The organism is Thermobifida alba (assembly GCF_023208015.1).
Classification (GTDB): Bacteria; Actinomycetota; Actinomycetes; order Streptosporangiales; family Streptosporangiaceae; genus Thermobifida; species Thermobifida alba.
The window spans coordinates 1,134,534-1,364,191 of record NZ_CP051627.1 but is presented as its reverse complement, the minus strand read 5'-3'; the positions used below and the strand labels follow the sequence as shown (position 1 = coordinate 1,364,191).

The following is a 229,658-nucleotide window of genomic DNA, read 5'->3' as shown; positions in this document are numbered from 1 at the left end:
CACCGATCCCCGTCACATCAGCACCGAGGAGGAACTGCTGCAGGCGCTGCGGTGCCTACGCGCCAGTGCGGGCAACCCGACCTGGCGGGACATGGGTAAACGCAGCGCGGTCATCCCTGCCGGCGCGGACCGCAGCAAACACCAGAGCCGCTCCTACAACACCCTGCGCATGCTGGTCACCGACCCCAAGCCCAGCCGAGTCAAGCTCGAGGTCGTCCTGGCCTTCGTCCGCGGCTGCGGTGTCACCGACCCCGCCGTCCTGCAGGCCTGGGAAGACGCCTACCGGCGTATCGCCGTGGCCCGCCAGGCCGCCGCCGCGCCCCAGCCCCGCTTCCGCCTACGCCTGCACGACCACCCCACCGGCCCCCAGGCCAGCCACTCCTGACCGCCCGCACCGACAACCGGTCCCGGGGCCTGCGAAGAAGCCGGACACGCAGGCACGCGAACCCGTCGGCCGGGACAAAGACCGGTCCGGTCGTTCCCAGTGCTCCAGCGCTGGGAATCTTCGTCGATTGAGAACCAGGGCTTTCGAACCGGAAAGCACGGTCCGACCAGGGCGATCCCCGTGCGGCAGAGCACCGCACGGGGATCGCCCTGTGCCCGTGTGTCCGGATACGGCGTCTCCACTCGGTGAGGCCCCCACCATGGTCGGCGGCCGCATCGGCGTCGACCACCTGGGCCGTGGAGGCCCTTCCCCCTGCGCGCGGTTGCGGCTTCGGCAGCGAAACGAGACGCGCCCGCCCTTCCCCGGACGCACTGACCAGATCGCTGCCCCGGGACCACGGGTATGTTTCCCCACCGGCAGACCGCGGCGGCCCCCGGAACGGGTTGCCCACAGATGCGGTTTTTCGCGGGTTGTGGGGACAATGGCCTGCCGACGCGAAAGAAACGGGGAAGCAGGCGGTGGCGGTGTTCGGCGAACAGTGAGTTCTTGACGGGTGCGGGCCGCGCCGTGGACCGGGTGGTGGCCCACGACGAGCCCTCGCCGGACAGCGGGCCACGGCCGGATTTCGCGGTCCGGATGGACGGGGCGATCGATCGCCGTTGCCCGCGCAGGTGTGCCGACCCCCTCAGGCCCTGAGGATGCAGCAGTGACCGACAGTGAGCGAGGACAGACGATGGCGCAGGCGGAGACCGGACAGGGCGATGCCGGTCGCCGGGATGGCGGAGCCGGGACCTGGCGCTCGGGCATCCGCCGGGCGATCCGCGTCGGCTCCCGGCTGGGCCCCTGGAAGCGCGGCCTGGTGCTCGCGGCGCTGGCGCTACTGCTCGGCCTGCTCATGCTGTGGCACGCGCAGATTCCGAACCAGATCCTGAATCTCGGCAGCCTGGTGGAGACGTTCCTGCCGTGGTTCGGCCTGTTCATCCCGGTGTCGCTGATCGGGGCGCTGTGGCGCCGCTCCGCCTCCGCGGTGGTCGCGCTGCTGCTGCCGGTCACGGTGTGGCTGCACCTTTTCGGCGGACTGCTCGGCGACAAGTCCCACGCGGACCACGAGCTCAGGGTGGCCAGCCACAACGTCGGCGCTGACAACCCCGATCCGGTCGGCACCGCCCGCGACCTGGCGGCCTACGGTGCGGACGTGCTGGCACTGCAGGAGCTGACCGAACAGACCAGGGGCACGTACGAGAGGGAACTGGCGAAGGCGTACCCGTACCACACAGTGCGGGGCACGGTCGGGGTGTGGAGCAAGCTGCCGCTGTCGGACACCCAGCCGATCGACATCCAGATGGACTACGGGCCGCTGGCGGAGACCATCCCGGTCGACGTCAAGACGGGCTACACCCGGGCGCTGCGCACCACGGTGGCCACGGACCACGGGCCGCTGGCGGTGTATGTGGCCCACCTGGGGTCCGTACGGGTGAATCCCAGGGCGGGCTTTTGGACGGACTCGCGGGACAGAGGCGCGCAGGCGCTCGGCGAGGCCGTCGCCGCCGAGCAGAATGAGCGAGTGGTGCTGCTCGGTGACCTGAACGGCAGCATGGACGACCGTGCGTTCGCCGGCCTCACCTCGCAGTTGCGCTCGGTCCAGGTCGTGGCCGGGGACGGCTTCGGTTTCAGCTGGCCGGCGGGGTTCCCGGTGGTGCGGATCGACCAGATCCTGGTCAGGGGCGTGGAGCCGGAGGGCTCGTGGGTGCTGCCGGCCACCAGCAGCGACCACCTACCGGTGGCGGCCGGAATCAGCTGGTGAACACCGCGTCAAGACTCCGATTCCGTCCAGCGTCTCCTGGTCTCTCGCGGGAGGCGCCGGGGCTGAGCGTCACCAGAGGGGGTCGAGCAACAAAGCCCACGGGCGCGGGATGGGGATCAGCCCCAACCTGTGCTGGATGGACCGCGGCAGGACAAGGTTCACTTCCTGCGTCATGGATTCCCCTATCAGACCGATCGGCATCAGATGCGAATGGGTTACCGAAGGGATCCCAGACCAGGAGAGGAACCAGTTTTTTCACCACCCGTACCCGCGTGGGGAGGACTCACCACGACCCGTCGCCTGGGGTGTTCGTCGTTGGTCGGCGGGGATTTTCCGCGAGTTCGTCCCCCGGGGGGTCGTCGAAGAAATCGATCACGGGACCATGTCCGTCGACGACGGTGGTGACCGGGGCCGGGCTCATGCGCCGTCCCGGAGGGGTGTGGACTCCCCTGCTGGGTTCGCGGTTGCCGGTGCCGGTCGTGCGCGGTGTTTCGGTCGGCGGCCCCAGGTGGCCCAGCGCCACAGCCGCTCCACCGGCCCCTGACGGTGGCGGCGCAGCCACAGGGTGGACCACGCCCACTGGAGGGTGAGGACGGCTCCCGCGGTTGTCAGCGTCTCGGTCAGGGAGTCGAACCCCAGGCCGAGAAGACGGCCCGCCGCCAGGACGAGGACCGTGGCGGTCAGGTAGTTGGTCAGCGCCATGCGGCCCAGGGGTTCGAAGGCGACTCGCAGCACCGGTCGCAGCGGTGTGGTGAGCAGGAGGAGTACCGCACACACGTACAACCCCGCCAGCAGCAGTCCGGCCACCCCCATGGCGGGCCCGAGGGCCGGAGTGTTCCGGGTGGCCGCGTCGATCTGCCACCACAGTGCCGCAGCCGCGCCCGCCGCGAAGACCAGGCCCAGCAGCGCGAGGGCCCGGACGGGCCCCTCCTCCAGGTACTCCACCACTCCGTAGCGGACCAGCGCGGCCCCCAGCAGGAAGAGCCCGGCCACCAGCAGGGGACCGCCTCCCCCGCTGCTGATGGCCAAGGTGAGGCACCCGGCCGAGAGCACGGCCACGGCCCACCGTGGCAGCCACATCGACGGGAGGAGGACCACCAAGCCGACCAGGGCGTAGGCGGTCAGGATCTCGCCCCGCCACAGCAGCAGGTGCAGCAGGCCGATGGCGAACAGAGCCAGGAGGCGGCGCAGCAGGATGAGCCACGGCTTCGGTGACCTTTGCGCGGCCGCATCGGCCAGCAGCGCGAACCCCGTGCCGAAGAGCAGGGCGAAGATCGGCAGGAAACGCTGGGACGTGGCCAACCCGAACCAGAACAGCGGGTCGCCTACGGCGGTTGCCGCGCCGGGGACGGGGGGTGGGCCGGTGGCGGCGATGATCGGGACGTTGACGGGCAGGATGCCGCACAGGGCGAAACCGCGCAGGACATCGAGCGCGACGATACGTGTCCGCGTGGCCGCCACAGCGGGTGCGTCGTGGGTCATGGCCCCCATCCTGGGCACCGGTGGTGCGGTCGTCATCGGCTCTAAGGGGGGCTCACGCCGTCCGGGATCGTCCTTTCGGCCGGTTCGGCGGGCGGAAGGCGTCTTCTACTCTGGAGCGTGTGAGGAGTGGGAGGCGGCCGCGCCGGTGGCGTGCCCGGGCCGTGGACGCCGTGCTGGCTGCGGTCGTGTTCGGAGCGCTGGCGGTGCAGTCCGTGGCCGTTGCGGTGAGCTGGGGTGGCGGCTACTGGTGGTTCGACGCGGTGGTGGGGGCCGTGGTGGGCGTCCTGGCCCTGTTGCGTCGACGCCACCGGCTCCTGGCGGCGGTCGGCGGGCTGTCCGTCGCGGCTGTTTCGGTGCTGATCGCCTGGCTGGCCGGCTTTCCCGCCGAGCCCGGCCTGGCCATGGCCGTGGCGTTGGCGGTCCTCACCGCCTCCGCTGTCCGAGCGCTTCCTGTTCGGAGCGCAGGCGCGGTGGCGGCCGCGGGGTTGGCGGTGGTCGTCGGCAGTGCGCTGGCCAATCTGGAGTCGTCCTCTGCCGTGGGCGCGGTCAACGCGGTCACGTGGCTGGGTGGTCTCGCTGGGGGGCTGGTGTTGCGGTTGCTGGAGGTCCGCCGTCGGCGGACCGTCGCGCGGATCCGGCGCGACGAGCGGTTGGCGCTGGCGCGGGAGCTGCACGACGTTGTGGCCCATCACATCACCGGCATCGTCCTGGAGGCCCAGGCCGGACAGCTTGATGCCCGCACACAGTCCGGGGGTGAACGGGTCCGGGCTTCCTTCGCCGGCATCGAGTCCGTCGCCTGCGAGGCGCTGGCCGCGATGCGGCGCGTCGTCGGGCTGCTGCGCGACACCGACGGAGCGGCCCCCACCACCGTTGCGGGGCTGGAGGAGCTCGTCGGGCTCGTCGAGCGTTTCGCGAAGCGGGGCGGCCCCTCCGTGGACCTGCGGCTGGCTGAGACGGGGCAGGGGTGGCCGCCCGAGGTGGCCACCACCGTCCATCGGGTCGTCCAGGAGGCTTTGACCAACGTCGCGCGTCACGCCGCGCACGCCTCCTCCGTGACGGTCAGCCTCACCCGGGACGGGGACGTGGTCGTCGTGGAGGTCGCTGACGATGCTGCGCACACCCGCCACCGCCGCGGCGGCTACGGCCTGGTGGGGATGCGTGAACGTGTTGAGGCCCTCGGTGGTTCGCTGAGTGTCGGACCGTGCCCGGGGGCCGGCTGGCGTGTGCGTGCCTTGCTGCCCTTGGGGGAACGCCGATGACCATCCGGGTGCTGGTGGCCGATGACCAGGCCATGGTCCGTGGTGGTCTGCGTCGGATCCTGGAGGACCAGCCCGACATCACCGTGGTCGCGGAGGCCGGTGACGGTGCCGAGGCGGTGGAGTTGGCGCGGCGGGGGCGACCGGACGTGTGCCTGGTGGACATACGCATGCCGCGCCTGGACGGTTTGGAGGTCACTCGTGCCCTGGCGGGCCCTGGGGTGGCCGACCCGCTGCGGGTGGTCGTGGTGACCACGTTCGACCTGGACGAGTACGTCTACGGGGCGCTCAGAGGCGGGGCCGTGGGTTTCGTCCTCAAGGACGCGGGGCCCCAGCTGCTCGTGGAGGCCGTGCGTTCCGCGCATGCGGGGGACGCCCTGATTTCGCCGTCGGTCACCCTGCGGCTCCTGCGCCACCTCACCGCTGCGGGCACGTCGGCCAGGGCACGGCCCAATCCGCTGTCGGCCCGTGAGACCGAGGTCGTCCGCGCCGTCGCCCGCGGCCTGACCAACCAGGAGGTCGCTGACCAGTTGTTCATCTCCCTGAGCACGGTCAAGAGCCACCTGTCCTCTATCCAGTCCCGTCTTGGACTGCGCAACCGGGTCGAGGTCGCGGCCTGGGCGTGGGAGAATCGGCTGATGGACGGCGAGTAGGCCTGAAGAGGCGCCGTGGTCCTCGTTGTTCTTCGGGAATCTTCCGTCCTGGATCTGGTGCTCCGGTGCCGCTTCCGGCGTGCCTGGTTCGCCCTCTTGGGGCCTCTTGGAGTTGAGCGGTCAGGTTCTGCGTATCCGCTGTGCGTTGAGCGTCGCCGTGGGTCTTGAGCGGGACTGCAGCCTCAGGGGGAGTGCCCTATCGGTTTCCTGCTGTCGCCGGTGTCGGAGAGGACACGACCGGTCCTGGGCCACGTCTGCGTCTTCGCCGTGGGCGTTGCCCGTTGGTTGGTGCGGGGGCACGGGTGTGGGCCGTCGGTGGCCTCCCCCAACCGGCGCATCCCCTGCGGCCAGGCCATGCCGACTGATCCACCAAGCGACAGAGCCCGCATTGGGGGTGAAGACGCTGCAGTGTCCTCACCCCCAGCCGCTGCCACCCCCGTCTCCGCCAGTCGCGCTCGCCCCCCAGTCTCCGCCAGTCGAGCTCGCCCCCCAGCCTCCGCCAGTCGAGCTCGCCCTCCGGCCTCCGCCAGTCGTGCCTGTCCCTCCGTGGTGCACCGGTCTGTGTCTTTGCTCGCGGATCTCGCGGGCGCGGGCGAAGGCGCGGTCAGCCTCCTTGACCCGGCCCGCCCGTTTCAGTACTCGGCCGAGGTTGTCCCGCGCCGCCTCTTCACTGATGAAATAGCGCTCCCGCTGGTAGAGGTCGGCGGAACGGCGATAAGCGTCAGCGGCTTCGCTGAGCTGGTCCATCCGCTCCAGTGCCCGGCCGAGGTCGCTCCACGCCGCCGCTTCACTGATGAAATAGCGCTCCCGCTGGTAGAGGTCGGCGGAACGGCGGTAAGCATCGGCGGCTTCATCGAACCGATCCATCCGCTCCAGTACCTGGCCGAGGTCGCTCCACGCCGCCGCTTCACCGGTGATGTTTCCCCTCTGATGGAAGAATTCACGGGTGCGGCGGTGAGCGTCAGCGGCTTCGTCGAGCCGACCCACCCGCTCCAGTACCCGGCCGAGGTCGCTCCGCGCCGCCGCTTCACCGGAGGCATCGCCCGCCTGCTGGTAGAGGTCGGCAGCGCGGCGGTAAGTGTCGGCAGCTTCATCGAACTGGTCCATCCGCTCCAGCGCCCGGCCGAGGTGGTACCGCGCCGCCGCTTCGCTGTCCTGATCACCGGAGTCTCGGGCGACGTTCTGGGCAGAGCGGCAGACCTGCTCCCAGTCCTCGAACCGGCATTCGCGCTCCAGAGGGTTGACCAGGGCCAAAGACAGGTGGATGGCTGCGCGGGTGTGGCCGAGGGCAGGGGCGGCCAGGGCTGCGGTCGTCAAAGTGTCCAGTTCCCTGTCCAGCCACACCAACGCCGCTCCCAGGCTGGTGAACCGCTTACCGGAGATTTCCTGGCGGGTGTCGGCGGCGCGGGCGGTGTCTGTGTAGTGGTCCAACAGCCGGGTCAGGGCTTGGCTGTGGTTGTGGAGCGGGTGGGTGGTGGCGTAGTCGGCGAGCACGTCATGGGCGTTCCAGCGTCCTGGGGCGGGTTGGGTGAGTAGGCGCACGGCCGCCAACCTCTCCAGCACCTGTTCGACTTCGTCTTCGGCGAGCCCGGTCATCACCGCGGCCGTGGTGGTGGATGTGGTCGGACCGGGGGCGGAGGCCACCAGCAGAAACACCCGCACCTCGGTCTCGTCCAGAAGGGTCAGGAAGGGGTCGAAGAACTCCCGTAGCACCTGTGCCTGATCAGTGTCCTGGTCGGGGTTTTTGAGCCGGTTCACCCGCGAGGCCGCCTGTTCCAGGCGTTCAGCCAACCTCTTCAGGGTCAGGTGGGGGTTGTGGGTCAGGTGGGCGGCGGCGATCTCCAACGCCAGGGGAAGGTAGCCGCACAGTTCGACCAAGTGTCTCAGCCCTGCCTTGTCGTGGGCGCGGGCGTCGTTGGCGGGCAGAGCAGAGACCAGAACCCTCCGGGCCGCTCTGGGGCTGAGGACGTTCAGGTCCAGATGCCGAATTCCGGTCAGGGGCAGGCCGCTGCGGCTGGTGACCATCAGTCGGTGCCCGCCCGACCTGGGCAGCAGGGGGTGTACCTGGGCGGTGCTGTTGGCGTTGTCGGCGACCACCAGCACCGGACGGTGCTTGCTGTCGTTGCGGGCGAGGTCGTCCAGCTTCTTCTGGTAGAGGGCGGAGCGCTTCGACAGGCCATGGGGAATGTCTTCAGGCTTCACATCCATCTGGCGCAGCAGCACCTTCAGTGCCGCCTCTGCCGACAACGGCTCTGCTCCGGGTGCGGGATTGCGCAGGTCCACGAACAGCGCCGCACAGAACCACTGTTTGCGGTGGGCAACCGCGCCTGCGGTCAAGGCCAGGGCGGTCTTGCCCGTCCCACCCATCGCTGAGATCACCACCCCCGAGGCTGCTCTCTTTCCTGCTGTGCTTCGGGGTGTTTTGGTGGGGGCGAGTCGGGCCAGCAGTGCCTTCAACTCCCGCTTGCGTCCCACCAGTTCCTTGGGAGGCCTGGGCAGGGCAAATTTGGCGCCGATGTTTTGTGGGTAGTCTGTGAAGCGGTCCCTTCTCCCACCACCAGGGTCGGAGATCTTCTGCCAAACGAGGCCGACCAGCCGCAAGGCCACGATCGAAGCGGTCATGGCCGCAAGGACGACCAGTTGGTCCAGATCGTTGGCTTCCTGCTTCCATGTGGGCGCGAGAAAGGACAGCGTCCAGGCTCTGGACAGTATCACCGCATCCACCTCCAAGGCCCCGCGCGGGCCTTTGTGTGTCCCATGCAGGGATTGTTCCCGTCGACAGCCGATCCGGACAGGCTTCCGCCGAAAACGGCCATTTCTGAAACCGGACAGGGGAAGGCGGTCGTGGGAGACGCCGAACGCCCGGAACCACGGCGAGATACGGAGGAGGGGTTTCGGTGGTCCTTCAATGCCGAGCGCTACGGCCTGTTTCGAGCCTCCGTTTCGGCTGTCCGGGCCGCGATGAGGAAGGGCCCCGTGAAGCCGAACGTCATCGGTTCGGTTCGCACCTTTGTGGTGGTGCTGCTCGTGGTTGCTGCTGCCGGGCGGTGTACCGGCAGGTAAGGGACGCGTCCAAGAGTTCCGGTATCCGGGAGCCGTGCCTCGGCCTCCTGTTCGCCGGGTGGGAGAGCACGGGGGCCGCAACGGGGGACTTCCGAGAGGGACAGGTCGCCGGGTCGACGGCTTCGGCCGGGCTGACCCGTGACGGTAGCGTCACCGGTATGCGTCAGGACCGTGTGCTCGAAGTGTTTCGTCGAGAATGCGAGGCGCTCACCGATGCTGTGTCAGGGCTGTCCGAAGCCGAGTGGAGCCTTCCGACACGCTGCACGCCCTGGACCGTGCGCGACCTCCTCGGGCACGTGTGCGTCGTGATCGACTGGCTTCCGGGCATGCTGGAGGCGCCGGCCCCCGAGGGAGCGGGGGTTTCCGCTGCGGACTACTACCGGCCGGACGACCGCTTTTCTCCTCGGACCAACAGTGCCCGGATCGCTCTGGCGCAAAGCCGGGCAGCGGAATCGGCTGACGGTTCCGCCCTTGTCGGGGATTTCACCGCGACCTGGCGGCAGGTCCACCGAATGTGCCGGGAGCAGCCGGTCGGCCGCACCGTCCGGACGCGTCACGGGGATGCCATGCTCCTGTCGGAGTTCCTGCTCACCCGAGTCGTCGAGGTCGCTGTCCACGGTCTCGACCTGGCTGACGCGCTCGGACGCGAATCCTGGCTCACCCCGTCAGCCGGTGACGCAGTGCTGGAGTTGCTTCTCGGCGCGGAGCAGAGGGCGGCCGCCGACCTGTTGGGGTGGGACCGGCCGCGTTTCCTGCGCAAAGCCACGGGCCGCGAGCCGTTGGACGGACCAGAGGCCGCGCGGATCGAACAGCTCGGCATCCGATGGCTCGCCCTGGGCTGACCCTGCGCTCCGCTGTGACACGATCATCCCTTGACAGTCCCCGGAATGATCGCAGCCGTCGATTCTCGTCCCCCACCCCCACAAACCTGCGAGGTGGGGCAGGGCAGGCCATTGCCCCTTTCGGACTTACTTGGTTCACCACCCCCTGGTTCGCCTTCTCCCTGAACCACACCGGCCCGCACCCCCGAACAAGGGGGTGCGGGCCGGTGTCATGTCCGCCTCACTCGACGGGGCCTACCACCACCCAGTTCGGCTACTGGTCTCCGAACACGACATCTGCGAGGAGGAGAGAATGCACGCCCGGAAGGCGCGGGCGCTACTGGCGGAGGTGGAAGCCCCCCAAGTCCACACGGCGCTGCTACCGGTGAGGTATGCCGTGGCGCCTTCGTCCATGATGCGGTCGCCGTTGGTGTCCGCCTCGAAAACCAAGGTGTAGCCCGCCGGTGCGTTCAAAGCTCGTCCCCAGCCGTACTGGACTCCGTTGTAGGTGCCGTAGCGGATCTGGACGGTTCCGCGCGGTGTGTCCACGGACAGGGCGGTTCTTGCATTGCTGATGCTCAGGACCTTGTCTTGGTTGATCCAGAGGACGTCGGAGGCCAAGGCCGGAGTAGCGACTGTCACGCTACCGACCATCGCGATCGCTGCTGCCGCTGCTGCTGCCACCTTCTTGAGGAGGTTCATTGCGCTCCTTTAGGGCTGCACTCCTTTAGGACTGCAACCGATTCTTCGGACAGAACGACGACACTCTGCCAGGTGTCTCAGCCGCGTTTCCCTTCTGGTTGGGGTGTGGACGGGATATGGGAGAAAGCGGCAACAAGTCGTTGTTCCCGCAGTTCAGAAAGCATGCAGAGAACCCAGACGGCCTGGTGGTTTAGTGTAATTTGCCCTGATATGACCTGTTTCTGGTCGCTGGTGTTGCAGTTATCACTGCGGTTGGACCGCACCCAGGAACCACCAGAGGGCTCCTGCTGCCGATCCATCCCGCACTCCGCTCGCACCCCACCAGCGAAAGCGCACCCCCTTCGGGCTCGGTGCGGGACCCGAGCGGGGGCGAACCAAATACGCCGGAAAGCGGCAATGGGCTGGTCAGCGGGTAGGTGGAGGGAATGGGTGAGTGCGCCGGGACGGACAAGGACGCCGCCGGTCGGGGGTGAACACGGACGCGGAGCCGTCCCACCTTTCACTGCGACTGGTCGGCGCCGACTGCTGGGAAACGAACGTTGTCCGGACAGGTGCCCGGAACGGCCCTGGCGGGCGCCGACCCGCGCCCGCCAGGGCCGACGCCCCCGACAAAGTGGTCGCGGCCGACCTCATCACCGAAGCCGACATCCCCGGCAGCACGGTTGCTTCCTGGGTAAACCGCCTGGACTCCGGTCAGCGCCTGGACGGACTGGCGCTACGCCCCCACTACAGCCCCTCTCAGGGGGCCATCCACAACCGCTTCGCCTCCAGAGGGGCGGAACGCCCCAGGCCGCCGCCGATGATCGGGACGAGACGATCGGGGTGGCGTTCCTTGGCACTCTCGGCAGCGCGCTCTTGCCGGCCCCGGGTTGTCCTCCAAGAAGCACCGGCACCGGATCGTCCGGGTGGCGGAGTAGCGTCCGAAGACGAAGTCACGGACACCGGGTTCGGGCTGTTCCGGGCCGTTCGAAGAGGCGGTCGAGTTGTTCGCGGCTGAGGGCGTACTCCTCAGGCGCCGTCAACGTTCCAGTTCTTCCAGTTCGCTGGCCCAGCGGCGGGTGTGCTCGCGGATGGCCTCACGGTCGTTGTGATCGACGCTGTGGCGCTCGTCGCGCAGGTCAAGGATCTTGGTGCCCTAGTGCTCTTCTTCCTCGGGGGTCTTGGCGGCCCTGGCCGACTCGACGTAGCGGGCGGTGAGCGCGGTCGCGGTGTCGCAGAGGACGTCGATGTCGTCGGTGCTCAACGAAACCTCCGAAGAGGTCGCATTCTGGTCGGCTGAACGGCGTTGACCAACCGTTACCGGTGCTTCTCGTCTCGGGGGTCAAGGGAGGGACGGAGAATGGTTTCAACGATCAGCCGATCACCCGCCAAGCACCCCAATCGCGGGCACCTCCGCCCATGTGGTGGCCGTCCAGGTCCTCTTCAGGTCGATGCTCTCGAAGGCGTATTGTGCGTCGGGGACGTGGACCATCTGCCGATGGTGTCGTAGCAGCGCGCTTTCCAGGACGGTGCGGTTGCCGTGGAGGACCGGGGGAGTGGTGTGTGCTGATCGGCGTCGGCGCGGGTGGCTCCTTTGCGGTGGCTGCCGCCCCGACTTCGGCGCAGCCTATCTCCTGATGTTGTTTTCAGTTCTGACCCCGCGGGTGCGCAAAAGCGATGCCGACCTGATTGAAGTGCTGTTTGCGGTGGCGTGGCCGGAATCGGCCACCGCCTCCCGTGACCTGAACATCAACGGCAAGGCTTTGGTTGGTGCTGTCCCGTGGACGAGGAAGAGAGCGGACCGGATGTGGACGCGATCATCACCGAAGAGGCTGCGGCCGGGCAGGAGACGGGAAGACACGTGCAGAAGCGGGGAAGCTGAAGAACGATCCGGCCCCGAGCTTCCAGAAAGGGGCGGGTACGCCCTGCGGCTGTGTGGCAGACCGTTGCTCCGGGCAGGGCGACAAGTTCGACCACGCCCACCTGTACGGATGACTCCTTCCGTTCCCGAGTGTGCACGAGGGGTTCTTCGACAGGAAGGCCAAAAGACTGGGCATGACCTCCTCGTGGGACGAGTGACCGGTTTCGGTAATCCGGGGGATTCGGACGGACTTCCCACAGCGCGGAGAGCCGCAGGCGCTCTACCGTGGTCGCCATGGCTGAGACTCCCCCACTTCCCGCCTCCGGCCCGCAGCCGCCCTCATCCTCTGAGCCGTCCCCGCCCCGATTCGTGCCGGACCGGTCCAGCGTGACGGGCATGCGCCGTCCGTCCCCCGCTCATCGTCCCCTTCCGTCCACAACGGTGAAGACCGCCGCGCAGCGGCTGTCCCACCGGACCCGAAGAGCGTGGACCGCTGCCAAAGAACGCTGGCAGGCCATCCCCCTCCGGGACCGGGCCGCCGGGGCCGTGATCGCGGGGGCGGCGGGAGCGCTCACCTGGGTGGCCTGGCCGCTGGTGCCGTTCACCGCCCGTCTGCTGCCTGATGCCCTCCCGGCCGGGCGACTGCTGGCAGGCGCGGTGTTGGCCGTGGTGGTCGTGGGGGCGTGGAAGACCTGGCGGCGGCAAAAGGGCCCGGTCTGGTTGGGCTGGCTGATCCTCGGTGCCTGGGGTGCGGCCGCCGCGGTGGTGGCCGGGATGGTCGCGGTGGTCTGGCTGCTGCTGGGCTCTCCCGGCCTGGAGGTGCCCGAGCGGCTCTCCCCGCAGAACCTGGACGCGATCGCCACCCGTGCCTTCGCCGTGGTCGCCGGCCTGGGCGCGGTGGCGGCCCTGGTCATCTCCTACCGGCGCCAGCGCCTTACCGAAAAGGCGGAGGAGCGGGAGAACACCCGCCTGTTCACCGAACGCTTCGAAGGCGCCAGCGAAAAACTCGGCAGTGAACACGCCGCGGTGCGCCTGGCCGGGGTGCACGCCCTGGCCCACCTCGCCGACGACGCCCCCACCCAGCAGCTGCGGCAGATGTGCATCGACGTGCTGTGCGCCTACCTGCGCATGCCCTACGACCCCGAACCCGGCCCCCTGCCCGAGGACGCCACCGACGAGCAGCGCGCCGAGCACCAGAAACGCTCCCTGGAGTTCGCCGCCTTCCGGGAGGTGCGCCACACCATCATCCGCACCATCACCACCCGCCTGCGCGAGGACGCCCCCGTCTCCTGGCAGGGCTGCGACTTCGACTTCACCGGCACCGTCTTCGACGGCGGCGACTTCACCCGCGCCCACTTCACCACAGGCACCGTGGACTTCACCCGCGCCCACTTCACCACAGGTGTCGTGGACTTCTCTGGTGCGGAATTCTCCGGCGGCACCGTGGACTTCACCAGAGCGAAGTTCACCGGCAGCACCGTGAACTTTGTCGGTGCGCAGTTCACCGGCAGCACCGTGAACTTCTTCGGCGCGGAGTTCACCGGCGGCACCGTGAACTTTGTCGGTGCGCAGTTCACCGGCGGCACCGTGAACTTCACCGACGCGAAGTTCACCGACGGAAGGGTGGATTTTGCTGGCCTTCTTTCCGCGTCTGGCACGTGTCCTCAAGGGCTGCGGGAGGCCGCCGCAAAGGCCAAGCCAGGAGTGCTGCAACTGCCCCCGCAGTGGCGTCCCTCCTCTGCGGACTAACCCCTGCCCTGTGGCGGGGACGGATGGTGGGGATCGATGCCTGTAGTACCCGCCCGTATGCCCGGGCAGGATCCTCGCGCGCGTCCAATGCTCCAGGCGGCAGGGACGCAACCGGTGGGGCATGGCATGGGCGCACAGTCGTGCACGCAGAAGGAGCGGACTTCCCGAACGGCACGGACCGGTGGTGGGAGGCGACCTGTTCCGTCCGGGGCGTGGCTCGGCGCCCCGACCCACTGCTGACGGCCCGGAGCCGGGCCAGCGGTTGTGCCACGCCCCGGCCGCACCGTGCTGTTGCCGGGGGTGCGGCATGGACGGGGTGGGGTCTGCACCGGCCCGGGGAGGAGCTGCGGGGCCGGTGGTGTGCGTTTCGCACTTGTGCGGGGATTCCAGCAGGATGTTGCCCGAACGATTCCCCCCAATTGATCGGAGATGTCCCGCATGGCGCGGAACAGACGCGTCTTCTCGTTGATCGCGTTGCTGGTGGCAGGCTGTGTGCTGGTGAGCGGCTGCAGCGTCGTGGTGTCGTGGGTGTCCGGTGAGGACCGTCCGGTGGTACGGGAGGAGTTCCCCTACGTCAAGGAGGGGACGATCTTCCAGGACACCGGTCAGGACACGACGATGCGGTTCGCCATCACCGGTCTGGAGCGCACCGACGAGTACACGGTGCTGCACTACGAGATCACCTATCCCGACGAGTTCGAGGGCGCCAACCGCAACCTGAGCATGACCTACACCCTGGTCGACCCGATCACCGGGCGGGTGTACCGGCCCTACGTGGACGGGCAGGGGCTGAAGTACGGGTCGGTGAGTCCCAACGGCAACGGCCTGTACCCGGTGTTTCCGGGGGTGACCAACGAGTACCGCCGCTACTTCCCGCCGCTTCCCGAGCATGTGCGGCAGGTGACGTTCGTGGGCAGCGGGCTGGGGGCGATGACCGGCATCCCGGTGCAGGACGTGGAGGAGGAGCGGCCCGAGCCGGAGTCCCCCAACGGGGGTGAGCACCTGTCGGTGGACGAGCCGCCGGCGTCCGGGGAGACGTTGACGTTCGCCAATCGGCGTCCCGACGGCGACGCGGTCGCCGCCGAGGGCTGGGTGGAGAGTTTCGTGGACTCCGAGATCGCCTCGGTCACCCGTGACGGCGACACCGAGACGATCTCGCTGCACTCCGACGTGATGTTCGAGTTCGACCGGGCGGACCTGACTCCGGAGGCCGAGGCGGTGGTGCGGCGGGCCGCCGAGACGCTGGAACGCAACGTCGACCCGGACAACCCCGAGATCATCGTCATCGGCCACACCGACGGCAAGGGCACCGAAGCCTACAACGACGACCTGTCGGTGCGGCGCGCCGAGACGGTGCGCAACCTGCTGGTGGAGGAGATGGGCACCGGCTACACCTACGTGGTGGAGGGGCGCGGCAGCCGCGAGCCGATCGCGCGTGAGGGCGGCCCCGACGACGAGCAGGCGCGGGCCCGCAACCGGCGGGTGGAGTTCTCCTACACCATCCGGATGCCGGACGGCGGTGAGGAGGAGACCGACGACGGTCTGGGCGTGGCGGGGCAGAACGTGTCCTGGCCGGCGCCGTTCACCGACGACCCGGGGGATGTGGTGGCCAGTGTGGAACGCGAGGGGGTGCGGTTGGACGTCTACCCGCTGCGGCGTGACGGCGCCTACGTGGTGGGGACGGTGACGTTCACCAACACTACTGACGAGCCGCTGGACCCGGGGCTGGGCGGGGCTGCGGTCGCGGGCGGGCCGGAGCGGTTCAGCAAGGGCACGCTGGGTGGTTTCCAGGTGGTGGAGCCCGACAGCGGGCTGGTGCGCTACGTGGCGCAGATGAACTTCGGTGACGGTGTCTACAGCGGGTTCGCCGAGGAGGTGCACCGGTTGCAGCCGGGCCGTACCTACGAGTTGGTGGCGGTGTTCTCCGCGCCGGGCTCGGAGGTGGAGCAGGTGACGCTGCGTGCCGGGGTGTTCGGGGAGGTCCCCGAGGTTCCGGTCGAGTAGGCGTGTCCGACACGGACGGGGCCACCCCAAGGGGTGGCCCCGTTGTCGTGCCGCGGGTTACTGCTGCAGTTGCTGGGCGGCGGTGAGGAGGAGGTGTTCCATGTCCTCCTGGCTGATGTCGGAGGAGGAGGCGACCACGGAGACGTGCACGTCGCCGGGCAGTCGCAGTGACAGTTGGCGCAGGGAGCCGTCGACGGTGACCAGGTACTTCAGTTCGCCGCCGAGCTGGTCGGTCTGGGTGGTCTGGTAGGTGTCGGTGTTGACGTCGACGTCGACCTCCCAGCCCATCTCGTGGGTCTGCTGTTCGGTCTCGTCGATGCGGACCACCGCGACACGGTCGCTGGGGTCGACGTTGACGGCGAAGACGAGCATGAGCGCCTCGCTGTCGGGGTCGGTGCCGTTGACCCAGGTGCACGACAGTTGGCGGGCGTCGGCGTCGTCGATGTCCTCGGTGTCCTCCACGAGTGCGGCGCCCTGGGGTGCGAGGTCGCCGACCAGTTCGGCCGCACCTGCCTCGGCGCAGTTCTCGGGCAGGGCGAAGTCGGTGTCGACGGGGGTGGGGGTGGGTGCGGGAGAGGTCAGTGCGGTCACGGGAAGGGTGAACTCGTCGTCACCGGTGAGGTACTGGTAGCCGAAGTACACCAGTCCGCCGACCACGACGACTCCGGCGGTCGCGGCGAGGCATCCGGCGGGGGTGGAGGGGATCAGTCGCATGGAAGACTTTCGGTTGGTCACAGGGGATTGGGTCGGGTGCCGCGGGGGCACGGGCGCAGACGGCAGAACGTTAGCAAGAAACCGGGATGGTCCGGCTTGTGTGTGGGAGGGGACGTGGAGCGGAAGGCCGCGGTGAGTCTGGCCCGTGCCGAACGGGCGGCGCTGTGCGACCTGCTGGTCGAGGTGGGGCCGCAGGCGCCGACGCTGTGTGAGGGGTGGACGGCCCGGGACCTGGCCGTGCACCTGGTGGTGCGGGAGCGTCGTCCCTGGACGGCGCGGTTCGGTGGGGCCAGGGCGCGCGCCCGCGCCGAGGAGGTGTCGTTCGAGGAGTTGGTGGCGGTGCTGCGGCAGCCGCCGCGCTGGTCGCTGGGCGGGTTCGGGTGGGTGGACCGGCTGGTCAACACCGCGGAGTTGTTCATCCACCACGAGGATGTGCGGCGGGCGCGTCCGCAGTGGCAGGCGCGGGAGCTGCCGCGGCCGCAGCAGGCGCAGCTGTGGCGTGCGGTGAAGCCGTTGGCCAAGGTGGGTCTGCTGCGGTTTCGGGCGTCTGTGGCGGTGGAGGCGCCCGGGTTCGGCAGGGTGCGGGCGGGGCGGGGTGGGCCGGGGCTGCGCGTGGTGGGTCCTCCTTCGGAGTTGGCGCTGTTCGTGTCGGGGCGTCAGCGGGTGGCCCGCCAGGTGCGGGTGATCGGCCCGGACGCGTTGGCCGAGTGGTTGAGCGGGGCCGACCTGGGCTGGTGAACGGGGCGGGGTTGATGTTGCCGGGCTGGTTCGTGGGTGGGCTGTCCGGGGCTCCCGGGGCCGTTGGGGGTGTTGTTGCGGGCCCTTCATGGCCGAAACGTGTGGCATTTCTGTCAGGTCATCGCGGATGCGTTGGACGCTGCGATGACGTACGGGGCCGCCCCGAAGAGCAACGGCAGGCCGAGCGGGCAGGTGCGGCGGGTCGGTGAGCCCAGGCGGAACGTCGCCCCCGAGGACCGTGAGGGGCAGGACCGCACGTACTGGAACTGGAGCGGGGACCGCGCGTTGTGCGGGCGTGTGGACGACGCACGGCACAGAGTTCCACCTCGACGAAGAGGTCCCGCCCCACGCTTCGACGGTCTTGTCCGGGACGGGGGCGTCGACCGCGCCCCGGCGGGGCTGTGGTGCCCCGTGAGGCGGGCGGGGACAACGGGTCCAGGGGGACATCGAGCCGCTGCGCGGCGGGATCGTTCCGCTCGTGGCAGCGATGCGGTTGCCCTCCTGGACAGATGGCCCCGGCGCCCCCCCGGGTCCTTGGCGCCACCGCGCACGTCGACGTCGTGCCGGCGTCCCGCTCATGTCGTCTTCCGCGTCGAGGGCACCGGTTCCGAGACTTTTCCGTTCAGCAGCGGTTCTTTTTCCGGGCACCGCCGTGAATTCCGGCTGTGGTGTTTGCAGGCTGGTTTTTGTTGACGTCCGGTGACGTTTTCCTCACGACTTCCTCATCGGTCTTTCCGGCTGCGCTGCCTCGGGTACATCCGGCGCGAGGGCTGCTGGACGGCAGCCGAAACGAGGTGGGGCCGTGGCAGGGCTACTGGTACTGCTGCTCATCGGATTCGTCATCTGGGTGCTCGTCCGGACTTCCGGTGACTCGGACGACTCTTACGGGGAAGGAGGCGCCGGCACCGGTGTCGGAGGAGACGACGGCGGCGGGGGTGGCGGGGGCGGTGAGTGACCGGGGAGCGCGACTGTGACGGCAGGGGGAACCACCTGCTTTTGGGCCCGTACGCCTGCCGGGTGCCCGGAGTTTCCTTTTCCTGGAACGGATCTGGGAAATGGCGGGGACCGGGTTTTTGATCCTGTTGCGGTATTCACACCACTTCCGGGGTTTTCCGTGTCCGGTGTTGTGTCCGCCTGTGGAGGCGGAAAGAGGGGGAACCGATGCGTAACACCGTTGCGGGCATGACGGTGGTGTTGCGCCTCTTCGGGGGTTCACCGCGTCGTTGATCGCGGCGGCGGGGCCTTCGCGCCGCAGCCGGTTGCGGGTGTTTCTTTTTTCGTGTGCTCCCGGTGAGGCGGCCGAGACGGCGATGGGACGCCGTTCTCGTTGCCCACGCCGATCGGCGTGTTCGTCATGCCTTGTCGGGGAGTGTTCTCGTGTTGTCGTTCGGTGGTCGCGTCGTGGAACGCGTCCGCTGGGATCTGGTGTCGTCCACCAATCTGGGAGACGGGGTAGTGCTGGCCGAAGTGCCACTCCTGGTCGCGTCGGTGAGTACCGATCCGGTGGCCGGGGGAGCGGTGGCTTCCCAGGTGCCGGCACCGCTGTTCGGTGTGGTGTCGGGGACTCTGGTCGACCGCTGGCCTTGCCGCAGGCTGGTCGTCGTCACCTGGGGCCGCGCCGGGGGCTGGCGCTGCTCGCGGTGGCCGCCGGTGCGGTGAACCTGTGCCTGGTCCACGCCGTGCTGTTCCTGCCCGGTTGGGGGAGATCCTGGTTGATTTCGGCTCGGACGGGGATACGCGGCGGGAATGTCCTGTCCGTTGCCAGTGGCGAAGACGACGAGACCGCACCACGATCCTGGGAATCCCACCGTTTCCTCCCCGGTGCCGCGGTGTCGCCTGTGAGGCTGCCTCGGGGGTGGTTGCTTCGCCTTCCACGTCGAGAGAACCGGTTCCCGGGGTGACTGGCGTCCGACAGAACGTTGGAGCGGACCCGGGATTGGCGTCTGGTGGGGTTTCCCGGGGCGCGGTGCCCGGGGTCACCCGGTGCAGGAGTGGCTGAACGGCGGCCGGAACGAGGTGAGGCTGTGGTCGTACTGGTGTCGGTGCTGTTCTTGGGATTCGTCTTCTGGATGCTCCTTCGAAAGCCCGGCGGGTGGACGGGGAGCAGCAACAGCGGCTCCGATGAGAGCTGCAACGACGACAGCGGGAGCTGCGACGACGGCGGAGGCGGCGAGTGGTCCGGGGCCTTCGTGCCGCAGACGTGTGACGTCCGCGGGTGCGGGTCCTTTTGGGTTCCGTGTGCTCCTCCGGTGAGGCGACACCGAGGTACCTCGCACATGCTGAGCAGCCTGTGCGTCTCCTGGGCGGAGGTGTGAGCCGGGACTTCGGTGCTGATGGTCCCGGCTTGCCGGACCGGGGTTGGCGTGGCGGCGTGCGGCCGTGTGGGTGTGGTGGGGTCAGGGGAGCGGTTCTTCGGGTGCGGGGGCGTGGCGGGTGCGCCGGCAGTGGTGGGGGCTGGTGCCGTGGTGGCGTTTGAAAGCGGTGCTGAACGCGGACGGGCTGGTGTATCCCACGGTGCGGGCCACCGACTCCACGGTGCTGTCGGGGTCATCGCGTAGCAGGTCGGCGGCCCATTCCAGGCGCCAGGCGGTCAGGTAGGCCATGGGGGGCCGGCCGACCAGGGCGGTGAAGCGGCGGGCCAGGGTGGCGCGGGACACGCCGACGGCCCTCGCCAGGGACGCCACCGTCCAGGCTCGGGCCGGATCCTGGTGGAGCAGGGCCAGGGCGCGGCCCGTCACCGGGTCCTGGGCGGCGCGGTACCAGGCGGGGACGGGGCCGGTGGGGGCGGTCAGCCAGGCGCGGAGTGCCGCGATCAGCGCCAGGTCCAGCAGGCGGTCCAGGACGGCCTGCTGGCCGGGCAGGTCCTTGCCGGTCTCCTCGATGAGCAGGGTGGTCAACGCGGGGCCGTGGGAGGGGGCGGGGTGGACGATGAGCGGGGGCAGGGCGGCCAGGAGGCGGCGGCCCACCGTGGTGGGGGTGGGGTAGGTGCCCACGAGCAGCATGGTCGCGCCGGTGGTGCTGGTGCCCCAGGTGCGCACGCCCAGTCCCATGGTTTCGGTCAGGGGGGCGCCGTGCAGGGTGGTGCAGCGTTGGTCGGCTCCGATGACGGCGCGGGGGTGTCGGGTGGGGGAGTCGGCGACGGTGTAGGGGTCGGGGCCGCGGACCACGGCGACGTCGCCTGCTTCGAGGTGGCGGGGCGGGCCGTGGGCGGGGCGCAGCCAGGCCTCGCCGTGGGCCACGGCGAGAAGGGTCAGTGGGGCGCGGTCGCGCACGTCCAGCGACCAGGGTGGGTCGAGGATGACGCGCAGCAGGAACGCGTCACGGGCGCGGGGGGTGCGCAGGAGGCCGAGGAGCGCGTCCACGTCCGGATTGTAGACGTTCGCGCAGCGGGGTGAGCCTGTCGCGTATGGCTCCTGCCGGGGTGCGGTGTTTGGCTGGAACGTGCCGCCCCGGCGCGGTTGGCGGGGCGGGTGGTCCGGTGGGTCGTGCGGTGGAAGGGGTGAGGGATCGTGGAGGGTGTGCGGTTGGCCGCGGTGGTGGCGGCCACGGTGGTGACGGGACTGTTGGCGGGCACGTTCTTCGGGTTCGCGGTGGGGGTGATGCCGGGGCTGGCGCGGATGGGCGACCGGGTGGTGGTGGGGGTGATGCAGCGCATCAACGAGGCGATCCTCAACCCCTGGTTCCTGGTGGTGTTCGTGTCCAATCCGGTGCTGGCGGCGGTGGCGGTGGGGGTGTGTGTCGGGTCGCCGTGGACGGTTGTGGGGTGGCTGGTGGCGGCGCTGGTGTGCTCGGTGGTGTCGCTGGCGGTCACGGTGCGCGGCAGTGTTCCGCTCAACGACGCGTTGGCTGCGGCGGGTCCGGTGGAGCGGTTGGCCGAGGCCGAGGTGGCGCGGGTGCGTCGCCGGTTCGAAGCCGGCTGGGTGCGGTTCAACGTGGTGCGTGCGGTGGCGTCGACGTTGGCGTTGGGGTGTCTGGTCGTGGGGGCCGTGCTGCTGTGACGGGGCCCGGCTTGCGGTTGTTGAGAAAACACGCGTGGGACGGGTCCGCAACTCTGTCAGCTGGTGGTGGGGGTCGCGGGGTGGTGACGGCCGGTATCGGAATCGTCATCTGGGCCCCTGCCGTGGCCGACGGTTCGTAGGATGCCCGGCATGCAGTCCGTTCCTTCCAGTGAGATGGACCACCGTCGGCGGCCCCGCCGTCGCGGTAAGGCTCTTGACGAGGCGATCTTCTGCGCGGTTGTGGCTGAGCTCGCCGAGAACGGGTACACGAGACTGAGCATGGAGACCGTGGCCGAACGCGCCCGGGCGAGCAAGGCCTCGCTGTACCGGAGGTGGCCCAGCCGGGTCGAGTTGATGATGGACACGGTCACCCGGTTGCTGCCCGACCACGAGGACCCTCCCGATACCGGGAGTCTGCGGGGCGACCTGCTGGCTCTGCTGCGTCAGGCCGCGGCCGTCCTGGCCGGCCCGGCGGGTGAGGCCATGCGCGGCCTGCTCAGTGACGTTCTCGGTGACCCGGAGCGTGCCGCGTGGTTGCGTTCCTGCGCGCAGAGGAGCGGGGTCATGGGGACGGTGGTCCGGCGTGCCGTGGCGCGTGGTGAGGTGGACGCGGCGTGTGTGACGCCGCGCCGGTTGGAGACCGGTCAGGCGCTGTTGTGCCACCACTTCTTTCTTCTGAGCGCTCCCGTGTCCGAGGCGGTGGTCGTGGAGATCGTCGACGAGGTGCTGCTGCCGCTGCTGTCGGCGCCGCCGGTGCGCGCCGGCGGGAGGTGAACTGCTCCGGGGTTCGGGGCAGTGGGGCGGTATGGATACCGCACAGATCGACATCGAGGTCCGTCGTGTCTACGACGAGGCGGTGCGTGACGGTTCGGCCACGCGGGGGCGGCAGGTGTTCCTCGTCGACCGGGTCTGGCCGCGGGGGGTGCGCAAGGCCGAGTTGGGGCTTGACGCCTGGCTCCGACAGGTCGCGCCCAGTGGGGAGCTGCGTCGGTGGTTCGGGCACGACCCCGCCCGCTGGGAGGGGTTTCGTGACCGTTACCGTGCCGAGTTGGCCGAGGAGCCCGAGGGGATGGACGTGCTGGTGGAGGCGGCCCGGCAGGGGCCGGTGACGCTGTTGTTCGCGGCTTCTGACACCGAGCGGAACAACGCCGTGGTGGTGTGTTCCTACCTGATGGAGCGGTTGGGGGCTTGACCGCCTTCTCGCTGGGGGGCGAGGCGGTGTCGGGGGTGGCGCGGTCCCGGTGGCGTGAGGCGGCCGGTGTGCGCGCTGAGGTGGTCTCGGGGGACGTGGTTCGACGCGGCGGGCCCCGGTGCGGGTCTCGGCCTCGGCGGCGGTGGCGGGCAGCGGCTTCCCCGGCCGCGGGGGCATGCGCCGTACTCGGGGGTCTGCTTGTACCGGGTGGGCGGTGTTCACCTGTCTTCAGGGTGCAGTCGTCCCACCAGGGGCAGGAAGCGTCCGGTGCGGGCGGCGTAGGAGCGGTAGGCGCTGCCGTGGGTGCGCAGGAGGTGGGGCTCCTCGACGGCGCGGACCTGCACCTGCACGGCGGCGACGAAGACCAGCAGGGCCACGGCCGACAGTGCCGAGGCGAGGACGAGCAGCTGCCCGGTGAGCAGGACTCCCATGCCGGTGAAGACCGGGTTGCGCACGAGCGTGAAGACGCCGTGGGTGACCAGCCGTGTGCGTTCGTCCTCGTCCACACCGATCCGCCAGGAGGCTCCCATCGTGTTCTGGGAGATGAGCACCAGGACCAGGCCGAGCAGCATCAGGGCCAGCCCGGCGCCGGCCACGCTTGGGGGCGGTGCCGCCGCATCCGGGGCGAACAGTCTGGCCACGGGTGCGGCCAGGCCCGTGGCGAGTGCACCGGCGAAAAGTACGGTTCCCCACCAGGGGGCGGTGAAGGGGGTGGTGTCGGGGCGGCGGAACCCGGTGTCGCCGGTGCGCCGGTGTGCGGTCAGGGTGCGCACCCCGAAGGCCAGGAAGAGGCCGAGCAGGTGGAGCAGGAGTGCGGCCAGTGCCATAGGGGGTCTCCGCTTCGTGGGGGTCGGTGCGGACAGGTGCGGCACGAAACCCACCTGTCATCGCCCAAACGGGATGTGATCGCCTTTCGGCGATGAATATACCGTGGAGGGCCCCGCGGCGTCACAGCCCCGACAGCATCCGGGCACGGCTGCGCACCGGCCGGGCCGTGTCCCGGTTGCCGTCTGCTCGCGGCGGCCACTCACGGTGAGGCCCGCCCCCGGTCCCGCACAGCACTCGGGCGGTCACGGCGGGATCACCGCGGCCGTGGACCGTTTCGCCCCTTGCGGGGCCGGTGCCTGCTCGTCGGCGGGTGGCTCCGTGGCGGTGCGGACGGGGCCGGTCACCGGCTGCGTGCCCCGCCCACGCCCGGGGCGGCCACTGCCCTGGCCACCGCGCCGAACCGGGGCGACGCGGCACAGCGCACACGGCCGTGCGACCACGCTCGCCGCCGCGTGGGCTACGCCGAGGAGGAGCGGTGGTGGCGCTGCCCGCACGACATCGCCGGAGTCGCGCGGACGGCCACCGAGGCCGCCCGGCACCGTCGCCGTCCCGGACACCCACGACCGGACGCGGCGCTTCGGAGTCGTCCTCCTCGTCCATGCCGTGCGTCATCAACGGGCGCAGCACCGAGGCGGCCGTGGTCGACACGGTGGTAGGGGCGTTGGAAGCAGCACCGGTGTCTGGGCGCCCTCTCCTGCCGCCGCTCCCCGTGCTCGGTGGGGGTGGGAGTCCGAGGTCGCCGCCGCGGTGCGGCTGCTCACCGGACACGGGCCGCCGTGCCTTCCAGCGGTGCCCGAACAGCGCCGGTCCCCGCCCGGACGCCCGGCTGTGTCACGCCTTCCCGCGGGCGCAGGGAGGCGCTGATCGCGCTGCGCCCACGACACGCGGACCTGTTCGGCCCCTGTCCGACGCCCCCGGGCGCGGAGTACCTGCGTGAGGACGGGCGCCCGGCGATCGACGCGTGAACGGCCCCGGTGGCCGCCGTCCACGCCGAACACTGCCGCGCCGGGGCCGGACCGTGGGGGGTGCGCCCGTCTGCCGGACGACCACGGGACAGGACGGTGCTGCTCGTCGCCGCCTCCCGGACAGGGCAGGGGTTGTCCGGCGGCCCGTGGCGTCCACGCCGCCGTGCCGTGGATCCCGCCCGCTGCGTGAGGAGTGCGTGCACGGTCTACCGCCCGGGACGCGCCGCGGGAGTGCCACCGGCAGAAGAAGTCCCTCGTTCCTGCCGGTGGAGGCGTGGGGCAGCCCCCGGGCCTCCGGCTGAACCGGCCCGGAAGGCACTGGCGGCCCTGTCGAGCACCTCCGACAGCGCCGCCGGTGACAGTGGGAATCCGCGGGTGCGGCGTGACCCAATTCTTCGGGTGGACCACCAGCCCGTCTCCCGGCAGCGTCTGCGTGACCTGGTGTTGCTGCGCCGGGTCCGCGACCGCATCGACCGGGACTACGCCCAGCCGCTGAACGTCGAGGCGCTCGCCCGAGAGGTGCACATGTCGGCCGGACACCTCAGCCGCCAGTTCCGCCTCGCCTACGGCGAGTCCCCCTACTCCTACCTGATGACGCGGCGCATCGAGCGGGCGATGGCGCTGCTGCGCCGTGGTGATCTCAGCGTCACCGAGGTGTGCTTCGCGGTCGGCTGCTCCTCCCTGGGTACTTTCAGCACCCGCTTCACCGAACTGGTCGGTCTCTCCCCCAGTGCCTACCGGCGCCGGGCCGCGCACTCGACGGCGGGGCTTCCGGCGTGCGTGGCCAAACAGGTCGGCAGACCGATCAGGAATCGAGAAGCGCCGCCGCAGGGGCCGCCACTAGCGTGAGGGTCATGGACATCACGATTCACACCACCTTCCTGCCGCACACCGACCCGCAGGAGTCCCTGGCCTTCTACCGCGACCTGCTCGGCTTCGAGGTCCGCAACGACGTCGGCCACAACGGCATGCGCTGGATCACGGTCGGCCCGCCCGGCCAGCCCGAGACCTCCATCGTCCTGCATCCGCCGGCCGCCGATCCCGGCGTCACCGACGAGGAACGCCGCACCATCGCCGAGATGATGGCCAAGGGCACCTACGCCATGATCATCCTGTCCACTCCCGACCTCGACGCCGTCTTCGACCGGCTCCAGGCCGGTGCCGAGGTCGTCCAGGAGCCCACCCACCAGCCCTACGGGGTGCGGGACTGCGCCTTCCGCGACCCGGCGGGCAACCTGGTGCGTATCCAGCAGCGCAGCTGAACCGCGCGGTGGGCACAGCCGTGAACGGCGTCGCCGACACACCCCACCCGACACTGAAAGTGATGCATTGGACACGATCCGTAGGGTGGTGTCCCCGGCCAGACGAGGACCGATGAACGCCGCTCCCCGTTCCCGTGCCCGGCGTCGCCGCGACACCGAGCACCGTCTCGCCCACGACGTCGACCTGTGGGTGGCCAGCGCCTCACCGGACGGCGCCCCCTACCTGGTGCCGTTGTCCTTCGACTGGGACGGTGCGGCGCTGCTGCTGGCCACGCCCGCCCACAGCCCGACCGGCCAAAACCTGGCCGCCACCCGTACCGTCCGGCTGGGACTGGGGCACACCCGCGACGTGACCGTGATCGACGGTGAGGTCGAGGTCCTCGACCTCGACACGCTGCCGCCCGAGCAGGGCGACCGGTTCGCGCGGCGCACCGGTTTCGACCCGCGTGAATCAGCCACGCCCTACCGGTGGTTCCGTGTCCGTCCGCGCCGCATCCAGGCCTGGCGCGAGGTGGAGGAGCTGGCCGGGCGCGACCTGATGCGTGGGGGCCGCTGGCTGGTCTGAGGGGCGTGCGGCCGGGGCCGCGCCGCCCCCCTTTTTTCCGCTGCTCGGGCGGGTAGGGCCCTGCCTGCGAAAAAAGAGGGGCCGGTTCCTGTCACCGGAAGCTGGTTGGATCGGAAGGCACGGCGCAACGCACACACCCCACCCGACAGATGGAGACACCATGGGCATGCCCACCAGGACGGATCCGCAGTCGCCTGCGGTGCACGCCGCCGACAGTCACGACCTGATCCGCGTGCGGGGCGCACGCGAGAACAACCTCAAGGACATCAGTGTCGAGATTCCCAAGCGCCGGCTGACGGTGTTCACCGGCGTCTCCGGTTCCGGCAAGAGTTCGCTGGTGTTCGACACGATCGCCGCGGAGTCGCAGCGGCTGATCAACGAGACCTACAGCGCCTTCGTGCAGGGTTTCATGCCGACCCTGGCGCGTCCCGACGTCGACGTGCTGGAGGGGTTGACGACCGCGATCATCGTCGACCAGGAGCGGATGGGCGCCAACGCCCGTTCCACGGTCGGCACCGTCACCGACGCCAACGCGCTGCTGCGGATCCTCTTCAGCCGGCTGGGCCGGCCCCACATCGGCTCCTCCAACGCGTTCTCGTTCAACATCGCCTCACTGCGGGGAAACGGCGAGGTCACCGTCGACCGCGGCCCCGAGCGGGACCGGGCCGTCTCGCAGACCTTCTCCGTCACCGGCGGCATGTGCCCCCGCTGCGAGGGCATGGGGCACGTCTCCGACATCGATGTGGCCCAGCTCTACGACGGCAGCAGATCGCTCAACGAGGGCGCGATCACCGTGCCCGGGTACAAGGCCGGCGGCTGGCTGGTGCGGGTCTTCGCAGCTTCGGGTTTCGTCGACCCCGACAAGCCGATCCGCGACTACACCGACCAGGAGCTGCACGACTTCCTGTACCGCGAGCAGACCAAGGTGCGGGTCGACAACACCAATCTGACCTATGAGGGCCTGGTCCTGCGGGTGCGCAAGTCGTTTCTGTCCAAGGACCGCGACGCGCTGCAGCCGCACATCCGGGCCTTCGTGGACCGGGCGGTCACCTTCCGGCCCTGTCCCGACTGCGGCGGCACCCGCCTCAACGAGGCGGCCCGCTCCTCCAAGATCAGGGGGATCAGTATCGCTGACGCCTGTGCGATGCAGGTCAGTGACCTGGCCGAGTGGGTGCGCGGCCTGGACGAGCCGTCGGTGGCGCCGCTGCTGGCCACGTTGCAGGACACGCTCGACTCGTTCGTGGAGATCGGGTTGGGCTACCTGTCGCTGGACCGGCCCTCGGGCACGCTGTCGGGCGGTGAGGCGCAGCGGGTGAAGATGGTCCGTCACCTGGGGTCCAGTCTGACCGACGTCACCTACGTCTTCGACGAGCCGACCGCGGGGCTGCACCCGCACGACATCCAGCGGATGAACGAGCTGCTGCTGCGGTTGCGCGACAAGGGCAACACGGTGCTGGTCGTGGAGCACAAGCCCGAGGTGATCGAGATCGCCGACCATGTCGTCGACCTGGGGCCCGGTGCCGGCGCGGCGGGCGGCACCGTCTGCTTCGAGGGCGGTGTGGAGGGGCTGCGGAGCAGCGGCACCCTCACCGGACGCCACCTCGGTGACCGGGCGGCGGTGAAGGAGAAGGTGCGCACGCCCACCGGGGTGTTGGCGATCCGCGGCGCGAACAAGCACAACCTGCGCGACGTCGACGTCGACATTCCGCTGGGGGTGCTGGTCGTCGTCACGGGTGTGGCCGGTTCGGGCAAGAGTTCGCTGGTGCACGGGTCGATGCCCGCCGACGCGGGTGTCGTCTCGGTCGACCAGGCGGCGATCCGTGGTTCGCGGCGCAGCAACCCGGCCACCTACACGGGGCTGCTCGACCCGATCCGCAGGGCGTTCGCGAAGGCCAACGGCGTGAAACCGGCGTTGTTCAGCGCCAACTCCGAGGGGGCCTGCCCCACCTGCAACGGTGCCGGGGTCATCTACACCGATCTGGCGATGATGGCCGGGGTCACCACCGTGTGCGAGGAGTGCGAGGGCAGGCGGTTCCAGGCGTCGGTGCTGGAGTACACGCTGGGGGGCCGCAACATCAGCGAGGTGCTCGCGATGTCGGTGTCCCAGGCCCGGGAGTTCTTCGGGGCGGGTGAGGCGCGCACGCCGGCCGCGCGCGCCATCCTCGACCGGCTCGCCGACGTCGGGCTCGGCTACCTCAGTCTCGGTCAGCCGCTGACCACGCTGTCCGGGGGTGAGCGGCAGCGGCTCAAGCTGGCCACCCACATGGGGGACAGGGGCGGCGTCTACGTTCTCGACGAGCCGACCACGGGGCTGCACCTGGCCGATGTGGAGCAGTTGCTGGGCCTGTTGGACCGGCTCGTGGACTCCGGTAAGTCGGTCATCGTGGTCGAGCACCACCAGGCGGTCATGGCGCACGCCGACTGGATCATCGACCTTGGTCCCGGTGCGGGGCACGACGGCGGCCGGGTCGTGTTCGAGGGCACGCCCGCCGAGCTGGTGGCTGCCCGCTCCACGCTCACCGGTGAGCACCTGGCGGCCTACGTCAAGTCCTGAGCGCCCCTGGTGGGGCGGGCCCGGTCCGGGACCGCCCCACCAGGGTGTCCGTCCTGCTGGTGGCCCGGCGGCCGGTACCGCGTGCGGTCAGGGCCGGGTGTGGTGGGCGAGCAGGCGGGTGAGGAGTTCGCTCAGCTGGGCGCGTTCGTCCGGGGTGAGGGGGGCGAACACCTCGTCCTGGGCCTGGCGTACCCGCCGGTCCAGGTCCTGCAGTGCTGTTTCGCCCTGGGGGGTCAGGGTGATGATGTTGCGGCGGCGGTGGGCGGGGTCCAGGGTGCGCCGCAGGAGTCCTCGGGCGGCCAGTTCGGTGACCGCGGCGGTGACGTCGCTGCGGTCCATGCCGCACCTGCGGCCCAGCGCGGCCTGGCTGGACGGTCCGGTTTCGGCCAGGGCGGCGAGCAGGGCGTAGTGGTGGGTGCGGAACTCTCCCAGGTGCTGGGCCACCAGGCGGTGGGCGTGGGACGCCGTCTGGGTCAGCAGGCGGCTGGGGATGTCGCGGAGGCGGCGTGGGGTCTGGTCGTCGGACACACTCCAACCCTAGACGATTGTTGGTCTGGCCAATCATCGGCTACCATCACCACACCCGAATGTTGGCTGCACCAACATTCGGGTGTGGTCTTCTCCCAGCCTCCCCCTACCGAGGAGCAGTCATGACCGCCACCGACACCGTCGAAGCACTACGGCAGCGCCTGGACGAGCTCGCCGACCGCGCCGCACTGACCGACCTGCTCTCCCGCCACGGCCGCTGGCTGGACGGGGGCCGCTTCGACGAGACGCGCTCGATCTTCACCGAGGACGCCACCGTCACCGTCGCCTCCGGCCAGGTCCGCGGCGTCCACGCGATCGCGGCCCTGGCCCGCCGCAGCCACGGACGCCACGCCAGAACCCACCACCTCACCACCAACCCGCTCATCACCGTCAACGGCGACCACGCCGCACTCACCGCCCAGCAGATCGCGGTCTTCTGCCTCGCCGACGGCACCCCGGAGTTCACCGTCGGCGAGGAGTACCGCATGGAGGCGGTGCGCACCCCCCACGGCTGGCGCCTGTCCCGCGTCGCCGCCGAACTGCTGTGGCGCACCGGCCCCACGGCGACCGCACCGGCTCACCCCCGGACGTCCCGCAGCATCTCCAGGTAGTGCGGGTTGGTCATCACCCCCAGGACGTTGCCGAAGGGGTCGACCACCGAGGCGGTGACGAACCCCGCCTCACGCGGGGTGACCTCCTGGTAGATGCGCGCCCCCATCGCCAGCAGCCGCTGCACGGCCGCCGCCACGTCGTCGACGTGCCAGAACAGCACCGCGCCCCCGGGGCCGGGCCGCGCGTCACCGGGCGCGTAGCGGCGGTCGACCAACCCCAGTTCGTGCAGGTGGTCACCGATACGGAACTCGACGTAGGCCGGCCTGCCGTCCGGACCGCTGCGTTCGAAGTACGGCTCGACCCCCAGCAGCTCCGTGTACCACTCCTTGGCCGCCGCCACGTCCTCGGCCCAGTAGCTGACCGTGGCCATTCCCCGCAGCATCCCACCAGCCCCCTTTTCGACCGGGCGGCCCCGGTCGGGCCGCCGTGGGTGTCCACCCCTACCCAGACGGGGGGCGACTGCGCCGGCACCGGTCCGCACCCAGCGGCGGATGCACAGCCCGCCGGCCGGTCGGCGCCGAGGAACCCGGTCACGACGCGGACGAACCCGTCCGACCGTTCGAGGACCACCACGTGCCCGGAGCCGATCCGGGCGCAGGAGCTGCCGATCGCCGTGTGCGGCTCCCGGCCGTGCCCGACCGGGACGGCCGCGTCCCTGGGCACCCCCTGTGTCACGTCGATCCGGGAGTCCGGGGCGACGTGACACAGGGGCCGGGGCGGCACGTCGTCGAGGCGTGGTCCGGCCCGCCCAACCGCGGCCGAACCCCCGCGCGCCGACGCGGCCCGGCACCGCCGGGCGTCTGGGACCGCCGCGCACGCTCGGCCCACCGCTGTTCGCCTAACGGCGCAGCACGGCCGCGGCGGCGTGCACGGCCGCGCCCAGGCGGTCCAGGTGCGCAGAACGCAGCCGCCAGTGCTGCCAGTACAGCGGCACGTCGATCGGTTCGGCCCCGGCCAGCCGCACCAGGCGCCCCGTCTCCAGGTCGTCGCCCAACTGCTCGCGGGGCACCATGCCCCAGCCCAGTCCCGCGCGCACCGCCGCCACGAACCCCTGCGAGGAGGGCACCAGGTGGGTGGGCGGATCGGTGGTGATTCCCCGGGCGGCCAGCAGGCGGTGCTGCAGGTCGTCCTTGGCGTTGAAGCGGACCATGGGCATCGCCGCCCAGTCGACGCCGCCACCGGCACTCCACCGGTCGGCGAGGGCGGGCGCGGCCACCGGCAGGTAGCGCATCGTGCCGAGGTGCTCCACTGCGCAGCCCTGCACCGCGACCGGGTCGGAGGTGACCGCCGCGAGCACCGTCCCGGCCCGCAGCAGCGCGGCCGAGTGGTCCTGGTCCTCCACGTGCAGGTGCACGATCGCCTGCGGCCAGGACGCGCACTCGTCCAGCACCCGGGGAAACCAGGTGGCCAGCGAGTCGGCGTTGACCGCGACCGCCAACTCCACGGCCGAGTGCTCCTCGGCGCGCAGTTCGGCCAGCGCCTCACGCTCCAGCACCTGCCGCTGGCGGGCCAGTCGCAGCAGCACCTGCCCGGCCTCGGTGGGACGGCACGGTGTGCTGCGTGCCACGACCACCCGGCCCAGGTGGGACTCCAGGGCGCGGATGCGCTGGCTGACGGCCGAGGGCGAGACCGACAGGTGCCGCGCGGCGGCGTCGAACGTGCCGTGGTCGACGATCGCCACGAGGGTGTCGAGGTGTTCGGGACTGATCCTCATGAAGCCAAACTAATGGATCTTCAGAATCTTTCGCTGTACTTCACCACGCGGGGTCTCTAGGGTGAACAGCCGTGTCCGCTGTTGTGGCCGGTCTGGTGACCGGACTGTCGTTGATCGTGGCCATCGGCGCGCAGAACGCGTTCGTGCTGCGCCAGGGGCTGCGGCGGGCCCACGTCGGCACGGTCGTCGCCCTGTGCTCGGCCTCCGACGCGCTGCTCATCGGCGTGGGGGTCAGCGGCGTGGGCGTGCTGGTGCAGCAGCATCCGGCCGTGCTGGTGCTGGCACGGTGGGCGGGGGCGGCCTACCTGCTCTGCTACGGAGCCCGGTCGCTGTGGAACGCCCGCCGGCCCCAGGCGCTGCACGCGGCGTCACAGCAGGCGGGCGGCCGGTGGGCGGTGGCGGCCACCACGCTCGCGCTGACCTACCTCAACCCGCACGTCTACCTCGACACGGTGCTGCTGCTCGGTTCCGTGGCCCACCACTACGGCCCCTTGAGGTGGTGGTTCGCCGCCGGGGCCGCGCTGGGCAGTCTCGCCTGGTTCACGACCCTGGGCCTGGGGGCGCGCGCCGCCTCGCGCGTGCTGGGCCGTCCCGCCGTGTGGCGGGTGCTCGACCTGGTGGTCGGGGTGGTGATGATCGTGCTGGCCCTGCGCCTGCTCCTCGGCTGAGCCCAGCCCCCGGGCCTTTGCGGTGTGCCGCCCGTCGGCGGCGGGACACGGCGCCGTGCCGGGGCGGGCTTCCCGCGGGCCGTCCCGCCCGGATACCGCCGCCGTCCCGGGGGCCCGGGCCCCCGGGACGGCGGCGGTGCGTCCGTCACGCCCGGGCGATCCCCCCGTCGTCGGCGAGCGTCTCCTCCCGCTCGGCCCGCACCGGCGGCGTGGACAGGCCGTGCCGGTCGAGCCAGTCCCCCAGGACCCGGTAGGCGCGCTCGCGGGGTTCGGGCAGCGACAGGAACACGTCGTGGCGCGCCCCCTCGACCGGCACCACGGTGGTCTCACCCCCCAGGCAGCCGGCCCACCGGGCGATCTGGGCCACGTCCAGAACCGTGTCGGTGCGGTCGCTGAGCTCGGAGTAGACCCCGGAGAAGTCGGAGCGGTCCGAACGCAGCACCAGCGACGGCACCCCCACGTCCAGGCCGCGGTGCAGGCGGGCGTGCCCGCGCCGCACCGCGTTGAGCCAGCCCACCGTCACGGGAAACCCCGACAGCGGCTTCAGTTCCAGGTCGAAGTCCCACTCCCCGGTGCCGCTGGTGTGCAGAGTGCTCCCGTAGACCCCCGGCATCACGGTCAACCGGCGCTTCGGGGCCACCTTCGCCAGCACGCGCAGCGCCTGCGTCAGCACCCCGCGGTGCGACGGCTTGCCCTGCAGGTCGAACCACGGGCTGTTGAGCACCAGCCCCGCCACGGGGGCGACGGTCCCGGCCGCCCGTCGGCGGTCCAGCCACAGCGGCACGATCAGCCCGCCGGTGGAATGGGCGAGCAGCACCACGGGCAGACCGGGGTGGGCCTCGGCGACGACCGCGAGCGCCCGCTCCAGTTCGACGTCGTACAGCTTCAGGTCCGACGCGTAGTGCGCGGTCTGCCCGTCGCGTCGGGCCCGCCCCGACTTGCGCAGGTCCAGGGCGTAGAACGCCTGGCCGCGCGCGGCCAGGAAGTCGGCCAGGGGGGTCTGGAAGAAGTAGTCGGAGAAGCCGTGCACGTACAGCACGGCGCCCCGCACGCTCTCCCCCTGGCGCACGTCGCGTCGCACCAGCACGGCGGCGATCTGCCCCTCGCCGTCGGGGTCGGCGCCCAACTCCAGGACGCGCTGGCGGTAGCCGTCGCCGAGGATGTCGGGCTGCCAGTCGGAATCGTGCACGAGAACCTCCAGATGCGGGTCGGTTGGCGGGGTGTTCAGGGCGCGGAGCCGGGGGCGGCCGACCCGGGCGGCCACCGGCATGACGTAGGTGGGTGCTGCAGCACGGTCACGTGCGCGGCCGCACCCGCCGGGGCCTGCGAAGCGGTGCCGTCCCGCAGAGTGCGGGGTGCAGCCCTCGTCGCAGCGGTGGTGGCCGCCCGCGCAGCACAGCCAGTCGCGCAGGTCAGCACGGTCCGCTCCCCGGTGTCGGTGTGCTCGACCGCCGCGTTCCAGCGGGCCTGGGGTGAAGACCACCGGGTGCCCGGCACCCGGGAGCGGACACGGATGCGGCAGTCGATGCCGCACTCGGCCGCGGTGTCGCGCCGGTGGCCCAGGATCTCCGCGGCCCCGGCGCTCGCGTGCTCTCGTCGCCGCGGCCGGAACTCGTGGCCGAGGGTGTGCGGGTCGGAGTCGGAGCGTACCCCCCGAAGGAGGGAAGCGGAACAGGTCCCGCGTGCCGCCCAGGGCGGTGCGGGCCTCCAGGACGGCGTAGCTGTGTTGGGGCGGTCGCGCTGCGGGGGGTGGGCGGCGCCGGGACCGGAGATCCCGGCGCCCACGACGAGGGCGTCGAACGAGGCCGCTTCGGGGACGGTGGGGGCATACGGTCAACTCCCGGCTGCAGGGGCACGACAACGGGATGGTGCCCGCCGTCGTGGTGCGGTCAGGATACGCCCGGCCGCGCCGGCGGGGGAGTCCACTGCGCGCCGGAGGGGGACAGATCAGGCCCCGGTCACGTCCCGCGCCCCGTCCCGTTCGTCGACGGCTGGTGGACGAGGGCCGCGTCGAGCTCGACGCCCCGCCGCACGCTACCTGCCCGACTTCCGTCCCGGTGACGCCGTCACCGTCCGCCAGCTGCTGTCGCACACCCCGGGCTTGCCCGACCCCGTGATCGTCGCCCCGGCCGAAGGCGTCCAACGCGTCGCGGACTGGCGGCTGTCCGCACCGCCCGGCACGTCCCCTGCCTACAGCAACGCCAACCACTGGACGGCGGCGCGCATCATGGAGCGGGTCGCGGGCCGCCCCTTCGACGAGTAGCTGGCCGAGGAGGTGTTCGCCCCGCTGGGCATGGCCGACACCGTCGGCACCACCACCACGCGTGATCCGGTCGACGGACTGTCCGAGGGGCACGTCACCGCTCCCGGTCCGGCTCCGCGCGGTCGTGCCCGCTGGGGGGAAGGACACGGTCCCAGCCGGGGCCGTCTGGTTCCACCCGGTGGGCCCGGGCTGCGGAGGGGGACGGTCCGGCGGCGATCCACCGTGCCGGCGCGGGCGGGGGAGCGGACACCGACCCGTGGCCGGGGCTTGGCAGCGCGTCCCGCCGAGGCTGTCCGTGCCGTGTTCCCAGGGAGGCGGCACTCCCTTTAGTTTCGTAGCGTTGTAACGTTTCTCTATAACGTAAATACGTATGGCAAACAGAATGGGCAACACAAAGACCGAACCGGACATTTCGGACCCTCGTTCGGCTGGTTTTTCATAAGCTTCCCTTATCGAAAACCAGGTTTGGGGGGTGTACCGCCACCCCCGCCCCGGACGGCCCACCCCCGCCGGGGGCCCGGCATAGCGTTGCAAACCCCCAGCAAACGATTCAGATCCCCCGCGACCAGCCCGGACACCAGGGCCCCGAGCACCGGCGGACAGCAGGCACCGCACGCCAGACCGCAGACACGGCCCGCCCACAGCCGCCCGGTACGCAGGCCGGTGCGGCCCCACCCGACAGACCCGCGGCCCGTCCGGCCACCGCCTTCACCGGAAAGAGAGGGCCCCGCATCCGCGCGGCCCGGAGCGGAGCCCGATCCGCCCCGGGCCGCGCCCTGCCGTCACCCGCATCAAGGAAACGGCGGCCGGGCGGATCGCCCCCGAACCGAGACGCGACGCACTGCGCCTGTCCGGATGTGCCCCGGCGACGAACCGGACGCGCACTCGTCCGTAGTCCGGGCGCCCGATGTCGACGAGAGCCCCACGCGAACAGCTCCCCGGAACGACTGTGTGCGAGGAAGCCCGTACTGCGAGGCCACCGCATGACAGCACACCTTCGCCCGGGCGCACGCAACAGGTGCGTGCCGCGCCAGACCCGGGACCGCCGAAGGCGAGGGGAAGTGGCGCGGGACCGTGACGGTTCCGGCCCGCCCGGTCCACGGCTTCCACGTGTGCGGTCCTGTCGCGCCAGCCCTCTGCGGCAACCAGAGCCCGGAAGTACCTTTGGTCGGGCCCCCTTCTGGTGTCCTCCCCTGAGCCAGGACAGACGCACGTTCACCGTCCGGGCAGGACACGCGCTCGGCGTCCCCGGTCCCGCCCGCGTCCTCAGACACCGCACGACGAGTGCGCGCCCGGGGCCGGAGCAACCTCTCCCCACCCCGTCCCCAATCCGGTCCGCAGTGGACCCTGCGGACCGGAACGGGCTCCAGGTACCGCCCACCGCTGTCACCGGTGCGGTGGAACCAACTCCTCCAGCAGTTCTACGACGTGGGCGCGGATGCGGTCGCGGATGGGCCGCACCGCCTCGACCCCCTGGCCTGCGGGGTCGGGCAGGTCCCAGTCCAGGTAGCGCTTGCCTGGGAGGAACGGGCAGGCGTCGCCGCACCCCATGGTGACCACCACGTCTGAGGCGTCCACCTCCTCCGCGGTCAGGGCTCTGGGGACGTTGGCGGCGATGTCGATGCCGACCTCGGCCATCGCCTGGACCACGGCGGGGTTGACCGCGTCGGCCGGGGCTGACCCGGCCGAGCGCACCCGTACCCTTCCGGCGCCCAGGTGGTGCAGGAACGCGGCGGCCATCTGGGAGCGTCCGGCGTTGTGCACGCACACGAACAGCACCTGCGGGATCTCACCGTTCGACAAAGCAGGGCCTTTCGTCGGGGAAGAAACAGTGGGCGGCCAGGACGGGCACCTCGACGAGCGGACCCCCGGCCGGGGCCCGAATCGCGAGCTCGACGCCGCTGCCCGCCTCGATGAAGGGTCGGGATGGCCGCCCGGGGCCGCCCCTCACAGGGGCACGCAGTACACCGGCATCGTCCCCAGGACCGGGCCGGCGGCCATCGCGGTCAGAATCCGAACCGGTGGGCAGCGGTCCAGCACCGGCAGAGGCGGGGCGTCGGCCCTGGTGGTCGATCCGGTGGGGAGGCTCACGCCCTGTCCGCCGTTGCGGTGCGGCGGGTCAGGATCCGCGCCAGGCGGTCGGTGGTCTCGGGGATCAGCCGGTAGTACACCCAGGTGCCGCGCCGCTCGGCGGCGATGAGCCCGGCCTCGCGCAGCAGCTTGAGGTGGTGGGAGATGGTGGGCTGGGACAGGTCGAAGGCGGGGGTCAGGTCGCACACGCACACCTCGCCCCCTGCCCGGGAGGCGATCATCGACAGCAGTCGCAGCCGTACCGGGTCGCCCAGGGCCTTGAAGACCCGGGCCAGTTCCGCGGCTTCCTTCTCGCCCAACGGGGTGGTCAGCAGTCCGGGACAGCAGTCCGCGACCGTGCCGGGGACCGGGGCGGCCGCTTCGACCGCGCTCTCTTGATTCGACATGCTTCTATATTGACAAAAATCAAAACAGGCCGCAATCTTGCATCGACAAACTTCGATTCAACTCTCGTGGAGGTTCCCGTGCCCCGTGTGCAACTCGCCCTCAACGTCGCCGACCTGGAGGCGTCGGTGACCTTCTACTCCAAGCTCTTCGGCGTCGAGCCCGCCAAGCGCCGCCCCGGCTACGCCAACTTCGCCATCGCCGAACCCCCGCTCAAGCTCGTCCTCATCGAGGGCGAGCCCGGCCAGGAGACCCGCCTGGACCACCTGGGGGTGGAGGTGGAGTCCACCGCCCAGGTCGACGCCGCCGCCGACCGGCTCAGGAAGGCCGGGCTGACCGCGTTCGAGGAGAACGACACCTCCTGCTGCTACGCCCTCCAGGACAAGGTGTGGGTGCAGGGCCCCGGCAAGGAGCCCTGGGAGGTGTACGTGGTCAAGGCCGACAGCGACCAGCGCGGCAAGCCCGAGGACGCGCCCGCGCCGGCCCAGGCCGCAGACTGCTGCGGCAGCTGAACCCCGCGGACGCCGACCCCGCCGTGGGGTGGCCGGTACAGGGGCCGGCCCGCGCCTGCCACCCCACGGATCCTCGACTGCCGCACAACCTCGCTTCCAGAAGCGGGGCCGCCGGGAGCCATCCCGGCGCCCCCGCCGCAGTCCCGCCCACAGCCAGCCGAAACACCGCCGACTTGACTCCGACGCCGCGTCGGTTCCCAGCGTCGAGACCATGGCGGGCCGGTGCCCAGCTGAAGAACCGACAGGCCCTTCACCATCTGCGGTGCTGCCCGCACCGGGTCGGCGAGCCCGTCCGAGTGGTACTGGTCCTCCAACTCCACGAAGCAGGACGACAAGGCTCGGTGAGTGGCCGAACAGGGCTTCACCCTGCCTCCAGCACTTCTCGGCCTCGCTTCCTCCAGCAGATCCACGCGACATTCACACAGCACCGCTCCGCTTGGGATAGGCACTTATCTCCTGGAGACGACTGGCCACTGCACAGGCGCTTTCCCCACCGGAGGTACCAGATGAGTGTGCGGCACAAGGTAAGGACAGCCTCAAGTCCAGAGAGCAGGCGACAAGAGACTGGTTGCCTCGATGGGGGGTAGGCCGTCATCCAGTTCACGCAGTCGCTGGTAGAGACGACGCATATCTGCCCTGCCCGCAATGTACTCTTTCTGCACCGCACGCTCCAGGACAGTCAGCGTGCTGACCAGTTTGATCGATCCCACTGGACGCCCGCTACGTCGGATCCGTTCAAGACGGTTGATCTCTGCGGTTGCGGTCTGTGCCCCTTGCCCGTCATCGATGAGGACGGTCACCTCTTGGCCTGCTTCGGCGGCGACGACCGCGTGAGCGATGACCATGACCTCGCCCAGGTCCTTGGGGCGCTTCAACCGTTCGGCCAAAGGTTGGTAGGTGATGCGCTGGACCACGGCTGCGAGTTCGGGTGTCTCGTCATCGGACAGAACTCGCAGCCATTCGGGGGTTAGCTTCCGCCAGACCGTCGCAGCAGGACGGAAACGCTCGTCCTGCTGCGACTTTGTGAACACCTCGTTCTGCACAGCCTCCGGAGCACTCAATCTCCCCAAGACTCCGATGAGGAGACTCCTGGTGAATCGAGAGGAAGTTCAGTCCGGGACCGGCGTCGATGATCGGCCGGTGGCTCATCCGCTCCCTCTCGTTGTCATGCCAGGGGGATTGTCATCGTGGTCAGGTGCGTCAAGGGCCTCGTCCAAAGCTGCGAGGTCCACTCCGACATCTGGCAGTTCGGCTGGATCAGCCCAGGCCACTGGCCGTTCGGCGGGCACCACGCCCGCTTCCCGCAGTTCCGCTTCAGCCTCCTGCCGGGTGATACCGCGAAGCGTGGCGATGGCCTGTGCGGACAGCACCCCTTCGACGTAGCCTCTGATCGCTCGGGCAAGCAACCGTTGTGGCGCCCTGCGTCGATTGGATTCGTCTTGCAGAGCGCGGTATTGATCACTCCACCCGAATCGGGTGGCCAACTGTGGTGTGGTGAGGGTTTTCCACTCTTCTTTGGTGGAGGTGTCGATGCACCCGGCCTGGTGGAGCGCGATCGCGGCGATCATGGGCGAGACCAGGAACCGCTGAACGACTTCGGAGAGCACCGACTGGGTCAGCGATCTTCGCTCCTCGAGGAATCCGCGTAGGCCCTCAAGTGGGATAAGCAGGTGGCGTGCGAAGGCATCCGCTCGGATTTCTGCAGGAGAGCGGTCTTTCCAAGCGATCCTTGCGCTGTCCGTCATGTCCCCGAACAGGATGTGGCCGAGTTCGTGGGCGAGAGTGCTGCGCTGCCGCATCGGTTTGCGGGTGCGCGCGACACCGACGAAAACGGCGTCGCGTTGCGGGTCCCGCATCGTCAGGCCGTGTTGGTCCTGGTCGGCGTCGAGCACAGCCACGTCGACCCCCGTGGCCTGCTCGATGATCGCCACAAGGTCCCCCAGCGGCTGCGCGCCCAGGTGCTGTTCTCTACGGAACCGCTCGGCAGCAGCGCGGCCTTCGGCTTCGGCGCTCACAGTTCTTCGACTCCGTTTCAGACCGTGGCGGGAATAGCCTGGTCGTCCAGGTAGGCGTCGAGTTCCAGGAAGCTCAGCAGCGTCTGACGCATGTCGTTGGTGGCGCGGGCCGCGCACTGCACCCGTTCAGCCACCGATCCGATTCCGGTGAGTTGGGCAACCGTGTGTCCGGTCTCCCATGCGATCGCCACGAGCTCCGGCATCTTCGCCACCCGGTCTCCGGAGATAATCCGAGACAGGGTGGACTGCGAGATACCTGTGGCGTCGGCAAGGGCTCGCTGGCTCAGACCCGCTGCGGCGCGGGCCCGCTCGATCCGCGCACCGATATCTGCCACTGCCGTCACCGCCCCACCAGTCTGAATCACTCATCGCCAATGTGATTCACAGTGTGGTCCTATCCCCTGTCCTGTGCCAGGGTTCAAACAGACGTGGGACCGGTGTGTGCGCCATCGCCCAGGTCTCGGGGCGTCACGGTTCCAATCCCGAATGCCGCTGGCTGCGTGTCGTGCCGACCTCTCCGAGGTCAACCGCTCCCTGGGAGAAAACCGGCCCTGATCCTGCTGGCCACAGTGCCGCGGGCTGGTCCGCGCGACTGTGACCTGGCCCAAGCGGTTGCGCCTGATGGACAGCGTTCCATGGCGACGTCACGTCTCCTGAACTGTCGTCCGTCCGTTCTCACCCTCCACCGTCAACTTCTGCTGCCTGTCCCAAGCTCGGCGGTGACACGCCGCTTCCCCGGCTTCTCCCGGCGGCCGTGCCCTTGACCGGGCTCGGGGCTTCGGTCCGGCTGTTGACGGCCCGGCGGGATTCCGGTCCGGGCGGGGCTTGAGGACTGGTCGTCCGGTTCAGGCGTCATCTGCCCGCGGCAGGGCGAAGCCCACCTGGGTCAGCAGGGTGCGCAGGTAGCGGGTGGTCTGGACGGGGTCGGCCGCTCGGGGGTCCAGCAGCAGGTACCGGATGACCGCGCCTTCCATCAGGTCGATCGCCGTGTCGATGTCGGCGTCGGCGTCGAAGAACCCCTCCGCCTGGGCCCGTTCCATGACCGCGCGGGCGCGTTCGCGGCGCGGGGCGACGTGGTGGGTGCGGTAGGCCTCCAGCAGTGCCGGATGGTCGGCGGCCGCGGCGAGCAGGCGTGCGGTGAGCCGACGGAACCGGGCGTCGGCCAGGATCTCGCCCCAGCGCGGCAGCAGCCGCTGCACCACCTGCGGCAGCGGCTCGTCGTCTCCTGCTGCCAGGTCCACGGCGGGCAGCCGGTCGCGGAGTGCTTCCACGGCGTGGGCGAGCAGGTCCTCCTTGGTGCGCCAGCGGCGGTAGACGCTGACCTTGGTCACGCCCGCGCGTCGGGCGATCTGTTCGATGCTGGTCTGTGCCGCGCCGCGTTCGGCGAGCAGCTCGGTGGCGGCGCGCACGATGGCCTCGTCCAGCTGCGGGTCGCGGGGGCGTCCCGCCCGGGCCGGTGTCGGTCTGTTGCGGCTCATCTGCTCTTCTCCGTGCAGCCCAGTGTCTCGGTCAGCCAGCGTCGCAGGTCGGCGGGGGTGCGGCCGCGCCAGCCGAGGTGGCCGTCGGGGCGGACCAGCAGCGTGTCCCCGTGTTTCACGGCGTCCTGCGGTCGCAGGACGCCGACGTCGTCGCCGAGGTGGGCGCGCGCTGTCGTGGCCAGTTCCTCGACCGTCCCGGTCGCCTGCGGCGCCAGCAGGGCCCAGCGGGAGCCGAGTTCGGCGTGCAGCCGGGTGGGGGTGGCATCGGCGCGCAGGCAGGCCAGATCGCCGATCCGGTCGCCGGGGTGTGGGCTGCGGCCGCGGCGTGCGCCCAGGGGGCCGTTGCGGTAGGTGACGTCCAGTTGGGAGGCGCTGCGGGTGGCGGCGCGTTGCATGGCGGGCAGATTGAGCAGCGGCAGCATGATCCGGTCGCGCAGCAGGCGGGCCGGGAGGGTCTCGCCCAGCAGGATGCGGGTGTTGGCCGTGGTGGCGTTGAGGATCCAGGTGGCCAGGGGGCGGCGTTCGGCGGTGTAGGTGTCGAGCAGGCGGGCGTCGGCGCGGCCGTGGACGACGAGCGCGAGTTTCCAGGCGAGGTTCTCGGCGTCGCCGATGCCGGTGTTCATGCCCTGTCCGCCGATGGGGCTGTGGACGTGGGCGGCGTCCCCGGCCAGCAGGACGCGGCCGCGGCGGTAGTCGGCGGCCAGGCGCCGGTGGATGCGGAACACCGAGGTCCACACGGCTTCGCCCAGGCGGGCGTGCTGTCCGCTGCGGTGGGGGACCAGTTGCTCGAAGCGGTCGAGGATCTGCTGCTGGGTGAGGTGCGGCTCGCCGGGGGCGGCGGTGACCTCGGCCATGAGCCGCCACAGGGTGCCGGTCTCGCGGCGGGTCTGGCCGGGGGAGGGCATCGGCATGGCCATCAGGATGCCGTCGCGGTGGAACCAGCCCGCCGAGACGTCGCGGCTGCGGTCCCAGTCGACGTGGACGTCGGCGAGCAGGAAACGCTCGCCGACGGAGACGCCGGGAAAGTCGATCGCGGCCAGGTCGCGGACCGTGCTGTGCGCGCCGTCGCAGCCGACCACCCAGTCGGCGTGCAGTCGGGTGCGTCGAGGTGCGCGGTCACGCCGTGCTCGTGGACCTCCAGTCCGTCGAGGGGGCGGTTCCACTCGACCTCGACGCCCAGGGCGCCCAGTCGGCGCCGCAGTTGTTCCTCCACGTCGGCCTGGGAGACGAACAGTGCCTGCGTGGACTGTCCCCGCAGGGGGGCGAAGCGCACCGTGGCCAGGGGCCGGTCGCCGACGTGCATGGTCATGCCCAGCGGTGCGAGGGAGCGTTCGGGCAGGTCGCCCAGGGCGTCCAGGCGGGCCAGGACCTCCACGCCGCGCGCGTGCAGGATGTTGGCCCGTGACGTGGTGGCCGGTCGTGCGGCCCGGTCCACCACCCGGACCTCGACCTTCTGGGCGGCCAGGGCGCAGGCCAGAGTCAGCCCCACCGGTCCCGCTCCGACCACGAGTACCTGTGTTGTCGACGCCGACACGACCCCTCTTATTCGTATACGGGTACGTATCCGTATCCAAACTAGCACCGGGGCGTCCCCGCCAGAAGCACGTGTCCACCGCGCCGGCCGCTGACGGGCTTCGGGCGTACGGCCTTTCCGGTCTGCCCGGCGGAGCCACCCCCGCCACACCACCTGCGGGATGGGGCTTCGCCTTCCCGAAACCCGGGTCGCATCTCTTCGGGGAAGTCCGCCCGCGGGTCTTTCCGTATCGACGTCGCACGTGTTGGCCGGACTCAGATCCGTGGTTCGTCACACGGCCGCGGGATGTGCCGGCCCCTGTTGGCGGCTCGACTCCGGGGCGCTCTCCGGCTTCCGCGCCTCCTGCGCGTACGTTCCGGCCTCCTGTTCGGCTGCGGCGTCTCCGGTCGCCCGCGCCCTGCCTCGGCACTCCGGTCACGGGGGCGACAAAAATCCGCCGCGGGGCCCGCATACTGGGATGTTATGAAAAACCAGCACTGGGCTGGGGACACCCCGCCGCGCGAAGACGGGCCCCGGGACCGGGGGCACGGTCAGGGCTGGTGCTACAGGGCCGCGGGCGGAGCGTCCTCCGCGACTACCTCCTCCCAGGTCCACGCCGCGGCAGGCGTGCCGTCAGGCTCCCGCCCGTACGGCTGAAGGAACGCGGGAGTCCTCCCAAGCGCACCGGCGTCCAGCGCCCGACGTTGCAACCTCTCAACCGCCCCAGCCTGCCCCGCTTGGCGCAGCGCCTCCAGCAGGCGGGCGACGCCATACGGGTCGGTGAGGGGGGCGTGGGCGGCGGTGCGGGAGGCCAGCGCCTGCACCGCCTCCTCCCGCCCCACCCCGTGCAGCACCCGCAGCAGGCGGGCGACGCCGTCCGGGTGGGTGAGGGGGGCGTGGGCGGCGGTGCGGGAGGCCAGCGCCTGCACCGCCTCCTCCCGCCCCACCCCGTGCAGCACCTCCAGCAGGCGGGCGACGCCGTCCGGGTGGGTGAGGGGGGCGTGGGCGGCGGTGCGGGAGGCCAACGCCTGCACCGCCTCCTCCCGCCCCACCCCGTGCAGCACCTCCAGCAGACGGGCGACGCCATACGGGTCGGTGAGGGGGGCGTGGGCGGCGGGGTTGCGCGCCAACAGCGCCCGCACCGCCTCCTCCCGCCCGACCTCGTGCAGCACCTCCAGCAGACGGGCGACGCCATACGGGTCGGTGAGGGGGGCGTGGGCGGCGGGGTTGCGCGCCAACAGCGCCCGCACCGCCTCCTCCCGCCCGACCTCGTGCAGCACCCGCAGCAGGAAGGCGACGCCGCCCGGGGCGGTGAGGTCGACGTGGGCGGCGGGGTTGCGCGCCAACAGCGCCCGCACCGCCCCAGCCTGCCCCGCTTGGCGCAGCGCCTCCAGCAGGAAGGCGACGCCGCCCGGGGCGGTGAGGTCGACGTGGGCGGCGGGGTTGCGCGCCAACAACTCCCGCACCGCCTCCTCCCGCCCGACCTCGTGCAGCACCCGCAGCAGGAAGGCGACGCCGCCCGGGGCGGTGAGGTCGACGTGGGCGGCGGGGTTGCGCGCCAACAACTCCCGCACCGCCTCCTCCCGCCCGACCTCGTGCAGCGCCTCCAGCAGGAAGGCGACGCCGCCCGGGTCGGTGAGGGGGGCGTGGGTGGCGGTCCAGTGGGCGCCGGTGTTGTGGGGGTCGGTGTCTGACGACAGCAGGTTGACCAAGCCGTGGGCAGAGAGGGGGTGGTGGGCCAGGATCGCGCGGTGGTAGAGCCGGACCGCGTGCTTGAGCAGGCCGCGCCGGTGGGCGGCTTTGGCCAGGGTATGTAGTTCGTCGGGGGTGGTGAGGTGGCGGTGGGCGGCCTGCCAGAAGGAGGCGGGCGGGTAGTGGTCGCGCCGGTGGTGGCGGCCGTGTTGTTCGAGGTAGTCGGCCAGCCGGTAGACCGGACCCGCCGTGCCAGAAGCGGGGCCGGTCTGGGAGCGGCGTGGGCGCACTCTGCGTAGGGGCGCGAGGTTACCGTGCACGGGCTGGCCGGTGTAGACCAGGCTGTGGTCGATCCAGTCGTCGTCGAGGACGGCGAGTTCGTCGTCGGTGAGGTAGTCCTCGGCCGCCTCCACCAGAAACTCCTGGGGCAGGTGCAATCCTGCGCCCAGGCGGCGGGCGTCCATGGCTGCCTCCAGCAGGGCGCGTGCTGCGGGTGGGGCGGTCTGGTAGCGCTCCAGCAGGGCCGGTCCCCCGGCCAGCACCTGGGCCACCCGACCCTGTCGGCTGAGTTCCAGGGCGTGCGCCCACTGTCCGTCCCCTGTCTTGGCGTGGCGGTGTGCCTCGGCCAGCGCGGTCTGGTCGAAGGCGTCGGGTACGTGGATCAGGCGGCCTGCCAGCAGTGCCCGGGCCTGGGCGTGCACATCCGGCTGCCCTGGGTCGGGGCGTTGGGTGTAGGTGTGGGCGTAGTCGAGCCACAACGTGCCCAGCACCAGCACGGGGGCGCGGTCGGGGTCGGTGAGGAGGGTGTGCAGGGCCGTGGCCACACGCTCGCCCGTCCCGCCACCTGCGCCGAGGTAGTGCTGGGCCTCGTTGAGCCAGACCACCGTGTGCGGGGTGATGTGGTCCAGGTCGGCCAGGGCGGCCTCGGCCCGGGTCGGATCCACCGGATGCCACAACCGCCACCCCCGCTCGGCGAGGGGTTGGATGGCCTCCCAGCAGGCCCGCGTCTTCCCCGTCGACGACGACCCCACCAGCACGGCCATACGACTACGCCCCCGCGCGGCGTCCTCGACGACACTCGCCAGTTCCTCGTCGTGGGCCCGCCGCACATAGACGGGCAGCCGCGCCGCATCCCGCCGCGGCACCGAACCGGCCGCCCCCGGCACACTTGGGGCCTGCAGGGCCGGATGAACCTCCAGATCATGAGGGTCGCACTGGCCGATCGGCCTTCCCAAAGCCTCCCGCAAAGCGGGATTGTGCATGGGGGGCGCAGGGGGCTCCGGATACAGGTAGAAGTGGGGCCCGTTGTTGACCTGTTGGCCGATGACGTCGCGCTGGGCTTGGGCGTCGCGCTGGTCGACGTGGTCGCCCCGGTAGACGGTGGAAATGATGTCCCCGTGGGCGGTGTCGGCCCCGCCCGCAGCCCGAGCCTCTCCTTCCTCCGACGGGGAGGACAGAGAGGGGTTCTCGTCACCGGGATGAGGCATAGAGGAAGGGGGCGCCATGCTCCAATTCTGCCCTCTTAGCCGCCTCAACCGCCCACTCCCGGAACCAGGTGATCGGGAAGAACCCATCCGACAGTTCCAGTGCCGACCCGCCCGACGCAACCCGACGCCCGGTGGCCTCCAGTACGTCCAAAAGCCCTTGCTGTTATCAGGGAATCGGTGAACACACCGGGAAGTCGAACAACGGCGCCGACGTGGGTGGGCAAGCCCTGTTTACCGCAAACCAGACATCATCACAAAACAGACAAACGGGGGAGTGCAGTCGCCCCCTTTTTTTCAGCGCTCGGACAGCGACTAGTCCTCCTCGGCTGCCTCCTCGACGACCCGCCGCCATTGCTCCGCCTCCCGTCTCCGCTCCTCCAACAGGACGCCGAGATTGCACTTAGTGTTGGCATTGCTCGCCGTGTCAATGGCGCGCCGGTACCAGACCTCGGCTTCTTCCCTCTCCCCCCGCTCCTCCAGCAGGAAGCCGAGATTGCGCATGGCGATGGGGTGGCCAGCCTTGATGGCGTGCCGATACCACTGCTCGGCTTCTTCTTTCTTCCCCCGCTTCTCCAGCAGGAAGCCGAGGTTGACCATGGCGATGGGGTGGCCAGCCTTGATGGCGTGACGGTACCAGGACTCCGCCTCTTCCACTTCCCCCCGCTCAGCCAGCAGGAGTCCGAGGTTGCTCATGGCGGCGGGGATATTGGCCTCGGCGGCGCGGCGGTACCAGGACTCCGCCTCCGCCGATTCTCCCCGCGCGTCGAGCAGGAGTCCGAGATTGCGCATGGCAATGGAGACATTGGCCTCGGCGGCGCGGCGGTACCAGGACTCCGCCTCCTCCACTTCCCCCCGCTCATGGAGCAGAACACCGAGGCCGTTCATGGCGTGGGGGTGTTCTGCGTCGGCGGCGCGGCGGAAGGCGGTTTCGGCGATGGCGGGGCGGTCGTGGTCGTGGGCGGCTCGTCCGATGGCGGTGTGGGTGTGGGGGTTGGTGGCATGCTCCAGGGCGAGGTGCCACAGGGCGTCGGGGATGGGGGTGGTGATCTGGTCGACGAGGTAGTCGAAGGGCCGCCACTCTGTTGGCGGGTCGTCGGTGGTGGCGGGCAGCAGCAGGCCGCAGGTGTCCTCGTGGGTGCGGGTGGCCCAGTCCAGCGCCTGGTCGAAGGACTTGGGGCGCAGCACCGCGGACAGGTCGTAGAGTTCGTGGGCGGCCTGCAACAAGTCCCGGTCGGCGTGTTCGACGCCGATGCGGGCCAGGTCCACGGAGGCGGCCACCACCCGAAACGCCCGCGGATGCCCGCCCTCACTGGTGGATAGGTCCCGCTGGGCCTGCCACAGGGCGAGCAGTTGGGGGGCCGAGGACAGGTACTCGCCCACCCCGTGCCCATGACCGGCGCGTTGGCGGCACGCCGCCTCGACCACCGCGGTATCCCCGCTGTTTTGGGCGCGGTCCAGTTCCGCGCCGCTCCACTGCCGGGCCACCTCCACCGCATCGACGTCACGCAGCAGGCGCCGTTCCTCCTCACCCACCTTCAGTTCGCTTTCCTCTGGGGTGCGTACCGCCGGGCCGGGGGCGGTGAGGCGGGTGTGGATGCCCTGGCGCATGGTGGCCACCACCACCGCGCCCGCGTGGTGGAACTGGTTGAGCAGGGAGCCGGTGAGGCGGCTTCCCTCGTTGAGGTGTTTGTCGAGGTCGTCCAGCCACACCACTGCCCGCCTGCCGGTTCGGGCGTGGGCGCCTACGGCGTCTGCGAGGCGGGTCAGGTCGGTGCCCGGGTCGGGCACGAACACCTCCCGATCCGGGCACCGGGTGGCCACCGCGGTCCAGGCCGCGCGGGTCTTGCCCGCGGTGGAGGGGCCCACCACCAACACCAGGCCCCCGCGCTCGACCGCCTGGTCCAAGTGCTGGGCCAGCTGGGTCTCGCAGTCACGCGCCACGTACGAGGGTAGGCCTTCTCTGGAGCGGTGCACCCCCACCTCCAGCGGATCCACCGCGGCCACCGGTGCCGACCACCAGGTCGGGTCGCGCTGCTGGGCCGGGGGAACAGACTGGATGGTGAGTGATTCGATGGTGTGGGCTTGGACCGCCTGCCCCGAGACGTCGCCTCGCACGGTGTTGGTGGCCGACGACGGTCCCGGCCCTGGTTGCGTCGGTGGCTCGGCGGCTTGGGCACCAGGCCGCAGCGCCCAGACCCACAGCCCCGTGGCGGGGAGCAGCAGGGCGGCGATGGCGGCCAGCCAGCCGGCGCGTTCTGCCGCCTGCCACGACCAGCCCCCCGCCACCCACACCATCACCGCCACGCCACCACCCCACAGCAGAGTGGCTGTGAGCGCGAGGAGGATCTTCACCGACCGGCCCATAACAGCCCATCGTTCCACCACAACCCCGGCCACGGCGAGGCTTCCTCCTACCCCCACACAAGCCAACTGCCTGCAGAGTTACTGTTACTGCAAACCAGACGACAAACCAGAGACACGAGCCCTGCGACGCAGCCTCTGCGACCGCAACGCTGAACTTCCTGGGCGTCGGCAGCACGCCGCCGCTCCTCCGCCTCCGAATTCTTCTTTGGGAAAGATCAGTCCGGTTCGTCGGAGGACAGCAGATCAGCGGCTTCGGCCAGCCACCGCCCTGCCTCCGACACCTCCCGGATACTGGCCTCCCACACCTTGCGGATGGCCTCCAAATCCGTGACCGTGCGCAGGTGGTCGGCGCCAAGCTGTTTGGTGGCGGCCTCGGCGAGGAGCTCCCCGTATGCGTCGTCGCGTGCCTGGGCAGCCTCGATCTGCTCCCGCTCGCGCTGCTTGGTCATGGCCAGGCGCACCTTGTCCCCATAAGCGACGATGGCCGCGACTCGCTGTTCGATGGCCTTCTCAACAGCGCGAATCGCCTCAAACTGTGGCCGCATCGATTCGCGAACGGTCTCGGAGACCGCGTTCTCCGCGCGCTCTTTCAGCTCTTCGCCGAGTCTCTGCTGCTTGTACAGCAGCCGTGCCAGTTGCCACTCCTGTTCACGCAGCAGCATCATCGCCTGCTCGCTGTCGAAAGCATCCCCCCAGGACCTTGGAGGCCTTCTTCACCAAATGCCGGGTCCGCTGCACACGCAGCAGCAGGGCACGTCCGTGTGTGTCGAAGTCGGCGGGGAGCAGGTAGCGGTGGTGGTTGGCCTGGGGCGGCTGTCGTGGGCATCGCCGAAGACCGCCCTGATCGTGACCAGAATCCCGAACAGGGCGGTAAGAACCGACAGTAGAACAACAACTCCGTCCCGTCCCAGCCACTGGCCGACAGCGATGATTACACCCGCGAGGACCAGAGCAGTCAGTCCACCCCACACCGCCCGCCACAAAACCGGCCACGATTCCCACGAGCAGCAGCAGGGCCGAGAGCCCGACCAGCAGCGGCATGAGCGCGGCGGCCAGCCACGCCACCAGCGCAGTCACCAGAGCAGTTAACGCCAGAAGACTGATCGCCATAACCACCTTGGTCGCAGGTGAGAGGGGATCGGCGTTCTGGGGCTTGACGCGCGTGGGCTTCTTCTCAGCAGGGACAAGACGCTTAGGAGCACGGCTGAGCCTCTCCCTCACCTTCGAGGGAAGTTCGGGATCGAAGATCGGGAGTAGCTCCTCGACCTCCTCATCACCGTCCTGCAGGCCATCGTGGGGACATCAGGCAGGTTCTCTTTCCATCCCGTTCCGATCTGTCCAAATTGTGGCGGACTGGCAAGGACAGAAGACACCAAGGCGAACAAATGGCCGAACCACCCCGATGAGCGATGCCATCGCCCACTTCGGCCGCATCCCCAAAACCCTGCACATCCTGCGCCTAGCCGACGAATCCGGCTACCGGCGCACCATCAAGGCCCACTCCAACCTCCAGGAAGGTCGCCACGCCCTGGCCCGCCTTATCTTCCATGGCAAGCATGGCCACCTCTACCAGCGCTACCACGAGGGCATGGAGGACCAACTCGGCGCGCTGGGCCTGGTCCTCAACGCCGTCGTGCTGTTCAACACCCGCTACACGAACACTGCCCTGGACAAGCTCCGTGCCGAGTCCGTGCCGAGGGGGTCGACGTGCGCGACGAAGACGTGGCGCGGCTCTCGCCGTTCATCCGCAAGCACATCAACATGCTGGGCCGCCGCTCCTTCTCCCTGCCCGAGATGCCCGAAGGGCTGCGTCCGCTGGGCGCCCCCGACAGCGACGTCGACGAGACTGAAAAGTGAAGCCTTCGCCGGAAGGAAGAACATCCAGCCTGGGTCGTTTCTGAAGGACGATTCGGTGGACGGTTCATTTCCATTCGAACACAGCGGGCTCCGCCTCTCCTGTTTTTCAAGGTGGGCGGGACCTGGAGAACCAGTTGCACATCATGAACAGCTTGACCTCATGGCCACATGTGGCCCCAGGATTGACATTCTTCTAATTTCCCCTACGTGCGAAGCATCTTAATGTCCGAAAAAAAGAAGTTAGGAACCGGTGACCGGAAAACACGGTCTGCGTGGCTCAGCTCCTGCGTGCCGGGTCGCGCCCTGCCTGCCAACGGGTCGGCCCTTCAGGTGAAACCCGGGCGTAGCGGGCCAGGGAAGCCGCCGAGGTATGACCGGAGTAGGCGAGCAGGGTGGAGGTGTTGGCACCCTCCTCAGTCGCGTGGGTGAGGAGGGTGCCGCAGCTGGTGCTGCGTCGCCCCGCCGGCAGCCGTGCTGAACAGCTCGGCGGCCCTCCGGTGGGACAGCCGGGCCCGCCCTGAGCCGGCGTCGATGTCCTTGGCAGGTAGCTCGACCCGGGCGCGCCGGTCGGTGGGGAACACCGGGCCGGAGGAGCGGCCGACCAGCAGCCGGGGCAGTAGCCGCGCGGTGGCGGTACGCCAGGTGATGACGTCGGCCGCACCGCCCTTACGTCGCACCTTCGCCCGGCGGTTGCGCAGGTCCAGTTCCTCGACGTCCAGGGCGAGCACCTCCTCGGCGCGCGCCGCTGATTCGTACAGCAGCTGCCACAGGGTGCGCTCGCGCAGGGCGGCCCCTTCCCGGGTGAGCAGGCGCTCGACCTCGGCGCGGTCCAGAGCCCGAGTGTGGTCGGGGGTGCGGGGCAGGCGGCGGATGCGCACCAGTGGGTCACCGGACAGCCACCCTTGGTCACGCCACCGGGCCGCGGCCGAGGCCAGCGCGCCCAAGCGGGCGTTGAACGTCGCAGGCGCCGCCGTGCCCCAAGTCGCGGCGAACCAGTCGGCCACACGGTCCGGGATCTGCTCGCCATCCAGTACTGGCAGCGGACGGTGGGCACCGAACCGGTCTGCGAGCGCAACCAGTGCGCTGCGGTAGGCGCGAGCGGTGTTGGGATTACCTGTACCAGCGAGGAACGCTTCGGCCGCCTCGGCAATGGTGGGGACCGTGGTAGCGGTGTCGAGCCGGTGGATCGTGCCCATCGCCGCCTCCCGGGGCTATCGCAGACCATCTGCGGCGACTCTCCCAAGGACGCGACCATCGGGACGTGTCACCTCTCTGACCTGAGCGAAGAAGGCTCAGCGCACGATCCTGCTCCGTTGTTGCCCACGTCCCGGTCTCCGCACAGCGTGACAGTTCTCTGCTCGGATGCGACGAGCACGGCAGGACTCCTGACGATTGCTTCGACGCTTCTTCGAGGCGTCACCGATGCCGGTTCAGAAAGCAGTGTCCCCTGTGGGAAGCGGGGTTTCTGTTCTGTCCCGTCATCCCTTTCCAATGGGCTCTTCATCGGCGGTCTGCGCGTGTCGGCGGTGGTTGCCTTATGCTTTTCGAAACCTTTCCCGACGGACAAACTCCACCTGCCCCGCCCCTCGGCCCTGTCCTGAAACGCCACGACGATCCGCCTGGCGGACCTTCACACGTTCGAACACGCATTCCAGTCAGCAGCAGAGGAGAGACCAGAATGGGGTTGACAGGCTTTCGGACACTCCTGGCCGTCCTCGGGACAGCCCTGTTCATCGGCATGGCACCCGCCCTGGCGATCAGCGGTTGTCTGGGGGGAACCGAACGGATCAACCTCGGCATAGCGGGCATCGGGATTTCCGGACTCTTTCTGTCGTTCTTCTTCGACGGGACCGGTGGTGGGGCCGATGGGAATACCGATGGTGGCAACACCGGAATGAGCCGGAAGGATTTCCGGCTCCTCCTGTCCACGATCGGGTCCGCTGTGCTCCTCGGCACCTTCCCCGCGATGATGGCCATCGATCTGTCCGGAGGATCCGACCTGCTCATCTTCGGTGCGGCATGTGTGGGGACGGTCGGATTCATACTGCTGCTCCTCGGTGAGACCGGCATCCGGGAAAGCGGAGCCGTCGGTGAGGCAGAGGTCAGAACAGGGTGGAAAGTCCGACCGTTCCTGTCCACCATCGGAACCACTGTGCTGCTCTGCACCTTCCCCGCCACGATGGTCGTGTTCTGTTTCGAAGGACCCGAGTGGTCCTTGATCGGCGTAGTGGTCGCCTTGGTCGTCGCTTTCCTCCTCCCCGACAGGAGAGCCGGAGGTGAGGACGGTGACGGCGGTGACGGGGCGGGTGAGCCCGCTGTCGGGACCGGCTTCCCGAAGACGGGTGAGGAGGACCGGAACGTGCGCCACGAGACTCCGGTGAACCGGTGACTCCGAGGCCGGGGCACGTGGGCCGGGAAGGGCGGTGCGGCGCGCGGCACCCGGGCTGCGGTACGGTTCCCCGATCCGGGCGAGCCCCGCCCGCCGGCCCGAGGAGGTCCGACATGCTCATCCACCCCTGGGACGCCGCCCTGGACGACGCCGAATGGCAGGCCTGGCTCGCCGAAGGCCACGACTTCGGTCAGCTGTGCGTCAACGGGCCGCCCGGCCGGCCGCCCCTCGTCGTGCCCACCCACTTCACCCGCGACGGGAGCCACCTGCTGGTCCACCTCGCCCGCCCCAACCCGGTCTGGGCGGCGATCGAGCGCGACCCCAACGTCGTCCTCACCGTCGTCGGCGACTACGCCTTCGTCCCCGGCCCCTGGCGTGCCGGCGCCGCCACCCCGCCCCGGGAGGGGGTGCCCACCAGCTACTACACGGCCGTCCAGTTCACCTGCCGCGCCGACATCGTCGACGACGCCGAGGGCAAGGCCGAACTGCTGCGCCGCCAGATGGCCCACTTCCACCCCGACGGCGACCACGCCGTCGTCGCCGTCGGCCAGCCCCCCTACGGCCGGATGCTGTCCGGCGTCCGCGGCCTGCGCCTGCAGGTCTGCGAGGTGCGCGCCAAGTTCAAGTACGACGACCACCACCCCGTCGAGCACCGCGCCGCGGTCGCCGACCGCCTCACCGCACGCGGCCGCCGCCCGCCAGCAGCGCCGCCGCCTGGACCGCATCGGCCCCTGGAAGTCCTGACCCCGCAGCCGCACCCCGGGAGGCGGGGCAAGGCTGCGGGAGCGCACCGCCCCGCGACACTCCGCCGCCCCGGGTTTTTGCCCGTGTGCCCGCCTTGTGCCTTAATAGCCAGGCGGAACGAGCCCCCGGCGGCACCGCGCGAGGAAGGACTGTCGATTGACCACCCCCCACCCCCACGGCCCGCTCGTCCCCGTCGACGACCACTCCGTCGCCCGCGCCGACGAGGAGCTGAGCCCGACCGCGGCCGCGCGCATCGCCGACAGCTGGACCCCCAACACCCGTGCCGCCTACAGCCGCGACTGGGCCGCCTTCCAGGAGTGGTGCGCCGCCCGGGAGCGCAGCGCCCTGCCCGCCTCCGCCGCCACCCTCGCCACCTACGTCGACGCCCTCACTCACGCCGTTCCGCCGCCCGCCCCCGCCACCGTCGACCGTGTCCTGGGCACCATCCAGTCCCACCACACCGCCCTGGGCCTGCCCCTGGACACCAAACCCGCCCGCATGGTGCTGCGCGCCTACCGCCGGGAACGCGCCCAGGCCGGGCATGTTCCGCGGCGCGCCCCCGCCCTGACCGTGGAGCAGCTGCGCGCCATGGTGGAGGCCACCGGCGACGACCTGGCGGGCCTGCGCGACCGCACCCTGTGCCTGCTCGGGTTCGCGATGATGGCCCGCCGCAGCGAACTGGCCGCCCTCGACATCGCCGACGTGCAGCTCCTCGCCGAGGGCCTGCAGGTGCGGGTGCGCACCTCCAAGACCGACCGCGACTCGGCCGGGGCCGCCGTCGCCGTCCCCTACGGGTCGCTGGCCCGCACCTGCCCGGTGCGCACCACGCTGGCCTGGATCGACGCGCTCGCCGAGATCGGCATCACCTCCGGTCCGCTGCTGCGCGCCGTGGACCGGTACGGGCGGCCCGCCGGAAGCCCCGGCGCCACCATCCGCGGCTCCGGGCGCATGAGCGGCGCCGGCATCAACCACATCGTCAAGACGCTGGCCCGCCGCGCCGGGATCGACGCTCCGATCACCGCCCACTCCCTGCGCGCGGGCGCGGCCACCGCCGCCGCGGCGGCCCGGGTGCCCCGTGCCCACATCGCCCGCCAGGGACGCTGGTCGCCGAACTCCTCCGTGGTCGACACCTACATCCGCCCCGCCGACGCGTGGAATGACAACCCGATGCGCCACGTTGGACTGTAGGGACGCACACCACAGGTCCGCACCCTGCTGGCGCGGGCCTCTCGGGCACCCCGATCCCGTCGGGGTTTTTCGGCTCTGCGCGGACAGCGGCGGTCTGTGATCCCGTGGTCGCGCGGCCGTTACTCTTGGACCGGGTGAACAGCGCGTTCGTCCAGGAAGAAGGCGAACCCTTGCACAGCGACCACCACCGGGACACCGCACCCGCCGTCCCCGATCCGGACCTGCCGCACAAGGTGATGGCCGGGCTCAACGTCGGGGTGTACCTGACCAACGACCGCGAGCAGATCATCGCGGTCAATCCCCGCGGTGAGGAGCTGCTCGGCCGGTCCGCCTCCGCCGTGATCGGACACAACGCCCACGACCTGCTGCACCGGGGGGCCGGAGGGGTGCTGCTGCCGCGCGCGCAGTGCCGGCTGATGCGGGCCTTCCTGCAGGGGCAGACCACCTACGGCGGCAACAAGTGGTTCCTGCGGGGGGACGGCACCCTGCTGCCCGTGGTCTGGCTGACCTCGCCCTACCGCATCGACGAGGAGACCACCGGTGCGGCGGTGCTGTTCCACTCCCGCGACCCCTACGACGACGACAGCGTGGTCGCCGAGCTGGCCCCCACCGACCACGTGACCGAGCTGGCCGTCCTGGCCGACAGCCTGTCCCTGCTGGCCGAGGCCGCCTCGGCGCTGACCTCCACCCTGCAGGTCAGGGAGGCGCTGTGGCGGCTGGTGCGGCTGGTCACCCCCCGCCTGGCCGACTGGGCCGTGGTCGACCTGGTCAACGAGGCCGGGGAGGTGGACCGGGCGTTCGTGGTCCACCACGAGGACGGTCGACACGTCCGCCTGGAGGAGTTGCAGGGGCCGATGCCGCCCATCCCCGAGACCTCGGTCATGCCGCTGTCGCGGGTGCTGCGGGGGGCGCCCTCCACCCGGCTGGGCCCGCAGGACTACCGGCGTCCCCCGGACGCGGGCATGGCGGTGGCCCAACGGGAGCTGTTCGCACGCACCCGCATGCACTCGGCGGTCGCCGCGCCGCTGCGCGGCCCGCGCGGCTCCGTTCTGGGGGCCCTCACCCTGGGCCGCGCCGACCAGCTCCACGACTTCGACAGCACCGAACTGGCGCTGGTGGACGACCTGGCCCGCCAGGCTGGACTCGCCCTGGACAACGCGCGGCTGTACGAACGCCAGCAGCGGGTCGCCGAGACGATGCAGCGCTACCTGCTGCCGCCGCTGCCCAGGACCACCTCCCTGCAGATGGCCGTGCGCTACCGTCCCGCACCGCACGCCTCCCACGTGGGCGGTGACTGGTACGACGCCTTCGAACTGCCCGACGGCACCCTGGCCCTGGTGGTCGGGGACGTGGTCGGCCACGACCTGCAGGCCGCCGCGCACATGGCGCAGCTCCGCAACATGCTGCGCGCCCTGGCCTGGGACCGCGACGAGCCGCCCAGCGGCATCGTCGAACGCCTCGACCAGGCCCTGGGGCCCATCAGCGAGGCCTCCATGGCCACCGTGGTCTTCGCCCGCCTGGAGGGACCCGGGGCCGAAGGGCGGCTGCTGCGGTGGACCAACGCGGGCCATCCGCCGCCCCTGCTGGTCCTCGGGGACGGGCGGACCCGGTTCCTGGAGGAGGGGCACGGGCTGCTGCTGGGCACCGACACGGGCCTGCCGCGTACCGACGCCACCGCTGAGCTGCCCGTGTCCAGCACGGTGGTGTTCTACACCGACGGGCTGATCGAGTCGCCCCGCCACAGCGTGGACGCGGGCATGGCCCGGCTGCGGCGGCACGCCGCCGCGCTGGCCCGCCACGGTGTCGACGACTTCTGCGACCGGCTCATCGAACGGGTCCGCCCCGACGACAACGACGACGACGTCGCCGTGATCGTGCTGCGCATCCCCGCCCCCGGCACACCGCCGCGGTGAGGGGGCGGCTCACCCGAGCAGGAGGCGGAGCAGGCCCACGGCGGCCCCGCCGGCGATGAGCCAGGCGCTGTTGAGGCGACTGCGCCACAGCAGCAGCAGAGCGCAGCCGAAGACGGCCAGGGTGGGCCAGTCCACGATCGCGGTACGGGCCAACTGCAGCGACACCCCGGCCATCAGCGCCAGCGACACCGCGTTGACCCCGTCCAGCACGGCGGAGGTCCAGGCGGTGGCGCGCAGCCGGTCGGTGATGCGGGTGAGCAGGCCGACGAACACGAACGACGGGGTGAAGATCGCGACGGTGCCGACGAGCGCGCCCAGCGGTCCGGCCACCAGGTAGCCGACGAAGGTGGCGGTGGTGAACACCGGTCCGGGGGTGAGCTGTCCGATGGCGACGGCGTCGAGGAGCTGCTGTTCGCTGATCCAGCCGAGCCGCTGCACGAAGTCGCCGCGCACGAACGCCACCAGCACGTATCCGCTGCCGTAGAGCACCGCGCCGATCTTGAGCAGGGTGGTGAACAGCTGCGCGAGCTGGGAGGCGGTGGGGTCGGTGAAGACCGGCTGGGCCGCGGCCAGCAGGGGGACGCCCGCCAGGCCGTGGGCGCGTCCGCGGCCCGGGAGCGCGGCCGTCAGGTGGGACAGGGCGGAGACGACCGCACCGGCGCCCAGCACCACCAGTTCGTTGACGCCCAGCAGGTAGGCGGCCAGCGCCGCGGCGGCCACGGCGCCCAGCCACACGTTCTTCACCACCGTGCGCGCCAGGCCGCCCAGGGCGTGGACGATGACCGCCACCACCACCGGCACCACCCCGTACAGCAGGCCGGCCAGGGCCGGGGTGTCGCCGTAGCGGACGTAGGCCCAGGCCAGCGCGGTCACCATGAGCGCGGCCGGGACGATGAAGCACACCCCGGCCACGACCAGGCCGCGCCAGCGGGCCCGCTCATAGCCCAGGTGGATGGCCAGTTCGGTGGAGTTGGGGCCGGGGATCAGGTTGGTGGCGCTCATCAGGTCGACGAACCGCTGGTCGCTGATCCAGCCGCGGCGGCGCACCACTTCGTGGCGCATCATCGCGGTGTGCGCGGCGGGCCCGCCGAAGGCGACCGTGCCCAGTTTGAGGAACAGCCACGCCACCTCCCGCAGCCGGGACGGGTGTTCGGCGCGGTCGAACGCGTCCTGGGGGCTGTCCTCCCCTGCCACCGGTGTTCTCCCCACGGTCGGGCCACTGGATTCCCAGCCCACGCAACCGGGGCCGGGTGGCGGTGTCAACGTACGGCGCGTGACCGGCACGTGGATTCTCGGCGTACCGGAAGGGCGGGGCCGGTCCCTGGCGGGCCGGGCAGCGAAGACCGGTGGGATGGCCTGGGGACCGGGGAGGGGAGGGGGCGGTGTCGTTCGACTGTGGCGAGGGGGTGGGTGTGGGCGCCGCGAGGGTGTATGCCGGGGGAGCCGACGTCGACGTTCCGCTGGTGCGGGGACTGCTCGCCGAACAGTTCCGGGCGGGCCTGCCCGGCCCCCGGTGGAGTCCACGGGGACCGGCAACGCCGCCCACCGGCTGGGGGAGGACAGGGTGGTACGGCTGCCCCGCCCCGCCGCCGCCCTCCTGCTCGCCCAGGGGCGCTCCCGGCCGTGGGCGGTCCACCGCTGGCTGGACGGGGCCCCGGTCCTCGGCCGCCTCGACGCCCCCGTCGGCCCGGCCGGGGACCGGGCGGGATTCGTCACCGCGCTGCGCCGTCCCCTCGGACGGGCCCTGCGCCGACCGTGGCTTTCCCCTGGCGGCCCGCGACGCCGCCGTGGCGCTCACCGTGTGGGAGGAGGTGCTGCGCCCTCTGGCACGGCCCCGCCCCGTGGGGCACGCCGACCTGTCACCCGGCGGCGTGCTGGTCCGCGACGGCCGGCTGAGTACCGTCGTCGGCTTCGTGGCCGCAGGTGTGAAAGACCCCGCCGTGGCCCTGATCGTGGGGTGGCCCCTGCTCGCCCGCGCCCGCGGCGTCTTCCGTGACGGGGTGGACGCAGACGAGGCGACCTGGGTGCGCGGCCGCGCACTGTCGATCGCGCTCATCCGGCTTCCCTGCCACCGGCCCACCGGTCCGGCGGTGGCGGCCGACGCCCGCCACGTCGCCGCGGAAGGTCCTCGCCGAGCAGCACGCCCGACCCGCGGGCGGGCCGCGTCTTCGTCCCTGCGCGGTGGAAGGCCGCGAACGCGGGTAGAGCCACAGCGAACCCGCCCGCCGTACGGGTCAGGGCGGCGGGCCGTCCCCGAGGCGAGCAGGAGGAGCCATGGTCGACACCACCAACGAGACCGCGCTGGAGGCGGCGCTGAACCGACTGCCCGCCTGGCGCCGCGAGGGGCAGGCCATCACCCGCACCGTCACGGTGCCGAGCTTCACCGACGGCATCGACCTGGTGGGGCGGGTCGCCCGAGCCGCCGAGGAGGCCAACCACCATCCCGACATCGACATCCGCTACACCACCATCACCTTCACCCTGACCAGCCACGACGTGGGGCATCTGACCGAACGCGACCTGAAGTTGGCCGCGCGCATCGACACGCTCGTCGAACAGGGCTGAACGGGCGGGCGGCTCAGGCGGCGCTGGCGCGCAGCCGGTTGCGGCGCAGCTTGCCGCTGGCGGTCTTGGGCAGGTGCGGCACGAACGTCAGCCGCTGCGGCACGGCGGTCTCGGCGAAGCGTTCGGCGACCAGGCGTTTGAGTTCCTCGGCGAGTTCCTCACCGGGGGAGACGCCGGGGGCCAGCACCACGTTGGCCGCCACCAGCGCGCCCCGCTCCGGGTCGGGCAGCCCGTAGACGGCCACCTCGTCGACCGCGTCGTGCTCCAGCAGCACCGACTCCACGTCGTAGGGGCCGATCCGGTAGCCGGAGGTGATGATCACCTCGCCGTCGTGGCGGGTCAGGTGGATGGCGCCGGACTCGTCCGCGGTGCCGGTGTCCCCGGTCAGGTACCAGCGGCCGTCGGGGCTGAAGCGGCGCGCCGCGGCCAGCGGGTCGTCCGGGTAGCCGTCGAACCACCAGGCGGGGCTGTCGACGGTGTCGACCGCCACCCGGCCGGGCACGCCGACGTCGGCGGGGGTGTCGCTGAGCGGGTCCAGCACCGCCAGCCGGAATCCGGGCAGGGCTTCCAGCGGGCCGCCCTGCCCGTCGTTGACGGCCACGATCCCGGACTCGGCGTGCCCGTAGTGGTCGCTGATGCCCACGCCGAAGGTGCCCAGCGCCCAGTCGGTGAGGTCGGCGCGCAGCGCGTCGCCGTTGCTGGCCAGGCCCTGCACCATGATCCCGGGCGGCAGGGTCTTGGTGGCGCTGCGCAGCGCACGGTAGACGGTGGGGGCGGCGGCCAGGCGGGTCACCCCGAACGTCTCCAGCACGTCCAGGGTCAGCTCCGGGTCGAAGCCGGCGCGCAGGTGCAGGCAGGCGTGTCCGGCCAGCAGCGGGGAGACCAGCCCGTAGTACAGGCCGTGGGGGTCGCCGGGTTCGCTGAAGCACCAGTACAGGTCGTCGTCGCGCACTCCCAGCCCGTAGTGGTGGTGGATGTGGAAGGCGGTCAGGGCCCGGACCGGGACAGTGATCTGGCGCGGGGGGCCGGACACGCCGGGGGTGTGGCTGATGAGCAGGGGCGCGTCGGGGCCCACCGCCACGGGGTCGGGGGCCTTCTCGGCCGGGGGCTGGTCGGGGTCGAGCACCGTCCAGGGGGCGTCGGCGGCGAGCTTGCCGCTCTGCTCGGCGGGAGCGACCACGGCCGAGGCGGCCACCTGGCGCAGCCGCTGGTCCACGGCCGAGGCGGCCAGGACGGGCGGCAGCGGGACCAGGACCGCGCCCAGGCGCCAGGCGGCCACGGCGCTGACGGTCAGGTCGGTGCCCAGCGGAAGCAGGGTGGCCACCCGGTCGCCGACCCCTACGCCGTGCTCGGCCAGGACAGCGGCCAGATCCGCGGCACGGCGCGACAGGTCGCCGTAGGTCAGGGTGGTGGCAGACAGGTCGGGCAGCACCTCGGTGACGGCCGTGCGGGTCGGGTCGTGCCGATCGCACAGCAGGTGGGCCACGCTCGCGGTGGGTGCGGTGTAGGCGGTGAGCCAGTCGCGGACCTGCTGCTCGGGGTCGGCCATCGCTGTCTGTCCCCTTTCGTGGTTGTCACGGTTGTGAGGTGTGCTTGCTGCAAAGCCTATGCTCCGGATGTGACGTGTACCTCACCGGAAGGAAAATTCGGCGCACACCCTCCTACCTGGGGTAACTAGTGGATAGCATTGGGTGTTTTCTGTACGGTTCTCTTCTGCCACGATGGTGGCATGAACCTCCCTTCCATCGCCCAGGACCTGGGTCTTGTCCCCGATGCGGCCCCCACTCTGGCCACCCTCGCCGAGTTCCCCTCGCCGCCCCCCGTCCCGCTGCCCTCGCCCGACGCCGCGGGCGACCTGCTGGAGGCGTGCGCGTTCCACGACGACGACCGCGCCGACCTGCTGGACCTGTGGCCCGACGCGGACTGGCCCGAGGCCGCCCGGTGGCTGCTGGACGCCTCCTACGCCCGGATCATCGCGGACGTGGGCCGTCCCGGCTGGGTGGACTGGCCCGACCTGACCTCGGCTGACGACCCTCGCGTGCGCTGTGCGCCCATCTACGCGTTCCTGGCCGCCGTCCCCCTGCTGCGCGAGGGCCACCGCGGGCGCGGTGTCCCCGACGACGTCACCGCGGCCACCATCGCCGACCTGGGCCGCCACGTCGCCAAGACCCGCCGCATGTACGGCCGGGTGGGCCTGGACCTGCCCATCTGGATCGCCCTGCACTACCGGGGGTCGCTGTACGAGGTGGGACGCCTGCAGTACGAGACGGCCTACCTGGAGGACGGCGACTTCCCCGACGTGGCCGAACTGCAGAGCGGACAGCTGGTGGCGCGTCTGCACATCCCCGCGGCCGGTCCGCTGCTGCCCGAGGCCGTGGACGCCTCCCTGGCCCGCGCCGGGGAGGTGCTGCGCGCCGTCACCGGGCAGCGGGTGAGCGTGGCCACCTGCACCTCCTGGCTGCTGGACCCCCAGCTCCGCGAGTACCTGCCGCCCACCTCCAACATCCTCGCCTTCCAGGACCGCTTCACCATCACCGACCACGGCAACCCCGGCGACGCCGACATGTTCCGGTTCGTCTTCGAGTGCCCCGAGGTGGCGCCGGACCGGGTCCAGGCCACCACCCGTCTGCAGCGCGGCGTGCTGGACCTGATGAAGCGGGGCGGCTCCTGGCGGGCGCGCACCGGGTGGATGCGCCTGCCCTGACCGTCTTCGCGGCGCGTCGGTGACTGCGCGGCCCGTCCTGCGGCGCTCGGGGGGCCTCACGTCCTCATGGGAGGAGGGGACGGGGGATGCCCGCCGCGCCCGGCACGGTCGGCGCCTGCGCCGCGGTCGATCAGGTCGTGCCTGCTGCGGGTTGCGTCCGCGGCTTTCACGGTGGTCGGCTCCCCGCGCGGGTGACGGCGTCGACGGGGCTGGTCGGCCCCGCCCCGGCCGGGGCGGGGGAGTGGCCGCGGTGCGGCGGGCGGGGCCGTGGGGAGCGGGGTCAGCTGAGCGTGAGCGGGATGTCGGTGTCGGCGAGCGCGTCCAGGACGGGGCCGTACATGCGGGCCTTGATGGTGCCGACGGTGGGTCCGGCCTTGGTGGTCGCCGCGGCGGCGAGGTCGACGGCGGTGGTGCGCACGGCGTCCTCGGCGACCGCGTGGTCGACGATGCCCGCGGCCTGGGCGTCGCGGCCGCCGTAGCGGCGGGCGGTGACCATGGCCTCGTGGGCGGTCTGCGGGGTCAGGCGGGCCTGGATGAGCGCGGACATGCCGGGGGTGAAGGGGATGTGGATGTCGGCTTCGGGCAGGCACCAAAAGCCCCGGTCGGCGCGCATCACGCGGAAGTCGTGGGCCAGGGAGAGCATGGCTCCGGCGGCGAAGGTGTGGCCCTGCAGGGCGGCGACGGTGACCAGGGGCAGGCTCAGGACGCGTGCGAAGAGGCGGTGGACGCTGAGGACGTAGTCGCGGCGCTGTTCGGGGTGGGCCATGAGCCATTCCAGGTCCAGGCCGTTGGAGAAGAACTTGCCGGTGGCGGCGGTCACCAGGGCGCGTGGCCCCTCGGTGTTCTCCACCTCGTCCAGTGCGGTGTTGACCGCGGCGATCCAGTCGGGGTGGAAGCGGTTCTCGGTGTCTCCGATGTGCAGGACGAAGACGTCGCCGTGGCGGTCGAGGGTGGGCATGGCTGCTCCTCGGGCTGGGTGGCGGGGCCCGGGTGCCGGGGCACGGCCGAGAACCCCAACCATAACTACTAGTCGGTAACAATTGTGGTGGCATGGTACCCCCACCACACCCCGCCGCACATCTGCGCCATCCCCGCCCGCACCCCCGAGGGCCTCCGGAAGCCTTAGGGCTTTTTTATTTGCTTCAGGATAGTAATGCATCGAACTATTCGACATAGAACTGTCTGGAGTTGTTCGTGCGTACCCTCATCCGCGGCGTCCGCGTCTTCGACGGCACAACCACCACCGAACGCGCCGACGTCCTCATCGACGGCGACCGCATCGCCGCCCCCGACAACACCCCCGTCGACACCGAGATCGACGGCACCGGCAAGACCCTGCTGCCGGGACTCATCGACGCCCACACCCACGTCTTCGACGGCGACCTCGCCCAAGCCCTCACCTTCGGTGTGACCACCGAACTCGACATGTTCTGCCTGCCCGCCAACCTGACCCGGCAACGGCGCGCCGCCGACCGCGACGACGCCGCCGACCTGCGCAGCGCCGCCACCCTGGCCACCGCCCCCGGCGGCCACCCCAGCCAGATCATGACCTCCCCCGAGATGCGCACCCGCGACTTCGGCGACGCGGCCGGCCCCTTCGACACGGTGCGCGGACCGCAACAGGCCGAGGCGTTCGTCCAGGCACGACTCGCCGAAGGCGCCGACTACCTCAAGATCGTCATCGACAGCGGAACAGCCTCCGGCGCCCCGCTGCCCGTCCTGACCCTCCAGACGGCCACCGCCCTCGTCGAGGCCGCGCACGCCGCCGGACTGCGCGTCATCGCCCACGCCGTCACCGTCGACGACACCCTCACCTACTTCGAGGCGCTCACCGGCACCGGCGAGGACCGGGAACTGCTGCGCGACGAACGCATCCGCTCCCGCCTGCCCGCCCACCTCCGCTCCGCCGCCGACCGCGACACCGACGCCATCCCGGTCCACGCCCACGGCGCCCCCAACGCCGTGCACGCCGCCCGTACCCTCCACGACGCGGGCGTGCGCCTGCTCGCCGACACCGACGCCAACCCGTTCGCCCCCCTGCACGGCGCCGGCCTGCACCGCGAACTGCTGCTGACCCTGGCCGGCCTCACCCCCGCCCAGGCCCTCGCCGCGGCCACCAGCACCCCGGCCGACTGCTTCGGCCTGTCCGACCGCGGCCGCATCGCCCCGGGACTCCGCGCCGACCTGCTGCTGGTCGACGGCGACCCCACCCGCGACATCACCGCCACCCGGGCGATCGCCGACGTCTGGCGGCGCGGCGTACGCCAACCCCGACGGGACTAGCCCGGGCACGCGGCCTCAGGCGTGGGTGGTCAGCACCACGCGCAGCAGCCGGGCCAGCGTCCGGGCCTCCTCCTCCGTCAGGCACGCGGCCAGCCGCTCCAGGGTGGCCGCGTGCTCGGTGAGCGCATCGTCGACGAGCCGGAGCCCCCCGGCCGTCAACGCGACCCGGAAACTCCGCCGGTCCGCGGGATCGAGACTGCGCTCGACCAGCCCGGCCGCCTCCAGCCGGTCCAACCGGTTGGTCATGCCCGCCCGCGACATCATCAACGCCGCCGAAAGCTCCGAGGGGATCAGCGTGTAGGGCGGACCGCAGCGGCGCAGCGCGGCCAGGACGTCGAACTCGCCCCGGCGCAACCCGTGACGCTCGAACACCCGGTCGGTCTCCCGCTCCAGGACCCGCGCCAGCTGTGCCACCCGCCCGAAGACCCCCATGGCCGACAGATCCAGGTCGGGGCGCTCCCGCCGCCACTGCTCGACGATCACGTCGATCGCGTCCTGCCGCTCCTCCGCATCACTGCCCACGCCCCGATCCTAGTTCACCGTCGAACAGTCCGGTCGGGGACCGACCTCCGGCAGGCTGCGCCGACCGGGGGAGGGGAGCCGCCCCAGCCGGGTCGAGCCCGGCCCCACCCGACAAGTGGACCGCAACAGCGGCACGGACGCCCCCGGCCGAGGGTGGGAGGAACGGACACCGCAGCACGCCCCTCAGGAGGCGGCCGCCTTTGCCTCGACCAGCCCCAGCGCGCCCAGCAGCGACCGCAGCACCCCCTCATCGTGGGCGACCGCGGGCGTGTACTCGCACACCCCCACACCCACCACGTCGTGGTGGGCCGCGATCGCGGCCAGCGCCGCCGCCACCGCCGCCACCCGCGGCCCCACCGGCACCGGACACGACACCGCGGGAAACTCCTGCGGATCACACACGTCCAGGTCCAGATGGATATAGGCCGGAGTGCCCGGCAGCCGCCCCGCCACCACCGACCGCGCGTCCGCGGTCAACCGCGTGGTGTCGACCACGCCGATCCGCGCGGCACGCACGAACTCCACCTCGCCCGGATCGGCCACCCGTGCCCCCACCAGCGTCACCTGCGACGGCACCAGACGGGTCCGGCCGAGCAGCGCCGGGTGCCCCTCGCCCAGCAGCAGCCGCAGCGCCATGCCGTGCGCCAGCCCGCTGGGGGAGGAGGCCGGGGTGTTCAGGTCGGCGTGCGCGTCCACCCAGTACACGACCATGCCCGGGTGGCGGCGGGCCAGGTGCTCCACGACCGCCAGGTCGCAGGTGCAGTCCCCGCCCAGGGTCAGCACCCGCGCCGGGTCGCGTCTGGCCATGCGCGTGCGCACCTGCCGCACCGCCTGGGCCACCAGCTCCAGGTTGCGCACACCGTCGACGGCACCGCGCCGACCGTCCAACACGGCCATGTGCATCCGGGACCCCGTGGCCGACACCAGCCGTGCCAGCACACCCGCCCCGGCCGCGACGCGCACGTCGTCGCCGCCCTGCCACAGGGGCACCACAAGGTCCATGTCACGCTGCCACATGGCGACCACACTAGGGGAACCGCGGAGGGGACAACAGAAGGAACAGCGGATTGCCGACGGCGGGGGAGCGGCCGCCTCCGGCAACGCGGCGGGGGAGCCGGGCTCTTCCTGCCCCGTCGCCTCCGCCGGAACGGAGCAGGATGTCCGCGTCGGTCCACCACCGCACGGTCCGCGCCCCTCGGGGGAACCGGTTCGCCGACGTCGGTCCACCACCGCACGGTCCGCGCCCCTCGGGGGAACCGGTTCGCCGACCGGATGCGCTGTGCCGCCCGGACCTGTCGGCGCGGGCACGGTGTGCCGGACGGCCGGCGGGTGGACGGGGCCGGGCGCCTGCCGCAGACAGCGCACCGCGCGGCCCGGCGGCGGTGTCCCGGGCGCGTGCGCTGACCAGGGGCTCTTCGGGCCCGCACTCCCCTCTCCCGCTTCGCCGATAACATACATTATGTCAAGTAGAAGCGGCGGGGCCTGCCCCGCCGCGCCCCCGGGCCCACCGGGCACACTCGGCGGATTCCGGGGTTCTCCGTGTCGGAGGCCGCACCAGAGCGCCACTGCCGGCCAGGGCGGACCGTCCCGCGCACGGCAAACGCGTCCGGACGCACGCCGTCCCGCGCACGGTCGGCCCCATCCGTATCCATGCGGACGCGGCCGAGCCACCGTCCACCTGCCCGGCCGACCTCCGGTGCGCGCCGCCGCTTCGGCGCCGGCATTCCGCCGCAGCAATTTTTGCTGCATAACTTGTTTTATGCAGCATTTGTCTTGATGTTCCGGGGCTTCCCGCGTACGGTTCCCTGAACCGGGTTCGTTTTCCGGACCTGTTCGACACACCGTCCATTCCCACCCCCTCGTCTCCCCAGCCCCGCACCCCATTCCGCAGCACCTCGTGCACGCCTTGGCGCCCCTCTCCCCCACGCACCGGCGGAGCCTTTCCGACGCATGAGCCCCCAGCCCGGTTGACCCCATCCCGACACCAAACCGGACTTGGCCACAACTGGTCACAAGTGGGTTAAAAGACTGGGCACTGGGGTTTGGTCGGGAGATCCTCATAGGCGTGTCGAACAGTTCCAGCCCATCCGCTGCTCCTTTCCCCGGTTCCGTTCCTCTGCCCGAGACGGACCCTCCTGCCCCGCCTCCGCGCCCCGGCCGACGACGCCGCCGCGCCGAGGAGGCCGCCTCCCCGCCGATCAAACCGCCCGTTCCCCGCCTGGTCGGGGTGGACGTCGCCCGCGGTGTGGCGATCCTGGGCATGTTCGTGGTGCACGTGGGAGTGGGGTGGACCCTCTCCGACGGCTCCAACCCGCTGCAGCCGGTCGCGGCGGGACGCTCTGCCGCGCTGTTCGCACTGCTGGCGGGCGTGTCCATCGCGCTGATGTCGGGCGGACGCGACCGCAAGGTCAACAAGGACCTGGGCGTGGCGCTGTGGCGGGTGGTCGTGCGCGCCGTCATCATGCTCGCGCTGGGCACGGCCCTGACCATGCTGGGCACCCCGGTCTCGGTGATCCTCGCCTACTACGCGGTGCTCTTCGTGTTCACCTGCATGCTGCTGACCGAGCGGTGGGGCATCATCGCGGGCGCCGCCGCGGTCCTGGGCGTGGTCGGCCCGATCGTGTCGTTCTGGGTGCGCTCCCTGATCGACGCGGGCGGGACGCCGGCACGTGTCGTCGCCACCGTCAACGCCTACGACCCGTTCGTGGCGCTGGCCGACGACGGGGTCGTGAACTTCCTGCTGACCGGGTCCTACCCGGCGATCACCTGGCTGCCGTTCATCTTCGCGGGCCTGGCGATCGGTCGGCTCGACCTGTGGGACACGCGGGTGCGCTGGCGTCTGGTCGCCCTGGGCGCGGGGCTGGCGGCCGCGGCCTACACCCTGTCCTACCTGGCGGTGCGCGTGGTGGGGGTGGACGCGCGCCTGGCCGCCACCGTGGACCCCGACACCGGTGCCGCCTTCGGGGCCGAGGGGTTCGACCAGCTGTTCGTCGAGGGGATGGGCGGCACGGTGCCCACCACCGACTGGGCGTGGCTGCTGGTGACCGCGCCGCACAGCGGCACCCCGCTGGACGTCTACGGCGCCGGCGGGGTGGCGATCGCCCTGCTGGGGCTGTGCCTGATCGTCACCGACGCCCTGGGGCGGGCGAGCTGGCTGGTCTACCCGTTGGCGTCGGTGGGCGCGCTGGCCCTGACCACCTATGTGGGGCACATCCTGGTGATCTGGCTGGACGAGAACAGCATGCTGGACGGCACTCCGCTGTCCTTCGTCTCGGAGTGGCTGAGCCTGACGGTCCTGTTGGGTGCGCTGCTGTTCGCCACCCTGTGGCGTCTGGTGGTCAAGCGGCGGGGCCCGTTGGAGTGGCCGCTGCACGTGGTGTCCTCGTGGGTGGCCAAACGCATCCCCTGAGCGGGGATGGTGGGTCGGGCGGGTCGCGTGGGGGCGGCTCGCCCGCCGTTGTGTGCGGGGGTCGGGGTGTCACCGCTCTCCCCTACCCTGGCGTTCTCCTGAACCACCGTCTCCCCCGGAGGAACCATGCCCCGTATCGGTCGGCTCACCGTGCCCGTCGCTGATCTGGAGGAGGCGATCGGCTTCTACGGCGGGGTCCTCGGCTTCCGCGTGCTGTTCGACGAGGTGCTCGCGTCCGGGTTCCGTTCCGTCCACGTGGGTCCGGGCGCGGTCGACGGTCCAGGGCTGTGGCTGATGCCTGTTGCGGACGGCCGTGCGGGCTCCCGGACGGCGGGGGCGCCCCTGCTCGTGCTGTACAGCGACGACCTCGACGCCGATCTGGGCCGTCTCGCCGGGGCGGGGGTGGTGCCGCACCTGGGGCCCGTGGGAGAGCCGGGGGCCCGGTACGCCCACGTGCGTGACCCGTGGGGCAACGAGATCGTGTTCGCCGAGACGCCCCGCGGCTAGGCGGAGCTGCGGGACGGGGACCGTGCCGTTTCGGGTGCTCACCTCCTGTGGGGGGTGGGTTCCGGGCGGGTTGCTCCGGTCAGGCGGTGCCGGTGCGGTCGGTGGTGCCGTGTCCGTGCTCCTCGTCGGCGTCGTGGCCGGTCGGGCCCGCCCCTCCGGTCGCCGGTGCCGTCCTCCGGGGCTGGTGGGGGGCGGGGCGTGGGCCTGCGCCGTTGCCGGTGAGGCGGCGCAGGACCGCGTAGGTGCGGTTGGCGCGGGCGGCCTCGCGCTGGGAGCGTGCGGTGACGTCGATGTAGGCCTGTGAGGAGGCCACGGAGGTGTGGCCGAGCAGGTGCATGATCTCGGTGACGGAGGCGCCGTCCTCCGCCAGGCGGGTGGCGAAGGTGTGGCGCAGGGCGTGGACCAGGGTGCCGCGGGAGACGCGGTCGTAGACGCCGGCGTGCCGGTAGCACTGGCGGACCAGGTACTGCAGGCCGCCGCGGCGCAGGGCCTGGCCGCGGTTGTCGACCAGCAGCGGGGCGTCCCCGGTGAGCCGGGTGGTGAAGCGGGTCCGGCGGGTGGCCAGGTAGGCGTCGATGACGGCTTCCAGTGGGGCTTCCACCGGAAGGGAGCGGGTGCGGCCGCCCTTGCCGACGACGCGTAGGCGCCGCTCCCCCGGTCGGCCGCTCAGGGAGTCCAGGCGCAGCGCGAGCATCTCGGCGGAGCGCAGTCCGGTGAGCAGGGCCAGCGCCAGCACGGCCAGGTCGCGTTCGGGCCAGGGGTCGCGGGCGCGGCGGCAGCCCCGGGCCAGGGCGGTGAGCAGTCGTTCGGGGGTGTCCTCGCCCAGGAGGGGTTTGGGGCGGGGTTGTGGGGGGCGGGGCCGGGGCACGGCGGGCATGGGGTTGCCGTCGACCAGGTTCTCGGCGACGAGAAAGGAGAAGAAGCCGTTCCAGGTGGACCAGGCGCGCAGCACGCTGGAGGCGGCCCGGTCGGCGGCGAAGGCGGCGAAGGCGTGGCGCAGCAGGCCGCCGGTGAGGTCGGCGAGGGTGAGGCTGCTAGTGGGCGTCCGGTTGACGTGGGCGGCGCACTCCAGGACCGCGGTCAGGTCGCGCCGGTAGGCAGCGAGGGTGTGCGGGGAGGGTTTGGCGGCCATGCGGACCGTCAGGTACTCGTCGACGGCGTCGAGGGCGCGCATGGTCGACGGCGGCTGGGCGGTGGTGTCGGGGGCGGCGCTCATCGGGTTCAGGACGGTTCCCGTCGGTGGGGAGCGCGTCGCTGTCCTCCTCTCCGAACCGGGCGGACGAGGCGGGGCAGGGGGTCTTCTCCTCTGCTTTTACCTCATCGGCGGCTCGGATGGGGCCGGTATGGGGGGACGGATGGTCGGCGGTGGGAGGTGCGGGGGCTGTGTGGGGCGGCCGGGTGTGCGGCTGTTCCGCCGTGGTCGGTGGTTCCTGCTGCCTGGCGCGCAGTTGCGCCGAGGCCTGTGCGCACCGGTGCCGTGCCTGGGCCAGCGCGGCGCGTGTCTGCTCGCTTCGCTTCTGCGGTCGTCGGCGGGTGGTGCGGTGGGGGTGACCATGCGTGGTGTGCCCGCGCGCAGTCGGGTGCGGCGGTCCGGGGTCACCTTGTCCATGCCGGTGGACGTGTGGGGGCCGGCCGGGGCGGCGCGCAGGTGGGTCAGGTAGGCGGCGACGTCGTCGGGGTCGACGGGAGGCGGGGCAGCGACGTGGTGTTTGCGTTTCCCGGTGCGGGCGGCTACGACCTCGGCGTGGATGGTGGACGGGGAGATCCACGGGGTTTTGCGCGGGGCTGCGGGCAGGGCGGTGAGGGCCTCGTCCCACGCTGGGGTGGTGTTCGAGGTGGTCGTGGAATGTCCCGGCCGCCTCGTTCGCTGACTGTCCACAGGCCCCGTGCGACGAGTTCCGACGCGAACTTGCGGGGTGCTCTCACGTCCGCGACGAGACGCAGTTCCTCGGCGGGAATGTGCCCGTCGGTGAGGTTCTCGGCGGCGTAGCACAGCGACGACACGTAGAGGCGGAATGCCTGGTGCGGCAGCAGCCGGATCTTCCGGTTGGCGGGGAAGCGGTCGCCGAGTCTGACCCACGGCATGAGTGACGAACTCCTTGGTGCTGTTGCGGGTGGAGGCGGGGCCCCTCTCCCGTGTGCGGGATGTTCCGGGTGGGGCCGCTCGGCTGGTGGCGGCCGCAGGAGGTGCTCGGACCGGGGAGGGAGATCGCCGCGGCTCCGTCCCGGCCCGGGGGTGCTGTCGACCGTTCGGCCGTCCTGTCGCCCCTGGTGCGGTGCTCGGCCGTCGCGCGAGCAGGAGGCGGTGGCATGCCCGTGCGAAGATGAGCGCATGAGGTCGAGACGAAGCCCGGCCCCTCCTCCCCGAGCTCCCCGAGACGGCCGCCTCGCCGGACTGATGCGACGCATGGAGGAAGCCGAAGCTGAGGCCCTGCGCGCACGCCTGGAGTTCGGCAGAGCGCTGGGGGAAGCACGCGAGAACGGCGTCCTGCAGGACCGGGTCGCCAAGGACCTGGACACCAACCGCGAACTGCTCCGCCGGATCCAACGCCGCTGCGAGGCCACGCTGAAGTGAAGCAACCGGGCGGGTGTAGGTGTGGGAGGGGTGCTGCGGGACGGCCGGGAGCCCGGTGCGCCGCCGTGCCCGGGGCTCCGATTCGATCGACCAGTATCGACCAGTGATGAGGTTTTCTTGATCATTTCGACGGTCAACGTGAACGGGCTGCGCGCCGCCGCCCGCAAGGGGTTCGTGGAGTGGCTGGCCGGCACCAAAGCCGAGGTGGTGTGCCTGCAGGAGACCCGCGCGGAGCTGTCGCAGCTGCCCGCCGAGGTGGCCCGGCCCGACGGGTGGCACGTGGTGCTGGAACCTTCCTCGGCCAAGGGCCGCTCCGGGGTGGCGCTGTACTCGCGCACTGCTCCCGACGCCGTGCGGACCGGTTTCGGCTCCGCGGAGTTCGCGGACTCGGGCCGCTACGTGGAGGCCGACTTCGGGCCGGTGAGCGTGGCCAGCCTGTACCTGCCCTCCGGCCAGGTGGACACGCCGCTGCAGGAGGAGAAGGAGCGGTTCATGGCGGAGTTCCTGCCCTATCTGGTGCGCCGCCGTGCCGAGGTGGAGGCGCAGGGCCGCGACCTGGTGGTGTGCGGCGACTGGAACATCGCGCACCGGGAGGCCGACCTGAAGAACTGGCGGGGCAACCGCAGGAACTCGGGTTTCCTGCCGGAGGAGCGGGAGTGGCTGTCGCGGGTCTACGACGAGGCCGGGTACGTCGACGTGGTGCGGTCCCTGCACCCCGACCAGGAGGGGCCCTACACGTGGTGGTCCTACCGGGGCCGGGCCTTCGACAACGACGCGGGCTGGCGTATCGACCTGCACGTGGCCACTCCGGCGCTGGCGGAGCGCGCCGAGCAGGCGTGGGTGGAGCGGGCGTCCTCCCACGACCAGCGGTGGTCCGACCACGCGCCGGTCACCGTGGTCTACAGCGACTAGTCCGCGTCGTCCGGGCCGGGGCGGGAAGAATGGGCTCCGGTGACGGTTTGGTCGGGGTTGGGAGGCGGCCTGATGCGCGTGCCGATCGTGCTGGTGCACGGCCTGCGGACGTCGAGGACCATGTGGCGGCCGCAGGTGGCCGCCCTGGAGGAGCAGGGGCGCACCGTGGTGGCCGTGGACCTGCCCGGCCACGGGTCCCGGCGGGGTGAGCCGTTCACCCTGGGGCGTGCGGTGGAGACGGTGCGTGACGCGGTGGACTCGGTGGGCGCTCCCGCACTGGTGGTGGGGTTGAGTCTGGGCGGGTTCGTCTCGATCGCCGCGGCCGCGGCCTATCCGCGGCGGGTGGCGGGCCTGGTGGCGGCGGGCTGTTCGGCGCGTCCGGTGCACGGGTGGGCGAACATGTACCGGATCCCCACGGCGCTGCTGGACCGGTTGCCGGACCGGGGTCAGTCGGTCAACGAGCGCTTCCACCGGCTGACGCTGCCCGCCGAGGGGGCCGAGGCGGTCCTGGACGGCGGGCTGGCCATGGAGGTGGGGCGTGCGGTGATCGAGGAGATCACCGACCTGGACGTGCTGTCGCTGCTGTCCGCCTATCCGGGAACGGTGTGGCTGGTCAACGGGGCCCGGGACCACTTTCGCATCCACGAGAGGCTGTTTCTGGAGGCGTGCGTGGACGGGCGTCTGCTGGTGGTGCCGCGCGCGGGCCACATGGTGAACCTGGACCAGTCGGAGATCTTCACCCGGCTGGTGATCGACGCGGCCGACGCGGTGGCGGGCCGCTCCGCCGTCCGGGAGGAGGAGGGCGGCTCCGAGCGGTGAGGCGGACCTCACCTGGCGTGCCGGAACCCGGTTGAACAGGGGTGGAGGTGCGCCACGCCGCTCCCGGTGTCCTCCGCCGGTCCGGACACGTTCTATGTTGCTTACTCGTGAACGAAAGCCTGGAATGCGGCCCGCACCCCCAGGGGGTGCGCCCGCTCCCCGATGACGGGCGGCGGCACCTGGGTCGGCTGGAGACGGTGCTGCACCGCCGTTGGCCCGCCGGAACCATCCCCTCGCCCCGTGTCCTGGACCACATCGAAGCGCTGGCCAGTCTCCCCTTCCCCATCGTCGACCGCGTCATCGAGGAGGTCAACGGCATCTACATCGGTGAGGGGTCGGTCGCCGACCTGAACTGCTTCAACCACCTGCGTGGGGTCTCCACCGACCCCGACGACCCGCACGCCCCCACCTTCGACCGGCTCGCCGGGATCTACCGTTTCGGTTTCCTGGTGCTGGGCAGCAACCCCCACACCTCGGTGTCGCTGGTGTTCCACGAGATCGGGCACGTGCTGGACCTGGCCGACCGCATGATGTCGGAGACCCGCCAGTGGCGGGACCTGCACGAGGCGTGCCTGCCGTACCTGGTGGAGGAGTACTGGCACCGCCGCCACGAGTGGTGGGCGGAGTGCTTCGCCATCACTCTGGCCCGCAAGGAGCAGGTGCTGGTGAACATGCTGGGCGGGCAGGTGGACCTCGCCTACGCTGTGGTGGAGTACTTCCAACGCAACTATGGGGTGATGGCGTGAATCGTGTCCTCGCGGTCCGCTACCCGGACGGAAGTCTGTGCGTCCCGGTCAGCTACGCCGACCTGGACGAGCCCGCTGTGGGCTGCGGGGCGGCGGTGCTGCGGCCCGGAGACCTCGACTACGACCACTACGCCCGGCACTCCATTCCGGTGGAGGAGTACGACGCGCTGCACCGCGACGACCCGGCGGAGTCGGCGCGGCTGCGCGCCGACTTCAAGCGGCGCTACGACCGCGAGCACGGCCGTACCCGCGACTGACCGGACCGCGGCGGGCCGTGGTGGCCGGTCGCTGGGACGGCCGGGGGCCTGCGCGCCCGTGGCCTTCGGCCGCGTTGTGGGCCGGGCGTGTCCGGGTGGGGTGTCCTTCTCGGGCTGTGCCGGGGTGTTCGGGTCTGTTCGGGGCCCTGCCCCGCGGCCGTGGCGGTGGCTAGGGTGCTGGGCATGGCCGACAGCGAGTTGGAGTTCTTCGAGAGCCTGCCGCGCACCCGGGGCGCCGCCAGTGCGCTGCTGCGCGACGACGTGGGACGTGTGCTGCTGGTCAAGCCCACCTACCGGCCCGGCTGGGGGCTGCCGGGCGGGGTGATCGAGATGGGTGAGTCGCCGTTGGGGGCGTGTCTGCGCGAGTGCGCCGAGGAGCTCGGGTTCACCCCCCGGTTGAGCGGGCTGGTGTGTGTGGACTGGTTGCCCGCGCAGGCCAGCCCGGACCGGCGTCCGGCCACCGTGTTCGTGTTCGGGGGGCGTCTGGCGCCGGGGCAGTTCGAGGCGGTGCGGCTGCCCCCCGAGGAGCTCAGCGCCGCGCACCTGGTGGAACCCGACCGGATCGGCGAGTACCTGCCCGAGCCCCAGGCCCGCCGGATCGGGGCGTGTGTGGACGGTCGGACCGACGGTGTCCACTACCTGGAGCACGGCCGTCCCGCACGGTGGGCATGACGGGTCAGTCGGTGCCGGACAGGCGGGAGGCGGCCTCGGCGGCCTGGCTCGCCGCCGTGCGCAGGTGCGCCTCGGCGGCTTCGGCGCGTTCGGTGAGGTCGGCCAGTTCCCGTACCGCGGTCTCGTCGGCGGCGGTGGCGGCCAGCAGGTCGCGCAGCTCCTCCTGTTCGGCGATGAGGCGGCGCAGGGTCGCCACGCGCTGCCAGGCGCGGTCGGCCTCGGCGACGCGGTCGGCGTAGTCCTCCAACGCGTTGACGCGGGCCTCCACCGACCGCTGCACGGTCCGCAGCGCGCGGTCGCGGTCGGCGAGCAGGGCGGTGATCTCGGTGTCGCCGCTGTCTTCGGGGGTGGGGCGGGACCGCAGTTCGGTGATGCGGCGCAGCGCGGTGGCGGTCTCCCACAGTTGGCGGGGCAGCACCGCGGTGGTCAGGGCGGTGTCGATGACGTCGTCGCGTACCACCTGGGCGTTGTCGATCGCGGCTGCCGCCCGTTGGGCGCGGGCCAGCAGCGCGGCCGCCTCGGGGTCGAGGTCGGCGGCGGTGACGCAGCGGTCGCGGTGCTGCTGCAGGGCGCGGCGGGCTGCCCGGTGCGGGTCGCGGCGCGGGGCCAGGGCGTTGACGAGCAGCACCACCGCGGCCACCACCAGTGCGACGGCGGCGACGAATACGAACACGCGGGCCATCAGGCGCAGGCCTACCAGCAGGACGAGCACGGTGGCCAGGGTGGCGGCCACGGGGTGTTCGGCCAGGGGGCGCGGCACCAGGCGGGGACGGCGCGGCGTGTTGTCGGGGCGGGGCTCGTCGTGGGCCGAGCGCAGCAGTGCGCGCACGTCTTCGGGCAGGTCGGGGTCGAAGACCGGGTCGGGGTGGGGTGAATTGTTCACTGGGGCTCTTCCTGGGACAGGGTGTGTGAACCATCCTGCCCGCCGCGCGGCGGTCTCTCCCCTCACCCCGGCTGGTCTGTCGCGGGGCGGGGCAGCCGGGCGGCGGGACTCTCCGCGAGGCGGTGTCCGCGGGGTGGTGGGGGATGCCGGGGGTGCAGTGGTGCGGGGCGGGAGGCGGCCGCGTCCTCCGGGGGTGCGGTTTCCCCGCGCCGCCGTGGCTGTGCCATGCCGCGCACGGTGTCGGATTCGCCGGGGGCAGAGCAGTTGTTGGGCGCGTCCGCCGGGTCCGGACGCCCCGGGGCGTGTCCTGGCTGGCACGGTCGGGCGGGTCTCAGGTGGCGTCCCACAGGGCGCGGTAGTAGGCGAGGCGCTCGGGGTCGGGGGTGAGGCCGTAGGCGTCGATGAGTGCTTCCTGCCAGCCTGGGCCGTAGTTCCACTCGGTGCTCCAGGCGGCCACGGCGAGGTCGGCCCACCGGTCGGCGACGCCGAGGGCGCCCAGGTCGACGTGGCCGCTCCAGCGGCCGTCGTCGCCGATGAGGGTGGTGGGGGCGCACGGGTCGCCGTGGCAGACCACGGGCCGGTCGACGGGCGGGGCCTGGTCGAGCAGGGTGCGGGCGCGGGCCCGCGCCAGGCGCCGGGGCACGGTCCAGTCGAAGGGGCACTCGGAGACGGGCAGCGCCTCGTGCAGGGCGCGCAGGCCCTCGCCGATGGCGCGCACGGCGACGGCCGGTTCGGCTCTCCAGCGGGGGGCGACGGCGCTGGTGCCGTCCAGGGCGGCGGTCAGCAGCCACGTGCCGGTGGCGTCGGCGCCGTGGTCCAGGACCCGGGGCACGGGGGTGAAGGCCGCGGCCCAGGCCAGCCGTCGGGCTTCGGCGGCCAGGTCCAGTCCGCTGCCGGCGGGCGCCCACTTGGCGAAGCGGGGCCTGTCGGGGTGGTCGATGCGGAAGGTGAGCCCGCCCAGTTCGTTGCGCCACACCGGGTGGGCGGCGTGCCCGTCGGCGTGGACGGGGAGCGGCGGTGGGACGGGGACGGGGCCGGTGGGGGGACCGCTGAGGAACGGGGGGTGGTGGCTCATTCGCGTTCGAACAGTTCGAGGTAGTGCTCCTTGGCGAACAGGCGGGCGGCCTCGGTGGCCGAGGGCCGGCCCAGGTCGGGGTCGGCGCCGTGGTCGAGCAGGGTCCGCACGACGGCGTCCTCGCCCTTGAACACCGCTCCCGCCAGGGGTGACTGGCCCCGGTCGTTGAGGCGGTTGACGTCGGCGCCGTGGCGGCACAGGCAGGCCACGGTCTCGGCGTGGCCGTGGTAGGCGGCCAGCATGACCAGGGTGTCGCCGCTGTCGTTGGTGAGGTTGGCGGGCACGCCTGCGCTCAGGTAGGCGTCCAGGGAGGCGGTGTCGCCGGCGCGGGCCATGGCGAAGATCTTGGTGGCCAGTTCGACGACGTCGGGGTCGACGTTGCCGGACTCGGCGGCGTGCGGAACGTCCATGATTCCAGCCTAGGGCGTCGTACGTGGCGGGGACGCGGCGTCGGTCACGGGCCGGTCGACATGGCGGAAAAACCCGGGCATTGCCGAAGAAGTGGGTATCACGCGGAAATCACGGCGTGCTCGGACGGTCCACCGGGGGTGATTTGTCGGTAGGGTGCTCGTGATTTTTGAGAGGAGTCATCCCCCGTGCGACATTTCTTTGGTTTTGTCTTCGGGCTGCTGCTGGGTCCCGCCCTCCTGTTGGCGAGCGGGTGGGTCGCACCGCGGGCCGCCGCCCTGTCCGAGTCCAGCCGCGGTTTTCTCGGCGCGGGCGAACTCCTCACGCTCGCCGTGCTGGCCGCACTCGCGCTGCTGGTCGCGCTGATCCTGGTGCCGCCCAAACTGACTCCGCTGATTCCCGGCATGGCGGGCCTGCTCCTGGCGGGGCTGACCGTTGTCCACCTGCTGCGTCCTGCGTGGGCCGACCGTGTTCCCGACACGGTGGGCCTTCCGGTGCTGGGCAGCGTCCGGATTCCCGGCTGGGAGGGGACGCTCGTCCTGATGGAGACGGGACTGCTGTTGCCGTTGGCGCTGGCGCTGCTCGTTCCGCTGTTCTTCCCCTCCCGGTGGCGCAGTTACCGTCCCCGCGGGGCGCACGCCCTCGACTCCGAAGGCGAGAGCAGTTTTTCGGAGCTGATGGAGGAGGACGAAGAGGATTAGGGCTGGGGGTTTCGACGGTTCTCCCGTCACGCACCGGTTCGTTTCCCACCCCGGAAACCGGGGTGAGAAACGAACCGGTGGCGCATCACCGCCAGCTGGGCCCCCAGCCGGAGCTGTCGGACACTCCCGGGGGCAGCGGCGGCAGCAGGGTGGAGCCGGGGGCGTCGCGTCGGGGCTCGGCTTCCTCCTCGTCCTCGGGGGTGCCGTCGCGGCGGGCCTCGTCGTAGGCGGCCAGCATCTCCTCGGTGAGGACGGGAATCACCTCGGTCCTGGACAGCGGTTCCGCTGCCGCGGGCGGCTCGGGTGCCCCCGGTGCCTCGGCGTCGCCGACCGCCGGCTCGGGCTCGGCGGTGGCGGGGGCCGCCTCGTCCGGCGCCGCGGGAACCGGCTCGGGCGCGGATCCGGCGGGCTCCTCCCACCAGGGGGCCGGGGCTTCGCCCGCCGCTTCCGCGGTGTCGCCGCCGTGCGGCTGCGGGGTCCGGGTGTGCGCCTCGGACTCCTCCCACCACTGGGCCGGTTCCTGCGCTGTGGGAGCCGGTGGGGCCTCGGGCTGGTCCGGGGCCGGCGCGGAGGGCTCCTCCCACCACGATGCGGCCGCCGACGGCTCGCCGCTGTCGTCCGCGGTGTCCGCGGCGGGCAGGGCGGGCGCGGCGTCCTCGGGCTCCACCAGGGACCACCAGTACTCGGCCTGCTCGGCCGGCAGCTCCTCCACCACCCACAGGGATCCCTCGACCAGCGGGTAGATGCGTCCGGCGTTCCAGGAGCGCGGGTAGGTCTGCTCCTCCAGGATCAGGACGCGCTCCCCCTGCAGCAGCGGGATGTCGGAGGGCACCCCCTCGTTCCACACCCAGGTGCCGTCCGCGCCCACCAGGTTCCACCAGCCGTGGACGATCTTGGCCTGCGGGTCGGGGTCGGAGTTGCGGAAGGCCGCCACCCACCGCGGGTCGGGGCGCTGCCCGGCCAGGCCCTGCCCCTCTTCGCCGATCAGGGCGTCGGCCAGCAGGGTGTGCAGTTGGAAGTTGTCGGCGATACCCTCGAAACGCACCCGGAACCCGCGGCGGGAGGAGCGGTCCAGCACCAGGGCCGAGGAGACCTCGTCCATCCGCAGCAGGGCGGCCACCTCGCCGAACTCGGCCAGGTGCGCGGAGAGTTGGGCGGCGATGGCCAGCAGGTCGCCGTGCATCTCGGTGTCCTCGCGCACGGTCGCGCGCACCTGCGCCGAACTCAGCATGGTCTTGGCGGACAGGCCGTAGCGGCGCGCGGTCCACCAGCACAGGGTCGCCACCGGCGCGGAGTCGCCCAGGACCGTGGCGACCCTGGTCTCGTCGGCGGCGGTGACCTGGTCGGGGTCGGGGGGTGGGCCGTCGCCGACCTTGTCCCAGGCGTGCAGGAACATGCCCGCGGCCCGGCCGGTCTCACGCAGCAGGCGCAGCACCTCGATGCCGGTGGTGCCCGGCTGGGTGCCCATCTCCACCAGGGCGCCGGCGACGACGGTCAGGTCGGCCTCGATTCCCGGACCGGCGTGGTGTCCGGAGAAGATCGGCCCCAGCGCCTCCAGGGCGATCTCCCGTTCGGAGACCGGAACGTGGGAGGCGAGCTCGTAGACCCGGCCCACCGCAGGGCCGAAACGCTGCGGGTCGCCCAGGAGGGAGGCGTCGATCAACTCCTGGAAGGCGGCACGAAAAGCATCGATCACCTGGGCATTTTTCCACATTTCGGGCACGGTACGCTCACAGCCCCAATCGGATCACGGTGGCACCAGCCACCCGCGTGCGGTGGGATGCGCGACGGGCGGCTTCCACGGACCGCGGCGCACCGGTCCGCATCCCGTTGTTCCTGCTCTCCATCTTGGCTCAAGATCCGGTGACATCCGGTGAGCCGCCCCGGTGACGCAGGGACCACCGGCGGTGCGGCCCGCCACCGACCCTCACAGTGCCAGGCCCACGCGCAGCGCCGCCCACACCTCGGCGGGCGGGGCGAACAGCCACAGGACGGCGGCCGAGCCCAGCAGCGCGCAGCCGAACAGGGCCGCGGCGACCCGGCGGCGCAGCAGTGCCGCCCACACCACGCCCACCAGCGGCGTGCCCAGCGCGAACACCAGCATCCACAGCAGCGCCCAGGCGCCGTGGCTGCGTACCTCGTCGGTGACGTCCTCGGGCATCACCCCGGCCGAGGCCAGCACCCGCATGAAGGCCGCCAGCGTCCCCAGTACCCACACCACCACCAGCGTGCCCCACACCAGCATCGGCCAGCGCGGCGGCGGCTCCTCCACCACCACGGGCGTACGGCTGACCTTCACCCCGGAGACGGGCTCGGTGCGCCGTGCGGGTCGGGGTCGGCGGGTCTTCCTCTTCTTGGGTGACATGGGTCCTCCGGCCGCTGGGTTCGGGCGGTACCGCCCGAACCGTCACCCTAGAGGCTGTGCGGAGTCGCCGTGACCGTGCCGCGGAGGAGCCCGGCCGGTGCCGACGGCTTCGCGGGCGGTGCCGTCGTCTGTGCGGCCCGGGCGCCGGCGCGGCCGTTGCCCCGACGGCCGCTTTCCGTCACCCCGGGGTTTCGGCCGGTGGCGTGGTGCGATAGGAAGTGGACACCCCGGGACGGCCCCGGGGCAATCCCCACACGACGAAGGACGGTCGCCATGCGACATCTCACTTTCGCGGCCGGGTGCCTGGCCGCGCTCGCCCTCGCCACCGGATGCGGCTCGGACCAGGCCCCCGAGGAGCCCGAGGCGGCGCAGACCAGTCCCACCGCCTCGGTCAACCCCCTGGAGGACCCCGTGCTGGAGGGGGAGGCCGAGGAGGGGGCGCGTTCGGCCGCGCAGACCTACATCGAGGCGGTGCGCACCGGGGACGGCCAGGTCGGCTGCTTCACCCTGACCGAGCAGGCCCGCCAGGAACTGGTCGGCACCGCCGAGGACGGCGCCGACTGCGCCGTGGCCTTCGGTGAGACCCTCGCCTCCCCCGACACCACCGCCCAGGTGGACCGGGTGGAGATGGCCGAGGACGGCGAGACCGCCACCGTGCACCTGACCTACACCGGCGAGGCCGGGGACGCCTCCCCCAGCCTCACCGTCGCCAACGTCGGCGGGGCCTGGCTGGTGGACGGCGTCCACCCGCTCTAAAACCCCCGTGTCCTGCGGCCGAGCCCGCCGCGCGCCGTCCGCCGCGGCGGGTTTTTTAGTTGTTTCCCACAAAATGGGGGCGGGTAGCGTGGGCTGTCCACGACATGGCACCGCCACCCTGTATACGGAAAGGTGGAACACTGCCGCGGTCGGTGTGCCGCGGCACGTACACCGTTGTTCCACTGATCTACAGAAGGGCTCGGTCGGGTGTTCAAGCGCATCGCCATCGTCAACCGTGGTGAGGCCGCCATGCGGCTCATCCACGCCGTACGGGACATCGCCGCGGAGACCGGCACACGGATCGAGACCGTCGCCCTGTACACCGATGTCGACCGCACGGCGGCCTTCGTCCGCGAAGCCGACATCGCCTACGACCTCGGCCCCGCCTCCGCCCGCCCCTACCTCGACCTGGCGGTGCTGGAGCGTGCGCTGGTGCAGACCGGCGCCGACGCCGCGTGGGTCGGCTGGGGCTTCGTCGCCGAGGACCCGGCGTTCGCGGAACTGTGCGAGAGGATCGGCGTCACCTTCGTCGGCCCCGGTCCCGAGGCCATGCGTCAACTCGGCGACAAGATCGGTGCGAAGCTGATCGCCGAACAGGTCGGTGTACCGGTCGCGCCGTGGAGCCGCGGCCCGGTCGACACCCTGGACGCCGCCCTGGCGGCGGCTGCCGAGATCGGCTACCCGCTGATGCTGAAGGCGGCCGCGGGCGGCGGCGGACGCGGCATCCGCGTGATCAACGACGAGGCCGAACTCGCCGACGCCTACGAGCGCACCAGGCAGGAGGCCGAGCGGGCGTTCGGCAGCGGCGTGGTGTTCCTGGAAAGCCTGGTCACCGGGGCCCGGCACGTCGAGGTGCAGGTGATCGCCGACGGCCAGGGCACCGCCTGGGCGCTGGGGGTCCGCGACTGCTCGGTGCAGCGCCGCAACCAGAAGGTCATCGAGGAGTCGGCCTCGCCGGTGCTCACCCCCGTGCAGGCGGCCGAGCTCAAGGCGTCGGCCGAACGGCTGGCCGTCGCGGTCGGCTACCGGGGCGCGGCCACCGTCGAGTTCCTCTACCGCCCCGCCGACGAGCTGTTCGCGTTCCTGGAGGTCAACACCCGCCTGCAGGTCGAACACCCCATCACCGAGGCCACCACGGGCTTCGACCTGGTCAAGGCGCAGCTGTGGGTGGCCTCCGGCGGCAAGCTCGAAGGCGAGCCGCCCCTGGAGCGCGGGCACGCCGTGGAGGCCCGGCTCAACGCCGAGGACCCCGACCGCGACTTCGCGCCCTCCCCGGGGCGGATCGTGCGGCTGGACCTGCCCGCTGGGCCGGGGGTGCGGGTGGACACCGGGGTCAGTGAGGGCGACGTCATCCCCGCCGACTTCGACTCGATGATCGCGAAGATCATCGCGCACGGCCGCGACCGCGAGGAGGCGCTGGGGCGGCTGCGTCGGGCACTGGCGCAGACCACCGTGGTCATCGAGGGCGGCGCGACCAACAAGAGTTTCGTGCTCGACCTGCTCGACCAGCCCGAGGTGATCGACGCCACCGCCGACACCGGCTGGATCGACCGCGTCCGCGGCGAGGGCCGTCTCGTCTCCCAGCGGCACTCCGCCGTCGCGCTGGCCGCCGCCGCCATCGAGGCCTACGAGGAGGAGGAGCGCGTCGAGCGGCAGCGGCTGCTGTCGACGGCCTCCGGCGGCCGCCCGCAGGTGCAGCACGAAAGCGGCCGGCCGCTGGACCTCAAACTGCGCGGTGTCGGCTACCGGGTGCGCGTGGCGCGCGTGGGCGCCCACCGGTTCCGGGTCGGTATCGAGGCGGGCGACACCGTCGGCACCGCCGACGTCGAACTCGACCGCTTCGACCGGCACACCGGGCGCATCACCGTCAACGGTGTGGGCTACCGCCTGCTCACCGGCACCCACGGACCGGTCTACCTGGTCGAGGTGGACGGTGTCACCCACCGCGTCAGCCGCGACGAGGGCGGCGTGCTGCGTTCCCCCACGCCCGCCCTGGTCGTCGCCACGCCGCTGGCGGCCGACGCGGAGGTCGAGGCGGGGGCGCCGGTGCTGGTGCTGGAGAGCATGAAGATGGAGACGGTGCTGCGCGCACCGTTTCGGGCCCGGCTCAAGGAGTGCCTCGTGTCGGTGGGCTCCCAGGTGGAGGCCGGTGCTCCGCTGCTGCGTCTGGAGCCGCTGGGCGACGCCGAGGCCGAGGACACCGCGCAGACGCGGACCGTCGAACTGGACCTGCCCGCCGCTCCCGAGACGGTCCCGGCCCTGGCCCGCGCCCGCCGCGGCCAGGAGGACCTGCGCAGCCTGCTGATGGGTTTCGACGTCGACCCGCACGACGAACGCCGGGTGCTCGACGACTACCTGGCCGCACGCCAGGCGGCCATCGCCGAGGGCCACCGGCCGCTGGCCGAGGAGCTGGAACTGCTCACCGTGTTCGCCGACCTCGCCGAGCTGAGCCGCAACCGGCCGGCCGGCGAGGAGGTCGACGGCAGCCACGTGCACAGTGCCCGCGAGTACTTCCACACCTACCTGCAGAGCCTCGACACCGAGCGGGCCGGGCTGCCCGAGGCGTTCCGGGACAAGCTCGCCCGGGCGCTGGGCCACTACGGGGTCACCGACCTGGAGCGCTCCCCCGACCTTGAGGCCGCGGTGTTCCGGATCTTCCTGGCCCAGCAGCGCGCCTCCGCCGACGTCGCGGTCGTCACGGCGCTGCTGCGCGCGTGGCTGCGGGAGCCCCCGCCGGAGGCGGCCCTGCGCGAACCCGTCGGACTGGCCCTGGAGCGGCTGGTGGCCGCCACCCAGGTCCGCTTCCCCGCGGTCGCCGACCTCGCGCGCGGCGTGGTGTTCGCCTGGTTCGGCCAGCCGCTGCTGCGCCGCAACCGCGCCCGCGTCTACGCCGACGTCCGCAGGCACCTGCGCCACCTGGACGCCCACCCCGACTCCCCCGACCGTGCCGAGCGCATCGCCGAGATGGTGCGCAGCACCGAGCCGCTGGTGCGGCTGCTCGGCCAGCGGCTGGTCCGCCACGACCGGGACAACTCGGTCATGCTGGAGGTGCTGACCCGCCGCTACTACGGCAACCGGGCCCTCACCGGCGTGCGCACCCACCGGGTCGAGGGGTGCGTGTTCGTGGTCGCCGACCGCGCCGACTCCTGTGTGGTCTCCACCGCGGTGCGTTTCGAGGAGCTGGACGGCGCCCTGCGCGGACTCGTCGGTCTCGCGGGCGGAAGCGACGCCGTCGAGGCCGACCTCTACCTCGCCTGGCCGGGCCAGCCGCAGGACTTCGACGCGATGGCGGCCGCGCTGCACGAGGCCGTCAACGCCCACCCGCTGCCCGAGCAGGTCCGCAGGATCACCGCCACCGTCGCCGGCCGTGACGGCGCGGTGATGCACCACCACTTCACCTTCCGCCCGTCCGGCACCGGGATGGCCGAGGACCGGCTGATCCGCGGCCTGCACCCGCACATCGCCCAGCGGATGCAGCTGGACCGGCTGCACAAGTTCGACCTGACCCGGCTGCCGTCCTCCGACGAGGAGGTCTACCTGTTCCGGTGCGTGGCGCGGGACAACCCCTCCGACGAGCGCCTCGTCGCGTTCGCCCAGGTGCGCGACCTGACCGAACTGCGCGACCACGACGGCAGGCTGGTCGCGCTGCCCACGGCCGAGGACACCCTCGCCGCCTGCCTCGACTCGATCCGCCGCGTCCAGGCGCTGCGGCCGTCGAAGAAGCGTTTCGCCACCAACCGGATCACGCTCTACGTCTGGCCGCCCAGCGAGCTGACCCGCGCGGAACTGGAGACGCTCGCCCAGCGCGTGCTGCCCACCGCCACGGGCGCCGGCCTGGAGGAGATCCTGTTCCTCGCACGCCAGCGCGACCCCGCCACCGGTGAGCTGTCCAGGGTCGCCGTGCGGATCTCCTTCGACGCAGCCGGCGGCGTGGAGCTGACCGTGGGCGAGCCGCCGACCGACCCGGTCGAACCGGTCGACGACTACCGGCAGAAGGTGCTGCGCGCCAGCAGCCGCAACACGGTCTACCCCTACGAGCTGACCGGCCTGCTCGGCGACTTCGTCGAGTACGACCTGGACGAGGACCACGCGCTGGTGCCGGTGGACCGGCCCAAGGGCCGCAACACCGCGGGCATCGTCGCCGGGGTCGTCACCACCCCCACCCCGCTGCACCCACAGGGCATCACCCGGGTGGTGCTGCTCGGCGACCCGACCAAGTCGCTGGGCGCGCTGGCGGAACCGGAGTGCCGCCGCGTGATCGCGGCCCTGGACCTGGCCGAGCGGATGCGGGTGCCGCTGGAGTGGTACGCGCTGTCCTCCGGGGCCCGCATCTCCATGGAGTCGGGGACCGAGAACATGGACTGGGTGGCCGCGGCCCTCAAGCGGATCGTCGAGTTCACCCAGGACGGCGGCGAGATCAACATCGTGGTCGCGGGCATCAACGTCGGCGCGCAGCCGTACTGGAACGCCGAGGCGACGATGCTCATGCACACCAAGGGCATCCTGGTGATGACCCCGGACTCGGCGATGGTGCTGACCGGCAAGCAGTCGCTGGACTTCTCCGGCGGCGTCTCCGCCGAGGACAACTTCGGCATCGGCGGATACGACCGGGTGATGGGCCCCAACGGGCAGGCCCAGTACTGGGCTCCGAACCTGGTGGCCGCCCGCGACGTGCTGATGGCGCACTACGCCCACACCTATGTGGTGCCGGGTGAGGAGCGGCCGCGGCGGGCCGAGACCACCGACCCCGTCGACCGGGACATCTGCGACTTCCCGCACACCGTGGAGGGCAGCGACTTCACCACCGTCGGCGAGATCTTCTCCGCCGAGGCCAACCCGGACCGCAAGAAGCCGTTCGACATCCGCACCGTGATGCGGGCGGTCTCCGACCAGGACCACCCCGTGCTGGAACGCTGGGCGGGCATGGCCGACGCCGACACCGCGGTGGTGCAGGACGCCCACCTGGGCGGCATCCCGGTGTGCCTGCTCGGCATCGAGTCGCGTGCGGTGCCGCGGCGCGGCTTCCCGCCCACCGACGGCCCCGACACCTACACGGCGGGCACGCTGTTCCCGCAGTCGTCGAAGAAGGCGGCCCGGGCCATCAACGCGGCCAGCGGCAACCGTCCGCTGGTGGTGTTGGCGAACCTGTCGGGGTTCGACGGCTCCCCGGAGTCGATGCGCAAACTGCAGTTGGAGTACGGGGCCGAGATCGGCCGCGCGATCGTGAACTTCCGCGGTCCCATCGTGTTCTGCGTGATCTCGCGGTACCACGGCGGCGCGTTCGTGGTGTTCTCCAAGGCGCTGAACCCGAACATGACCGTGCTGGCGGTGGAGGGCTCCTTCGCGTCGGTGCTGGGCGGCGCCCCCGCCGCCGCGGTGGTGTTCTCCGGTGAGGTCAACGCCCGTGTCGCGGCCGACGAACGCGTGCGGGAGCTGCAGGCCCGTGTCGCGGCCGCCTCCGGCACCGACCGTGCCGCGCTGACCGCGGAACTGGAGGAGCTGCGCTCCGCGGTGCGCGCGGAGAAGCTCGGTGAGGTCGCCGCCGAGTTCGACCGCGTCCACGACATCCGGCGCGCGGTGGAGGTCGGCTCCGTGGACGCCGTCATCCGCGCCTCGGAGCTGCGGCCGCGCATCATCGAGGCCATCGAGGCCCGGCTGCGCTGACCCCTCTTGCCGGGTGCTCCCGCCGGATGCTGCGGCGGGGGCGCCCGGTGCCGCTGTCAGGGGTTCCAGTCGCGGGCCCGCGAGCACAGCTCCGCGAACCCCGCCAGGACCCGCAGTTCGCTCACCGACCGGGGGGTCGCGTGCAGCAGCGACGGCGAGTACACGAGCGCGGCCAGCACCTGGGCGCGCGACAGGGCCACGTTGAGCCGGTTGCGGGACAGCACGAAGTCCAGGCCGCGGGCGGCCTCGGCGGCCCCCGACACCGTCATCGAGCACAGCACCACCGGTGCTTCCTGGCCCTGGAACCGGTCGACCGTGCCGACCCGTACCGCGTCCAGTCCGGCCTCGGCCAGGGCCGCGCGCAGCGCCCGCACCTGCAGGTTGAACGGCGCCACCACCAGGATGTCGGCGCCGGTGAGCGGCCGCGGTTCGGCTCCGGGTTCGCGGAACCGCGTCCCCACCAGGCGTGCGGCCAGCTCCACCACCGCCGTGACCTCTTCGGGGCTGTGCGTGCTGCGTCCGGTGTGCTCCACGACGCAGCGGTACAGGCCCGCCTCCACTCCCGCGAGGCCGCGCAGTGCCGCCGTGGGGTGGGCGTGCAGCCGTCCCCGGTAGGCCAGGTGCGACACCGGTTCGCACACCCGCGGGTGCATGCGGCGGCTCTGGTCCAGGAAGTAGCCGCGGGAGGCGTCGATGATCTCGGTGTCGCCCACCAGGTGCTCCAGTGCGGAGCGGTCCGCGCCCTCACCGTGGGTGCCCTGCACCACCTGCGGCAGCTGCTGGGGGTCGCCCAGCAGCACCAGGTCGCGGGCGGCGGTGGACACCGCCAGGGTGTCGGCGAGCGCGAACTGGCCGGCCTCGTCGATGATGAGCACGTCCAGCGCGACCTCGCGCATGCCGGGGTTGGCGAAGTTCCACGCGGTGCCGCCCACCAGGAAGCCGCCGTCCTGCTCGGTGCACCAGCGCACCAGGTCGCGGACCTGGCGGGGCTGCTGCCAGGGCAGGTCGGGGTCGGGTTTGTCGGCGGGGCGTTTGGCGCACGCCAGCACCGTGCCGTTCTCCTCGGCGGCGCGCACGGCCGCGGCCATGACGTTCTCGATGGCTTTGTGGCTGGTGGAGCAGACGCCCACGCTTCTGCCGGAGGCGACCAGGTGGGTGATCAGCCGGGCGGCCAGGTAGGTCTTGCCCGCCCCCGGCGGCCCCTGCACGGCCAGGTAGGAGCCGTCCAGCGCGTCGACGGCGGCGATCACCGCGGCCACCACGTCCCCGCCGAAGTCGCGCGGGTCGGGCAGGGGGGCGCCGCCGCGCAGCCGGGGCGGGGTGCGGCGCAGGACGTCCAGTCCGGCCGAGCGGGCGGATTCGGGCAGGGCCCGCACGGCGTGCTCGGCCAGTTCCCACAGTGCTTCGTCCTTGGGTGAGGACCGCACCGGGGCGCCGGGCAGCACCGCCACGGGGCGGCGGTCGTCCTCGGCGCCCACGTCGCACTTCTCCACCACGACCAGCCGGTCGGCTCCCGCGTGCTCCACCGTGGCCGTCACCGTTTCGGCGGCCTGTCCGGGAGGTCCGGGGTACAGCAGCCGCACCTGCTCGCCCGTGGTGAAGGGGTGCGGTCGGCCGGCGTCGGCCCGCAGTTCCACCCGCCGTGCGGCCTTGCGCTGCCGTCCCTGCGGCTGGACCCAGTCGTGGGCGTGCACCCGTAACGGCACCAGGCAGTCGGTGTCGGCCTCCAGCTCCTCCACCGGGGCGGCCAGGCGGCGGAAGAAGTCCCACCACAGCGGCGCCTCCTCCCGCCGGTAGTAGCCGACCAGCGCCGCCAGCAGCGCCCTGGCCTGCTGTTCGGCGTCGCGCTGCGCCTCCTCGGCCGGCACCTGCGCCAGCAGGGGCCCGGTCAGGGCCCGCATGCGTTCTTCGGCCTCGGCGCGCCGCCGCGCGGCCTGCGCGGCGCGTTCGGCGTCCTCTTCCGTGACGATGCCGGAGGCCACGGGGCGGGCGCTGATGCCGTGTTCGACGCGCAGCTTCTCCAACCAGTCGCGTAGCCGCGCGGTGGACACGCAGTCGTCGCGGTTGTAGGCGGCGATGTCGGCGAGGATCCGTTCCGCCTCGGCGCCGTCGCCGGCCTCGCGTGCGCTGAGGTAGGCGGCGTAGGCGTCGATGCTGGACGCCGCCGTGACCACCGCGCCGGAGCGGCCCTGCTCCAGGTAGAGGGGTTCCAGGGACTTGATGGAGTAGGAGCGTTGGGAGACGCGCAGGCTCTTTTTCACCACGGTGTACAGGTCGACCAGGCGGCGCTGCCGCAGCAGCTCGTCGACCTGGGTCTCGCGGGTGCCGAACGACGCCGCCAGTGTCTTGAGCCGGTCGGCCTCGTAGGAGGCGTAGTGGTAGACGTGTGCGCCCGCGTCGGCGTCGACGCGGGCGCACACGAAGTCCACGAACGCCTCGAAGGCCTGCCGCTCCTGGGCGCGGTCGTGCGCCCAGAACGCGTGGAAGCGTCCGTCGTCGCAGGTGAAAGCGCCGAACAGGTATTCCAGGCCGCGTCCTTCGTGGTAGGGGTAGCCCTCCATGTCGAAGAACACGTCGCCGGGAGAGGGTTCGGGCAGCATCGCCAGCCCGTCGTCGGCGTAGACGGTGGCGTAGACGGTGCCGGTGGGGTCCTCGGGGGTGCGGGTGGCGTCCTGGCGGACCTGCAGGGCGGCCTGTTCACGCAGCCGGGTGTAGGAGTGGCGGGGCAGCAGCGGCGGCCGGTCCTCGTCGCGGGCGCACGCCAGCGCGTCGATGGTGGTGATGCCGGCGTCGCGGAGTTTCGCGATCTGGTCGCCGCGGATCCCGGCCACCAGGCTCAGGTGCCGGTCCTGGGCGCGGCCCTGCGCGCACAGGGTCGCATAGCCGCAGTGGTCGCAGGCCGGGCACGGTTGCGCCCACAGGGGGCGGGGCAGTGCGGGCCGGTCGGTGAGTCGGCGCAGCAGGCGGTCGCGTACCTGCGGCAGCAGCGGCAGGTACTCGGCCACCCGCAGGGAGTGGACGCGGCCGTCCCCGGTGAGCAGGTGCATGAACTCCGGTTCGCCCGGTCCGGTGCGGCCCAGCGCCTCGGCGTAGGCGGCCAGCTGCAGGACCGCTCCGGGGCGGACGTGGTGGGCGAGTTTGGTGTCCCACGGCTCGTAGCGGGGTTTGCCGCCGCTGTCGCGGTGCTCGCCGGTGGCCGGGTCCACGGCGGTGCTGATGAGGAAGTCGGCGCGGCCGTGGAAGGCCACTCCCGGACTCACCGGCTCGTAGAAGACGCCCTGGTAGATGACGGGGACCCCGGCGTGCATGGCCTCGCGGGTGGCTTCGGCCGCGGCGGTCAGGTCGGCGTGGGTGGGGCGGGGGTTGTCGATGCTCACCACGCCGTCGCCGAACAGGCCGACCAGGCGGTCCCGTTCGGCGTGTTCGTGGGCCTCCCCGCCGCGGGCCACCAGGGGGTCCAGGGTTTCGGGGGCGGGGGCGCCGTCCACGCCTGCGGCCAGGGCGTGCTTGAGGGTGCTGCGGTGCTGACACTCCATCGCGTCCACGAGATCGGTGGGGGAGAACACCCACCCCGATCCGGTACGGAACACTGGCCACCCCCGCGGGTTCGACGAACTCGCGGGGCATTCTGCCACGTTCCGCTGTCAGCGGCCCCGTGCCGCACGGGGCGGCACGGGGCGGGCGGTGCAGGGCTCCCCCCTGGGGGTCAGCTCTCGATGCTGACGCGGCGGGGCTGGTCCTCGGCGCTCTTGGGTGCCGTCACGGTGAGCACCCCGTTGTCGAGTTTGGCCCGCACCCCTTCGGTTTCGATGTCGCCGGGCAGCAGGGTGCGGTACTCGAACTGGCCGTAGCGGCGCATGCGCCGGTGGGCGCGCACGCCCTCCTTCTCCTCCTTCTCGATGTGGCCGGAGATGATCATTTCGTTGCCGTTGACCTGGATGTCGATGTCGTCCTTGGACATTCCCGGGACCTCGACCTCCACGATGTAGGAGGTGTCGTCCTCCGACACGTCCGCCAGGGGCGTCCACGTCATCGGCGTGGCCGCGGGTTCGCCGAAGGCCGTCTCCAGCAGCCGTCCCATCCGGTCGTAGAGCTCCTCGAACTCGGGGAACGCGCTCCACTGGGCGGGAATGAGCCGTTCCCGGCGGCGGGTCACGGGAAGCGCCATCACGATCACCTTTCTCTTCGGTGGCGGTCTCGGATGCGGATTCCGGCGGACCGGGCCGCATCACCGGGGCGTCTACCGAACGCCGCTCCTGTTACACCTGCGCCGAAGCGGCCTTTACCGGTGATCTTGGGTGGCGGTTCGCCCCGCGGTCAGGGCGGACCGTGCCCCGGGCGCCGCCGTGGCGGCCGGGGGCGTGTCCCGGCGCGAAGCGGGAGCAGCCTCAGCCCGCGGGGACGCTCGGGAGTGCCGAGCTCACCCCACCACCCTCCACGACACCTGCACCACGCCCTGGCTGGGGGAGGCGATCGCGGAGAACGCGGCGGTGCTCAGGTCCAGGCAGCGGCCCTCGATGTAGGGGCCGCGGTCGTTGATGCGCACCGTGACGCTCTGCCCGTTGGCGATGTTGGTGACCTCGACCATGGTGTCGAAGGGCAGGGTCTTGTGCGCCGCGGTCATCGCCGTGGGGTCGAAGGTCTCCCCCGAGGCGGTGGGCTGCGGGTCGCCGTACATGGACGCCTCGCACTGCCCGCTCTCACCGGAGGCGTCGCCCGCCCCGGGGTCGGGGGACTGTGCGGCCGGTGCCGCGTCGGCCTGCGTGGTGCGCACCCCGTCGGCCACGGCCTCCCGCAGGCTCTGCACGGCCCGGTCGCGGTCGTCTCCCAGCAGGGGGGCCGCCGAGGCCTGCGGCGGGGGCGGCGCCTCGGGCAGCACGGCCGCGCCGAGGGTCTGCTCACCGCCGTCCAGGTCACCGAACGCGAACGCCGCGGTGGCGGTGGCGGTGAGCACGGCCGCAGCGGCGGTGACGGTGGCCGCGGCGCGACCGGGTCTGCGCAGTCGGACAGGGAATCGACCCACGGTGAGACTTCCTTCGACGAGGCGACAGGGCAGACACCACGCACACACGACACCGCCACGGGCGTGGGACGCGGGGCCGGACAGGAGGGGCCGCGGCACCCGGCAGGGCACCGCCGCACCCGGTCCGGTGGGACGCCCCGCGCCAACCGGGGCTGCCGTCACCGGACCGTGACCCGCACCCGTGTCTACCGGCCTGCGCCCCGCCCGGTCAAGCACCCCGGGGTGCGGTTCACCGGCGCGGCGGCACCGTCACCCGGGTCAGGTCCTGGGCCAGGACGATCTCCCCGTCGAAGTGGGCGGCGGCCTGCTCCACGAACCGGGCGTCGTCGTCGCGGTCGTAGCGTTCGGAGATGTGGGTGAGCACCAGGCGGCGCACGCCGGCGCGGGCGGCGACCATCCCGGCCTGGCCGGCGGTCAGGTGCCGGTAGCGTTCGGCCAGGCCGGCGTCGCCGTCGAGGAAGGTCGCCTCGATCACCAGCAGGTCGGCGCCCTCGGCCAGGCGCACCGCGTTGTCGCACAGGCCGGTGTCCATCACGAACGCGAACACCTGTCCGCGCCGCACCGTGCTGTAGTCGGCCAGTTCCAGGCGCTGCCCGGACTCGTCGACGAGGAACCCCTCGGCCTTGAGCCGGCCCACCGCGGGGCCGTGCACGCCGCGCTGCGCCAGGCGGTCGGCCAGCATGTGCACCCGGTCGGGTTCGGCCAGCCGGTAGCCGTAGGTGGGGATCGAGTGGTGCAGCGGCAGCGCGGTGACGGTCAGGTCGTCCTCGCCCGGCGCGGCCGCCTCGTCCCCGGTGAGGGGCTGGGCCTCGATGACGTCGGTGTCGACGAAGGAGGTGGCGTGCCGCAGGTGCTCCCAGTACCGCTGTCCGGCCGCCGGATAGGCCACCCGCACCGGGTGGTCGACGCGGTCGCGGGCGATGCGCTGCACCACCCCGGGCAGGCCCAGGCTGTGGTCGCCGTGGAAGTGGGTCACGCACACCCGGGTGATGTCGTGTGCGGACAGGCCCGCGTGCCGCATCTGCCGCTGGGTGCCCTCCCCGGGGTCGAACAGGATGCCGTGGGCGTCCCAGCGCAGGAAGTACCCGTTGTGTCCGCGCCGCTTGGTGGGCACGGCGCTGGCGGTGCCCAGGATGGTGAGTTCGCGCGTCGACATGCCGCCGATTCTGCCAAGCCCGCGCGTTCCGGGGGTCCGCGCCTTTTCGGTCACCGCCGTCGCACACGCCCCGGCCCTGCTCCGCCCGACAGGGGTTTCGGACACTTCCCCTCCGCGTTTCCACAGGTCATCCAGGTCTTGTGGGTGGCCTCGGCGGGGCGGGGGGAATTTCGGACACGGGGGTCGGCGGTGTCCGCAATCCCTTCCAGGGGGTTTCAGCCGTGTCGGGGACGGTCGGTCCACACCTCCTCGCCGTGGTGGTCGCCGCCGCGCACCAGTCCCAGGGAACGGGCCACCGCCGCCGACGCGGTGTTGCGCGGGTCGATGTGCGCGGTGACGGTCCGCACCCCCCGTCGCCGCAGCCACTCCACCAGCGCCTGCGCGGCCTCGACCGCGTAGCCGCGCCGCTGCCAGGCCGTGCCCACCATCCAGGAGATGACCGCGCGCAGCCCGCCCACGTCGGGTCCCGTGACGGCCTGCACCATGCCCACCGCCCGCCCGCCGTCCAGCTCCCGCACCGTCCAGGTGCACCACGACACCCCCGGCTCGTCGGAGCCCTCCACCAGGTCGGCGTAGCGTCGGCGCAGCTGCTCCTCGTCGGGGGCCCGCCCGCCGAGGAAGCGGTACAGCGCCGGGTCCGCCAGGGCCCCGGCCAGTTCCGCGGCGTCGTCCACCCGCAGCGGGTCCAGGCGGAGCCGCTGCGTGCGGATCGGCTCGGCCCGCAGGATCCGCACCCGGCGGGCACGCGGTCGGGTACTCATACCCCCAGGGTCGCCGCGGCCGGCCGCCGACCGCAAACCCCGGTCCGTCGCGGCCGCCCCTCCGGGCACCCGCTTCCCCGCGGCAGCCGCACGACCGGGCCCGGGGTCAAGTTTTCCGGCCCCACGCCGCGGTGGCCTGCGCCCGGCCCACCGGCCACCGCCCGGTGCCTTCCAGGTCCCCCGAACACGGTCCTCCCCGCCGGGCCCCCGAAGAAGGATTCGCCTCCCCGTCACTCCGACGGGCTGCGGGACCGGGACTTCGCGCGCCGGGTACGCGGTGGTGCCGGAGGTCCTGCGGGTTCCGGGCCGACGGCCGGGCCGGTCCCGGTGGCCGCCATGAGCGCCCCGTCCCGGGGTGCGAGCCCCGCCGCCGCTGCAGGGGACACGGCCTCTGCCACGGGAATGCGCCTGTCCCCGCCGTCCTCGCCCCGCATCCGTGGACGTGTCGGGCGCCGTCGCCCCGGCTCACGCCGGTCTGGTGCTGCTCACCAACGCGCGGGAGTCCTCGGGCACCCGGGGAGGAGGCCCGGGACGCGAAGGGCCGGCCACCGCGGACGCGACCGCCCCGCCCCGGTCGCCCCCGTCGGCAACGGGGACGTCGCCGCCCGCAGCGTGGCCTGCGACCGGTCGCAGGCCACGCTGCGACCCACGCTCACCGGCCACGGGGCCGCGTCCGTGCGGCCGTCCCTCAGGCGGTCCTGCGGGCCAGAGCGGCGACGAGGTCGACCGGACGGTCGACCTCGTCGCCGGTGGTGTAGTAGTGCGGGGAGAACCGCACCAGCGGGGGCAGGGCCCGCCGCTGGGCGTCGAACGGCGTGTGGTCGGGGGCGGTGACCGAGACGTTGACGCCGTGGCGGGCCAGAGCGGCGGCCACCTCGGCGGCGGGCAGCGCACCGACCGTGCAGGTGACGATGGCGCACCGCTCGCGTCCCAGGTCACGGACGGCCACCCCGGGCACCTCGGCGAGCCGGTCACGCAACCGGGCGCCCAACGCGGCGGCGCGCCGGCCGATCCGGTCCACTCCCAACTCCAGGGCCTGGCGCACCGCCGCCCCCAGCCCCAGCACGTTGGCGCCGCTGATCTCCCAGGTCTCGAACCGCCGCGCGCCTTCGCTCCAGGTGAGGCCGCCCCCGCCGTCCCAGGTGGCGCCCTTCAGGGTGGCCAGGGGCGGTTCGAGGAGGTCCAGCGCCTCGGTGCGCACCCACAGGAAACCGATGCCGCGCGGCCCGCGCAGGAACTTGCGGCCGGTGCCGCAGAGCATGTCGCAGCCGATCCGGGTGACGTCGACCGGGAACTGGCCCACCGACTGGGTGGCGTCCAGCAGGAACGGCACGCCCGCGGCCCGGGTGATGCGGCCGACCTCGGCGACCGGGTTGACCAGGCCGCCGCTGCTGGGGACGTGGCTGAGGGCGACCAGGCGGGTGCGTTCGTCGACCAGGCCGGCCAGTGCGGCGGTGTCGACCTGGCCCGACTCGTCGTCGGGGACCACGACGAGTTCGGCGCCGGTGCGCCGGGCGGTGTGCAGCAGCGACAGCGCGTTGCTGCCGTACTCGGCCCGGCCGGTGAGGATCCGGTCGCCGGGGGCGAAGTGCATGGCCGAGAACGCCGCGCCCCAGGCGCGGGTGGCGCTGTCGAACAGGGCCACCTCCCCGGGCCGGCCTCCCACGAGTGCGGCGAGGTCGGTGTAGACGGCGTCGAACCGTTCCGCCTCCCGGGCCTCGGCCTCGTAGCCGCCGAGGGCGGCCTCCAGCTCCAGGTGGTCGGTCATCGCCCGCAGGGTCCGCCGCGACAGCAGTCCCGCTCCGGCGTTGTTCAGGTGCACCCTGTGGGCGCATCCGGGGGTGTCCGCGCGCAGCGCCTCGATGTCCATGCTCTCCTCACGTCACGCCGTGACCGGGTGTGCCGCGGGGCGGCCCGACAGCGGTCCTCTCGGGCGCCTTCCGGGGGCTGCGACGACGGGCCTTCCGGTGCCGTCCCCGCAGCCCCTCCGATTCTCCGTGAAGGCCGCCGACCGTGCCACGGAACCGCGTGCCGTCGCCGTCACGGCATCCGAGGCGAGGAGAGGGGGAGGCGCCGCCGCGGCGCGCCCGGGTGCGTCCCCGCCCCGGCGGGCGGGGGACGCCCGCCCGCCGCCGCCTGCGGCCTCAACGCAGGACCGGGAAGTTCGCCCGGAACACCCCGTGCGGGTCGCGGTCCTGCTTGATCGTGCGCAACCGGTCCAGGGTGGGGGCGTCGAAGGCGTCGGCGGCCCGCTCTCCCGGTGCCAGGAAGGTGTAGGGCTTGGCCGTGCCGGTGCGACCGTCGAGTGCCTCCACCAGTTCGGTCATCCGCCCGGCCACGGCCTCGCGCAGGTGCGGCAGGCCCAGGCCGATCAGGTACAGCAGGTAGGGTTCGGCGACCGGGCCGCGCGCGCCGCCGCCGGGCCGGGGCTCGGCCAGTGCGCCGCCCAGGTGCCGTACCTGGATGGTGAGCAGCGGTGCGACCGGGCTGTCGACCACGGCCCGCACCGTCTGCTCGTCCAGTCCGCAGAGCAGTTCGGCGTGCCCCAGCCCCGGCACGGGGTCGGTGGGTTCGGCGGTGATCTCGCCCAGGCGGTCCGCCGACAGCACGGTGCGCGTGTCGGTGATCGCGCCGCCGATGCCGTCCAGGCGGGCCAGCGCCGCCTTGCCTGCCTCGGTGTCCCCCCCCAGGTAGGCGGCGTCCACGGCCACCAGGGGCGGGGCGTCGGGGAACTGGAGCCGCTGGAACCACACCGACAGTTCGCGTGGCGCGGTCTCGGTGATCTCGCGGAACACCTCGAACACCTCGGCGGTGCGCTCGGCGGGCCACACCAGGCGTCCGCCGTACAGGCCCGGCGCGGGGTGCAGGTCGATCTCGACGGCGGTGACCAGGGCGAAGTCGCCTCCGCCGCCGCGCAGCGCCCAGAACAGGTCGGGGTCGCTCGCGGTGTCGACCCGTGCCCGGCCGCCGTCGGCGTCGACGATGTCGAAGGAGCGGACCGAGTCGGACGCCCAGCCGTGGGCGCGACCGAACCAGGACAGGCCGCCGCCCAGGGTGTAGCCGACCACGCTGACGCGGGGCATGCTGCCGGCCAGGCCGGTCAGGCCGTGCGGTGCCGCGGCTCGCTGCACCTGTTCCCAGCGGACTCCCGCGCCGAGGCGGGCGGTGCGCCGGTCGGGGTCCACCTCCACGCCGTCGAGGCGGCCGGTGCGCAGCAGGATCACCCCGTCGGTGTCGCCGGAGGCGCCGTGACCGTTGGGCTGGGCGGCCACGGACAGGCCGGTGCGGCGGGCGTAGCGCACCAGGGCGGCGACGTCGTCGGCGTCGGCGGCCTCCACCACGGCGGCCACCGGCTGCTCCACCGCCAGGTTCCAGGCGCGGGCCGCTGCGGCGAAACCGTCGTCGCCGGGACGCAGCACGGTACCGCGGACCGCGGTGGCGAGGTCGGGTGCGGACATGTGGGCTCCTCACTACTCGTGGTCTCCTCGTGGCCGGTCGGTTCCGCCGACCGTTTCCGCCACGGTTCCACCGCATTGACGGGGCGGGGGCAGCGAAGGTGACCGGCAATCCGCGGCTTTTTCGCTGTCACCTTCGCTGCCCCCGCCCCGTCAATGCGGTGGAAGCCCTTTGGTGAAGAATGGACCGTGGACGTGAACGAGTTCGTGACCGAGCAGTTCGAGGAGCACCGGGCCCGCCTCAGGGCGGTGGCCTACCGGATGCTCGGTTCCCTCGACGAGGCCGACGACGCCGTGCAGGAGGCGTGGCTGCGGCTCAACCGGACCGACACCGACGTCATCGACAACCTGGGCGGCTGGTTGACCACGGTGGTCGGCCGGGTGTGCCTGGACATGCTCCGTGCCCGCACCGCCCGACGTGAGGACCCGTTGCGGCTGCGTCTACCCGATCCGGTGGTCAGCCGCGACGACGGCGACACCCCCGAGCAGCAGGCGCTGGTCGCCGACGCGGTCGGGTTGGCGCTGCTGGTGGTGCTGGACTCCCTGAGTCCCGCCGAGCGGTTGGCGTTCGTGCTGCACGACCTGTTCGGGGTGCCGTTCGCGCAGATCGCCGACATCGTCGACCGTTCCCCGGACGCCGCCAAGAAGCTCGCCAGCCGCGCGCGGCAGCGTCTGCGGGGCACGGTGCCGCCCACCCGACCGGATCCGACCCGCCAGCGCGAGGTCGTCGAGGCGTTCCTGGCGGCGGCGCGCGGCGGCGACTTCGCCGCGCTGCTGTCCGTCCTCGCCCCCGACGTGGTGCTGCGGGCCGACACCGGGGAGGGCGGGGTGCGCAGCATCGTCGGTGCCGCGGCCGTGGCCGGGCAGGCCTCCGCCTACCACCGGGGTCCCGGTGCGGCGTGCGACGTGGAGGTGGTCCTGGTCAACGGAGCCGTCGGCCTCGCGGACTTCGAGGAGGGGAAGCTGCGGTCGGTGCTGGGGTTCACCGTCGTCGACGGCAGGATCACCGCCATCGACCTGCTGGCCGATCCGCGGCGTCTGGCCCGTGTCGACCTGGGCCTCGGCTAGGCCGCTGTCTCGGGGCGGCGGGCCCGGGCCCGTGGGGCGTCGGGGTGGGCGCGAGTCCGGCTGCGCCGGTCCGGCCCGGTTCGCCGGGCACCGCCCGCAGCCGGCCGGAGCTGTCGGGGCGGGTGCTGCGCGTGACCGGCCGCGGCGGGTTCGGCGGTCCTTCGCCGAGCACCGAAACCTCCCGCCTCTAGGTTGGTGGCCATGCCCCCTTCCGCACCGCGCTCCTGGCCCGCCCTGGCGGCTGCCGGAGTCACCGTCCTGCTGTGGGCCTCGGCCTTCGTCTCCATCCGCGACGCCGGAGCCTCCTACTCGCCCGGCGCCCTGGCCCTGGGCCGTCTGCTGTCCGGTTCGACGGTGCTGGTGGCCCTGCTGCTGGCCACCCGCACCGGTTGGCCGCCGCGCGCGGCCTGGCCGGGCATCGCGACCTCGGGCGTGCTGTGGTTCGGCGGGTACATGGTCGCGTTGAACTGGGGCGAGCAGCTGGTCGACGCGGGCACCGCCGCGATGGTGGTCAACCTGGGCCCGGTGCTGATCACGCTGCTCGGCGCCGTCCTGCTGGGCGAGGGGCTGCCCCGGCCGCTGCTGTGGGGCACGGCCGTGGCCTTCGCCGGCGCGGTGGTGGTGGGTGTCTCCACCGCCGAGGTGGGCCGCGCCCCCGTGGCCGGCGTGCTGCTGTGCCTGGTGGCGGCCCTCACCTACGCGGTGGGCGTGGTCGCCCAGAAACCCGCGCTGCGTCACGCCACCGCGCTGCAGGTCTCGGCGTTCGGCTGCCTGGTGGGCACGCTGGTCTGCCTGCCCTTCGCCGGACTGCTGGTGGAGGAGGTGGCGCGGGCACCGCTGAGGGCGACGCTGAACATGGTCTACCTGGGCGTGTTCCCCACCGCGGTCGCGTTCACCACCTGGGCCTTCGCGTTGGCGCGCATGCCCGCCGGACGGTTGGGCGTCACCACCTACCTGGTTCCTGTGCTGGTGGTGGCACTGTCGTGGCTCCTGCTGGACGAGGTGCCCCGGCCGCTGGCGCTGCTGGGCGGGGCGCTGTGCCTGGCGGGTGTGGCACTGTCGCGGCGCGCGGCTGCCTCCCCCGCCCCCTCGACGAGGAGGGGGGAGGCAGCCGGGCGCACGCCCTGATCCGCGGAGCCTGCGCCGGGGACCGCGACGGCTGCGCCCGGCCTGCGCTTGGCGGGTGCCGGGCCACCGGCCGGGCACCCGCCGGAAGAATCCCGCCGACGTGCGGGGCGAGGACGTCCAGCGCCGTGGCAGGGGCACCGGCCCCGTCCCTCCCCACCGCTTCCCGCGGCGGAGGCGTCGGCACGGTCCCGTGGCCACATACGGCCAGAGCCGAAACAACGGAACAGACCACCCGAAACAGGTGGGAGAATCCCGTGCTGTCCACCGAACCACCACTGTGAGTGAGGAAACACGGTCATGGGCCAGCCCCCGGCCTTCGAACACCCCCCTGCACAGCAGTACCCGGCCTTTTCTCCCGGACCCGCCGCACCCCACGGCCCCTTCCCCGCGCCCCAGGCCCCCGTGTGGCCGCCGCCGGCCCCCTTCGGCCGCCGCCTCGGGGCCTACGCCATCGACGGCGTGATCTGTCTGTTCCTGTTCCTCGCGGTCTACCTGACCGTGGGCGTGGGGGGAGCCGTCACCATGTCGAGCTACGTGGGCAGCGAGGGCCTGGCCGCGCTCATGGTCCTCCTCGCCTTCCTCCTGGCCCCGTTGTCCTGCTTCTGCTATTTCTGGCTCCCCACCGGACGCAGCGGGCAGACGCTCGGCAAGCGGTTCCTCAAGATCAAGGTGGTGGACGCGGCCACCGGGCAACCCCCCTCCCCGGGCAAGGCGTTCGGCCGCACCGCCGTGATGTTCCTGCTGAACCTGCTGTCCGTGGGGACCGTCCTCAACGCCGTCCTCACCGTCATCGACGAACCCCAGCAGCGTTCCCTGCACGACCGCGCCGCCACCACCCGGGTCGTCCCGGCCTGACCCCTGGTGTGGTCCCTCCCGAGGCGGTCGTCGGCCGCGGGAGGGACCACACCCCGCGCCGGCGACCCGTTCTGCCGCCGCCACCGCCCCGGGGCGGCCGGACGGTAGGCTCCCGCGCATGCCCACCCACGAGAAGGAGATCACCGCACCGGTCGACCTGTGCACCCCCGACGGCCGTCTCAACCCCGCCGCGGTCGGCTGGTCCCGAACCCCGCTGCACCGCTGCAACCTGCGGGGATGGGGCCGCACCAAACGCTGGGAGTACTGGTGCGTGACCACCCCCACCCACCTGGTCGCCCTCACCGTCAGCAGCCTCGACTACCTCGCTCTGACCAGCGTCTACCTCCTGGACTACGGCCCGCACCGGTCCACGCCCCGCGAAACCTCCGTCACCGCGCTGTCCCCGCTGGCGCGCGGCGTGCGCCTGCCCCGCGACCTGGACGCGGCCGAGACGCTGGCCACCGGCAGGATCAACGCCCGCATCACTCCCGACCACGGCGCCACCCGCCTGCGGTTCGACTGCCGCACCCCCCACGGTCCCCTCACCGCGGACCTGGCCGCCGTCCTGCCCGCGGGACACGAGACCCTCAGCGTCGTCGTGCCCTGGGACGACCGCCGTTTCCAGTACACCTCCAAGCACACCGCCCGCCCCGCCCACGGCACCGTCCGCCTCGGCGAGACCGTCTACGACTTCACCGACGCCTGGGCGGTCCTCGACCACGGCCGCGGCCGCTGGCCCTACTCCACGCACTGGCACTGGGGTGCGGCCTCCGGCCGCACCGACGGGCACACGGTCGGCCTGCAGCTCGGCGGCACCTGGACCCGGGGCACCGGCATGACCGAGAACGCGGTGTGCGTCGACGGCCGCCTCACCAAGATCGGCACCGAACTGCGCTGGCACCACCCCGACAACAGCCGGCCCTGGCACCTGAGCACCCCCGACTCCGACCAGGTCGACCTGGTCTTCACCCCCTTCCACGAACGCGTCGACTCCACCGACGCCGTCCTGCTGCGCAACCACACCCGCCAGTGCTTCGGCCACTACAGCGGCACCGTCCGCACCGACGACGGCACCCCCATCCGCGTGGACCGCCTGCTCGGCTGGGCCGAAGAGGTCCGCATGCGCTGGTGAGGACCGCCGCGCCCCACCGCTTCCCCGCGGCGCGGATGCACCCCCGCTCTTCGGGGAAGGTCCCCAACGACACCACCGGACCCGCGACCCGCACCGCCGAGGAGCCGACCATGCGCTACCGCTACACCGAAGCCGAACGCGCCGCGTTCGACATCGTGCGCGCTATCCGCGTCGGAGACGCCGACGCCGACATGGCCGAAGCCCTCGGAGCCGACCGCCTGGCCGCCCGCGCCCCCTCCGACGAGGTGGTCCGCCGCCTCTACGACCGCGCCGCCGACCACGGCCACGAGGGACTCGTCATGCTCACCAGCGCCCTGGGCCGCCTGGCGCTGGCTGGTCTCACCGCCTTGGCCCACGCCCAGCAGCGCAGCGTCGACGACCTCCTCGCCGACTACGAGGCCCACCTCACCACCGACCGGACCTTCGACGACGAGCCCTGACCCCGGCCCCTCCCGCGACCGCGTCCCCGGACAGCAGCACCGACGGCGCACGGCACGGTCCCGAGGGGGCGGGGTCAGTCCTGCTCCAACGCCGCCTCGATCCGCTCCTCGAACGCCTCCACCGGCTGGGCCCCGAAGAACGCCGTGCCGTTGATCAGGAACGCCGGGGTGCCCGGCACCCCCAGGCCGAGCGCGAAGTCGAAGTCGGCCTGCACCGCCTCACGCAGCGCGGGATCGGCCAGGTCCGCGGCGAACCGGTCGGCGTCCAGCCCCGTCTCGGCCGCCAGACGCACCAGGCTCTGCTGTGAGGCCCCGTCCGCCCGCCAGGCGTCGTCGGCGTACAGGGCCTCGTGGTAGTCCCAGTAGCGGCCCTGGCGTGCGGCCGCGCGGGCCGCCACCGCCGCACGCACTGACTCCTCGCCCAGATAGGGGTAGTCGCGCCAGACCAGACGCAGTGTCCCGTTCGCCACGTAGCCGTCGACCAGCGCCGGCTGCTGCTCGGTGGCGAACGTCGCACAGTAGGGGCACTGGTAGTCGCTGAAGACCACCATGGTCACCGGGGCCTCCTGCGTTCCCAGCACCAGCTGCGGGTCGACCTCAGGCGGCAGTGGTCCCCGCACCACGGGCGGCGACGCACCGTCCGACGGGGACGCCGCCGTGGGCGGAGCCGGGGCCCCGCCGTCCCCCTCCCCGGTGACGCGGACCACCGCGGCCACCGCGACCAGCAGCAACACCGCCACGAGCGCGGCGGGGCCGCGCATTCCGCGACGCTGCCGCCCCGTCCCACCGTCCCGCACGCTTTCCCTCCTCACAGCGCGCACGCGCACTGCGCCGCCGCCACACCGGCCGCCGTCACCGACACGGCCAGCACCGGCAGCGCCACGACAGCGGCGAGCACCCCCGCGCACACCGTCCGCCGGGTCCGCCCCACCGCACCGGCAGGCCCCACCAGCCGGCGGACCCGCCGCACCGGTGACGCTCCCGAGGCGGCCAGCACGGCCGGACCGTGCCGGACCGGCCCCGGCACCGCCATCGTCCCCACCGCGTGGGCCAGCGGACCCACCCCGACCCGCCGCACCGCGTAGTCGTCGGCCGCCCACTCCACCAGTTCCGTGACCTCCTCCACCGCGGCGCGCAGCAGCGGCACTCCCGGGAACGCCTCGCACAGCAGCCGCACCCAGGAGACCAGAAGGTGGTGGCGCCCCCGAAGGTGCGCCCACTCGTGCGCCAGCACCGCGTCCATCTGGCGGGGCGTCAACGCCTCCACAGCCCCCCGGGTGACCACGACCCCCAGGCCCCCGCCGGGAACGCAGTAGGCGTCCGGCGTCGGCGACTCCACCACCCACACGCGCTGGCGCCGCACGGTCTCGCTGCGCGCGCACGCCGCCAGCGTGCGGCGCTGCCGCCGCCGCCAGCGCACCTCCCGGCGGAACCGGCGCGCCACGACCCACAGCAGCCGGCCGCCCACGGCCGCGCCGCAGACCACCACTCCCAGGCCCACCCAGCCCGCCTCGCCGCGGTGCAGCGCCTGGGCGAGGTCCAGACAGGCGGTGACCACGCCCTTGACCCCCGGCCCCCACAGTTCGGCCACCACCCCCAGTCCGGCGCCGACCCAGGCCAGCCCCCATCCGACCGGGGCCAGCACCCACAGCGCCAGCAGCGTCCGCGCCGACGGACCGCACCACCGTGCAACGCCGCGCAGCAGAGCCGGACCGGCCACGGTGAGCACCACGGCCAACCCCAGCGACACCGCGGACAGCACCGTCACGTCTCCTCCTCCCGGGGAATGCCGGCCAGCAGTGCGCGCAGCACGTCGACGTCCTCGGCGCTCATCTCGTCGACGAACCGCAGCAGGGCGGCGTGCGGGTCGCCGCTGTCGGCCAACGCCCCGGACATGATGCTGGCCGCGTGCGCGGCCCGGTCCCGCAGCGGCCGGTAGAACCACAGGCGGCCCACCTGCTCGCGGTCGACCCACCCCTTGCGGCGCAGGTTCTCCAGCACCGTGGAGACCGTGGTGTAGGCGGGCCTGCGGCCTTCGAGGCCCTCCACCACCTCGCGGACACTCATCCGGGTCCCCGTCTTCCACAAAACGTCCAGCACCGCCGACTCCAGCGGTCCCAGACCTGGTCGTAGCTCACTCATGGCGTTTCGGGCTCCGAACGATCGATCCCGGTCAGCATAGAAGGCCGCTCCCGTGTCCGCGCAGCCGACCACTGCCGCGCCGTCCGCAACGCGACGAGCACCTCCCCGACCGGCGGCTCCACCGGCACCAGCACCGTCCCCAGCCCGCCGGCCACCGGAACCGTCCACTCCCCCCGCGCCACGGACCGCCCCGTGCGCAGGCCGACCGCCCACACCCCGTCGGCGACGGCGAGGTAGACCGTGTCGGCGACCACCCGGTCCAGTTCGGCCCCCGCAGCGGGAACACGCCACAGCACCCGGGACTCCACCGCGTCGACGGCCACCAGGACCTCCTCGCCGCCGTCGGTCCCGTGCACGACGGCGACCCGCCCGTCCCAAGCGCCCGCCAGGGCGGGAGCCTCCGCCCCGTCCAGCCGCGTGATCGGTTCCCCGCTCCGCAGGCCGTGCACCGTGTAGGTCGTGTGTCCGTCCGCCGCGGTCCACTCCAGCACGACCGCACCGGTGGAGCCGTCCCGTGGGCGCGGACCGTAGCGCACCGTCGCCCCCGGGTCCGCGAACCCCTCGGGGGCGGCCAGTTCCGCGCCGCTCCACAGCGTCTCCCCGGTCGCGGACTCCACGGCGCGCAGCGTCCCGTCCCGCTCCACCAGGACCACGCCGTCGTGCTCGTGCAGGATCCGCTCCCCCGCGGTCTCGTCGGCCACGACCCTGCCCGTGGCGGCGTCCAACGCCACCCCGGGGCCGTGGGCCGCGCTCAGCACGGAGTGGGCGGTCTCGGCGAACACCAGTCCGGGACCGACCAGCGTCCCGGGAACGTCCACCGGCCCCCACACCCGGGCGCCGTCCCGGGGATCGTAGGCCTCGGCGACAACCCGCCGGGCCGCGATCCCGCGCTCGGGGGCGGCGTCGCTGTCGAGCAGGACCACCAGGACCCGCCCGTCGGCGCGGGTCACGGCGAACGCGGTGCAACTGGGGTTGCGCGCCACGGACCAGCGGGTGGTCCCCCCACTGTCGACACCGAGGAAGAACAGGTCGCTTCCCTGCTCCCGGGGCATGAACGGCCCGACGAAACCGCCGCCGACCGCCTTGGGGGTGGAGGAGAACGGCGCCCGCCACAGCGGCGGGCCGTCCAGGGTCGGCGGGATCTCGGCGGCGTCGACCGGCGGTGCGGCCAGCGGCGGATCGGCGCGCCTGGCCACCTGCGCCGCCGCAAACTCCCCGGAGGGGGCGCAGGAGACCGCCAGCAGCACCACCAGCCCCAGCGTTGCCGACCGCACCGCCCGGGCGCCGGCCCCGCGCCCCGGCTCAGCCCCGCGTGCCATCGGTGCCCTCCTGTGCTTTGCTGCGGCCGCGCCCACCCCAAAGCCGCACCGCCACGGCACCGGCCAGCGCCACCGCGGCCAGGGCGAGCACGGCGAGGTCGACGCGGGCGTCCAGAGCCAGCAGCGGCCCCTGGACGCGGTAGGCGGCCTCCTCCAGCCAGGCCATGCCGGGCAGCCCGGTCAGTGCCGCGGTCCCGTCGTAGGCGATGAACAGCACTCCGATGCCGATGAACAGCATTCCCGAGACCGTGCTGGTGGTGTGCAGGCGCAGCGGCCCGACCGCATAGGGGCGTCCCCGCAGCCACGGCCTGCGCCCCAGGTCGAACCGGTCCCACAGCGCGGCCAGCACGAACATCGGCGCCGCCATGCCCAGGGCGTAGCAGGCCAGCAGCAGCGCGCCGCGCGCCACGGTCCCGGTGGCGGCGACGGTGAGGACCGCTCCCAGGACGGGGCCGGAGCAGAATCCCGCCAGGCCGTAGACCGCGCCGAGCCCGAACACCGAGGCGGTGTCGGTCCGGCCGCCGAAGCGGCCCCGCCAGCGGGCGGGAAGCAGCGTCCACGTGGTTCCCAGACCGAGCACCTGGGCCGCTCCCAACGCGATGACGAGGGTGCCCGCGACGGTGATCAGCGTCTCCCGGTGCCCGTAGAACAGGGTGCTCACCAGCGCCGAGCCCACCCCCAGCGGCACCAGGGTCACACACAGCCCGGCGTAGAAGACCCCAGTGCGCGCCAGCAGGCGGGCGGGGGAGCGGAAGGCGTAGGCGAAGAAGGACGGCAGCAGCAGGGCACTGCACGGGCTGAACAGCGCCAGCGCTCCTCCCGCGACCGCGGCCAGGTATCCGACGTCCACCGCGTTCACTCCCCGGCCTCGGCGAGTGCGGCCTCCACGGCGGAGGTGAACACCTCCAGGGGTTGGGCTCCCATGACGGGGGCGCCGTTGACCAGGAAGGCGGGGGTGCCGCTCACCCCGAGGGACTGCCCTTCGGCGAAGTCCGCCTCCACCGCGGCGGACAGGTCCTCGCGGTCCAGGTCGGCGGCGAACCGTTCGGGGTCCGCCCCCACCTCCACCGCCAACTCCACCATGCGGTCCCGCAGGTCCTCCCCTGCCCCGTCGAGGTTCTCCCGTTCCCGGTAGACCCGTTCGTGGAAGGCCCAGAACAGGTCCTGTTCGGCGGCCGCCCGCGCGCCCACGGCCAACTGCCACGACGCCTCGCCCAGGTAGGGGAACTCGCGCCACTCGATGCGCAGCACCCCCTGCTCCACGTAGCGTTCGACCAGTTCGGGCTGGGTCTGTTCGACCCAGCGGCCGCAGAAGGGGCACTGGTAGTCGGAGTAGGCGACCAGCACCACCGGTGCGTCGGCCTGGCCCAGGGCGGTCGGGTCCGCGGGGTCGCGGCGGGCCAGTGCCTCCCCCAGTTCACGTATCTGCTCACTGGCGCCGCCGGGAGGCGCCGGCGTGCTGTCCTGAACGGCCGCGCCGTTGTCGCGTCCCAGGCCCAGCAGGATTCCCCCGATCGCGGCGAGCACCAGGACGAGGACGAAGATCAGCGGCCGGCGGGAGGCGGTTTCCCGCGGAGAGGGTTGGGTCATGGTCGGTCCAGTCACGAGACACCAGAGAATCTTCTATGCAGCATAGAGGACCCTCTATGCTGCATAGAATCCGGGGGTTCTCCCGGCCCCGACGACAAGGACCACCACCATGCGACAGTGGACACCCCGCCAATGGACCACCGCGGCCGCAGGCACGCTCGCCCTCCTGCTGATCCTGGGAGTCCCGACCGTGCTCCTCCCCAACAGCCTGTTCACCCGCGAGATCGAACCGACCTGGTGGTCCTACCCCGTCTGGGCGGCCACGGCCGTTCTGGGCGGACTGCTGCTGGCCACCTACACCGGACCGCACCGCCCCGAAACCTGCACCCCCGGCAGAAGACGCGGACTGAGCGGCGGTGTACTGGCCTGGCTGGCGATCGGCTGCCCCGTCTGCAACAAACTCGTCCTGGCCGCCCTCGGCGCCTCAGGAGCCCTCACCTACTTCGCCCCGCTGCAACCGGTCCTGGCCCTGGCCGGCCTGGCCCTGCTCGCCGTGGCCCTGTGGACCCGGCTGCACACCCCCTGCGCCGCCCCCGCCCCCGCACACGACGGCACCGGCACCTGAGCCCCGCCCCGACCGGCACGCGGACGCAGAAACCCGCCTCCGCGACCACGCCCGACCAGGACCGCCCGCGCGCCCCGGCTCACCCCACCGCGGACGCGCCCCGACGGAGGGAACCGCGATCGGCGCAGACCTCCGCCAACCCGGTGTGGGCGGCGCAGAACGCGAGGATGTCGGCCTGCAACTCGACCCACCGCGACACCGAACGCGCACCGTGGCCCACGTCGGCCTCGCAGCGCAGCAGCACCGGATGCGGCGAACAGGTGGCGTGCTGCAGGGCCGCGGCCATCTTGCGGGTGTGCAGCGAGTCCACCCGCGGATCGGTGCGGGCGCAGGTCAGCAGCACCGCAGGATAGGGGGTGCCGGGCCGGACACGGTGGTAGGGCGAGTAGCCCAGCAGCACCTCCAACTCCTCCGGGTCCTCCGCCGTGCCGAACTCCTCGGTCCACAGGCGCCCCACCCCGAACAGCGGGTAGCGGACCATGTCGGTCACCGCGTCGGAGCAGACCGCCGCCGCGTACAGTCCGGGGTCGCGGACCAGTGCGGCGGCCACCAGCAGCCCGCTGTGCGAGGCGCCCCGCAGCGCCAACCGGTCGGGGCTGGTCCACCCGCGCGCGACCAGCCACCGGGCTGCGGCGCCGAGGTCGGCGATCGCGTTCGGTTTGGCCCGTCCCCTGCCCGCGGCGTGCCAGCCGGTCCCCTCCTCCCCGCCGCCGCGCACGTGCGCGACCGCGTACAGTCCGCCCGCGCGTACCCAGGCCAGTGCCGCCGGCGAATAGCCGGGAACGCTGGAGGCGCCGAAACCGCCGTAGGCGGTCAGCAGGGTGGGCCGCGGTCCCGCACCGTCGGCGGGAAGCCCCACCAGGTGCATCCGCACCGGCGTGCCGTCGTGCGAGGCGTAGGTGACCTGCCGTACCCGCGGCCGCGGCCCCGCCCCGGTCGCGGGCCTCCCGGCCGCCTCCACCCCCCTGCCCAGCCGGAAGCGGTACACGGTCGGCGGGGTCACGAAGTCGGTGTAGCTGAACCACGCCTCCGCGGCCCCGGTGGGCGGGGCCGACAGCCGCAGCACCGTTCCGGCCCCCGGCAGCGGCACGTGGCCCAGCCGGTTCCCCTGCGCGTCGTGCAGCACGAGGTCGCCCACGCCGTGCCGGGAGTAGCCGACCAGCAGCCGCACGCCCGCGCCGGCGGGGTCGCGCAGCACCACGCAGTCGGTGAGCACCGCGGGCGCCTCGGAGGCGACCAGGGTGTGCCAGTGCCCGGAGTCGGGGGCGGCCGGGTCGACCGCGCACAACCGCCCGAAGGGGGCGCCGGCGTCGGTGACCGCGTAGATCCGCTCCCCGGGGCCGAACTTCAGCACCGCCCGACTGCCGTCGCCGGTACCGTCGTGGACCCTGCGCAGCGCGAGCCCGTCCGCGCGGTGCTCCCCCAGCCACAGCAGGTTGCCGGACGTGGCCCCCGCAGCGGCGCTCACCATCACCCACCGGCCCCCGGGGCTGGTCGCGACCGACAACTGCGGCCACTCCACGGTGTGCACCACCGTGTCGGCGCACTCCGGCTGCCCGATCCGGTGCAGCCGCAGCCGCCTGCCCCCGGCGGGGGTGTCCACGTAGTAGAAACCGGAGTCGTCGCCCAGCCACGCCACCGGGGTGACCCGCCCCGGCCGCACCGGGCCGTCGACGAAGCGGCCGGTGGCGACCTCCAGCACCCGCAGGACGGGACGCTCGCTGCCGCGCCGGGAAAGCTGGCAGGCCACCAGTTCACCGTTCCACGAGGGCCGCCAGGCGTCCAGGGTGGTCGTGGCCGAGGCGTCCAGCGCCACCGGGTCCAGCAGGGTCCGCTCCGCCTGGTCGCCTTCGGCGACCACCAGCACGGGCAACTGCTGTCCGGGAGCGCGCCGCAGCAGGAAGCGCCGGTCGCCGCGCACCACCGGCACCGACAGCACCGGAACGGCCGCTCCCCCCGCACCGGCCAGCTCCCGCAGCAGGGACGCGAACGCCTCCCGGTCCCGCCACTGGGCGGCGTGCTCGGCGAACATCCGCTCCTGCGCGGCCAGCCACGCCCGGCACTCGGCCGACTCCCCGTCCTCCAGCCACCGGTAGGGGTCGGCCACGGCGTGCCCGTGCAGCTCGTCGACGACGTCCTGGCGGCGGGCGGCCGGGTGGGCGATGCCGGACCGCGCTGTCTGTTCTGTCATGCTTCTCCGGTTGTTCTCGGGTCGGGAAACAGCCGAGGCTCCCCGAGCGGGTCAAGGAGCCTCGGCGACGGTCCGCACGCTCAGTCGAGGTCGCCCTCGATGAGCTCCAGCCGCCACCCCTCCAGGTGGACGACCTCGTCGGCGACCAGGACGATGATGAGCCCGGGCAGTTCGGCCATGACATTCTCCGATCATTCGACAGCCTTTGGACTTACAGATCGTCACAATTCAGAAAGGGAATGTCAACCGACTCGCGCCCCCTCGTCGCGGATTCGCGACAGATCGCCGCCCCCATTCTCACAATGTCGGGAAAATCCAAAAAAGAGCTGATCAGAGCCTGTTTCCTCATGCAGGAAACAGCATTTTCCCGCATTCTAGACAATGTCGAAAAACAGAGGAAAAACATTTCCTTCGATGCCGTGTCCGACAGCGGAGTACCGTCACCCCGTCGCAGGCAGAAATCCCCGCGCCCCGTCTCGTCCGGAGCCCGGGACGCGGATTCAGCCGTGGACGGCCCCGCCCGCACGCCCGAACGCCGAGACGACGGCGTCGCGGTCACCGCCGCAGGCCAGCAGCGCCCACAGCAGGACCCGGGCCTTGAGCGGATCCAGGAGGCCCGCACCGACCAGTCCGCGCTCCAACAGGTCGCGCTCTGACCCGGGGTAGGCGTAGGTGGCCCGCAGCACCGGCCCCGCACCGGTGCGGGAGGCCAGCACCACCGGCATGCTCCCCGCCAACTCACCCAGGGGGGCGACCAGGTCGCGGGGGACGTGCCCGCCGCCCGCACCGGCCACGACCAGGCCGTCGGCGCGTCCGGCCAGACCGTGCAGCAGCACCCCGTCGTCCCCGAGGGCCACGGTCACCAGGGGCACGCGCGGCCGGGCGCGCACCGCGGCCGGGTCGAGGGTGAAGCGGACGGTGGGACCGGAGAGGAACCAGGGGTCCCCCTCGGCGACCAGGCCGAGCGGTCCGCTGTCGGGGGAGGTGAACGCGCACACCCCGCTGGTGTGGGTCTTGCGGACCCGGCCCGCGGCGTGGATCTGGTCGGCCAGCACCACCAGCACGCCCCGGCCGCGGCTGGCCGGGTGGGCCGCGGTGCGCACCGCGGCCAGCAGGTTGGCGGGGCCGTCGGCACCGGCGAGGGCGGGGTTGCGCATCGCGCCGGTCACCACCACCGGCTCCGCGGCGGTGTGGAACAGGTCGAGCAGGTAGGCGGCCTCCTCAAGCGTGTCGGTGCCCTGGGTCACCACCACCCCGTCCACCCCGCCCCGGGCCAGCCGCCCGCGGATCTCGGCGGCCAGGGCGAGCAGGTCGTCGAACCCCAGCGAGGCGCTCGGCAGCCGACGGAAGTCCACCACCTCCACCTCGATCCCGGCATCGGCCCATCCGGGCACCGCCTCGACCAGTTGCGCGGCCGACAACGCCGGAACCACCCCCCGGCCGTTGTCGGAGGTCATGGCGATCGTCCCGCCCAGCCCGTAGACCACCACCCGGCGCGGCGAGGCGTGCGCGGACAACGGTTCTCCCTTCCCCGACATCGCGTGCACCGGCAGCCTAGCCACCCCTCCGCCCGGCCCCGGCCCCCGCCCCGTCCGCACCGGTCCACGAGAACACCGCAGGACAAGAAGCAGAGGACACCGCGCCCCGGTGCGGCGGCCGCGGCCCCCACGCCGACAGCCGGACAGCGGACTCCCGCGTTGTCGGTTCCCCTTCGGCCGACCGCGGCAGCAGAACGGCCGGGGCCCCACCGTCCGGTCCCCGAAGGAAGCACCCACGGCCCCGACGGCTCCGCGGGGCGGGCGCTTCCGGACGGGAGGAACCGGCCCCGGATTCCACCCCGTCCGGAAGCGGGTCACCCCTCCTCGGCGAGACGACGCAGCCGGACAGTGGTGGACCAGTTGCGGACCGTGCACGCGACCGCCAGCCGCCGCTCCAGCAGCCGGGGAAGCCTGGCGCGGCCCAGACCGTCGGGAAGGTACAGGTAGAGCTCCCGCTGCCCCACCGCCAGTTCCTCGGGGGCGAAAGCCTCGGGCCGCACGGACGCGAGCCGTTCCCGGTCGAGCGGCCCGGCCGGGAACACCACCGCGCACCGGGCCGGATCGCGCTCCGGGAAGGGCAGGGCGTCCACCGTCCGGGCCAGGTCGGCGGCGGTGCGCACCACGACGGTGACGCGCAGGCCGAACTCCGCGGCGACACGCCGCTCGATGTCCGCGGCGACGTGCTCTTCCGGCTGCTCGGGTGCGGTGAAGACCGCGTTGCCGCTCTGCAGCAGGGTGGCCGCGGCGCCGTAGCCGAGCCCCGACAGCAGCGCCCGCAGATCAGCCATCCGCATCCGGCGTCCTGCCACGTTGACCGCGCGCAGCAGCGCCGCGTACCTGGTCATCCCGTCCCCCTCCCGAAGCCGCCCCGACTAGGGGACGCCGCCCCCGGTGCCGTGCCCGTTTTCTTCCACGGCACGCGACCGGCCTTTCCGGTCAGGTTTTGCGCACCGGTTTTCTGTCACTTCCCCAAGGACCGGACCCACTCCAGAAAGGATCCGCCGTGCAGAAGATCACCACCTGCCTGTGGTTCGACGACCAGGCCGAGCAGGCCGCGAACTTCTACACCTCCCTGTTCGGCAACTCCCGGATCGTGGAGGTCCAGTACTACAACGAGGCGATGCCCGACCGGGCCGGCCAGGTCATGCTCGTCCTCTTCGAACTGGCCGGACAGCGGTTCATGGCCCTCAACGGCGGCCCCGAGTTCACGTTCACCGAGGCCGTCTCCCTGCACGTGGACTGCGCGGACCAGCGGGAGGTCGACGAGTTGTGGGCCAAGCTCACCGACGGCGGCCAGGAGTCGCAGTGCGGCTGGCTGAAGGACCGCTTCGGCCTGTCCTGGCAGATCATTCCCCGCCGGCTCACCGAGCTGCTCAACGACCCCGACCCGGACCGGGCGGTGCGCGCCACCCGCGCCATGCTCGGCATGCGCAAGATCGACGTGCAAGGGCTGCTGGAGGCCGTCGGGGACTGACCCCGGCGGCAACCGCGCCCGCCCCGCACGGCCACCGGGAGAATGGCGGCATGAAACTCACCAAACTGGGACACGCCTGCGTCCGCCTGGAGAAGAACGGCCGCGCCCTGGTCATCGACCCCGGCGTCCTGACACCGCAGGACGACGCGCTGGCCGGGGTCGAGGCCGTGCTCGTCACCCACGAGCACGCCGACCACCTCGACCCCGACCGGCTGCGCGCGGCCCTGGCCGCCGACCCGGACCTGACGGTCCACACCTGCCCGGGCGCGGCCCGCCGCCTGGCCGGCCTGGGCGAGAGGGTGCACGTGGTGCGCGACGGCGAGACGTTCACGGCCGCCGGTTTCGACGTCGCCGTCGCCGGAGAACACCACCAGAGGACCCTGCCGGACGCACTGCCCGTCGACAACGTCGGCTTCCTCGTCGACGGCGAGGTCTTCCACCCCGGCGACGCGTGGACCGTGGTGGACGCGCCCACCGTGCTGCCCGCCCTCCAGGCCCCGTGGGCGACCGTGGCCGACCTGGTCGCCTACCTGCGCCGGGCGGCGCCGCGCCGCGCCTTCCCGGTCCACGACGGCCTGCTCAACGAGCAGGGGCTGGCGATCTTCGACGGGGTGCTCGCCGCCGAGGCGCAACGCCTGGGCGCCGACATCCGCCGGCTGCGTCCCGGCCAGAGCGTGGACCTGTGACGGCCCCGCCCCGCAGGCTCAGGCGGCGGCCCCGCGGGCGTCCACCGCGCGGCGGACCTCTTCTTCCACCAGGTCGGCGTTGATCATCGCCGCGGCCCGCGCTCCCGCGGCCGCAGCCCCGATGACCTGCTCGTTCAGGGCGGTGACGTTGCCCGCCGCCCACACTCCGGGCACCTCGGTCCGTCCGGTGGCGTCGGTGGCGAGGTACTCCCCGATCACGTGTCCGTCCACCTCCTGGGGAGTCGTCGCCAGACCGAGGCCGGTGAGGAGACCCGCGCGGGCGACCATGCGTGTGGCCACCGCCAGGGCCTGCACCGCAACGGCCGTGCCGTCGGCGAGCCGCACCCCGGTGAGGCGGTCCGCGTCCACCTCCAGGCCCACCACCTCTCCCGGCACCACGCGGATTCCCCGGGCGGCGAGCCGCTCCTGCTCCCCCGCCGGGAAGTCGGGGGCGGTGTGCTGCAGGAGGGTGATGTCGCCGCTCCACTGCCGCCACAGCAGCGCCTGGTGGACCGCGAGCGGTCCGGTCGCCAGGACGCCGACCGCCCGGTCGCGCACCTCCCAGCCGTGGCAGTAGGGGCAGTGCAGCACGTCGCGTCCCCACCGCTGCTGCAGTCCCGGCACCGGCGGCAGTTCGTCGACCAGACCCGTGGTCACCAGCAGCCGCTGCGCCGTCACGGTCGATCCGTCGGCGAGGAGCAGGCGGAAACGCCCGTCGTCCAGGCGTTGCGCCGCGGCGACCTCGCCCGCCACGACCTCGCCGCCGTAGCCGGTCACCTCGGCGCGGCCGATGGCCAGCAGGTCCCGCGGGGAGGTGCCCTCACGGCCGAGGTAGCCGTGGACCCCGTCGGCGGGGGTGTTGCGCGGCTGTCCGGAGTCGACGACCAGGACCGAGCGGCGGGCCCGGGCCAGGACGAGCGCCGCGCCGAGCCCGGCGGCTCCTCCTCCGACGACCACGACCTCCCAGTGCCGCTTCCCGTGAGCGGCAGCGGTCTCGGCTCGGGTGGGTGTGCTCATGGTGTGCGCCTTCCGTTCGCGTGGACCCTCCCCTGTGGGAGAGGGGGCCGGTTCGCCCCCATCATCGGCGCCACCCCCACCCGGGTGACAAGATTTTTTGCCAGAACGGCAAGCGAAGCGGCGGGCGGCGGCGCTCAAGACCTCTTCCCCAGGGAAGACGCAGGTCATGTGGGTGGGAGGAACCCGCTGCGGGCCTCGGGACGCACAGCGAAGTTCCGCCAGGGCCGTGTCCCGGTGGCCGCCCCGGGAAAACAGGCCGCTTCGGGCGAAAGCCTCGGCGAGCACCGCCTCACGGACGGTGGGGTGCCCACCGGAGGGGGTGGGGGCGCGGAAGGCCTCCGCGTCCAGGGCACCCGCCAGGGCGGGATCGCCTCTTCCGCCTCTCCGGGACCGTGGGGAGCCGCTGGCCGGATTCATCCGGCCAGCGGCTCGAAGGCCTGCCTGGTCGTGCCGTCCCGGTCCAGGACCGCGAAGACCACGTGGTCGAACACGCCCGCGAAACCACCGGCGAGGTGGGTGCGGAAGGCTTCGGCGACCTCGTCGGGACGGTTGCCGAAGACCCCGCAGCCCCACGCGCCGAGCACGAGCCGCCGGTGCCCGTGGTGCGCGGCGGCGGCCAGGACCGCGCGGGCGCGGCGCCGCAGGGTCTCGGGGATGAGCGCGGCCTCGTGGGGGCGGTTGCGTTCGGTCATGCGCCGGTTGGGGGCGGCCGCGGTGAGGAACGCCGCCGCGACCGGTTCGGGCAGCCAGGAGCCGTCGTCGCGGCGGTACACCGGCACGTGCGGGGAGTAGACGAGACGGTCGCTGTAGAGCAGGGTGCGCTGCCGGCGGTGGTACTCGTAGTAGTCGGGGCAGCGCACCAGGCTGTCGTACAGGGCGCTGGCGCGGGCCAGGCTCTCCTCCTGGGCCCGGGCGCCGTTGGCCACGCCCCCGCCGGGGTTGCGGGCCGAGGCGAAGTTCAGCGCGGCCGCCTGGTCGCCGCCCTCGCCGGCCAGGCGGAGCAGGGCCTGCAGGGTGGTCTCGCCGGTGACCTCCACACGCGTGTCGCCCACCGTGCCGGCCCGCCACCCGTCGAACTCCCCGGGCAGGTGCAGCCGGGTGCCCGCGCGCATCCGTGCCAGGTGGGCGGACAGGTCGACGCGGCGGCCGGCGACCTCGTACCAGCCCCGCTCGAACGCCTCCCTCGTCTCCTGCCAGCGCCTGCGCAGCGTCTGCGACACGGTGGGCTCCTCACGCTCCGGATTCCGCGTCGGTGCACCCTACCGGGCCCGCCCCACGGCGGCGACCGAATTATCCGTCCCGCCCGTCCAGCATCCGGCGGACCGCCTCGTCGGTGCGGCCCACCACCGCCCGGTCCTCGGCGGTGATGATGGGCCGCTGGATGAGCACCGGATGGGCGGCCAGCGCCTCGATCCACCGGTCGCGCTGGGCAGCCTCGCGCGGCCAGTCGGCCATGCCCAGCTCCCGGGCCCGCTGCTCCCCGGTGCGGGTGATGTCCCACGGTTCCAGCCCGAGCCGGTCCAGGACCTCCCGCAGTTCGGCCGCGGTGGGCGGGTCCTCCAGGTAGCGGCGCACCGTGTAGTGCGCGCCCTCGGCGTCCAGCAGCGACAGCGCCGAACGGCACTTGGAACAGGCCGGGTTGATCCAGATCTCCATGCCGCCCATGATGCCGCCCGCCCCATCCGGCCCCGGACGCAGCCCGCGGCGACCTGCTCGGCGAGGCGCAGCGCCTCGACGAGCTGCCGGTACCGCACGTCGGAGGCCGGCAGCCCTCCGCCGGCCCGCCACGGGCCGCGGTTCACGGCGGGACCGGAGTGGCCGACAGTGCCCGCCGCGTGGGTGCTGCAGATGCTGTGGGCCGCGCTCCACGCGGCCCGGGAGCACGTCCGCAGCAACGGGGCCGCCGACTACGAGGCCCTGTCCGCCTGCGGACCCTCCGCAGGGTCGTGGCGGCCGGGGGCCGACCGTCCCCGGCCGCCGGCCTCCCGGTCAGTCGCGCAACTCGGCGAGGAAGGCGCGGACCGCGTCGACGAAGACGTCGTTGTCGTCCCCGGCGACCATGTGCCCCGCCTCCGCCACCTCGACGATCCGCGCCTTGCCGACCACCTCCAGCAGTTCGGCCGCCCCGTCGTGGTCGACGACGTCGGACCGTCCCCCGCGGATCAGGAGCACGGGGACGTCGATGCGGCGCGCGGCGCGCAGGACCTCGTCTGGGTCCGGCAGCCGGGAACCCGACGCCAGCGTCATGATGGCGGGGTCCCAGTGCCAGTACCACCGCCCGTTCGCGTGCTGCCGGACGTTCTTGCGCAGCCCGTCCAGGTTGCGGCGGCGCGGCCGCCGGTTGTACGCCGCCACGGCGTCGGCGACCTCCTCCAGGGAGGCGAAGCCGTCGAGGTGGCGGGCCATGAACTCGTGGATGCGCCGTCTGCCGTCGGGGCGGGGGCGCGGCACGATGTCGACCAGGACCAGGGCGCGCGCCACACGGTGGTGCCCCTCCAGCAGCAGCGCGGTCAACCCGCCCAGGGACGCCCCCACGATGACCGGCCGGTCCGGCGCCCGGGACACCACGTGGCGGATGTCCGCCACGAACCGGGCGAGCCGGTAGTCGCCGTCGGGCGCCCAGTCGCTGTCGCCGTGACCACGCAGGTCCAGGGTGGTGCAGTCCCAGCCGTCGGCCGCCAGCAGGCGGGCGGCCGCACCCCAGGAGTGCCGGGTCTGCCCGCCGCCGTGCAGGAACAGCAGGGACCCGGCGCCGCCCGCGCCCGACCACCGGTCGCCGCGCAGCACCACGTCCCCGCACGGGAAGGCCACCTCCCGGGCGGTGGCCCCGCCCCGGCCGCCGGTGTTCCTCTCCGCCGTGTTCACCCCGGTGTCCACCGGCTCTCCTCTCTTCTGCTCTGCTGTCCGTGCCCTGCGGCCACCACCGCGGCCACACCCGTCCGGCGTCCCGGCCGCAACCGGGGTGCGGTGTCCGCGCGGGGAGCGCACGGACACCGCACCCGAGCGGGGTCAGATCCGGCGCAGCAGGGCGGCCAGTGCCTGCCCACCGCCGATGCACATGGTGACCACGCCGAGTTCGAGGTCGCGGCGGACCAGGTCGCGGGCCACGCGGAGGGTCAGGATCGCTCCGGTGGCGCCGACCGGGTGGCCCAGCGCGATCGCCCCGCCGTAGGGGTTGGTCCTGGCCGGGTCCAGACCGGCGTCGCGGATGACGGCGACGGCCTGGGCGGCGAAGGCCTCGTTCAGCTCGACCACGTCGATGTCGGCCGGGGTGGTGCCGGTCCGCTCGAACAGGTTGCGCAGCGCCAGGACGGGGGCGTAGCCCATCAGCTGCGGGTCCATCGCCGCGGTCGCCACGGCCTCCAGGACGACCAGTCCCTTCAGGCCGCGTTCGGCGGCGACGGACTCGCGGGCCAGGACCAGCGCGGCCGCACCGTCGTTGATGCCCGAGGCGTTGCCCGCGGTGACCGTCCCCTCCTTCTCGAAGGCCGGACGCAGCTTGGCCAGGCCCTCCAGGGTGGTGTCGGGACGGGGGTGCTCGTCGGTGTCCACCACGACCGGCCGGCGGCCGCCGACCTCCACCGGGGTGATCTCCTCGGCGAAGGCCGCGCGGGCCGCCTCGGTGGCGGCGCGGCGCTGCGACTCCAGGGCGAACTCGTCCTGCTCGGCGCGGCTGACCCCGTACTTGCGGGCCACCGCCTCGGCGGTGCGGCCCATGTGCACGTTGGAGAACGGGTCGGTGAGCATGGCCACGGTGCCGTCGACGAGCGTGCGGTCGCCGAGCCGGTAGCCGGAGCGGGCGCCGAAGTCGTAGAACGGCATCCGGCTCATGTTCTCGTCGCCGCCGGCCAGCGCGATGTCGGCCGCCCCCCAGCGGATCTGCATCGCCGCCGACCAGACAGCCTGCAGTCCGCTGCCGCACAGCCGGTTGACGGTGTAGGCGGGGGTGTTCTCCGGCAGGCCCGCGGCGATGGCGACGCGCCGGGCGTTGTAGGCGTCCGGGCCGACCTGGCCGATGCAGCCCATGACCACTTCGTCGATGTCGGAGCCCTCCACCGCGGCCCGCTCCAGGGCGGCCCGGGCGGCGGTCGCGCCGAGTTCGTGGGCGGGCACGTCCTTGAACGCGCCGCCGAAGCTGCCGATCGGTGTGCGCGCACCGTCGACCACAACGATCCGTTCGGGGGAGCTCATGGTTCGGTGTTCTCCTCACTGGACAAAATGCTTCTAATGATGAGCAGGTATATCAGCTCACCGTACGAGTCTCCTGAGAGTGGTGCGGCGGCGCTTCGGCGGGGGGCAGAATCCGGTCCTGGAGCCTGCGCATGCCGGCGAGCCAGCGGTCGGTGTCGCTCGCCCGGGCGAGGTAGTAGTCGGCCACCTCCGGGTGCGGCAGGATCAGGAAGCGCCCGTCGGCGAGCCCCGCGACGGCGGCCTCGGCGACCTGTTCCGGGGTGAGGGCGCCCGGCTCCAGGATGACCTGTCCGGCCCTGCCCGTGGCCGCCAGCATGTCCGTGGCCACTCCCTGGGGGCACAGCGCCTGGACGGTGATGCCCCGGGACCCGTAGGTGGCCGAGAGCCACTCGGCGAACCCGAGACTGGCGTGCTTGGTCACCGAGTACGGCGCCGACCCCAGCATCGTCAGCAGCCCGGCCGCCGACACCGTCGCGAGCAGGTGGCCGCGGCCCCGCTCCAGCCAGGCGGGCAGCAGCCGCCGGGCCGCGTGCACGTGGGCCAGCACGTTGACCCGCCAGGCCGTCTCCCACACCGCGTCGTCCTGCTCCGGTCCGCCCATCGGCGCGACCCCGGCGTTGGCGCAGAACAGGTCCACCGCGCCGAAGTGCCGCTCGGCGGTGGTCACCAACCGGTCGACGACGGCCCCGTCGGCGGCGTCGCCCGCCACCGCGATACCGCCGACCTCCTCGGCGACGCCCTCGGCCGCCTCGCGGTCGACGTCGTTGACCACCACCAGCGCGCCCTCGGCCGCGAGCCTGCGGGCCAGCGCGGCGCCGATGCCGCCGCCCGCACCGGTCACGATCGTGCCGCAGCCGTCGAGTCGAATCCCGGGCATGGTCCTCCTCCCGCTAGCGTCCCCCGAAGGAGGGCCGGCGCTTCTCCACGAACGCCCGCACCCCCTCCTGGACGTCCTGGCTGTCGTTGACGATGTCGACCGCGAACTCGGCGTCGCCCAGCGCCTGGTCGAAGGTGAGGCTCTGCGCCCTGCGCACCATCCGCTTGGCGAGGCGGACGGCCAGGGGCGCGCGCCGCGCCAACTCCTCGGCCAGTTCCGCGCCGCGCCGGTGCAGGTCGTCGTCGGCGACGACCTCGGTGACCAGCCCCAGCTCCCGGGCGCGCGCCGCCCCGTAGACCTCGTTGAGCAGGGTCATGCGCAGGGCCGCGTCCACCCCCATGACCCGGGGGAAGACCCAGGCCCCTCCCTCGTCGGGCAGCAGCCCCACCCGCCCGCTGGTGTCCCCGAGGCGGGCGCTTCGGGCCGCGATGCGGAAGTCGCACAGCAGCGCCAGGACGAGCCCCCCGGCCACCGCCGGGCCGTTGACCAGGGCGATGACCGGCTTGTCCAGGGCGTACAGCGCCCGGTTCACCGCGTGCATGCCCTCCCGCATCACCATGCCGTGGCCGAGCTGCCGGGTCGCCCCCTCCTCGGCCTCCTTGGCGCTGCGCACGTCCCCGCCGGCGCAGAACGCCCTGCCCGCGCCGGTGAGAACCAGGGCCCGCATCCCGTCGTCGCGCTGGTATTTTCGGAACGCGTCGACCAGTTCGGCGCACATCTCGGCGTTGTACGCGTTCAGCACCTCGGGCCGGTTGAGAGTGATCCATCCCACTCTTCCGCGTTGGTCAAAGAGGATTGTTTGGTAGGTCACTCGCTTCGCCTCCTCGGCGTACCGGGCCGGAGGCGCCCCGGCCCGATATGTGATATCGATGTCAACTTCAAGCATGAAATAGACTGTCCCCGACACCGCGGACACCCCGGCGAACGCAAGGAGCGACAATGCCCAAGAACACCGAGGCCACCCCCAAAAACCAGCAGGGTGCCCCCGAGTCGGCGCTGACCCCGCGTGCCCGGCGCACCCGAAAGGCACTGCTGGAGGCGGCCCAGAAAGTGTTCGAACGGGACGGTTTCCACAACGCCCGGATCACCGACATCGCCGATACCGCCGGGGTGGCCCACGGCACCTTCTACACGTACTTCGGCTCCAAGGAGACCATCTTCCTCGCCCTCGTCGACGGTTTCCTCTCCGAACTGCTCTTCCCGTCGAGTCCGAACTCCGAGAAGATCAAAATCGACTCCTTCGAACGGTTGAAGAAGAGCAATCGGGATTATCTGGAGATCTACCGCGACTACGGCCGCATCATTGCCATCTGGGAGGAACTCGCCAAATACAACAAAGAGGCCGCGGAGAAACTGAAGCAGGGAGAGGACGCGTTCATCCTGCGTGCGCGACGCAAAATCGAGCAGCTCCAGCGGGACGGGCTGGCCGATCCGGACATCGACGCACGGTACGCGGCCCGGGCGCTCACCGGAATGGTCCACAAGTTCGCCGACACCTGGTTCTCCAAGAAGGAGGACTTCGAGTTCGAGCAGGCTGTCGAGCAGCTGTCCCTGCTGTGGGCCAACGCGCTGCGCATGAAGCGGACCTGACCGCCGGGCCGTCGACGGCCCCCTCGCCCCGCCAGGACGCACGTCCGGCCCCGGGCCGGTTCCGGCCCGGGCAGCCGGCACCGTTGCCGCGGACGTCACGGCTGTCCGTCGGCCTTCTGCTGCAGGCGCCGGGGGTCGGCCAACTCCTCCTTCGACAGCCGCGACTCCACGACCTCCCCCAGCCGCAGCAGGACGCCGCGGTCGGCGATCCGCGCCGCGAAGGCCGTGTTCTGCTCCAGCACGATGGTGGTGACCGAGAACTCCCGTCCCAGTTCGGCGAGGAACTCGCTCACCGACCTGACCGCGGCCGGGGACAGGCCCAAGGACGGCTCGTCCAGGACCAGCAGCGAGGGCCTGGCCATGAGCGCCCGGGCGATCGCCAGCAGCTGCTGCTCGCCACCGCTGAGCAGACCGGCCCGCACCCGCGCCCGCTCGGCGAGCCGCGGCATGCGTTCGAAGACGACGTCCCGGCGCTCCCGCCAGTCGAACGCCCGCCGGACGGCAAAGGCTCCCACCCTGAGGTTGTCCTCAACCGTCATCTGCGGAAACACCATGCGTCCCTCGGGGACGTAGACGACTCCCGCGCGCACGGCATCACGCGGAAGCTCCCGGCCTCCGTAGCGGACCTCGCCCGTGGCGGGCACCAGCCGGGCGATGGCCTTGCCCAGCGTGCTCTTGCCCGCCCCGTTGGCTCCCACGACCGCGACGCACTCCCCGGTCGCGACGTCGAACGACACCCCGTGCAGCGCGATGGCGGCACCGTAGCGCACGCACAGGTTCCGGACGGCTAGTTGTTGTGACATGAGCGGCCTCGCGTCCTTGGGGAAGATGTCGGATGACTCGCTTCGCTGCACCGGCAGCCGGTCAGGCCAGGTACGTCTCGGCCAGCTCCGGCCGGCCGAGCACCTCGTCCGGCTCCCCGTCGGCGACCTTGCGTCCGGTGTCCAGGACGACCAGCCGGTCGACGAGCTGCCTGGTGCGGGCGATGTCGTGTTCGATGAGGCAGATCGCGACCCCCTCGGAGTGCACCTTGCGGATCATCTGCACCACGTGGTCGCGGTCGGTGCTGTCCAGGCCCGCCAGCGGCTCGTCCAACAGCAGCAGCCGGGGGCGGCGCACCACCGCCACCGCGATCCCCACGAGCTTGCGGGTGGCCAGGGAGCAGTCCCCGACCCGCATCTCCCAGCAGGGGTGCAGCTCCAGCAGGTCGCGGACCTCGCGCACGACGTCCGGGGCGTGCCTCCCGGCGGCCAGCAGGAGGTTGCGTTCGACGGTGAGGTCGGCGAATCCGCCGACGTTCTGGAACGTGCGCACCAGTCCCTTGCGGGCGATGCGGTGCGCGGGCAGCCGGGTGATCGGTTCACCGAGCCAGGCGACCTCCCCGGCCGTGGGGCGCACAAACCCGGTCACGGTGTTGAACAGGGTCGTCTTGCCCGCTCCGTTGGGGCCGATGACGCCCACGACCTCGTCGGCGTGCACGCGCAGGTCCACGTCGGTCAGGATGTGCACACCGCCCACGGTCACCGAGATCCCGCGCAGGTCGAGCAGCGCAGTGGTGTTCACGCCGTCCTCCTTCTGAACAGCGGCACCCGCGACACCAGGCCGACGATGCCCTTCGGTTCGACCAGGGCGATCACCGCGAGCGCCCCGCCCACCAGGGCGATGCGCACGGCCGGCGCCAGGTCCAGGTACATGGGCAGCACCATGAGGAAGGCGACCCCCGACAGCGCGCCCCACAGCGACCGGGTCCCGCCCACGATCAGCAGGCTCAGCAGGAAGATCGACTGGCTCACCCCCATGGACTCCGGTCCGATGAAGCCGACCATGGGCGCCCACAGCACGCCGGCGAACGCCGCCAGGGCCGAGGCCACCGCGAAGACCAGCGTCTTGTAGAACGTGGGGTTGAGCCCCAGGCCCCGCGCTCCGCTCTCGTCGTCGCGGATCGCGGTGAGGCGCAGTCCCAGGTGGGAGTTGCGGATCCAGACCACCACGAGCAGCGCCACGACGAAGGCGGCCACCAGCCACAGGGAGAAGTACCGGTAGATGCTGAATCCGAACGGCATCTCCTCGCCCACCCCCCAGGACACGGTCAGCCCCTGCGTGCCGCCGAGCAGCTCCGGCGACTTGTGCACGATCTGGACCATGAGCTCGCCCACGGCGAAGGTGGCGATGGCGAAGGACATGCCCGCGGTGCGTCCGACCATCGGCAGCCCGACGAGGGCCGCCGCGACCGCCGCGCCGAGGACGGCGACGGCTCCGGCGAGCGGCAGCGGCCAGCCGACGTGCTGGTTGAGCACCACCGCGCAGTAGGCGCCCGCGCCGAAGAACGCGGCGTGCCCGGCGGGGAGCAGGTTGAGGTCGCCCACCATCAGGTCGAGGCTGAGGACCAGCACCCCGTAGGCCAGGAAGGTGTTCAGCAGCAGCACCCGGCTGTCGGGCACGGTGAACGCCATGACCACCAGCACCGCCCCCGCCGCGACCGCGGCCAGGGAGTGCAGCAGCGCGGTTCTGGTCATCCGGCCCGCACCTCCTTGCGGTTGAACAACCCCTGGGGCGCGACCAGCAGCACGACGACCATCAGACCGAAGGCGTAGACACTGGTCAGGCTGGGGTCGATGTAGCGGGCCGACAGCGCCTCCACCAGGCCGAGCATCAGGGAGGCCACCAGGACCCCCTCTGCGGAGCCGAGTCCCCCGATGATCGCCACCACGAACCCGGTCAGCAGGTAGTCGGCTCCGGTCAGCGGGGTCACCGGAGCGACCGAGGCGATGCACATGCCCGCGGTCCCCGCCAGCAGTCCGGCGACGACGAAGGCGTAGAGCCCCACGCGCCTGGCCGACAGGCCCAGGGTGGCGGCGGCGAAGCGGTCCTCGCCGCACGCCCGCAGCGCCAGCCCCACCCAGCTCCGTTTGAGCAGGACCGCCACGGCCGCCACGATCAGCACGCTCACCGCGATGACGAGCACCCGCGACCAGGCGACCTGCTCTCCGCCGAAGAGCGCGAAGGTGCCCTCGATGCGCGGGCCCGTGCGCGGGGTGGTGGAGAACATCTCGACGAACAGGTTCTCGGCGAACAGCATCAGGCCCAGGGAGAAGGCCAGCCCCTGCAGGTGGTTGCCGATCGTGAAGCGGAACCCGACCAGGTACACCAGCGCCGCCACCACCACGGTGAGCAGCAGCGCCAGCGGCACGGCCACGGGGGCCGACAGCGCCGCGGTGAGGGTGACGAGGGCGAAGGCTCCCACGGTCACGAACTCCCCGTGGGCGAAGTTCAGGATGTGGGTGACCCCGAAGGTCAGGGTCAGGCCGAGCCCCACCAGGGCGTAGAGCCCGGCCTGCATCACCCCCACCAGCAGGGTGAGGAGGAGGTCACTCACGGCTGCCCACCACCATGTCGCGGACCAGGAAGCGCTGCAGTTTGCCCATGGAGTTGCGGGGCAGTTCGTCGACGACCACCAGGCGCCGGGGGGACTTGTAGTCGGCGAGGTGCTGCTTGCAGAAGGCGCGCAGCTGCGCGGAGTCCAGCGTCTTGCCGGGGTGCAGGACCGCCACGGCGACGACGGCCTCGCCCCAGCGTTCGTCCGGTTGTCCGACGACCACGCACTCGCGGACGGCGGGGTGGCGCAGCACCACCTGCTCCACCTCGGCGGCGTAGACGTTCTCGCCGCCGCTGATGATCATCCCGTGCTTGCGGTCGACCACGCGCAGCCGCCCGTCCTCGGTGACGTAGCCGATGTCCCCGGACAGGACCCACTCCCCGCGGCGCGTCGTTCCCGCGGTGGCCGGGTTCAGGTAGCCCGCGGAGCAGCAGAGCGTGCGGACGGCGATCTCGCCGCGCTCCCCCGGGGCGCAGGGGCGGCCCGCCTCGTCGAACACGGCCACGTCCGAGCCGACCGTGGCGTGGCCGACCGTGCCGTCGGCCACGGTGTCGGGGCGTTTGGCCTCCCGGGTGGCGAACCCCGCCTCGGTCCAGCCGTAGACCTCCTGGATCTCGGCGTTGGGGAACATCTCGAAGGCCTCGGCGAGCAGGTCGGGGGAGACGGCCGCCCCCGAGGTCATCATCGACCGCATCGCGGTCAGCGGTTTCCTGCCGCGGCGCTTCCACTCCTCCAGGAGCATGAGGGTCATCGAGGGGACCAGGAAGGCGAAGGTGGCCGAGGTGGCGAACTCGTCGCAGGCGCGTTCCGCCGAGAAGTTCGGCATGATCCGCACCTGGCCGCCCATGAGCCAGGTGGCCAGGGCGAAGCTGGAGTAGGACATGTGGAACAGCGGGCCGGGCACGAGCATCACCTCGTCGGCGCGGACCCCCAGCTGCCAGCCCCAGCGCATGGTGTTGACCACCCAGGAGTCGTTGTGGAAGGCCGCTCCCTTGGGCAGTCCGGTGGTGCCGGAGGTGTAGAACACCACGGCGGTCCGCCGGCCCCGGGAGGCGTCGGCCGTGAGGTCGCGGAACCGTCCGCTGGGCTGGATGGCGGCGGCGTCGATGACCTCGGTGCCGCCGGCCACCCGCCGGGCGGTGGCCAGGCACTCCCCGGCGGCCAGGACGGCTCCCGCCCCGGAGTCGGTGAGGATGTGGGCGATCTCCTGGTCGGCGAGCCGGGTGTTGACCGGGACCGCCCCGACCCCGGCGACCTGGCAGGCCAGGTAGCTGGCCAGGGCGTCGAGGCTGTTGGGCAGCAGGGTCGCGACCATCGGGCCGTGCGGTCCGGCGGGGGTGTGCCGCAGCGCGTCGGCCAGGTCGCCGACGCGCTGCCAGAGCTGGCGGTAGGTGAAGGTGCGGTCCGGGTCGCCCAGTTCCACCGCGGCGATGTGGTCGGGGCGGGAGCGGGCGCTCATCGCGACGAGGTCGGCGAGGGTGTAGTCCACCGTGTGGTCTCCTTTCTCTTCCGGGGGTCAGTTGCCGCCGAACAGGACGACCTCGCTGGCCCCGTCCCGCAGGAATCCCGCCGCCATGGGGCTGGTGTTGATGCCGTCGTCGTCGAAGGAGAGCTGGACGACGCCCTCGTAGGCCGCTCCGCGCAGCGCCTCGGAGACCTTCTCCACGTCGGTGGTCGTCCCGGCCTCCTGCATCGCCCGGACCAGCATCCCCACGTAGTCGTAGTGGACGAAGGGGAAGTAGGTCATGCGTTCGGCCTCGATGCCGAAGTGCTCGGTGAACCGCTCCACGAACGCGCTCTGCGCCTCGTCGGCCGGGTACAGCGGGTCGGCGCCGAGGATGAGCCAGGTGTAGGCGTCCAGCTGGTCGGCGCGGTCGACGCCGGGCTGGGCGGAGATGCCGCGGGTGATGAAGGTGCCGGGGAGTCCCGCCTCCAGGGCGGCGTCCATGATCGCGGCGGCGGAGCCGTCGTTGTTGTAGCCGATGAAGAGGGCGTCCACGGAGTCGCGGTCGATGCGCCGCACGATCGGGGAGAAGTTCGTCGAGCCGGGGTCGTAGTACTCGGTCCGCACCGTCTCGATGCCGACCTCGGCGAAGGCCTCGGCGTAGACCGGGGCGAGCTGGCGGCCCGTCTCGTCGTCGTTCATCAGCACGGCAATGCTCTCGACGCCGTCCAGCTCCGCGGCCACCGCGGGGATGTAGCCTTCGCTGACCATCGCCCCGTCGGGCGGGGACAGCCGGAAGAACGGCTCGCCCTGCCCGGTGTAGTCGTCCATCCCGGTCGACACCGACAGCAGCATCGTGGTGCCGGAGCGCTGCACCGCGGTGGCCACCGGGGGGACGGCCGCGGCCATGTCGGGGCCGAAGATGTAGTGCGCCCCGAACCCGTTGATGAGGTCCTGGGCGAGGGCGGCGGCGTTGGTGGGGTCGCTGGCGAGGTCCTCGGCCCGGTACTCGACGGTGCACTGCCGGCCGTCGACCTCGAATCCTTCGGCGTTGACGTCCTCGACCGCCAGCGCGATGGCGCGTTCGCCGTCCACGCCGAAGACCGAGGCCGCTCCGGTCTGGCTGAAGATGGAGCCGATCCGGACCACGCAGTCCCCTGCTGCGGGGGCCTCGGCGGAGCACGCGGCCACCGAGCAGAGCACGGCCGCGGCGGTGAGAGCGGAACCGATCGTCTTCGTCGACACGGTGTTCCTCCTGCTGTGTGGGGTCCCCGTACCAGGGGCCGCGGGGACGGGGTGGGGGTGGTGCGGGCTCGGGGCGGCCGCGGGGTGCGGTGCGGCGGCCCGGGCTGCTCGGCTCAGCGGCCGGTGAACTGCGGGGGGCGCCGTTCCAGGAACGCCCGTGCCGCTTCGCCGCAGTCGGCGGAGGTCGAGGTCGTCACCTGGCGCAGTGCCTCCAGGTCGAGTGCGGAGTTGAAATCGCTGGTCAGCGCGTGGTTGAGGTTCTGTTTGATGCCGGCGACCGCCAGCGGGGGCAGCGCAGCGAGTTCCTGCGCCGTCCGCAGGGCGCTGCTGCGCAGCTCCTCGTCGGCGACGACGGTGTTGACCAGGCCGATGTCCAGTGCCTCGCGCGCGCCCACCTTCCGGTTGAGCAGGTACAGCTCGCGGGCCCGGGCGGGGCCCACGATGCGCGGCAGGGTCCAGGTTCCGCCGAAGTCGCCGGTCAGTCCGGCGCTGACGAAGGAGGTGCGGAACACGGCGCTGTGCGCGGCGATGCGGAGGTCGGCCGCGCAGGCCCAGGCCAGTCCGGCGCCCGCGCAGGGGCCGTTGACCGCCGCGATGACCGGTTTGGGCATCTCGTGCATGAGTTGGCTGCTGCGGTGCAGTTCGCGCAGTTCGGCGACCTCGGCGTTGACGTCGACGCGGGCGTCGACGTCGGCGATGTCGGCGAGGTCGCCGCCCGCGCAGAAGCCCCGTCCGGCTCCGGTGAGGACGACGCAGCGCACCTGGGGGTCCGCGGCGGCCGCGGAGAGGTGGTCCACGAGCTCCCGGACCATGGGCCTGGTCATGGCGTTGAGCCGGTGGGGGCGGTTGAGTTCGAGCAGCAGCACGGGGCCGCTGCGGGAAGAGAGCACTAGGGGGCCGGACACTGTTCATCCACCTGTCTGCGATGTCCGAAGGGCTGGCGGCCGGCGCGGACCGGGGACCCGCCGGCCGGGCTCCCACGCTAAGACAAGTTGAATCTGACGTCAACTTCTGTTAGGTTCCAGCCGCGGCACAGGCCCACCGACGTCACGCACGAGGGGAGCGCGTCAATGGAGCAAGTCGCCATCACCGGTGTCGGTGTCATCTCCGCCCTGGGTTCGGGGTTCGACTCCTTCACCGAGGGCCTGGACACCGGGCGCTGGGTCGTCGAACCCGCTCCCTGGGCGGACCCGCCCTCGGGACGCCACGCCTGGATCTCGCCCGTCGCCTCCTTCGACCCGGCCCGCTGGATCGACGAGCGGGTCCGGTCCGGAACCGACCTCTTCGCCCAGTACGCCCTGGCCGCGGCGGCACAGGCGGTGCAGGACCACGGCGCGGACCTGGAACCGGAGAGGACCGGCGTGGTCATCGGCACCACGATGGCCGGGGCCGGCTCCCTGGTGGAGGCCCAGCGGCTGCTGGACACCAAGGGCCCCCAGGCCGTGCCCCGCAAACTCAACATCCAGGCCTGGCCCAACATGGCGGCCGGGCAGATCGCCCTGCGCTGGCGCCTGCACGGCCCCCTGCTCACCGTCTCCACCGCGTGCGCCTCGGGACTCGACGCGATCGGCACCGCCGCGGAGATGATCGAGTCCGGCCGGGCCGACGTGGTCATCGCCGGAGGCACCGAACGCGGCCTCAGCGAGGTGCTGTACCACTCCCAGACCGCCTACGGCATGTCCGGGGTGGTCAGCGACCCGGCGCTGGCGACGATGCCGTTCGACCGGCGCAGGAGCGGCCTGGTCGAGGGCGAGGGCGCCGCGGTGGTGGTGCTGGAGCGCGCCGACCGGGCCCGCGCCCGGGGTGCCCGCGTCTACGGCCTGCTGCGCGGATACGCCTCCCTCTCCGACGGCTACCACCCCTCCTCCCCCGACCCCTCGGGCCGCTGGGAGGCGGAGGCCATGCGCCGGGCCCAGCGGCACGCGGACCTGGGCCCCGACGACATCAGGGCCGTGGTGGCCCACGCGACCAGCACCCCCAAGGGCGACAGCGTGGAGATCACCGCGATCAACGAGGTGTTCGGACGCCGCGGCGACTCGCTGCACGTCACCTCGGTCAAGGGCAACGTCGGCCACACCGGCGCCGCCTCCGGGGCCATGGGCGTGCTGGTCGCCCTGCACGCCATGGCCACCGGGCGCCTGCCCCACATCCCCACTACCAGCCAGGTGGAGGAGGGCGCGGACTTCTCCGTCGTGGTGGGCTCCCCGGCCGTCGGCGACTTCGACCGCGTGCAGGTCAACGCCTTCGGATTCGGCGGGCAGAACTGCTCCGTCGTCCTGGAGCGCCCGTGAGCGCCCCGCGGGCCCACGGCCCGCAGCGCGTCGCCCTGCCCGCCGACCGGGTCTCGGCGTGCGCGGACGCGTTCTTCCGGCACGCGGCCGCGGGCGAGTGGGAGGCGATGCTCGCCGTGGCCGCCCCCGACGCGGTGGTCTGGCAGAGCGGCGGCCGGCCCGCGCGGCTGCTGCGGGACGCGCTGCCCGACCTGCGGAGGCTGCGCGAACGCCTGGGGCGCTGGGAGTACCGCGACACACGGCGGATCGTCGGGGCCGACGGCTTCTGCGAACAGCACACCGTCCGCTTCCACCGCGCCGACGGCACCGTCCGGGACGTCGCGGTCTGCGTGGTCGGCTACCTGGACGCCTCGGCCCGCCTGGTCCGCCTGGACGAGTACCTCGACCCGTCAGAAGTCTCTACCTGGAGTCCGTGAGGAGCTGCGCATGACCGCGATGTGTGAGGGCCGAGTCGTCATCGTGACGGGGGGCGGCCGCGGGCTGGGCCGCGCCCACGCCCTGGAGTTCGCCCGGCAGGGCGCCGCGGTGGTCGTCAACGACCTGGGCGGTGACGTCCACGGCCGCGGCGGATCGTCGGAGGCGGCGGACTCGGTGGTGGCCGAGATCCGCGCCCTGGGCGGCCGGGCCGTGGCCAACTACGCCGACGCCGCCGACCCGGAGGGCGCCCGTTCGGTCGTGCAGACGGCGCTGTCGGAGTTCGGCCGGCTGGACGTGCTGGTCAACAACGCCGGCATCCTGCGCGACCGCATGCTGGTCAACATGGACCGCCCGGAGTGGGACGAGGTCGTGCGCGTCCATCTCGGCAGCACCTTCAGCTGCACCCGGGAGGCGTCGGCCCACTGGCGGGCGGAGGCCAAGGCCGGGCGCAGCGTCGACGCCCGCGTCATCAACACCTCCTCCCCCTCCGGGCTGTACGGCAACGTCGGACAGGCCAACTACGGGGCCGCCAAGGCGGGGATCGCGGCGTTCACCGTGATCGCCGCGACCGAGCTGGCCCGCTACGGCGTCACGGTCAACGCGATCGCGCCGGGGGCCCGCACCCGGATGACGGAGGACCTGGCGGTCCTGGACGGCGCCCGGGCCGACGGCGACGGCTTCGACGCCATGGCTCCGGAGAACGTGTCCCCCCTGGTGGTCTGGCTCGGCGGCCCGCACTCGGCCGGGGTCACCGGCCGCGTCTTCAACGTGTGGGGCGGCCGGATCAGCGTGGCCGAGGGGTGGCGTGCCGGCCCCGGGGTGGACAAGGGGGCCCGCTGGGAGGTCGGGGAGCTGACCGAGGTCGTTCCCGGCCTGGTGGAGCGGGCCGCGCCGAACGCGAACATGTGGGGGGAGGTCCCCGGGGCCTGATCCGCCGCGCGGACCGGCCCCGTGTCGGGGCGCCGCCCGAGGGCACCGGGCGGCGCCCGTTTTGACCTTGACGTCAATTTCATTTCCTCTCTAGAGTTCGGAGTGACCCAAGACACAACCCCGGCCGTTCCCGCCCCCGCACGGCCCACGCCCGGGTTTCTCCACAAGGCAAGGTCGATCACTGATGAATCGTCCGGACACGGAAGTCCTCGCTTCCTGGGGTCCCAGCAACACCTGGACCATCGGATGGCACCTCGCAGACCGCGCAGCACACCTGCCCGACCGCCCGTTCCTGGCCATCGGAACGGACCCGGCGGACACCTTCCGCCAAGCCCACGAACACGCCACACGCCTCGCCTCCCGCCTGGCCGGCACAGGCATCCGCCCCGGCGACTTCGTCCTCGTCATGGCCCCCACCACCAAGGCGACGGTCTACGGCTGGTTCGCCCTCAGCCTCCTGGGCGCCGTCGACGTCCCGCTCAACCCCGCCTACCGGGGCCAGACCCTCGTCCACGGGGTGAACCTGCCCGCGGCACGGGTCCTGCTCGCCGACTCCGCGGCCCTGCACCGCCTCTACGAGGTCGCCGCCCGCCTGCACACCCTGCAGACCGTGGTCCTCATCGACGACTCCCCCGCCCCCGCCCCGCCCCCCGAGGCCCGCTTCCAGGTCGTGCGCCTGGCCGACCTGCCCGAACACCCCTACTCCCCCGCCACCCCCCGCCACAGCGACCTGTCGACTGTGCTCTACACCTCCGGGACGACCGGCCCCGCCAAGGGGGTGATGATGACCCACGCCCAGACCCACACCATCGCCCGGGAGTGCATCGAAGGACTGCGGATCACCGGCGAGGACGTCTTCTACTGCTTCCACCCGCTGTTCCACATGGCGGGCCGGTTCGGCGCCGTCTACTCCGCCCTGGTCGCCGGCTGCCCGGTCGTGCTCGACCCCGTCTTCGACCCCGCGACCTGGATCGACCGGATCCGCGCCTGCAACGCCACCGTGTCGATCGCCCACGGCCCCATGATCGAGATGATCCACCGCCAGCCGCGGCGGCCCGACGACGCCGACAACCCGCTGCGCGCCCTGCTGGCCGCCCCCCTGCCCGCCGCCATCGGCGCCGACTTCGAACGACGCTTCGCCGTCCGCGCCCTGGAGACCTGGGGCATGACCGAGGTGACCGCCTGCTGCTGGCGCCCCTACGACTCCGAACTGCGCCCCGGATCAGCCGGCCGCCCCCGCGACGACCTGGTGGAGATCGCCATCGTCGACCCCGAGACCGACGAGGTCCTGCCCCCCGGCCAGGTCGGCGAGATCACCGTCCGCCCCCGCCACCCCTGGATCATCATGCAGGGCTACTTCGGCATGCCCGAACAGACCGTCAGGGCCTGGCGCAACCTCCGCTTCCACAGCGGCGACGCCGGATACCTGGACGCCGACGGCCACCTCTACTTCGTCGACCGGCTCGGCGACCGCATCCGCCGCAAGGCCGAGAACATCTCGTCCTACGACATCGAGTACGCCGCAGCGACCTACCCCGGCGTCCTGGAGTGCGCCGCCGTGGGCGTCCCCGCCTCCCACTCCGAAGACGAGGTGAAACTGTACCTGCGCTGCTCGGACAACAGCGCGGTCGACCTGCGCGACCTGTTCACCCACCTGGTCGCGAACCTGCCGCACTCCATGGTCCCCCGCTACATCGAACTCGTCGACGAACTCCCCCGCACCCCCACCGACAAGATCCGCAAACAGGCGCTGCGCGAACGGGGCGTCACCGCGACCACCTGGGACTACAAGGCGGCCGGACTGTCGATCCGCCAGATCAGCCAACAACTGGAGTCCGCATCGCCCCGGGAGGGCACAGCATGACCGACATCCTCGAATACCTCGTCCAGGGCATCCTGCTGGGCGCGGCCTACGGCCTGGTGGCCCTGCCCATCAGCGTCGTGTACACCACGACGCACTCGGTGGACGCCGCGGTCGGCGGCCACGCCGTCCTGGCCGCCACGACCGCGGCCGCGATCGGCGGCCTCAGCGGCATCCTGCTGGGCGTGGCCGCAGGCGTGGCCAGCTCGGCCGTGGTCGGCGTCGTCTACCTGCTGCTGCGCTCCCGCGGCTCGGTCGACCCCATCACCATCGTCCTGGCGACCTTCGGCATCGCCTTCGCCCTGCAGGCGCTGGTCCTGCTGCTGCACGGCCGGGAACCCATCGTCGGCCACGGCCTGGAAAGCCACTGGAACGCCGCGGGCGTGAGCATCAACCCGCTGTCCGTGCTCAACCTGGTGTTCGGCCTGACCGCCATGGCCGCCCTGACCCTGCTGCTGCGACGCACCCCGCTGGGACGGTCGCTGCGCGCCTGCGCCGACAGCGCCCTGGGCGCCCAGCTCGCCGGAATCCCCGTGCAACTGCTGCAGTTCACCGCCCTGCTGATCGGCGGCCTGCTCGCGGCGACCGCCGGCGTCCTCATCCTCTACACCTCCGGAGTCACCTACACCTCCGGCCTGCACATCACCCTGACCGCGATCGGCGCGGCCGTCCTCTTCGGATTCCGCGGCCCGGTGCACGGCTTCGTCGGCGGCCTCCTCTTCGGCGTCGTCGAAGCACTCGTCACCGGCTACACCTCCAGCGGACTCGCCGCCGTCATCCCCTACCTGTTCATCTTCGTCTTCCTCGCCAGCGGCCGCTCCGCCATGGTGGTGAGCCGGGCATGAGGTCTGCCATGAACCACTCCTCCCTGCTGCGGCGGCAGGCGCCCACCGCTGCGCTCGCCGCCGGCGTCCTCGCGATCACCCTGTTCATCCACGCCGACCCGGCCTCCCTCGACCTGTCCATCACCGTCGCCGTCTTCTCCCTGCTCGCCCTGTCGGTGGCCGCCAGCTACGGCCAGGCCGGCGTGCTCTCGGTCGCCCAGGCGGCGTTCGCCGCCCTGGGCGGCTACGCCACCGCGATCGCCACCACCCGCTGGGACCTGCCCGTCCTGGCCGGCCTGGCCGCCGCCGTCGCGGTCCCGGTCCTGGTCGCCTACCCGCTGGCCCGCCTGGTGAGCCGGCTGTCGCACCTGGCCCTGGCCATCGCCACCCTCGTCTTCGGCGAGATCGTCGTGATCCTGCTGCGCGAGGGCGGCGACCTCACCGGAAGCTACATCGGGATCTCCGCCATCCCCTCCCTGCCCTGGGCCGAGGACCTGTTCTCCTACCACCTCTTCGCCTGGGCGGTCGTGGTGGCCGTCACGGCCCTGTACGCCAACCTGGTCCGCACCAGCCACGGGCGGAGCCTGCAGACCATCCGCTACGACGTGCTGCGCGCCCGCGCCGACGGAGTGAACGTCGCCCGCCGGACCGCGGCCGTCTTCAGCTTCTCCGCGGGCATCGCCGGGGTGGCCGGATGGCTGTACGCCCACCACCTGAAGTACCTGGCACCCGAGTCGCTGCCCAGCGCCCTGTCGATCACGGCGATCCTCATGGCGGTGGTCGGCGGCAGCCGCTACGTCCTCGGCCCGGTCGTGGGCACCACCGTCCTGGTCTTCGTGCAGAACGCGCTGCCCTCCGAAGCCGCTCAGGGACTGCTCTACGGCTCCGCTCTGGTCGTCGCCCTCCTCGCGGCCCCCGACGGCCTGCTCGGCCTGGCCCGGCAGGCCTGGACCGCGCTGCGCGGGCGGCCGCGCCGCCGCCCCCCATCCCCCGACCAGGCCGGACCCCCCACCCCCGCACAGCCCGTCCCCGAGGAGGTGACCCGATGAGCCTCGTCGCCCGTGACGTGTCGATCCGCTTCGGCGGCGTCGCCGCGCTCAGCGGCGTCGGCGTCGAGGTGTCCGCAGGAGCGGTCCAGGGGGTCATCGGCCCCAACGGCTCCGGCAAGAGCACCCTGTTCAACTGCCTGACCGGTTTCGCGCGCCCCGACTCCGGCCACGTGTCGGTGGACGGGACGGACCTTTCCCGGGTGCCCGCCCACCGCAGGATCGGCCTCGGCATCGCCCGCACCTTCCAAACCCCCCGCTTCGACCCGCGGGTGACCGTCTGGCAGGCCGTGGCCTGCGGCTTCTCCCCCGTGGCCAGCGCCGGACTGCTGTCCTCGGCGCTGTGGCTGCCGTGGGTGCGCGCCCGGGAGCGGCGGGTCGGCGAGGGCGTGGCCCGCCTGCTCGACCGCTTCGGGCTGGCCGAGGAGCGCCACACCCAGATCGGGGAGTTGTCGCTGGGACACGTCCGCCTGGTCGAGGTGGCCCGCGCCATGGCGATGTCCCCCCGGTACCTGCTGCTGGACGAGCCCGCCGCCGGTCTGGGCGAGGGCGAGCAGCGCCTGCTCGCCGACGAACTGCGCCGCCTGGCCTCCGAGGGGGTCGGGGTCCTCATCGTGGAGCACAACTTCGACCTCGTGCTGGACCTGTGCGACCGCATCCTGGTGCTGTCCGGCGGCCGGGTGCTGCTCGACGACCACCCCGGGACGGTCGCGGCGGACGAGCGCGTGCGCCGCATCTACCTCGGCTACGCCGCCGACGAGGACGAGGAGGTCCCCGCGTCATGAACAGCCTGTCGTGTCGTTCCCTCACCGCCGGGTACGGTCGGCTCGTCGTCTGCCGCTCCATCGACCTGCACGTCGCGGCGGGGGAGTTCCTGGCCCTCCTCGGCCCCAACGGCGCGGGCAAGAGCACCCTGCTGCGCGGCCTGGCCGGCCTGAGCCAGAAGTCGGGCGAGGTCGTGCTGGGCGAGCGCAGCCTCACCGGGCTGTCGGCGGCCCGCCGGGCCCGCGCCGGCCTCGCCTTCGTCCCCGAGTCCAGGGGCAACGTCTTCGCGTCGATGACCGTCGCGGAGAACATGGCCATCGCCGCACGGCGGACCCCCCAGCGGCGCCGGGCCGAGCGCCGCGAGTTGACGTCGTCGCTGTTTCCGGTGCTCGACCGCTACGCCGCCAAACCCGCCGGGCTGCTCAGCGGCGGCGAACAGCAGATGCTCGCCATCAGCATGGCGCTGCTCGCCGACCCCGCGGCCATCCTCCTCGACGAGCCCTCCCAGGGGCTGGCCCCCAGCGTCCTGCGCGCCATCGGGGAGGCGCTCACCCAGCTGCGCAGCACCGGGATCACGATCCTGCTGGCCGAGCAGAACACGCGGTTCGCCACCGCGCTGGCCGACCGCGTCGTCCGCATCGAGCAGGGCCACCTCACCGACCGGCCGGCCGAGCACCCCCAGCCCGGGACGGCCGTCGCGGAGGCGGGCCGATGAGCAGCCGAGCCCCGCTGGCCGGAACCGTCGTGGTCGACATCAGCCGCAACGTCCCCGGCCCCTACGCCTCCCTGCTGCTGGCCCGGCTCGGCGCCGAGGTCATCACGGTCACCGGCGGCCCGACCGGCGAGGCCCTGCCCGAGCTGTCGGTCGGCAAACGCCCCGTCACCCTCAACCTGCGGTCACAGCCGGGGGTGGAGGCCCTGCACGCCCTGGTCCGCGACGCCGACGTGTTCCTGGAGGGTTTCCGCCCGGGGGTGGCCGAGCGGCTCGGCGCGGGGTACGCGCAGCTGTCTGAGGTGAACCCGCGCCTGGTCTACTGTTCGCTGACCGGCTACGGCCAGGACGGGCCGGCCCGCGAGCGGGCCGGCCACGACATCAACTACCTGGCCCTGACCGGGGTGCTCGGCTGTCTCGGACCGCCCGACGGGCCGCCCCTGCCGCCGCTGAACCTGGTGGCGGACCTGGGCGGCGGCGGCCTGTGGGCGGTGCTGGGCATCCTGGGGGCGCTGCTGGAGCGGGAGCGCACGGGCCGGGGACGTTTCGTGGACGCCGCCATGGTCGACGGGGTGCTGTCGATGATGGGCACCTGGTTCGCCGCCTGGGGCACCTCGGTGCTGCCGGGGCGCGGCCGGGGCCTGGTCGGCGGCGAGGCGCCCTTCTACCGCTGCTACCGGTGCGCCGACGGCCGCTACGTCGCCGTGGGCGCCATCGAACCCAAGTTCTTCGCCGCGCTGTGGCGGCTGCTGGACCTGGCCGGTCCGGTGCCCGACCACCTCGACCCGGACACATGGCCGGCGTTGACCGAGACCCTGGCCGCCCGGTTCGCCGAACGCGACCGTGACGCGTGGGCGGCGCTGGCCGAGTCGGTGGACGCGTGCCTGACTCCCGTGCTGGAGCCCTCGGAGGTCGCGGACCACCCCCACATGGGGCGGCGGGTCTCGGTGTCGCGGGCGGGGGTCGACCCGTTTCCCCGCGTCGACTGGCTGGGGCACGCCGATCCGGCGCCGCGGGCCGACTGCACCGAGGAGGTGCTGCGCCGGGCGGGACTGTCGGAGGAGGCGGTCGCCGCGGTGCGGCGGGCCAACGCCGACCTGTCCGGTCCGGCGCTGCGGTGGCCTCCGTTGCGCTGAGCCGCAGCGGCGTGCTCCCCGGCCCCCTCAGACGGGGACCGGGGAGCACGCCGCTGTTGTGGGCCACGGGAGACGGGGGCAGCGGACGAGCGCTGCCCCCGGTGGGTCAGGGCTGGTAGGTGGTGAACGCGCCGTCCTGGACGACCAGCATGGTCAGCGAGTCCTCGCCGTATCCGTCGTGGTCGTCCTCGGTGTAGCAGACGCCCTCGCCGATGGCGTAGGTGTCGAGGCCGCACACGTTCTCCAGGGCGTCGCGGAGTTTCTCCCCGGTGATCTCGCCCTCGATCGTGGCGGCGGCCGCCTCGATCGCCTGGGCCCCGTTGGAGCCGGCGACCTCGTAGGAGGTGCCCTTCTCGCCCGCGGCCTCCAGGAGGGCGGCGAGTTGCTGTTCGTCCTCGGAGGGGTTGTTCCAGTCGTTCATGGCCACCATGTGGACGCCTTCGGCCGCGGATCCCGCACCGGTGATGAACGCTTCCTGGGCCAGGCCGATCGGCCCCCACAGCGCGACCTCGGAGCCCGACTGGCGCAGCGACCGGGTGATGCCGGAGCCGAGCGTGGGGATCGAGGTGACCAGCAGGACCACGTCGGGGTCGGCCTTCCTGATCTTGGTGGCCTGGGCGGAGAAGTCGGTGTCGGCGACCGCGGCCCGGGCCACCGTGGCGAGTTCGGCGCCGTCCTGTGCGGCGATGAGCTCCTCCAGGTACTCCAGTGTGCTGTCGCCGTAGCCGGTCTCCTCCGCGAAGACGGCGATCTTGCGGTGCCCCTCGCTGATCACCTGGTCGAACATGACCTTCGCGGTGATCAGGTCGCTGGGGGCGGCCCGGAAGACCCACGGCCAGAAGTCGTTGTCCTTGCTGGTCACGTCGATCGTGCCGTTGGTGGCCAGGACCGGGACCTTGGAGGAGGCCGCGATAGGCGCGAAGGCCATGGTGTTGCCTCCGCTGGTGGTGCCGATGATCACGTCGACCTGGTGCTGGGTGATGAGGGCCCGCGCCTGCTGTGCCGCCTCGGTGGGGTCGCTCTTGTCGTCGGCCTCGACGTACTCCACGGGCCGCCCGTTGATCCCTCCGCGGGCGTTGATGTCGTCCAGCACGACCTTGGCCCCGTTGCGTTCGCTGATCCCGAACGGCGCTGCGGGGCCGGTCAGCGAGAAGAGCAGGCCCACGCGCAGGGCGTCGGTGTCGCCGGAGGAGTCCGCCTCACCCGCCGCGCAGGCCGTCGTCACCAGCACGGTCGTGGCCGCCACGCCCGCCAGCGTGGCCCGGATCCAGGGGGATTCTCGCTTCATATCGATCCTTACGGAGACGGTGGAGGAGCCTTGCTTCCACGTGGATGGCCAAACACTAAAATGAATATGACGTCAGCGTCAATACATGGGGTGTTCCAGGTCACCCCAACCCGTCCGGGCCTCCCCCGCACCCCAGGCCCGGCACCGGCAGGCCGGGGGCGTCCCGGCCCGCCCGCGCCTCACACGCCCAGCGCCCGCAACACCTCCTCACGGTGCGCACGAGCCTCCCCGTACAACGCACGATCACTCTCGGCCCGCCGGACGTACAGATGCGCCGGATGCTCCCAGGTGAACCCGATCCCACCGTGGATCTGCACGTTCTCCAGGGCGCACCGCAAGAACACCGGACCGCACACCGCCCCAGCCATCGCGGCGGCCAGCGGCAGCTCCTCCGGACGCTCCTGCACCGCCCACACCGCGTGAGCGACCGCGGAGCGGCACTCGTCCACCTCCACCGCCAACTCCGCGCACCGGTGCTTGATCGCCTGGAAGGAGCCGATCACCCGCCCGAACTGGACCCGGGTCCCGGCATAGGCCACCGCCATCTCCACCACCCGCTCGGCCCCGCCCAACTGCTCACAGGCCACCGCGACAGCCAGCCGCTGCCGCACCTGCCGCAGCACCTCGCCGGTGCTCTGCGGCGTACCGACCATCCGGGCCACCGCCCCGTCGAAGCCGACGCGGGCGAACCGGCGGGTCAGGTCCATCGACTCCTGGGCGCTGCGCACCACCCCGCCGCCAGCCGCCTCGACCGCGAAGACCGCGGGCCCCTCCCGCGTGCGCGCCACGACCAGCAGCAGGTCCGCGACCAGCCCGTCCAGCACCCGCTGCCGCTGCCCCGACAGCCGCCACTCCCCCTGCGGCGAGCACACCGCCGTCACCTCGCCGCCGTCGCCGTCCAACGCCACAGCGGCGATGCTCTCCCCGCACAGCAGCGCCGGCAGGTACGCCCGCTGCGCCTCACCGTCACCGCTGAGCACAAGCAGCCCCTGGGCCAGCACCACCGAACTGAGCAGCGGCAGCGGCGCCAGCGTCCGCCCCGCCTCCTCCACCACCGCGGCCAGCGCGGCAAAACCGATCCCCGCGCCCCCCAACTCCTCGGGCACGTCCACGGCCGCCATCCCCAGTTCCACACAGGCACGCCGCCACAGCCGCCGGTCGACCCGCTCGACGGAGTCGGCCCACTCCCGGGGATCCACCGCACCGAGGAAGTCCCGGACCACCTCGCGCAGCGCCGCCAACTCCGCAGTCTGTTCGACGATCACCCGGCACCTCCCGCCCCGAGCAACTCCAGCGCCCGCTCGGCGAGCGCCTCCACCTGGCCGCCCCGTTCGGCCATACGCGCATCCGTCGTCTCACCACGCAGATAACGCACGTACAGCTGCTGCATGATGATCGCGGTCTTCCAGCAGCCGAACGCCTCGTACCAGGCCAGGTCCGCCAACTCCAACGGCACCCCGACCCGCTGCGAGTAGCGGGCGACGACCTCCTCGCGGTCGGGCAGCCCCAGCCGCTCCAGCCCGGGAACAGCCAACGCGGCCGTCCCATCGGAACCGGGCCAGTAGTTGAGCAGGGTGCCCACGTCCACCAGCGGATCGCCGAGCGTGGCCATGTCCCAGTCGAACACCGACACCACACGGTCGGGGTCACCGTGGGCGAACTGGCAGTTGTCGACCTTGTAGTCGTTGTGCAGGATCGTGGCCGCCCCCGACACCGGCACCCTCGCGGCCAGCGCCTCACCGGCCCGGTGCACCGGGGTGTCAGACCCCGGGGCCACCGCCTCCCAGCGGCCCCGCCACCCCCGCAACTGCCGCTCCAGATACCCCTGGGGCCGACCCAGATCGGCCAGCCCGCACTCCTCGGGCCGCAACCGGTGCAGGTCAGCCAGCGCGTCCACCACCGCCAACCCGATCCGACGCCCCGCATCGGGCTCACCGGCCATCGACTCGGGGATGCTGTCCCACACGACCACCCCCGGCCGGTACTCCATGACCAGAAAGTGCGCCCCGATGACCCCCTCGTCCCCGCAGTACAGCAACGCCCGCGGAGCACGGGGAAAGTGCCGGTACAGCCTGGACAGCACCCGGTACTCCCGGTGCATGTCGTGGGCCGCGGTCGCGATGACCCCGAACGGCGGACGCCGCACGACCAGCCGCCGCTCCCCGAAACGCACCTGGTAGGTCAGGTTCGCCGACCCGTTGGGAAACTGCAGGACGGAGAACTCCCCCTCCAGTTCGGGCAGACTGGCCCGCAGGTAGGCCTCCAACCGCGGCCAGTCCAACTCCTCGCCCGGCCGCACCGGAGCGACCTCGGCCCGCTGCGTCTCCTTCACCGCGCCACCCCGCCCTGCTCGGCGCCGAACTCCGCGAGCACCTCGGCGTAGCGCTGCTCGGCACGGGCCCGCAGCTTCGGCAGGTGCCGGCTGGGAAACAGGTCGTCCACCGGCTGCACCTCCCGCATCAGCCGCCTGGCCAACTGCATCTTGTGCAGCTCGGTGGCCCCGTCGGCCAACCCCATGTGGTAGCTCTCCAGAGCCCACCGGCCGAAGGGCATCTCGGTGGAGATCCCCAGCGAGCCGTGGATCTGGATGGCGCGGCCCGCCACGTCGAGCAGGACCCGGGGCATCGCGGCCTTGACCGCCGCGATGTCGGGGATGACCCGGCGGTAGTCGTTGTACCGGTCGATCTTCCACGCCGTCTGCAGCACCAGCAGCCGGAACTGCTCGATCTGGATCCAGGAGTCGGCGATCATCTCCTGCACCAGCTGCCGCTCCCCCAGCCTCCGCCCGGAGACGGTGCGCGACACCGCACGCTCCAGCATCATCTCCAGCGACTGCTTGACCAGGCCGACCGTGCGCATGGCGTGGTGGATCCGCCCCCCGCCCAGCCGGGTCTGCGCCACCTCGAACCCGGCGCCGCGCTCCCCGAGCAGGTGGTCGCGGGGGATACGCACGTCCTCGTAGCGGACGTAGGCGTGGGTGCCCTCGGTCTCCTCGTGCCCCCACACCCCGACGTTGCGGACGATACTCACCCCCGGGGTGTCCGCGGGCACGACGAACATGGAGGCCCGCCTGTGCCGCGGCGCCTCGGGATCGGTCACCGCCATGACGATGTAGAAGGACGCGAAACGGGCGTGCGAGGAGAACCACTTCTCCCCGTTGATGACCCACTCGTCACCGTCCAGGACCGCGCGGGTGGTGAACTCCGTCGGATCGGAACCGCCCTGGGGCTCGGTCATCGAGTAGCAGGAGACGATCTCGTTCTCCAGCAGGGGAGCCAGGTAGCGCTCCTTGAGCTCGGGCGTGCCGTAGTGGGCGAGGATCTCGGCGTTGCCGGAGTCGGGCGCCTGGCAGCCGAACACGACCGGGGCACTGTGGCTGCGCCCCAGGATCTCGTTGAGCAGCGCCAGCTTCACCTGGCCGTATCCCGGACCGCCCAGGTCGGGCCCCAGGTGGCAGGCCCACAGCCGGCGCTCGCGGACCCGCTGCTGCAACGGTCTGATGAGCCTGTTGCGCAGCGGGTCGTGCACGTTCCAGGCGTGCTCGATCACCTGGTCGACCGGCTCGACCTCGTCGCGGACGAAGGCGTCAGCCCAGTCCAACTCCTTCTGGTAGTCCTCGTCAGTGGAAAAATCCCAGGCCATGACCACACTCTCTTTCGCGTTCAACGGGACAGGACGGTGCACACGCTGATGCCCGGCGCCCCGTACACGTGGGTGAACCCGGTGCGGGGACCAGAGGGGACCTGGCGCCTGCCCGCACTGCCGCGCAACTGCAGCACGACCTCGTGCACCTGCCGCAGCCCGCTCGCACCGATCGGCTCGCCGTTGGCCAGCACCCCGCCGTCGGTGTTGACCGGCAGCCGCCCGCCGATCTCCGTGGCGCCCTGCGCGATCAACTGCTCCTGCTCCCCGTGGGCGCACAGCCCGGTCTCGGCCATGTGCATGATCTCCGCCCCGGACTCGGTGTCCTGCACCTGGGCCACGTCGATCTCCTCCGGCCCGATCCCGGCGGCCTCGAACGCCGCCCGAGCCGCCTCGACCGTGGGCCCCTCGGCCCGCTGCGGGGACAGCCACGGGCTGTACACCTCGAAGGACCCGAACCGACGCGACCGGAACTCCACCGCCCGCAGGTACACCGGCGGGGCGGGAAAGTCCCCGGCCCGGTCGGCCCGGGTCAGCACCAGCGCGACCGCGCCCTCCCCGGGCGAGCAGAACATGTACTGCGTGAGGGGGTAGTTGATCATCGGCGCGGCCGCGATCTGCTCGACACTCAGCGGCCGACGCCGCCAGGCGTACGGGTTGAGCGAACCGTTGCGAAACGCCTTGGCCGCCACCCGGCTGAGCGTGGCGTGGCTGATGCCGTACTCGCTCATGTACCGCTGGATCTTCATCGCGAAGAACTGGGTGGTCAGCATCATGCCGGTCTGGCCGTACCACGCCCCCAGCCCCAGGTTGGCCGGATCCTCGTTGAAGGCCCCCGGCGGGTGCTTGTCGAAACCGACCGCCACGGCCGTGTCGCACTGGCCGGACAGGATCGCGTTGCGCGCCGCCAGCAGCGCCGAACCGCCCGTGCCGCACCCGTTGGCCACATTGACGAACGGCACACCGGTCAGCCCCAGGTCGGAGACCAGGGAGTCGGCGTCACCGGAGGAGTAGCTGCCCCCGAAGGCGCACTGCACGTCCTCCCAGGCCAGACCCGCGTCCGCGAGCGCCTCACGCACCGCGTGCGCGCCCATGCCGCGGCCCGACACCCCCTCGATACGCCCGAACCTGTGGATCCCGACACCGACAACCGCCACACCGTCCACGCTCACCGCTCCCCCTCGTCCACTCGTCCGAACGCATAGGTCAGCACCTGCACACTGTCCTCGTCGGTGAAGACCGGGACCAGGCACAGCCGCATGGCCTGCCCGGTGCGCAGCCGCGCCGGATCGTTCTCGGTCAGCCGGCTCTCCACCAGCACCGGGCCGAGGTCGACGTAGCCCACCCCGTAGGGGACGAAGGGCCCCGAGGACCGGTAGGGCGGCTTGGGTTCGAAGTTCTGCACCGTGAACGCCCACAGCCTGCCCTCCCGCGGCAGGGGGACCCGCTCCATCCCCACCGCCCCGCACCGGGGACAGGAGTCCTGGGCCGGGAAGGTCGTGGTCGCACACCCACCGCACTCGCCGCCGGCCAGCCGCACACCGTCGGGCGGTGTGCCGGGCGGGTCGAAGAACAGCGACTCGTCCACCAACCGGGTTCCGCTCATCTCGCCTCCTTGGTCCGCCCCGCCGACGCGGGGCGCATCCTGTCTGCGCTCCACACGGCGGGCCGCTACATCGTCATCGCGGAACGACCGCCGTCGACGGCGATCACCGCACCGGTGGTGTAACTGGACGCCTCACCCGCCAGGTACAGCGCCGCACCGACGATCTCCTCCGGACGCCCGCCCCGCCGCAGCGGGAAACGCGCGGCGTCCCGCTCGAACGCCTCCATGTCCCACGCCCTGCTGATGTCGGTCAGGAAGGGACCGGCCATGATCGCGTTGACCCGCACCTTCGGCCCCAGGGCCTGCGCAAAACCCGCGGTGATGGTGTTCAGGCCCGCCTTGGCCGCCGCATAGGGCAGCTCGTTGGGGGTGGGACGCACCGCGGCGATACTGCTGATGTTGATGATCGAACCGCCGTCCCCCGCCGCCATACGCCCGCCGACCAGCGCACTCAACCGGAAGGGGCCCTTCAGGTTGACGCCGACGACCTTGTCGAACAGCGTCTCGCTGACCTGGTCCAGACTCGGGTACAGCGGCGCGATCCCGGCGTTGTTGACCAGGACGTCGACACGGCCGAACGCACCGTAGGCCGCCTCGACCAGCTCGTCGAGCTGCTCCCAGTCCCCGACGTGCGCGGCGTACGGCAGGGCACGCCGCCCGGTCTCCGCACGGACGTGCTCGGCCAGCTCCCGACAGCTGTCCAGCTTGCGGCTGGTGATGACGACGTCGGCGCCGGCGCGGGCGAAAGCCAGCACGATCTCGCGCCCCAGCCCTCGACTGCCCCCCGTGACCAGCGCGACCTTGCCCTCCAGGACTGCCCCGCCACCGGTGTTCGGCCTCACCGTCGTACCTCTTTCCACGGCTTGTCACGGTCCTCACGCGGCTCGGGCGGAAGCCCGAGCAGACGTTCGGCGATGATGGTGCGCTGGATCTCGTCGCTCCCGCCGGCGATGCGGTACCCGGGGACTCCCAGCACGTGCTGCGACCACGAGTAGGTGCCCCACTCCCCGCTGTCGACCACCAGACGCGGCCCGAGAACATCACGGGCGACCTCGGAGACGGCGAGCATGCGACGCACCCACTGCAGTTTGCGGACCGACCCGACCGCGCCGAGCGGCCGCCCGTTCTCCCGGTCGCTGCGGTCGCGGGCGTTGGCGACCCGGGCCAGCCGCTGCCCGATGGCGACCCGCGCCAGGCCCTGGCGCACCAGCGGATCACGGTCGGCCCCGGCCCAGCGGGCCAGCGCCAGCAACTGCTCCCAGGTGCCGCCGACGTGCTCGTTGGCGGAACTGGCCTGACGCTCGAACCCGAGGGTGGTCAAAGCGACCTGCCAGCCCTGCCCGACCTGCCCCAACCGCAGCGCGTCGGGAACCCGCACCTCCGTCAGGAACACCTCGTTGAAACTGGTGCCGCCGGACATCTGACGCAGCGGCCGCACCTCCACCCCGGGCAGGTCCATGGGGACCATGAACGCGGTGATCCCCGCGTGCTTGGGAACATCGGGATCGGTCCGGGCCAGCAACTGCCCCCACTGGGCGAACTGCGCCCCCGAACTCCACACCTTCTGGCCGGTGACGACCCAGGAGTCGCCGTCACGCACCGCGCGCGTGCCCAACGCGGCCAGGTCGGAGCCCGCCTCGGGTTCGGAGAACAGCTGGCAGGCCAGCTCCCGGCCGGCCAGCAGGGGACGGATCAGACGCTCCCGCTGCTGCGGCGTGCCCAGCAGCCGGATGGTCGGGGCGATCAGGTGCAGGGTCACGGAGAACAGCTCGTGCGCCCGGGGGGTCTCATAACGCCCCTCCACTTCGGCGAAGGCGTCCTCGTAGGCCACCGGCAGCCCGCGGCCGCCGTACTCCTCAGGCCAGGTCAGCGCACCGAACCCGGCCTCGAACTTGCGCCGCTGCCAGTCCTGCAACCGCCCCAGCAGCGCCCGTTCGGCCTCGTGGTCCAGGTTGTGGAAGACGGAGACGTCGTGCTCGCCCTCCCCCCAGGCCGCCTCGCCCTCGCTCCTGCGCCTGGGCAGCCCCGTCGATTCCAGCCACTGCTCGGCCTCACGGATGAACTCTTCGATCGTCGGTGTCGACACGGTGTTGCCACCACTCCTGTCCGTCGGCGTCCCAGCGAGCACGTCAGGCGGCCCTGAAGTAGTAGCGGGCCAGCATCCGCGCCACGCACGCCGGTTTGTCGGTCCCCTCCACCTCCACCACCAGGTCGACGGCGACCTGGACGGCCTCACCCACCCGGGACGTCTGGTGGATGCCCGCCCGGGCCCGCACCCGCGACCCGCAGAGGACCGGGGCGGGGAAGCGGACCCGGTCCAGCCCGTAGTTGACGGCCATGGCGGCGGTGGGCACCCGCAGCAACTCGCCCAGCATCGAGGCCAGCAGGGACAGGGTGAGGTAGCCGTGGGCGACGGTGGCCCCGAACGGCCCCTGTGCGGCACGCTCGGGGTCGACGTGGATCCACTGGCGGTCACCGGTGGCCTCAGCGAACAGGTCGATGCGGTCCTGGTCGATCGTGATCCACGGGCCCACCCCCAGCTCCCGCCCCTGGGCGGCGAGCAGTTCGGCGGCATCAGCGAAGACGGTCACGGCTCCACCACCACCAGGGTGTCGCCTTCCCGCACCCGGTCCCCGGGGGCGACCCGCACCTCCGCGACCGAGCCGTCCACCTCCGCCAGGACCGGGATCTCCATCTTCATCGTCTCCATGACCAGCAGGTACTCACCGGTCGCAACGCGCTGGCCGGTCTCGACCAGCACCTGCCAGACGTTGCCCGGCAGTTCCGCCAACACTTCATGCGGCATGTCGTCCCACTCCGTTCGGTCACCGGGGGTCAGGGGGTCTTGCGTCAGGACGGCGGGGCCGTCTCCTCGGCCGCGCCGGGGTGGTACAGGGCGAGCGCGGCCAGCAGCGTGGCCCGCGTCTGCTCCGGCAGGATGATGTCGTCGACGATTCCCGTCTCCGCGGCGGCGAAGGGCCGCGTGACGCGTTCGCGGTAGTCGTCGGCCAGTTCCCGGCGCAGCGCCTCGGGGTCCTCGGCCTGCGCGAGCCGGCGCCGGTGCAGGATGTTGACCGCACCCGCCGGCCCCATCACCGCGAGTTCGGAATCGGGGTAGGCCCAGGCGAAGTCGGCGCCCAGCGACTTGGAGCCCAGGGCGATGAACGCCCCGCCGAAGGCCTTGCGGACCACGACGGTCAACCGCGGGGTGCGGGTCTCGACGTAGGCGGCGAGCACCTCCGCGCCCTCGGTGATGATGCCCCCGCTCTCCTGCCGGGTGCCGGGCATGAAGCCGGGCACGTCGACGAAGGTGAGGACCGGCAGGCCGAAGCGGCCGCAGAACCGTACGAACCTGGCGGTCTTGCGGGAGCTGGCGATGTCCAGGATGCCGCCGCGCCGCATGGGCTGGGAGGCGACGACGCCGACCGGGACCCCGCCCAGCCGGGCGAAAGCGGTGATGACGCTGGGCGCGTACCCCGGCATGAGCTCGAAGAACTCGGAGCCGTCGACCACGCCGCGCAGCAGGTCGCGCATGTCGAAGGGGCTGCTGCTGCGTCGGGGGACGAGGCCGGCCAGCCGGCCGGCGGCCGCGGGGTCGGGCCGGCGCGGCGCGGTGGTCGGCAGGGCCCCGCCGCGCCAGGAGGGGAGGTAGCCGAGGATGCGCCGCACCGCGGCCAGGGCCTCGGCGTCGGTGTCGGCCGCGAGGTGCGCCACGCCGCTGAGCTGGGTGTGCAGGGCGGCGCCGCCGATCTCGTCGGGGGTGACCTCCTCCCCGGTGGCCGCGCGGACCACGTCGGGTCCGGTCAGGAACATGTGGCCGCTTCCACGGACCATGACGGTCCAGTCGGTGAGTGCCGGGGAGTAGGCGGCCGCGCCGGCGCACGGTCCCATGACGACAGACAGTTGGGGGACCACCTCCCGGGCCAGCACGTTGCGCCGGAAGATGGCGCCGCAGCCGTCGAGGGACTCGATGCCCTCGTGGATGCGGGCGCCGCCGGAGTCGTTGAGGTAGACGACGGGCATCCGCCGTTGGACGGCCAGGTCCTGCAGGCGCGCGACCTTCGCCGCGAATCCCGTGCCGATCGAGCCGCCGCCCCGGGCGAACTCGTGGCTGACCACGGCGACGGGGCGGCCCTGGATCGTGCCCCAGCCGGTCACGACTCCGTCGCCGTCGAAGCGGGGGCCTTCCTGGCGGCTGTGGCTGCGCCGCAGCGCTCCGGTGGGGGTGAAGGTTCCGGGGTCGCACAGCAGTTCGGCGCGTCCCCGTGCGGACAGTTCCCGGGGGGCTTTCGGGGCCGGGTCGGCCGCTTCGAGGCGGCGGAGGAGTTCGCCGTGCGGGCCTGCGGGGTGCGGGGGGGCCTCGTGCTCGGTCATGCCCCCAAAGTAGGGATTTTTGACTTTGACGTCAAGTTCATTGACAGAACCGAGTTTTCTCCTGTGAACTTGACGTCAAAGTCAAAGAAGGGTTAGTGTGCCCCGCATCACATCTATTGTGGTCTTCCACATCACCCCCGCACCCGCACACCCCACAACCCCCAGTACTCACCGCAACCGAGTGAAGGATTGGGAACCCCGATGCCGTCGACCCCTGCCCTCCCCCAGCCCCTGCGGACCTCCCACTGGCTGGCCGACACCAGCACCCCGCTCGCCAGGACCACCGTCGGTGAGCTGCTGCGCCGCGTCGCCTCCGAGGTCCCCGACCGCGTCGCCCTCGTGGACGGCCACCCCGGCCCCGCCCCCCGCCGCCGCTGGACCTACGCCGAACTCCTCACCGAAGCCGAGAAGACCGCCGCCGCCCTGCTCACCCGCTTCTCCCCCGGCGAGCGACTGGCCGTCTGGGAGGCCAACCGCCCCGAATGGGTGGTACTCCAGTTCGGCGCAGCCCTGGCCGGCCTGGTCCTGGTGACCGTGAACCCGCAGTACCGAGCAGAAGAACTCCGCTACGCCCTCAGGCAGTCCCAGGCCGCGGGCCTGGTCCACGGCAACGTCTACCGAGGCGTCCGCATGCCCGACGTGGTCGCCCAGATCCGCGACGACCTGCCCGAACTACGCGACACCCTCTGCTTCGACGACTGGGCGGACTTCCTGGCCACCGGCACACCCACCACCGCCCTGCCCGAGGTGCACCCCGACGACCCCGCCCTGATCATCTACACCTCCGGCACCACCGGCTTCGCCAAGGGAGCGATGCTCCACCACCTCGGCGTCGTCAACACCGCCCAGATGTCCACCCAACGCTCCGGCTTCCACGACGGAGACGTCTGGATCAACCCGATCCCGCTGTTCCACACCGGCGGCGGCGTCCTGGCCTGCGTGGGCACCCTCTCCCGCCGCGGCACCCAGGTGGTCGTCCCGCAGTTCGACCCCGCCCTGGTCCTCGAACTCATCGAAGCCGAACGCGGCAGCATGATCCTGACCGTCCCCACCATCCTCATGGCCCTGCTCGACCACCCCGACCGCCCCGACCGCGACCTGTCCAGCCTCCGCACGGTGATGTCAGGCGGCTCAGCCGTGCCCGCCGGACTGGTACGCCGCACCAAGTCCATCCTCGACTGCGACTTCTCGATGCTCTTCGGCCAAGCCGAACTCCACGGCGTCGTCACCCAGACCCACCCCACCGACAACGACGACGACCAGGCCGAAACCCTGGGCCGACCGCTCTTCCACGTCGAAGTGAAGATCGCCGACCCCGAAACCGGCGCGACGGTCCCCCTCGGCACGGAGGGCGAGATCTGCGCCCGCGGCTACCAGAACATGCTGGAGTACTACAACATGCCCGAGGAGACGGCGGCGACGATCGACTCGGAGGGCTGGCTGCACACCGGCGACATGGGAACCATGGACGAACGCGGATACGTCCGCTTCGTCGGACGCCTCAAGGACATCATCATCCGCGGCGGCGAGAACATCCACCCCCGAGAGATCGAGGAACTGCTGCACCAGCACCCCCAAGTCGCCGACGTGGCCGTCTTCGGCGTCCCCGACCCGCACTGGGGCGAACAGGTGGGAGCAGCCGTCCGCGCCGCCGACCCGCAACAACCGCCCACGGTCGAGGAACTGCACACCTACTGCCGGGCCCACCTCGCCCCGTTCAAAACCCCCAAACTGTGGTTCTTCACCGACACCTTCCCGCTGACCCCCTCCGGAAAGATCCAGAAGTTCGTGCTCCGGGAACGCGTCGCCTCCGGCGAACTGGTGCCCGCCGTCCTCCAGACCCCCGCACCGACAGCGAACTGACCCCGCACGCCACCCGCACCGAGGCGGCCCGCCCGGCAAGGCCGCCCTCCCCCACAACAATGCGTGGTTCGGGGCCGCACGGCCCCGAACCACGGGAGCGGATCTTCCGCTGGGGTCACCCCCACTCTGCACCCTCAACCACGGTTGAGGTCAAACCACCACGGACACCCCCCGCACCACGACAACCTCAAGCAAGGTCGAACTCCCGGTCCCGCCGACGCCCCGCGCCCACCGACCGGACACCCACCACGGCCCTACCGCCGGGCGAACCAGGTGACGGTGACACCGTTGGCAAAGGACCTGCGGTCCTCCACCGTGAACAGGGTGGGGTCGAACTCCCCGTCGAACACCGGGATCCCCGCACCCGCGACCACCGGATAGGTCCGCACGACCATCCGGTCGATCTCCCCCAGCAACGCACCCGCGAGCCGACCGCCCCCGCACAACCAGATGTCCTTGCCCTCCTGCTGCTTGAGCTCACGCACCAAGGCCACCGGATCGCCGTCGACCACGGTCACCGCCGGATCGAGACCCGCCTCCAGCGTGCTGGAGACCACGTACTGGCGCAGGTGCCCGTACGGGCTGGTGATCCCCGCGTCCAACGCGGGCTGATAAGCGCCCCGCCCCATCACCACGGTGTCGAAGTGCCGGTTGGGCGCCTCGCCCACCCCCAGGGCGGCACGCACATGCGTGGGAAGAATGTCCGGATAGTGGGTCTGGCTCCACTCGCTGTAGGCGGCCGCCTGCTCCTCATCCCCCAGGGGGAAGAACTCGTACTCTCCCCCGGGGCCGGCGATGCGGCCGTCAATGGTGACGGAGATGCAGTAGACGAGTTCCCGCATGCAACTACTCCAACTTGTCGTCCGGGTCGGATAACTCGCGTCACCCTAGTGCAGACCCCCGGGCCACCGCCGCCGAATTTTCCCCCCGCCCACGAACCCCCTGCCCGGCACTCCCCACCGAAACCACAGCCCACCCGGCCCAGGCCCACCACAGCACCCCGACCAGGCCGGCCCCAAACCGCCACGCCCTCACCCCCGAAAGGACAGCGGTCACCCGGCCCCGAACGGTCCCCCCGGACCGAACAGCCCCCCCGACGTCCCCGGCGGATCGGGAACCCGAGCCACAAGACTCCGCAGTTCCCCGACCCACGGATCGATCCGGTAGACACGGGACCTCACCCTCTGCTGGAGCGCGGGTTTGAGGGCCTTCAACACAGCCGTGAGCTCCGGGTACTTCAGAGCCTCCCGGAAGGCCACGGTCAACAGCCCCGTATCGGCATCGACCATCGGCCTCCAGAAGACGTCGTCCCTGACCAGTTCCTCCACCCTCCCCGACCGCGCCCCCGCAACCAGGGCGATGGCGAGCCGGTCGCCCTGCCGCCAGGAACGCACCGAACGCAGCAGGACCGGAAAAGTCCACCCCACAACGTCGCGTGCCCACTCGGAAGCGGAATACCACGTCGCAGCCCAGCACAGCTCAGCCGCCGAGGCGAGGGTGCCCCGCAGCACCGGGTCCCCCGTCGGCAGCAGCGACTCCAACCCCAGCTCCCGCAGCGTCTGCGCAGCCCACCCCAGGGCGAACCAATGGCTGTCCTGGTCGATGACCAGGTGACGCAGCCGACCGGTATCCAGCAGTCTCGCCGTCGCCGCCCCGAACGCCTCCGCCGTCGCAGCCCGGTACCGGTACAGCTGCCGGAGCAGCTGGCAGGCCCCCGCCAAACCCATCCGACCGGCCAGGTCATCGTCGTCGAACGCCTCGACACACCCGACGACCTCCGCGGCCAAGGCGTACTGCCGGGTCAGAAAGAGCATGTTGAGCAGTCCCGGAACCGCCCGCAGGTCCTCCGTGGCCCCGAGCCGGATCCTGCTGAGGACCTTGCCGTGGTCGATGTTTCCGGCCAAACGCTGTCCCCACTGGTCGTCCCAGACGAAGGACAGCTTCAGCAACTCCGTCACGGCGCGGGGACTGGCCAGAAGATGGACCACCTTGAGCCACTTCTCCTCCACCAGCTCCTTCATCCACGGAAGGTCACCCCGCCCCGGCAGGACCCCCATCCTCGCCAGATGACGTCCGATCCTGCCCTGGCTGCTGGGATCCTGTTCGTACTTCAACTCGTTGGTGAACGTCTCCCACCTCTGCCCGTGCTGCCGCAGCGTGGCCAACAGCTCCAGGCCCCACCTCGGCTCGATCGCGTTGACCGCACGCAGCAACTCCGTGACCTGACTGGGGTCGCCAGCCGAACGCAGCACGAAATCCTGGAGGACACTGAACCGCTCCTGTCCGGCAACGGTCCCCAGTTCCTCCACCGTGATGTTCGCCGTGGCCGGATCGAACTTGCGCAGGTTGTCCAACGTCTGGGTGAGCTCCTCGACACTCTGCGCCCGGCGCAGCTGCTCCCCCCACGACCAGGCGGGGGCCACCTCACCGAACCGCCTGAGCAGGACGATGGCGGCGTCCTCAAAACCGCTCATCATCAGAGTCCTGGCAGCCACCCTCAGCTTCTGGGCCACCTCACCGGGACTGGCCGCCGTGAAATCGGACAGCATCGCGTCCATGTCGAACATGCCGCGGTAACGCTGAGGAATGTCCGGATGAACGGCCTGCCCGAGCCGGTGCAGATGCACGAAACTCTCCGTCCTCACCGGCCGCTGCGACATGCGCAACGCGAGGATCTCCGGATCGATCCGCTCCGACAGCCTGCCCAGCAGCTCCTCGCCGAAATAGTCGTCCTCAGCGAGCAGCAACGCCAACCGCGCCGCCCAGTGGCGACTGCCCCCGCGTTTCAGCGAACGGACGATCAGCTCCAGGGCGCTGCTTTCCACATCCTTGCGGTAACTGGCCCTCGCCTCCCAAAGCCCCCGCAGAAAGTAGTAGAGAATGGAAGGCCGTCGCTCGTGCCGGACCAACTGCAGCGCGAAATCCCTGCCCAGGCCCTCCGCCACCCTCTCCGCGAAACCCTCCCTGGTGGAGCAGTACAGCTCGTCCGCCCGATGCGTACTGATCAGGAGCATCCCCGCGCCCTTGATGTCCCGAAACACCCTGATCCGCTTCACCAGGGCCGACGCCAGCTCGGAATTGGCGACGAGGACGCCGTTGACCTCCCGGTACAGCAGGTACCTGACCGTCGCGCTGTGAATCCTGCTCACCGTGGAGATGAGATTGGCGGCTTCCGCCGGAGTGGCGTCACGCAGCACCCCACGCAACTGATCGGCCACCCGAAGTGTATTCAGCAGCCTGGTGCAAAACCCCCGATGGTTCTCGGCCAGGTCGTTCAGGGCCGCAGCAATCTCAGAAGGAGCACTCCTCCGCAGCGCGTTGGCCAGATGCGTCCGGTAGGAGCTGATCAACTCGTCCCAGTCGGCGCTCCTCCTGAAATGCACCTGGATCGAGAGCCAGGCCATCAGCGCCCCAGCCCCCGTGCCGGGCGGCGGAGAGTACTCCAACAGGTCCTGCACCTGCGGCTCGGTCTCCAGGGGACGCCTGAAGTGGAGCCCCTCGGTCTGCCTCAGACAACGCGCCACCAGCTTGTCGAGCCGGCGCACACCGATGAGGTCCCGGGCACTGGCGGGATTGACCTCCTGGAGGAACCTCTCCTGGTTCTCCACCACCAACTCGGCAGCGGAACCGCGATAGAGACGAAAAACGTTACGGGCCAGAAAATACCGTTCCTCCATGGTCGTCGCCCCGTTCAAGGCCCGGACGAGCCCCGTCTCGGGATTCGACAGCCACTCCATGAAAGCGTCGAGATCCGACTCCTGGATGTGGTGGTGGTGCCGGATGATCAGGCGAAGGACCTGCGAGAGCCGCCGCGCACTGAGCCCCGCCCCCTCCACGACACGTCTGATGAGCTTGGGCAGCAGCTCCGCCACCCACCCGGGCCTCATCACCCGGTCACAGACCACCAGCGCCGAGGCGACCGTGGACACGTCCCCCGCCTGCGTCCACTCGGCGACCCCCGCACCGACCTCGTCGTCCCCGAGAATCTCCGAGAGCAGATAGGGGTCGTACGAACGGCACACCCTCAGCAGGCTGAGGATCCGCTCGGATCTCTGCTCCCGCAGCAGCCGCACCAGGTGGGCGACCACCACCCTCCGCCTCTCCGAGCCGCCCTTCCCCTTCGAGGCCAACGCACCGAGAACAGAATCCGCGTACCTCTGACTGGGAATCTGCACACCGCCGTCGACCCGCCGCACCCCGAAATCCGTCAACGAGCCCAGCACATCCTGCGGCACGTACTCCACGGGAACCGGCTCTCCCAGTTCGGAAAGAGCGGCCACCAACCGCAGCGGTTCCCTGCATTCCCGGGGAATCCCGGCCGCCCGCTCCCGGACATGCCGCTCCACCAAGTCCTTGACCCGGTCGAGCGGATCCCTGCGGGGATCGAAGGTCAGCTCCCGCATCAGCCGACCCAACAGCCACAGATCGTTGTTGCACGTCTTGACCAGAGCCGGCAGACACTGCGCCGCACCGCCGTACACCTCGGGACACTCTTCGACCATCCGTTCGGCGAGAGCGGCCACCTCCTCGGCCCCCACCACGGCGACCACCGGGGAGACGGTACCGGACTCCCACTCCGTCACCGCCTCCGCGGAATACCGGGCCAAGGCGAGCACACCGACCCCGACCTCCGACACCACCGACGAGACCGCATCCCCGATCTCCACCGCCTCCAACGGCTGGAGATCCTCGATGACCACCAGGACACGGTCCCGGGACGACAGACCGGCAAGGGCCATGGCCGCACGGACCAGAGCCGGCAGAAAACCCTCCGCTGACAGGCTCTTGTGGGAAGGCGCCATCACCAGGACCTTCCACCGCAACTTCTCCAGACGCCGCGCCAACCGGTACGCGATCACGGTCTTGCCGCTGTTGGGAGGACCACCGAGGACCGTGCCGAGCCGCGGATGGTCGACGTACTGGTTCTGCAGCACACCCACCTGCGGAGGCTCGACCACGGGAAGCCCGTCGCTCCTCCCCCAGGCCGAAGGGAACTCGGCACAGGACCGCGCACCAGGAGAGACGTAGCAGATCTTCCAACCGTGCTCGCGGAGCAGTTCACCATGCCACCGGTCCTGGGCCTCCTGCCACCCCTCCCCCCACAGCAGGTGCGCCGCCGCTGCCAGCCCCGTACCGGCCCCCTGCACGCCCCCCTCACCGTCGAGGGACCACTCCCCGTCCCGTCCCACGGCAAGGACACGAAGCCCGCAAGCCCGCGCCGCCTCGACGGCCACCCGCTCGTGACGGGACGGCCTCCACCGCCCGTCAGCGGTGACGTCCGCGACCACGAACACCCCCAACTCGGCCGGACTGGGCAGTCCCGCCTCCCGCGCAAGATAGGTCAAAGCGACGGCCCCCGCGGCGGTCCCCTCACTGAACGTGGAAGGGGACTGGACGGCCATGCCGTCGAAGAAAGCCCGCACCCCGGCCGCCTGAGGTCGGCCCAGCCCCGCCAACAGCCGACGAGCACACTCCACGGCCCGGTCCGCTTCCACGACAAAATTCCTGGTCAACGGCGACCACGACGCAGAACCGACCCGGCCCGCCGGGGGCGTGGCAGCCGCCGCAGAAGCAGACACAGGATGGAAGTCCACGGCAACCGCGGCCACGGCGGACCAGTCGGCGACCGGTTTCAGGAGCACGTGGACACCGTCCCTGCGCGGCGCCCCCAACGCCACGGCAGCACCACCCCTCCCAGCGGACCGCCCCGACACAGCAGCCTCTTCGGCCCACTCGGCGAGCTCGTAGACGACCTCCAGCAAACCGGCAGCACGAACAGCCGCCAACTCGGCACGCAACCCGGCAGCACCCCCCAGGTCCTCGGCAAGAAGCGCACCAAGTCCGAGGGGAGGCTCCACGTCGTAACGCAACGGCCGCAACGGCAGTGGATACGCCGTCGACAGCAGTTCTCCACGCCCCGCCAGATAGCGGACCAGCTCAACAAACCGGTCCGGACCGGCCTTCGCACTCCCCCCGGTCAATACGGCCAAAGCGTGCAGCGCGAGCGTCGCCTCGTAGGCCGCGTCCATCGCAACAATGTTCTCGGTCTCCGCACTCCCCACCACAGCCGACGTTCCTCCCCTCAACCAGACCCGTTGCTCCCGTCGACGCCTTCAGGACCGCCCGCGCCACCCCGTCCTCCCGCCCAGGACGGAGCGAGCCGGATCCGCGCCGTCCCCAACCCCGTGCACACCACCAACTCGTCGGCCCCCACCACATCGGCAGCCTTCGTCGGCACCCCGACATTGACCACGGGCACAACCCGCTCCACGTCCCCGGACAGCGGACAGCGGACGACCGTCCCGTCCATCCCCGTGGTGAGCAGAAACGCCTCCTGACCCATGGAGACCACACGCATCGACGTCACCGGATGCCCCCGGTGGTCGACCAGCTTCCTACCGTCGTCCCCCGTCAGACCGAACGACCAGACCGTCCCGTCGTCACTGGAAGTGAGAATCCTTCCCGCGTGGACCAGAACCTTCGTCAAGGACTTCCGCTGCGGTGTGGTGAAAACACGAACCAACTCCCCCGCAGCACTCCACACCGCAACCCGGTCCGCACTGCAACCGACGACGACACGCCTGCCCCCCACCACCGCGGAAGCGACCGAAGCCACAACCACGTCACCCGTGTCGCCCCGGGCCTCCAGCCCGCTGCTCAGCGTGTAGCGGCACCACTCCCCCGCAGTGGACACCAGCAGGTCGTCATCACCCAACGCACACGCGACAACCCGCCCGTCGAAGACGTCCACCTCGTAAGACCGACGACCGGCCACGTCATACAACCGCGCCTCCCCGTCCCAGGTCCCCACCAACGCCACGGGCACTCCCCGCATCCGGCCCACGGCCACGGCGGAGACCACCTCGCTCCCGGCGGTCAAAGAACGCAGCGGCCCCTCCCCACCCTCGACGGCCCGCACCTCCCCCGCCTGCGTCGTCACCACCAGGAACCGCCGCCCCCCGCCACCGGCGACAACAGCGACCTCCTCAGCGGGACAGCGGTCGATCCAGTGCGGCTGCCAACTCCGGGAACGCTGCTTGGCCCGCTGCGCCAGCTCCTCCTGGCCGTAGGCGCCCGCGAGGAACGCCAACCGCGACATGTCCTGGCCATCCCCACAGCTCAACTCATGGACGACGTCGCACACGTCCCGCACCGCACGCGCCCGAGGAGTCCCCGAAAGGCTGAGCGCCCGACGCAACCGCTTGGGATCAACCGCAAGGAGAAACTCCGGATCGGTCAGAAAACGGTCCAGAATCCTGGCCCGCACCGCATGCTCGGCGAAGTTGAGCCGGACGTACTCGTCCGCACGGGACCATTCCACCTCCCCGCCGCCCTCCCGAAGGAGGGTGGCGAGCAGGCTCTCACTGAACGCCGCATGCGCGGCCTGCAGGTCGTGGTCGTGCGTGAGATAAGCGGCGAACTCACCGGAACGCAGCCGCCAACCAGCACTGCCGCGCCCCTGGGGAAAATCGGTGACGAACTCGTGAGCCTCCCGCAGGAGGGTGTCCAGAGCCTCCCGATCAACCCGACGTCCGGACAGCCTCCGCACCAGGTCGATCCAGATCGGATAGTTCGGCACCCCGGAACCGAACGCCAGAGCAAGCGGCCGCAACAGGTCGGCCGCCCAGCCGGGATCCTTCGGGTTCAGCCGGACGAGCTGGTCCTCGAAGACACGTGACACGGGAGTCCGCACGTTCGTCTCACTCTCCTCCGCCTCCCGCACAGCCAAATCGAGAGCGAAGAGATACGCATGCAGAAAAGAGTTTCCCGCACGGTCACGTACTTCTCTCCCCAACCTCCGAACTTTGTCCCGGGAAGCCCCGCGGTGCAGCGACCCCGCCCGTTCGGTGAGGATCGTCTGGGCCAAGAGCTCGATGTCAGCGGGATCGAAGTAGTCGGGCGAGTCGAGGAGAACACTCCGAACGGCCAGACCATCGATCGGCCTGGCCGCGGTGAGCACCAACCGGACGGAATCGATGGCCGCCAGAGGAGCGAGCACCAACTCCGCCAACTCCCGCTCCTCCTCCGGATCCTCGTCCACGGAGTCGATCAGGATCCGCTTGACTCCCGGAGCCTCCTTCACCCTCGCGAAGAACTCCTCGGGATCGCCGGTGAAGGGAAGGCCGAGCTCCTGCCCGATGCTCCTCAACAACTCGTGCGCCTCATCAGCGCACTTGGCATCCACGAAGACGTCGACACAACCGGGAGGCACCATCCGGAGCATGGCCTCCTCCGCGGTGGGCAGAGGCTCTCCCCTGGCCGCCGCGGTCACCCAGGCCAGCAGAGCCGTCTTCCCCTTGCCCCCGGACCCCACCAGCAGGAGCGGAAGACCATCCGGGTCCTCACCCACCAGATGGTCCACGATCTCCGCGACCACACGCCGACGGCCGCAGAACTTCCACCCGGTCCCCTCGGCCGCCTCCGGAAGGCTGGTCGGATCCCACCTGCGGTAGCGCGGATTGGGGAAACTACGCGAGGTGTACCTGGCAGGAAGACCCGCAGGAGGGACGAACTGGACCTCCTGGCCCCGCTCACCCATGCGGTACTGGATGTAGCCCGCCAGAGCCTGGGGGCTCACATACCGCTGCGAAGGCGGAACCTCCGGACTCCGGATGGCACCGGCGAACGCATCCGCGAAAGTGATCTGCGCGGCCTCCTGACTCGGGGAGGCGGACGCGATGACGTAGACCCGAGAAGAAGCCTCCAGCCGCTGCCTCTCGATCTTGGTGCCGAACTCGTCGACGACACTGCCCGCCTCCCCCGCCTGACACGCGTCGATCACGAGCACGACCTCCTGGGGACCGGGACCGGAGTCGAACACGAGACCGGCGAGCTCATAGGCGGACAGCACCGTCGCCCTGTCCCCGGGATGCCCCCCGGCCAGCGGCAACAGGTAGTCAGCCTCCGAGACGAACCCGTGCCCCGAGTAGTACACGACCACGGAATACGGAGGCTCCGCCCCATCCGGTCCCCCACGCATGGCCTGCTGCACCGCCCGCTTCAACTCGGGCACACTCGGATCGAGCGAGACCTCCGCGCAGACCTCCATCCCCGCCTCCATGAGCGCGCTGCGCACCAGGGCCAACTCTTCGGGCACGTGCTCCAGTTCCTCGATCCCGTCCCCGTAGACCCGGGTCCCAGCGACGACACAAACCCGCCGGTCACCCCCGGACCAGGCCATCCGCGATCCCCTCGACAGCCTCGGCCGTGGTCAGGTACCGGACCACCGAATGCGCGGCAAACCTGCCGTTCGACACCAGCGTGTCCTCGACACCGCCTCCGTAGATCGGAGACAGCTTCTTGACCAACGAAACCGGATCCTCCACCGCGGCAACGTTGACCCACCGCCGCACCCCCGGCCATGCGTCGACATCCCCCGGCGCAACGGGGGGCCGCAACCGCGAGTAAATGGCACGCAGCCCCAGAGGAGAACCCAACGTGACCAACGTGTCGATCCGCCATTCCGGATGCGCCCGCAACGCCTCGTAGGCGACCACGCTTCCCAGCGAATGCCCCACCACGACACGGGTTTCCTCGGTGACCACCCGGTCCCACCGCGCGAGAACAGCGTCGCGAAGCTGTTCCTCCGTCAAGTAGCGGTGCACCTGTTTGATGAACCAGATGACGGCCTTGGCGGGCACGTCTCCCAGAAACCGACTGCTCTCCAACCGACGCAGAGCACCCTGCACGAGCCCTTTGGTCCCCCGCTCCTCCGCCACCCCTCCGGCGAAGGCCTCCAGCAGTTCCAACTCCAACGGACTGCCGAGGTCACGCGGCCCGTAGTTCGGCAGGAAGGAGAACTCGTCAGCGGCCACAACCTGCTTGGCGGACCGGGAACGGAAGCAGTTGCCGTAGTACACGGCCGCCACCTCGTCATACCCGAGAGGCTGCAGCCCGACGTCGACCATTCCCCGGCAGAGAGCCTCATACCAACTCTCGCGAATGTCCTCCCGGTGCCGGTAGGTGTGCCCGATCCCGTGACAGAACACCACCCGCGCCATTACGGCCCCCTCACCAACCCCATCGGCCCGAATAGGCCCACCGAAGCGCCCCCCACAACGCTTCGGACACGGCACACAGCACAGCCCCGCAGACCGATCACGCAGTTCTCCTACACGAACTTATTTTTTATGGAAAGAGACATCAAACTCAAGTCGTTCAGCAATCAACACCCCACTCCGAACATGAGGAAATCTCCATTTCCTACAGATTCCAGGAACACAATCCCCCGCTCCCACAACACCCGACACATCCCGAACGCGATAACACGAGAACACCACCGCAACAGCCCCGAACACCCGCACCCCGGCCGGGACCGCCCCGACACCGCAGGCAACAGAAAACCTCTTGGCCTCCCGCCACCCCGTCCCTACGCTGCCGACCATGAACCTCGGCATCGACGCCCCCGACCGGCTCGCCACGACCGCACTTCCCGACGGCAGACGACTGGGCTGGGCCCAGTGGGGCCGCGACGACGCCCGCCCGGTACTGTTCTTCTCCGGCTCCGCCATGGGCCGCAGCCTGGGATTCGGCACCCACCTGCTCACCGAACGGAACCTGCGCCTGATCGCCGTGGAACGCCCCGGAGTGGGAGCCTCCGACCCGCTCCCGGGACGGACCCTCACCGACTGGACGCACGACGTACGGAACCTGGCCGCCGCCCTGCACCTGTCCGGATTCACGATCGTGGGCTTCTCCCACGGCGCGCTGTTCGCCCTGGCCTGCGCGGCGGCCGGAATCGGCGAGGCGGTGGCCGTCGTCTCCGGCACCGACGACCTCGCCCACCCCGACCTCGCCGCACTCCTGGACGCGGCCGCCACCGACCGGGCCGTCTACACCAGTCCCGGCTTCGCCTCCGCCTACCGCGCCTGCCTGGCCGAAGGGCTCGCCCGCGGAGCAGCGGGCTATGCCCGCGACCTCGTCCTGGCCTTCACCCCCTGGCCCTTCGACCCCGCCCACACCACCGTCCCGGTGGACCTGTGGTACGGCGCCCACGACAACACCACCGTGCACTCTCCCGACCTCGGAGCCACCCTCGCCATCCGGATCCCTGAGGCGCGCCGTCACCTCGTCGCCGACGCGGGTGGTTCCCTGCTGTGGACACATGCCGGCCGGATTCTCGATTCACTGCTCTCTGCTTCGTGTTGAGCAGGGTTCTCGGGGGGTCTGTTTGTCCTCTCTTTGGAATTTTCAGAAGCACTGCCTTTACACCGTAGATTCACAAGGATTCCGGTCGAGCGAAGACCGCTTTTCTCTCTCCACCCCACCGTCACCCGCCGAATCCGTCCGATCATCCAGAGTGCGGTGACGGTGTCGCAACCTGATCGCGATCCCGTTGTCACGGCACCGTGCCGGACTGTGGGGGGTGGGCTTTTCCGATGCGGGGCTCACCCGCGCTGCCGCAACGGAGCGGCACCGCGCACGGGATGCTCCCGCCCACCGGGTACCGCTCTCACCGGTCCCCTGTTCTGCACTGCGGTGGCCGCGAAGCCACTTTTCCGGCTTCGCGGCCACCGCAGTGCAGAACGAGCGCACGGTGCCGCCCCACTCCCCGGAGGGACACACCGGGAGCTCCCGGCCGCGTCACAGGTGTCTCGCATGGAGGCGGTATGACATTCGGCTCGCGACAAGAGTCCCCCGGCAACGGCGACGCCCCTCCCCCGGCCAAGGTCTTCGGCCCCGGGGAACGGCTGCCCCTGAGGCTCACCGTCGGCCTCGGCGTCCAACACGTCATCGCCATGTTCGGGGCCACCTTCGTCTTCCCCCTCCTCATGGGCCTGGACCCCAACCTGGCCATCATGATGTCGGGGATCTGCACGATCCTGTTCCTGCTGATCGTCAACGGAAAGGTGCCCAGCTACCTCGGCAGCAGCGCCTCCTTCGTGGCGGCGGCCGCCATGATCGCGGCCGACGGCGGCGGTCCCGCCGCCGTCACCGGAGCGGTCCTGGTCACCGGAGCGGTCCTCGCCCTCTCCGGACTGGTCATCCACCTGCTCGGTCCCGACGTGATCGTCCGCGCGTTCCCGCCCGCGGTGACCGGCGGAGTCGTCATGCTCATCGGGTTCAACCTGGCTCCTGTGGTCTCCGAGTCCTACTGGCCGCACGACCAGTGGACCGCACTGCTGACCATGGCCTTCGTGATCCTGGCGACGGTGCTGCTGCGCGGCTTCCTCGGCCGCATCACCGTCCTGCTCGGCCTGGTGTTCGGCTTCGCCCTGTCGTGGATCCTCGACCTGGCCTTCGGCATGACCCCCACCCCGCAACCCGGCGGCGGTGTCGAGGACGCGTTCCGGGTGGACCTGTCCGGTGTGGCCGAAGCCCCCTGGTTCGGCCTGCCGAACTTCCACACCCCCGAGTTCCACCTCTCGGCGATCCTGGTGGCCCTGCCCGCCGTCATCGCCCTCATCGCCGAGAACGCCGGCCACGTCAAGGCCGTGCAGGAGATGACCCGCAACGACCTCGACCCCTACATGGGCCGGGCGATCTTCGCCGACGGCGTGGCCACGGTGCTGGCCTCCTCCGTCGGCGGAGCGCCCACCACCACCTACGCCGAGAACATCGGCGTCATGGCCGTCACCCGCGTCTACTCCACCGCCCCCTACTACGTGGCCGCGGGCGTGGCGATCCTGATCGGCCTGTGCCCCAAGTTCGGTGCGCTGGTCTACGCCATCCCCGAGGGGGTGATCGGCGGCATCACCGTCATCCTGTACGGCATGATCGGCCTGCTCGGCGCGAAGATCTGGGTGGAGAACCGGGTCGACTTCGCCAACCCGCTGGTGCTGGTGCCGATCGCCGCCGGACTGATCGCCGGCATCGGCAACGTCTCCCTCTCCTTCACCGACAGCTTCCAGGTCAGCGGGATCGCCCTGGGCACCTTCGTCATCCTCGTCGGGTTCCACGTGCTCAACGCACTCGCCCCGCAGGCGATGAAGGTGGCGCCGACCGCCCGGAAGGCCCCCGCGGCCGACAGCGGCGAGGCGGAGCAGGACGCCACGCGGAGCTGACCGCGTTTCGGGTGCGGGCCGCGAGGTCCGGCCCGCACCCCCGACGTCACCCGGAGCGGTCTTTCCTCCGGTGCCGTCGGATTCCGGCTGGGCCGGGGAGGAACCGGTCCAGCCGCGTCTCGTCCGACCGGATCACCTCCAGTCGCCGCGGCGGGGCGCGACCGCACCGCGTCTGCTCGTGTCCATCCGTTTCTCCGGAAAAACCAGGTTCTTCCCGTGGGGTCGCCCTTTCTGCGGCCCCACGGCCCAACCTAGGGAACAGGCAGGTTTTCCGGAGCCACTTTCCCCTTTCTTGACCATTCACAAATCCCGCGTTCCTCCACTAAACGGAAACACCGCCACACAACACGGCACCGCAGATCGTGCAGCGCCGCTGGTCCTGCCCCACGTGCCCGCTCGGCGGCCCCGCCGGTGCCGATGCCGGGAACACCGCCGTTTCCTTGCCGAAACCGGACCGGCCGGGAAGGCCACGTGGACGTTCTCGTGGGAAAGGGGTCCGTAGAGTGCGGTCATGGCCGAGGTTCATGTCACGAACGGCGGACGGGTGACCTCCCACGTGGGAGACACCGTGGTCGTCCGGCTACCGGAGAACGCCGCCACCGGGTACGTCTGGTCGGTGGCGAGTCTGGGCAGCGGACTGCTGCTGGAGGAGGACCGGGGATCGCCCGTGGGGGGCCTCACCCGCGGCGCTCCCGGGGAGCACGTGATCCGGGTCCACGCCGAACAGCCCGGGACATGGCACATCGACCTGCAGTTGGCGCGCGGCTGGGAGGCGGCGCCCGCCGAGGAGCGGCGCATCACCGTCGACGTCACCTGAACCGCTCCCCGACCGCTCGGAAGAACGAGACACGGGGCAGGCGGCCGGCGACCACGCAAACCGTGCCGTGAGGCCGTTCCCGCTCCTCCCGCCCCGGCCCCGGTCGCGGCACGACCGGGTCGGAACACGGCGCGGCCGTCGACGCCAAAGCGGCCCTGCCGCCGGGACACCCCCGAAGACGCCCGGCAGCGCGCAGCGCCACGTGCCGCCCCGCACGGGTACGGCGCCCGAGACGGCACCGCCTGCCACCGGTGTGCTCGCCCAGGCCCGCCGTCACACCCGGAGCCGCTGGAGGCTCTCGCGGACCCTCACCGTGTCCGGGTGCTCGGGGCCGTGGCGCCGTTCCAGGTCCTCCAGCAGCTCCGACAGGGTGCGGCGGGCGCCCTCGGTGTCGCCCGCGCCCAACTCCAGCAGCCCGACCTGGCGCCGCAGCTCCAGGGTGCGCTGGTCGTCGGGGCCGTGGAGGGCCCACTGGTCGGCGAGCAGCCGCCGCAGCAGCCGCAGCGCCTCCGCGGTCTGCCCCATGAGCGCCTGACAGGTCGCCTCCCGCCGACGGCAGTGCAGCACCCGGTCGTCGGAGTGGCCGTGGACGAGGGCCAGGTCCTGGTGGAGTGCCCGGAACACGGGGGCCGCCCGCCGGTAGTCGCTGTCCGCGAACAGGGCCTCGGCCAGTTCGGTGCGGAGTGCGAGCACGTCCGGGTGCCGGGAGCCCAGCACTTCCTCGGCCTGCCCGAGCACGCTCTCCAGCAGGTCCGCCGCCTGGCGGTGGCGCGCCTGCCGCACCAGCGCGGCAGCCTCCTCACGGGCCTGAGCGGTCCTGTCGCGCAGGTGCGAGGTCCGGTTCTGCTCCCCCGTGCCGCCGCTGCCCCGCACGGCCGTCCCGTCGGTCCGCGCGGCGGCGCCCGTCTCCACCGCGTCGGCCATGCGGCCCACCACCGCCGCGTACATCCGCACCGGGTCGGGTTCCGGAACGACCGTGCCCGGCAGGAAGTCGGCGCCCCGCGCGAACGGCAGCAGGGCGCGGCAGACCTCGGCGGCCTCGGCGGGACGGTCCTCGGCCCGCTTCTGCAGCAGCCGCAGGACCAGCCGGTCCACCTCCTCGGGCACGTCCGGCCGCACCTCGCGCACCGCCGGGGCGGGCTCGTTGACCTGCCGGTCGAAGACCTCGTACTCGGTGCGCCCGTCGAACAGCCGCTGCCCGGTGAGCAGTTCGTGCATGACCAGTCCGAGCGTGTACAGGTCGCTCTGCGGCCCCACCGACGCGCCGCGGACCTGCTCCGGGGACATGTAGGAGGGGGTGCCCAGAAGCGTTCCGGTGCGGGTGAGCCGGGACAGCTCCGGGTCGTGGAACATGGCCAACCCGAAGTCCAGGACCTTGACCGTGCCGTCCCGGCAGAGCATGAGGTTGGACGGTTTGAGGTCGCGGTGCAGGATGCCGCGTCCGTGCGCGGCGGCCAGGACCGCGGCGACCTGCGCGGCGGCGGAGGCCACCCAGGCGAGGGGGATGTCCTCGTGCTCGTCGACGATGTAGTCCAGCGCGATGCCCTCGACGAACTGCATCACCATGAACGGGCGGGAGCCGACACGCGGATCGTCGAAGACGCCGACGTCGTGGATGGCGGGCGTCCCCGGGTGCTCCAGGCGGGCCATGACGCGCGACTCGTGCAGGAAGCGTTTGACCAGCGTCTCGTCGTGCTGACCGAACGGGAACCGGATGATCTTGACGGCGACCCTGCGGTCCAATCTGCGGTCGTAGGCGCGGTAGACCTCCCCCATGCCGCCCTCGCCGATCGGCACCGGTTCCAGTTCGTACCGGTCGTCGATGACCGTCCGCTCCGCCACCACGCAACCTTCCCCTGGGGCCACACCTGGGGCAAAGGTACACCGTGCCGGCGCACCGGGAGGTTCCGTGACACCGGCGGCCCCGACAGCGGAAGCGGACTCCGCCGCGGACGCCGGTGCGCGGTGCGGCCCGGCGAGCGGTTGGGCGGGGCTTTACGGCCCGTGGTGTCGCGGACGGGACGGCCGGGGTAGCGGGTCGGCGTCCGACCACCGACCCTTCGAGGAGCAGGCATGGCCAGCACACGTGTGATCGCGTCCCCCGTCTCCGGGCACTTCTACCGGCGTCCCCGTCCCGACCAGCCGCCCTTCGTCGAGGAGGGGCAGCGCGTCGAGGCCGGGCAGACCATCGGGGTGATCGAGACGGCCAAGCAGTTCACCGAGGTCAAGTCGGTCTCTTCGGGCACGCTCGCCGAGTTCGCGGTGCCGGACGAGCGGATGCTGTCGCAAGGGGAGACCATCGCGCGCATCGTGGAGGAGTAGGCGTCCCCGAAAGGGGACGGCGCCGTGCCGGGCAGGGCGCCGTCCCCTCGGTGGGTCCCGGAGGTCTCCGCCGGGGACGTGACCGGTGCCGCCGGCGTCCGGACGGAGCGGCGCTGCGGGAGGAGCCGCCGAGGGGCCCCGCCTGCCGGCTGGGTGGCCTGCCCGGCGGCGGGCCGCGGGGCGGGACGGCGGGACCGGTTCGCCGCCGGGAGGCCGCCGTTGCGGCAGCGGTCAGCGCGGCGCGGGCGTCAGGTGGTGGGGGGCCAGGTCCGCGGAGGCGGCGACCCCCATCATGGTCAGGTTTCGGACCAGTTCCTCCCGGAGGATGCGCAGCACCTCGGCCACGCCGTCGGCGCCCCCGCCCGCGAGTCCGTAGACCGCCGGGCGGCCGACGAGGCAGGCGCGGGCGCCCAGGGCCAGGGCGACGGCGACGTCCGCCCCCGACCGGATGCCGCCGTCCACCAGGACCTCGGCGCGGTGCCCCACCCGCTGCGCCACGGCGGGCAGCGCACGGACGGTGGGCTGGACGGCGTCGAGTTGCCGCCCTCCGTGGTTGGAGACGACCACCCCGTCCGCTCCCAGGTCCACCACGCGCTCGGCGTCGTCGGGGTGGAGGACGCCCTTCACGAACAGCGGTCCGTCCCAGCGGGAGCGGATCCACTCCAGATCGTTCCAGCCGATGTCGGCGGTGAGGTTCTCCGACTGGACCGTCACCGACTCCACGGCTGTGCCGCGGGTGCCGTCGGGCACCAGGTTGCGCAGGGTGGTGCGGCGGTGCCGCAGATAGGCGTAGGCCCACCGGGGGCGCAGGGCCGCCTGCAGGACGCGGCGGGGGGTGAGCGTGGGCGGCAGCCCCATCCCGGTGCGCCGTTCCCGCAGCCGGTTGCCGTAGACGGGCACGTCCACGGTCACGAACAGCGCGGTGAAGCCGCTGTCGCGGGCGCGGTCCATCAGGGAGGCCGTCAGGGCCCGGTCGCCCCACGGGTACAGCTGGAACCAGTGCCGCTCGTCGGTGCCGCGGGCCACCTCCTCGATGCTGTAGGTGGAGGCGCTGCTGAGCACCATCCGGGTGCCGCTGCGCTCGGCTGCCCGTGCCAGGCCGAGGTCGCCGTGCCAGTGGGCGGCCCCGGCCAGTCCGACGGGGGCCACCGCGACGGGCAGGTCGAGACGGGTTCCGGCGACCGTGGTGGTGAGGTCCACGTCCGTGGTCCGGGTGAGGACCCGTTGGTTGAGGTACCAGTCGCGGTAGGCGCTCCGGTTCTCCCCCAGGGTCCGCTCGGTGTCGGCGCCGTTCTCGATGTAGGCCCAGACCATCGGGGGGACGCGGCGGCCGGCGCGCCGGCGCCACCCCTCGACGTCCAAGGGCGGGGTGCGGCCGGTGAGCCGGAAGCGGAAACCGCCGGTCACGGCGTCCCTCCGCACCGGTCCGTCGGCCGCGCGGAGCGGCGGGGGGCGGCCATCAGGTCTCCTGCCACACCAGCAGCCGCCGTTCGAGGAGGTTGAAGATCCAGTTCACGACGATGGCGATGACCATCAGTTCCACCAGGATCGCGAAGACGGTGTTGATCTGGTACGAGGAGGAGTACAGGACGATGTCCTGGCCCAGGCCGCCGGTGGCGGCCACCATCTCCGAGGCCACCACGCCGAGCAGGGCGTAGGTGAAGGTCAGGCGCAGGCCGGCGAACATCGTGGGCACCGCCGAGGGCAGCACGACCTTCCACAGCAGGGCGGCGCGTTTCAGGCCGACCACGCGTGCCATGGTCATCAGGTCGGCGTCGACCGACCACACGGCCGAACGGGCGTTCTCGGCGAGGATGAAGAAGACGATGCTGACGGCGAGGACGACCTTGGAGGTCATGGTCAGGCCGAACCAGGCGATGAACAGGGGGGCCAGCGCGATGCGGGGCACGCTGTTGATCGGGGCCAGGAAAGGGCCGAAGATCGAGTTCACGACGGGGCTGAGGCCGAGGATGAGTCCGGCGAGGGTGCCGGAGGCCGCGCCGATGACGAAGGAGAGCCCGACGGCGGCGCCGGTGGCCTCCAGGGAGGCGAGGCTGCGTTCCGACGGCAGGTACTCCACCATCGCCGTCCACACTCCGCTGGGCATGCCGAACAGGGTCGGGTCCACCCACTCCCTGCGGGAGGCGGTCTCCCACAGGATGAGGAAGGCGATGCAGATGAGTGTCCGGGCGGTGATGGCGAACGGCCGGGTCTGCCAGAACCTGGGGCGTCTGGCCGACTTCTTCGCCGGCGTGCTCTCGGTCGCGGGTGGCGGTGTCGGCCGGGTGGTCTCGGTGACGGTGGTCATGGTGCGTCTGTTTCCCCTCAGTTGGCGGCGTCCGGTCCCCGGTCGCCGATGGCGCCCTCAAGCCGTTCGAACAGACCGTGGGTGGTGTCCTGGAACTCCTTGGTGAACTGCAGTTCGCCGAGGAGTTCGGCGCGCGGCCGCGGCAGGTCGATGACACGGTCCTCGGCGACGCGGCCGGGGTGGGGCAGCATGACGATCACCCGGTCGGCGAGGAGGACCGCCTCCTGGAGGTCGTGGGTGACGAAGATGACGGTCTTGCGCCGGTCTCCGGTCTGGTTGTGCTCCCAGATCCGCAGGAACTCCGCTTGCAGGGTGAGCTTGGTGCGGGCGTCCAGTGCGGCGAAGGGCTCGTCCATCAGCAGCAGTGACGGGTCGGGAGCCAGGGTGCGGGCCAGTGCCACCCGCTGGCGCATGCCCTGGGACAGTTGCAGCCGGTACTGGGACTCGCGGCCTTTGAGGCCGACCAGTTCCAGCATCTCCTCGGCTCGTTCGCGGCGCTCCCTGCGTCCCCAGCCGCGGGTCTCCAGGGGCAGTTCCACGTTCTTGCGGGCGGTGCGCCACGGCAGCAGGGCGTCGCGGGCGAACATGTAGCCGATGTCCATGTTGGGCAGCTGCGGGGGCCTGCCGTCGAGGCGGACCTCGCCGTGGGTGGGTTCCACCAGTCCGGCGAGCATGTTGAGCATCGTCGTCTTGCCGCAGCCGCTGGCGCCGACCAGCGCGACGAACTGGCCTGCCTGGATGTCGACGTTGACGTCCTGCAGGGCCACCAGTTCCCGGTTGGCGGCGGCGGAGCCGTCGCCGCCTCTGCCGGAGAGGCGGAACACCTGCCGGACGTCGCGGAACGAGATCAGCGGGGCTGTCCTGGCGGTGGGGGCGGGGTCGGTCTGCGCGACCGCCCCGCTCTCAGTCCTGGATGTCAATGGTGTCTCCTTCGGAATCTGCGGGACCGAGGGATTCCGCGTGACGGACCGCGTCCCAGTGACTCGTCGAGCGACCAGGATCACAGGAGAAAAATCTCACGTTCAACGAGAAATATCAATACTGGTCGGGAGTGAACGGACGAGCCACCGGAGACGGGCGTGTCGGGCGGCTCCGTACGGACACCGCCCGGCACCGGAGCCGGCCCGCGCCGCTCAGCCGTCGGTCCCGCCCAGTTCACAGGCGATCAGGTAGGCGAGGGTGAGGCCGCGGCTCAGCGCGAACCCGCTGTTGTAGCCACTGCCCGAGGAGGTCAGGGCGGTGACCGAACCAGCGGCGTACAGCCCCGGGATCGGCCGTCCCGACTCGTCGAGCACGTGGCCGTCCCCGTCGGTGTGCACCCCGCTCGATCCGATGCCGGTGCCCAGGAAGCGCAGCCGCATACCGTGGAAGGGCGGCTCCACCACGGTCCCCAGCACCGGGTTGGGCCGGTGTTTTGGGTCGCCGTAGAAGCGGAGGACGTAGTCGAGGCCGCCCCGGCCGAAGTCCGGGTCCTCCCCCCGCGCGGCGTACCCGTTGAACCGCTCCACCGTCTGCTCCAGCTGCTCCCCGTCGACCCCCAGGGCCGCACCGAGCTCCCGCAGGGTGGGCGCGGAGGTGACCACGCCGGGCGGGTACTCGCCGCCGGGCGGCACCGTGCCCAGCCCGTACTTGCGGCGGTGCTGCTCGTCCCAGACCAGGAAGAAGGGCAGGTGCCGGTCCTCGGGGTCCAGGGCCCGGGCGACGATGTCGACCCAGTAGGAGTCGTTGCAGAAGCGCCGCCCCGACCGGTCCACGATGAGGGTGTGGGGCTTGGCGAACTCCGGACCGTAGGCGTAGCCGGCGCCGTCGCCCGCCTCCCAGCCGGGCAGCATGGGCACGCTGGTGGGCGGGATCCGCACGACGCCCGCGCCGACGGAGCGTGCCAGCCGGATGCCCTGCCCGCGCAGACTGCGCGGGGCGATGCTGCCGAAGTCCTCCGGCCCCAGGTCGAGCAGCTCACGCACCAGGTCGGGGTCCCAGTCGTAGGTGCTGGTGGCCAGCACCACGTCTCCGCGGGCCTCGACCGGGCCGTCCGGCCCCTGCGCGCGTACCCCGACCACCCGGCCCGCCCCGTCGGTCAGCAGCTCGGTCACCGGATGGGAGGTGCGGATCACCACGGACCGCTCCTGCAGCACCCGGGCCAGGAAGCTGGCCACCACACCGGTGCCGAAGGTCAGCGGGTCGGCCCCGTCCCGCGCCGCCCCCTCCCGTTCCTCGGGGGCGCGGGTCAGGCCGAAGCCCTGGGTCTCCTCGTCGCCGGAGCGGTTCTCCTCGCTGTCGGACCCGCTGACCCGCCGTCCCCGGACGAACATCTCGGCGTAGGTGGTGCCCACCGGGAAGTACGGGCTGACCCGCAGCCGGTCCCGCCACTCCCCCAGCACGCTGCCGTCGATCACCTCGTTGGTCAGGTAGCGTCCGGCGCCCAGTGCGCCGTCGGCCTCGGCGTGGTAGTCGGCCAGACCGGGGATGATCGTCCACCGGATGGCGCCGACCTCCTCCCAGTAGCGCATGGCCTGCGGCGCCACGGTCAACCAGCGGCGCATGGCCTCCTCGTCGAGGACCTCCGGGGCGGCGCGCGCGATGTCGCGCACGTAGCGCTCCGTCAACTCCAGGCTGTCCTCGACGCCCTCCCGTTCCTCGACGTGGTTGGCGCCGACCCAGACCTGTCCGCCGGAGTAGGCCGCCGCCCCGCCGACCAGTTCGGCGGCCTCGAAGACGGTGACCCGGCAGCCGCGCAGCGCGGCCCCCAGGGCTGTCGCCAGACCGGACAGTCCCGCCCCGACCACGACGACCCGGCGGTCGTGGGATGAGTCGCTCACAGGAGCCTCCTCGTTTCGCTGATCGTTCGAGAGTTGTCTTGCTGCGGCCCGCTGCGCCTGCCGGGCCGCGGCGGTCGGGCCGGTCAGCCCTGCGGGACGACCACCAGGGAGTCGAAGGTGGGCCTGGGGTCGGCCTCGGCGATTCCCAGTTCGACGTAGGTGTCGAAGGTCCGGGTCAGCGTCTCCTCGTCGAGTTCGGTGGAGAAGTCGTCGTAGACCTGCTCCAGGACGAGTTCGGCGACCTGGGGGCTGACCCCGGTGTCGGCGGCCAGCGCCGAGACGGTGGTCTGCGTGTTGGCTCCGTCGCGGATGAACCCGAGGGCCTCGTCCACGGCGTCGCAGAACGCCGCGGCGGTCTCGGGACGCTCCTCGACGAACTCGGTGGGCGCCACCCAGCCGCTGCCGTAGAGGTCCCGGTAGGCCCGGGGGCCGTCCGGCAGGTACACCAGCGGCTTGCCGGAGCCGGCGTCCAGGGCGTACTGGGTGCCCGTCGGGTTGATCTGGATGACGTCGACGCTGTTGTTCTCCAGTGCGGCCAGCGCGGTGGTGCTGCCCGCGCCGACGTTGACGTAGGTGACGTCCTCCACTCCGGCCTCGGCCAGCGCCTCGGCGAAGAGCAGCTGCACCCCCGAGCCCACGGGGGTCTGGATGCCGATCTTCTTGCCCTCCAGGGCCTGGAGCACCTCCTGCCAGGTGGCGCCGTCCTCGATGGAGGGCAGGTCGCTGTCGGGGGCGGCCATCAGCGTGGTCTGGATGACGTCGATGCCGCCGCAGAAGAAGACGCCCTCGTTGCCGGCCTGCCAGCCCTGGACCAGGGTGGTGACGCTGACCTGGCCGACGTCGGACTCGGTGGCCTCCAGGCCCTGCATGCCCTGCAGGTTGGTCGGCTGCTCGACGATCTCCAGTTCGATGCCCCGCTCCTCGAACATGCCCTCCTGCGCGGCGATGACCACCGGCAGCCGGTAGGCCTGGGAGGGGAACATCATCACGCGGACGTGCTCGGTCCCGGCGTCGGCCGAGCGGTCCGCCTCCTGGCCGCCGCAGGCGGTGGCGGCCAGGCAGAGCGTCAGCACGGCGGCCGATGCGGCGCGGACTCGGAAGTGTCTGGGCTGGTGCATGGCGAACCTCCTGTGTGCCGGGCGCGGTCCGGCTCCGGTCCGGTCTCTTCGCCGTGGCGGTCCGGGACCGGGGTTTCGGGGACTGGCGAAGCGGCTGCCTCGTGTGGTGCGCGTACTCGGTCGGCGCGGGTGCGGAAGGGATGTCAGGGGGACGGGCGGGACAGCACCGCGGGGTTGCCCCGTGTCCAGGTCTCGACCAGGCGGCGCTCGCGGATGCGCCATCCGTCGGGGGTGCGGACGAAGCGGTCGACGTAGGTGCCGGCGACGACGAACTGGCTGCCGTCGGGCAGTCCGCCGCGGACGTGCTGGGCGATCAGGTAGGTGCGGCCCCGGGCGCCGTCGGCGCCGTCGGGCTCCACCAGTGAGGTGCCGATGAAGTGCTGGCTGGCGTCCAGCGGCTCCAGGGAGGAGCGCACCACCGCGACGATGGCGGGAAGGCCCTGCGGTTGCCCGGCTCTGCCGTAGCGGGCTGTGGCGTCGGGGGTGAAGACCTGTTCGAGCAGTTCCCAGTCGCGGCTGTCCAGGGCGACGCAGTAGCGGGCCAGTACGTCCGCGATGTCCAGGCGGTCCTGGACGGACAGGGTCTCCATGGGGTTTCCCTCCGGGGTCGGCTCGTGTGCCGGTTGGGGGTCGGCGCGGGCCGTTCCCGGCCGCAAGGCGCCGTGTTCGGTGTGTCCTTTGGTGGCGGCTCGCGTCGGCCCGCTGCGGCTCCCCGGGGAGCGGTGCTCCCCGGGGCCGGCCGCCGGGGCGCGCCGGTCACCCCTGGCGGGGGTCGTCGACCAGGACCTCGTAGGACGGTTCGGGCTCGGGTTCGAAGATGCCCAGGTCGACGTAGGCGTCGAAGGTGGTCTGGAGCCGTTCCCGGTCCAGTTCGGTGGAGAAGTCGTCGTAGGCCTGGTCGAGCACCAGTTCGGCGACGGACCGGGTGATTCCGGTGTCCTCCACCAGCGTGTCCAGGGCTGTCTCCCGGTTGGCGGGGTCGCGGATGAACTCCAGGGCCTCGTCGATGACGTCGCAGAACGCCGCGGCGGTCTCGGGACGCTCCTCGACGAACTCGGGCGGGGCCACCCAGCCGCTGCCGTAGTAGTCCCGGTAGGTGGTGGGGCCCTCCGACATGTAGAGCAGCGGCTTGCCGGAGCCGGCGTCCAGGACGTGCTGGGTGCCCGGCGGCGTGAACTGGGCGACGTCGACGCTGCCGTTGTCGATCGCCGCGATGGCCGCCGCGCTTCCCCCGCCCAGGTTGACGTAGGTGACCTCCTCCACCCCGGCCTCGGCCAGCGCGGCGGCGAGGATCAGCTGCAGGCCGGAGCCGACCGGGGTCTGGATGCCGATCTTCTTGCCCTCCAGGGCCTGCAGCACCTCCTGCCAGGGGGCGCCGTCCTCAGTGGAGGGCAGGTCGCTGTCGGCGGGGGCCACCAGCATGGTCTGCAGCACGCTGATGCCACCGCAGAAGAAGACGCCGGGGTCGCCCGCCTGGAAGCCCTGGCCGAGGGTGCCCACGGTCACGATGCCGATGTCGGAGTCGGTGGCCTGCAGCCCCTGCATGCCCTGCAGGTTGGCGGGCTGCTCGGTGAACTCCAGTTCGATGCCCCGCTCCTCGAACATGCCCTCCTGCGCGGCGAGCACGACGGGCAGCCGGTAGGACTGCCCCGGGAACATCATCACGCGGACGGTCTCGGTCCCCGAGGAGTCCGCCGCTTCCTGGGTGCCGCAGGCCGTGGCGCCCAGGGTGATCGCCAGCAGGACGGCCGAGGCGGCTGCGGCGCGGGAGTGTCTGGGTGTGCGCATGGTGAACCTCCACTGGTCAGGCCCCGCAATACAACCCCGTATGACGGTGATTCTTTCACGTTAAACGGAAGATAGGAATTCCTTGCGGAGAAGTTTTCCGGGGAGAACAGGACGGTGGGCGGCTTCCCAGGGGAAGAAACCGCCCACCGTGCCCGCGCGGTGCCGCAGAGTCACGGCACCGGCGTGTGGCTGGTCCCGGACGCGGCCGTCAGTGCAGGCTCCAGCCGCCGTCGACCGGCAGGGTGATGCCGGTGATGTAGGAGCCGGCGTCGGAGGCCAGCAGCAGCAGCGCCCCGTACAGCTCCCGGGTCTCGCCGATGCGTCCCATCGGGGTGCGGGCCAGGACCTTCTTCGTCCCCACCTCCGACTCCAGCAGGGGGTCGGTCAGCTCGGAGGAGAAGAAACTGGGCGCCAGGGCGTTGACCCGGATGCCGTACCGGGCCGACCACTGCATGGCCAGGTCCCGGGTCATGCCGTTCATCCCGGCCTTGGAGGAGGAGTAGGCCACCTGGGGGATGTCGCTGCCGCTGATGCCCAGCACCGAGGAGACGTTGACGATCGAGCCGCCGTGCTTGGCCCTGATGCAGGCGCGTCCGAAGGCCTGCGCCATGTAGTAGGCGCCGACCAGGTTGATCCCCAGGACCCGGTTGAAGTCCTCGGGGTCCTCCCTGTGCGCCGGGGCGGCGTGGCCGACCCCCGCGTTGTTCACCAGGACGTGGACGTCGCCGAGCTGCTCGACCGCGGTGGCGATCAGGGCCTCGCAGTCCTCCAGCCTGGACACGTCGGTCCGCACCGCGATGCAGCGCCGCCCCATCGCGGTGATCTTGTCCCTGACCTCCTCAAGGCGGTCGATGCGACGCGCCGCCAGGACCACGTCGGCGCCCGCGTCGGCCAGCGCCTCGGCGAAGCCGACCCCCAGTCCGGAGGAGGCTCCCGTGACGACGGCGACCCTGCCGTCGAGTCTGAACTGATCCAGCACGCTCATGGGTGTTCTCGCACTCTCTTCACCGGGGCCGGGGGTCACTCACCGCGGAAGACGGGCTCGCGGCGCTCCTCGAACGCCTTGCGTCCCTCGGCGACGTCGGCCGAGGCGAAGATCGCGGGCATGAGGTTCTCGCCCTCGCGGTAGTGGCCGCCCGCGGCCTTGTTGAGGGTCCACTTGGTGGCGGCGACGGCGAGCGGGGCGCGCTTGGCCATCCGGATCGCCAGGTCGGTGTACTCCTGCACCAGGGAGTCGTGCGGGACGACCTTGTTGACGAACCCGAACTCCTGGGCCTCCTGGGCGGAGAGGTCGTCGGAGGTGTAGGCCATCCAGGCGATCCTGCGCCGCCCGATCATGTCGATGCCGCGGGTGATGGTGACCGCGGGGACGAGCCCGTGGTTCATCTCGCGCAGCCCGAAGCGCGCCTTCTCGGAGGCCAGGACCAGGTCGCAGGCGAGCGCGATCTCGGTGCCGAAGCCGAAGGCGTAACCGTTGACCGCGGCGATGACCACCTTGCTCAGCCGTTCGACGGCCTCGAAGGGGGCGTGGGCCAGCCGGATGAACTTGCGGCAGTTGCCCATGCTGTCGAAGGTCATGCCGCCGAGGTCGGCGCCGGCGGAGAAGGCCCTGCCGGCGCCCCCGGTGAGGACGACGGCGCGGACCTGGTCGTCGTCCTCGAAGGAGCTGACGGTCTCGGCCAGCTCGCCGAAGAGCGTCGGACTGCCGGCGTTGAGGACGTCGGGCCGGTGCAGGGTGATCACCGCGTACCGGTCCGCCGGGTACTTCTCGACGTAGAGGGTCTCCTTGTCCACGCGTTCCATGTCGGCCACGACAGGCACTCCTTTTTTCTAGTTTTACGTTGAACGTCAAGCATAAGAGATGATGGTGGCCAATACCAGTCCCACGGACCGGGGCGTGTGCTCAGAGCGCCTCGACGACGGTGGCGTTGGCCATCCCCCCGCCCTCGCACATCGTCTGCAGGCCGTAACGGCCCCCGGTGCGGCGCAGACCGTGCACCAGGGTCGCCATCAGCTTCGCGCCGGTCGCCCCCAGCGGGTGGCCCAGGGCGATGGCCCCGCCCAGGGGGTTGGTCCGCCCGGGGTCGACGCCCAGCTCCTTCAACCAGGCCAGGACCACGGACGCGAACGCCTCGTTGATCTCGTAGTGGTCGATGTCGTCGATGCCCAGCCCGGCCCTCTTCAGCGCCTGCCGGGTCGCCGGGATGGGGGCGCTCAGCATCAGGATCGGGTCGGCTCCGGTGACGGTCATGGTGTGCACCCGGGCCAGCGGGGTCAGTCCGCGGCGGCGCACCGCGGCTTCGGAGGCGATGAGCAGGGCCGCGGCTCCGTCGGAGACCTGGCTGGACACCGCGGCGGTGAGCCGACCGCCCTCGGACAGGGTCTTCAGCCCGGCCATCTTCTCCAGGGAGGTGTCGGGACGCGGCCCCTCGTCCGCGGTGACCGCGCCGTAGGGCACGATCTCCTCGTCGAAGGCCCCCGACTCCTGGGCGGCGATCGCCCGCTGGTGGCTGCTCAGCGCGTACTCCTCCATGTCCCGGCGGCTGATGCCCCACTTCTCGGCGATCAGCTCGGCGCCGCGGAACTGGGAGACCTCCTGGTCGCCGTAGCGGGCGGTCCAGCCGGGGCTGCCGTAGGGGGCGCCCATGCCCTGCTGCGCGCCGACGATCGCGGGGCTGGAGATGGGGACCAGGCTCATCACCTCCACGCCTCCGGCCACGACCAGGTCCTGGACTCCCGCCATCACGGCCTGGGCCGCGAAGTGGACGGCCTGCTGGGAGGAGCCGCACTGGCGGTCGACGGTGGTGCCCGGAACGTGTTCGGGCAGGCCCGCGGCCAGCCAGGCGGTGCGGGCGATGTTGGTCGACTGCGCGCCGAGTTGGTCGACGCAGCCGAGGATGACGTCGTCGACCTCGCCGGGGTCGACGCCGGCGCGCTCGACCGCGGCCTTGATGACGTGCCCGGCGAGGTCGGCCGGGTGGACCTGGCTCAGACCGCCCTTCCGGCGCCCCACGGGGGTGCGGACAGCGCTGACGATGTATGCCTCTGCCATTGCTCTCTCGTTTCAGGGGACGGGGGTCATGGTGACGACCGTGCGGCCGATCGACCGCCGGTCGGCGAGGAACTCGTGCGCGGCGGCCGCCTCGGCGGCGGGGAAGACCCGGCCGACCACGGGGACCGCCTTCCGGTCGGCGAACAGCCGCAGGACCCGCTCGACGGAGGGGCGGACCAGCTCGGGGTGGCGCTCCAGCCACACCCCGAGGGTGAATCCGGACACCGAGACGCCCAGTTCGAACAGGGTGTGCAGGCGGAACCGGCCACTGCTGCGGCCGCTGCTGGCCCCCACACTCACCAGGCGCCCCCCGGGACTGAGGCAGTCCAGGCTGCGCCCCAGGACGTCGCCGCCCACCGACTCCAGCACCAGCGGCACGCCCCGGCCTCCGGTGACCTCGCGGACCACCTCCGCGAAGTCGGTGGTGGTGTAGTTGACCACCACGTCCGCCCCCCAGGAGCGGACCCGCTCGACCTTGGCGTCGGAGCCCGCGGTGGCGATGATCCGGCCCGCCCCGTAGGCGCGGCACAGCTGCACGCAGGCCGACCCGTAGGCCCCGGCGGCGGCGTGGACCAGCACGTCCTCGCCTCGGGCCAGGCGCCCCATGGTGACGATCGCCGCGTCCGCGGTGAGGTAGGGGCCCGCGGCGCCCGCGGCCTGGACGTCGCTGAGTGCCTCGGGGACCGGGTAGAGCTGGTCGGCGGGGGCGGCGACGTACTCGGCCGCGGCGCCGCCCCGGGGGATCACCCCGAACACGCGGGTGCCGACCGCCGGTTCCGCCACACCCGGCCCCAGCGCCGCCACCACCCCGGTGAGGTCGTGGCCGGTGACGTAGGGCGGGGCCGGAGCGCCCGGGTAGCGCCCGGAGCGCTCCAGCAGGTCGGCCCAGTTGACGGCGAAGGCGCTGACCCGGACCAGCACCTCGCCCGGCCCGGGCTCCGGTACGGGGACCTCGTCCCAGCTCAGCACCTCGGGTCCGCCGTGCCGGGCGAAACGCAGTCCCTTCATGACGCGGCCGCTCATGCCTCGGAGATCCCCGCCGGGATGTCCTCGATGATGCGGTCGTGGTACTCGGAGATGCCGTAGCCGGTCATCCCCTGGAAGTCCAGTTCCACCAGGTACTCGGCCAGCCGGGCGATCTCGCCGTCGCGGCGGTTGCGCAGCGGGACGAGGTGGAAGACCTTCCCGGCGGCGTCCACCCGCTCCCCCGCCTCGGTCCACATGGCGACCCGCATCGAGGTGGCGTAGTAGGGCGCACCGCCGTACTCGCTCTTCACCTCGACCCTGGTGACCCGCTCCATCACGCCGTCGCGCAGCACCATGCCGTGGCCGGGCGACTGGGTGTCGCCGATCTTCTGGGTCCAGGCGACGAACCCGTTGCGGTCGTCGACCATGCAGGAGATCCACCGCCAGTACTGCGGGCCCTGCCACACCCGCGGTCCCCAGGAGTGGTCGCGGAAGCCCTGGCCGCTGACCTCGCGCCGCTCGCCGTCGACCTCCACCCAGCCGCGCACGGAGCAGGGGCCCTGGTAGTGGCCCACGGCGATGCTGTCCTCGGCGCCCTCGATCCCGGACCCCTCGCCGAGCCCGTAGACCGGGATGACGTTCTCGTAGTGCAGTTCCAGCGAGACCGGGACGACCGGGCTGGTGGTGAAGGCCTGCTTGGGGTTCTCCAGGTCCCGGCCCGAGTCCAGCAGGTAGGCGGTGCCGTCGAAGGTGACCCGCATCCGCTTCAGCGGTTCGACGACCTCGAACTTCAGGCCCGCGGCCTCGAACTTGTCGTTGCTGTCGATCGGCGCCCGGTCGAAGCGGATGGCCGCTTTGCCGCCGGGCAGGTAGATCAGGACGGTGACCTCGGCGTGGCCCTCGTTGACCCGGTTGCCCATCCGGATGAGGACGGCGAAGCCGGAGCCGCCGTCCACGAAGTTGTAGTAGGCCGACTCGTTGAACTGCGGGTGGTCGGTCGGCTCGTGCATGTACTCGTCGCGGGGGAGGATCGGTGCGTTGCCCATGTCTTGATTTCACCCTTAACGTTACAAGTAAGCAATACCCCTGCTGATAATTTTTACGTTACACGTTACATCTCTGGAGTGGTCCATGGGGCGGGACAACCGAAACGCAGCGGTCGGTGGGACGGGGACGAGACTGGGCCTGATGCTGGCCGGGGGCGGCGGGATCACCGTCGCCGACATGGCGGGCCTGGCCGCACGGGCGGAGGAGGCGGGCTGCGCCGGCGTCTACCTGGCCGAGGCCTGGCGCTCCGGGTTCGTCGCCCTGGCGGCGATGGCCGGACGCACCGAGCGGATCAGCCTGGGCCCCTACGTCCTCAACGCCCACGCGCGCACCCCGATGATCGCCGGGATGAGCGCGGTGGACCTCGACGAACTCTCCGGGGGCCGCCTGGTCCTCGGCGTGGGCAGCGGCAACCGGGTGACCAACGAGAGCTACCAGGGGGTGCCCGTCACCCGGCCGCTGCGCAAGATGCGGGAGTACGTCGAACTGCTGCGGCTGGTCACCTCGGCGAGGCGCGGCGACCGGGTGGACTACGCGGGCGAGGTCCACCGGATGTCGGGCTGGCGCTGCCAGGTCGACCCGGTCCGCGACTCCGTCCCCATCGTGCTCGCCGCCACCTCGCCCCGGATGACCCGGCTGGCTGCCGCCGTGGCCGACGGCATCGGACTGGGCAGCCTGCAGTCGGCCGAGTACGTGGCCCGGATCGCGGCCGAGTGCCGGGCGGCGGCGGCCCGGGAGGACTTCACCGTGCTCATGGCCGCCCTGGTCGCCGTGGACTCCGACACCGAGCGGGCCCGCGAGGCGGCGCGCGCGGCCGTGGTCAACCTCTACGCCGGCAAGCCCCACCCCCACTACGACGCCCTGCTGCGCAGCCAGGGGTACGAGCCCGTCGCCGAGGAGGTGGACGGCGCGGTCCGCCGGGGCGACCTGGCGGCCGCCCGGCGGGCGGTCACCGACGAGGTCGTCGACCGGCTGACGGTGGCGGGCACCCCGCACGAGTGCGCCCGGCGGCTCCGCGAGTACTCGGACGTGGACGAGATCCTGCTGGTCAACGTGGGCGGGATGCGCTACGAGGCGGGCCCGGCCGAGCACGATGCCCGCCGCGCTCTGCTGGCCTCCTATGAGCCGCTGCTGGAACTGGCGGCGGCGGTGTAGCCCCGCCGGGGCGGGCGCGCTCAGCGGCGGTCGAGGCCGCACTGCTCGGTGACCCGGTGGCCGTTCGCCGCCGCCCAGAAGCGGTCCTGCAGCACGGCGCGCACCGCGGGCCGGGCGAAGAAGTCCTCGGCCCACTCCCGCTGGTCGAAGTAGCACTCCAGGAACGCCTGACGACGGGTGTCGGGCAGCATCCGGGGCAGGGGCCGCTGTCCGGGTTCGTCGACCGGCGCCGTCTCCTGCTCCCCCAGGACGTGGTTGACCAGGACCTGGCGGATCCCGAAGGCGGAGGAGGCCTCCTCGGCCAGCACGGCCAGTCCGGCCGCCAGGTGCTCGCGGGCCTCCCGCGGGTCCGTGCCGTCGCGGCGGTCGAACTCGAAGAGGTACTTCTCCAGCGCGGTCTGCCCGTCCAGCCGGTCCAGCAGGACCTCCTCGTCCACCTGGAAGGAGCGCAGTTCACGCAGGAAGAGGCGGTGGTCGGCCACGATGGCCTCGCGGAGTTCCTCGGTGGGCTCCAGGCCGCGGCCCGGCCGGAAGCGCAGCACCACGTAGCGGAAGGCGCTCGGCGGTCGCTCCCAGCCGCCGAGCAGGTCGTACCCGGCCTCCGCCCGGTTGGTGTGGTAGCTGACCACCTGGTCCATGCCGCGCAGGAAGTGCCGGGCGAAGCGGGTGTGCACCCGCAGGTAGTAGGCGTCGGCCTGCTCCGCCGTCACGGTGGAGGCGGGGTGGAAGTGGGAGAGGGTCTTCGCCCAGCGGCCGCCTCCCCTCCGGGCGGTCCCCTCCCCCCGCTCCGTACGGTCGCCGTCCCGCTCCGTCGCTGTCGTCTGCCCCATGCACTTATCTGACCATTGACGTGATAGGTAAAACAAGAGACGATGACAGAGCTTAACCCTTTACGTTAGATTCATAGGACGGGGAGCTGTGCTCCCGGCCGGAAGGGGTGCTTGTGCGACCGTCACCGGAGGAGCTGCTGGACAGTCTCCGCCTCTCCCTCAACGAGACCCTGCTGCCCAAGGTCGAGGACCGCTGGGCCCGCTACGTCGGCACCGCGATGGACCTCGTCCTGCAGCACCTGAAGCTGCGCCTCGCCCACGAGGGCGACGTGCTGGCCGAGGACGACGCCGACATGCTCGCCGTCCTGGCCTCCCTCGGCACCCGCGCCGCCGCACTGGCCGAACAGGACACCGCGGGGACGGCCCCCCGGTGGGAGGAGCTGGCCGGACTGGTCGGCGCAGCGCGTACCGCCGAGGCCGGCGAGCACGGCGCCACGGCCCGCAACGAGGAACTGCGCGGGGTGGTCGTCGCGGTGATGCGCTGGCTGGACGAGGCGGACGGTGCCGACCCCGCGGTGGAGGAGATGAGAGACGAGGTGTACAGGTTGGTACGACGGCAGGTCGATCGGACCAGACCCCTGGTGGAACCGCTGTTCATGTCGTTTCGGCCGGTGGCGTCATGAGCGCCGCGGACCGGAAGGCGACCGGCCTCGACCGCGGCCGCGTCGGCGCCTACCTGAAGGAGCGCCTGGCCGCCGACACCCTGGAGGTCACCCAGCTCAGGCGCAACGTCGGCGGCATGTCCCGGGAGACCTGGTTCGTCGAGGTCTCCGGCACGCGCGGCACCACCCCGTTCACCGACGCCCTGACCTTCCGGGTGGACCACCCGGAGGGCTCGGTGGTCCCGGTCGACCTGGAGCGGGAGTACCGCGTCTTCGCCGCGCTCACCCCCACCGAGGTGCCGGTCGCCGAGGCGCTGTGGTACGAGACGGACGAGTCCCTGATCGGGCGGGCCCCGTTCTACGTGCGCCGCACGGTGCCCGGCTCGGCGTCGGCGGGGAAGCTGTTCGCCCCCGACAACGCGGAGGCCCGCCGCCGCATCGGCCGCCACCTGGCCGAGCGGCTGGCCGCCGTGCACACCCTGGACTGGCGTGCCGCCGGCCTGGGCGAGTTCATGGCGGTCCCCGAGCGGCCCGAGGACTGCGCCCTGCTGGAACTGGCCCACTACGAGCAGGCCTACCGCGCCGCCGACCCCGAACCCATGCCCGTGGTGGAGGCGCTGTTCTCCTGGCTGAAGCGGAACGTGCCCACCGAGGTCGAACGGGTCAGCCTGGTCTGGGGCGACGTGGGCGTGGGCAACTTCATCTACCGGGGGGACCGGGTGGTGGCCCTCACCGACTGGGAGCAGGCCCACCTGGGCGACCCCATGAAGGACTGGGCCTCGGCCCTGTGGCGGGGCGCGGACGCCCTGCTGCCCCGGGAGGAGATGTTCGAGGCCTACGAGAAGGCGGGCGGGCCCCGCATCGACGAGGAGCGCATCCACTACTACTCGGTCTTCATCGACGCCGAGTACGTCTGCACGTCCTTCCCCCTGCTGAGCGAGTTCGGCCCGCAGGGGGTGCGCGACGCCACCTTCGCCCGCCTCGGCATGGGCGTGCCCTACATGTGCATGGACCACGGCCTCGGCGCCATCGGCTACTGACCCCGACCCCAGGAGTTCCCGTGTCCCTGGAGACCTCGCTCACCGACCAGGTGGGCCTCATCGAACTGAACCGCCCCGACCGGATGAACGCGCTGACCGTCGACCTGGTCTGCGCCCTGGGCACCGAGGCGGCCGCCCTGGTGGACCGGGGCGCCCGCGCCCTGGTGCTGGCCGGGCGCGGTCCGGCGTTCTGTGCCGGGGCCGACCTGTCCCTGGTGGACCGGGCGCTGGCCGAGGAGCCCGCCCCGGTCCTCACTCCCCTGGTCGAGGAGCTGCACCGCTCCCTCAAACGGCTCCGCGGCCTGCCCGTGCCGCTGGTCGCCGCCGTGGAGGGGCCCGCGGTGGGCGCCGGCATGGGGCTCGCCCTCTGCGCCGACCTGCGGGTCCTCGGCGAGGGCGCCCGCCTGGTCCCCGGCTACCTGGGCATCGGCTCCTCCCCCGACGGCGGGGTGTCGTACTTCCTGACCCGGATGGTCGGCTCGGCCCGGGCCCTGTCCCTGCTGCTGCGCAACCAGCCGCTCGGCGCGGCCGAGGCCGCGTCCCTGGGGCTGGCGGAACCGCCCGTGCCCGACGGTTCGGCGCTCCGGTCCGCCCTGGAGCTCGCCCGGTCGCTGGCCTCGGCTCCCCCGCTGGCCCTGCTGCGGGTGCGGGAACTGGTCGACCGGGCGACCACGCTGGGGCTGGCGGAGCAGTTGGACCTGGAGCAGGAGCGGGTCACCGAGTTGTGGAAGACGCACGACTTCGGTGAGGGGGTGCGGGCCTTCCTGCAGCGGCGCACCCCCGCGTTCCGCGGCGACTGACCGGCCGCCGCTCCCCCGTGGTCGGGGCCGTGGCCTCCCGGGAGGCCACGGCCCCGACCACGGGGGAGCGAACCCACCGGAGGGTGCCGCCGCCCCGTGCGGTCGCGACGGGGCGGCGGCACCCTCCGGTCACTTCGCCAGTTGGGCGCGGAGCCGGTGCTTGAGCACCTTGCCGGTGACGTTGCGGGGCAGTTCCGCCAGCCGCACCCAGCGGCGGGGGACCTTGTAGCCGGCCAGCCGCTGCCGGGCCCAGGCGTCCAGTTCGGCGTCGGAGGGCGCCTGCCCCGCCAGGACGGCGGTGACCACCTGGCCCCACTTCGGGTCGGGCAGGCCCACCACGGCCACGTCGGCGACGTCCGGGTGCTCGATGAGCGCCGCCTCCACCTCGCGGGGGTAGACGTTCTCCCCGCCGGTGATGATCATGTCGTTGCGCCGGTCGGTGATGTGCAGGTAGCCGCGGCTGTCGCGGTAGCCCATGTCCCCGGTGTGGAACCAGCCGCCGCGCAGCGCCTCCGCGGTGGCCTCGGGCCGGTTCCAGTACCGCAGCATCACCGAGGGGCCCCGGCAGACGATCTCGCCGACCTCTCCGGGGGGCAGCGTCCGGTCCTCCTCGTCGACCACCCTCACCTCCAGGCCGATCGCCTCGGTGCCTCCCGAGGCCAGCTTCTCGGTGTCGGCCGGGTCGTGGTCGGCGGGGCGCAGGATGGTCTGCCCTCCGGTCTCGGTCATGCCGTACTGCTGGTGGAAGCCGCAGCCGAAGCGTTCCAGGGCGCGCCGCAGCGGCCCCGGTTCGATGGCCGAACCACCGTAGACGACCAACCGCAGCGCCGACAGGTCGACCCGGTCGATGGCGGGGCTGTCCAGCAGCATGGTGATGGTCGTGGGGACCAGCACCGTGGTGGTGACGCGCTCCCGTTCCATGGTGCGCAGCGCCTGCTCCGGCTCGAACTCCGGAAGCATCACCACGGTGCCTCCCACCGCGGTGTGGGCGTAGGCGAGGAAAGCGGCGATGTGGAACATCGGCAGGCTGGCCTGGTGCACGTCGGTCGCGCCCGTCTGCAGTTCGACCGCGTTGGTCATCACCCGCGCGGTGAAGCCGAGACGGTCGACGACCGCTCCCTTGGGCAGGCCGGTGGTTCCCGAGGTGTAGAGGAGGGTGGCGGGCAGTTCGGGGTCGTCGGGGTCGGCGCCGGGGTCGGCGGCGGCCTCGCGCAGCGCGGTGTCGTAGGAGGGCAGGTCCCGCGGCGTCCCCAGGGCCAGCACGTGGGGGATGCCGGTCGTGGCGGCCAGGGAGGCGGCCCGCCGCTCCTCGGCGCGTCCGGCGATGAGCAGGCCGGGCGCGCAGTCGGAGAGGATGAAGCCCAGTTCCCGCTCGGTGAGTCGGACGTTCAGCGGGACCAGGGCGAACCCCGAACGCAGGCAGGCCGCCTGGATCTCCAGGTACTCCAGTTCGTTGGCGGCCAGCAGGGCCACCCGGTCGCCGGGGCGCAGTCCCCGGGCGCGCAGGACCGAGCCCAGCCGCCCCACCCGGTCGTCCAGTTCCCGAAAGGTGATCCGCCGGTCGCCCTCGACCACGGCGGCCTTGGAGCCGAACCGGGCCGCCGGTCCGCGGACGAGATCCAGGTAGCGCATCCCACCTCCACGACAGAAATCTAAATCGACATCTTACGTCCACCGTTAAATCACGTTACAGTGCTGGTGTCGGGAACACCAGAGGCGTCTCCCCTCCGCCCGCTAGGAGTCCGTACATGCTGGTCAGCGACATCGTTCGCAACAACGCCCGGTTCTTCGGCGACAAGGAGGCCGTGGTGGTCCCCGGGGGGACCACCCGGACCTGGTCGGACCTGGACACCCGCACCACCAGGTTCGCCAACGCACTGCTCGGCCTCGGCCTGTCCAAAGGAGACCGGATCGCCCTCTTCTCCCCCAACTGCGGCGAGTTCCTCGAATTCTTCTTCGCCACCGCCAAGTCGGGGATCATCGGAGCCGCGGTCAACATCCGCCTGTCCGCCCACGAACTCTCCTCCTACCTCGCCTACGTGGAGCCGGCCGCGGTGCTGGTCCACGCCGACCTGGCGGACAACGCCCGGACGTGGCTGCCGGACGTCCCCTCCGCCAGACACGTCATCGGCTTCGGCGGCGACCACGGCTTCGCCCTCGACCTCGAACAGCTCATCGCGCGCGCCTCCGCCGAGGAGCCCTCCGTGCACGTCGGCGAGGACGACGTCTACCAGCTCGGCGCCACCAGCGGCACCACCGGAATCCCGAAAGCCGCCGTCCTCACCCACCGCAACGCCATCGCGGCCCTGCAGAACTGGCTCGCCGAACTGCCCGTCCCCGAATACGGCACCGCACTGCAGTGCATCCCCATGTTCTTCAACCCCGGAGGCCCCTCGGGGCTGCACCCGGTACTGCTGAAGGGCGGCCGCACCGTGATCCCGCCGGCGTTCGACCCGGCCGAGTTCCCCCGCCTGGTCCAGGAGTACCGGGTCACCAACACCACCATCGTGCCGACGATGGTGCAGATGGTCGTCTCCCAGCCGGACGTGGAGCGGTACGACTTCTCCTCCCTGCGCGGCATCATGTCCGGCGGCTCCCCGTACTCGGCGGGCGTGCTCAAACGCGCCCGCGAGGTCCTCGGCGACGTCCTCTACCCGCTGTACGGCATGGCCGAGAGCTACTCCTGCGGTGCGGTGCTGCGCCCCGAGGACCAGTTCACCGAAGGCACCGAACAGCAGGTCGGCTGGCTCGACTCGATCGGCAGGCCGCTCACCATGATCAACCTGCGCGTGGTCGACCCCGACGGCAACGACGTGCCGCACGACGGCCGGACCTCCGGGGAGATCTGGCTGTCCGGCCCCTCCGTCTCCCCCGGCTACTTCAACATGGCGGAGGAGACCGCCAGGAGCCGCGCGGGAGAGTGGTTCCGGACCGGCGACGTGGCGGTGATCGACTCCGAGGGCTTCGTCACCATCGTGGACCGGCTCAAGGACATGATCATCACCGGCGGCATCAACGTCTTCAGCATCGAGGTCGAACGCGTCCTCCAGGACCACCCCGAGGTGGAGCAGGCCGCCGTCATCGGCGTCCCGCACGAGAAGTGGGGCGAGGCCATCCACGCGGTGGTGCGCCGCCGCGAGGGCTCGACGCTGACCGAGGCGGAACTCGTCGACTTCGCCGCACAGCGCCTGAGCGGCTACAAGAAGCCGCGCTCGGTGGAGTTCGTGGACGCACTGCCGATCAGCGCCACCGGCAAGGTCCTCAAGAAGGAACTGCGCGAACGGCACGTCCGGACCCCGCGGCACCCCGCCAGCTGACCCCGTCCCCGGCCCCAGGAGACCGACATGGATTTCACCCTCAGCGCCGAACACCAGGAGCTGCGCCGGACGCTGCGGGAGTTCTTCACCCGCGAGGCGCCCCTGGAGGAGGTCAACCGCTTCGACCAGGAGGAGGAGTTCAACACCGAGCTGTACCGCAAGGCCGCCGAGATCGGGCTGTGCGGCCTGGCCTTCGGCGAGGAGTACGGGGGCAGCGACGCCGACCAGATCTCCATCTGCATCGCGGTGGAGGAGATCGCCCGCGCCAGCGCCGCCCTCGCCTACGCCTGGCTGCCCACGGCCACGTTCTGCGCCAAGGGCATCGCCCGGTTCGGCACCGAGGAGCAGAAGAGGGAGATCCTGCCGAAGGTCGCGGCGGGAACGGTGCGCATGGCCATGGGCCTGACCGAACCCGACGCCGGCTCCGACCTCGCCCACCTGTCCACCAGGGCCGTGCGCGACGGCAGCGACTTCGTCGTCACCGGGCAGAAGGTGTTCACCACCGGCGCCGACACCGCCGACTACATCTTCGCCTTCGTCCGCACCGACCCCGACGCCTCCCCCTCCCGGGCCCTGTCGGTGCTGCTGATCCCCAGGCAGTCCGAGGGACTGACGATCCGGCCGCTGCGCAAGCTCGCCGGACAGTCCACCCACACCTGCGAGGTGTTCCTCAACGACGTGCGGGTGCCCGAGGAGAACCTGGTCGGCGAACTCGGCCGGGGCACCCGCATCATCGTCGACCTGCTGGACGCCGAACGGATCTACGTGGGCGCCGAGGGCACCGGTCTCGGCCAGGGCGCCCTGGACCTGGCGTTGCAGTACGCCCGGGAGCGGGTCCAGTTCGGCAAGCCGATCATCGAGCACCAGGCCGTCGGGCACATGCTCGCCGACATGGCGATGGACGTGCAGACCGCGCGGCTGATCACCTGGCAGGCGGCCTGGCGGCTGGACCAGGGACTGGACTGCACCCTGGAGGCCTCCATGGCCAAGGTGTACGGCTCCGAGGCGGGCACCCGGTGCGCGGCGCGCGGCATGCAGATCCTGGGCGGCTACAGCTACATGGTCGAGTACGGGATGGAGCGCTACTGGCGCGAGACCAAGCTGTACGAGATCGCCGGCGGGACCAACCAGATCCTGCGCAACATGATCGCCAAGCAGCTGAAGCGGCGGGAGCCGTGGTGACCGGACACGCCTCCGCCGGCCTGCCCCTGGGCGTCGCCCACGACCACGTGGCGGTGGCGGCCCGGCGGATCAGGGACCTCCTGCCGCTGTACCGGGACGTCCTCGGCGGCGCGTTCCACCTGGGCGGCGACAACGCCCGGGTCGGCTACCGCGCCGTCCAGCTGGAGTTCCCCGGCGGGGGCAGGGTGGAGCTGATGGAGCCGCTGCCGGGCTCGACGTTCCTGGACAGCTTCTTCCGCCGCCACCCCCGGGGCGGGGTGCACCACGTCACCCTCACGGTCCCGGAGGACGTGGAGATCTCCCGGGTGGCCGCGGCCCTGGAACACGCCGGCTACCGGGCCCACGGCCTGTCCACCGCCGACCCCGACTGGCACGAGGTCTTCCTCCACCCGGACCAGACCCACGGCACCCTGCTGCAGCTCGCCCGCCGCCGCGGGGGCGCCCACGGCCGCGCCACGGACTACACCCTGGACGACGTCCTGGCGGGCCGGGCGCCCAACGGCTGCGGTGTTCCCAGTCCCTGACCCCGTTCCCGCAGAGGAGTTCCCACCATGGCATCTTGCACCTCCGCCGACCAGACCGAGATCCGCGACCTGACCGCGCGCTTCACCGACGCGGTCAACCGGCGCGCCCCCCAGGAGCTGGCGGCCCTGTTCACCGAGCGGGGCGAGTGGCACGTGCCCGGGGTCCCCGCGGCCACCGGACGCGAGGCGATCGCCGCCGTGCTGGCCACCCTGCTGGACGGCTTCCCCCACCTGATCCAGCTCACCCACAGCGGACACGTCGACGTCTCCGGCGACACGGCCACGGCCACCTGGTACATCACCGAGTCCGGCGCCGACGCCTCCGGCAACGGCTTCGGGTTCACCGGCGTCTACACCGACGACCTGGTCCGCACCGCGGACGGGTGGCGGTTCGCCCGCCGCTCCTTCGCCTTCCTCCAGCGCACCCGGCCGGAGGCGAAGACCCGCTGGTACCCGCATCCGCACGCGGCCGGGTGAGGCCCCGGCCGACGGCCCGCACGGCCGAGGGGCCCCAGCGTCTGCTGGGGCCCCTCGGCCGTGCTGTGGGTCCCGCCGGGCCCCCGCGGGTCCTACCGGCGTCCCGGCAGCTCGTCCAGGAACTCGTACAGTCCCTTGGACAGGTGGTGGCCGCCGTCGATGGTGAGCACCTCCCCGGCCACGTACGTCGCGTCGTCGGAGAGCAGGTAGGCCGCCGCGCGGGCGGTCTCCTCCGCCCGCAGCAGCCGTCCGGCCGGGATGGCGTCGACCAGCCGCCGCCGGGCCTCCTCGTCTCCGGCGAGGAAGTCGGTGCCGCCCACCGGCATCCAGCCGGGGGCGACCGCGTTGACCCGCACGCCCCGGCCCGCCCACTCCGCACCCAGGGTGCGGGTCATGGCGAGCACTCCCCCCTTGGCGGAGGCGTTGTGCACGATGCCGGGCGCGCCCGTCCACGCGTAGGGGGTGAGCACGTTGACCACCGCTCCTCCGCGGCCGGCGGCGAGCCAGCGGCGGGCCAGTTCGGAGGTGCAGTGCCAGGTGCCGTGGAGCACGATCCGGACCACCGCGTCGAAGCCGTTCGGGGTGAGCTTCTCGGCGTCGACCGGAAAGAGCCCCGAAGCGTTGTTGACCAGTCCGTCGACGTCGCCGAGCAGTTCGGTGGCCCGGTCGACCATCGCCGACACGGACTCGGGGTCGCGCACGTCCGCGGTGACCGCGAAGGCCCTGCCCTCCCCGAGCTCGTCGTCGATGCGCCGTACGGTCTCGTCCAGGCTCTCCCTGGTGCGTCCGCACACCACCACCCTGGCGCCGAGCCGGCAGAACTCGGCGGCCATGACCGATCCGAGCCCGCCGCCGCCTCCGGTGACGACCAGTCCCTTGCCGTCGACTCCTGACAGTGTTGCCACGCCGATCCCTCCCTCGGGACACCGCTGTGTGATTCCACGCCCCCGCGCCGTCCGGTCCGGGACGGGACCGGAGGGCGCGGGGACCCGTTGTCGGGCGCAGGGGCCGGCCCGGGCACCGGGCGCGCTCCGCCCCGCGGCCGGCGGCCGCGGGGCCGGGGCTCCTGGCCGAGCCGGCTAGGCGAGGCTCGCCGTGCCGACGTTCTCCCGGATGTAGTCGGCGACGACGCCGCCGGGCAGGCCGGGAGGGAAGCAGCGGTGCACGCCCAGCTGCCGGAGGGGCTCGTAGTCCACCTCGGGGATGATGCCGCCCATGATCACCAGGACGTCCTTCATTCCGCGCGCCTTGAGTGCGGGGATGAGCTCCCTGGCGACCTGCATCTGACCGCTGGTCATGATGCTCACCGCGACCACGTCGACGTCCTCCTGCAGGGCCGCCTCGGCGATCTCCTCCACCACCCCGAACCGGAAGTAGACGACCTCCATGCCGGCGTCGCGGAGTTCGCGCGCGATCAGTTTCGACCCGCGGCCGTGAACATCGATCTTCTTCTTGGCCAGCAGGACCTTGATGCGCTCCTGGGACACGGTCCACTCCTTGTACTGTGTGCGGATCGGCCGATCCGCGGGACTCACTCGCTGACGTACCAGCCGAACGCTTCGCGCATCGGCACCATCATCTCGCCGTTGGTCGCCCCCCTGCGGGCCGCCTCCACCAGCGCGGGCATGAGCGGGCCGGTGCCGTCCTTCAGCGCCTGGCAGGCCTCGCGGACGCCTTCGAGCGCTTCGTCCACCGCGGCCTGGTCACGCTTGGCGCGGTAGGCCTCCAGCCGGGCCCTGGCCTTGGTCTCGATGGACTCGTCGATGCGGAACGGCTCGTAGTTCTCCGTCTGCTCCGAGACGTAGCGGTTGACGCCGACCACGGGCAGGTCGCCGCTGTTGATCCGCTTCTTCATCTCGTAGGAGGCGTTGTCGATGCTGCGTTTGATCTCCCCGGTCTCGATGCCCCTGAGGTAGCCGCCCGAGGCCTCCAGCTCCTCGTAGATCTCCCAGGCGGCCTCCTCCATCTCGTCGGTCAGCTTCTCGACGTAGTAGGAGCCGCCCAGCGGGTCGGCGACGTCGCGCACGCCGCTCTCCAGCATGAGGATCTGCTGGGTGCGCAGCGCGGTGCGGTGCGACTCCTCGGTCGGCACGCCGACGGCCTCGTCGTAGGAGCAGGTGTGGATGGACTGCACCCCGCCCAGGACGGCGGCCAGGGCCTGCAGGGTGATCCGCGCGTTGTTGTTCATCAGCTGCTGCTGGGTGAGCACGTAGCCGCTGGTGTGGACGTGCACCCGGGCGTGCATGTTGGAGGGCTTGGTGACGCCGGCCTCCTTGCAGATCTTCGCCCACATGCGGCGGTGCGCACGGAACTTGGCGACCTCCTCGAACAGGTTGACGGTGCACCCGATCTGGAAGGAGAGGCGGCCGATGAAGTCGTCCGGAGCCAGGCCCGCCTCCAGTCCCGCGTCGATGATCGACTTGCCCCAGGACAGGCCGTAGGCGAGTTCCTGGACCGGGGTGGCGCCCGCCTCGGAGAGGCCGTACATGAAGATGTTGGCCGGGTTCCAGGCCGGGGCGTTGTCCTTGGCCCACTTGATCAGGTCGATCATGAGGGCGTAGCCCCACCTGGGCTCCCAGGAGGGGATGTCCTGGACCGCGATGCGCGGGTACCAGTTCATCGAGTTGCCGTGCATCTTGTGGGTGGGCTCGCCGCGCCGCTCCACTGCGGCGGCGAGCAGCGCCAGCGCGGGCAGGCAGTTGTCGCCGGTGATCATGGAGAAGTTGGTGGTCTCCAGGTCCCAGCCGCGGATCAGCTCGTCGTAGTCGTCGCCGGTGCTCATGTGGACGCCGCACTGGCCGAGGTTGCCCTTGGCCTCGGGGTGGTCGGCGTCGATGCCGTACATGCAGGGGATGTCGTAGACGGTGTTGAAGACCTTGTGGCCGAAGTAGCCCTCCATGCCCTCGGCGACCATCTTCTCCATCTTCTGCCGGGTCTCCTCGATGGTCCCGTAGCCGAAGACCATCTGCTGCATCCACGGCGTCAGGGCGTAGCCGTCGGGGTGCAGGCCCCGGGTGAAGGGGTAGGCGCCCGGCATCTCCTCCAGGTCGCTGTCGGCGAGGTCCTCCGGGGTGTAGACGGTCTTCACCGGCAGGCCCGACAGCGTCTTGGCCGGACGCAGTCTCTCGGCGTACCGGGCCCGGCGTGCGGCCCAGGTCTCCTTGGCGGCCTCGAACCTGTCGCTGAGTTCGAACTTCACTTCTGCTCCGTTTCTGCTCCGGCTGCCCGGTGGGCGGTGAGTCTGCGGTGGGCGTCGACCAGCTCGGCGACGAACTCCTCGGCGGCCCCGTAGGGATCGGTCAGGCTCCGTTCGTCGACGGCGGTTTCGAGCAGTTCCTCGCGGAGTCGGTCGTTGGCGAAGGCGATGAACCGCGCCCGTCGGCGGGCGTGCTCGTGGGCGGTGCGCCACGCCGTCCGCCCGGTGAAGCGGTGGTGCTCGTCCACCGCGTCGACCAGTTCGGCGATGCCGTCGTGGCGCAGGGCGGAGGTTCGCAGCACCGGGACCGGCCAGGGCGGGGTCCCCTCGGGGCCGGTGCGCTCGAATCCCTGGGCGGCCAGCTCCTTGAAGGTCTGCTCGGCGCCTGGGCTGTCGCTCTTGTTGACCACGACGACGTCGGCGATCTCGGTGATGCCGGCCTTCATCGCCTGCAGGGCGTCGCCGTAGCCGGGCACGAACACCAGGACGACGGTGTGCGCGATCTCGGCGATGTCGAACTCCCCCTGGCCCACGCCGACGGTCTCGACGATGACGACGTCCTTGCCCATCGCGTCGAGCACGTCGACCGCGTCGTTGACGGCCGCGGCGAGTCCTCCCGAAGCGCCTCTGGAGGCGAGGGAGCGGATGAAGACCCCGCTGTCCCCGCTGGACGACTCCACCATCCGGTCCCGGTCGCCGAGCAGCGCGCCGCCGCTGAACGGGCTGGAGGGGTCGACCGCGATCACGCCGACGGTGCGGCCCCGGCCCCGCAGTTCGCGGATGAGTGCCGAGACGAGTGTGCTCTTGCCCGCTCCGGGTGGTCCGGTGACCCCGATGAGCTGGGCCTTTCCGCAGTGTGGCGCCAGCGAGCGCAGGACTGCGCGCGCGTCGGCCCGCCCGTTCTCGATCCGGGTGATCAGCCGTCCCGCGTGCAGTGCGCTTCCGGCCGCCACCTGCTCGGCCTGGTCGGTCGTAGCGTCCACGGACATCTCCACAGAACTATTTCTTTACGTTGAACGTTAGTCTTGCATATTGTGTTGGGAGATGACAACAGCCCGGAGAGGCAACGGACGCACCGGGAGGCCCCGGCACCCCGCCCGCCCGACAGCGCGGGACGCGTCCCGCCCCCCGCACCGAAGGAGACGACCATGACCGCCGCCGCACCGCAGACCCTGCAGATCGCGGACTCCGGTTCCCGACTCGACATCGCGCTCGACCGGCCCGACGAACGCAACGCGCTCACCTTCGAGGTCTGGGACGACCTCGACCGCGTCACGGCCGGCGTCGAACGCCGCGACGACCTGCGCGTGGTGACCCTCACCGGCAACGGGCCCGCGTTCTGCGCCGGCGTGGACTTCGCCGCGATCGGCGCCGCGCTGGAGGTGGAGCGGGGCAGCTACCCGTCGTTCATCCGGCGCTGGGCCACGATCGTGGACCGTTTCGAGCGCGTCGCCCAGCCCAGCATCGCCGCGATCAACGGCCCCGCCGTCGGGGCCGGCCTGGAGCTGGCCCTGGCCTGCGACATCCGCATCGCCAGCGACCGGGCGGTGTTCGCCATGCCGCAGATGCGCATGGGGATCGTTCCCGACGTCGGCGGCACCAGCCGCCTGGCCCGGGCGACCGGCGAGGCCTTCGCCAAGGACATGATCCTCACCTCCCGCATCGTCGACGCCGAGGAGGCGCTGCGCGCGGGCATCGTCAGCCGGGTCGTCCCGCACGACCGGCTGGCCGAGGAACTGGAGGCCGTCGCCGCCGCGGTCGAGCGGCTTCCCTGGCCCTCGGCCTACTTCGCCACCCTCGCCGTCGACTGCGGCCCCCGCCTCGACCCCAGGCGCGCCGCCGACATCGAGGCCATGGCCGACCAGGTGATGCTCCGCCAGGAGGAGGTGTGGCAGGGGATCTCCGACTTCATGGCCGCCAAGGGGCTGCGCGGCCTGAACCGGTGACGACTTCCCGAGGGGCATTTACACGTTTGACGTTTAACGGTAAATTCATCTCGACAGTGCACGGAGGAAGCGTGTTCAAGCAGGAAGCCGTGGTGCAACCATGAGCAGCAGAACAAACGGCAAGGTCGTCCCCCTGGAGAACCTCGGAGAACTCGTCCGCGACGGCGAGTCCGTCGCCTTCGGCGGCGGCTGGTTCGCCAACCACCCGATGGCCGCGGTGCGCCAGCTCATCCGGGCCGGACGCACCGGCATCCACGCGATCACCGTCGTCGGCTCGGTCGACATGGACCTGCTGGCGGCGGCGGGAACACTGGGCCACCTGTCCTTCTCGATGGTCACCCTGGAAGCCTTCGGGCTGGCGCCCAACGTCCGCAAGGGCATCGAGTCGGGCAGCCTGCCGTTCACCGAGTACACCGGCCTGGGCCTGCTGATCGGCCTGGAGGCGCAGGGGCGCGGCATGCCCTACCTGCCCTACCGGGGCCCCTTCGGCTCCGACATCCCGGGCCGCTACCCCGAGATCTACGCCACCACCCACTGCCCCTTCACCGGTGAGCAGCTCACCGCGGTGCGCGCCCTGCAGCCCGACGTCGCGATCGTGCACGCCCTGCGCGCCGACGCCGAGGGCAACGCCCAGTGGGACGGCACCTCCGGACCCGACGTGGAGATGGCCAAGGCCGCCAAACGGGTGATCGTCACCTGCGAGGAGGTCGTCGACCGGCAGGTGATCGTCGACAACGCGCACATGACCAAACTCCCCGGCTACTACGTCGACGCGGTCATCGAGGCCCCCTTCGGCGCCCACCCCACGTCCCACGTCCCCCGCTACGCCATGGACGCCTGGGAGCTCATGGACTACGCCGCGGCCGCGAGCGACCCCGCCGCGATCGCCGAGTACGTCGCCCAGATCCGCGAGGAAACCGAAGAGGGCTACCGGGCCCGGGTGCTGAAGGACCGCGACAGCGTCCTCAGCGCCCTCGTCGACGCAGCCGAACTCATCGAGGGAGCACAGGCGTGACCGACTACGAGATCCACGAACTCATGACCTGCCGCGTCGCGGCCGAGGTCGACAACGAGGGCGTCACCGTGATGGGGTCCTTCACCCCGCTGGCCTACGCCTCCTACATGCTGGCCAAACTGACCCACGCCCAGGACGCCTACCTGGTGGGCTTCGACGCGGTGGGCATGGCCCCGGTCCAGCTCTCCTTCACCGGCGCCGAGGCCTCCGCCTACAAGGGCGCGGTCTGCCGCTGGGGCATGCTGACCGAGATCAACTCCATCCACCTGGCCAACCACGGCGGGGTCGAGGCCGTCTCCTCGGCCCAGTTCGACGGCAGCGGAGCGATCAACCTGTCGGCGATCGGACCGTTCGACGCGCCCAAGGTCCGCCTCCCCGGGGGCGCCGGCGCGGCCGAGGTCATCAAGATGTACCGCAAGATGGTCGCCTACTTCGGCAACCACAACCCGCGGACCCTGGTCGACAAGGTCCAGTTCGTGACCGGCACCCGCTGGAAGGTCGGCGACCGCTCCCGGGAGGAGGCCGGCCTGCAGCCCGGTCCCATCGTCGTCGTCACCAACCTGGCCGTGCTGGTCAAGGACGACGACGACCGGCCGTTCCGCATCGAGAGCGTGCACCCCGGGGTCGACGTGCAGACCGTCGTCGACAACACCGGCTTCGAACTGGAGGTGCCCGCCGACGTCCCCACCACCGCCGAACCGACCCAGGAGCAGCTCGACCTGCTGCGCAACCGGATCGACCCCTTCGGAACGGTGAAGTTCGACTTCGTCTCCGGCAGGGAGCGCCTCTCCTACCTCAAGGGGATCCTCGACGCCGAGTGGAACCGAGCTGCTGCGAGGCTGTCATGAGCATCTTCGACCGGTTCAGTCTCGAAGGCAGGGTCGCGATCGTGACCGGCGCCTCCTCCGGCCTGGGGGTCACCTTCGCCCTCGCCCTCGCGGAGGCGGGCGCCGACGTCGCCCTCGGCGCCCGCCGCACCTCGCTCCTGGACGAGACCCGGGGCAAGATCGAGGCGCTCGGCCGCCGCTGCGTCGCGGTGCGCACCGACGTGGCCGACCCGGCCGACTGCGAGGCCCTGGTCGCCGCCGCCCGCGACCAGCTCGGCGGGGCGGACGTGCTGGTCAACAACGCCGGTGTGGGCCGGGTCGTCCCCTCCCACAAGGACGATCCCGCCGAATTCGCCCGGGTCCTGCAGATCAACCTGGTCGGGGCCTACCAGATGGCGCAGGCGTTCGGCCGCGCGTGCATCGCCGCGGGCCACGGCGGCTCCATCATCAACGTGTCGTCGGTGCTCGGCATGGTCTCCACCGACGCCCCGCAGTCCGCCTACAGCGCCTCCAAGGCCGGACTGCTCGGCATCACCCGCGACCTGGCGATGCAGTGGACCCTGCGGCGCGGCATCCGGGTCAACGCACTGGTGCCGGGACTGATCCACTCCGACATGACCGCGGCGATCGAGGCGGACGAGAAGGCCTCGGCCAGCGCGCTGGCCAGCATCCCGATGCGCCGCCTCGGCGACGCCGACGAACTGGTGGGGGCACTGCTGCTGCTCGCCTCCGACGCGGGCAGCTACATGACCGGCTCCTTCCTCGTGGTCGACGGCGGATGGACCGCGCAATGACCGTGTTCGACCCCGTGCTCGACCCCCGTCTCGCCGAGTTGCGCGACCGTGTCCGCGACTTCGTCCGCGACGAGGCGATCCCGGCCGAACGGGAACTGGTCGACAGCGGCGCGGAGCCGACCGAGGAACTGCGCCGCCGGCTCCAGGCAGCCGCCGCCTCCGCGGGGCTGCTCTCCCCCACCGCGCCCCGGCGGTGGGGGGGCCTGGGCCTGTCGATGTCCGAGCAGGCGGTCGTCCTCACGGAGGCCGGCTACAGCCTGCTCGGTCCGCTCGCCCTCAACTGCGCGGCGCCCGACGAGGGCAACATGCACCTGCTGCACCGGGTGGCCACCCCCGAACAGCAGGAGAAGTACCTCGCCCCGCTGGCCGGCGGGGCGGTCCGGTCCTGCTTCGCGATGACCGAGCCGAGCCCCGGCGCCGGTTCGGACCCGTCCATGCTGCGGACCTCGGCCCACTGGGACGGCGGGGCCTGGGTGGTCAACGGCCGCAAGTGGTACATCACCGGCGCGGACGGCGCGGCCTGGACGATCTGCATGGCACGCACCCCCGAGCACGCCGGCAGCCCCGCCGGGGCGACGATGTTCCTCATCGACGCCGACAACCCCGGCATGCGCATCGTCCGGCACATCGACAGCCTCGACCGGGGCTTCGTGGGCGGCCACTGCGAGGTGCTCTTCACCGACTGCCGGGTCCCGCCCGAGGCCGTGCTGGGCGAGGTCGGCAGAGGCTTCGCCTACGCCCAGGTGCGGCTGGCGCCGGCCCGGCTCACCCACTGCATGCGCTGGCTGGGCCTGGCGCAGCGCGCCCAGGACATGGCCCTGGACCGCGCCGCCGAACGCGAGGCGTTCGGCAGCAGACTCGCCGACCTGGGCATGGCCCAGCAGATGCTCGCCGACAACGAGATCGACCTGGCCGCCTCCCGCGCCCTGATCGCCCACGCCGCGTGGCTGATGGACCGGGGCGAGCGGGCGTCGGCGGAGAGTTCGATCGCCAAGACGTTCGTCGCCGAGGCGGTGGGCCGGATCGTGGACCGCGCGGTGCAGCTCCACGGCGCCCTCGGCGTCTCCCACGACCTTCCGCTCGCGCTGTTCCTGCGGGAGGTCCGCCCGTTCCGCATCTACGACGGGGCCTCCGAGGTCCACCGGATGTCCATCGCCAAGCGGGCCGTGCGCCGCCGCACCGCCGCACGCGGCCCCCAGTGACGCAGAAAGGAACCCCCGTGCCCAGTCTTGCAGTGGTCGGAGCCGGTCTGATGGGCTCCGGAATCGCCCAGGTCGCCGCCGCGGCCGGCTACGACGTCGCCCTCCAGGACGTCGACGAGGAGCAGCTCACCCGCGCCCTCGGCGACATCGAGTCGTCGCTGCGGCGCCTGGAGAAGAAGGGGAAGGTCACCGCCGAGCAGGTGGGCCAAGCCCTGGCGCGGATCACCACCACCACCGACCTGGAGGCGGCGGCCCGCGGCGCCGACATCGTGGTCGAGGCCATCATCGAGAAGCTGGAGGCCAAGCAGGAGGTGTTCCGCACCCTCGACCGGATCTGCGGGCCGCAGACGGTGCTGGCCACCAACACCAGCGCCCTGCCGATCACCCGGATCGCCGCGGTGACCGCCCGCCCCGAGCGGGTGGTGGGCACCCACTTCTTCTCCCCGGTGCCGATGATGCGGCTGTGCGAGGTCGTGCGCGGCGTCAAGACCAGCGACGAGACCCTCGCCCGGGCCACGGCCTTCGCCGAGGACCTGGGCAAGACCTGCGTGGTGGTCAACCGCGACATCGCCGGGTTCGTCACCACCCGGCTGATCGTGGCGCTCAGCGTCGAGGCGGTGAAGCTGGTCGAGAGCGGGGTGGCCACCGCCGAGGACATCGACACCGCCTGCCGCCTGGGCTTCGGCCACGCCATGGGCCCGCTGGAGACCATGGACCTCACCGGCATCGACGTGTTCGTCAACGCCTCCCGCAACATCCACACCGACACCGCCGACCCGAAGTTCCACCCGCCGGAGCTGTCGATCCGCAAGGCCGCGGCCGGCGAGCTGGGTCGCAAGAGCGGCAAGGGATGGTACGACCACTCATGAGCGAGCAGGAACGGGTCACCCTCGACGTCTCCGGCGGGCTGGCCGTGATCACCCTGGCCCAGCCGCCGGTCAACGCCCTGGACCGGGTGCTGATCGCCCAACTGGCGCAGGCCGTCGAGCAGGTGCGGCGCAGCGAGGAGGTCCGCGCCGTCGTCGTCACCGGCGGGCCGAAGGTCTTCGCCGCGGGCGCGGACGTCAAGGAGATGGTGGAGTGGGACTACCGCACGGCGGTGCGCGACTCCGGCGCCCTGGGCGAGGTGTGCACCGCGTTGTCGCGGCTGCCGGTCCCGGTGATCGCGGCGATCAACGGGTTCGCCCTGGGCGGCGGCTGCGAGCTGGCGCTCGCCGCCGACCTGCGGGTGTGCGCGACCGACTCCAGGCTGGGCTTCCCCGAGATCCTGCTCGGGGTGATCCCCGGCGCCGGGGGCACCCAGCGGCTGCCCCGCCTGGTGGGCCCGGCGCGCGCCAAGGAGCTGGTCTTCTCCGGCCGCATGGTCGGCAGCGAGGAGGCCCTGGCCATCGGGCTGGTCGACCACGTGGTCGAGCCGGACCGGGTGCTGGAGCGGGCCCGGGAGCTGGCCGCGCCCTACCTCAACGGGCCCGCCATGGCGCTGCGGGCCGCCAAGGAGGCGATCGACCGCGGCCTGGAGGTCGACCTGGACAGCGGGCTGCAGTTGGAGCGCGTGCTGTTCGCCGGGCTGTTCGCCACCGAGGACCAGAAGACCGGCATGGCCAGCTTCGTGGCGAACGGCGTGGGGAAGGCGGAGTTCCGTGGCCGCTGAACCCGCCGCCGCGGGGGCCGACCGGCTCGTCGGTCTGGACCTGGCACGGCTGACGCCGTACCTGGAGTCCGCCGTCGGGCTGGCCGGCCCTCTGCGGGCCTCCCTGGTCACCGGGGGCCGCTCCAACCTGACCTACCGCCTCACCGACGGCCGCTCGCGCTGGGTGCTGCGGCGGCCGCCGGTCGGCCACGTGCTGCCCACCGCCCACGACATGGCCCGCGAGTACCGGGTCATCAGCGCGCTGCACGGCACCGCCGTCCCGGTCCCCGCTCCCGTGGTGCTCTGCCGGGACCACGCCGTGCTCGGCGCCGACTTCTCCGTGATGGAGCAGGTGGACGGCCCGGTGCTGCGCGACGCCGCGGACACCGCCGGCCTGGCGCCCGAGTCGGCCCGGCGCCGTGCGCTGTCCCTGGTGGAGACGCTGGCCGCCCTGCACACCACGGACCCCTCCGTGCTGGAGGGCCTGGGCCGTCCCGAGGGGTTCACCGCCCGCCAGGTGGCGCGGTGGGCCAAGCAGTGGTCGCTGTCGGCGACCCGGGAGCTGCCCGAGGTGGCCGAGCTGGTGGGCCGCCTGGAACGGGCGGTGCCGCCGGCGCAGCGGGTGAGCGTGGTCCACGGCGACTACCGCCTGGACAACGTGATCTTCGAGCCGGACGGCGACGGGATCGCCGCGGTCATCGACTGGGAGCTGTCCACCCTGGGCGACCCGCTGACCGACCTGGGACTGCTGCTGGTCTACTGGGACCCGCGCACCGAGGACGTGACCGGAACCAGGCACGCGGTGAGCGCCAACCCCGGTTTCCCCGACCGGGAGGTGCTGGTCCGCGCCTACGCCGACGCCTCGGGGCTGGACCTGTCCCCGCTCGACTTCTACGTGGCGTTCGGCTACCTCAAACTGGCGGTGATCGCCGAGGGCATCCACTCCCGCTACCTGGCCGGGCAGACCGTCGGCGAGGGGTTCGAACGGGCCGGCGCCGCGGTGCCCGGACTGGTGGAGGCCGGACTGGCCGTCCTCGGCTCGGGCTGATCCCGCACGGCCGCCGCTCCTCCGCGGAGGAGCGGCGGCCGTGTCGTTCCCGGGGCCGCGACTGTGTCACCGGGTTCGACCACCTCCCGGCAGGGCCCCGGCCGGTGATGCCCGAACGGGGTCGCCGTCGGGGCATCGCCGCAACCACCTCTAAAATAGTTGACGTGATACGTAAAAGGGAATTATTCTCTCCGTGAGATCGGCCACACGGAGGCACGTACCGGACCGCCTGTGGAGACTCACACCGACCGAGACGCTCTGGCCGGGGGCCGCGCACCATGACACACACCAGCCGAAGCACCGACCACCGACTCACCGACCGGACCGCCGTCGTCACCGGCGGCGGGCAGGGCATGGGCGCGGCCGAGGTCCGGCTCCTCGCCGCCGCCGGCGCCCACGTCGTGATCGCCGACATCCAGGAGGAGCCGGGCCGGGCACTGGCCGCGGAACTGGGAGAACGGGCGCGCTTCGTGCGCACGGACGTCTCCTCTGCGCAGGACTGGGCCCGCCTCGTCGACTCCCTCGACGGCCTGCCCCCGCTGCGGATCCTGGTCAACAACGCGGGAGTGCACCGGAGACGCGCCCTGCAGGAGGAGACCCCGGAGGAGTTCGAGCGGATGCTGCGCGTCAACCTGCTCGGCGCGTTCCTGGGGATGCGGGCCGTGGCCGAGCCGATGCGCGCGGCCGGAGGAGGGGCCGTCGTCAACGTCTCCTCGGTCCTGGGGGCCGTGGGCAGCCGGGAGAGCGGGGCCTATGCCGCCTCCAAGTGGGGCCTGCGCGGGCTGTCCAAGACGGCCGCCCTCGAACTGGGCCGCCACGGCATCCGGGTCAACACGATCCTGCCGGGCCACATCGCCACCCCCATGCACACCACGGCCCTGGGCGAGGGGACCCGCGAGCGCTACGGCACCCTGGCCCTCGGACGGCGCGGCGACCCCGAGGAGGTGGCCCGCCTGGTCCTGTTCCTCGTCTCCGACGCCAGTTCCTACCTGACCGGAGCCGACATCACCGTCGACGGCGGACTCACCGCGGCCCTGCCCCCGCTCGCCCCCGCCTAGCCCGGGCCCACGGCGGCCGGACCCCGTCGGCGTGAGGACCACGCGGCCCCCGTCGGCTGCGCGGCGGTCCGGGGGTGAGACGCGCCCCCGGCCGGTCTGACGGCACCGCGGCCCTCGTCCGGGCAGTGGAGCCGTTCCCCGGACGCGGTCGGCGGCTCGGGCACGTCCGTCTCCCGGCAGGACGTCGCGGAGACCCGTCGGGGCCATGAGCGGCAGCCGGCCGCCTTCGGTCAGCACCCCGGTCCCCGGGCCTTCGGGGACCGGGCGAAGGGCCGGCATCCCCGGTCGACCACGGCACCGGCCGGGATGCGGCGCCCCGGTCCGCGTCCTGGCCGCCCACGACGACGACCGCCTGCGCACCGAAGACGGGTGGCGGGTCGCGCGCCTCCGGCTCAGCGTCCGGGACCGCAGCGGTGTGCTGCACGACGTCCTGGACGCCCCGTCCGCGGCACCGGAGGCCTCGGGAGCCGTGATGTCCTCCCCCACCGCCGCCCAGGGAGCGGGGAGGCCAGGTCCCCGAGGAGCTTCTCCGGCCGGCGGTGCGCGCCCCGGACCCGGTGGCCGAAGCCGCGGCGGCCGACGGGAGCCTCGGACGCACCGGCGTCCCGTTCGGACGGAGGCGGCCGGGGCCTCCCCACGCGTCCCCGGCCGCCTCCCCGCGCCCTAGCGCGGCTGCGGCGTGGAGTGCCAGCAGACGAAGGACCACCGGCCGTCCTGGCGTGCCCACACCGCGCTGTAGCGGGCGTGGGTGCGCAGGTCCCGGCCGCCGGCGCGGGCGTCGATCACGGCGCTGCCGGTGACCACCGCCGTGGCGTCGAAGACACGGACCTGCTCGTCGGCCACGTCGACCGCGACGTAGGCGACGGTTCCGTCCTCCAGCGCCCCGAGGTAGCTCTCCCTGGTGTCCACCATCGCGTTGGAGTGCGTGTAGGACATCCGCTCGGAGAACAGTTGCCGCAGCACGGCGGTGTCGGCGTCGACCAGGGCCGCCCAGCGGCGCCTCTCCAGCTCCAGGATCTCCGCGGTGACGCTGTCGGACATGGGTGCCCCCTCAGAAGGCCGTCATCCTCTACATGTTTGTCTATTGACGTTCAACGTCAAGCGATATTACTTTTGTCACACCCGATCCGCAATGCCCGACGACAGGACACCCAGATGTCTGTGCTGCAGTTCGCCCTCCTGGGCCTGGGACTCGGCGGCGCCTACGCGCTGCTGGCACTGGGCCTGGTGATGATCTACCGGGGAACCGGGGTCCTCAACTTCGCCCAGGGCGCGGTCGCCATGATCTGCGCCTACGTCTTCTTCGCCCTCCGGGACGACCTCGGCTGGCCCGTCGCCGCGGCGGGGGTGCTCACCCTGCTGTTCGCGACGGTCCTGGGACTCGCGTTCTACCTGCTGGTCATGCGGCAGCTACGCAACTCCCCCGTGCTGGCCCGCATCATCGCCACCCTGGCGCTGCTCCTGCTCCTCCAGGGACTGGCGACACTGCTGTTCGACGTGCGGACCAAGACCCCGCCCTCCGTGGTCCCCGCCGCCCCGGTCACCGTCCTCGGCACAGCCATCCCGATGGACCGCGTCATCCTCGCCGCCGTGGCCGTCGCCTTGGCGGCCGCCCTCGCCCTGGTCTCCCGCCACACCCGCGCCGGCCTCGCGGTCCGCGCGATCTCCGACAGCGAGAAGGGCGCCTCGCTCAGCGGCCTGTCCCCGGTCCTCATCGGCGCCGCGACCTGGGCCGTGGGCTTCGTCCTGGCGGCGGTCGCCGGGGTGATGCTCAGCCCCGTCGCCGGTCTGGACTCCAAGGCCCTGACACTGCTCGTGGTCCCCGTCTTCGCGGCCGCCCTGATCGCCCGGTTCACCTCCTTCTGGATCGCGGTCGCCGCGGGACTGGGTCTGGGCATGGTGGAGTCGGCGCTGCAGCTGGTCACCGGAGCCGAAGGAGCCTGGTACACCTGGCTGTGGACCGGCCCCGGACGCGCCCAGGCGATCCCCGCCCTGGTGGTCATCCTCGCGATGATCTTCTCCGGCCGCCTGCTGCCCGCCCGCGGCGAGGTGGTGCGCGGCCGCCTGCCGATCAGCCTCCCCCCGCGCTACCGGCTGGCGGGCCCCCTCATCGCCCTGGCCGTCGGCCTGGTCTTCGTCTTCACCGTCCGCTCCTCCTGGCTGGCGGCGGGGGTGGTGACCCTCGCGGGCTTCCTCATCGCCCTGTCGGTGGTGGTGGTCACCGGCTTCGTCGGCCAGATCTCCCTCGCCCAGGTGGCCTTCGCCGGAATCGGCGGCATGACGACCGCCCTGTTCGCCAACCTCGGCCTGCCGTTCCCGCTCGTGCTCCTCCTCAGCGGAGCGGTCGCCGCGCTGCTGGGGCTGCTCGTGGGCCTGCCCTCGCTGCGGGTCCGCGGTCCCAGTCTGGCCCTGGTGACCCTCAGCGCCGCCTACATCTGCCAGATCGCCGTCTTCTCCGACGGCCGCCTCCTGGGCAGCCAGGGCTACAACCGGGTGCCCTCCGCCACCCTTTTCGGCCACACCCTCGACAGCACCTCCTTCGCCGTGGTCGCCCTGGTCATCGCCATCACCGCCGCCTGTCTGGTCTCCGCACTCAGGACCTCCGCCTTCGGCAGGCGCGCCCTGGCGGTGCGGGAGAACGAGGCCGCCGCCACCGCCGCCGGCCTCAACGTCCAGCGGTTCAAGCTGACCGCCTTCGCCCTGTCGGCGTTCATCGCGGGCATCGGCGGCGCCCTCCTCAGCTACCAGGCGAACGTCTTCGCCTACGAACGGTTCACCATCTTCGAGTCCCTGCACGTGATCGCCATGGTCGCCATCGGTGGAATCGGGATGGTCAGCGGCGCCGTCTTCGCCGCCCTGGGCGCCAGCGGCGGCCTGTTCTCCCAGCTCCTCGCCACCTGGGGGCTGGACGCCTACCAGCTGGTCATCGCCGGCGGCGCGCTGCTGATCGCCATCCAGCTCCACCCCGACGGCATGGCCTCCACCGCCCACGTCCTCCGGGAGCGCAGACGCCGGCGTGCCACCCCGTCCCCGTCCACCCCGGCCGGCACCGACGAACCGCCGGTTCCGGCCGACCGACCGATCCCCGCCCGATGACAAGGAGCGACAGCCCCATGAGCCGGAGAACCCCCGTCAGAGCCCTCGCAGGCGGCGCGGCCTCGACCGCGCTGGTACTCGCCCTGGCCGCCTGCGCAGGCGGTCCGGGAGCCTCGGACGCCGCGACCAGCACCGGCGGCCTGGAAGGAGAGCCGGTCAGGCTCGGCTCCATCCTCACCATCACCCACCCCGGCTGGGACAACAGCTCGGTGCAGACCGTCAACGAGGCCTGGGCCTCCTACATCAACGAGGAGCTCGGCGGCATCGACGGCCGCCCGGTGGTGGTGGAGAGCTGCGACGACCACGGCGACCCCGCCAAGACCTCCCAGTGCCTCAACAACCTGGTCGACTCCGGTGTGGTCGCCCTGGTCAACAACTCCTCGCTGGCCTTCGGCGCCAACGCCCTGCCCGCCATGGAGCAGGCCGGACTGGCCAACATCGGCGGCTGGCCGGTCACCGCCGACGAGTACACCAGCCCCCACAACTTCCCGACCACCCCTGGTGCCACGGGCACCTACCCGAGCCTCGCCGTGTACTTCGCGGCCACCGGAGCCGGAAAGCTCGCCGTCGCCTACACCAACACCCCGTCCGGTCAGGAGGTCGGCGTCTCCCTGGGAGAGCTGTGGGAGGAGCTGGGCGGCGAGGACTACTTCATGACCGAGTTCGACCCCACGGCCGCCGACTTCACCCCGATGGTCTCCAAGATCGCCGCGGAGGAGCCCGACGCGGTCATCCTCGCTGTCGGCGAGGGAGCGGCGGCCCGGATGTTCCAGGCCGCCCGCAACGTCGGCCTCGACGCCCGGATCGGCGCCTCCTCCACACCCGCCACCCCGGCGGTCTTCGACGCCGCCGGGGACAGCGTCGAGGGCGTGCTCTTCGCCTTCGCCGCCGTACCGGCCGACCACGACAGCGAGGACGCCGAGACCTACCGCACCGTCCTCGGCGAACGCGCCCCCGACCTGGACCTGACCGGCCAGACCGCGGTCGCCGCCTCCTCGATGCAGTACGCCTACGACCTCCTCTCCTCCATCGAGGGCGAGATCACCGCGGAGTCCGTGCTGGCCCAGCTCCGCAAGGGCGAGCCCTGGGAGGGCTTCCTCACCCACCCCACCGACCCCGCGAACGCCCCGGAGGGCATGCCGCAGATCAGCAACCCGTACGCGCTGATCCAGGAGTACCGGGACGGCGCCCTCGTCCCCGCCCCGGCGATCGAGGACCCCGGCCACCTGTCGGACTACATCGACACCCGGGGCGACCTGTCCTGGGTGACCGGGAACAAGCCGGGCAGCTGACGGACCCGGGCGAGGAGCGAACATGAGCCTGCTCGAACTCGACGGGACGACCGTCCGCTACGGCGGGGTCACCGCCGTGGACTCGGTCAGCTTCACCGTCGAACCCGGCAGCCTGGTGGGGCTCATCGGCCCCAACGGAGCCGGGAAGACCACCCTGATCGACGCCGTCACCGGGATGGTGCGCTGCTCCGGGGACATCCGCCTGGAGGGGAGGAGCATCGCCTCCTGGCCGGCGCACCGCCGCAGCCGGGCCGGCATCGTCCGCACCTTCCAGTCCCTGGAGCTCTTCATGGACCTCACCGTCCGGGAGAACCTGCAGACCTACGCCCGCCCCCGAGACGGCCTGACCGCGGCCGAGGTCGCGGAGCGCGCGCTGGAGCAGATGGGAGTGGGCTGGGCCGCCGACCGGTACCCGGCGGAGCTGTCCGCCGGATCGGCGCGGCTGGTGTCCGTGGCCCGCGCACTGGCCGCGGGCCCCCGGCTGCTGCTGCTGGACGAACCGGCCGCCGGTCTGGACGCCGGGGAGTCGCGGCACTTCGGCACCAGGCTGAGGAGCCTGGTCGACGAGGGGGCCGCGACCGTCCTGCTGGTGGACCACGACGTCGACCTCATCATGCGGATCTGCGACGACGTCCAGGTCCTCGACTTCGGCAGGCGAATCGCCTCGGGTCCGCCGTCGAGCGTCCGGGACGATCCCGAGGTCGCCCGCGCCTACCTGGGCGCGGGGACCGAGTCCGCGACCGGAGGTGCGTCATGACCGCGACCGCTGCCGAACCGTCCGGACAGGCCCCCGCGCACTCCGCCGTCCTGGAGGTCTCGGGGCTCGACGCCGGCTACGGCCCCATCCAGGTGCTGCAGGGCGTGGACCTGTCGGTGTCCGCCGGGGAACTCGTCAGCCTGCTGGGCCCCAACGGGGCGGGCAAGACCACCACCCTGCTGGCCTGCTCCGGCATGGTGCGGGTCGCCTCCGGCGACATCCGGCTGGAGGGCCGGTCGCTGCTGCGGCTGAGCCCGCACGCGATCGCCCGCCGGCGGTTGGCGCACGTGCCGGAGGACCGCTCGCTGTTCCCGTCGCTGACGGTCGACGAGCACCTGAGGCTGTGCGCCCGCCCGGACGGCCTGGACGTCTTCGACCTCTTCCCGGAACTGCGCAAGCGCCGCAACAAGCGGGCCGGGGTGCTGTCGGGGGGCGAACAGCAGATGCTGGCCCTGGGCCGGGCGCTGGCCGCCGGTCCGCGGGTGCTGCTGGTGGACGAGATGTCCATGGGCCTGGCCCCGGTGGTGGTGGAGCGGCTGTTCTCCGCGCTCCAGGAGATCGCGGTCTCCGCCGGGCTCGCCGTGCTGATGGTGGAGCAGCACGTCCACCTGGCGCTGAAGTACGCCCGGCGCGGCTACGTGCTGGCCGGCGGCCGGGTGCGCACCCGCGGCACCGCGGCGGAGCTGCGGGAGCGCTGGTCGGAGATCGAGTCCTCCTACCTGGGGCGGTGAGGTCCGCCCCGCCGTGACCGGGGGCCTCCGTCTCCTTCCCCGGGGCGGAGGCTCCCCCGGGTCCGAAAGGACCGCCGGACATCCGGGGCTGCGGCGCACAGGCATGCCCGGGGCGCGCGTGGCGGTCCTGTCCCTTTTGCGGAGCGGAACCCGGTCAGCGTCCGTCGGTGAGGTGGCGGCCGTCGAGATCGAGGACACGGGCGTACTCGTCGGTGCGGGGGCGGCCAGCCGCGGGTCCGCGAACCGGGAGACGCGGACCCGCGGCCCTTCTCGTCTCCGCAACAATCCCTGACACACCAATAAGGCCCTGCCTATTCTGGTAGCTGCGACACCCCAGAAAGGCAGGGCCTTCGTATGCCCGAACAACCTTACCCCCAAGAGCCGACATTCGGACAGCGGCTGCAGGGGCTGCGGGAACGCCGCGGTCTGACCCGTGTGGTACTGGCCGGCCTGGTCGGCAGGTCACCCTCGTGGGTCAAGAAGATCGAGCGGCAGAACGTCATGCCGAGCCTGGACATGCTGGTCCGACTCGCGCGGGCACTCAAACTGCAAACCGTGGACGAACTGGTCGGTCCCATGGAACTGCCCGTTGGCATCGAAACCCGCACCGAACACCCCGACGCCCAGCGTGTACAGGACGCGGTCATGTCCTGGGACCTGCCCCTCCCCGAAGAGCCAGAGGCCCCCCAGGCCCTGCGCCGACGCGCCCGGGAACTGATGCGGCTGTGGCATGAAAGCCCTGCCCCGCGGGCTGCGACCGCACGGCTGCTGCCCGAACTGATCATCGACATCCGAGCCGCCATGCGACACCTGGACGGCGCGGACCGGCGCACGGCCGCGGCCGCCGCAGTAGAGGCGTACACGATCGCCGAGCACTGGCTGTCGTGGATCGCGAGCCGCGACACGATGATGGTGATCGCCGACCGGGCCATGCAGGCCGCCGAGATCGCCGACGACCCGCACGTGATCGCCGAAGCCGCCTGGGGCTACGGCAACACCATGCGCTACGTCGACGCCGAAACCTCCATCAGCCTCATCGACAGGGTCGCGAAGAACCTCCGCAAGCCGATGGAGGCCGGTACCGCAACCGACGAGCAGGCCGCCATGTGGGGCAGCCTGCAACTGCACCAGGCGGTCACCCACGCCCAAGCCGGCAGCGAGGCCGACGCACTGCGGCACCTGGACGAGGCCGAACGCGTAGCGGCCCGACTGCCGGACGGGTGGCAGCACCCGCTGACCGTGTTCGCGCCGTGGAACGTGAACATCCACCAGGTGAGCGTCCACGCCGAACTGTGCAAGGGATCCGAGGGGGCCAGGCTCGCGCTGCGCATCGACCCGCTGTCGGTGCCAGGCCCCTATCGCAGGTCCCGCCTCTGGCTGGATGCCGCCCGAGCCTGGTGGGCCGCAGGCGACTCGCTGAGCGCGGTCACCGCACTGTCCCACGCGTGCACCACCAGCGTGGAGAACATGCGCCACACGCCGCCCGCCAGAAACCTGGCTGAGGCTCTGGTGGGCAGCGGTGGAGCGATGGTCGCACCACAGGCCCGCAGCCTCGCCACACAACTTGGAATCGTGCTCTAGTCAGGGGTACGGATCGTACCCCTGACACCAGGAGTGCCCGTCACAGGTCGCTACCGTCCGTACTGTCTCCCTATCTGACCACCTACAGGGAGACAACGACGATGGCGACGGACGGGCACTCCTTCGTGATCAACGCTGGACGCACCTTCCCCGCAGTCCCGGACAGCGTGGCCGAGGCACGCCGGTTCCTGGCCGACCAGCTCGACGGCCGCTACCCGCCCGACCTGGTCGACGTCGCCCTCCTGTGCCTGTCTGAGGCGCTCACCAACTCGATTCGGCACTCCCGCAGCGGCCTCCCCCGTCCTGTCGGCAGCGCTCCAGCGGCCCCCGGAGTGGTGGTCCTCCGCGTCCACAGCAGTCGGCACCGCCCCCACATGCACGTCGACGTGCAGGACGAAGGGCCGCGGCAGCCCGGCCTGCTGCCGCGACTGCTCCCCGAGAGCTCGAACCTGCTCACCGAGGGCGGGTACGGCATGCGGCTCATCGACCGCTACACCCAGCAGTGGACTGTGCGGCCCTCCCCTGCCGCCACCTGTCTGTCACTGACGTTCGACCCCACGACACTCCCCCACCAGAGGATCCGATGACCGTCCTCATCCTCACCAACACCCACGACCCGACCGCTGATGACGTGATCATGCGACTACGCGACCGCGGCACACCGGTCTTCCGTCTCGACCCTGCCGACTTCCCGCAGCGGGCCGTCCTGCACTCCGAGATCAGCGCCGACGGCTGGTTGGGAACGCTCGCCACCGAGCACCGCACCCTTGACCTGTCCACAGTCACCGGCGTCTGGTATCGCCGCCCCAGGCGGTTCCTTCTGCCCGAGCAGATGAGCCGTGCCGAACGCGGCTGGGCGGCCGACGAGGCCCGCCGCGGCTTCGGCGGGATCATCAACACGTTGCCCGGATGGCTGAACCCCCCGGCGGCAATCGGCCGCGCCGAGTACAAGCCGTACCAACTCCACCAGGCCGTCCGAGCCGGGCTTGCCGTGCCGCGCACCCTGGTCACCAGCGACCCCGAGCAGGCCCGGGCGTGGTGTGCGCAGGTCGGCGACGTCGTGTACAAGCCCCTCGGGGCCGCCACATGGTCCGAGGACGGCAGCCACTACGCCGTGTACACCACCCCGCTCAGTCCCGATGAGTGGGGGGATCCTGCGATCGGCCGCACCGCGCACCTGTTCCAACGGCGGCTGGACAAGCAGTACGAAGTGCGGCTCACCATGGTCGACGACCAGGCGTTCCCCGCGGCCATCCACGCCCACTCGGACCGGTCGCGCACTGACTGGCGGACCGACTACAAGGCGCTCACCTACAGCATCCCGCCGGTCCCCCGGCGTGTGCTCGCCGGTGCGTGCACCCTTCTACGGCTCCTCGACCTGCGATACGCCGCCCTCGACTTCGTCGTCGAGCAAGGCCAGTGGTGGTTTCTCGAAGCCAACCCGAACGGCCAGTACGGGTGGATCCAACACCAGACCGGGCAACAGATCGGCGACGCCATCGCCGACGCCCTCACCAGAAAGGAACCGAATGTCCACAATGATCACTGACGCGTTCCCGCTCGGCGTCGGGGCCGAGCCGATCCGCGACGACCAGCCCACTGACTGGCGGCCGTGGGGCATGCGACACGGCGTGCAGCCGCAGGGCGGCCACGCCATTCCCGCGGACCTGGTGTTCGACCACGACCTCCAGGTCCTCACCCGGGACGGTGAGGTCTGGGCGGCCAAGGGCGACCCCACCGCAACCTTTCCCCCCACTTACCGGGACGGGCAGACCCCCAACACGCCAGCCGACTTCGAGAAGGACTCGGACACGGAGAACTGATACTGACATGCCCGGCTCCGGGACTCTGTCATACCCGGGGCGGGAGTTGGCCGACCTGCTCGTACACGGCGGCCACCTCACCTCCCCGGAATGGGTTACCGCGTTCACCGAGGTGCCCCGGCACGTGTTCATGCCCCGCGTGTACGTGCCCTGCCCGGAGGGCGGGTTCCGGGTCGTCGACGTGGACGGCACCGCCCCTCTGGCCTACCAGGACGAGGCGTGGGTGACCCAGCTCGACGGCGGCCATCCCGCCCCTGACGATAGTGGGGTTGTCCACGGGGCGCCGACGTCGTCGACATCCGCGCCCAGTCTGATGGCCGCCATGCTGGAAGCCCTGGACGTGGCCGACGGGATGCGGGTGCTGGAGGTTGGCACGGGCACCGGCTACAACGCCGCGCTGCTGTGCCACCGGCTCGGCGGCGACCGGGTCACCACTGTCGAGTTCGATCCCGAGCTGGCCGAGCAGGCGCGGCAGCGGCTCGGCCAGCTCGGCTGTCGGCCGACCGTGCACGTCGGGGACGGGGCCGTCGGCTACCCTCCGAACGCTCCGTATGACCGGGTGATCGTCACCTGCGCGCTGCCCCACGTACCGTGGTCCCTCGTCGAGCAGGCCCGGCCGGGCGGGGTGCTGGTCGTGCCGCTGTGGCGCGGCCACCTGCCGTGCGGGCTCATGCTGCGGCTCACCGTGGACGGTGACGGTCGCGCCCAAGGCAGTCTGCTGGACCAGTACGGCGGGTTCATGCCGACCCGCGGCGTGCCACCATCGCAGGCCACCCAGCTCCTGGCCCGGCACGGCACGGACGCCGGCGACGAGCGGGACACCGACCTGACCGGGCATCCCGTCTACGAGGGGGAACCCTGGGCGTGGTTCGCGGCGCTGACGGTACCCGACGCCGAGCCGGTGATGACCGTGCACACCGACGGCGCCACCCGCCACTGGCTGTTCACCCTCGACTCGTGGGGCTACCTCACCAGTGACCGGAGGGTGGTGCAGGGCGGGCGGCGGCGCCTGTGGGACGAGATCGAGGCGGCCCGCGACGAATGGCAGCAGCTCGGCTGCCCCGACAGGAACCGCTTCCAGGTGGCCGTGGACCGCGAAGGAGCACGACTCCTGTTCGGCGACAGGGAGTGGCTGGTCGTGTAGTCGACTCCCTTGAATGAGCGGTGGTCCCGCCGCCCGACTGCCGGGCGGCGGGACCACCTGGTTGACCGTTGCAGGCCACGGGTTTCCTCAGAAAAGCTGATGCCCCCGAGCCTTCTCCCCCGAATACTGACGGCTCGACGCCATTGAACTTTTGTTGGAAACGACGGTGTCCATCCCCCGAATCTTGGCCGCCTTCGGCGTACTCGCTGGCTGCGGAACTCCCGTTGAACCGTCAACGCCTGCAGAGGACGTCTCCGGCATGGACGCCATGGAGGGGTACGAGGCGTCGCCCGACGAACCGACCGTCCTCGGTCTTGACCAGACCCACACCTGGCCCGACGGCCTGGAGGTGAGCGTGTCGGAGTTCGAACGGTGGAATGAGGGCGACCTCGGCTACTCGGACAGCGAGGACTACGCGTCGTTCAAGGTCACGTTCACCAACGGTGGTGAAGCGCCCGTCACGATCGACCGGATCGTGCGCGGCTGCATCGTCGGCGGCGTCGAGGAGGACTACGAGGCGTTCGAGCACCTGGCGTCGGACTGGCCGTCGATGATCCAGCCGGGTTCCGAAGGGCTGTGGGAGCCCGCATGCCCCACGCCTCCGGAAGGGACGGAGTTCCAGTTCCACCTGGACCTCTACGCCACCCCGACGACGTCGACCCCACCCGCCCGACTGTCTACTTCGCGGGAGACATCCCCTGATGACCTGCAGGGCGACGCCCCGGGGAAGATGGAGCCGCACCAACCCCGGGCGTCTCAGTTCCCCCTGACGCGAGGAGGCCGCTACCCCGTTTCGCATCGATTGGGAACTCAGTACCCGTGCATGCGACCAGCTATCTGCCGGCCACTACAAAACCCCTGCCAGCGAGGGCGTTCGAGTCGCTGATACCTGTGCAGACTTGCGCAGACCCGTCCCCGCCGGATGCGCACGTCCACGCCAACCTGTACGGTCCTGCCGAATCGAGTTGTGGCCGGCGTGGAAAACCGGCCTGAAAGCCCCTGCGCCCCTGCGGCGCGGGGGCTCTCCTCTCTCAGGGCCGACCGACTGCCCGCGACGAGTCGTCCCCGCCCCGGCGATCGAGGACCCCGGCCACCCGTCGGACTCCATCGACACCCGGGGTGCGCGTGGCGGTCCTGTCCCTTTTGCGGAGCAGAACCCGGTCAGCGTCCGTCGGTGAGGTGGCGGCCGGCGAGGTAGCCGAAGACCATGGCGGGGCCGAGGGTGCCGCCCGCGCCGCCGTAGGTCATGCCGAAGGGGGACGCCATGACGTTGCCGGCGGCGTACAGGCCCTCGATGGGGCGGCCGTCGAGGTCGAGGACGCGGGCGTGCTCGTCGGTGCGGGGGCCGCCCTTGGTGCCCAGGCCGCCGCTGACGACCTTGATGGCGTAGTAGGGCGGGTCGTCGATGGGGCCCAGGGTGCCGCGGACGTCTCCCTTGTAGGCCGGATCGCCCCACCAGCGGTCGTGGGCGCTCTGCCCGCGGCCGAAGTCGGGGTCGACGCCGTTGGCGACGTGGTTGTTCCAGCGGCGCACGGTGGCCACCAGTTCCTCCGCGGGCAGGCCGATGTCCTCGGCCAGGGCCTCCAGGGTGGGGTGGCCCTTGAGCCAGGCGGGCGGCTCCTCGCCGGCGGGGTGGGGGCCGATGGTGCCGTAGGCGCGCAGGTAGCCCTGGTCGAAGATGAGCCAGGAGGGCAGGTTGGCGTAGTCGAAGGCGGTGACGTCCTCGACGTGGAAGGCGCCGCCGAAGGCGTTGTAGTTGGCGGCCTCGTTGGTGAAGCGCCGTCCCCTGCGGTTGACCATGATGGACCGCGGCCGGGTGCGGTCGGCGGTGATCATGGCGCGGTTCATGGGGTTGATGCCCTCGGGCAGGTCGGCGGCCGGGATCCACCAGGCCTCGCGCATGTTGCCGAGCATGGCGCCGGCCTTCATCGCCATGTACAGGCCGTCGCCGGTGTTGGTGGGGACCGAGACCGGGTGGGTCAGCGGGCCGCGCAGGAACGCCCGCTTGTACTCCTCGTTCCACTCGAACCCGCCGGTGGCCAGCACCACCCCGCGTCCGGCGCGTACCCGGCGGCTCCCCTCGGGGGTGTCGAAACGCACGCCGACGACCCGGCCGTCCTCCACCACCAGTTCGCGGGCGCGGTGCCGTGTCTGCGGCTGCACCCCGGCCTCCAGCAGGGCCTTGAGCAGCCGCCCCACCAGTGCCTGGCCGCGGCCGCGCTCGTCCCGGACCGCGCGGCGGGCCATCTCCTCCTCCGAGGGCACCACGGGCACGGCGGCGCCCAGCGAGGTCTCGCTCATCGTGAGGTGCTCGGTGGAGTAGTAGGGGGTGTGGGTGACCCGGTCCTGCCACTCGCCGAGTTCGGTGAAGGGGAAGAGGGGGCACTCGATGGTGCGTCCGCCCCCGGGCTTTCCGCCGGGGTGTTCGGGATGGTAGTCGGGGAAGTCCGGCACGGCGTAGAACTCGGTGCCGGCCTCGCGGTCCAGGAACTCCACCATCTCGGGCCCGGCCGCCACATAGGCGCGGACCAGCTTCTCCTCCAGCAGGCCCCGCGACAGCGACATGATGTAGGTGACGGCCTCCTCCGGGCTGTCGCTCACCCCGATGGCCGCCTGGTGCGGGTTGCACGGAATCCACACGTGCCCGCCCGACCAGGCCGTGGTGCCCCCCACCTCCGGGGCCTTCTCGAACAGGCCCACCCGCGCGCCGTTGCGGGCCGCGGTCACCGCCGCGGTCAGTCCCGCGGCCCCCGTCCCCAGCACGACGACGTCGAACTCATCGGTCATGACGGCTCCTCTCCCGGTAGCCCCCTCTTTCTAATATATCTTCCTATTGACGTTCAAGGGAAGGTTTGCGAACGTTCTGGGGAACCTACGAGGGGAGTCCGGCAAATGCTGTTTCACGAAGTGATGGCCCGTGCCCTCGCCGACCACGGCGTGGACACCGTCTTCGGGGTCCTCGGGGACGCCAACCTGTACATGATGGACAGCTTCCAGCGGGTGACCGGGGGGAGGTACTACTCCTTCTCCAACGAGGCGGGGGCCGTCCTGGCCGCCAACGGCTTCGCCCGCACCTCCGGACGGCTCGGCGTGGCCACGGTGACCCACGGACCGGCCCTGACCAACACCGTGACCGCCCTGGTGGAGAGCGTGCGCGACCGCACGCCGGTCCTGCTCGTCGCGGGCGACACCGCGGTGGTGGACCGGGAGAACTTCCAGAACATCGCACAGCGCGACGTCGTCCTCCCCACCGGCGCCGGATTCGAACAGGTCCGCTCCCCGCTGACCGCGGCCGAGGACGTGGCCACCGCGATCCGGCGGGCGCTGCTGGAGCGGCGGCCCGTCGTGCTCAACGTGCCGGTCGACTTCCAGTGGGAGGACGTCCCCTACCAGAAGGTCGCGCCCAAACTGGTCGAACCGCAGTCCGTGGTACCGGATCCGGACGCGCTGGACGCCGCCGTCGGAGTCGTCGCCGCCGCCCGCCGCCCGATCGTGCTGGCCGGACGCGGCGCGGCCACCCCCCGGGCCCGGGCGGCGCTGCTGCGCCTGGCCGAACGCATCGGCGCGCCGGTCGCCACGACGCTGCGCGGCAAGGACCTGTTCCGCGGCGAGCGGTGCAACCTCGACATCTTCGGCACCCTGTCCCACGACGTCGCCGTGGAGACGATCCTGAAGAGCGACTGCGTCATCGCCTTCGGGGCCGGTCTCAACAAGTGGACCACGGCCGAGGGGTCGCTGCTGGAGGACAAGCGGGTCGTCCACGTCGACCTGGACCGCGACAGCATCAACCGGTTCTCCCCCGTCGACGCCGGGGTCGTGGGGGACGCCGCGACCGTGGCGGACACGATCGTCGAGTGGCTGGACCGGGCGGGGGTCCCCGCCACCGGCTTCGCCTCCGCGGACCTCGCCGCGCGACTGGCCTCCCGCTCCCCCGCGGACTTCACCGACCGCAGCACGGACGAGACCGTGGACATCCGTACCGCCATGCTCCGCATCGACGAGGAGTTCCCCGCCGACCGGAACCTCGTCTTCGACGGCGGCCGGTTCATCTTCCACGCCTTCACCATGCTGCACTGCCCCGAACCGAGCGCCTACGTGCACACCGTCAACTTCGGCTCGATCGGCCTGGGCATGGGCAACGCGATCGGCGCCGCCCTGGGCGCCCCGGGACGCCCCACCCTGCTCGTCACCGGCGACGGCGGGTTCATGCTCGGCGGGCTGGCCGAGTTCAACACCGCGGTGCGCCACGGCATCGACCTCGTCGTCGTCCTGTTCAACGACAACGCCTACGGCGCCGAGCACATCCAGTTCCGCACCAAGGGCATGGACCCGGCCATCTCCATGTTCGACTGGCCCGACTTCGGCCCGGTCGCCACGGCGCTCGGCGGGCAGGGCTTCACCGTGCGCAACCCGGCCGAACTGGACGAGGCGCTCGCCGCGCTCAAGAACCGGGACCGGCCGGTGCTCATCGAGGTCAAGATCGACCCCGACAAGGTGTCCGACCCCGGCCACTGAGCCCGGGGGGCGGGCCGACTCACCGCCGTCGGCCCGCCCCCGTCCCCGGCAGGAAGGCCGCGACGACTCCGCCGGCCACCCCGCAGACGCAGGCGAGGACGAAGACCGCGGCGAAGGACCCGGTCGTGTCGGCCAGCCAGCCGCCGACGGGCGGGCCGACGACCTGCGCCAGGCCGAGGCCGGCCGTCACACCGCCGAAGGCCGCCGCCATCCGGGCGGGCGGGAGGAGGTCGCCGAGGTAGGCGACCATCACCGCGCCGACCGACGTCATCACCAGCCCGTAGAGGAGGTTCGCCGCCAGGACCGCCTCGCCCCACCCCAGCGGGACGACCAGGGCCAGCAGGCCTGCGGCGGCGATGCAGACCGCCAGGACCGGACGGCGGCCGATCCGGTCGGAGGCGCGGCCGCCCGCCGCGCCCCCGACGATGCTGGCCACACCGAGGAGAGCGAAGGCCAGCCCGGCGTCGTCCGGGGAGAAGCCCAGGTCGTCCCGGAGGGCCACGACGAGGTAGGTGGTGTAGAGGACGAAGCTGACCCCGTACAGGAAGTAGGAGGTCAGCAGTCTGCCCCCGCCGGGCAGCGCGGTCCGCCCGGCAAGGCGCGGGGACGGTTCCGCGGCCTCGGCGCGCACCGGCCTGAGGAACAGCAGGAGCAGCAGGACCACCACCGCCAGGGCTGTCTCCAGCGCCCACACCGGACGCCACTGCCCCGCGCCGAACACCCGCTGGAGGAGCGTCACGGCGGGTCCGGTCACCGCGATGCTGACCCCGATGCCCGCGGTGGCCAGGCCGAATCCGAGGCCCCGGTGGCGGGCGGGGACGTGGGCGCCGACGACCGAGGGAATCGGGATCCAGACCAGTGAGCTGCACAGGCCGGCCAGTCCCATGCCGACGAAGAGCACCGGTACGGAGGGGGCGGCCGCCACGACGGCCAGGCCCAGCGCGGTCAGCGCCAGCCCGGTCCTGAGCAGCCGGGTGCTCTCGAACCGGTGGCCGACCGAGGCCAGCACGACGACGCCGACGAGGTAGCCGCCCAGGTTGGTGGCGCTGAGCAGGCCGGCCGTGCCGTAGGAGCCGAGCAGGTCGCGGGTCATGTCCGGCATGACGTAGCCGAGGGTGAAGCGGACGAATCCCTGGGAGACCGCCGCGGCGCTCATGACCAGCAGGACCGGCCAGATCCAGGTCCGCAGCGGGGTGTCGGCGGCGGGCGTCCCGCCTGCCGGGCCGGTGGTCTTCGGCGGTTGGGCGGCCATCCGGATGTTCCTTCCGCAGTCCCGACGATAAACTTAACCCTATACGTAAAACGTGCCATGAGATAGATTCGCGGTGGGCTCAGACGATCCGGAAGGTGGTGCGATGAGCAAGTACGACGTGGTGGTGCTCGGCACCGGCGCCGCAGGCCTGACCGCCGCGCTGGCAGCGGCGAGCAACGGCGCCTCGGTGGGACTGTTCGAGAAGGCCGACCGGGTCGGCGGCACGACGGCGCTCTCCGGCGGCGTCGTCTGGCTCCCCAACAACCGCCACGCCGCCGAGGCCGGTGTCCACGACAGCCGGGAACAGGCGCTGACCTATCTGCACTCGCTGTCCAACGGCAGCATGCGCCCGGAGCTGGTCGAGGCGTTCGTCGACAACGTTGCCCCCACCCTGGACTGGCTGGAGAGCCAGACGCCGCTCCGCCTCGAACTGGTCCCCCGCTACCCCGACTACCACCCCGAGCACCCCGGCGGCCTGCCCGGAGGCGGCCGCTCCCTGGAGCCCGCGCTGTTCGACACCCGGCGGTTGGGCCCCTGGCGGGAACGGATGGTCGGCACCGTGCGGCGCCTGCGCCTCAGCGAGATCCCCAGCGGCGGCGGAACCGGGGTCATCGCCCCCGAGCTCCTGCGCCGGCGGACCGAGGCGTCCCAGGAGGGGCTGGGACGGGGCCTGGTCGCCGCTCTGCTCCGGGGCTGTCTGGACCGGGGGATCACCCCCCGTACCGGAATGCGGGCCGTCGACCTGCTGGTCGACCGCGGCCGCGTCACCGGCGTCCGGTTCGCGACGGACACGGGGCCGCACGAGGTCCGCGCCCGCCGGGGGGTCGTCATCGCCACCGGCGGCTTCGAGCACGACCGCGAACTGGTCCGGGACCTGGTCCACGGCCCCCTCTCCCACCCCCCGGGGGTACCGAGCAACACCGGGGACGGACTGCGCATGGCGATGCGCCTGGGAGCCCGGCTCGGCGGCGTCCACGAGGCCTGGTGGGTGCCCGTCGTCCTGGTTCCCGGCCCGGACGGCTCCCCCGCCCCCACCCTGCTGCTGCGCGAGCGGACCCTGCCCGGCACCCTCATGGTCAACGCGCGCGGCCGCCGGTTCGCCAACGAGGCCGCCAACTACAACGCCCTGGGCGCGGTGTTCCGCACCTTCGACAGCGCCTCGTTCTCCTACGCCAACGTCCCGGCCTGGCTGCTCCTCGACGACGCCTGCGTGCGCCGGTACGGCGTGTTCGGCACCGCCCCGGGCCACGGCGCCCCCGACTGGGTGACCAGCGCCGCCACCCTCGACGGCCTCGCCGAGCGGATCGGGGTCCCGGCCGACGCGCTCACCGCGACCGTGGCGCGCTTCAACGACCACGCCCGGAACGGGCACGACCCCGACTTCGGCCGCGGCGAGAGCGTGTACGACGGCTGGTGCGGGGACCAGGCGTACTACGGCACCCCGCAGGCCACCCTGGGCCCCCTCGGCACCGGGCCGTTCCACGCCGTGCCCGTGCACCCCAGCGCCCTGGGGACCAAGGGCGGCCCCCGCACCACCCCCGACGGCCAGGTCCTCAGCGTCGACGGCACACCGGTGGAGGGGCTCTACGCCGCGGGCAACGCGATGGCCGCCCCCACCGGCATGGCCTACGGAGGCGCCGGGGGCACGCTCGGGCCCGCCCTGGTCTTCGCCCACCTCGCCGGACGGCACGCGGCCACGCACCGGAGGACGGGCCGATGACGGAACCGACCGCGCACAGCCCGCTGTTCCAGCCGATCCGGGTGGGCCGCATGGACCTGCGCAACCGGATCATGCTGCCGCCGCACGGGCAGCTGACCGGCGACCTGTTCGGCAGCGAACGCCAGGCCCGCGCCACCATCGCCTACTGGCGGCGGCGCGCCGAGAGCGGGGCCGCCTGGATCTGCGGCCTGAACGGATTCGTCGGCAACACGGTGATCCCCGGGTTCGAACCGACCGGGCTGGGGGCCACCGTCCGCGGCGTCTTCCGGCTGCCGCACTTCCGCGAACGGGCCGCCCGCTACGCCGAGGCGGTGCGCTCGGCCGGCGCCTACGCCTCGGCCCAGCTGATCATGCAGGGCGGCATGCCGCACTCGCCGTCGGGCCGGCTGGCCAACCACACCAACAACCAGGTCCCGCACGTGCTGGACACCGCCGAGATCGCCCGGCTCGTCGAGGAGTACGCGTTCTCCGCCGCAGAGGCCAGGGCCGCCGGACTCGACGGGGTGGAGGTGCACGCCAACCACGAGGACCTGTTGCAGCTCTTCCTCTCCCCCGCCACCAACCGGCGCGACGACGCCTACGGCGGCGACCACGGGCGGCGGATGCGGCTGCTGCTGGACGTGCTGCACGCCATTCGCCGGGAGGTCGGGCCGGACTTCACCGTCGGGGTGCGGCTGAACATGGACGAACTGTTCGAGGGCGGCTACGACCTGGCCGAGGGGCTGGCCATCGCCTCCTCGCTGCAGGCCAGCGGCACCGTCGACTACCTGCACTGCGTGGTCGGCAACAACTGGGGCGCCCCCAGCTACATCCAGACCCACCACTACGGCGTCGCGCACTGGGTCGGGCCTGGCCCGCAGGTTCCGGGAGGCCCTGGACATCCCCGTGGTCTACACCGGACGGGTCGCGACGGCCGCCGCGGCGGCCCGCGTCGTCGCGGAGGGGCACGCCGACGTCGTCGGGATGGCACGGGCCATGTTCGCCGACGGCGACCTCGTCGCCAAGGCCCGCAGCGGACGCACCGCCGACATCCGGCCCTGCATCGGCACCAACGACTGCCTGCACCGGGTCGTCGTGGACGGCGTGCGGTTCGGCTGCTCGGTGAACCCGCGCACCGGACGCGAGGCCGAGCCGCCACCGCCCCGGGCCAGGGTCCCCAAGCGGGTCCTCGTCGCCGGGGCGGGGCCGGCCGGACTGGAGCTGTCCGCGCTGCTGGCCGAACGCGGCCACCGGGTGTGGCTGTGGGAGCGCGAGGAGGAGGTCGGCGGGCAGATGCGGATCGCCGCGCGGGCCGCCGAGAACTCCTCCTACACCGACTTCCTGGCCTTCCAGCAGCGGCGGCTGGCCTCCCTGGGTGTCGGGGTCGAGCTGGGCCGCGAGGCGACGGCCGAGGCCGTGGCCGGGGCCGGGTTCGACGTCGTGGCGGTGGCCACCGGCGCCCGGTCCCGGCGGCCCGACATCCCCGGCGTGGACCTGCCGTTCGTGGTGGACGGACGCGAGGTGCTGCTGGGCCGGGCCGAGACCGGCCGGCGGGTGCTCGTGGTCGCGATGGAGGACCACATGCAGCCGCTCACGGTCGCCGGACACCTGGCCGACCTCGGCCGGCAGGTCACCGTGCTCTACCCGACGCCCGCGATCGCCCCCCTGGTGGGCCGGTACTCCATCGGGGCGCCCCTGGCCAAGCTCAGCGCGGCGGGCGCCCGGATCGAGGTGACGGAGCGGGTGGCCCGCATCGAGCCGGACCGCGTGGTCTCGCGCAACGTCTACTCGGGGGTGGAGCGCGAGCACACCGGTTACGACTCGGTCGTGCTGGCCTGCGGCGGGGAGGCCGAGTCCGCCCTCTACACGGAACTGGAGGGACGGGTCGCCCAGCGGCACGTCCTGGGGGACGCCTACGCACCGCGGCGGATCTCCTACGCCACCAGGCAGGCCTACGAACTCGCGCTCCGGATCTGACCACCGCACGGGCGGGGCACGCCCCGCCCGCTGCCGTGCGGACCGACACGCCGGGTCGCCGTCCCCGGTCCTCCGCGGGGCGGCCCGGTTGCGGGGTTTACCCGGAGCACCGTGATGTTATATAACGTTGAACGTAAACTATTAAATATTGCGGCCGCTCGCGAGCGGCCCCGGCAGGACAGGGAGTCCCCGTGTTCGACCGCTACTACGACGAACTCGCCGTCGGCGACAAGCGCTCCTTCAGCGGCCTCACCATCACCGAGACCCACGTGGTGAACTTCGCCGGCGTCACCGGCGACCACTTCGGCCTGCACATGGACGCCGAGTACGCCAAGACCACACCGTTCAGGCAGCGCATCGCGCACGGCCTGCTGGTGCTGTCCTGCGGCGCCGGACTCATCCCGCTGCTGCCGGGCCGGGTCATCGCGTTCCTGGGCATGGAAGAGGTGAAGTTCCTCGCCCCCTGCTTCTTCGGGGACACCATCCACCCGGTCATGGAGGTGCTCGCCAAGAAGGACAAGGCCCCGGGGGGCGTGGTGACCCTCAAGGAGGACATCCTCAACCAGCGCGGCGAGACGGTGGTCTCGGCCCGCATCAACATCTGGGTCGGCTCCAGCCCCTCCGCCCGGGCCGCCTGACAGCCCCGGGAGGAACCCGTGGCAGCCTCCACCCCGGCCGACGGCCACAGGGACGAGCGGCGCGGCCTGCTCAGCATCGGCGAACTCGCCCGCCAGGCAGGCCTGTCCACCCGCACCATCCGCTACTACGAGGAACTCGGCATCCTCCCCCCGCCCGAGAGGACAGCGGGCGGGACACGCCGCTACTCCCGCGACTACTTCTTCTACCTGGAGGGGACCCGCATCCTGAAACAGCTCGGCTTCGACCTCGACGAGATCGCCGAGCTGGGCCGGTTCGCGCTGACCGGCGCCACGGCGTCGAGCCGCACGAAGGCGATCCTGCAGGAGAAGGTCGCCCAGCTCGACCACCGGATCCGGGTCCTCAAGCGGCTGTACGCGCTCGTCAGTGCGGCAGCTTCCGCCCGCCCCGGCCCCGACGCCTCCGGGCCGCAGCTGCTGCGCTGGATCAGCGAGAAGAGCAGCACGGAGACGGCGACGGAGGACGGAGCGGACGACCACCCACGACCACGCTGGAGCTGACGATGGAACGCACCCTCTTCGACCCCGTCCACAACGACTTCCGGGACTCCGTACGGGAGTTCGTCCGACGCAACGTCGTCTCCGAGTACGAACGCTGGGAGTCCGCGGGCCTGGTCGACCGTGAACTGTGGAAACAGGCCGGTGAGGCGGGGTTTCTCGGCACGGCCGTGCCCACCGGGTACGGCGGCGGCGGTGAGCCGGACTTCCGCTACAACGCGGTCCTCGTGGAGGAGTTCGCGCGCGCCGGCGCCCTCTCCCTCAGCTCCGGCTTCGGTCTGCACAACGACGTCGTCGCCCCCTACCTGCTGGAGCTGGCCACCGAGGAGCAGAAGCGGCGCTGGCTGCCCGGCTTCTGCTCCGGAGACCTCGTCACCGCGATCGCGATGACCGAGCCCGGCGCGGGCAGCGACCTCAAGGCGGTGCGCACCACCGCGGTCCGCGACGGCGACCACTACGTCCTCAACGGCTCCAAGACCTTCATCACCAACGGCATCCACGCCGATCTCGTGATCGTCGTGGCCAAGACCGACCCGTCGGCCGGGGCGCGCGGCATCAGCCTCCTGGTCGTGGAACGCGACATGCCCGGCTTCCGGCGCGGCCGCAACCTGGCCAAGGCGGGCATGCACTCCCAGGACACCGCGGAACTGGTCTTCGAGGACGTGCGGGTGCCCGCGGCGAACCTGCTCGGCGAGGAGAACCAGGGCTTCGGCTACCTGATGCGCAACCTGCCGCAGGAGCGGCTGTCCATCGCCGTCGTCGCCGTCGCCGCCGCACAGGCCGCCCTTGAGTGGACCGTGCGGTACTGCCGGGAGCGCAGGGCCTTCGGCCAGGAGATCGGCCGTTTCCAGAACAGCCGGTTCCGACTCGCCGAAATGGCGACGGAGATCGAGATCGCGCAGACCTACGTGGACCGGGCCGTCCTCGAACTCAACGCGGGGACCCTCAGCCCGGTCGACGCGGCCAAGGCCAAGTGGTGGACCACCGAGCTGATGAAGCGCACCGCAGACGACTGCCTGCAACTGCACGGAGGCTACGGCTACATGGACGAATACCCGATCTCCCGCTTCTGGCGCGACGCCCGGATCCACACGATCTTCGGCGGCACGACGGAGATCATGAAGGAGATCATCGGCCGCGACCTCGGTTTCTGACCGGGCCCCGGGACCATGACCGAGCGTGAGCCCGATCACAGATGGCTATCTCATCCCACGGGCAGCGATAGACTGGGAACGACTTAACGGGATTCGTTAAGTCGCAATGTTCCCTAGGAGTCCATCGATGTCCACACACACCTCTGCCAGGGAAAGGAGGACGTCCCCGCCCTCCTCCAGCGAACCGGAGTCCGGCTCCCGGTCGTCCTCCGGGAAGCCTTCGAGCGCCTCCTTCAAGGGGGACCTGCTCAGCATCGGCGAGCTGGCCAAACGGGCCAGGGTCTCCCCCCGCACCATCCGTTACTACGAGGAGCTGGGGATTCTCCCCACTCCCGAACGCACCGCCGGGGGCAGCCGCCGCTATCCACACGAGTACATCTTCTACGTCGAGGGGGCACTCCTCCTCAAGGAGATGGGCTTCTCGCTGGAGGAGATCCGGGATCTCGGCCAGTGGGCGCTCGACCGCACCAACGCGGCCTCCGAGCGCACCCAGGCCATCCTGGAGAGCAAGGTGGCCGTGCTGGAACACCGCATCCGCGTGCTCACCCGGCTGCACGACCTCGTCATCGAGGCCACCCGCAGCCGCGAGGAGGAAGACGAGATCACCCCGGAACTGCTCCGCATGCTCGGGGAGGAAGCCCAGTCCACCGACCTCGTCTCCACCGCCGGAAGCTCCGAGGGCTGAACAGCCCCACGCCACCGCGACAACCGGTACGGCGCTCCACCACCCGCCGTCCGGCCTCCGAGCAACGGCCGCGGCAGCCCCGTCGGCGGAGCTACCGCGGCCTGAAGCGCGCCCGGAAGACGGCGCACCGACGGTCCGGCGGCCCACCGCCCCGCCGCCCTCCGGCTCTCCTCAGCGGCCCCGCCCCGGGAACCGGGGCTGTCGCGGGGCCGGCCGCGACCACGCCGACGTCCTGCGCCCGGTGAAGGGGCAACCGGCGAGCGCCACACCCTTCCCGGTCGGGGCAGTGCCGGGTCGGCGCCCGCCCACAGCGGAGCGCAGGCCGAAGGCGCCGACGTCCGGCCACCGGCCCGCGCCGGCCACCGCGGCCAGGTCGATCACGGGGACACCGGTGAACAGGGCCGGGACGACGAGGAAGCCCCGCACCGGACGGGCATCCGGCGACGGGGCGGACCGGGCCGGTCCCCCCGAACCCCGGCCAGGCGATGGCCGTCGGCCGGCCGCAGCACTGCTGCGGGCTGCCCCGGAGCCCGGCACAGCTCCTCGCCGGAGGCCCCGTCGATTCCCCCGGCCCCGACCCGCGGCAGGCGGTCCGCGCCGCACGGACCTCGTCGAACCGGCGTGGTCCGCCCGTGGGGCGGTCCCGACGGGTCATGGGCGGCCAGAACCGGAGGGGAGGTCACGGGCGTCCCGGTCCGAGCGCGGTGTCCCCGCAACCGTCCCCCGCCCCGCGGCCCTGCCTCCGGAAACGGTGTCCCCGTTGCTTCCCGCGCAGCGCACGGAAACGGCGTGCCCGCATCCCCCTGTCCGCCCCCGCCGGCGCCTCGGCCGCGCGCTCCGCCCGGGACACCGCGTTCGGCGCCCCCGCCGAGCGCCGCCGCGGCGAACGCGGTCCGGGCGGCCGGCGCGCTCAGCCGCGCTCCGGGGCGCGGCGGCCCCTCCGGCTGCCCCGGTAGGCGCTCTCCCGGGCCCGGGTGAGCCAGCCGGGGGCCGGCGTCCACTCGGGGGGACGGTTGAGCACCGGATCGAAGGAGACCCGTCCGGCCTCGGACACCGGCAGCACGGTATGCAGGACCAGTGCCGCGACCGGACGCCACCTGCCGCTCCCCGGACCGGCCAGCAGTGCCAGCCGCCACGGCCGGTCGCGCACCCGCTGTTCCAGCAGGCCCAGGGAGGCGGGGGCGAGCGGCTCGCCGTGCGGCACGGCCAACAGCCACACCAGCCGTCTCCCGACCCGGTAGGGCAGCAGACTGCCGTACCGCGCCCTGCCCCAGCCGGTGGCGGGCAGCGGCAGGCAGCGGGTCGCCGTTCCGATCCCCGAGGAGGACAGCGCCAGGTCCCACGGCCCCCCGAGACCGCCGCCGGGCCCGACGTGCAGCCCCAGGCCCAGCACGTCGGGGCCGCCTCCGGGGACCCCCGCGCCCTTGGACAGCCGGGCGGTCACCGGTCTGCTCCCCTCCGCCACCGGCAGCAGGCTGCCGGGCACGGGGGTCAGCTCCCCGGCGAGCCACAGGCCGCGCGGATGGAACGCGCGGGCGTGCCGGAGGCGCGCCAGACCGTGGAAGCCCGCGTCCAGCAGTTGCTCGGGGACGCTTCCGGCCCCGTCCGCCCCGGGACGTGCCCCGGAGGTGAGGAGTGCTCGTCGTGCCACACCGGCCGACTGCCCGCCGCGGCGCCGCCCAACCGCCCCGCCCGCGGGCCGCGGCCACGGCGTGAGAGCATCGGCACCGTGACCGACTCCCCCGCTCCCCGCCTGGTCCTGTGGGACGTCGACCGCACCCTGCTCACCGTGGGCGCGGTCAGCCGCGAACTGTACGAGTACGCGTTCACCGCCGTCATCGGACGCCTCCCGGACACGGTGGCGGACATGGCCGGACGGACGGAACTCGCCATCATCACCGACACCCTGCGCCGCAACGGGGTGGCGCCGGAACCGGACCTGCTCTCCCGGTTCTCCACGGCACTGCGCCGAGCCGCCGAGGAGCTGCGTCCCCGGATGCGCGAGGCGGGCCGCGCCCTGCCCGGCGCGCACGCGGCCCTCGAAGCCCTGCACCGTCTGGGGGCGGTGCAGACGGTGGTGACCGGCAACATCCGGGAGCTCGCCGCCGCCAAGCTCACCGTGTTCGACCTGGCCACCCGCCTCGATCTGGCTCTCGGCGGCTACGGCGACCACAGCACCGACCGGGCGGATCTGGTGCGCTGGGCCGTCGACCGCGCCACCGAACGGTACGGCGCCGCGATCGAACCGTCGACCGTGGTGGTGGTCGGCGACACCCCGCACGACGTACGGGGCGCCCACGCCGCGGGGGTCCGCGCGGTGGGGGTGGCCACCGGCCGTAGCAGCCGCGCGGACCTCGCCGCGGCGGGCGCCGACGGCGTCCTCGACGACCTGGCGGACACGGCCGCGGTCGTCCGGATGCTCACCGAGGCCGTGCGGAGGGGGGCGGGCCGCCGCTGAGCCGGACGGCCGGCGTCGGCGGGGGCTGCCGCGCCCCCGCTGTTCCGCGGTGTCGCCGGAGGGTCGGCGCACCGTCCCGGGGTGCTCCCGGCGGGGCGCCGCGTCGCCGTGCCACCGTGTTCCCGCACGGTCGGCCGGCGGACGCCCGGCCTCCCCGTCGGACTGCCGGCCGTGGTGCCGTCGCCGCGTTCAGCGCAGCAGCGCGAAGACGGGCGCGCAGACCACCGCGCCCTGCAGCACGCCCACGACCGCCTGCGCGACGGTGTGGTGCTCCAGTTCCACCCGCGACCAGGCGACCAGGGCCACCAGGGGGAAGGCCGCGGCCATCGCCCACCCGTAGGTGAGGGTGAGCACGGCGGCCACCCCGGCGGCGACGGCGGTGTGCACCGACACCTTCCACCACCTGCTCACCACAGCGGTGCTGACCAGTCCCACCAGGATGGCGACGACCAGCGCCAGCACGACGCTCGGGGCCCCCAGGAGGGCGAGCACGGCGATCCCCGCCGCCACGCAGCCGATGGCGATGAGGAAAGGGACGGTCCGCTGGCGGCGGTCCCGGATGTGGTGGTCGTTCCAGTAACCGAGCCACACTCCGGCGAAGACTGCCGCGTACGGCACGACGGCGCAGAACAGGGCGGCGAACAGTCCCCACCCCGCCCCCGCCAGGCTGTGGGTGCCGCCCCAGCCCACCACGGGCAGCGCTCCCGTGACCAGGATGCCGGGGGAGAAGACCTCGCCGACGAGTGTGGCCGCGCGGCGCCGCAGGGTGCGGGACGGAGCGGGGGCGGTTCCGGTCACGGTCGGTCCTGTTCTCTGTCGGGACTCGGGAGGGTACTGGGCACCATACACGCGGCCCGGCCGCCCGGAGCCGCCCTCACCGCGGGGCCGTGGGACCGCCACCGCGGAGTGGTCGACGTGGGCGGGCGGCCCGCCCTCATCCCTGTTCCTCGGTCGGCACGGCCTGTCCCGCGGTCCCGCGGGGCGGTGCCGCGGACTCCTCCTGTGCGCGCGGTTCGAGTTCGCCGCTCACCGTGAGCACCGCCGTGGCCGCCAGCAGGCACAGCCCGCAGCCGATCCAGAAGATGGCCGCCGAGTACCCGGGAACCACGAGCGGCACGGCCACCCCGACGACCGCCCCCAGTTGGAAGATCGCGACGAACAGGCCGATACCGCCGGAGACCCCCGAACGCATGACCTGGCCGAGCAGGACCACGGCGATGCTCTGGAACCCGGCGGTGAAGACCGCGTAGAGGACCTGGGCCACCAGCAGCCCCGCATTCCCGGTGTCGACCGCCACGAGCAGGAACGACAGCGTGCCGACCAGGCAGACGGCGACGAGGGTGCGTACGCTGCCGAACTTCTCGGTGGCCGCGGCGAGCGGGACCAGGACGAGGATCTCCACCACCGCGGTGAGGGCGAACAGGCCGGGGATGACCGACTCGGCCATGCCCTTGTGCAGCGCGTACAGCGGCAGGTAGACCTGGCGCAGGTTGTCGGCGCCGCGGAGCAGGAAGATCGCCGCCACCGCCAGCGCGACCAGCCACCACGCCCGGCGGCCCGGCTCCGCCTCCCCGGCCTTCTCGCTCTTCCCGCTCCGCCGCGCGGCCGGCAGGACGGCGCTCAGCAGCAGGACGCACACGTAGAGGGCCAGCCCCGCGTGGATGGGGCGGAACAGCGGGCCGACGGTCTCCTCGGCGAGGAACATGGCCGAGGCCAGACCGAGTCCCGCGACGTAGCCGACGACGAACACCGTCCGCACCAGGCTCATGACGCGGGCCCCGGAGAGCGTCCCGTTGTCCAGGAGCGCCACGAACGACGGGTAGATCAGGCTGCCGAAGGCGCCGCAGACCGCCGCGACGTGGACCGCCCAGTCCGGGGTGGGCGCGGCCAGCAGCCCCATGCCGACCAGGCCCAGCGCCGCGCCGAGGGCACTGCCGGTCCGGTGCCGTCCGGTCTCTCGGCACCACCGGCCGACCACCAGGTTGACCGCCATCGAGACGGTCCCGAACAGCACGTAGAAGGCGACGATCACCGGTTTGTCGGCGCCGCGTTCGTTCAACAGCAGCGGTAGGACCACGGTGTAGAGACCGGCGAAGGCCGCTGCGATGAAGACGCCGAGGACGGGCCGTCCGAGGCCGGCTGTTCTCCCCAGGGTGCTCACTCGAATTCCCCCGTTCACGGCTGGGTCCCACAGGTCAAGGGGGCGGTCCGACCTGGAGCGGGTCTGCCCGGTCGGGCTCACGGTGTGCCGGAACGCACGACATCCCGCTTGGGAGCGCTCCCAAAGTTGGGAGCGTCCTCCCCCGGAGGCAGGGCGGACCCCCGGGGGTCCGCCTCCTCACCATGAGGGACCATCTCTACCACACTCGGAGAGGTAGGGCCACCGGTTTCGTCCTGGTCCCTCCCGCCTGCCGACGAGGATCAGGAAGGGACGCCGAGAGCGGCGAGCAGTGCGGCGAGAGTCGGTCCCAGGGAGGCGTCGAGCCGCACCAGGGCGTGGGGGTCGCCCCGGGTGGCGCCCCGGTTGACGATCGCGACGGGAACGGCCCGCTCCGCGGCGCGCCGGACGAACCGGTGACCGGAGGCCACCGTCAGCGAGGAGCCCAGCACCAGCAGCGCTCCGGCGTCCTCGGTCCACTCGAAGCAGTGCTGGACTCGGGGGCGCGGCACGTTCTCGCCGAAGAACACCACGTCGGGTTTGAGCACTCCCCCGCAGGAGCGGCAGTCCACGACGCGGAAGGAGTCGATCCACTCCTCGGCGAGGACCACGTCGCCGTCGGGGTTGACCTCCTCGGCGCGGGCGTCCCAGCCGGGATTGGCCTCGCGCAGCCTCCGCTCCAGCTCACGGCGCGCGGTGCGCTCCCCGCAGTCCAGGCAGCGGACCCGGTGCAGGCTGCCGTGCAGCTCCACCACCCGTCGGGCGCCGGCGGCCTGGTGCAGGCCGTCGACGTTCTGGGTGATGATTCCGGAGACCAGGCCGCGCGCCTGGAGGGCGGCGACCGCCCGGTGCCCGGTGTTGGGCAGGGCCCGGTCGATGTGCCGCCAGCCCAGGTGGCCGCGCGCCCAGTAGCGTCGACGGGCCGCGGCACTGCCGACGAAGGTCTGGTAGGTCATCGGCCGGGTCCGCCGCCTGCGTCCGGTCTCTCCCCGGTAGTCGGGGATACCGGACTCGGTGGACAGGCCCGCACCACTCAACACCACCACGTCGCCGTCGGCGACCAGGTCGACGAGCAGGCGGAACTCCGGACCGGTGAGCAGGGCACGGGGGCCGGGCACCTCGGAACGCGTGCTGGATCGCGTGTCCCTGCCGCCGTCGGTTCCCTCCCGCATCTGCCCAGGGTATGGCACGCCCCGGGGAAGGCGTCGGGGCGGGACGGCATGCTGTGCGTCACGTCCCCGGCCTCGGAAGAACACGTCGTGGCGACCGGCCGCACCAATGGTCCGGACGGCTCTTCTCCGCCGCAGGCGAACCGGATCCGCCGGGCTTTCTTCTTGCACCGCAGAATCCGGTTCCGCCCTTTTCCGGGATTTCCCGGATCCGCGGCCGGGCGGCACGGCGGCCCGGCTGTGCCGCCCGGCCGGTTCGTCCCGCGGGAGATTTCCGTCCCCGAATGCCCGTCCTGGCCTG

200 protein-coding genes and 4 pseudogenes (1 of these 204 only partly in view) are annotated in these 229,658 nt (G+C 72.0%); 100 read left to right on the top strand and 104 right to left on the bottom strand.

Features of this window, described 5'->3' with window-relative positions:
• Together FOF52_RS06190 and FOF52_RS06185 are read left to right on the top strand one after the other, a co-directional pair.
• Nucleotides 1-385 carry the end of a hypothetical protein gene (locus FOF52_RS06190; protein WP_248592874.1) on the top strand. 446 nt of this gene lie to the left of the window's left edge, so 385 of the gene's 831 nt are visible here — the last part of the coding sequence; its start codon lies off the left edge, out of view; it ends in the stop codon at nt 383-385.
• A gap of 706 nt (nt 386-1,091) precedes the next feature.
• Entirely contained in the window at nt 1,092-2,189 is a 1,098-nt protein-coding gene (locus FOF52_RS06185; RefSeq protein ID WP_248592873.1) for an endonuclease/exonuclease/phosphatase family protein, read from the top strand.
• A 417-nt stretch (nt 2,190-2,606) separates the two neighbouring features.
• On the opposite strand, the gene FOF52_RS06180 is transcribed toward FOF52_RS06185, so the two are convergent.
• The gene (locus FOF52_RS06180; RefSeq protein WP_248592872.1) at nt 2,607-3,671 is read right to left on the bottom strand and encodes a DUF418 domain-containing protein; all 1,065 of its coding nucleotides are present in this window, start codon (nt 3,669-3,671) and stop codon (nt 2,607-2,609) included.
• A 119-nt stretch (nt 3,672-3,790) separates the two neighbouring features.
• On the opposite strand from FOF52_RS06180, the gene FOF52_RS06175 reads away from it, so the two are divergent.
• Together FOF52_RS06175 and FOF52_RS06170 are read left to right on the top strand one after the other, a co-directional pair.
• On the top strand, nt 3,791-4,930 hold the full coding sequence (locus FOF52_RS06175; protein ID WP_248592871.1) for a sensor histidine kinase: 1,140 nt from the start codon (nt 3,791-3,793) through the stop codon (nt 4,928-4,930).
• Entirely contained in the window at nt 4,927-5,580 is a 654-nt protein-coding gene (locus FOF52_RS06170; RefSeq protein ID WP_248592870.1) for a response regulator, read from the top strand. The genes FOF52_RS06175 and FOF52_RS06170 overlap by 4 nt, the downstream gene beginning before the upstream one ends.
• Before the next feature lie 414 nt (nt 5,581-5,994).
• Here FOF52_RS06170 and FOF52_RS06165 read toward each other — a convergent pair whose 3' ends face one another.
• Entirely contained in the window at nt 5,995-8,295 is a 2,301-nt protein-coding gene (locus FOF52_RS06165) for a tetratricopeptide repeat protein (protein ID WP_248592869.1), read from the bottom strand.
• 506 nt (nt 8,296-8,801) lie between these two features.
• Here FOF52_RS06165 and FOF52_RS06160 point away from each other — a divergent pair.
• Nucleotides 8,802-9,485 carry a maleylpyruvate isomerase family mycothiol-dependent enzyme gene (locus FOF52_RS06160; protein ID WP_248592868.1) on the top strand — a complete coding sequence of 228 codons (684 nt, stop codon included), beginning with the start codon at nt 8,802-8,804 and terminating at the stop codon, nt 9,483-9,485.
• 234 nt (nt 9,486-9,719) lie between these two features.
• Here FOF52_RS06160 and FOF52_RS06155 read toward each other — a convergent pair whose 3' ends face one another.
• Nucleotides 9,720-10,166 (bottom strand): hypothetical protein, encoded by a 447-nt coding sequence (locus FOF52_RS06155; protein ID WP_248592867.1) that lies wholly within the window; start codon nt 10,164-10,166, stop codon nt 9,720-9,722.
• Between the two features lie 2,281 nt (nt 10,167-12,447).
• On the opposite strand from FOF52_RS06155, the gene FOF52_RS06150 reads away from it, so the two are divergent.
• Both FOF52_RS06150 and FOF52_RS06145 read left to right on the top strand, forming a co-directional pair.
• Nucleotides 12,448-13,755 carry a pentapeptide repeat-containing protein gene (locus tag FOF52_RS06150; protein WP_248592866.1) on the top strand — a complete coding sequence of 436 codons (1,308 nt, stop codon included), beginning with the start codon at nt 12,448-12,450 and terminating at the stop codon, nt 13,753-13,755.
• Between the two features lie 438 nt (nt 13,756-14,193).
• Nucleotides 14,194-15,759 carry an OmpA family protein gene (locus FOF52_RS06145; protein ID WP_248592865.1) on the top strand — a complete coding sequence of 522 codons (1,566 nt, stop codon included), beginning with the start codon at nt 14,194-14,196 and terminating at the stop codon, nt 15,757-15,759.
• Nucleotides 15,760-15,816: 57 nt separating this feature from the next.
• Here FOF52_RS06145 and FOF52_RS06140 read toward each other — a convergent pair whose 3' ends face one another.
• Entirely contained in the window at nt 15,817-16,473 is a 657-nt protein-coding gene (locus tag FOF52_RS06140; protein ID WP_248592864.1) for a hypothetical protein, read from the bottom strand.
• A 114-nt stretch (nt 16,474-16,587) separates the two neighbouring features.
• On the opposite strand from FOF52_RS06140, the gene FOF52_RS06135 reads away from it, so the two are divergent.
• The 3 genes from FOF52_RS06135 (at nt 16,588) to FOF52_RS06125 (ending at nt 18,870) form a co-directional block, all read left to right on the top strand.
• The gene (locus FOF52_RS06135; RefSeq protein ID WP_248592863.1) at nt 16,588-17,211 is read left to right on the top strand and encodes a TIGR03085 family metal-binding protein; all 624 of its coding nucleotides are present in this window, start codon (nt 16,588-16,590) and stop codon (nt 17,209-17,211) included.
• An 802-nt stretch (nt 17,212-18,013) separates the two neighbouring features.
• Complete coding sequence (locus tag FOF52_RS06130; protein WP_248592862.1) at nt 18,014-18,166, top strand: hypothetical protein; 153 nt, start codon at nt 18,014-18,016, stop codon at nt 18,164-18,166.
• A gap of 422 nt (nt 18,167-18,588) precedes the next feature.
• Nucleotides 18,589-18,870, top strand: coding sequence for a hypothetical protein (locus FOF52_RS06125; RefSeq protein ID WP_248592861.1), 282 nt, complete (start codon nt 18,589-18,591; stop codon nt 18,868-18,870).
• A gap of 737 nt (nt 18,871-19,607) precedes the next feature.
• Here the strand turns inward: FOF52_RS06125 and FOF52_RS06120 are convergent.
• Nucleotides 19,608-20,573 carry an AraC family transcriptional regulator gene (locus FOF52_RS06120; protein WP_248592860.1) on the bottom strand — a complete coding sequence of 322 codons (966 nt, stop codon included), beginning with the start codon at nt 20,571-20,573 and terminating at the stop codon, nt 19,608-19,610.
• A 156-nt stretch (nt 20,574-20,729) separates the two neighbouring features.
• On the opposite strand from FOF52_RS06120, the gene FOF52_RS06115 reads away from it, so the two are divergent.
• The 3 genes from FOF52_RS06115 (at nt 20,730) to FOF52_RS06105 (ending at nt 22,401) form a co-directional block, all read left to right on the top strand.
• Nucleotides 20,730-21,209 (top strand): anthrone oxygenase family protein, encoded by a 480-nt coding sequence (locus FOF52_RS06115; protein ID WP_248592859.1) that lies wholly within the window; start codon nt 20,730-20,732, stop codon nt 21,207-21,209.
• A 150-nt stretch (nt 21,210-21,359) separates the two neighbouring features.
• Nucleotides 21,360-21,983 carry a TetR/AcrR family transcriptional regulator gene (locus FOF52_RS06110; protein ID WP_248592858.1) on the top strand — a complete coding sequence of 208 codons (624 nt, stop codon included), beginning with the start codon at nt 21,360-21,362 and terminating at the stop codon, nt 21,981-21,983.
• A gap of 31 nt (nt 21,984-22,014) precedes the next feature.
• Nucleotides 22,015-22,401 (top strand): DUF488 domain-containing protein, encoded by a 387-nt coding sequence (locus tag FOF52_RS06105; protein WP_248592857.1) that lies wholly within the window; start codon nt 22,015-22,017, stop codon nt 22,399-22,401.
• 218 nt (nt 22,402-22,619) lie between these two features.
• Here the strand turns inward: FOF52_RS06105 and FOF52_RS06100 are convergent, their stop codons facing one another.
• On the bottom strand, nt 22,620-23,228 hold the full coding sequence (locus FOF52_RS06100; protein WP_248592856.1) for a methyltransferase family protein: 609 nt from the start codon (nt 23,226-23,228) through the stop codon (nt 22,620-22,622).
• Between the two features lie 1,365 nt (nt 23,229-24,593).
• Between FOF52_RS06100 and FOF52_RS06095 the strand changes: the two genes are divergently transcribed.
• The 4 genes from FOF52_RS06095 to FOF52_RS06080 all read left to right on the top strand — a co-directional run bounded on the left by FOF52_RS06095 (nt 24,594) and on the right by FOF52_RS06080 (nt 28,575).
• Entirely contained in the window at nt 24,594-25,043 is a 450-nt protein-coding gene (locus FOF52_RS06095) for a helix-turn-helix transcriptional regulator (RefSeq protein ID WP_248592855.1), read from the top strand.
• A gap of 5 nt (nt 25,044-25,048) precedes the next feature.
• A complete protein-coding gene (locus FOF52_RS06090; protein WP_248592854.1) occupies nt 25,049-25,456 on the top strand; it encodes a VOC family protein in 408 nt (135 codons plus the stop codon).
• Nucleotides 25,457-25,568: 112 nt separating this feature from the next.
• Nucleotides 25,569-26,021 carry a pyridoxamine 5'-phosphate oxidase family protein gene (locus FOF52_RS06085; RefSeq protein WP_248592853.1) on the top strand — a complete coding sequence of 151 codons (453 nt, stop codon included), beginning with the start codon at nt 25,569-25,571 and terminating at the stop codon, nt 26,019-26,021.
• A 166-nt stretch (nt 26,022-26,187) separates the two neighbouring features.
• A complete protein-coding gene (locus FOF52_RS06080; RefSeq protein WP_248592852.1) occupies nt 26,188-28,575 on the top strand; it encodes an ATP-binding cassette domain-containing protein in 2,388 nt (795 codons plus the stop codon).
• 87 nt (nt 28,576-28,662) lie between these two features.
• Here FOF52_RS06080 and FOF52_RS06075 read toward each other — a convergent pair whose 3' ends face one another.
• On the bottom strand, nt 28,663-29,103 hold the full coding sequence (locus tag FOF52_RS06075) for a MarR family winged helix-turn-helix transcriptional regulator (protein WP_248592851.1): 441 nt from the start codon (nt 29,101-29,103) through the stop codon (nt 28,663-28,665).
• A gap of 122 nt (nt 29,104-29,225) precedes the next feature.
• Here FOF52_RS06075 and FOF52_RS06070 point away from each other — a divergent pair, with 122 nt between their 5' ends.
• Nucleotides 29,226-29,714 (top strand): nuclear transport factor 2 family protein, encoded by a 489-nt coding sequence (locus FOF52_RS06070; RefSeq protein ID WP_248592850.1) that lies wholly within the window; start codon nt 29,226-29,228, stop codon nt 29,712-29,714.
• Here the strand turns inward: FOF52_RS06070 and FOF52_RS06065 are convergent.
• Together FOF52_RS06065 and FOF52_RS06060 are read right to left on the bottom strand one after the other, a co-directional pair.
• Nucleotides 29,681-30,085, bottom strand: coding sequence for a VOC family protein (locus FOF52_RS06065; RefSeq protein ID WP_425583792.1), 405 nt, complete (start codon nt 30,083-30,085; stop codon nt 29,681-29,683). The genes FOF52_RS06070 and FOF52_RS06065 overlap by 34 nt on opposite strands.
• A 468-nt stretch (nt 30,086-30,553) precedes the next feature.
• Nucleotides 30,554-31,429, bottom strand: a complete 876-nt coding sequence (locus FOF52_RS06060) for a LysR family transcriptional regulator ArgP (protein WP_248592848.1) — start codon at nt 31,427-31,429, stop codon at nt 30,554-30,556.
• Nucleotides 31,430-31,500: 71 nt separating this feature from the next.
• Between FOF52_RS06060 and FOF52_RS06055 the strand changes: the two genes are divergently transcribed.
• A complete protein-coding gene (locus FOF52_RS06055; RefSeq protein WP_248592847.1) occupies nt 31,501-32,097 on the top strand; it encodes a LysE/ArgO family amino acid transporter in 597 nt (198 codons plus the stop codon).
• 145 nt (nt 32,098-32,242) lie between these two features.
• On the opposite strand, the gene FOF52_RS06050 is transcribed toward FOF52_RS06055, so the two are convergent.
• Nucleotides 32,243-33,367, bottom strand: a complete 1,125-nt coding sequence (locus FOF52_RS06050) for an alpha/beta hydrolase (protein WP_248592846.1) — start codon at nt 33,365-33,367, stop codon at nt 32,243-32,245.
• Between FOF52_RS06050 and FOF52_RS06045 the strand changes: the two genes are divergently transcribed.
• The gene (locus tag FOF52_RS06045) at nt 33,299-34,360 is read left to right on the top strand and encodes a serine hydrolase (protein WP_341849760.1); all 1,062 of its coding nucleotides are present in this window, start codon (nt 33,299-33,301) and stop codon (nt 34,358-34,360) included. The genes FOF52_RS06050 and FOF52_RS06045 overlap by 69 nt on opposite strands.
• A gap of 1,386 nt (nt 34,361-35,746) precedes the next feature.
• Here FOF52_RS06045 and FOF52_RS06040 read toward each other — a convergent pair.
• The 3 genes from FOF52_RS06040 to FOF52_RS06030 all read right to left on the bottom strand — a co-directional run bounded on the left by FOF52_RS06040 (nt 35,747) and on the right by FOF52_RS06030 (nt 36,837).
• Entirely contained in the window at nt 35,747-36,163 is a 417-nt protein-coding gene (locus tag FOF52_RS06040; RefSeq protein ID WP_248592845.1) for an arsenate reductase ArsC, read from the bottom strand.
• Between the two features lie 144 nt (nt 36,164-36,307).
• The gene (locus tag FOF52_RS06035; protein ID WP_248592844.1) at nt 36,308-36,451 is read right to left on the bottom strand and encodes a hypothetical protein; all 144 of its coding nucleotides are present in this window, start codon (nt 36,449-36,451) and stop codon (nt 36,308-36,310) included.
• Nucleotides 36,448-36,837, bottom strand: coding sequence for an ArsR/SmtB family transcription factor (locus FOF52_RS06030; protein WP_248592843.1), 390 nt, complete (start codon nt 36,835-36,837; stop codon nt 36,448-36,450). Before FOF52_RS06030 ends, FOF52_RS06035 begins: the two co-directional genes overlap by 4 nt.
• A 78-nt stretch (nt 36,838-36,915) precedes the next feature.
• Here FOF52_RS06030 and FOF52_RS06025 point away from each other — a divergent pair, with 78 nt between their 5' ends.
• The gene (locus FOF52_RS06025; protein WP_248592842.1) at nt 36,916-37,347 is read left to right on the top strand and encodes an ArsI/CadI family heavy metal resistance metalloenzyme; all 432 of its coding nucleotides are present in this window, start codon (nt 36,916-36,918) and stop codon (nt 37,345-37,347) included.
• Between the two features lie 536 nt (nt 37,348-37,883).
• Here FOF52_RS06025 and FOF52_RS06020 read toward each other — a convergent pair.
• The 8 genes and pseudogenes from FOF52_RS06020 to FOF52_RS05980 all read right to left on the bottom strand — a co-directional run bounded on the left by FOF52_RS06020 (nt 37,884) and on the right by FOF52_RS05980 (nt 48,561).
• A complete protein-coding gene (locus FOF52_RS06020) occupies nt 37,884-38,390 on the bottom strand; it encodes a PIN domain-containing protein (RefSeq protein WP_248592841.1) in 507 nt (168 codons plus the stop codon).
• A 102-nt stretch (nt 38,391-38,492) separates the two neighbouring features.
• Entirely contained in the window at nt 38,493-39,362 is an 870-nt protein-coding gene (locus FOF52_RS06015; RefSeq protein ID WP_248592840.1) for an ImmA/IrrE family metallo-endopeptidase, read from the bottom strand.
• Between the two features lie 17 nt (nt 39,363-39,379).
• Nucleotides 39,380-39,697: a helix-turn-helix domain-containing protein gene (locus tag FOF52_RS21890; protein WP_282574042.1), complete on the bottom strand. Its 318-nt coding sequence runs from the start codon at nt 39,695-39,697 to the stop codon at nt 39,380-39,382.
• Nucleotides 39,698-40,207: 510 nt separating this feature from the next.
• Nucleotides 40,208-40,840, bottom strand: a complete 633-nt coding sequence (locus tag FOF52_RS06000; RefSeq protein ID WP_248592839.1) for a TetR/AcrR family transcriptional regulator — start codon at nt 40,838-40,840, stop codon at nt 40,208-40,210.
• Nucleotides 40,837-42,453 (bottom strand): annotated as a pseudogene (locus tag FOF52_RS05995) (FAD-dependent monooxygenase); the annotation flags it as partial. The pseudogene FOF52_RS05995 and the gene FOF52_RS06000, both read right to left, overlap by 4 nt.
• Before the next feature lie 463 nt (nt 42,454-42,916).
• Nucleotides 42,917-45,532 (bottom strand): hypothetical protein, encoded by a 2,616-nt coding sequence (locus tag FOF52_RS05990; protein ID WP_248592838.1) that lies wholly within the window; start codon nt 45,530-45,532, stop codon nt 42,917-42,919.
• Nucleotides 45,533-45,844: 312 nt separating this feature from the next.
• Nucleotides 45,845-47,884 (bottom strand): tetratricopeptide repeat protein, encoded by a 2,040-nt coding sequence (locus tag FOF52_RS21885; RefSeq protein ID WP_282573912.1) that lies wholly within the window; start codon nt 47,882-47,884, stop codon nt 45,845-45,847.
• Nucleotides 47,885-48,111: 227 nt separating this feature from the next.
• Entirely contained in the window at nt 48,112-48,561 is a 450-nt protein-coding gene (locus tag FOF52_RS05980) for a hypothetical protein (protein ID WP_248592837.1), read from the bottom strand.
• Nucleotides 48,562-48,935: 374 nt separating this feature from the next.
• On the opposite strand from FOF52_RS05980, the pseudogene FOF52_RS22030 reads away from it, so the two are divergent.
• Nucleotides 48,936-49,523, top strand: a pseudogene (locus FOF52_RS22030) (Tn3 family transposase); the annotation flags it as partial.
• Between the two features lie 80 nt (nt 49,524-49,603).
• On the top strand, nt 49,604-49,753 hold the full coding sequence (locus FOF52_RS05970) for a transposase (protein WP_248593987.1): 150 nt from the start codon (nt 49,604-49,606) through the stop codon (nt 49,751-49,753).
• Between the two features lie 413 nt (nt 49,754-50,166).
• On the opposite strand, the gene FOF52_RS05965 is transcribed toward FOF52_RS05970, so the two are convergent.
• The gene (locus FOF52_RS05965; RefSeq protein ID WP_248592836.1) at nt 50,167-50,949 is read right to left on the bottom strand and encodes a tyrosine-type recombinase/integrase; all 783 of its coding nucleotides are present in this window, start codon (nt 50,947-50,949) and stop codon (nt 50,167-50,169) included.
• 482 nt (nt 50,950-51,431) lie between these two features.
• On the opposite strand from FOF52_RS05965, the gene FOF52_RS05960 reads away from it, so the two are divergent.
• From FOF52_RS05960 to FOF52_RS05945, 4 genes and pseudogenes are all read left to right on the top strand, one after another.
• On the top strand, nt 51,432-52,142 hold the full coding sequence (locus FOF52_RS05960) for a hypothetical protein (protein WP_248592835.1): 711 nt from the start codon (nt 51,432-51,434) through the stop codon (nt 52,140-52,142).
• Between the two features lie 113 nt (nt 52,143-52,255).
• Nucleotides 52,256-52,684 (top strand): annotated as a pseudogene (locus tag FOF52_RS05955) (FMN-binding negative transcriptional regulator); the annotation flags it as partial.
• 358 nt (nt 52,685-53,042) lie between these two features.
• A complete protein-coding gene (locus tag FOF52_RS05950) occupies nt 53,043-54,074 on the top strand; it encodes a site-specific integrase (protein ID WP_248592834.1) in 1,032 nt (343 codons plus the stop codon).
• A 134-nt stretch (nt 54,075-54,208) separates the two neighbouring features.
• Nucleotides 54,209-55,987 carry a SpoIIE family protein phosphatase gene (locus FOF52_RS05945; protein ID WP_248592833.1) on the top strand — a complete coding sequence of 593 codons (1,779 nt, stop codon included), beginning with the start codon at nt 54,209-54,211 and terminating at the stop codon, nt 55,985-55,987.
• Between the two features lie 9 nt (nt 55,988-55,996).
• Here the strand turns inward: FOF52_RS05945 and chrA are convergent, their stop codons facing one another.
• Nucleotides 55,997-57,181, bottom strand: a complete 1,185-nt coding sequence (gene chrA, locus FOF52_RS05940; RefSeq protein WP_248592832.1) for a chromate efflux transporter — start codon at nt 57,179-57,181, stop codon at nt 55,997-55,999.
• 1,080 nt (nt 57,182-58,261) lie between these two features.
• Here chrA and FOF52_RS05935 point away from each other — a divergent pair.
• Entirely contained in the window at nt 58,262-58,552 is a 291-nt protein-coding gene (locus FOF52_RS05935; protein ID WP_248592831.1) for a 4a-hydroxytetrahydrobiopterin dehydratase, read from the top strand.
• A 13-nt stretch (nt 58,553-58,565) separates the two neighbouring features.
• Here FOF52_RS05935 and FOF52_RS05930 read toward each other — a convergent pair whose 3' ends face one another.
• Nucleotides 58,566-60,101 carry an AMP-binding protein gene (locus tag FOF52_RS05930; protein ID WP_248592830.1) on the bottom strand — a complete coding sequence of 512 codons (1,536 nt, stop codon included), beginning with the start codon at nt 60,099-60,101 and terminating at the stop codon, nt 58,566-58,568.
• A gap of 180 nt (nt 60,102-60,281) precedes the next feature.
• Between FOF52_RS05930 and FOF52_RS05925 the strand changes: the two genes are divergently transcribed.
• Nucleotides 60,282-61,256 carry an acyltransferase domain-containing protein gene (locus tag FOF52_RS05925; RefSeq protein ID WP_248592829.1) on the top strand — a complete coding sequence of 325 codons (975 nt, stop codon included), beginning with the start codon at nt 60,282-60,284 and terminating at the stop codon, nt 61,254-61,256.
• A 280-nt stretch (nt 61,257-61,536) separates the two neighbouring features.
• Here the strand turns inward: FOF52_RS05925 and FOF52_RS05920 are convergent, their stop codons facing one another.
• Nucleotides 61,537-62,214, bottom strand: coding sequence for an enoyl-CoA hydratase-related protein (locus FOF52_RS05920; RefSeq protein WP_248592828.1), 678 nt, complete (start codon nt 62,212-62,214; stop codon nt 61,537-61,539).
• A 236-nt stretch (nt 62,215-62,450) separates the two neighbouring features.
• On the opposite strand from FOF52_RS05920, the gene FOF52_RS05915 reads away from it, so the two are divergent.
• Nucleotides 62,451-63,539 (top strand): amidohydrolase family protein, encoded by a 1,089-nt coding sequence (locus FOF52_RS05915; RefSeq protein WP_248592827.1) that lies wholly within the window; start codon nt 62,451-62,453, stop codon nt 63,537-63,539.
• A gap of 15 nt (nt 63,540-63,554) precedes the next feature.
• On the opposite strand, the gene FOF52_RS05910 is transcribed toward FOF52_RS05915, so the two are convergent.
• Together FOF52_RS05910 and FOF52_RS05905 are read right to left on the bottom strand one after the other, a co-directional pair.
• Nucleotides 63,555-64,061 (bottom strand): MarR family winged helix-turn-helix transcriptional regulator, encoded by a 507-nt coding sequence (locus FOF52_RS05910; protein ID WP_248592826.1) that lies wholly within the window; start codon nt 64,059-64,061, stop codon nt 63,555-63,557.
• Between the two features lie 183 nt (nt 64,062-64,244).
• Complete coding sequence (locus FOF52_RS05905; RefSeq protein WP_248592825.1) at nt 64,245-65,078, bottom strand: arginase family protein; 834 nt, start codon at nt 65,076-65,078, stop codon at nt 64,245-64,247.
• Between the two features lie 1,210 nt (nt 65,079-66,288).
• Between FOF52_RS05905 and FOF52_RS05900 the strand changes: the two genes are divergently transcribed.
• Nucleotides 66,289-67,470: a DUF418 domain-containing protein gene (locus FOF52_RS05900; protein WP_248592824.1), complete on the top strand. Its 1,182-nt coding sequence runs from the start codon at nt 66,289-66,291 to the stop codon at nt 67,468-67,470.
• A gap of 126 nt (nt 67,471-67,596) precedes the next feature.
• Nucleotides 67,597-67,977: a VOC family protein gene (locus FOF52_RS05895; protein WP_248592823.1), complete on the top strand. Its 381-nt coding sequence runs from the start codon at nt 67,597-67,599 to the stop codon at nt 67,975-67,977.
• A gap of 79 nt (nt 67,978-68,056) precedes the next feature.
• On the opposite strand, the gene FOF52_RS05890 is transcribed toward FOF52_RS05895, so the two are convergent.
• Complete coding sequence (locus tag FOF52_RS05890; protein WP_248592822.1) at nt 68,057-69,193, bottom strand: tyrosine-type recombinase/integrase; 1,137 nt, start codon at nt 69,191-69,193, stop codon at nt 68,057-68,059.
• Between the two features lie 1,191 nt (nt 69,194-70,384).
• Between FOF52_RS05890 and FOF52_RS05885 the strand changes: the two genes are divergently transcribed.
• The 6 genes from FOF52_RS05885 (at nt 70,385) to FOF52_RS05860 (ending at nt 73,958) form a co-directional block, all read left to right on the top strand.
• On the top strand, nt 70,385-70,552 hold the full coding sequence (locus tag FOF52_RS05885) for a hypothetical protein (protein ID WP_248592821.1): 168 nt from the start codon (nt 70,385-70,387) through the stop codon (nt 70,550-70,552).
• Nucleotides 70,553-70,672: 120 nt separating this feature from the next.
• Nucleotides 70,673-71,464, top strand: a complete 792-nt coding sequence (locus tag FOF52_RS05880) for an exodeoxyribonuclease III (RefSeq protein WP_248593763.1) — start codon at nt 70,673-70,675, stop codon at nt 71,462-71,464.
• A gap of 72 nt (nt 71,465-71,536) precedes the next feature.
• The gene (locus tag FOF52_RS05875; RefSeq protein ID WP_248592820.1) at nt 71,537-72,283 is read left to right on the top strand and encodes an alpha/beta fold hydrolase; all 747 of its coding nucleotides are present in this window, start codon (nt 71,537-71,539) and stop codon (nt 72,281-72,283) included.
• Between the two features lie 107 nt (nt 72,284-72,390).
• Nucleotides 72,391-73,029 carry a hypothetical protein gene (locus FOF52_RS05870; protein ID WP_248592819.1) on the top strand — a complete coding sequence of 213 codons (639 nt, stop codon included), beginning with the start codon at nt 72,391-72,393 and terminating at the stop codon, nt 73,027-73,029.
• Nucleotides 73,026-73,286, top strand: a complete 261-nt coding sequence (locus FOF52_RS05865) for a hypothetical protein (RefSeq protein WP_248592818.1) — start codon at nt 73,026-73,028, stop codon at nt 73,284-73,286. Before FOF52_RS05870 ends, FOF52_RS05865 begins: the two co-directional genes overlap by 4 nt.
• Before the next feature lie 183 nt (nt 73,287-73,469).
• Complete coding sequence (locus FOF52_RS05860) at nt 73,470-73,958, top strand: NUDIX domain-containing protein (RefSeq protein ID WP_248592817.1); 489 nt, start codon at nt 73,470-73,472, stop codon at nt 73,956-73,958.
• A 4-nt stretch (nt 73,959-73,962) separates the two neighbouring features.
• Here the strand turns inward: FOF52_RS05860 and FOF52_RS05855 are convergent, their stop codons facing one another.
• The 3 genes from FOF52_RS05855 to FOF52_RS05845 form a co-directional block, all read right to left on the bottom strand.
• The gene (locus FOF52_RS05855; RefSeq protein ID WP_248592816.1) at nt 73,963-74,841 is read right to left on the bottom strand and encodes a hypothetical protein; all 879 of its coding nucleotides are present in this window, start codon (nt 74,839-74,841) and stop codon (nt 73,963-73,965) included.
• A 331-nt stretch (nt 74,842-75,172) separates the two neighbouring features.
• Nucleotides 75,173-75,916: an aminoglycoside 3'-phosphotransferase gene (locus tag FOF52_RS05850; protein ID WP_248592815.1), complete on the bottom strand. Its 744-nt coding sequence runs from the start codon at nt 75,914-75,916 to the stop codon at nt 75,173-75,175.
• The gene (locus tag FOF52_RS05845) at nt 75,913-76,326 is read right to left on the bottom strand and encodes an ankyrin repeat domain-containing protein (RefSeq protein WP_248592814.1); all 414 of its coding nucleotides are present in this window, start codon (nt 76,324-76,326) and stop codon (nt 75,913-75,915) included. The genes FOF52_RS05850 and FOF52_RS05845 overlap by 4 nt, the downstream gene beginning before the upstream one ends.
• Before the next feature lie 186 nt (nt 76,327-76,512).
• On the opposite strand from FOF52_RS05845, the gene FOF52_RS05840 reads away from it, so the two are divergent.
• Complete coding sequence (locus FOF52_RS05840) at nt 76,513-77,025, top strand: hypothetical protein (protein ID WP_248592813.1); 513 nt, start codon at nt 76,513-76,515, stop codon at nt 77,023-77,025.
• Between the two features lie 85 nt (nt 77,026-77,110).
• On the opposite strand, the gene FOF52_RS05835 is transcribed toward FOF52_RS05840, so the two are convergent.
• Nucleotides 77,111-78,721: a hypothetical protein gene (locus FOF52_RS05835; protein WP_248592812.1), complete on the bottom strand. Its 1,611-nt coding sequence runs from the start codon at nt 78,719-78,721 to the stop codon at nt 77,111-77,113.
• A 231-nt stretch (nt 78,722-78,952) separates the two neighbouring features.
• Complete coding sequence (locus tag FOF52_RS05830) at nt 78,953-79,390, bottom strand: hypothetical protein (protein WP_248592811.1); 438 nt, start codon at nt 79,388-79,390, stop codon at nt 78,953-78,955.
• A gap of 273 nt (nt 79,391-79,663) precedes the next feature.
• Between FOF52_RS05830 and FOF52_RS05825 the strand changes: the two genes are divergently transcribed.
• Complete coding sequence (locus FOF52_RS05825) at nt 79,664-80,146, top strand: nuclear transport factor 2 family protein (RefSeq protein WP_248592810.1); 483 nt, start codon at nt 79,664-79,666, stop codon at nt 80,144-80,146.
• Between the two features lie 207 nt (nt 80,147-80,353).
• Entirely contained in the window at nt 80,354-85,810 is a 5,457-nt protein-coding gene (locus FOF52_RS05820; protein WP_248592809.1) for an ATP-binding protein, read from the top strand.
• Nucleotides 85,811-85,866: 56 nt separating this feature from the next.
• Here FOF52_RS05820 and FOF52_RS05815 read toward each other — a convergent pair whose 3' ends face one another.
• The 7 genes from FOF52_RS05815 to FOF52_RS05785 all read right to left on the bottom strand — a co-directional run bounded on the left by FOF52_RS05815 (nt 85,867) and on the right by FOF52_RS05785 (nt 96,208).
• Nucleotides 85,867-89,400 (bottom strand): TM0106 family RecB-like putative nuclease, encoded by a 3,534-nt coding sequence (locus tag FOF52_RS05815; RefSeq protein ID WP_248592808.1) that lies wholly within the window; start codon nt 89,398-89,400, stop codon nt 85,867-85,869.
• A gap of 116 nt (nt 89,401-89,516) precedes the next feature.
• Entirely contained in the window at nt 89,517-89,978 is a 462-nt protein-coding gene (locus FOF52_RS05810; protein WP_248592807.1) for an Hsp20/alpha crystallin family protein, read from the bottom strand.
• Nucleotides 89,979-90,230: 252 nt separating this feature from the next.
• Nucleotides 90,231-90,833, bottom strand: a complete 603-nt coding sequence (locus FOF52_RS21880; protein ID WP_282573898.1) for a septal ring lytic transglycosylase RlpA family protein — start codon at nt 90,831-90,833, stop codon at nt 90,231-90,233.
• A gap of 229 nt (nt 90,834-91,062) precedes the next feature.
• Entirely contained in the window at nt 91,063-91,989 is a 927-nt protein-coding gene (locus tag FOF52_RS05800) for a ribonuclease Z (RefSeq protein WP_248592806.1), read from the bottom strand.
• 215 nt (nt 91,990-92,204) lie between these two features.
• Nucleotides 92,205-92,750, bottom strand: coding sequence for a GNAT family N-acetyltransferase (locus FOF52_RS05795; protein WP_248592805.1), 546 nt, complete (start codon nt 92,748-92,750; stop codon nt 92,205-92,207).
• A gap of 688 nt (nt 92,751-93,438) precedes the next feature.
• On the bottom strand, nt 93,439-94,620 hold the full coding sequence (locus tag FOF52_RS05790) for an aminotransferase class V-fold PLP-dependent enzyme (RefSeq protein ID WP_248592804.1): 1,182 nt from the start codon (nt 94,618-94,620) through the stop codon (nt 93,439-93,441).
• A gap of 274 nt (nt 94,621-94,894) precedes the next feature.
• On the bottom strand, nt 94,895-96,208 hold the full coding sequence (locus FOF52_RS05785; protein WP_248592803.1) for an FAD-binding oxidoreductase: 1,314 nt from the start codon (nt 96,206-96,208) through the stop codon (nt 94,895-94,897).
• 186 nt (nt 96,209-96,394) lie between these two features.
• On the opposite strand from FOF52_RS05785, the gene FOF52_RS05780 reads away from it, so the two are divergent.
• The 5 genes from FOF52_RS05780 (at nt 96,395) to FOF52_RS05760 (ending at nt 100,828) form a co-directional block, all read left to right on the top strand.
• Nucleotides 96,395-97,273 (top strand): sigma-70 family RNA polymerase sigma factor, encoded by an 879-nt coding sequence (locus FOF52_RS05780; RefSeq protein ID WP_248592802.1) that lies wholly within the window; start codon nt 96,395-96,397, stop codon nt 97,271-97,273.
• Between the two features lie 201 nt (nt 97,274-97,474).
• Nucleotides 97,475-98,401 carry a DMT family transporter gene (locus FOF52_RS05775; RefSeq protein WP_282573897.1) on the top strand — a complete coding sequence of 309 codons (927 nt, stop codon included), beginning with the start codon at nt 97,475-97,477 and terminating at the stop codon, nt 98,399-98,401.
• A 297-nt stretch (nt 98,402-98,698) separates the two neighbouring features.
• The gene (locus FOF52_RS05770) at nt 98,699-99,256 is read left to right on the top strand and encodes an RDD family protein (protein WP_248592801.1); all 558 of its coding nucleotides are present in this window, start codon (nt 98,699-98,701) and stop codon (nt 99,254-99,256) included.
• A 118-nt stretch (nt 99,257-99,374) separates the two neighbouring features.
• Entirely contained in the window at nt 99,375-100,388 is a 1,014-nt protein-coding gene (locus FOF52_RS05765; RefSeq protein ID WP_248592800.1) for a DUF2804 domain-containing protein, read from the top strand.
• A complete protein-coding gene (locus FOF52_RS05760; protein WP_248592799.1) occupies nt 100,385-100,828 on the top strand; it encodes a hypothetical protein in 444 nt (147 codons plus the stop codon). The genes FOF52_RS05765 and FOF52_RS05760 overlap by 4 nt, the downstream gene beginning before the upstream one ends.
• A gap of 74 nt (nt 100,829-100,902) precedes the next feature.
• On the opposite strand, the gene FOF52_RS05755 is transcribed toward FOF52_RS05760, so the two are convergent.
• The 6 genes from FOF52_RS05755 to FOF52_RS05730 are packed head-to-tail and all read right to left on the bottom strand — an operon-like array spanning nt 100,903 to nt 105,879.
• Nucleotides 100,903-101,589, bottom strand: a complete 687-nt coding sequence (locus FOF52_RS05755; protein WP_248592798.1) for a DsbA family protein — start codon at nt 101,587-101,589, stop codon at nt 100,903-100,905.
• 47 nt (nt 101,590-101,636) lie between these two features.
• Entirely contained in the window at nt 101,637-102,596 is a 960-nt protein-coding gene (locus tag FOF52_RS05750) for a M56 family metallopeptidase (protein ID WP_248592797.1), read from the bottom strand.
• The gene (locus FOF52_RS05745; protein ID WP_248592796.1) at nt 102,593-102,970 is read right to left on the bottom strand and encodes a BlaI/MecI/CopY family transcriptional regulator; all 378 of its coding nucleotides are present in this window, start codon (nt 102,968-102,970) and stop codon (nt 102,593-102,595) included. Before FOF52_RS05745 ends, FOF52_RS05750 begins: the two co-directional genes overlap by 4 nt.
• Nucleotides 102,967-104,289, bottom strand: coding sequence for an outer membrane protein assembly factor BamB family protein (locus FOF52_RS05740; RefSeq protein WP_248592795.1), 1,323 nt, complete (start codon nt 104,287-104,289; stop codon nt 102,967-102,969). Before FOF52_RS05740 ends, FOF52_RS05745 begins: the two co-directional genes overlap by 4 nt.
• Nucleotides 104,273-105,139 carry a cytochrome c biogenesis CcdA family protein gene (locus FOF52_RS05735; protein ID WP_248592794.1) on the bottom strand — a complete coding sequence of 289 codons (867 nt, stop codon included), beginning with the start codon at nt 105,137-105,139 and terminating at the stop codon, nt 104,273-104,275. Before FOF52_RS05735 ends, FOF52_RS05740 begins: the two co-directional genes overlap by 17 nt.
• A 5-nt stretch (nt 105,140-105,144) precedes the next feature.
• Nucleotides 105,145-105,879 (bottom strand): DsbA family protein, encoded by a 735-nt coding sequence (locus tag FOF52_RS05730; RefSeq protein ID WP_248592793.1) that lies wholly within the window; start codon nt 105,877-105,879, stop codon nt 105,145-105,147.
• 109 nt (nt 105,880-105,988) lie between these two features.
• Between FOF52_RS05730 and FOF52_RS05725 the strand changes: the two genes are divergently transcribed.
• A complete protein-coding gene (locus FOF52_RS05725) occupies nt 105,989-106,444 on the top strand; it encodes a hypothetical protein (RefSeq protein WP_248592792.1) in 456 nt (151 codons plus the stop codon).
• Nucleotides 106,445-106,523: 79 nt separating this feature from the next.
• Here the strand turns inward: FOF52_RS05725 and FOF52_RS05720 are convergent, their stop codons facing one another.
• The 3 genes from FOF52_RS05720 to FOF52_RS05710 all read right to left on the bottom strand — a co-directional run bounded on the left by FOF52_RS05720 (nt 106,524) and on the right by FOF52_RS05710 (nt 111,018).
• Nucleotides 106,524-108,635 carry a prolyl oligopeptidase family serine peptidase gene (locus tag FOF52_RS05720; protein ID WP_248592791.1) on the bottom strand — a complete coding sequence of 704 codons (2,112 nt, stop codon included), beginning with the start codon at nt 108,633-108,635 and terminating at the stop codon, nt 106,524-106,526.
• A 500-nt stretch (nt 108,636-109,135) separates the two neighbouring features.
• The gene (locus tag FOF52_RS05715) at nt 109,136-110,152 is read right to left on the bottom strand and encodes an asparaginase (RefSeq protein ID WP_248592790.1); all 1,017 of its coding nucleotides are present in this window, start codon (nt 110,150-110,152) and stop codon (nt 109,136-109,138) included.
• A 335-nt stretch (nt 110,153-110,487) separates the two neighbouring features.
• The gene (locus tag FOF52_RS05710; RefSeq protein ID WP_248592789.1) at nt 110,488-111,018 is read right to left on the bottom strand and encodes a DUF1697 domain-containing protein; all 531 of its coding nucleotides are present in this window, start codon (nt 111,016-111,018) and stop codon (nt 110,488-110,490) included.
• Nucleotides 111,019-111,176: 158 nt separating this feature from the next.
• On the opposite strand from FOF52_RS05710, the gene FOF52_RS05705 reads away from it, so the two are divergent.
• Both FOF52_RS05705 and FOF52_RS05700 read left to right on the top strand, forming a co-directional pair.
• Nucleotides 111,177-111,647 carry a VOC family protein gene (locus tag FOF52_RS05705; protein ID WP_248592788.1) on the top strand — a complete coding sequence of 157 codons (471 nt, stop codon included), beginning with the start codon at nt 111,177-111,179 and terminating at the stop codon, nt 111,645-111,647.
• 50 nt (nt 111,648-111,697) lie between these two features.
• Nucleotides 111,698-112,333: an MBL fold metallo-hydrolase gene (locus tag FOF52_RS05700; RefSeq protein WP_248592787.1), complete on the top strand. Its 636-nt coding sequence runs from the start codon at nt 111,698-111,700 to the stop codon at nt 112,331-112,333.
• Between the two features lie 18 nt (nt 112,334-112,351).
• Here the strand turns inward: FOF52_RS05700 and FOF52_RS05695 are convergent, their stop codons facing one another.
• From FOF52_RS05695 to FOF52_RS05665, 7 genes are all read right to left on the bottom strand, one after another.
• Nucleotides 112,352-113,350 (bottom strand): NAD(P)/FAD-dependent oxidoreductase, encoded by a 999-nt coding sequence (locus FOF52_RS05695; protein WP_248592786.1) that lies wholly within the window; start codon nt 113,348-113,350, stop codon nt 112,352-112,354.
• Nucleotides 113,351-113,763: 413 nt separating this feature from the next.
• Nucleotides 113,764-114,570, bottom strand: a complete 807-nt coding sequence (locus FOF52_RS05690) for a TIGR02452 family protein (protein ID WP_248592785.1) — start codon at nt 114,568-114,570, stop codon at nt 113,764-113,766.
• A gap of 70 nt (nt 114,571-114,640) precedes the next feature.
• Complete coding sequence (locus FOF52_RS05685; protein WP_248592784.1) at nt 114,641-115,006, bottom strand: arsenate reductase family protein; 366 nt, start codon at nt 115,004-115,006, stop codon at nt 114,641-114,643.
• Between the two features lie 333 nt (nt 115,007-115,339).
• Nucleotides 115,340-116,227, bottom strand: coding sequence for an alpha/beta fold hydrolase (locus FOF52_RS05680; RefSeq protein ID WP_248592783.1), 888 nt, complete (start codon nt 116,225-116,227; stop codon nt 115,340-115,342).
• 132 nt (nt 116,228-116,359) lie between these two features.
• Nucleotides 116,360-117,541: a thiolase family protein gene (locus FOF52_RS05675; protein ID WP_248592782.1), complete on the bottom strand. Its 1,182-nt coding sequence runs from the start codon at nt 117,539-117,541 to the stop codon at nt 116,360-116,362.
• Nucleotides 117,542-117,593: 52 nt separating this feature from the next.
• A complete protein-coding gene (locus FOF52_RS05670) occupies nt 117,594-118,418 on the bottom strand; it encodes an SDR family oxidoreductase (protein WP_248592781.1) in 825 nt (274 codons plus the stop codon).
• A 13-nt stretch (nt 118,419-118,431) separates the two neighbouring features.
• A complete protein-coding gene (locus FOF52_RS05665; protein WP_248592780.1) occupies nt 118,432-119,190 on the bottom strand; it encodes an enoyl-CoA hydratase/isomerase family protein in 759 nt (252 codons plus the stop codon).
• A gap of 167 nt (nt 119,191-119,357) precedes the next feature.
• Between FOF52_RS05665 and FOF52_RS05660 the strand changes: the two genes are divergently transcribed.
• On the top strand, nt 119,358-120,008 hold the full coding sequence (locus FOF52_RS05660; RefSeq protein ID WP_248592779.1) for a TetR/AcrR family transcriptional regulator: 651 nt from the start codon (nt 119,358-119,360) through the stop codon (nt 120,006-120,008).
• 95 nt (nt 120,009-120,103) lie between these two features.
• Here FOF52_RS05660 and FOF52_RS05655 read toward each other — a convergent pair whose 3' ends face one another.
• The 7 genes from FOF52_RS05655 to FOF52_RS05625 form a co-directional block, all read right to left on the bottom strand.
• Nucleotides 120,104-120,811, bottom strand: a complete 708-nt coding sequence (locus FOF52_RS05655; protein ID WP_248592778.1) for an ABC transporter ATP-binding protein — start codon at nt 120,809-120,811, stop codon at nt 120,104-120,106.
• Nucleotides 120,812-120,872: 61 nt separating this feature from the next.
• Nucleotides 120,873-121,571 (bottom strand): ABC transporter ATP-binding protein, encoded by a 699-nt coding sequence (locus FOF52_RS05650; RefSeq protein WP_248592777.1) that lies wholly within the window; start codon nt 121,569-121,571, stop codon nt 120,873-120,875.
• Nucleotides 121,568-122,524 (bottom strand): branched-chain amino acid ABC transporter permease, encoded by a 957-nt coding sequence (locus FOF52_RS05645; protein ID WP_248592776.1) that lies wholly within the window; start codon nt 122,522-122,524, stop codon nt 121,568-121,570. Before FOF52_RS05645 ends, FOF52_RS05650 begins: the two co-directional genes overlap by 4 nt.
• Nucleotides 122,521-123,384, bottom strand: a complete 864-nt coding sequence (locus FOF52_RS05640) for a branched-chain amino acid ABC transporter permease (RefSeq protein ID WP_248592775.1) — start codon at nt 123,382-123,384, stop codon at nt 122,521-122,523. The genes FOF52_RS05645 and FOF52_RS05640 overlap by 4 nt, the downstream gene beginning before the upstream one ends.
• Nucleotides 123,377-124,873 carry a class I adenylate-forming enzyme family protein gene (locus FOF52_RS05635; RefSeq protein WP_248592774.1) on the bottom strand — a complete coding sequence of 499 codons (1,497 nt, stop codon included), beginning with the start codon at nt 124,871-124,873 and terminating at the stop codon, nt 123,377-123,379. Before FOF52_RS05635 ends, FOF52_RS05640 begins: the two co-directional genes overlap by 8 nt.
• Before the next feature lie 27 nt (nt 124,874-124,900).
• Nucleotides 124,901-126,073 (bottom strand): ABC transporter substrate-binding protein, encoded by a 1,173-nt coding sequence (locus tag FOF52_RS05630; protein WP_248592773.1) that lies wholly within the window; start codon nt 126,071-126,073, stop codon nt 124,901-124,903.
• Between the two features lie 113 nt (nt 126,074-126,186).
• The gene (locus tag FOF52_RS05625) at nt 126,187-126,978 is read right to left on the bottom strand and encodes an enoyl-CoA hydratase/isomerase family protein (protein ID WP_248592772.1); all 792 of its coding nucleotides are present in this window, start codon (nt 126,976-126,978) and stop codon (nt 126,187-126,189) included.
• Nucleotides 126,979-127,143: 165 nt separating this feature from the next.
• Between FOF52_RS05625 and FOF52_RS05620 the strand changes: the two genes are divergently transcribed.
• From FOF52_RS05620 to FOF52_RS05580, 9 genes are all read left to right on the top strand, one after another.
• A complete protein-coding gene (locus tag FOF52_RS05620; protein WP_248592771.1) occupies nt 127,144-128,364 on the top strand; it encodes a beta-ketoacyl-[acyl-carrier-protein] synthase family protein in 1,221 nt (406 codons plus the stop codon).
• Nucleotides 128,361-128,780 carry a nuclear transport factor 2-like protein gene (locus FOF52_RS05615; RefSeq protein WP_248592770.1) on the top strand — a complete coding sequence of 140 codons (420 nt, stop codon included), beginning with the start codon at nt 128,361-128,363 and terminating at the stop codon, nt 128,778-128,780. The genes FOF52_RS05620 and FOF52_RS05615 overlap by 4 nt, the downstream gene beginning before the upstream one ends.
• Before the next feature lie 10 nt (nt 128,781-128,790).
• A complete protein-coding gene (locus FOF52_RS05610; protein ID WP_248592769.1) occupies nt 128,791-129,711 on the top strand; it encodes an SDR family oxidoreductase in 921 nt (306 codons plus the stop codon).
• Nucleotides 129,712-129,895: 184 nt separating this feature from the next.
• Complete coding sequence (locus FOF52_RS05605) at nt 129,896-131,575, top strand: AMP-binding protein (RefSeq protein ID WP_248592768.1); 1,680 nt, start codon at nt 129,896-129,898, stop codon at nt 131,573-131,575.
• A complete protein-coding gene (locus FOF52_RS05600; RefSeq protein WP_248592767.1) occupies nt 131,572-132,417 on the top strand; it encodes a branched-chain amino acid ABC transporter permease in 846 nt (281 codons plus the stop codon). Before FOF52_RS05605 ends, FOF52_RS05600 begins: the two co-directional genes overlap by 4 nt.
• A complete protein-coding gene (locus FOF52_RS05595; protein ID WP_248592766.1) occupies nt 132,414-133,445 on the top strand; it encodes a branched-chain amino acid ABC transporter permease in 1,032 nt (343 codons plus the stop codon). Before FOF52_RS05600 ends, FOF52_RS05595 begins: the two co-directional genes overlap by 4 nt.
• Entirely contained in the window at nt 133,442-134,227 is a 786-nt protein-coding gene (locus tag FOF52_RS05590; RefSeq protein ID WP_248592765.1) for an ABC transporter ATP-binding protein, read from the top strand. Before FOF52_RS05595 ends, FOF52_RS05590 begins: the two co-directional genes overlap by 4 nt.
• Entirely contained in the window at nt 134,224-134,922 is a 699-nt protein-coding gene (locus FOF52_RS05585; protein ID WP_248592764.1) for an ABC transporter ATP-binding protein, read from the top strand. The genes FOF52_RS05590 and FOF52_RS05585 overlap by 4 nt, the downstream gene beginning before the upstream one ends.
• Complete coding sequence (locus FOF52_RS05580) at nt 134,919-136,055, top strand: CaiB/BaiF CoA transferase family protein (RefSeq protein WP_248592763.1); 1,137 nt, start codon at nt 134,919-134,921, stop codon at nt 136,053-136,055. The genes FOF52_RS05585 and FOF52_RS05580 overlap by 4 nt, the downstream gene beginning before the upstream one ends.
• Nucleotides 136,056-136,161: 106 nt before the next feature.
• Here the strand turns inward: FOF52_RS05580 and FOF52_RS05575 are convergent, their stop codons facing one another.
• The 11 genes from FOF52_RS05575 to FOF52_RS05525 form a co-directional block, all read right to left on the bottom strand.
• On the bottom strand, nt 136,162-137,343 hold the full coding sequence (locus FOF52_RS05575) for an ABC transporter substrate-binding protein (protein WP_248592762.1): 1,182 nt from the start codon (nt 137,341-137,343) through the stop codon (nt 136,162-136,164).
• Nucleotides 137,344-137,522: 179 nt separating this feature from the next.
• The gene (locus tag FOF52_RS05570; protein WP_248592761.1) at nt 137,523-138,608 is read right to left on the bottom strand and encodes an acyl-CoA dehydrogenase family protein; all 1,086 of its coding nucleotides are present in this window, start codon (nt 138,606-138,608) and stop codon (nt 137,523-137,525) included.
• A complete protein-coding gene (locus tag FOF52_RS05565; protein ID WP_248592760.1) occupies nt 138,605-139,675 on the bottom strand; it encodes a phosphotransferase family protein in 1,071 nt (356 codons plus the stop codon). Before FOF52_RS05565 ends, FOF52_RS05570 begins: the two co-directional genes overlap by 4 nt.
• Complete coding sequence (locus FOF52_RS05560; protein WP_248592759.1) at nt 139,672-140,985, bottom strand: acyl-CoA dehydrogenase family protein; 1,314 nt, start codon at nt 140,983-140,985, stop codon at nt 139,672-139,674. The genes FOF52_RS05565 and FOF52_RS05560 overlap by 4 nt, the downstream gene beginning before the upstream one ends.
• A gap of 20 nt (nt 140,986-141,005) precedes the next feature.
• Complete coding sequence (locus FOF52_RS05555; RefSeq protein ID WP_248592758.1) at nt 141,006-142,142, bottom strand: thiolase family protein; 1,137 nt, start codon at nt 142,140-142,142, stop codon at nt 141,006-141,008.
• 11 nt (nt 142,143-142,153) lie between these two features.
• The gene (locus tag FOF52_RS05550; protein WP_248592757.1) at nt 142,154-142,591 is read right to left on the bottom strand and encodes a Zn-ribbon domain-containing OB-fold protein; all 438 of its coding nucleotides are present in this window, start codon (nt 142,589-142,591) and stop codon (nt 142,154-142,156) included.
• A gap of 65 nt (nt 142,592-142,656) precedes the next feature.
• Nucleotides 142,657-143,433: an SDR family NAD(P)-dependent oxidoreductase gene (locus FOF52_RS05545; RefSeq protein ID WP_248592756.1), complete on the bottom strand. Its 777-nt coding sequence runs from the start codon at nt 143,431-143,433 to the stop codon at nt 142,657-142,659.
• The gene (locus tag FOF52_RS05540; protein ID WP_248592755.1) at nt 143,430-144,677 is read right to left on the bottom strand and encodes an acyl-CoA dehydrogenase family protein; all 1,248 of its coding nucleotides are present in this window, start codon (nt 144,675-144,677) and stop codon (nt 143,430-143,432) included. The genes FOF52_RS05545 and FOF52_RS05540 overlap by 4 nt, the downstream gene beginning before the upstream one ends.
• 43 nt (nt 144,678-144,720) lie before the next feature.
• Nucleotides 144,721-145,182: a MaoC family dehydratase gene (locus FOF52_RS05535; protein WP_248592754.1), complete on the bottom strand. Its 462-nt coding sequence runs from the start codon at nt 145,180-145,182 to the stop codon at nt 144,721-144,723.
• On the bottom strand, nt 145,179-145,397 hold the full coding sequence (locus tag FOF52_RS05530; protein WP_248592753.1) for a biotin/lipoyl-binding carrier protein: 219 nt from the start codon (nt 145,395-145,397) through the stop codon (nt 145,179-145,181). The genes FOF52_RS05535 and FOF52_RS05530 overlap by 4 nt, the downstream gene beginning before the upstream one ends.
• A gap of 44 nt (nt 145,398-145,441) precedes the next feature.
• Nucleotides 145,442-146,965 carry an acyl-CoA carboxylase subunit beta gene (locus FOF52_RS05525; protein ID WP_248592752.1) on the bottom strand — a complete coding sequence of 508 codons (1,524 nt, stop codon included), beginning with the start codon at nt 146,963-146,965 and terminating at the stop codon, nt 145,442-145,444.
• A 201-nt stretch (nt 146,966-147,166) separates the two neighbouring features.
• On the opposite strand from FOF52_RS05525, the gene FOF52_RS05520 reads away from it, so the two are divergent.
• Complete coding sequence (locus FOF52_RS05520) at nt 147,167-148,828, top strand: AMP-binding protein (RefSeq protein ID WP_248592751.1); 1,662 nt, start codon at nt 147,167-147,169, stop codon at nt 148,826-148,828.
• Nucleotides 148,829-149,082: 254 nt separating this feature from the next.
• On the opposite strand, the gene FOF52_RS05515 is transcribed toward FOF52_RS05520, so the two are convergent.
• The 4 genes from FOF52_RS05515 to FOF52_RS05500 all read right to left on the bottom strand — a co-directional run bounded on the left by FOF52_RS05515 (nt 149,083) and on the right by FOF52_RS05500 (nt 158,829).
• Complete coding sequence (locus FOF52_RS05515) at nt 149,083-149,670, bottom strand: dihydrofolate reductase family protein (protein ID WP_248592750.1); 588 nt, start codon at nt 149,668-149,670, stop codon at nt 149,083-149,085.
• Between the two features lie 210 nt (nt 149,671-149,880).
• Nucleotides 149,881-154,857, bottom strand: coding sequence for a hypothetical protein (locus FOF52_RS05510; protein ID WP_248592749.1), 4,977 nt, complete (start codon nt 154,855-154,857; stop codon nt 149,881-149,883).
• Between the two features lie 53 nt (nt 154,858-154,910).
• Nucleotides 154,911-158,009 carry a caspase family protein gene (locus FOF52_RS05505; protein WP_248592748.1) on the bottom strand — a complete coding sequence of 1,033 codons (3,099 nt, stop codon included), beginning with the start codon at nt 158,007-158,009 and terminating at the stop codon, nt 154,911-154,913.
• Nucleotides 157,990-158,829 (bottom strand): hypothetical protein, encoded by an 840-nt coding sequence (locus tag FOF52_RS05500; RefSeq protein ID WP_248592747.1) that lies wholly within the window; start codon nt 158,827-158,829, stop codon nt 157,990-157,992. Before FOF52_RS05500 ends, FOF52_RS05505 begins: the two co-directional genes overlap by 20 nt.
• Before the next feature lie 382 nt (nt 158,830-159,211).
• On the opposite strand from FOF52_RS05500, the gene FOF52_RS05495 reads away from it, so the two are divergent.
• From FOF52_RS05495 to FOF52_RS05485, 3 genes are all read left to right on the top strand, one after another.
• Nucleotides 159,212-159,976: an alpha/beta fold hydrolase gene (locus tag FOF52_RS05495; RefSeq protein ID WP_248592746.1), complete on the top strand. Its 765-nt coding sequence runs from the start codon at nt 159,212-159,214 to the stop codon at nt 159,974-159,976.
• 461 nt (nt 159,977-160,437) lie between these two features.
• Complete coding sequence (locus FOF52_RS05490; RefSeq protein ID WP_248592745.1) at nt 160,438-161,832, top strand: uracil-xanthine permease family protein; 1,395 nt, start codon at nt 160,438-160,440, stop codon at nt 161,830-161,832.
• 511 nt (nt 161,833-162,343) lie between these two features.
• Nucleotides 162,344-162,649, top strand: coding sequence for a protease inhibitor I42 family protein (locus FOF52_RS05485; RefSeq protein ID WP_248592744.1), 306 nt, complete (start codon nt 162,344-162,346; stop codon nt 162,647-162,649).
• A gap of 273 nt (nt 162,650-162,922) precedes the next feature.
• Here FOF52_RS05485 and FOF52_RS05480 read toward each other — a convergent pair whose 3' ends face one another.
• Nucleotides 162,923-164,491: a serine/threonine-protein kinase gene (locus tag FOF52_RS05480; RefSeq protein WP_248592743.1), complete on the bottom strand. Its 1,569-nt coding sequence runs from the start codon at nt 164,489-164,491 to the stop codon at nt 162,923-162,925.
• Nucleotides 164,492-164,722: 231 nt separating this feature from the next.
• Between FOF52_RS05480 and FOF52_RS05475 the strand changes: the two genes are divergently transcribed.
• Nucleotides 164,723-164,971 carry an acetyl-CoA carboxylase gene (locus FOF52_RS05475; RefSeq protein ID WP_248592742.1) on the top strand — a complete coding sequence of 83 codons (249 nt, stop codon included), beginning with the start codon at nt 164,723-164,725 and terminating at the stop codon, nt 164,969-164,971.
• 231 nt (nt 164,972-165,202) lie between these two features.
• Here FOF52_RS05475 and FOF52_RS05470 read toward each other — a convergent pair whose 3' ends face one another.
• The 12 genes from FOF52_RS05470 to FOF52_RS05415 all read right to left on the bottom strand — a co-directional run bounded on the left by FOF52_RS05470 (nt 165,203) and on the right by FOF52_RS05415 (nt 178,068).
• Complete coding sequence (locus tag FOF52_RS05470) at nt 165,203-166,378, bottom strand: alpha-hydroxy acid oxidase (protein ID WP_248592741.1); 1,176 nt, start codon at nt 166,376-166,378, stop codon at nt 165,203-165,205.
• Between the two features lie 52 nt (nt 166,379-166,430).
• Nucleotides 166,431-167,279 carry an ABC transporter permease gene (locus tag FOF52_RS05465; protein WP_248592740.1) on the bottom strand — a complete coding sequence of 283 codons (849 nt, stop codon included), beginning with the start codon at nt 167,277-167,279 and terminating at the stop codon, nt 166,431-166,433.
• 17 nt (nt 167,280-167,296) lie between these two features.
• A complete protein-coding gene (locus FOF52_RS05460) occupies nt 167,297-168,199 on the bottom strand; it encodes an ABC transporter ATP-binding protein (protein WP_248592739.1) in 903 nt (300 codons plus the stop codon).
• A 213-nt stretch (nt 168,200-168,412) separates the two neighbouring features.
• Nucleotides 168,413-170,098 carry an FAD-dependent oxidoreductase gene (locus FOF52_RS05455; protein ID WP_248592738.1) on the bottom strand — a complete coding sequence of 562 codons (1,686 nt, stop codon included), beginning with the start codon at nt 170,096-170,098 and terminating at the stop codon, nt 168,413-168,415.
• Between the two features lie 83 nt (nt 170,099-170,181).
• Nucleotides 170,182-171,216: an ABC transporter substrate-binding protein gene (locus FOF52_RS05450; RefSeq protein WP_248592737.1), complete on the bottom strand. Its 1,035-nt coding sequence runs from the start codon at nt 171,214-171,216 to the stop codon at nt 170,182-170,184.
• Between the two features lie 143 nt (nt 171,217-171,359).
• Entirely contained in the window at nt 171,360-171,806 is a 447-nt protein-coding gene (locus tag FOF52_RS05445; protein ID WP_248592736.1) for a nuclear transport factor 2 family protein, read from the bottom strand.
• Nucleotides 171,807-171,972: 166 nt separating this feature from the next.
• A complete protein-coding gene (locus FOF52_RS05440) occupies nt 171,973-173,004 on the bottom strand; it encodes an ABC transporter substrate-binding protein (RefSeq protein ID WP_248592735.1) in 1,032 nt (343 codons plus the stop codon).
• A 208-nt stretch (nt 173,005-173,212) separates the two neighbouring features.
• Nucleotides 173,213-173,989, bottom strand: coding sequence for an SDR family NAD(P)-dependent oxidoreductase (locus FOF52_RS05435; RefSeq protein WP_248592734.1), 777 nt, complete (start codon nt 173,987-173,989; stop codon nt 173,213-173,215).
• 35 nt (nt 173,990-174,024) lie between these two features.
• Entirely contained in the window at nt 174,025-174,807 is a 783-nt protein-coding gene (locus FOF52_RS05430; protein WP_248593761.1) for an enoyl-CoA hydratase/isomerase family protein, read from the bottom strand.
• A gap of 100 nt (nt 174,808-174,907) precedes the next feature.
• On the bottom strand, nt 174,908-176,056 hold the full coding sequence (locus FOF52_RS05425; protein WP_248592733.1) for an acetyl-CoA C-acetyltransferase: 1,149 nt from the start codon (nt 176,054-176,056) through the stop codon (nt 174,908-174,910).
• A 12-nt stretch (nt 176,057-176,068) separates the two neighbouring features.
• A complete protein-coding gene (locus FOF52_RS05420; protein ID WP_248592732.1) occupies nt 176,069-177,079 on the bottom strand; it encodes a quinone oxidoreductase family protein in 1,011 nt (336 codons plus the stop codon).
• Nucleotides 177,076-178,068 (bottom strand): DUF7064 domain-containing protein, encoded by a 993-nt coding sequence (locus tag FOF52_RS05415; RefSeq protein ID WP_248592731.1) that lies wholly within the window; start codon nt 178,066-178,068, stop codon nt 177,076-177,078. The genes FOF52_RS05420 and FOF52_RS05415 overlap by 4 nt, the downstream gene beginning before the upstream one ends.
• Nucleotides 178,069-178,210: 142 nt before the next feature.
• On the opposite strand from FOF52_RS05415, the gene FOF52_RS05410 reads away from it, so the two are divergent.
• A complete protein-coding gene (locus FOF52_RS05410; RefSeq protein ID WP_248592730.1) occupies nt 178,211-179,224 on the top strand; it encodes an LLM class flavin-dependent oxidoreductase in 1,014 nt (337 codons plus the stop codon).
• 20 nt (nt 179,225-179,244) lie between these two features.
• Here FOF52_RS05410 and FOF52_RS05405 read toward each other — a convergent pair whose 3' ends face one another.
• Nucleotides 179,245-180,054, bottom strand: coding sequence for an FWWh domain-containing protein (locus FOF52_RS05405; RefSeq protein ID WP_248592729.1), 810 nt, complete (start codon nt 180,052-180,054; stop codon nt 179,245-179,247).
• Nucleotides 180,055-180,167: 113 nt separating this feature from the next.
• Between FOF52_RS05405 and FOF52_RS05400 the strand changes: the two genes are divergently transcribed.
• The 3 genes from FOF52_RS05400 to FOF52_RS05390 are packed head-to-tail and all read left to right on the top strand — an operon-like array spanning nt 180,168 to nt 182,496.
• Complete coding sequence (locus FOF52_RS05400; protein ID WP_248592728.1) at nt 180,168-180,677, top strand: hypothetical protein; 510 nt, start codon at nt 180,168-180,170, stop codon at nt 180,675-180,677.
• Nucleotides 180,674-181,696 (top strand): phosphotransferase family protein, encoded by a 1,023-nt coding sequence (locus tag FOF52_RS05395; RefSeq protein ID WP_248592727.1) that lies wholly within the window; start codon nt 180,674-180,676, stop codon nt 181,694-181,696. Before FOF52_RS05400 ends, FOF52_RS05395 begins: the two co-directional genes overlap by 4 nt.
• A 20-nt stretch (nt 181,697-181,716) precedes the next feature.
• Complete coding sequence (locus tag FOF52_RS05390) at nt 181,717-182,496, top strand: enoyl-CoA hydratase/isomerase family protein (protein ID WP_248592726.1); 780 nt, start codon at nt 181,717-181,719, stop codon at nt 182,494-182,496.
• Nucleotides 182,497-182,625: 129 nt separating this feature from the next.
• Here FOF52_RS05390 and FOF52_RS05385 read toward each other — a convergent pair whose 3' ends face one another.
• Nucleotides 182,626-184,128 (bottom strand): long-chain-fatty-acid--CoA ligase, encoded by a 1,503-nt coding sequence (locus FOF52_RS05385; RefSeq protein ID WP_248592725.1) that lies wholly within the window; start codon nt 184,126-184,128, stop codon nt 182,626-182,628.
• A gap of 116 nt (nt 184,129-184,244) precedes the next feature.
• On the opposite strand from FOF52_RS05385, the gene FOF52_RS05380 reads away from it, so the two are divergent.
• From FOF52_RS05380 to FOF52_RS05365, 4 genes are read left to right on the top strand one after another with little or no spacing between them, the layout of a single operon-like run.
• Nucleotides 184,245-185,813, top strand: a complete 1,569-nt coding sequence (locus FOF52_RS05380; RefSeq protein ID WP_248592724.1) for a class I adenylate-forming enzyme family protein — start codon at nt 184,245-184,247, stop codon at nt 185,811-185,813.
• A gap of 27 nt (nt 185,814-185,840) precedes the next feature.
• Complete coding sequence (locus FOF52_RS05375; protein WP_248592723.1) at nt 185,841-186,995, top strand: acyl-CoA dehydrogenase family protein; 1,155 nt, start codon at nt 185,841-185,843, stop codon at nt 186,993-186,995.
• Nucleotides 186,992-187,519 (top strand): VOC family protein, encoded by a 528-nt coding sequence (locus FOF52_RS05370; protein ID WP_248592722.1) that lies wholly within the window; start codon nt 186,992-186,994, stop codon nt 187,517-187,519. The genes FOF52_RS05375 and FOF52_RS05370 overlap by 4 nt, the downstream gene beginning before the upstream one ends.
• 27 nt (nt 187,520-187,546) lie before the next feature.
• Nucleotides 187,547-187,996 (top strand): nuclear transport factor 2 family protein, encoded by a 450-nt coding sequence (locus FOF52_RS05365; protein ID WP_248592721.1) that lies wholly within the window; start codon nt 187,547-187,549, stop codon nt 187,994-187,996.
• Nucleotides 187,997-188,088: 92 nt separating this feature from the next.
• Here the strand turns inward: FOF52_RS05365 and FOF52_RS05360 are convergent, their stop codons facing one another.
• From FOF52_RS05360 to meaB, 4 genes are all read right to left on the bottom strand, one after another.
• Nucleotides 188,089-188,901: an SDR family oxidoreductase gene (locus FOF52_RS05360; protein WP_248592720.1), complete on the bottom strand. Its 813-nt coding sequence runs from the start codon at nt 188,899-188,901 to the stop codon at nt 188,089-188,091.
• Nucleotides 188,902-189,075: 174 nt separating this feature from the next.
• Nucleotides 189,076-189,483 (bottom strand): cobalamin B12-binding domain-containing protein, encoded by a 408-nt coding sequence (locus FOF52_RS05355; RefSeq protein ID WP_248592719.1) that lies wholly within the window; start codon nt 189,481-189,483, stop codon nt 189,076-189,078.
• Between the two features lie 44 nt (nt 189,484-189,527).
• Entirely contained in the window at nt 189,528-191,195 is a 1,668-nt protein-coding gene (locus tag FOF52_RS05350) for an acyl-CoA mutase large subunit family protein (RefSeq protein ID WP_248592718.1), read from the bottom strand.
• Nucleotides 191,192-192,175: a methylmalonyl Co-A mutase-associated GTPase MeaB gene (gene meaB / locus FOF52_RS05345; protein ID WP_248592717.1), complete on the bottom strand. Its 984-nt coding sequence runs from the start codon at nt 192,173-192,175 to the stop codon at nt 191,192-191,194. The genes FOF52_RS05350 and meaB overlap by 4 nt, the downstream gene beginning before the upstream one ends.
• A 165-nt stretch (nt 192,176-192,340) precedes the next feature.
• Here meaB and FOF52_RS05340 point away from each other — a divergent pair, with 165 nt between their 5' ends.
• The 9 genes from FOF52_RS05340 (at nt 192,341) to FOF52_RS05300 (ending at nt 200,712) form a co-directional block, all read left to right on the top strand.
• The gene (locus tag FOF52_RS05340) at nt 192,341-193,138 is read left to right on the top strand and encodes an enoyl-CoA hydratase/isomerase family protein (protein WP_248592716.1); all 798 of its coding nucleotides are present in this window, start codon (nt 192,341-192,343) and stop codon (nt 193,136-193,138) included.
• Between the two features lie 100 nt (nt 193,139-193,238).
• Complete coding sequence (locus FOF52_RS05335) at nt 193,239-194,153, top strand: CoA transferase subunit A (protein ID WP_248592715.1); 915 nt, start codon at nt 193,239-193,241, stop codon at nt 194,151-194,153.
• The gene (locus FOF52_RS05330; RefSeq protein WP_248592714.1) at nt 194,150-195,001 is read left to right on the top strand and encodes a CoA-transferase; all 852 of its coding nucleotides are present in this window, start codon (nt 194,150-194,152) and stop codon (nt 194,999-195,001) included. Before FOF52_RS05335 ends, FOF52_RS05330 begins: the two co-directional genes overlap by 4 nt.
• The gene (locus tag FOF52_RS05325) at nt 194,998-195,774 is read left to right on the top strand and encodes an SDR family NAD(P)-dependent oxidoreductase (protein ID WP_248592713.1); all 777 of its coding nucleotides are present in this window, start codon (nt 194,998-195,000) and stop codon (nt 195,772-195,774) included. Before FOF52_RS05330 ends, FOF52_RS05325 begins: the two co-directional genes overlap by 4 nt.
• The gene (locus tag FOF52_RS05320) at nt 195,771-196,976 is read left to right on the top strand and encodes an acyl-CoA dehydrogenase family protein (RefSeq protein ID WP_248592712.1); all 1,206 of its coding nucleotides are present in this window, start codon (nt 195,771-195,773) and stop codon (nt 196,974-196,976) included. Before FOF52_RS05325 ends, FOF52_RS05320 begins: the two co-directional genes overlap by 4 nt.
• A gap of 17 nt (nt 196,977-196,993) precedes the next feature.
• Nucleotides 196,994-197,845, top strand: a complete 852-nt coding sequence (locus tag FOF52_RS05315; RefSeq protein ID WP_248592711.1) for a 3-hydroxyacyl-CoA dehydrogenase family protein — start codon at nt 196,994-196,996, stop codon at nt 197,843-197,845.
• Entirely contained in the window at nt 197,842-198,627 is a 786-nt protein-coding gene (locus tag FOF52_RS05310; protein WP_248592710.1) for an enoyl-CoA hydratase/isomerase family protein, read from the top strand. Before FOF52_RS05315 ends, FOF52_RS05310 begins: the two co-directional genes overlap by 4 nt.
• Complete coding sequence (locus FOF52_RS05305; protein ID WP_248592709.1) at nt 198,617-199,654, top strand: phosphotransferase family protein; 1,038 nt, start codon at nt 198,617-198,619, stop codon at nt 199,652-199,654. The genes FOF52_RS05310 and FOF52_RS05305 overlap by 11 nt, the downstream gene beginning before the upstream one ends.
• A 278-nt stretch (nt 199,655-199,932) precedes the next feature.
• A complete protein-coding gene (locus FOF52_RS05300) occupies nt 199,933-200,712 on the top strand; it encodes an SDR family NAD(P)-dependent oxidoreductase (protein WP_248592708.1) in 780 nt (259 codons plus the stop codon).
• Nucleotides 200,713-201,375: 663 nt separating this feature from the next.
• Here the strand turns inward: FOF52_RS05300 and FOF52_RS05295 are convergent.
• Nucleotides 201,376-201,753 (bottom strand): nuclear transport factor 2 family protein, encoded by a 378-nt coding sequence (locus FOF52_RS05295; RefSeq protein WP_248592707.1) that lies wholly within the window; start codon nt 201,751-201,753, stop codon nt 201,376-201,378.
• Nucleotides 201,754-201,867: 114 nt separating this feature from the next.
• Between FOF52_RS05295 and FOF52_RS05290 the strand changes: the two genes are divergently transcribed.
• From FOF52_RS05290 to FOF52_RS05245, 10 genes are all read left to right on the top strand, one after another.
• On the top strand, nt 201,868-203,808 hold the full coding sequence (locus FOF52_RS05290; RefSeq protein ID WP_248592706.1) for an ABC transporter permease: 1,941 nt from the start codon (nt 201,868-201,870) through the stop codon (nt 203,806-203,808).
• Nucleotides 203,809-203,825: 17 nt separating this feature from the next.
• Complete coding sequence (locus FOF52_RS05285) at nt 203,826-205,100, top strand: ABC transporter substrate-binding protein (RefSeq protein ID WP_248592705.1); 1,275 nt, start codon at nt 203,826-203,828, stop codon at nt 205,098-205,100.
• Nucleotides 205,101-205,122: 22 nt separating this feature from the next.
• Nucleotides 205,123-205,857 carry an ABC transporter ATP-binding protein gene (locus tag FOF52_RS05280; RefSeq protein ID WP_248592704.1) on the top strand — a complete coding sequence of 245 codons (735 nt, stop codon included), beginning with the start codon at nt 205,123-205,125 and terminating at the stop codon, nt 205,855-205,857.
• Nucleotides 205,854-206,588 (top strand): ABC transporter ATP-binding protein, encoded by a 735-nt coding sequence (locus FOF52_RS05275; protein WP_248592703.1) that lies wholly within the window; start codon nt 205,854-205,856, stop codon nt 206,586-206,588. Before FOF52_RS05280 ends, FOF52_RS05275 begins: the two co-directional genes overlap by 4 nt.
• Before the next feature lie 354 nt (nt 206,589-206,942).
• On the top strand, nt 206,943-208,169 hold the full coding sequence (locus tag FOF52_RS05270) for a helix-turn-helix domain-containing protein (RefSeq protein WP_248592702.1): 1,227 nt from the start codon (nt 206,943-206,945) through the stop codon (nt 208,167-208,169).
• 101 nt (nt 208,170-208,270) lie between these two features.
• The gene (locus FOF52_RS05265; RefSeq protein ID WP_248592701.1) at nt 208,271-208,756 is read left to right on the top strand and encodes an ATP-binding protein; all 486 of its coding nucleotides are present in this window, start codon (nt 208,271-208,273) and stop codon (nt 208,754-208,756) included.
• Complete coding sequence (gene tgmB, locus FOF52_RS05260; RefSeq protein ID WP_248592700.1) at nt 208,753-209,718, top strand: ATP-grasp ribosomal peptide maturase; 966 nt, start codon at nt 208,753-208,755, stop codon at nt 209,716-209,718. The genes FOF52_RS05265 and tgmB overlap by 4 nt, the downstream gene beginning before the upstream one ends.
• Entirely contained in the window at nt 209,699-209,992 is a 294-nt protein-coding gene (locus FOF52_RS05255) for a hypothetical protein (RefSeq protein WP_248592699.1), read from the top strand. Before tgmB ends, FOF52_RS05255 begins: the two co-directional genes overlap by 20 nt.
• A gap of 46 nt (nt 209,993-210,038) precedes the next feature.
• Nucleotides 210,039-211,136 (top strand): ATP-grasp peptide maturase system methyltransferase, encoded by a 1,098-nt coding sequence (gene tgmC / locus FOF52_RS05250; protein ID WP_248592698.1) that lies wholly within the window; start codon nt 210,039-210,041, stop codon nt 211,134-211,136.
• A 259-nt stretch (nt 211,137-211,395) separates the two neighbouring features.
• A complete protein-coding gene (locus FOF52_RS05245; RefSeq protein WP_248592697.1) occupies nt 211,396-212,022 on the top strand; it encodes a hypothetical protein in 627 nt (208 codons plus the stop codon).
• A gap of 275 nt (nt 212,023-212,297) precedes the next feature.
• Here the strand turns inward: FOF52_RS05245 and FOF52_RS05240 are convergent, their stop codons facing one another.
• Nucleotides 212,298-213,923: an FAD-dependent oxidoreductase gene (locus FOF52_RS05240; protein WP_248592696.1), complete on the bottom strand. Its 1,626-nt coding sequence runs from the start codon at nt 213,921-213,923 to the stop codon at nt 212,298-212,300.
• Nucleotides 213,924-214,028: 105 nt separating this feature from the next.
• Between FOF52_RS05240 and FOF52_RS05235 the strand changes: the two genes are divergently transcribed.
• Entirely contained in the window at nt 214,029-215,651 is a 1,623-nt protein-coding gene (locus FOF52_RS05235) for a thiamine pyrophosphate-binding protein (protein WP_248592695.1), read from the top strand.
• A gap of 19 nt (nt 215,652-215,670) precedes the next feature.
• Here the strand turns inward: FOF52_RS05235 and FOF52_RS05230 are convergent, their stop codons facing one another.
• Nucleotides 215,671-216,903, bottom strand: coding sequence for an MFS transporter (locus FOF52_RS05230; RefSeq protein ID WP_248592694.1), 1,233 nt, complete (start codon nt 216,901-216,903; stop codon nt 215,671-215,673).
• A gap of 103 nt (nt 216,904-217,006) precedes the next feature.
• On the opposite strand from FOF52_RS05230, the gene FOF52_RS05225 reads away from it, so the two are divergent.
• The 7 genes and pseudogenes from FOF52_RS05225 to FOF52_RS05195 all read left to right on the top strand — a co-directional run bounded on the left by FOF52_RS05225 (nt 217,007) and on the right by FOF52_RS05195 (nt 223,572).
• Nucleotides 217,007-218,623 (top strand): FAD-dependent oxidoreductase, encoded by a 1,617-nt coding sequence (locus tag FOF52_RS05225; protein WP_248592693.1) that lies wholly within the window; start codon nt 217,007-217,009, stop codon nt 218,621-218,623.
• A pseudogene (locus tag FOF52_RS05220) lies at nt 218,620-219,288 on the top strand (oxidoreductase); the annotation flags it as partial. The gene FOF52_RS05225 and the pseudogene FOF52_RS05220, both read left to right, overlap by 4 nt.
• Nucleotides 219,289-219,508: 220 nt before the next feature.
• Nucleotides 219,509-220,579, top strand: a complete 1,071-nt coding sequence (locus tag FOF52_RS05215; protein ID WP_282573867.1) for an FAD-dependent oxidoreductase — start codon at nt 219,509-219,511, stop codon at nt 220,577-220,579.
• A 191-nt stretch (nt 220,580-220,770) separates the two neighbouring features.
• Nucleotides 220,771-221,217 carry a MaoC/PaaZ C-terminal domain-containing protein gene (locus FOF52_RS05210; protein ID WP_248592692.1) on the top strand — a complete coding sequence of 149 codons (447 nt, stop codon included), beginning with the start codon at nt 220,771-220,773 and terminating at the stop codon, nt 221,215-221,217.
• Nucleotides 221,218-221,235: 18 nt separating this feature from the next.
• On the top strand, nt 221,236-221,736 hold the full coding sequence (locus FOF52_RS05205; RefSeq protein WP_248592691.1) for a MerR family DNA-binding transcriptional regulator: 501 nt from the start codon (nt 221,236-221,238) through the stop codon (nt 221,734-221,736).
• Between the two features lie 2 nt (nt 221,737-221,738).
• Entirely contained in the window at nt 221,739-222,887 is a 1,149-nt protein-coding gene (locus tag FOF52_RS05200; RefSeq protein ID WP_248592690.1) for an acyl-CoA dehydrogenase family protein, read from the top strand.
• Between the two features lie 127 nt (nt 222,888-223,014).
• Nucleotides 223,015-223,572 (top strand): MerR family DNA-binding transcriptional regulator, encoded by a 558-nt coding sequence (locus tag FOF52_RS05195; RefSeq protein ID WP_248592689.1) that lies wholly within the window; start codon nt 223,015-223,017, stop codon nt 223,570-223,572.
• A 910-nt stretch (nt 223,573-224,482) separates the two neighbouring features.
• On the opposite strand, the gene FOF52_RS05190 is transcribed toward FOF52_RS05195, so the two are convergent.
• The gene (locus FOF52_RS05190) at nt 224,483-225,223 is read right to left on the bottom strand and encodes a hypothetical protein (RefSeq protein ID WP_248592688.1); all 741 of its coding nucleotides are present in this window, start codon (nt 225,221-225,223) and stop codon (nt 224,483-224,485) included.
• A gap of 78 nt (nt 225,224-225,301) precedes the next feature.
• On the opposite strand from FOF52_RS05190, the gene FOF52_RS05185 reads away from it, so the two are divergent.
• Complete coding sequence (locus tag FOF52_RS05185; protein WP_248592687.1) at nt 225,302-226,030, top strand: HAD family hydrolase; 729 nt, start codon at nt 225,302-225,304, stop codon at nt 226,028-226,030.
• Between the two features lie 189 nt (nt 226,031-226,219).
• Here FOF52_RS05185 and FOF52_RS05180 read toward each other — a convergent pair whose 3' ends face one another.
• From FOF52_RS05180 to FOF52_RS05170, 3 genes are all read right to left on the bottom strand, one after another.
• On the bottom strand, nt 226,220-226,828 hold the full coding sequence (locus tag FOF52_RS05180; protein ID WP_248592686.1) for a phosphatase PAP2 family protein: 609 nt from the start codon (nt 226,826-226,828) through the stop codon (nt 226,220-226,222).
• Nucleotides 226,829-226,964: 136 nt separating this feature from the next.
• Nucleotides 226,965-228,191, bottom strand: coding sequence for an MFS transporter (locus FOF52_RS05175; protein ID WP_248592685.1), 1,227 nt, complete (start codon nt 228,189-228,191; stop codon nt 226,965-226,967).
• 260 nt (nt 228,192-228,451) lie between these two features.
• Nucleotides 228,452-229,360 (bottom strand): NAD-dependent protein deacetylase, encoded by a 909-nt coding sequence (locus FOF52_RS05170; RefSeq protein WP_248592684.1) that lies wholly within the window; start codon nt 229,358-229,360, stop codon nt 228,452-228,454.
• Nucleotides 229,361-229,658: the final 298 nt, after the last annotated feature.

What these genes read in the sequence shown, in the direction of transcription:
- FOF52_RS05745 (WP_248592796.1), bottom strand. Translation starts at nt 102,970, where the DNA reads ATGAGTGAGCTACGACCAGGTCTGGGACCGCTGGAGTCGGCGGTGCTG.
- FOF52_RS05670 (WP_248592781.1), bottom strand. Translation starts at nt 118,418, where the DNA reads ATGCCCGGGATTCGACTCGACGGCTGCGGCACGATCGTGACCGGTGCG.
- FOF52_RS05695 (WP_248592786.1), bottom strand. Translation starts at nt 113,350, where the DNA reads ATGAGCACACCCACCCGAGCCGAGACCGCTGCCGCTCACGGGAAGCGG.
- FOF52_RS06030 (WP_248592843.1), bottom strand. Translation starts at nt 36,837, where the DNA reads ATGTCGAATCAAGAGAGCGCGGTCGAAGCGGCCGCCCCGGTCCCCGGC.
- FOF52_RS05265 (WP_248592701.1), top strand. Translation starts at nt 208,271, where the DNA reads ATGGCGACGGACGGGCACTCCTTCGTGATCAACGCTGGACGCACCTTC.
- FOF52_RS06085 (WP_248592853.1), top strand. Translation starts at nt 25,569, where the DNA reads ATGAACGCCGCTCCCCGTTCCCGTGCCCGGCGTCGCCGCGACACCGAG.
- FOF52_RS05960 (WP_248592835.1), top strand. Translation starts at nt 51,432, where the DNA reads ATGGGGTTGACAGGCTTTCGGACACTCCTGGCCGTCCTCGGGACAGCC.
- FOF52_RS05930 (WP_248592830.1), bottom strand. Translation starts at nt 60,101, where the DNA reads ATGGCCGACCCCGAGCAGCAGGTCCGCGACTGGCTCACCGCCTACACC.
- FOF52_RS05500 (WP_248592747.1), bottom strand. Translation starts at nt 158,829, where the DNA reads ATGGCGCGGGTGGTGTTCTGTCACGGGATCGGGCACACCTACCGGCAC.
- FOF52_RS05290 (WP_248592706.1), top strand. Translation starts at nt 201,868, where the DNA reads ATGTCTGTGCTGCAGTTCGCCCTCCTGGGCCTGGGACTCGGCGGCGCC.
- FOF52_RS05605 (WP_248592768.1), top strand. Translation starts at nt 129,896, where the DNA reads ATGAATCGTCCGGACACGGAAGTCCTCGCTTCCTGGGGTCCCAGCAAC.
- FOF52_RS05230 (WP_248592694.1), bottom strand. Translation starts at nt 216,903, where the DNA reads ATGGCCGCCCAACCGCCGAAGACCACCGGCCCGGCAGGCGGGACGCCC.
- FOF52_RS05195 (WP_248592689.1), top strand. Translation starts at nt 223,015, where the DNA reads ATGTCCACACACACCTCTGCCAGGGAAAGGAGGACGTCCCCGCCCTCC.
- FOF52_RS05245 (WP_248592697.1), top strand. Translation starts at nt 211,396, where the DNA reads ATGGACGCCATGGAGGGGTACGAGGCGTCGCCCGACGAACCGACCGTC.
- FOF52_RS05405 (WP_248592729.1), bottom strand. Translation starts at nt 180,054, where the DNA reads ATGGGGCAGACGACAGCGACGGAGCGGGACGGCGACCGTACGGAGCGG.
- FOF52_RS05895 (WP_248592823.1), top strand. Translation starts at nt 67,597, where the DNA reads ATGCCCCGTATCGGTCGGCTCACCGTGCCCGTCGCTGATCTGGAGGAG.
- FOF52_RS05170 (WP_248592684.1), bottom strand. Translation starts at nt 229,360, where the DNA reads ATGCGGGAGGGAACCGACGGCGGCAGGGACACGCGATCCAGCACGCGT.
- FOF52_RS05875 (WP_248592820.1), top strand. Translation starts at nt 71,537, where the DNA reads ATGCGCGTGCCGATCGTGCTGGTGCACGGCCTGCGGACGTCGAGGACC.
- FOF52_RS05510 (WP_248592749.1), bottom strand. Translation starts at nt 154,857, where the DNA reads ATGGACGCGGCCTACGAGGCGACGCTCGCGCTGCACGCTTTGGCCGTA.
- FOF52_RS05325 (WP_248592713.1), top strand. Translation starts at nt 194,998, where the DNA reads ATGAGCATCTTCGACCGGTTCAGTCTCGAAGGCAGGGTCGCGATCGTG.
- FOF52_RS06100 (WP_248592856.1), bottom strand. Translation starts at nt 23,228, where the DNA reads ATGGCACTGGCCGCACTCCTGCTCCACCTGCTCGGCCTCTTCCTGGCC.
- FOF52_RS05420 (WP_248592732.1), bottom strand. Translation starts at nt 177,079, where the DNA reads ATGAGCGGCCGCGTCATGAAGGGACTGCGTTTCGCCCGGCACGGCGGA.
- FOF52_RS05380 (WP_248592724.1), top strand. Translation starts at nt 184,245, where the DNA reads ATGCTGGTCAGCGACATCGTTCGCAACAACGCCCGGTTCTTCGGCGAC.
- FOF52_RS05415 (WP_248592731.1), bottom strand. Translation starts at nt 178,068, where the DNA reads ATGGGCAACGCACCGATCCTCCCCCGCGACGAGTACATGCACGAGCCG.
- FOF52_RS05445 (WP_248592736.1), bottom strand. Translation starts at nt 171,806, where the DNA reads ATGGAGACCCTGTCCGTCCAGGACCGCCTGGACATCGCGGACGTACTG.
- FOF52_RS06105 (WP_248592857.1), top strand. Translation starts at nt 22,015, where the DNA reads ATGGATACCGCACAGATCGACATCGAGGTCCGTCGTGTCTACGACGAG.
- FOF52_RS05860 (WP_248592817.1), top strand. Translation starts at nt 73,470, where the DNA reads ATGGCCGACAGCGAGTTGGAGTTCTTCGAGAGCCTGCCGCGCACCCGG.
- FOF52_RS06060 (WP_248592848.1), bottom strand. Translation starts at nt 31,429, where the DNA reads ATGAGGATCAGTCCCGAACACCTCGACACCCTCGTGGCGATCGTCGAC.
- FOF52_RS05990 (WP_248592838.1), bottom strand. Translation starts at nt 45,532, where the DNA reads ATGCCTCATCCCGGTGACGAGAACCCCTCTCTGTCCTCCCCGTCGGAG.
- FOF52_RS05440 (WP_248592735.1), bottom strand. Translation starts at nt 173,004, where the DNA reads ATGCGCACACCCAGACACTCCCGCGCCGCAGCCGCCTCGGCCGTCCTG.
- FOF52_RS05505 (WP_248592748.1), bottom strand. Translation starts at nt 158,009, where the DNA reads ATGGCCTGGTCCGGGGGTGACCGGCGGGTTTGTGTCGTCGCTGGGACC.
- FOF52_RS05925 (WP_248592829.1), top strand. Translation starts at nt 60,282, where the DNA reads ATGAACCTCCCTTCCATCGCCCAGGACCTGGGTCTTGTCCCCGATGCG.
- FOF52_RS05495 (WP_248592746.1), top strand. Translation starts at nt 159,212, where the DNA reads ATGAACCTCGGCATCGACGCCCCCGACCGGCTCGCCACGACCGCACTT.
- FOF52_RS05725 (WP_248592792.1), top strand. Translation starts at nt 105,989, where the DNA reads ATGCGACAGTGGACACCCCGCCAATGGACCACCGCGGCCGCAGGCACG.
- FOF52_RS05240 (WP_248592696.1), bottom strand. Translation starts at nt 213,923, where the DNA reads ATGACCGATGAGTTCGACGTCGTCGTGCTGGGGACGGGGGCCGCGGGA.
- FOF52_RS05575 (WP_248592762.1), bottom strand. Translation starts at nt 137,343, where the DNA reads ATGAAGCGAGAATCCCCCTGGATCCGGGCCACGCTGGCGGGCGTGGCG.
- FOF52_RS05775 (WP_282573897.1), top strand. Translation starts at nt 97,475, where the DNA reads ATGCCCCCTTCCGCACCGCGCTCCTGGCCCGCCCTGGCGGCTGCCGGA.
- tgmB (WP_248592700.1), top strand. Translation starts at nt 208,753, where the DNA reads ATGACCGTCCTCATCCTCACCAACACCCACGACCCGACCGCTGATGAC.
- FOF52_RS05525 (WP_248592752.1), bottom strand. Translation starts at nt 146,965, where the DNA reads ATGACCGAGCACGAGGCCCCCCCGCACCCCGCAGGCCCGCACGGCGAA.
- FOF52_RS05520 (WP_248592751.1), top strand. Translation starts at nt 147,167, where the DNA reads ATGCCGTCGACCCCTGCCCTCCCCCAGCCCCTGCGGACCTCCCACTGG.
- FOF52_RS05685 (WP_248592784.1), bottom strand. Translation starts at nt 115,006, where the DNA reads ATGGAGATCTGGATCAACCCGGCCTGTTCCAAGTGCCGTTCGGCGCTG.
- FOF52_RS05595 (WP_248592766.1), top strand. Translation starts at nt 132,414, where the DNA reads ATGAGGTCTGCCATGAACCACTCCTCCCTGCTGCGGCGGCAGGCGCCC.
- FOF52_RS05965 (WP_248592836.1), bottom strand. Translation starts at nt 50,949, where the DNA reads ATGGGCACGATCCACCGGCTCGACACCGCTACCACGGTCCCCACCATT.
- FOF52_RS05825 (WP_248592810.1), top strand. Translation starts at nt 79,664, where the DNA reads ATGCGACATCTCACTTTCGCGGCCGGGTGCCTGGCCGCGCTCGCCCTC.
- FOF52_RS05375 (WP_248592723.1), top strand. Translation starts at nt 185,841, where the DNA reads ATGGATTTCACCCTCAGCGCCGAACACCAGGAGCTGCGCCGGACGCTG.
- FOF52_RS05485 (WP_248592744.1), top strand. Translation starts at nt 162,344, where the DNA reads ATGGCCGAGGTTCATGTCACGAACGGCGGACGGGTGACCTCCCACGTG.
- FOF52_RS05850 (WP_248592815.1), bottom strand. Translation starts at nt 75,916, where the DNA reads ATGAGCCACCACCCCCCGTTCCTCAGCGGTCCCCCCACCGGCCCCGTC.
- FOF52_RS05845 (WP_248592814.1), bottom strand. Translation starts at nt 76,326, where the DNA reads ATGGACGTTCCGCACGCCGCCGAGTCCGGCAACGTCGACCCCGACGTC.
- FOF52_RS05620 (WP_248592771.1), top strand. Translation starts at nt 127,144, where the DNA reads ATGGAGCAAGTCGCCATCACCGGTGTCGGTGTCATCTCCGCCCTGGGT.
- FOF52_RS05285 (WP_248592705.1), top strand. Translation starts at nt 203,826, where the DNA reads ATGAGCCGGAGAACCCCCGTCAGAGCCCTCGCAGGCGGCGCGGCCTCG.
- FOF52_RS05270 (WP_248592702.1), top strand. Translation starts at nt 206,943, where the DNA reads ATGCCCGAACAACCTTACCCCCAAGAGCCGACATTCGGACAGCGGCTG.
- FOF52_RS05300 (WP_248592708.1), top strand. Translation starts at nt 199,933, where the DNA reads ATGACACACACCAGCCGAAGCACCGACCACCGACTCACCGACCGGACC.
- FOF52_RS05425 (WP_248592733.1), bottom strand. Translation starts at nt 176,056, where the DNA reads ATGGCAGAGGCATACATCGTCAGCGCTGTCCGCACCCCCGTGGGGCGC.
- FOF52_RS05410 (WP_248592730.1), top strand. Translation starts at nt 178,211, where the DNA reads ATGCTGGCCGGGGGCGGCGGGATCACCGTCGCCGACATGGCGGGCCTG.
- FOF52_RS05710 (WP_248592789.1), bottom strand. Translation starts at nt 111,018, where the DNA reads ATGACCAGGTACGCGGCGCTGCTGCGCGCGGTCAACGTGGCAGGACGC.
- FOF52_RS05200 (WP_248592690.1), top strand. Translation starts at nt 221,739, where the DNA reads ATGGAACGCACCCTCTTCGACCCCGTCCACAACGACTTCCGGGACTCC.
- FOF52_RS05235 (WP_248592695.1), top strand. Translation starts at nt 214,029, where the DNA reads ATGCTGTTTCACGAAGTGATGGCCCGTGCCCTCGCCGACCACGGCGTG.
- FOF52_RS05585 (WP_248592764.1), top strand. Translation starts at nt 134,224, where the DNA reads ATGAACAGCCTGTCGTGTCGTTCCCTCACCGCCGGGTACGGTCGGCTC.
- FOF52_RS05905 (WP_248592825.1), bottom strand. Translation starts at nt 65,078, where the DNA reads ATGTGGCAGCGTGACATGGACCTTGTGGTGCCCCTGTGGCAGGGCGGC.
- FOF52_RS06070 (WP_248592850.1), top strand. Translation starts at nt 29,226, where the DNA reads ATGACCGCCACCGACACCGTCGAAGCACTACGGCAGCGCCTGGACGAG.
- FOF52_RS06170 (WP_248592870.1), top strand. Translation starts at nt 4,927, where the DNA reads ATGACCATCCGGGTGCTGGTGGCCGATGACCAGGCCATGGTCCGTGGT.
- FOF52_RS05920 (WP_248592828.1), bottom strand. Translation starts at nt 62,214, where the DNA reads ATGCCCACCCTCGACCGCCACGGCGACGTCTTCGTCCTGCACATCGGA.
- FOF52_RS06090 (WP_248592854.1), top strand. Translation starts at nt 25,049, where the DNA reads ATGGACATCACGATTCACACCACCTTCCTGCCGCACACCGACCCGCAG.
- FOF52_RS05340 (WP_248592716.1), top strand. Translation starts at nt 192,341, where the DNA reads ATGACCGCCGCCGCACCGCAGACCCTGCAGATCGCGGACTCCGGTTCC.
- FOF52_RS05980 (WP_248592837.1), bottom strand. Translation starts at nt 48,561, where the DNA reads ATGATGCTGCTGCGTGAACAGGAGTGGCAACTGGCACGGCTGCTGTAC.
- FOF52_RS06155 (WP_248592867.1), bottom strand. Translation starts at nt 10,166, where the DNA reads ATGAACCTCCTCAAGAAGGTGGCAGCAGCAGCGGCAGCAGCGATCGCG.
- FOF52_RS05600 (WP_248592767.1), top strand. Translation starts at nt 131,572, where the DNA reads ATGACCGACATCCTCGAATACCTCGTCCAGGGCATCCTGCTGGGCGCG.
- FOF52_RS05740 (WP_248592795.1), bottom strand. Translation starts at nt 104,289, where the DNA reads ATGGCACGCGGGGCTGAGCCGGGGCGCGGGGCCGGCGCCCGGGCGGTG.
- FOF52_RS05645 (WP_248592776.1), bottom strand. Translation starts at nt 122,524, where the DNA reads ATGACCAGAACCGCGCTGCTGCACTCCCTGGCCGCGGTCGCGGCGGGG.
- FOF52_RS05515 (WP_248592750.1), bottom strand. Translation starts at nt 149,670, where the DNA reads ATGCGGGAACTCGTCTACTGCATCTCCGTCACCATTGACGGCCGCATC.
- FOF52_RS05560 (WP_248592759.1), bottom strand. Translation starts at nt 140,985, where the DNA reads ATGGCCTGGGATTTTTCCACTGACGAGGACTACCAGAAGGAGTTGGAC.
- FOF52_RS05660 (WP_248592779.1), top strand. Translation starts at nt 119,358, where the DNA reads ATGCCCAAGAACACCGAGGCCACCCCCAAAAACCAGCAGGGTGCCCCC.
- FOF52_RS05755 (WP_248592798.1), bottom strand. Translation starts at nt 101,589, where the DNA reads ATGCGCGGCCCCGCCGCGCTCGTGGCGGTGTTGCTGCTGGTCGCGGTG.
- FOF52_RS05385 (WP_248592725.1), bottom strand. Translation starts at nt 184,128, where the DNA reads ATGCGCTACCTGGATCTCGTCCGCGGACCGGCGGCCCGGTTCGGCTCC.
- FOF52_RS06160 (WP_248592868.1), top strand. Translation starts at nt 8,802, where the DNA reads ATGCGTCAGGACCGTGTGCTCGAAGTGTTTCGTCGAGAATGCGAGGCG.
- FOF52_RS05430 (WP_248593761.1), bottom strand. Translation starts at nt 174,807, where the DNA reads ATGGAACGCGTGGACAAGGAGACCCTCTACGTCGAGAAGTACCCGGCG.
- FOF52_RS05450 (WP_248592737.1), bottom strand. Translation starts at nt 171,216, where the DNA reads ATGCACCAGCCCAGACACTTCCGAGTCCGCGCCGCATCGGCCGCCGTG.
- FOF52_RS06140 (WP_248592864.1), bottom strand. Translation starts at nt 16,473, where the DNA reads ATGCGACTGATCCCCTCCACCCCCGCCGGATGCCTCGCCGCGACCGCC.
- FOF52_RS05675 (WP_248592782.1), bottom strand. Translation starts at nt 117,541, where the DNA reads ATGAGCTCCCCCGAACGGATCGTTGTGGTCGACGGTGCGCGCACACCG.
- FOF52_RS05280 (WP_248592704.1), top strand. Translation starts at nt 205,123, where the DNA reads ATGAGCCTGCTCGAACTCGACGGGACGACCGTCCGCTACGGCGGGGTC.
- FOF52_RS06000 (WP_248592839.1), bottom strand. Translation starts at nt 40,840, where the DNA reads ATGAGCCGCAACAGACCGACACCGGCCCGGGCGGGACGCCCCCGCGAC.
- FOF52_RS05765 (WP_248592800.1), top strand. Translation starts at nt 99,375, where the DNA reads ATGCCCACCCACGAGAAGGAGATCACCGCACCGGTCGACCTGTGCACC.
- FOF52_RS05730 (WP_248592793.1), bottom strand. Translation starts at nt 105,879, where the DNA reads ATGACCCAACCCTCTCCGCGGGAAACCGCCTCCCGCCGGCCGCTGATC.
- FOF52_RS05320 (WP_248592712.1), top strand. Translation starts at nt 195,771, where the DNA reads ATGACCGTGTTCGACCCCGTGCTCGACCCCCGTCTCGCCGAGTTGCGC.
- FOF52_RS05830 (WP_248592811.1), bottom strand. Translation starts at nt 79,390, where the DNA reads ATGTCACCCAAGAAGAGGAAGACCCGCCGACCCCGACCCGCACGGCGC.
- FOF52_RS06180 (WP_248592872.1), bottom strand. Translation starts at nt 3,671, where the DNA reads ATGACCCACGACGCACCCGCTGTGGCGGCCACGCGGACACGTATCGTC.
- FOF52_RS05610 (WP_248592769.1), top strand. Translation starts at nt 128,791, where the DNA reads ATGACCGCGATGTGTGAGGGCCGAGTCGTCATCGTGACGGGGGGCGGC.
- FOF52_RS05295 (WP_248592707.1), bottom strand. Translation starts at nt 201,753, where the DNA reads ATGTCCGACAGCGTCACCGCGGAGATCCTGGAGCTGGAGAGGCGCCGC.
- FOF52_RS05490 (WP_248592745.1), top strand. Translation starts at nt 160,438, where the DNA reads ATGACATTCGGCTCGCGACAAGAGTCCCCCGGCAACGGCGACGCCCCT.
- FOF52_RS05310 (WP_248592710.1), top strand. Translation starts at nt 197,842, where the DNA reads ATGAGCGAGCAGGAACGGGTCACCCTCGACGTCTCCGGCGGGCTGGCC.
- FOF52_RS05475 (WP_248592742.1), top strand. Translation starts at nt 164,723, where the DNA reads ATGGCCAGCACACGTGTGATCGCGTCCCCCGTCTCCGGGCACTTCTAC.
- FOF52_RS06110 (WP_248592858.1), top strand. Translation starts at nt 21,360, where the DNA reads ATGCAGTCCGTTCCTTCCAGTGAGATGGACCACCGTCGGCGGCCCCGC.
- FOF52_RS05255 (WP_248592699.1), top strand. Translation starts at nt 209,699, where the DNA reads ATGTCCACAATGATCACTGACGCGTTCCCGCTCGGCGTCGGGGCCGAG.
- FOF52_RS06065 (WP_425583792.1), bottom strand. Translation starts at nt 30,085, where the DNA reads ATGGCCACGGTCAGCTACTGGGCCGAGGACGTGGCGGCGGCCAAGGAG.
- FOF52_RS06045 (WP_341849760.1), top strand. Translation starts at nt 33,299, where the DNA reads ATGCGGGTCGGTTGGCGGGGTGTTCAGGGCGCGGAGCCGGGGGCGGCC.
- FOF52_RS05435 (WP_248592734.1), bottom strand. Translation starts at nt 173,989, where the DNA reads ATGAGCGTGCTGGATCAGTTCAGACTCGACGGCAGGGTCGCCGTCGTC.
- FOF52_RS05335 (WP_248592715.1), top strand. Translation starts at nt 193,239, where the DNA reads ATGAGCAGCAGAACAAACGGCAAGGTCGTCCCCCTGGAGAACCTCGGA.
- FOF52_RS06050 (WP_248592846.1), bottom strand. Translation starts at nt 33,367, where the DNA reads ATGCCGGTGGCCGCCCGGGTCGGCCGCCCCCGGCTCCGCGCCCTGAAC.
- FOF52_RS05550 (WP_248592757.1), bottom strand. Translation starts at nt 142,591, where the DNA reads ATGAGCGGAACCCGGTTGGTGGACGAGTCGCTGTTCTTCGACCCGCCC.
- FOF52_RS05770 (WP_248592801.1), top strand. Translation starts at nt 98,699, where the DNA reads ATGGGCCAGCCCCCGGCCTTCGAACACCCCCCTGCACAGCAGTACCCG.
- FOF52_RS06145 (WP_248592865.1), top strand. Translation starts at nt 14,194, where the DNA reads ATGGCGCGGAACAGACGCGTCTTCTCGTTGATCGCGTTGCTGGTGGCA.
- FOF52_RS05530 (WP_248592753.1), bottom strand. Translation starts at nt 145,397, where the DNA reads ATGCCGCATGAAGTGTTGGCGGAACTGCCGGGCAACGTCTGGCAGGTG.
- FOF52_RS05465 (WP_248592740.1), bottom strand. Translation starts at nt 167,279, where the DNA reads ATGACCACCGTCACCGAGACCACCCGGCCGACACCGCCACCCGCGACC.
- FOF52_RS05790 (WP_248592804.1), bottom strand. Translation starts at nt 94,620, where the DNA reads ATGGACATCGAGGCGCTGCGCGCGGACACCCCCGGATGCGCCCACAGG.
- FOF52_RS05890 (WP_248592822.1), bottom strand. Translation starts at nt 69,193, where the DNA reads ATGAGCGCCGCCCCCGACACCACCGCCCAGCCGCCGTCGACCATGCGC.
- FOF52_RS05225 (WP_248592693.1), top strand. Translation starts at nt 217,007, where the DNA reads ATGAGCAAGTACGACGTGGTGGTGCTCGGCACCGGCGCCGCAGGCCTG.
- FOF52_RS05700 (WP_248592787.1), top strand. Translation starts at nt 111,698, where the DNA reads ATGAAACTCACCAAACTGGGACACGCCTGCGTCCGCCTGGAGAAGAAC.
- FOF52_RS05275 (WP_248592703.1), top strand. Translation starts at nt 205,854, where the DNA reads ATGACCGCGACCGCTGCCGAACCGTCCGGACAGGCCCCCGCGCACTCC.
- FOF52_RS05580 (WP_248592763.1), top strand. Translation starts at nt 134,919, where the DNA reads ATGAGCAGCCGAGCCCCGCTGGCCGGAACCGTCGTGGTCGACATCAGC.
- FOF52_RS05810 (WP_248592807.1), bottom strand. Translation starts at nt 89,978, where the DNA reads ATGGCGCTTCCCGTGACCCGCCGCCGGGAACGGCTCATTCCCGCCCAG.
- FOF52_RS05785 (WP_248592803.1), bottom strand. Translation starts at nt 96,208, where the DNA reads ATGTCCGCACCCGACCTCGCCACCGCGGTCCGCGGTACCGTGCTGCGT.
- FOF52_RS06080 (WP_248592852.1), top strand. Translation starts at nt 26,188, where the DNA reads ATGCCCACCAGGACGGATCCGCAGTCGCCTGCGGTGCACGCCGCCGAC.
- FOF52_RS05365 (WP_248592721.1), top strand. Translation starts at nt 187,547, where the DNA reads ATGGCATCTTGCACCTCCGCCGACCAGACCGAGATCCGCGACCTGACC.
- FOF52_RS05795 (WP_248592805.1), bottom strand. Translation starts at nt 92,750, where the DNA reads ATGAGTACCCGACCGCGTGCCCGCCGGGTGCGGATCCTGCGGGCCGAG.
- FOF52_RS05395 (WP_248592727.1), top strand. Translation starts at nt 180,674, where the DNA reads ATGAGCGCCGCGGACCGGAAGGCGACCGGCCTCGACCGCGGCCGCGTC.
- FOF52_RS05590 (WP_248592765.1), top strand. Translation starts at nt 133,442, where the DNA reads ATGAGCCTCGTCGCCCGTGACGTGTCGATCCGCTTCGGCGGCGTCGCC.
- FOF52_RS05720 (WP_248592791.1), bottom strand. Translation starts at nt 108,635, where the DNA reads ATGACAGAACAGACAGCGCGGTCCGGCATCGCCCACCCGGCCGCCCGC.
- FOF52_RS05655 (WP_248592778.1), bottom strand. Translation starts at nt 120,811, where the DNA reads ATGTCACAACAACTAGCCGTCCGGAACCTGTGCGTGCGCTACGGTGCC.
- FOF52_RS05935 (WP_248592831.1), top strand. Translation starts at nt 58,262, where the DNA reads ATGGTCGACACCACCAACGAGACCGCGCTGGAGGCGGCGCTGAACCGA.
- FOF52_RS05885 (WP_248592821.1), top strand. Translation starts at nt 70,385, where the DNA reads ATGGAGGAAGCCGAAGCTGAGGCCCTGCGCGCACGCCTGGAGTTCGGC.
- FOF52_RS05800 (WP_248592806.1), bottom strand. Translation starts at nt 91,989, where the DNA reads ATGTCGACGCGCGAACTCACCATCCTGGGCACCGCCAGCGCCGTGCCC.